Genomic DNA, 228,231 nt, shown 5'->3' on the forward strand with positions numbered 1-228,231 from the left:
CCGGGGCCGGAGCGCGGGTCGAAGAGCGCGCCGGAGCCGTGACGCTGGTGATGGATGCGGTGAGCTTCGCCATCTGGGAGGAGGCATAACATGGCCGCCAACCTGATCATTCGGGACCTCTCCGAGTCCCCGGCGCCTTGGGCGCTCGACCTTCATCTGCCTGAGGGAGACGGACCTTTCCCCGTCCTCATCTGGATTCACGGCGGCGGCTGGCACAGCGGAACCAAGGACATCGATTTTGCCGAGCCCTATCTCCGCGCGGGATTTGCGCTGGCCAGCATCGGCTACCGGCTCACCAGCGGCGGAAGCTGTTTCCCTGCGCCCATCGAGGATTGTGTGGCCGCGACGGCGTGGTTTCAGCGCAATGCCTCGCGTTGGAATATTGACTGTAGCCGCCCGGGCATTTTCGGGCACTCCGCGGGAGGGCATCTGGCGAGCCTCGTCGCGCTGGCTTCCGCGGGTGCGACGCCATTTGCGCGGCCTGACCTGCGTCCTTTTGCCCGGGCGCTGATCTGGTCGGGGCCGCTGAACCTCGCCCGCGAGGCGGGAGGGTGGCCGCGCTCGACGTTTGCGTGGAATCCCGACGATGCCTACTGCCGGACGTTCTTCCCCGGCGGCGCGTACGACGAGGAGTTTGCCACCTGGGCGAGTGCGTCGTCCTATCTCTCCCCGGGCATGCCGCCCACGCTCGTGATCCACGGGCAGGACGACCAGTTGGTTCCCTGGGAGCAGGCTCGTGATTTCGCCGGGAACCTGCGCGCCCTCGGTGTCGACGCCGCGTTTGAACTGATCCCTGGCGCCGGGCACGACATCCTCTGCGAGGAAAGGCACCGCCAGGCGGTGGAGTTCTTCGCGCCGTTGCGGGCAGCGCTGCCGCCCGCTGGCTGAGCCTTACCGGGAGATCCCTCCGCTTTCCTGTGACGACGCTAGACTGGTGCATCCTGATCGCGCCGCTGACGCTGGTTTTTGCCATGGCGATTTACTCGCGCCGCTACCTGCGGAGCGTGGCGGACTTTATGTCCGCCGGGCGTGTGGCAGGCCCGTACCTGCTGGCGGTGGCGAGGGGCGAGATGCAGGCGGGCGCGGTGGTGTTTGTCGCATCGTTCGAACTCATCGCACGATCCGGCTTCACCCTGAACTGGTGGGGGCTGATCGGCATCCCGGTGAGCCTCCTTGTCGCGCTTTCAGGATTCGTCGTCTACCGCTTCCGCCAGACCCGGGCGCTCACGCTCTCACAGTTCTTTGAGCAACGCTACAGCCGCAGGCTGCGGGTCTTTACCGGCATGCTCGGGTTCGTCGCGGGCATCGTGAATTTCGGCATCATTCCCGCCGTGGGTGCGCGGGCCATGGTGTATTTCCTTGGCCTTCCCGCGACGATCCAGGTGGCGGGCTGGTCCTTTGACACCTACATCGCGCTGATGGCGATCTTCCTCGGAGGCGCCTTGTTCATGGTGCTGTGCGGCGGGCTGATTTCCATGATGGTGACGGATTGTCTCGAGGGCATTCTCTCGCAGGTCTTCTACCTCGTCATCATCGCCGCCCTGCTGATGCTTTTCCGCTGGAGCGAGATCAACGAAGTGCTTGCCGCCCAGCCACCGGGGCAATCGCTGCTCAATCCCTTTGACTCCTCGGGAATCAAGGATTTCAACCTCTGGTATATCCTCATGGGATTGTTCGTCACGGTCTATGGCACGATGGCCTGGCAGAATGCCCAGGGGTACAACTCCGCTGCGATCTCGCCTCACGCCTCGGTGATGGGCGGCATCCTCGGGCGCTGGCGGGAGGCGGGGAAGGCCGCCGTCGTCACGCTGCTCGCGGTCTGCGCCATGACCTTTCTCAAGCATCCCGACTTCGCCGCGCAGGCCCAGCCCGTGCTGGACGAGGTGGCGCGTATCGGCAACCCCCAGATCGAGCAGCAGATGCTTATTCCCTGCGCGCTGTCGCACTTCCTGCCGGCGGGAATCCTCGGCCTGCTCTGTGCGATCCTGCTCATGGGCATCATCGGCGGCGACTCGAGTCATATCCATTCCTGGGGCGGTATCTTCATCCAGGATGTCGTCATGCCGCTGCGCAGGGAACCGCTCTCGCCGGAGCGCCATATCCTGTGGCTGCGGCTCTCGATGGTGGGCGTGGCGGGGTTTGCTTTTCTCTTTGGCATCTTCTTCCGGCAAACCGAGTATATCTTTCTGTGGTGGGCGGTGACCATGGCCATCTACGTCGGCGGTGCGGGCGCGGTCATCATCGGTGGGCTGTACTGGAAAAAAGGCACGACCGCCGGGGCGTGGGCGGCGCTGCTTATCGGCTCGTCGCTCTCGGTTGGCGGCATCCTCGCGCGGCAGGTCTGGGGTGATGCCTTCCCGATCAATGTCCAGCAGGCTTCCTTCTTCGCCACGTTGCTCGCGCTGGTTGCCTACGTGGTCGTTTCGATGCTCACCTGCCGCGAGGATTTCAACATGGACCGCCTGCTGCATCGCGGCGCGTACGCCGAGAATGATCCCGCGCTGAAACCCCTCGCCCCCATGCCCTCGGCGTGGAGCCGCATGGTCGGGGTGACGTCGGACTTTTCCCGCTCGGACAAGTGGATCGCGGGTTCCTACCTGGGGTGGAGCCTGCTCTGGTTCGTCGTTTTCCTCACCGGGTGCGCGTGGAATCTCCTCGCGCCCTGGCCGGTGGAGGTGTGGTCAGCCTACTGGCACGTGGTGGGAATCGGCGTGCCGGTCTTCATGGCGCTGGTCATGGCGGTGTGGTTCACCTGGGGTGGCCTGCGCGACATGGGCCGACTGTTTCGCAAGCTCTCCGCCGAGCGCGTCGATCCGGCGGATGACGGATCCGTACCGGGCGGGCATTGACGGAAGCGCGCCCGCTTTATTTCTTGCCCAGGTCCTTCTGGCGGATTGCTTCCAACTGATCCAGCGAGAGCACCCCGGAGGAATCATTCTCCGAGGTAAAGAGGCGGAAGTTATCCATCCAGCCCTTGAATGGGCGCTCGAAATTGCCCGAGTTGAGCAGCATGAGCGGGGCTTTGACATCGGCGAGAACCCCGGCAGGGACGTTCTTGCTGCCCGCCTCGGTGACGGCCTCGGTCGGGCTGCCAATGTAGTAGACGACCGTCTGCGTGCCGCCATCATAGGATACCGCAAAGAAAATCCAGGAGCCGGCGGCGGCATAGGCGTCCTTCTCGGACGGGACGGAGTTGCTGTTGATGATGGTGGCCAGCGTGCCATCGCTCGCGTCGCCAAAGACGAAAAACCCGCCTGCAGGCGACACCATCTCGACCAGGCGCGCTCCATCGGCCACCGGGCGGTCGCCCTCCGCCTTGATCCAGCCTGTGACGGTGAAGGAATGGGCGGACAGCTGGGCGGTTTTCACCGAAGCCAGCCCGCCCACGCCATCCTTGCCCATGGCCGTGGCCGTGGAGTTATCCAGCGCCAGGTCCGTCGGCGCTCCCGTGAGACCCGATCCGGCGGGCCCATGCAGATCCGCCTCCTGGCGATCCGCGGAGCGGAAAACGAGACTGGCAGGATCGGACCCTTTGTTGGCCTCGACCTTGCCGGGCGTGTTGAAGTCGAAAAAGAAGAGCGGCTGCGGGGCTTCCGCGCAGAGGGTGAGGGGAAGGGCCAGGGAAATCGCTGCAGGGAGGAGGGTTTTCATAAAATCACATCCGGATTTGATTTACTCCATACGACGTTGTCCGGAGAGGGTCAAATGAAATTGGGCCGGGGCTAGCGGTGGCCGGGGCGCCCGGTGGATTTGCGGATTCTGAGGATGGGGTCGATGGTGACGATCTCCTTGGTGGCAGGGGCGGCGATCGTCTTGAGCAGGATCTCGACGGCGCGGCGCATGCTCACGCGGGGGCTTTGGTTGATCGAGGTGATGGAGGGGACGACGTACTGGCCCACGTCGAGATCGTCGAAGCCGGTGAGCGAGAAGTCGCCCGGGATCTGGAACTTGCAGTCCACGAGATGCCGTGCCGCGCCGATGCCCACCAGGTCGTTCACCGCCATCAGAGCCGTCGGTGGCTTCTTCGAGGAAAGCACGATCTCCGCGAGCTGGATGCCGTCGGCGTAGGATTCGAGGCCGGGCGCGGGGAGTTCAAAAGAGCGCAGGCATTTCGCCGGGTCGAGGCCGTGATCCTCGAGGGCGCTCACGAGGCCGTTCCAGCGCCAGGGGTTGGAGGCAGAGAAGCCCAGCGCGCCAAAGGTGCGATGGCCGAGCGTGTACAGGTGATCGACCAGGAGGTGCATGGCCTGCTTGCGGTCAAAGTACACCGACGGGCCGATCTCCGGCTCGACCGGATCGACGTGCACGGCAGGCAGACCGCCGAGCCACCGGTCGATTTCGTCGCGCTGCGAATACGACTGGATCAGGATCACGCCGTCGACCCGCATGCGGCGGAAGTCGCTCAGGATGGTCTTTTCGGCCTCCGGGTTTTGCGTGCTGATCGCGAGGACGCCCCGGTAGCTCTTCTCATGCAGGAACTCGTCGAGCGAGGCGATCTTGTCCACCACGAGAGGGCTGCGCGGATGCCCGAAGCAGATGCCGATGAGTCCGGTCGACTTGCCGTTCAGCCCACGCGCCAGTGGATTGGGCTGGAAGCCCAGCTCCTGCATCGCCGCCAGCACGCGCTCCCGCGTGGCCTGCTTGACCTCGGGGTGTCCGTTGATGGCTCGCGACACGGTCCACTCGGAGAGACCGAGGTACTTGGCGAGATCGAGAGTCGATCGGACCTTTCGATTCTCATCCGTTTTTGGTTTGGCGCTCTTTTTCGACATAACTGCCTCTCCCAGAGCTAGCGCCGAGTGACCGGAATCGCAAGGAGCAAAGTCGCTCGCCGGGAATCTCTCCCATGGCATGTTGACAATCACATCCGGATGTGATTTATTGCCGCGCATGCTGCCTCTCGCTCCGTGTGCGGAGGTGGTCTTTCCCAATCCTCCCGCCCGCCATGAAATCACCCCTCATCCTGGTTTTCCTTGCAACAACCTGTGCGGCGTTTGCCCAGGCCGAAAGTGGCCGGGTGCTGGTCGTCGACAAGCGTGGGGGAGGGCAATACACGTCCATTCGAGCCGCGGGGAAGGCTGCCCAGCCCGGCGATACGATCAAGGTCGCGCCCGGCAGCGGACCCTACCGCGAGGTGCTCATGATCACGGCCTCGGGTCTCCCGGGACAGCCGATCACCGTGGACGGCTCCGGCGAGACGGTGACGGGATTTGATCCGCTCACGGGATTTGAGAAAGTGGGCGAGAGCTACGTGTGCGACCTGAAGCCCTGGTTCGCGAAGGTTCCGGCCGCGCAGGGTTTCGTCAAAAAGGATGGCGCCTGGGTGAGCAACAACCCAAAGGTGACGCTGCCGGTGCTGCCCGTGGTATTGACCTACCAGGGCGAGCGCGTGGTGCAGGATGCGCAAACCGCGCAACTCACCAAATATGCGACGTACTCCCCTGGCGAGGGGACGCTCACCCTGCTGCCCGGCGTGAGTCCTGAGGGCTGGGAGATTTCGCTTCGTCAGCCTGTCATTCAGATCACCAATGCGTCCTATCAGACGTACCGGAATATCAAGGCCTCCGGCAGCCTGAACGATGGCTTCAATCTCCACGGCAGCGGACACGACCTCCTCTTTGAAAACATCGAGGGCTTTAATAATCTGGATGAGGGCTTTTCCTCGCACGACCAGATCGTCTGCGAGATTCGTGGGGCAAAGTTCTGGGGTAATGACAATGGCATCGCCAATGGCGGCGGCTCGACCACCACGGCCAGCGACCTCCAGAGCTTCTCCAATCTCGGCTGGGGCATCGCTTTTGCGCAGGGCGGTCCGACCGTGCTGCACAACGTGCAGGCCTGGAACAACGGAGTCGCCCAACTGATCTTCACCCCCGGCACGGAGGTCAGCGGCGACAATGTGAAAGTGTACAATCCGCCGTGGACGACCAAGCCGTGGCTGAACTACCAGGAAAGCTCCGGGCGCTCCGCCAGCGAGGCGTTCCGCAATGAAGCCGGGAATTCCGTGCCGGACGGTCTTGTCGAAGTGCTGCCGGAAGAGCAGGCTCCCGCCAACGCGTTTGTGCTGCCCCGCAGCGGTGAATCCAGCAAATGAGCAACCTTTCTCCGTATTCCCACCTGATGCGCCATCCCATCCGTCATCTCCGCCTTTTCACTGCCTCGGCCGCCCTGCTGGTTTCCTGTCTCGGGGTATCCGCGCAGACGCCTCCGCCCGCGGCGCAACCGGGAGAAACGCCTGCCCCGCCGCTCCTCTCGCCCGATCATCCCGAGAATCTCCAGGCGGCGATCCGCTATGCCATCAAGTACAAGGCAAGCGAACTCGTGATCCCGCCCGGCGTTTACCGCCTCCCGCCCCTGCCGACCGGCGGCGGCCCGGATGCCTGGCACATCGTGGTCGAGAATGCCAGCGACCTCGCCATCAAGGCCGAGGGCGTCACGCTGGTCTTCACCGACCGCTTCCGCTCCGGCATCACCTTCCAGAAATGCACCAATGTCTCCTTCAGCGGAGCGACACTGCGGAAGGAGGCCGTGACCTTTACCCAGGGCCGGGTCGAGGCCTTCTCGGCGGATGGCAGCCAGATCGACGTACGCATCGCGGCGGGCTATCCCACTGACCTGCTGGACCCGAAGGCCTTTGAACACGCCTGGCTTTTGTTCTTTGACCCGGCGACGCGCATCTGGAAAACCGAGCTTCGCGCCGCGACGACCAAGGACGCGCAGGAGATCGAGCCGGGGCTTTTCCGGATCAAGACGGAGAACATCGCGTCCTCCCCCGTGAAGATCAACATCGGCGACCTCGTGGCCATGCGCGGAGCGGTCTACACCGACCTGCGCGCCTTCGAATGCGGAGGCATGAAGTTCACCGACATCGCCGTGCGCGGCGGGTCGGGCTTCTGCTTCCAGGACTCCGGCGGAGAGGGGAACAATCTCTACGAGCGCTGCTCGATCAGCTACCGCGACATGCCCGAGGGGGCCAAGGACGCCCCGCTGCTCGCAGCCAATGCCGACGGCCTGCACAGCGCCGACGCCCGCATCGGCCCCAAGGTGATCGACTGCCGCTTCGAGGGATTGAACGACGATGCCATCGCCATTCACGGCACCTATGCGATGGTGCTGGAGGCTAATGAAAATCGCATCATTGCCTATCGCGTGCCGATGACCCGCTCGAAGATGATCGGCCGCCCGGGTGACAAGCTGCACTTCTACGATGAAAACCTAGCCCTCGCTGGCGAAGCGATCATCACCGGGGTGAAAGCGTTGACGGATTACCAGAATACCTACGATCCCGGAAATCGTTACTCGGCCTTCCGGCCGCGCAAGAATGCCGGGTATATCGAGCTAACCCTCGATCGCCCGATTCCCGCCAAACGGCAGTGGCTTCTGGCCAACCAGAACGACTGCGGCGGCGACTTCATCGTGCGCAACGCCCAGATCCGCGATACCTCGGCGCGCGGAGTTTACGCCCAGGCGCCCGGCGGGTTGATCGAGGGCTGCACGATTCAAAACACAGGCCGCGCGGCGGTGGAGTTCAATACGGAGACGGGCATCTGGAGCCAGGCGGATTACTCCAGCAATGTCATCGTGCGCAACAACACCTTCCGTAGCGTCTCGACGAATCGCCGCCCGGGGCTGCTGCGGCATGCCGGGGCGGTGACCATCCTGGCCTTCAATGGCCGCACTTACATCCCGCGCCCGGGAGGGCATCGCAACATCACGATCGAGAACAACCGCTTCGAGGACATCGACGGCCTGAACATCCTCGTCTGTTCCGCGCAGGACATCACCATCCGGGGCAACCAGTTCATCAATCCCATGCGCAATGAAAAGACCTTTGGCGCGGAGAAGGGTGTCGATCCCACGGCGCTCATCTGGATCAATGAAAGCAGCGACGTGAAGATCGCCGACAACGTCGTGACCAATCCCGGGCCGTTTTTGAAAAAGCTGGTCGGCCTCTCGGCCACCGGGTCGGGTTCCGGTGTGGAGACGGGAGTTGTTATTGCCGGAGACCCGGCCAAGGCTCCATAGTCCTCCCTCCTCCCGCATGATGTTTCTCCCCAGGCATCCATCCCCCTTGCTTTCGTCGTCCCGCCCGGCTCGTGGTGGCGGCGGCCGATCGGGGTTTACCTTGATGGAACTGCTGGCCGCCATCGGCATCGTGGCCGTGCTTGCAGCCATGACGCTCTCAGGTCTGCGGGTGGTGCGCTCGGCGGGAGACAGCGCGAAATGCGTGGGCAGCCTGCGCGCCGTGGGGCAGGGGATCGTCGCCTATGTGAATGACAACACCTTCAGCCTCCCGGCCTATCCGTACAAGCCTGCGGCCGGTCAGCTGCCGGGGCCGCTGAATAGCGGGCAGATCCCGGTAAGCAGCCGGAAATACCAGGGGATGCTGGCCTATATGATCTATCCTTATCTCGGCCTGCCCGAGCCGACCGCGCAGGATCGCGTCGTCCCGATGCTGCAATGCCCCGCCTGGAAGAGGGAAACGAAAAATCCCATCGGTGTTAGCTATTATCTTCCTAATGACGTCGTCGTCGACGGCGCGCATGTAAAGCCCTTTGGCTACCCGGCGCCCAGCTATGCCGAGCCGATGCGCATGCTGGCCCTGCCTGGCTCGCCCTCGTCGATCCTCGTCCTGCAGGATGTCGATCGCAAGTTGCCGGGAATTTCCGGGGCGGATTGGGCGGCAGCCCTCCCGGCCTCGCCCGTGCACCGGGGCAAGCGCAACCTGCTCTATCTCGACGGCCACGTGGCCTCCCAGTAAGCCTGGTCCTCGGGATTCCACTTGACTCATATGACCTTTAGCGCAATAAATCACATCCGGATTAGAAAACTCACCCCATCGTCCCTCCACCTCAAGAACCACGCGAAATGAAAACATCCATCATTCACGGAACCAGGCAGGCAACCATCCTGCGCCGCTCGTTGCGGATGGCCCTGACCGTCTCGGCGGCAGCCTCCACCCTGGGTTTGCTCGACAGCCTCCACGCGGCAAACGTGGAGAAGGCTAACAATACGACCAACCTGAATCTCGCGGGTTCCTATGTTTCCGGGGGGCCTCCGGGGGCTGGAGATATTATTTCGATCACCAGCACGATGGGCGGAAATAAAAGTGTATTTCTCGGCGCAGACATGTCGGTGGCCGGAATCAGCTTTGACGCGACAGCGACCGGGACCCTGTCCATCAAGGTGGGCAACACGCTGACGATCGGAGCGTCGGGCATTTCGCTGGCCTCGGTGCCTGCGGGCGGCTCGAACTTTGATTCATCGGCCTCCATCATCCTGGCAGCGGATCAGACCTGGGCTGGTGGTGTTCGCTCGATCACCATCGGGGGCAGCGCGACGATCGATGAAAACGGCAAGGCTCTTTCCATTACGGGAACGAACCTTTTCAATTTCAACTCCTCCTCCGCCCAGACGCTTAATGCGAATATTTCCGTGAACTCCATGGCAGTTGGGGGTGGCACGGCAGGCCTGACGCTGACTAACACGAACAACTCCTTCGGAGCGCTCTCCATCACGGGCGGCAGCGTTGTCACCGGGTCCACGCTTTCCTCGGGAGGCGGTAACAGCACCTTGGGCAAAGGCACGATCACTATCGGCGGCAATGCGAGCAATGGCACATTGCGTTACTCCGGGGCTACGGCAACCGCAAATCAGGTTCTTCAGCATGATGCGAGGGCATCGGTATCCACGTTTGAGGTTTCCAACGCCGGTACGACCCTGACTAATGCGGGCAACCTCACGACGTCCAGTAGCAACAATACCGTAGTGGGGAACGGCTGGGAGCTTGGCGGAGCGGGCAACCTCAAGCTTACGGGAGTGATTTCGGATTCCACCGCGACGACGCGCACCGGCACGACGGTGAAGAAAATCGGGTCGGGTACGCTCGTCCTTGGGGGGGTGAGTACCTTCACTGGTGGCACCACCGTAAGCGAAGGCGTCCTTTTGGTGAACACGGCCCAGACGGCTGGCAACTCCGGCACGGGTACGGGCAGCGTCTCCGTCGCGGCGGGTACGCTCGGCGGCACGGGCATCATTCGTCCCGGCACGGGCAACAGCATCTCGGTGGCATCTGGAGCGATCCTGGCTCCCGGCGACAGCACGGCGGTGAGCTCCATCGGTACGCTCGTGCTGGATGGCGGCGGCACCGCGGCTCCCCTCCTGACGATGAACTCGGGAGCGCAGTTCAGCTTCGACCTCGGGACGGCCTCGACCAGTGACCGCCTGAATGTGTGGAACTACTCGTCGGGAGACTTTGTTCTCTCGGCCAATGCGGTGAACCTCACGCTCGACGCCTCGATCCAGTCGGGCTCCTACACGTTCACACTCTTCAACTTCTACACAAACAACGGCGCAGCGCTCTCGGCGGATACCTTTTCCGGCCTCGCTCTCGGTACGCTTTCGTCGAACATCTCGAGTGCGACCTTCGACTACAGCATGGCCGGCCAGATCAAGCTGAACGTGACGGCTGTTCCCGAGCCAGCCTCGATCGCTCTGCTCGGCACAGGCCTGCTCCTCGTGATGACGATGCGTCGTCGCCGTCAGGCCTGATCACATCCGGGAAAATCGTCACCGCCCTGTTCGCTCTCATTGCCAGCGAACAGGGCGGATTTGTTTCCGCGAATGGCACGAATTGCTCAATAGCTTTGCGGTCGGGGCAACAATCTGGCTAAAGATGCCGCATCTTCTCCCACTGATGACTGCTGAGGCCAAGGTCCCTGTGCGCGTGATACTCGATACCGACATGGGCTCGGATTGCGATGACGCCGGAGCCATGGCCGTGCTGCATGCGCTGGCGGACCAGGGCGAGGTGGAGATCCTCGCCTGCATCTACAGCTCGGAGAAAAACCAGTTCGGTCCCGGCTGCATAGCGGCGATCAATCAGTATTACGGGCGAGGGGAGATTCCCATCGGAGCCGCCAAGGGCGACGAGGTGGGCGATCCTCGGAATGATTTCCTGGAGGCGATCGCAAGTGATGCTCAGCGATATGGTCATCGCGTCCGGACGTGCGACGACGTGCCGGATCAGGTGGCGGTGTATCGCCGGGCGCTGGCTTCTGCGCCGGATCGTTCGGTAACGGTGATTTCCATCGGACACACCAAGGGGCTTCTCGCCCTGCTGCATTCCGGGCCGTGTGACTTTTCGCCGGCAAATGGCCATGGGCTGGTTGCCCTCAAAGTGAAGGAGTGGGTGGTGATGGGAGGGGCGTTTCCCGTGGAGGAGCGTCCCGGGTGGAACTTCGGAGCCAACGGCTCGGCGAGGTATTCCCGAGCGCTGGTCGCGGAGTGGCCGGGGGCGGTTGTTTTCTCCGGCTACGAGGTGGGGAGCGACATCATCACGGGGCCCTGCCTCCAGGGGACGCCGGACGACAACCCGGTGAAAACCGCCTATCGACTGTGGGACAATGCGCTGGAAAATGGCCGCGCGAGCTGGGACCAGACCGCCGTGCTCTATGCCGTGCGCGGGACGGGGGAGGATTGGGAGCTTTGCCGGGGCCGATGCGAGGTCGAGGACGACGGGCGCACGACATGGCAGGTCGATGAATGCGGCCCGCACGCTTACCTCGTGAAACGCCGCCCGGCGGAAAGCCTGACTCTCACGATCGGCGATCTCATGGCCAGGCCGCCGGAGCGCCGGGGAGTTTCGTCGCGCTGAGGGCTGTCGAGGGAAGGCCGTGCCCCGGGGTCAACTCCGCCGCTGGCTGGCCGCCGCGAGCAGATCCGCCTTTGTCTGTTTGCCGAGAGACTTCTGTCGAAACTCGCGCGGCGACATGCCGAACTCTGTCTTGAAGGCGCGTGAGAAGGCGCTCGCGCTGCCAAAGCCCGTGCTCTCGCCGACCTGCTCGAGGGTCATCTCGGGAGATCGCATCAGCCATTTGGCCCGTTCAAACTGGACATGGGTAAAGGCGATCTGAGGCGAGGTGCCGCGCACCTTGTGAAAGAGCCTGCGCAGATGGGTGGGAGACAGGTGAATGGCGCGCGCGACCTCCGCGATATTGGGTGCTTTTGCCATGTTTGCCTCATACCAGGCCATGGCCTCCTTGACCTTGGACTCTCCATAGTTTGGAGGGGCGCCCCACTCCGTCTTGGGGATGTGTTTCAGGAAGAAGATGGTGAGCTCGGCGGCGACGATCTTGTAGATGAGCGGCTCCCAGAAGCCCGCGCGCTTGCTCACCTCGAGCGGCGTGGTGCCGAGGCGTTTCCTCGCCTCGTCGCACCGGTCGTAAAGCGCCTGGATGATCGGGATCTCCGAGGTCTGAAAGGCAACCTTCCGGCAGCCATTCGTCCCGACGATGGAGCGGATGGGATACTCCGCCTCATCAAAATGGAAAATGATATTGCGGGTCAGGTCGCCAGGTTTCCCAGCCCAGCCGTGGACGCAGTCCGGACCCGTGAGGATGAGCATGGGCGCCTTCAGGCGTTCGTTCTTTTTGATCCCGTTTTGCAAAAGGACGACGCTGAACTCCCCTTCCAGAAAAAACTGAAACTCCCACCGGCCTCGCGGATAGGGTTGGACGGGGTGGTCTCCGTATTGGCGCTCCCCCTGGTTGCGGTAGAATAGGAACACGCCCCTGAAGGTAGGAGATTGGGCGAAAGTATCAAGTATTTGAGCGTTTCCCCTATGGCGGAATCCGGGCTTCGATGGAAAGCTTTGGTTTGAAATGGAACGAAAATCTCCTCCCGCTTTCGTACACCCGGATGGCTCCCCTGCCCGTTTTGCCCTGGTAGGGACGGGAGGACGCTCGTGGATGTTTACCCAAGCGCTTTCCTCGACCTATCGCGACCGCTGCGCTCTCGTGGCGTTTTGCGACACGAACCAAACGCGGATGGATTTCTACAATCGCGAGATCGCAGAGAAATTTGACGCGGAGCCTGTGGCCACTTATCCGGCCTCGGACTTTGACCGGATGGTACGCGAGCAGCAGCCCGACGTGGTCATCGTGTCCTCCATCGACCGCACGCATCACGAGTACATCGTACGGGCCATGGATCTCGGCTGCGATGTGATCACGGAAAAGCCGCTCACCGTGGATGTGGAAAAGTGCGAGGCGATCCTCGATGCCGTGACCCGCACGGGACGGCGGCTGATTGTAACCTTCAACTATCGGTATGCCCCGCTCCGCACCAAGGTGAAGGAGCTCATCATGGAGGGAGCGATCGGAGAGGTGAAGTCCGTGCACTTCGAATGGCTCCTCGATACGAACCACGGAGCGGACTATTTCCGCCGGTGGCACCGCGATAAGAAGAACTCCGGCGGGTTGATGGTACACAAGGCAACCCATCACTTTGATCTCGTGAACTGGTGGCTCGACTCGTCGCCCGAGACGGTCTTTGCCTTTGGCAATCTCGGCTTTTATGGGCGGGAGAACGCTCTCAAGCGGGGCGTCACGGAATTCTACGAGCGCGGGACGGAAGACTCCGCCGCGGCAGCCAATGATCCCTTTGCCCTCGATCTGCGCAAATCGGAAAACCTGAGCCATCTCTATCTCGACGCGGAGCATGAAGATGGCTATCGGCGGGACCAGAGTGTCTTCTCCGACGGGATCACCATCGAGGACACGATGAATGTCCTGGTGCGTTACAAGTCCGGCGCGCAGATGAGCTACAGCCTCTACACGTATGCCCCATGGGAGGGCTATCGCATCGCCTTCAACGGCACGAAGGGACGCATCGAGGTCAATCATCAGGAGGCCTCCTACATCAATGCCGGCACGGGCGCTCTCACCGAGGGCATGTCGAGTTCCGAGCAGATCGTGCTGTTTCCGATGTTTGAGAAGCCTGTCGTGGTGGAGATACCCCCGAGCGAGGGCGGTCATGGCGGCGGCGATCCGATCATGCTCGACGAGATTTTCGGCGGGAAGCCATTCCCGGACCCGTTTCATCGGGCGGCCAATCACATCGACGGAGCACGCTCGATCCTTACGGGGATCGCGGCAAATGAGTCCTTCCGCACCGGCCTGCCGGTGAAGGTGGATTCCCTTCTCCGACTCGATGAGTGGACCTCTCCCGCAGTCGATCATCTCCCCGAGGTGGCGGCGGCACCGGCAGGCGATCCCGCTGTGCTGGCAGGGTAATTCCCTGCCTCGCCAGTGCGCCAGTCTGGTTGCAATTGCTGATTATTCTATGAAAAGTACCCTTCCCCCTATGATTGCGTCCCGTTCCCCTGGTCTCGTTCGCGTGGGTTTTGGCCTCATTGCTTTTGCCGTGCTCCTGGGTTCATCCCTGGCGGGTGAAACCGTGCTCGATGTCCTCGGCGGAAAGAAATGGGCGTTCTATCCCGGCTATGAGTTTCCTGGCGCAAAAGGAACCTGCAGGCTGGAAACTGTGGATGGCCGCGATGCGCTCGTGATCGAGTATGATTTCACCGGCGGAGGCGCCTACGTGCTGGCCGGGACTCCGGTCGACATCGCGCAGGGGCCTGCGGAGCTGCGCTTTGACGTCAAGGCCGACCGGGAGATAAAAGTGATCGTACGGATCGAGGATTCCGCCAAGCAAACCCACCAGTACAATCTGCTCTCCAAGGCGGCAGGCGAATGGGAGACCCTCACGGTCGACCTGGCCAAGCCGGCCAACAAAAGCTTCGGCGGCCCGGCTGACGGAGTGATCCACTACCCCATCACAAAATTCTCAGTCGCGGTCGGAAAAGGGAAAACAACTCTCGAACCGGGAACCGCCGCCATTTCGAATGTCCGCACAGCCGAGTAAATCCGCGATGAAATCCGTACCTGTCCTGATCCTTGTCGGCGCGTTCAGCCTGAGCGCATATGCCCAGACGCCGGCTCCCACACCCTTTGCCGCCCAGCCGGTGGCGGTGCGTCCCATCAAGCCCGCCAAGACGACCGTGACTCCGGTCGACGCGTTCAGCGCGGCGAACGCGGCCTCGTGGACCACGGAACCGGTGGTGACCGGAGGCAGCGCGCCATTTTCCATCGAGAGTGCGGACGGGGGTTTTCTGCGTCTCAAGACGGACGGGATGGACCCGGGGAAGATGACGGTCCGGGTGTTCCTGCCCGGTGAAGCGGCGGCCAATGGGTCGGTATGGGCCAAGGCTCGGGCGAACTACGTGACCTTCCTCTGTCGTAGCAACAAGCCGGCGCGAATGACCTTTCATCCGTTGCAGCGCGGCAAATCCGCCGGGACCAACCAGGCGGCTTTCACGGCCGAGCCGGGCGACTGGAAGCGTGTGATCCTGCCAGTGGCGGACATGGGGCTGAAGGACCTCTCGAAAGTGGCGGGAATCGGTTTCCGCGTTGCCAGTGCGCCGGCGGGTACGGAGGTCGAGATCAAGGACCTGGCGGTCGGCAATGCGCCGTACTACGACGACCTGTGGAAGACGCAGAAGCTCGCCATCAGCCTCGAGGGCGACTGGCGCTTTGCCACCGATCCCGGTGACAAGGGAATGACCGAGAGCTGGTTCGCACCCGGTTTTGACGATTCCCAGTGGAAGGTCCTGAAGTCCGGTCTGGACTGGCAGGCGCAGGGCATCGAGCACTACGGGTACGGCTGGTATCGCCAGCAGATCTTCGTGCCCAAGGAGTTCGAGGGTGTTCCGCTGAAGATCACGCTTTGCGACATCAAGGCTGACGACGACGCGTGGTTCAACGGTCAGCGCATTGGCGGGTTCAACGGCGAGTACAAGTACAACAACTGGAATACGCGGACCTACATCGTGCCGCCCGCCCTCATCCGCTACGGGGAGAACAACCAGATCACCATCCGCATCTGGGGAGGCAACATCACCTTCATCGGAAAGAAGAGCGGACTCATCAAAGGCCCGCTCGTGGCGGAGCTCGATCCCTACACGGTGAAATTTCGCAAGCCCGGCGGCGAGGCTGTCGCGCCCGATTTGTTTGACCTGAGCGATGCCCAGCAGGGCCAGCCCTTTGAGATCATCTTTTCCTTCCCCGGGGAACTCGCCCAGGCGGCGGGAGCGCAGGTGCAGTTCAAGCTGGTGAACTCCAGCGGCACCGCGCTCGCCTCCGGTCAGGCTCCGCTGGTCACGGGAGACAAGGGAATCGCCACCGCCACGGTGCCGGTCGACCTGGAAACCTCACGCAAGGTCTACCTGAGCGGGCGGCTCTGGGCGCAGCTCATCATCAACGACGCGCAGGGCATGCCGCTTTACGCCGGTCGTCGCGAGATGGATCGGCTTTCCTTCCTGAAGCGCGACACGACGCCGCTGCCTGCGCTGCCCGAGACGCTGGAGGACACTCCGTACGGGAAGCTGAAGCTGATCGATGAGATCGATGCCTCCAAGCCGATCTTTGAGGACGCGCATCCCTACCTGCAAAGCGGCTTTATCAAGGCGCAGGAGCGCATGCCGGCCGGTTCGGATGTCGACGTAAAGGTGACGGAGATCCTCGGCAAAAAGGCCCGCGAGAGCGCGTACGGCTGGTTTGCCTATCGCGTGGGACGCGGGAAGCTCAACCCCCGGTCGACCTACCTGCTCCGCATCGAGTACCCGGAAGACAAGCCCCGCTTTTCTCCCATCGAGGTGCAGGTCGGGCAGAACTTCATGGATGTGGGATGGAAGAGCGGTGTCGGCAAACCGGATGATGTTTATGACAACTGGCCGATCAGCCAGAAGTGGAACTGGTACGACGTGATCGTGCCTCTCGACGACGAGACCACGGGCACGGGCGGTACCGGCACGGCCCCGGCGGAGAACGGATTCTGGGTCTATTTCATGAACAAGATCGGTCCCGAGGGCTTTTACAGCATGTGGGAAGGCGGCCCGGCGGTCGCGAAGATCAAGCTCTACGAGATCAATCCCGAGAAGGATGCCCCGGTGATTCATCGTCCCGAGGGGCTGCCCAATCGCGTGCTCTCGCTGGACTGGGAGCGCCAGCCGGATGGCAATCCGGAGGACTTCGTGAAGTACGCCAAGCTCATGGGCTACTCGGCGATCTCGCCGATCATGCTCAAGTGGACCTTCATGAACTACAGCGATCCGCTGAATGGCTACACCTCCATCGTCATCGACGAGCACAACTACTGGGCCAACAAGCCGTACGATCCGACGACCGGCGAACCGGCCTCGTCGCCCATTCCTGGCCGCAAGACCCAGCACGAACTCTTCCTTGAGGCGACGAAGAAGTGGGGTATCGACTACATCCCGCGCTTCGAGTGGGGCGGCTCGATGGATCTGCCCGAGGATGCCAAGGCCATCGGGGTGGATGGCAAGCTGGCCAAGCCCAACCGCTTTGCCCAATGGTCGGCCAACCTGCTGAACCAGGCGTCGTGGGACGATCTGCAGAAGCTGATGGATCATCTCATCAAGCCGTACGTGAAGGACAATCCGCAGCTCACCGGCGTGTTGTGGCGCATCCGCTGCGACCGCGTACAAATCTCCTATGGCGAAGCCGACCTGGAGCTTTTCTCCAAGGAAACGGGCATCGCGCTACCGGCTGGCGGGCAGGCGCAACGCGCCGCCTGGGCGGCGGGCGAGATGCGGGCGAAGTATGACGAATGGTGGCATGGCAAGCGGGCGGACTTTCACAAGAAGCTCGCTGCTCTCCTGCAGAGCTACCGTCCCGGCATGGAGTTGTACTACTACAACTGGGACCCCGATAAATTTGGCATCATCCTGCCCGACATCACGGCCTGGGCCTTCAAGGCCAAGGTCGCGAAATCCGGTCCCACGGGCGGGAAAGCCGCCTACGAGGCCGAGCGCGAGGAGCGGAGCAAGCTGACCGCCGCCGACTACATCGAGACGATGCGGACGGGGAACTTTGGCGATGCCTCCAAGGGCATCAATCGCGCGGACTACGGCATCCGGCCGGAACTCTACCGCGACACGCCCGGCATCCAGATCTTTGCCCCGGCGAATTATCTCTGCTATGCCGACAAGCCGGAATACCTGAATTACTTCCAGACCGCCGACGGCCTGGCGGTGAGCAACGTCGTCTCCTATGACGAGGTGAACGCCCGCATGATCAACCCGAAGTATGAGGGCAATATGATCACCCCGGGCGGCCCGGAATTCAGCATGGCACTGGAGCTTCTCGCCTACTTCCATGGCGACGCGCGCACGCTGAACTACACAGTCTATACGTACGGTCGTGGCTTTGCCGACGCGCATCGGCGGTTTGCCCAGGCGTTCCTCGCCCTGCCGGCGGTCAAGGGAACGGTGATCGACCAGGGAGATGCAGACGTGAAGGCGCGGCTGTATCCGACCGACAAGGGAACCTACCTCGGCGTCGCTTACAAGGGGTACGAAGGCAAAAAGCTGACGATCAAGGTTCCCGGCAAGGCTGGAGCCAAGCTGAAGGACCTCGTCACTGACAAGTATATGTCCACGACCGACTCCGGCGGCGATCTGCAGTTTGTCATCGACTCGCAGCCGATGGAACTGAACGCTTATCGGATCGAGTAGGTGACTGCCAGCCCGGCAGCCCTGCGGGAAACGTCGGATTTTTCGCAGGGGTGGAGAACGATCGAGCCTGGAGAAAAGTGGGCGAAAATATCAAGAACCGGGATGCGGATCGCATGGACGGCATTCCCGGTTTTGATGGATGATTAATCCCATAACAGCTCTGGCATCGCGAATGAGCGGAGACAGGGGTGTTGTTTCCCGTCCCCAATGAGCCTCTCCTTTTCCTGCCGTCGATCTCTGTTTCAAAAAGTGAAAACCTCCCGTTTGCTGGCGTCGCTGCTTTGCGTCGTCGCTCCCTCGCTCGCTCTGGCCGATGTGCAACTGCCGCCGGTCTTCTCCGACCACATGGTGCTCCAGGCCGGGCGGCCTGTGCCGGTATGGGGCAAGGCTTCGCCGGGTGAAAAGGTCTCCGTGCGGGCTGGTGCGCAGGTGAAGGAAGCCCAGGCTGCGGCAGATGGAAAATGGTCGGTCACGCTCGACCCGCTGAAGTCCGGTGAGGAATTGACTCTTACCGTCCAGGGCGGATCGGGAGCGCCTGTCACCATCAGCGATGTGCTGGCAGGCGAGGTGTGGCTGTGTTCCGGGCAATCCAACATGGCCCTGCCGGTGGCGAAGGCGAAAGACGCGGCGACGGAGATCGCGGCGGCCAACTGGCCGAAGATCCGGATGTTTCAAAACAAGAAGTGGATCATTTGCAGCCCGCAAACGGCGGGGACCTTCTCGGCGGTGGCGTACTATTTTGGCCGGGACATTCATCAAAAGACCGGCGCTCCGGTGGGCTTGCTCAACATGTCCTCGGGTGGCACGCCGATCGAGCTGTGGACCAGCCCGGAGGCGCAGAAGGCCGTACCCGGTCTCCAGCCGCTGTTTGCCAAGGGAGATGTCGCCGAGGCAGCGGGCGAGGATGCCAAGCAGGCGGAAAGCGATCGCCAGCAGGCGGTCGAGGTGGAGGGCAAACAGGCAGTCGCCGCACAGAAGAAAGCGCCGGGTTATTTGTTTGCCGACCGCATCCTGCCGCTCGTGCCCTTCGCGATCCAGGGCGTGCTCTGGTACCAGGGCGAGGCCAATTCCTACACCGAACACGCCAACCTCTATGGTCTCCAGCTCGCCACGATGATCAAGGACTGGCGTGCGCGCTGGGGCTACGACTTTGCCTTCCTCACGGTGCAACTGCCCGAGCTCGGACCCGCGCAGACCGAGCCGATGCAGACCCACGGGCGCGTGCTCGTCCGGGAGGGGGAACTCAAGTCCCTTGAGCTTCCCAATACGGGCCTGGCGGTGCTGCTCGGGACGGGCGAGGAGAAGTCCAACCACCCGCTCAACAAGCAGGAGGCCGGACGGCGTCTCGCAAACTGGGCGCTCGCCTCGGTGTACGGCCAGAAGGATGTCGCGATGTCCGGACCGCTGCCCGCCGGCAGCACGGTGCAAGGCGACCGCGTCGTCATCAGCTTTACCCACACCGATGGGGGACTGGTCGTGCAGGGCGGCGGGCCGCTCAAGGGCTTTGCCATTTCCGGAACTGATGGAAAGTGGGTCTGGGGTGATGCGGTGATCGAGGGCGACAAGGTGGCGGTCTCCAGTGCGGAGGTGAAGCAGCCTGTCGCGGTGCGCTATGCCTGGGCGATCAATCCCGTCACCGCCAACCTGGCCAACGGCGCGGGTTTGCCCGCCACGCCATTCCGGACCGACGATCAGGCGATTTCGAACCGGGCCGGGCAATAGGCAGCCGTTTGCCACCCCGTGAAAATCTCACATTGCTCCGAGCGGTCGAGCGCATGCGATGCCTCGACCGGAGCCGAGGTGACTCAATGGACGCAGGGACCGGGCAAGAATCACCATCTTTATTTCACGACGCATAGCGTCACGGCGGACGATCGCTGGCTGGTCTTCCTGTCGGAGCGGTCCGGGCATCCGAATCTTTACGCGATCGACCGGCGCGATGGGGCGATCCGCAGACTGAGCAACAACGCCGCCGGGACACTGCGGAGCTATGTCTATCCGCTGGGCGGACTGACAGGACTCAGCAAGGTCTCGCCCTGCCTCGACCCTTTTCGCAATCGCCTGTTTTACATCCGGGATGATCGGGTTTTTCAGGTGGATCTCGATGACCCGGAGCCGACGGAACATTCGCTCGCGACACTGCCTGCCGGCTGGTATGGCGGATTTACCCATATCTCGGCGGATGGAAAGACGCTCTGCGTGCCGGTGACGGACCCGCGCGCTTTCGCCGAGGAACGAACGCAATGGGAACAGCTCGATCACGTGCCGACGCGCATGGCGGCGGGTGGGCTGAGGACGCGGCTTTACTTCATCGACAGGGATACCGGCGCGCAGCGCATCGCGGCGGAGGTGCCATTTTGGGTGACGCATGTGCAGTTTGACCCGGCAGGCTCGCTCCGGATGATTTTCAACCTTGAGGGCAGCGGAGATGGAGCGCCTTTGCCGGACCGCATCTGGTGCCTGGAGGCGGAGGGTTCGTTCCGGCCACTCGCCCCGGAGGCCAAGGGCGAATGGCGGTCGCACGAAAACTGGGCCTCCGACGGCCGGAGCGTCGTTTATCACGGTTCGCGCGATGGAAGGGCGTTTGTGGCCGCGCGCACCTGGGAGGGGGAGTTGCTGCATGAGACGGCGATCGACGGAGTGGATTTCTGGCATGCCACGGGATTGCCCGATGGGCGGCGGCTGGCGGTGGATCGACGGGATGGAATGATCTCCCTGATCGATCCGCAACCCGGAGGCGCGCCACCCCGGGTGGTCGATCTTTGCCGGCACGACACCACCATCGAGGACCAGGACACGCACGCGCACCCGATCACCGCTCTGCATGGCCGCAGTCTCGTCTTCAGTTCCGATCGCAGCGGCGACTGCCAGGTCTATGAAGTCGCCATCCCGGGAGCCGATGCCGCCCCGGACTCAGAATCTCCACGCCAAGCACCAACCGTTTAGGTACAGAAAATGAAAAGCTCACAAATTCAGCAGATCAAGGTCGTCTCCAACACTCACTGGGACCGCGAGTTTCGGCGGACTTTTGAAAAGACGCGGCGACGGCTGCTCACGATGATGGATGTCACGCTCGACATCCTGGAAAAGGACCCGGACTACGCCTCGTTCACGATGGATGGCCACTCCATCATGATCGACGATTACCTGGAAATGCGCCCGGAACGCCGTGCGCTGGTGGAGAAGTTGGTGAAGGAGCGCAGGCTCATCCTCGGCCCCTACTACACGCTGGCCGAGGAGTTCAGCATCGGACAGGAGTCGCTCGTCCGCAATCTGCTCTGGGGCCGCCGGACGGTGGAGAAATACGGTGGCAAGGTCGGCACGGTGGCCTACACGCCGTCCTCGTGGGGACAGACCGGCCAGCTCCCGCAGATCCTCGCGGAGTTTGGGCAGAAATACATGATGTTTTACCGCGGCATCTCGCATCATGAGGCCGATGCCGAGTGGATCTGGGAGGCGCCCGATGGCACGCAGCTCACCGCGAGCCGCTTCGCCGTGTATGCGCGGTACAACTGGTATTACCAGGTCCACCGTGCGGTGACGGCGGACGCGGTCTTTGACAAGGCTTACGAGTGGGATGCCCACGAGGAGGTGCCGGTCCGGATCGCCGACGGCCAGGCCGGGGAGGACCTCGCCTTTGATCTCCAGGAGCCGGAGCTGCGGTACGACCGGTCGCGCCTTGAGCAGGCGGTACGCGACATGATCGAGCGCGAGGGGTCGCACTTTACCACGCCGGTGTTTCTCGCCATGCACGGGCACGACATCTCGGTCGCCCATCCGCTGGAGTCGCAGATCATCAAGGATGCGCAGGAGATTTTCCGGGGCGAGTACACGATCGAGCATACGGATCTGGAGGGATTCTGGGCGGCGGCGGAGGAGCATCTCGACCGCAGCAAGCTCGCGGTGCTGAAGGGCGAGAAACGCTCGTATCTCAAGCAGGGCATGTGGACGTTTCTCTTCCCGGGAACCGTCAGCGCCCGCACGTATCTCAAGCAGAAGGATTTCTCCGCGACCGCGCGCCTCGTTCGTTATGCCGAGCCGCTGGCTGCACTCGCGGCCACGCTCGGGGCGGAGTATCCGAAGAACTACCTGGATCGTGGCTGGAGCATCCTGCTCTCGAACCACACCCACGATGCCAACGGCGGTTGCGCGCCGGATGCGGTCTGCGAGGAAATCGCCGGGCGGTATGCCAAGGCCTCGGATATCGGCGACATCGTTTCCGAGGATGCGATGTGCCACATCGCGCGGAATATCTCGCCGGAGGGACGTCCCGCCAACGCTCTCCAGCTCATCGTTTTCAACTCGCTGCCCTTCACTCGCGACGCCATTGTGCCGGTCGACCTGGAGATTCCCTCGACCTACAAGGCGAGGGCGGCGCGTCTCACCGCTCCATCGGACCCCGAGGTGGCGCGGCAGCCGATCAGCAGCGAGAAATCCAGCGTCTTTGTCGACAGCATCTGGGAGGTGCCGCGCATCCTCAACTCCAGCCGCATCAAGTTCCATGCGAAGCTCACGGCTCTCCCTGCGCTCGGCTATCGCGTGTACGACATCATTCCCGAAACCGTCGACCTGCGGACCCGCGGGTCCATCGTGGTCAATGACACGACCCTGGAGAATGAACACCTGCGCGTCTCGGTGAACGCGAATGGAACGGTCGACCTGCTTTGCAAGCAGACCGGCAAGGTTTACGAGGGCGTGAACTACCTCACGAGCCAGGGTGAATGCGGCAACGCCTGGAAGCATGTCGCGCCGACCTTTGACCGCACATACAGCAGCGTCGGCGCGAATGCCGTCATTTGCGTGAAGGAAGCGGGTCCGCTCGTGGGAACGATCGAGGCGGTCTACGACTTCGCGGTTCCGGCCGATTATGGCGATGGAACGGGCCGCAGCGAGACGCTGGTGAAAATCCCCGTGCGTGTCGAATATCGACTGAACCACGGGTCGCCCCGCCTCGATGTCACGGTGCGGCTCGACAATGTGGCAAAGGACCACTGGCTGAGGGTGAATTTCCCGACGCATCTCGATGCCAAGGTCAGCACGGCGGACACGCACTTTGATGTGATCTCGCGGCCCGTGGAATTGCCGGACTCCACCGGTTGGGTCGAGGAGGCCTTTGGCACGCATCCGCTGCAGACCTTTGCCTGCCTGGAAAATGGCGGAGAGACCTTTGCGGTTCTCCCGCAGGGGCTATTTGAGTTTGAGGCCCGCGAGGATGATGCTTCGACCCTGTCGCTGACGCTTCTCCGCGCCTGCCGCATCAAGCTGGCCGTCAGCGAGGAAAAGCTGACCGAGCTGCCCGACGAGGGCATCCAGTGCCCGGGCAGGCAGGTCTTCCGTTACGCGCTGGTCGCGGCCGGCGGTGACTGGAAGTCCAATGTCCTGCTGCAGCAGGCCGATGATGCGGCGCATCCCGTGCGGGCCATCATGACGGGCCGGGGCAAGGGTTCGCTCCCGGGCGAGCAGTCGCTGTTTTGTATCTCCAATTCCGCAGTGCATGTGAGCGCGGTGAAGCAGGCCGAGGATGGCGAGGGACTCATTATTCGTCTCTTCAATCCCACCGATAAGCCGCAGGAGGTTCCCGTGATATTTGGGAAGACGATCTCGGAGGCGCAACGGTGCGGGATGGACGAAAGCGTGCTGGAGCCGCTATCTGTCGATGGGGCGAAGGTGGCAATCACCGTCGCACCGCGGAAAATCTACACCCTTTGCGTACGATGATGGTCGATCATATCCCCGGCATAGGCCCGGTCACCGACGAGATCCAGCGGGAGTTCTTATCGCTGGAGGTCGGCGGCGATGGCATGTTTCGCGTAGGGAAGGAGGGAGTGAAGGCGATCTTCACTCCGCTCGACCGGGTTTCCGAGCTCATCGTCCATGCCGACAAGACGCTGGTGTATATCCGGTCGAAGATGGGCTATCCCGCGCTGTACCCGCTGCACGAGGCGAGGTACGAGGGGCCGGCCGAGGCTGTCCTGATGGACCTCGACGGCACCAGCGTGCATAGCGAGCATTTCTGGATCTGGGTGATCGAGCAGACGACGGCGCGCCTGCTGGGGAACGCGGGATTTCAGCTCGAGGCGGAAGACGAACCGCATGTCTCCGGGCATTCCGTCAGCGAGCATCTCAGCTATTGCATCGACAAATACTGTCCCGACAAAACCGTGGAGGAAGCCCGGCGGCATTACTTTGACATCGTTCATCATGAGATGAGCGAGATCATGGCGGGGCGCGGGCGGCCGAATGCCTTCGAACCCGCCCCGGGGCTGGATGAGTTTCTGTACAAGCTGAAGGAGAACGGCGTAAAGATCGGTCTCGTCACGTCGGGGCTTTATGAAAAGGCCTGGCCGGAGGTGCTGTCGGCCTTTCGCACGCTCAAGATGGGCGATCCGCTGGAGTTTTACGACGCCATCATCAGCGCCGGGCATGCCATTCGCAAAGGCCAGTGCGGCACGATGGGAGAACTCGCGCCCAAACCGCATCCGTGGCTCTATGCCGAGACGGCGCGGGTCGGGCTAGGGATTGATCCCTCCCGCCGCCATCGCGTGATCGGCATGGAAGATTCCGGGGCCGGGGTTGTTTCGATCCGGCTCGCGGGGTTCTCCGCGATCGGCGTTGAGGGCGGGAATATCGACCGCAGCGGGTCAAATCCCTTCCTCGCTGGCAAGGTGTCGCGCCTGGTCGATGCCCTGCCGATGATCCTGGATAAATAGACTTTATTGCCGGACGGCTTGCGGCGGCGCTCCCTGGCTGCCGTCGCGGGCTATCCCCGGCCGGGTGAGGGCGTCCCTCTCGGGGGCCGCCATGGTATTGACGAGTCTTGCCTGTCGGTTTCTGGCGGACAGGGTGGGAGGTTGAGAAATGGTTGGTATTGTCAAGTAGAGGAGCGATTCCTCCATGGACGGAAACCAGCATTTTCGATTGGCTTGGTTCGGTTTTACAACATCCCTCCCATGTCTTTTGGTCTCAAGCTCCTCCCACGATTTGCCCTGCTTCTGGCCTCGGCCTCGCTGCTGAATGCTCAGAGCTTTCCTAATGTCCCGTCCGTCTATGTGCACTACTCGGCGGACAACATGGCCAATGTCACCACTGCTCCGCTGAGCCAGACGTTTACTTCCGCGAATGTCGATCTCGCCAACCAGCTGCTGACGGGGCTGCCCGACCTGGGATTTCCCTCGGTGTCAAAGAGCTTTGCGACGCCGGTCTATTTCTCCACCACTGGCACGCTGCCTGCCCCCCTCCAGCCAAATACACCCTACTACGTGGTGGGCACCGCGGCTGGCGGATACAAGGTCTACCCTCTCGCGACCGATGCGGATGCTCCCTATCAACCCGGGTCATTGCTGGGTGAAAAAGTACATATCGCGCAAAATGCCTATCTCGGCGTGCGCAATGTCGTGTTCACCAATGGCGGCACGGGGACGCATACGCTTTCGACGAAGAAGCTCCTCTTTCAGTTGAATGATCTCACGGCGAACGGATTTAACTCCGCCGGCCCGAACGCCACCAACAAGCACGCCATGCTGGAGTTGGACACGGATGCCAGCGGGCACTGGTATTTCAAGACCCTTGGCGCGATCTCCAGGGAAAACTGGGTGGGGTCCTACAATGGATACGGCCCGACGCTGTTCCAGAACGGAGACAAGTACGCGGCCCGGCAGCGCATCGGTAACAAGCGCGTGGTTTATCAGATCTTTGTCTGCCGGGTGCGCTCGTTCAAGGAGCGGCAGGTCTTCAAGGTGCTCGATAACCCGACTCATATCAACACGACGAACAACCAGATCAGCTATGGCTGGGATTCGCGAATGGTCGGCAAGGTGGCCACGGGCGACCTGATGAGGGTCAAGGCGAGCAGCGGCTCGACCCTGCCCGCGCCTCTCGTCGAGGGAACGGACTACTACGCAAACAAGGTGGACACCAAGTTCATGACGCTTCACCTCACGGCGGCGGATGCCGCGAGCGGAGCCAATGCCATCGATCTGACCACGACCGGCGACGGATCGTTCCTCTTCTACGCTCCGCAGCGTGTCGGCGATGCGCGGCGCTGGAGCTTCTTTGCCGAGGTACTCGAGCCGGGCAGCGGGGGAGGGAATACGCTCTCCGCGCGCCTTCAGGAGCCGATGCCATCCGGGGCCAGCATCCTGAAGAACGCCACGGCATTCCTGTCGGGAGGCAACAACGGCAATATCACGGGCTTCTCCAGTGTGGAGAATCTGACGCCGGTGGTCTTCTGGGTTCCTCCGGGAGCGACCCTGCCGGCGCCTCTGGTGGCGGGAACACGCTACTGGATCTCGAAAGCCACGCCGACCGCCTCCAGTGCGCGACTGCATACCAGCCTCGCCAGCGCCCAGGCCGGGGTGGGTAAATCCCTAGCCGCCTCGGGCTGCATCACCTACACTGCGGCGGGTACAGGGGAGAGCCTCGTCAGTTACGACGACGACGCGACCTATATCGGCTACGGCACGCTGCAAAGCGCCATCGAGCCGCCGCCGCTGCGGGTGACCTTTGGCGACTTGAAGGTGCTGGTCTTCAAGATCGACTTCAACGATCCCGATCCCAGCGTCACCAATGCGGTGGCCACCCTCGGGGTCAATGAAGCTGTCACCTCGACGCGCGCGCTTACGCTGGTAAAAGGAAATACGCCGCCTGCCGTGCAGGACTCGTCCAAGGCGTGGACGCTGTTTAACTCCGCCCAGGGCCATGTGCCGATCGACCTGGATTGTTATGAAATCGTCTTTGGCAGCACGGACTCGACCGATCCCACGGCGGACATCCAGTCCATCGTGGATTACCTCAGGGTGAAGTATAATATCGGAAGCGGAGTCCAGGCTCCGGCCACTCCGGGGGGAGTGACAGCGACGGCGGGTGATCGCCGGGTCTCGCTCTCCTGGTCGCCCGTCTCCGGTGCCGCGAGTTATCGGGTCAAGGTCGGGTCCTCGCCGAGCGGGCCGTTCAGCCTGCTGGGTGAGGTGGATGGCTCGGCGCAGAATTTCCTGCACGAGAATCTCACGAATGGCACCACGTACTATTACCGGGTGTCCGCCGTGAACGCTGGCGGAGAGAGCGTGGATTCCTCGACCGTGCAGGCGGTGCCAGTGAATCCTCCGGCCTTGACGGGGGCGGTCTCCCGCCGGGTGCATGGGGCGGCCGGGACGTTCGATATCCCGATCTCGATTTCTCCGACTGGATCGGTCCCGGTGGAATGCCGCATTGGCTCCGCGCTGACGCTGGTGGCCTCTTTTGACAAGGATATCGTCACTTGCGACGCCGTCGTGACCGCGGGGAATGCCTCGCTCGCGGAGGACTCCGTCGTCTCCGGCAAGGACGTGACGGTTCATCTCTCCGATGTGTCGGATGTGCAAACCGTACAGGTCGCTCTGGAAAATGTCACCGCAAGCGACGGGAGTGTGCTCCCCTCCGGCGTCCTGAAGGTCAAGATCCTGAGCGGCGATGTGAATGCAAACTCCGCGGTGAATGCGCTGGACGGCGCCCTGATAGCGAGCGCTTACGGAAAGCCCCTGGCAACGAATAATTTCCGGTACGATGTCGATGCCAGCGGCTCGATCAACTCCCAGGATAACGTGTTAACCGGAAAGCGCTCGGGCAACTCCCAACCCTAGAGGCTGATGATTTTCAAAGTCTTCGCCGCCATCGCCGCGCTGGGCGTGATGCTCGCCGCCGACGCCCGGGCGCAAACCCTCATTCTCGAGCCGAGCGCCACCGAGTTGGGGCCTGGTGACACATTCACACTGAAGGTGTCGCTCAATACGGGCAGCCTGCCGATCGCGGGATTCTCCGTCTATTTCAACATGGCGGGCACCGACGCGTCGGGGAGCTTCATTGTCCAGTCGGAGACGCTTTCCCCGGACTGGATTTTCCTCGGCGGGGGACCCACCCTGCCGGAGGCGATTCCGGATACGGGTCTCAGCCAGGACTACGGATACACGGCCACTCCCACGCTGGAGGATCTCCCGGCGAGTACCGATCTCTGGCTCTTCACTCTTCAGCTTCAGCTCGGCCTCGCGCTGGCCCCGGGCAATTATACGATCCGCACCACGACTGATAGTGGCTTTTACTATGACCTCCAGAGTGAAGGGGTGCAGGTCTATTTGCCATCCAGCGCCATCGCGGTTACAGTCGTTCCCGAACCCTCCACGCTCTTCCTGGCTTTGACTTCAGCCGGGATCATCGTTTTCCTCCGCAGGAAAGTCGGCTCTGATGTGAAATTTGGTCGAAAATGTTAATTATCTGATTGGTTCTGCCATGGACTTTACCCCCTCCCATGGGTTCTCTTTAACAAGTCATCCACACCAACCCTCCCTCCCATCGTTTCCTATGGATCGCAACACTCTCCCACTCACGAAAATGCTCGCAATGGACAAACGACTCCTTCGGATTGCCATGGCATCCTGCCTGGTGATGGCATCGGCGGCTCTGACGCAAGCAGCAAACTGGGTGGGTGCCGGCCCCAGTCCCAGCCCCAGTCCTACCCCGCCCGTCTACTGGTCAGCAGTTTACGATGGCTCGACTACTACGACCGGGTGGGATTCTGCTGCGCCGAACTCAAATGGAGCCAGTGCGAATTTTACGTCAGTAGGAGCGGAACGCGCAACGACACTGGATGCTGCATATACGGTGGGGTCGTTGACTCTCTCAGGAACTTCCTCTGGTGCTCGGCGTATTAATTTCACTGGTTCGGAAGGCACAAATACTCTCACTTTTAACTCAGGGGATACGGGGCCAGCGACCATCACCAATAACGCATCCGGCAATTCTATTTTTATATACATGGATGCGCGCGTTAATTTGGATGACGATCTCGTGGTTACAAACAATAACGCTGTTTATACGACAAATCCTGGGATTAGGTTTAATAGAGTACTTACCGGAAATGGTAATTTGACGTTTGTTAACGTTAATAATTCCCTGGCGGGTGGGCAAATTAGTCTTACCTATGCTGGTAGCAGTACATTTACGGGCAATGTGCTTGTGAAGAAGGGTGCGGTTGTTTTTGGCTCTACGGCGAATGCTTTTGGTGCCACGAGTAATATCATTACCCTGGGCAGTGCGGGAGAGGGTTCTGCGTCGCTGGTTGGAACGGCCTCTGGTAGTGCATCAACACTGGCCAACAATATTGTCGTTGCATCCGGAACCGGGGGCACTTTGTTGCTTGGAAACTCAGGATCAAATTCAGCGGTTAATGCGACGTTTACCGGAACCATCACATTGAATGGTGATGTGTCTCTCATAAGTAACAAGCCCAGCGGCGGCGATGTCCGCTACACAAATGTGATTTCTGGAGTAGGATCTGTCACCACTGTCGGGAGTGGTGAAACTCAATTCGGCAACGGAGTCACCGATATTACCAATACCTACAGGGGCAATACCACGCTTGCGGATAGCAGTTCGCTCGTTCTCTCCGACAACACTCAAATGACGTTTTACATCGGGAATAGCGGGGTGAACAACAAGATCACGGCAACTGGCTTTCAAAACGTGCTGACGCTCGATGGAGACTTTGTCTTCGATCTGACCGGAGCTGCCGCCAATGGCACCTGGCAGATTGTGGACGTGAATTTGTTGAACGAGACATTTAGTTCCTCCTTCAGAGTGTTGTCCACCTCCTCGGTAAACCCTTGGGCGGAGAATAACAACGTTTGGACTTATGTGAACGGGGGCGTGACCTACTCCTTCAGCGAAGCCACCGGGGTGCTTACGGCTGTGCCGGAGCCTACGACGGCACTGCTGCTGGGCGGAGGCCTGATGGTTCTCCTGCTTCGCCGCCGCCGTCGCAGCTAAACCCTGCGCCAAGGATTGTAATGGCAGCCGTTGTTCCGGGAGGGGGCGACGGCTGCCTGCTTTTTGGGGCATGGCATGATGCGTTTCCTGACAGGCTCCAGAACCGGCTCTCCCCGGGAGCGCTGGCGGGCCTGATCGGTTCTGACCCTTCCGTATTGCAGCGTTGTTCCAGCCGATCGAGGACAGTATGAGTCTAGGAGTTCCCCATTCCTGCTATATGCCAAAATCCGTATTTCATTTCAGGCAGACGCGAAGCCTCGCGCTGGCCGGCCTATTGCTTGCCACAGGCCCCGTGCGGGCGGAGGAACCGCCCAGAGCGACGGCGGAATATGTCGCCATCGATCCCAAGGTCGATGGCGTGCTGGAGGATGCGGTATGGGGCAAGGCATCGGTGATCAATGCACCTGCCGGGGAAACCCGTTTCCTCTGGAATGAAAAGGGCGTTTATGTCGCCTTCCGGGGCGTGGAGAAAACTCCCGTGATGGGCCATGCGAAGGAGGGCGAGTCGCTGCACGAGGAGGATGCCTTTGAACTCTTCCTGGATCAGCGCGGAGATCATCGCCAGTTTTACGAAGTCCAGATCGACCCGGCGGGCCGGGTGTTTGTGAAGACGCACATCCTGACGGCGGAACCTCGCCTGACCGAGGAGGGAAGGCTCACGCCGGAATTCGGAGCCTCCGAGTTATGGCGCTACGTGATTCCTCCGCCAGAGGGATTTCTCTCCGCCAGCAGGCTGAATCGGGAAACGGGTGAGTGGACGGTGGAGATGTTCCTCCCCGCCAGTTTCGTCAATCGCCGCGACGACGGGGCGCCTTTGACGCCGCGGACATTGAGGATTCACCTCGTGCGCAACAACTGGGATCTCGCCAAGGGCGAGGAAGGCCGCCAGCTCGTATCCATTTCCTGGGCACCGGTGCTCGAGAAACACGCGCACATCTCACCGACCAGAATGGGCTACCTGGAACTGAAGAAGCCCAGCGAGGCAAAATAGGATGTCGTCAGTGCAGGAGTAGCCGACCTCGCACGGCGCACGAGCGGTCGATGGCTGTCGTCACGCTCGGACTCCAGCCGCGGAGCGGTCTGGAAAAATCTGGAGTCGCTGCCCGGCGGCGGCGCTGACCTGTCGGCGGAGGTATACGGCTGCATCGCGCCCACCTCTCCTTGGCGACTCCGGGGCAGGACTTGATCACTGGCTATATCTTTTCCAGACCGTACTGGAGGCTCCAGCAGAGTGCCTGCTCCTTGCCCGGTGTCATCTGGTGCTCGTCCAGCAGGCGGAAAGAAACTCTGGAGATCACTAGGGAAACGGCAGGGAGGACCGCCAGCCGGTCTCACCGTACCTGGAAAGCAGTGCCGGGGTGTCCTCAGGTCCTACGGGGGTGACGGGCGATACTTCAGGGCGTCCATTGCCTGCTTGTGGCGGTTGCGGGCGGTGGAGAAGGCGGGCGGCGGCTCGAGAGGGCCGGCGGGCGGCGGGTTAAAGGTATAGGTGCGGGTCGTCGTGCCATCCGAGAACCAGAGGGGCATCTGGCTGTCCAGGGAGAGATAGGCGGAAAGCGTGGTGCCGTCTTTCTCCGTTTCAAAATGGAAGGCCTGTTTGCCCTGGAAGCTTCCTATGCCCCGGTAGGTGGCCTTGGAAATCCAGTTCAGCTCCGGGAAATCCGAGCGCCGCCGATCATAATAATCCGGCGAGGGTGTGTCCTCGGTAGGAGGTATGATCAGAAACACGGTGCCGGCGGTATTGGAAGTGAACAAGGTCCCGTCGAAGTCCCAGCGCTCCATCTTCTTGCCGGTCGCAAGGTCGATCTGCTCGCGGTAGACGTCGTTGACCTTGGTGATCACGATGGAGCGCGGCACCTCGCCGAGCGGGCGGGGCTGGATGGCCGGGTCGGCGGGCTTTTCCTCACCGGCATACTTGAAGGCAACGCTCCAGGAGGCCCGGGCCGGGGCGCGGGGCAGGAGCGGTTGACGGGGTTCCGGAGGAGTGGGTGATTGACCGGATGCGGCGGACAGGATGGCGAGCAGCCCGATCATCGCCAGCAGGGGTTTTGCCAGGGTTGTCTTTGTCATTCGGAAACCGCCTCCCATTGTTCTGCGACGATCTTGCCGGTATGGCGGTCAATGGCAAGGTGAACCCAGAAGCGCGTCTCACCTTCGACGACAAACTGGCTGAGAGAAGTGGCGTGATCGGGATAGCGGCCGACCTGGGCGACGAGGTCGACCAGCAGGTTCCAGGTGCGGGTGTTGCCAGCATCGGCCAGGGCGCGGATCACGCTTTCCGCACGGCGTGGGATCGAGGCGTCGGCAGTGGCGGAGAAAATGCCCCCGGAGGTCAACTCCCCGGCAAATCCCCGGAAGGTTGTCTCGGGATTGAGGATCGGATTTTGATAACCGGTCAGGTTGGGCGGAGAGGCATAGGCGGTGTCTGTGACATATTTACCGATCAACTCGCCCCGGTTGCGCAGCGGTCCCTTGAGACGGATGCTGGTGGATACGGTCGAGGTATCCGCCGTCCAGTCGGACAGCTTTTTGGCTGCGGCGGCAGCCTCGGTGGAGGTCAATACACCGCCCTCCGCCTTGGACGCGCCGCTGATGATGGCTTCCAGCACCTTGGGTTGGCGGGTATTGAGGTTGACGCGCCCGGCGACGGCGACGTCGTCCGGCGCGTTCTCCAGCTCGTTCAGGCAGAAGACATCCATCAAGGCCGTGTCGGGACTTTCCGGTGTAAAGACATCGAGGTTTTTCCAGGCGATGTCGCGGAACACATAGCCCAGCTCGGCGACCGAACGGAACGGGCGGTTGAGGATGACCGGGCGGCTGTTGGGATTATTTACATAGAGGGGGAGACCGTCGGAGCCGGAGAAGTTCCAGCCCGAACCCCGGCGCATCACGCCATCGGGGTCGGTATAGTAAAACTTCGCCCCGGGTGGGGCGGTCGTCGAGGTGCCGCTGTTGGGATTGCCATTCGGCGAACGGGCGAGGTTGACCATAAGATCACCGGGATTCCAGATGCTGGGATTCACCCATCCCGGCGCGGCCGGGCCGTTCGGCGTGCCCTGCCCCAGGTAGGTGGCGGCGGAGGATGGCTTCCAGGTGATGCCCTGGGGGAGGTAATACCTGGCGTGCTTGACATTGCCGCTGATCTTGTCGACGCCGTTGTCGCCCAGGAAGGAGAGTCCGCTGGGAACATCGGTGGGGTTTACGGACGGCCAGGTGGCGAGATGAAAGAGCCCCCAACGGTTGGTACGGGGATCGGCGCGGAGGCAGGTGCGGAAGGTGCGGATATTTGGATAAACGTCCGTATTGTCCACCGTGCTGGAGTTTGAGGAGGAGTTGAAGACGTTGGGGATGACGTCGTAGGTATACCACGTGCCACCCTTCTTGTACTGGAGGGTGAGCTTGAGATCGGCATTGATCTGGCCATAGCTCAGCCATTCCTGGGTATTGAGATTGCTGATGCAGGGGCCGGTCCATGCCTTGCCACAGAAGAAGCCGATCACGGTATCTGATCCGCCATCGGCGGCCACGAGGTTGGGATCGGAAACGGTCACGCTGCCCGCCGGGTAGCCTGGGATGTTGGAGGCATTGCTTCCGGCAGGAAAGTTGGGAGCCCTGAGGCGGAAAGGCTCGCGGAAGGCCGCGTCGCCAGCACCCGTGTTGAAGGTCAGGATGCTGACATCCGGGTCGATCATGGCATAGGGAAAGCGATAGAGCGAACCTACCAGGGTCATGCCATTGGCCGTGGCATACGCGGAGCTGGCCGGGAAGGTATAGCGCAGATCGGACTTTGTCGTTCCTGTCCACCAGTCCCTGGCGACCTGGGCATAGCATTGGGTGGCGGAATCTCCCACGCCGTAGGCATTATTATCAGTGGCTCCGGCGTAGATGCGAAACTCGGTGGGTACGTCGGGCGGGTTGGTGCGGGTGTCGGGAGCGTGGGGGTTCCAGATGATCGGCTGGATCATCGCGGCGCTTTCATAGGGGAAGACGACGCCCGTTGCGCCATGCGCGTCCGGTGGCAATTTGGTGGGATCGATGTCGGAGGCGCCCAGGTGCCTGAGTCGATACCACATCTGCTGCCAGCCTGCGAGGTACGGCAGGTTTTCCACCCCGTAAAAGTCGCGGTTCGCAAAGTTGATACGGGTCGGATAGCTATCCTCGTCGTATTGGTCGATGATGTTGGCGGCGATACGGGCGATCTGACTTTGAGTTTCCCCATCGTACATGCGCTGGTTAATGCCCGTGCCGATGCCGTTCTGACCGTGTGGAGTAGCGGGACTGTCGAGTCCGCCAAATTGCTTGCCGAGGGAGTCGACATGGATGGCGGCCTTGAGAACCTCGAAGAAGTCTGGCTCGCGGCCCGCCGGGATCTCCGACAGGCGATAGATCTTGGTGGGATCGCCATGATCGTACACCCAGCCGTTTGCTGCGTTGTCCCAGGTCAGGCCAAAGTAGTCCTTGATCTTTGCGGCGTCTGCCGCCGAGGGGTTGGGCTTCAGCAGAGCGAGGCGGCTCAGGGGGAAACGCCGCTTGAGCACAGGTTTCCCATCGGCATCGCGCACGGAGAGAAGGGCGGGATTGATGGCATCCTGCGTCGAGCCATCCGAGCTGTAGGCGTCGTTTCCGTTTCCGATGCCAGGGGTGCCGCCGGTATCTCCGATGAGCGGGCTGAGGATATTCTTTGGCCGGTTGGGATCGGGGCGGAAGGAGGGTTGCTCCAGGTCGCGGGAGAACGTGCCCATGTAGCGGAGGGCGTTTTGCAGAGAGGCCCTTTCGCCGTCATTGCCGGCCGCGCCCTGGGTGAGGAACTGAATGAGCTGCTGGCGGCTGACGAACATGCGGTCGCTCTTCCCGCCGGGGAGCGTGGTGTTGGCCGTGCGGAGGAAGCCGGCCGTGTTTGTGCGCATGGTCTCGAAGTAATTTGTCTGCCCCGCGGTGCTGAAGGAATAGCCGGGGAAGGTGCCGGAGGCTCCGGCGGTGACGTAGTTGCGCCAGCCGACGAGTGCCGTGATGGCGTTGGTGGTCATGCCGGGGATGACGGAGAGGTCGGCGGTGGCGAGGCCGCCTTTGCCGGCGATGAGATTGGTGGGCGAGCCGGGAGGGAACCCGGCGGCATTCATGTCGAGCAGGCCGCCCTCGTCGTAGATGGCGTAGGCAAAACGCCCGACGACGGTGCTGGAGTTGGTCGCGCTCCAGCGCAGGTCGGTGTTCCAGGTGGTGGGATTTGACCCGTCTCGCGCGACGAAGATCCAGTCCGGAGCGGTGAAGGCGGCGACCGGGGTGAAATTGGTGGCGCTGTTGGTGTCGGCCTTGGCGAGGAGCAGGGCGGCGTTCCAGCGATCCACGCTCATGTAGCGTCCGTTTTGCGAGGCGTTGGTGGTGGAGAGCGCGGCGGCGCGGTTGGCGGCGGGGTAGGTTCCGCTGTTGTAGCTCGATCCGGAGAAAAAGCTGCTGCCCGAGCGGCTGACCTTCAGGAGGTTTTCCAGGCCCGTGTTGGTGGTGAAGCCCGAGATGGCGGGAACCATCGTGCCGGCGTTCACCGGATAGTAGGCAGCATATTTTGCGGGATCGGTGGAGACGTTGGTTGACCCGGCCATGATCTCCTGTCTCAGGTCGCCGATGATGGTATTGACCGCGCCCCTGGCGAAGACCTCGGCGGCGGCCTGATTGACGCTCGCCTGGGAGATCTGGCGCTGGAGGGAGGAATAGGAAAAATACGCCAGCACGAGGACGGTGAGCAGGACGATGAAGGCGAGGATGATGACCAGCGAAGCGCCGGACTCGGGCCGTGAGGGAGCGGGGCGGAGCGAGCCGCTGCCGCGGGAAAGGGATTCGCCGGGGCTGCGGGCTGCGGGATGCATGGCTGGGCGCGGGGTGGCGGAGGGGGTGATCACGGGGAAGTCAGCGGAAAGCTCCTCTGGTAGATCCGCACGCGGGAGGCGGCGGCGGTGGGGATGCCGGCGTCCTGGGCAAACTTGTCAACATTGTCCACCGCGCTCTGCCACGTCTCCGCGGGCAGCTTGCCATTGGAGAGGTCGGGCTCGGGAAGGGCCGAGGCGAGCTTGCTGGAGTCGGTCGCGATCTTGCGGGAGTCCTCATCCAGGATGGCGAGAGTGAGGATGAGCGAGGTGGCATCTCCCAGAGGTCCGGTCATGGCCGTGGCGACGGGGGTTTTCGTAAATGTGCCGTTGGTGGTCTGGAAGCAGTAGTAGATGCGGAAGACGCCGTCGGCCAGCAGGTGGTAGTTATCGTCCGTGCCGTTGCCATAGGCAGGGCTGGAGCCGACGGTGGACCCCCAGGCTCCGGCGATCGTGCTGGCCGGGAGAGGGGTGGCGTTGGTGGTGAGAGGCTGGGTGCTGAAGGTGAGGAAGGGTTGGTTTTCCCAGTTCAACCCCTTGCCGAGGCGCTCGAGCTGAGCCTTGTCGTTGACGCGATAACCGACGAGCGAGAGCTTGTTGAACTGCCGCGTGTCTGTGGTGGACTGAAAGCCCGGGGCCTCGCTGTAGAAGAAGATCGCGTTATTGCTCGAGGAGGTGAGGACATCGAGATCGAGGCGACGCGGCATGCGGGCGAGGTCCATGCCAAACTGCCCAAACACCTCCCTCGCCTGTGAATCGGCGCTGAGATGCTTGCGGCTGCTGGAGATCACCGTATTCCCGCTTTGCACGATGCTCGCGACCATGGCGACGAGGATGATGAGCACCGCGGTGGCCACGAGGATCTCGATCAACGTGAAGCCGCCGGAGCGTCGGTCATTTCGCCGGAGCTGCATAGTTCGTAAAGGGGATGGGGCCAAGAGTTGCATCCAGGCTGACAGGAGAAGACGTTGCGGGAAACCTAATCGCGAAGCAAGGAGGTGATGACCTCCACCGACCCGGAGGCCTTTTGCGGCCAGGTCCCCGGCACGGGGTCGGCTTTCGCCGGCCAGGTGACGAGCAGTCGGGTGAGCCTCGGAGTGGCAAAAGTCGCCGAGGCACCCTGAATGCCGACACTCATCCGATAATAGGAGTCGGCTGTCGGCGCGGTACCGATGCCTCCGGTGGGCTTGCCTGCCTTGGTAAAGTAAATCGTCTGGGGAGACGTCGTGGAGAGCGAGATATTGTAGGCCTTGGATGTCGTCTGGTCGGCCGGGATGGAGTTCAGATCGGAGAATACGGTCGAGAGAATGCCCCAGGCGGCAGTCTTGCCGACGGTGGTCTGTTCGCTGGTGATGCCCGTCTGCAGGAGGCCGAGGATCGCCAGCAGACAGAATGCGGCGACTCCGAGTGCGATGGAAATCTCCACCAGGGAGAAGCCTGCAGGAGGGCGCTGGGCGGGGGGGCGCTTCACGGACGATAGACTTTTGCGACGCCGGTCACGCCGTCAAGCACAACGACCGCGCTGTTCGGCGAGGAACCCTGCGCTCCGGCAAGTCCAATCTCCATCCACTGCGACACCGATGCGGCGCGAGCCTGGATGCTGGCCATTCCCCGGGGGTCGAACTGCACGATCTTTGAAAACGTAACGCCGGAAACCTCAAAGGTATCCTGCGCGGTGAAGGCATCGTTAGCCACCTGATAGGCACTCTGCACCACGGGGCGCGAGAGGCTGCCGGAGTTAGGGATATTATCCTCGAGGCGGACGTTGGGCATCTTGCGCAGCCGGGTGAGGGAGACGAGATTCTTGCTATCAAAATTGCGCGAGCCGCTCTTGGAGCCCATCGCGCTGATGAGGATCTGACCTTCGCCAGGCTTCGTGGCGTCCATCTGGGCGCGTTCGGCAAAGCCGACATAGACGAAGGTGTTATTGGCCATCGCATAGGCGCGGGCCTGCTCCAGCGTGCTCGCGATATCATAGGCGGCAGCGGAGATGTCGCCTGTACTTTTCAGAACATTGAAGGCCGGCACCGAAAGGGCCATCATCACGGAGATAATCGCCATCACGGTCAACAGCTCGATCAAGCTGAAGGCGCTGCCGGTCATCGACTTGAGGTTTTGATGGAGGCTCATTGGGGGAGCGAATGATTTACAATGAATATACTTCCGGTCCGTTTTGCCGCTATAGAGGAAACGCCCCAAAACTTTACATTTTCAGCCAATAGTGGCTCCTGAGCCTAGGGCTTCGGAGCTTCGAAACCGGGGAGGATTTCCGGGAGGTGCCTAAAGATGCGGAATGCGGCGATGTCCAGGGTTTGCTGGCTAGTTTCATCCCGGCCCAGGTTGAGCGTGACCTTGTCGGTTTCCTTGCTGCTGGCGTCCTCGAGCAGCTCAAAGCCGTCGATGACGGCTGCTACCGTGGTCTGGGGGTCGAGCTGGCCGGCTCCGGAGGTGAGACAGAGGGCAACCGAGAGCGACCCATCGGCCTGGGTTTTGAAGACGAGCGCGGCATGATAAATGGAGTCATTATCGAGGCGGATCTCCGAGCGCTTTTCGATTGCGGCGCGCTTCCCGGCCTTGTCGTTGTTCACGGCGAGAGACCTGTTGGCAGTAAAGAGCTTGAGGGTGAGCACGCCGTCGCCGGGATTGGTGGTTATCGTGATGCCGAGGTTGGCGACCTTGGTATTGAGCTGGAATCTCGGAGCGCCGCTGCTCGAGGTGGCGCGGATGAGGAAATCCATGCCGCCCGAGATTTTCACGAGGCCATTTTCCCGTGTGGCGAGGGACTGGAGAGAGGCCTCCTTGTCGGGGAGGATGCCTAGGCCGACCTGCTTGACCTCCGAGGTGCCATTGAGAGTCGCGCGGAAGAACCGGCTCGGTCCCAGGGCCGGCTCGGAAAGGATCTGGACTCTCGCATCGGCCGACTCGGCCGAGGCTGTGCCGGAGAACTGCGGCAAGGCGCGGCCTCCCACGCCGGAGGCGATGGTAGCCTTGCTGGAAGCGAAAGCCGAGCTCAGTTTGGACAGCCCCTCGGGTTGCGAGCGGAGCAGGGAGGCTGGATCATCCATGACCAGATCCAGCTCTGCGCCAGCCAGGGCCGGTCTGAGCAATACGGCGGCAGAGAATGCAAAAACAAAGGCCTGCCTGCAAATCAACGAACGCTTCTGGTGGAGGAATGGAGCCATGGTAAAGGAAGGGGTCAGGGGGGAGGGTCTCCAGCATGGGAAATCACTCCAGGATATACCATAGGAAATTCGCCCGCGGTTTCGACAAATTCAACCGAAGAGGGCGATGAACGGAGGGTTTCGCCCCAGGGGGAGCCGGACGGGGAGCACGCTGTGAAACAGGATCGAGGCCGGGGGCACCCGACGATCGGTCCTATGAGCAGGGAACCGGATGGTGAAAGCGGGAGAGCATGCGACGCGGAGGTGATTAGCGGAGCGCGCAGGAGTGTTGCCGGGGAAGGAATGGCCGCCCTCAGTCGGGGCATCCTGGCGCCGGCCTCTTGTGGGACAGCTCCCGACCGTCCATCTTAAGTACCTTGGGCGTGGCACGCATCCCCGCACCTATCCCTAATGGCGCAAGGCAGCCTGAAAAACGTCTGCAAGATCGATCCCGGTGAGAAAGGCGGAGAGGTCGAGCCGGTGACGGATTTCAAACTGGAGATCGATGATCGCGAGTTCCGCGGCCAGCCCGGCGGGCTCGTTGCAGCGGCGGGGGACAGGTGCCTCGTGATGGTTTCCCATGACGGGCGGCGGAGAGCTAACGGCCCATTTTGTCTCGGCGGAAGCTGGAGGGAGGTGGTAATACAGCGCCGGTTTCCCTCGCCCCCGGGCGCGACCGTCACCTCCGGCTCGCGGCCGGGGTGTCGGCGGACCGGGGGAGGGTGTAGGGACTGGAGTAGCCCCGGGTGCAGCGCGCGGGATGCCGGGAGCGGAGATGCAGGCCGGTCCAGGGCGGGGACGAGAGCACGGCGACGGGCGTCGCGTCATCGGGCGGAGGCTCCTTTGGGGCGAGGCCGAGGGCGCGCAGGAGGCGTGCGGCGGCCTGGCTAATCATCGTGGTGGGTGGTGTCCTTGGGGTGGGTGGAGTTGAGGAGGGAGCGGATCTCGCGGTCGAAGTCGCCCTTGAGCCGGAGGAGGATTTCCTCAGCCTCGTAGTATTCCTCGTCGGTGAGGTCGATCTCGTCTCCCTCGATGTAAAGGTAGTCGCCGGTGTGCTCGAGCTCGAGGCCGCCGCGGCGGGTGGTCCAGCGCTTTTCCTCGATGTCGCTGGTGACGGTGGCGATGAGGTCATGGCGCGAGTCGCGGGTGATCTCAACGGGGAACTCGTATTCGATACCGGCCTCCTCACGGAGGATGAACAGGGTGGCAATCATGGCTGCGGGTCTTTCGGGATGGTGGTTTCGTTGGTCGGGATTTGGTCGCTTTGCGGGTTGCTGCTGGTATCCGGCTGGCTGACCAGAGCGGCAGGCCGGGATGGCGGTTGCAGGGACAGGTCAATAAGATGGCGGACCTGTGCGCTGCGGGAGCGGTGGGATGCCCGGGCGGCCTGGCTAAAGGCCTCATAGGTTGCCTCGTCGACATGCGTGCCGATGAAGCGCAGGGGCGGGCGCGTTTTTTGCGGTGGTTCAGTTTTCAATTTTCGGATGTGTGTGGTGTCGCCGGCCGCGGGTGCAGATGAGCCCCGGGTGTGCGGGCGAGCGGGTTGATTCTTTTGAGACGGGAGGCGGCTCGGTGGGCGGCGTGTTATTCGGTGCTGGCTGTGTCGCCGCTGTCTCGCTGTCCTGCGTTGTTCAGGATTGGGACTCGGCTGGCAGCAGCTCGGTGGGAGTCGCTGGCGCGGTGTTGGGTGTATTGACCTTGCCGCCTTTTTTCCGTCGCGGAGGCGGGGACTCATTCAGAGGGACGTTGCCCGGGGACTCGCATTTCCCTGGCAGGGAGGCATCGCCGACCTTGGCCGCGAGGCGGGCGGTCTCGCGGGAGATCCAGCGGCGGTAGCAACGGCCCATGCAGGCGGCGAAGGTGGTCGGGCTTTTCTGTACACGCTGGCCTTGGGAGCGCAGCCAGGTGTGGATGGCCTCCCAGCTCCAGCCCTTGCGACGCAGGACATCGACCGCGGGGATGTAGGGTTCCATCGGCGTGTAGTGACGGGCGGATTTATTCGCGGTCTCGGCAGCGCGGGCGAGGTCATGGGCGTTCATCGGGCGGTGGTGGTTTTCGGGTTGCGGCTGATCTGTTTCTCCAAAGTGTATACACCTTTGGACAAAAAAAGCTCGAAGACGTCGGCGAGGCTGCGGCGGGAGGCGGCAGCGATGCGGTCGAGCTGGTGGTGGAGGGAGGGCGCGATGTGGGCGCGCACCTCGGCGCTAGGCCTTGCGGGTGGGGTGGCGTTTTTCATAGTGGTGGACTTGTTCCTCGAGGATTTTTTCGATGAGCGCGGAAAGCGGGATGTCGAGTTCATTGGCCACCAGCATGAGCCGGGCCTTGAGGTCCTTGTGTATCCAGCCCGAGATGGCTCGTTTGTCCTGGTCGCGTTGGTTGGCCATGGCAATATGGTTCGGAAGTGTATACACCATTAGTCTCAGGCGTCAACCGGCTTTTGAGGATTTTTGCGGATTGATCGATGAAGCCGGAGCCATCGGAGAGCTCGTGGAGGAGGAAGCGGGCGAGGCAGGCGGGGTCGACGCCATGGCGCGCCGCGGCCTCGCGGAGTTCGGCGGGCAGTTCGGGAATTTCCATGCCGTGAGAATGCCGGGCAGGGAAAGGAATGACAACGGAGGGGGTGCGATTTGGGTGCAAGGCAGGGGGATGAGTTATTCACAGGGATTTTGCGTGTGGGTACTTATTTCTGTGTCGAAGGCGCTCCGGTTCCCGAGGCGTGAAGGGAAGAGTGGCTGATGAAATGGAGGCTGGCGGGGTGTTTCAGAGGGCGCGGCCGGGGCGCGGGAACGAGATGGCGGGCTGCAAAAATGACGCTAAGCGAGATTTTTGCTTAGCGGGGAAGTCTTAGTTGGTGGCGGCAGCTCCTGGGAAGATCCCGGCTGAGGCACGGGTGGCTGCGTGTGCGCCGGGCAGGTACTGGCCCATTCATCGGAGAAGGGCGCCGGGAGCATGTGCTGGAGCGCGGCGCGGGACGGCAGGGAGTCCTTCCGGAGGGACTGGCGCTGATGGAGCGCGAGGTTGGCAGATGCGGAATTGACACCTTCCGCCAGGCTGTACGTATGGCTACGATGCTATTACGTAATGGTACGTATTCGGTTGAAAATAAGTCGTTTATGTCGATGTTTTCGCCTTGATGGGAGAGGGGGAGGTGTAGGAGGTTGGGCTTGCCCGAGGGGAGCTTTGGCTCCTGCTACTACGCGGGATGGATCGATGCTGTTGGGGGGATGGAGGTCCCTGGGACGAGTGCCGGATCGGTGGTGCAAACTGCCTGGATGGGCGCGAACCTGGAGCCTCTGATCCGCTGGCGGGGTGAACATCGGTGCGTTCCGCGAGTGGCCATCGGGCACCAAAGTTTAGTTGAGAAACGCCAAATCCGGCGCGGTGGGTGAGGTGCCTTCCGCGCCGGATTATTGGTTTTTGGGGGAATGATACGCATGGCGAAGGCGGTCTGCGTGGGTGAGTGAGATTTTTTTCCCGACGAGTGCATTTTCCGGGTTGGTGCGGGGGATCGGGATCGTGTATTTTCATGATGTTATGGAAAGCCAGAATGTGACATTTCGCGTGCCGGTCTCGATCGGAGAGTGCCTGCCGAAGAGACTGCAGGAGTTGGGGATGACGCGGAGCGAGTACCTGCTTTCCCTCATTCGCTATGACCTGTCGATCGCGAAGCCACACCATACGACGGGGGATTTTCACCGGCTGACCTTTGATGAGCGCGACCGCATCGACCGCGAGATCGCCAAGGCGTACCTGAGCGGCGAGTCGCTGGGCGGGTCGTGGTTTGAGAATCGCGTGAAGGAGGCGGCGAAGGAACTCTCGCTCCCCCAGGAGCCCGCGCCGTCCAAGGTGGGGGAAAAGCTGCGCAAGCGGCTGCGCTCGGGGAAGTAACCGAAGACCATTTTCACAGAAGATCGCAAAGGACGCAAAGGGGGGTGCCGACCGCACGGGCTGCGGGGCGATGCGATTTTCGCGCGCGCCTCGCGATCACGGATTTAAAGACAGGATCGAACAAAGAGGCAGCGAAGGGAGCGAAGATGAAGCCGACTTCCGGCACTGGTTTGGTGGATGGTTGTCCATTTCCCACGAAATGGACCTCTTGCCGATGCTGGCTGAAAGCAATGGGGCTGGAGCAGATGAAATCAGTCTGTAGTCAAAGCTCGGCGGTGGCGAGGGCTGTCCTGCGCTTCAGCGGCTTGGGAGGCTGGAATCCTTACCGCCTCCCGGTCTTCCGGTGGCCGCGTTTTATTCCACCAGCGTGAGGAGTCTGGGATTTCACGGCTCAGAAGGATTGGACGGGGTCGGTCAGGGTGGAGGGTTTTACGGCGAAGGTGTAGTCGCCCTTGGGCCGCCGGGGATAGACGTTGGCGGCAGATGGCGCGGCTCGTCGGTCTGGGGCGTTGGTGGGTATTTGGAAGCCGAAGGCGCGGCATCGGAGGGGTGGCCGCCAGTGTCTTCGAGGTGCAGCATCCTGTGTCTCGCCGAGCCTGGCTCTGGCAGAGGTCTTCTGCCTTCCCTTTGTTTTCTTCGCTTCCTCTTTGTTCGATTCTGTCTTGAGAAACTGTGATCGCGAGGCGGGCGGGAGGTTGGCGGCGAGGGGTGGCTGCGCGGGCAGGCCGATCCTTTGCGTTCTTTGCGACCTTTTGTAAAAACCTGTCTTGGATTTTGTGTGCGGTAGCGGTGGTGCCGCTGGTTTTGCATTTCTTGTAAATCTTAGTATTAGGAAATTGTTAGCTGTAAGGAGAAACAATCTTGCGTATTTCTCCTTGAGGGTATAAGGAAAGAGGTGTTGCCGGGGTTGCTGGTGCGCGGGGTGCGTGCCGGGGCTGGCCCGGCGGAATTCCCAAGGAAGACCCTTCTTATGCGAGTGAATGATCCTCTGTCGAACGCGCTGCTCTGCGAGTGCGTGAACTATTTCTCAAGTCCCAAGGTGCCGAAGGCACCAAAGGAAAACACGGCGCTGTCGAAGATGCCGGACCCGCCGAAGCTCGACACCACGCCGCCGCCTGCGCCGGAGCCGATCCCGCCCGCGCCGACGACGTCGAAGCTCGAGGTGCAGCAGGCGGAGGACGATCAGCGCGAGCAGGCAGCGCGGCGCAAGGGCGTGCGGGCCACGCTGATCGCGGGCGAGACGGGCGGGTTTACCCCGGCCACGGATGGCAAGAAAACCCTGCTCGGATAAGTCGATACAAATTTCCATGAATGAAAAAATGACGGATGCCAGGCCGATCCTGGCGCGATGGGAGGGGATGAAGGCGAAGCGCTCGACGTGGGACGCATACTGGCAGCGCATCGCGGACTACGTGATGCCGCGCAAGGCGAACATCACGCGGCAGAACGCGACGCCGGGCGACTCGGTGGCGGACAACCTCTTTGACACGACGGCGGTGTATGCAAACCAGACGCTGGCCAATGGCATGCTGGCCTACATGACTCCGGCGGACGGCCAGTGGTTCAGCTTTTCCCCGCCGCCGGAGAAGGAGGGCGACGACGAGGTGGCGCAGTGGCTGCAGAGGTGCACGGAGATCACACAGCGGAACCTGGCGAACTCCAACTTCTACTCGGAAATCCACGAGCTGTACTTCGACGACGGCGCGTTTGGCACCGGGACGCTCATCGCGCTGCCGGGGCGGAATTTCCCGCTGAACTTCCAGTGTCTCCCGGCGGGGTCGTATTGCCTCGCGGAGAACGAGGAGCGGCTGGTGGATACGTGCTTCCGCGAGTTTCGGCTCACGGCGGAGCAGGCGGCGGAGAAATTCGGCGAGGAGCGGCTGAGCGAAAAGATGCGCACGGACCTGGCGAAGATCCGCGCGACGGGCAGCGGGAGCGAGAGGGAATACACGTTCCTTCACGCCGTCTATCCGCGCGGGGCGCAGGAGCGCGAGAGCGGGAAGCTCGACGGGCGCAACAAGCCGTATGCCTCGGTGTACCTGGAGCCGGAGTGCCGCCATGTCATCAGCGAGGGGGGCTTTGACGAAAAGCCGTTTTTTGCCACGCGGCATGCGCGCTGGGGTTCGGAGGTGTGGGGCATCTCGCCGAGTTGGATGGCGCTGCCGGAGGCGCGTCAGCTCAATCACCTCGTGAAACACATGGACGCGCTGGCGGAGGTGAAGGCGTGGCCGCGCATCCTCGCGCCCGGCGACATGGAGGGCGAGATGGATCTCGACGCGGGCGGGGTGACGTTCTTTGACCCGTCGAGCCCGAACTCCGTGCCGCGCGAATGGGCGACGGCGGGGGATTACAACATCGGGCTGGAGCGGGAGAAGCGGAAGCAGGAGGCGATCGAGCGTGCGTACCATGTGCCGCTCTTCAACATGTTCTCGCAGATCGAGCGCCAGATGACGGCGCGCGAGGTGGCGGAGCGGAGCGCGGAGAAGCTCAACCAGTTCACTCCGGCCTTCACCCGCAAGACGACGGAGCTGCTCACGCCGCTGCTGCGGTGTGTCTTCAACCTGCAACTGCGGGGCGGGATGCTGCCGCCGCCGCCGGAGGGAATGATCGCGCGGGACGCGACGGGCGAGGCCTTCCTGGCGCAGCCGGAGATCGCGTATAATTCCCGCGTGGCCCTGGCCATCCGGGCGCAGGCGAATATTGCCTTCTCCCGGTCCATGGAGCTAAGCGCGGCGCTGGCGCAGGCGCGGCCCGATGTGCTGGACCATTACGATGTGGACCGCATCGCCCGCGACGGGGCGCGCAATGACGGGCTGCCGGCGGACTGGCTGCTGCCGATGGACAAGGTGGAGGAGATCCGCGCCGGTCGCGCGCAGGCCCAGGCCCAGGCGCAGCAGCAGCAGGCGCTCATGGCGGCGGCGGACGCAGCGGGCAAGGCGGGCAGCGTGAAACCCGACAGCGTGGTGGCGCAGATGCTCGCGGGAGGTGCGCAATGACGGAGGAGGCAAAATCGCGCAAAGTCGAGCGGGCCCGCGAGAGGCAGCGGCTGGTGAATGCCGCACGGCGGGTGCTGGAGAGCGAGGATGGCCAGGTACTGATGGAGCACCTGGCGACGACCTTCCGCGTGAACGAACGGGTCTTCACCCCCGTGCGCTCGGGCGCGGATGTCTATGCCTACGACCCGATCACGGCGGCGCTGGCCGATGGGGCGAGGGCGGTGGTGCTGCACCTGCAGGGGCTCGCCACCGCTCCCGCCCAGGGGGATGCGAATATCGAGGAACCCGCCCTCACCGTCAAAAAATGAAGCGCACTTCCGTAAAGAAAGAGAAACCGACCCGTGTAGGATCAGGCAATATTCCGCCCGAGCCCGCGCAGGACCCGCGCTTCGGCGATCTCACGCCGGAGTGGATCGCGTGGTACCGCGCCACGCGCACGCCGGAGGAATTCGCCGCCCGCTACGCGCATCGCGGCATCAAGTAAACCCCGACAACCCTTACGCAAACCTAGAAACCCGACTTACTGAAAAACCATGGAGACATTGACTGATACCCTGACGACCGAAACCGCCACGACGAACGCTGCAACCCAAACCACCGCGTCCGCGACGCAAGCGCCCGCCGCGAGCCCGCAGGAGGCGGCGGGATTTGTCCGCGAGGATGGGACGTTCGCGCCCGGCTGGACGGCGCGGCTGCCGGAGGAGCTGGGCGAGTACCGCGACAGCCTGGGGAAATTCAAGACCGTGGGCGACCTGGCCAAGAGCTACCGCCAGCTCGAGGCGTGGCGCAGCGGCAAGGGGACCTTCGTGCCGGGCAAGGACGCGACGCCGGAGGAGGTGGCGAGTTACCGCAAGGCGATGGGCGTGCCCGATGCGCCGGAGGGCTACCGCATCCGGCCGGAGGCGCTCCCCGAGGGCATGGAGTGGAACGACGACCGGGCGCGCGGCGTGCTGGAGATCGCGCACCGGCACAACATCCCCGAGGCCGCGCTGCGCGAGCTGGCGGGCTGGCAGCTCCAGCAGGAGCAGGCGCTCGTGCGCGTGGCGACGGAATCCGCCCGCCGCGATCTCCAGGAGGGCCAGCGCGTGCTGAAGGAAAAATGGGGCGACCAGTACGACGCGAATATCAAGCTCGCCATCCAGGCCGCCACGGTGGCCGGGGTCGATCCGCGCTCGGTGCCGGGCTTTGCCGACCCGCAGACGGTGATGGCCTTTGTGAACCTGGCGAAGCGCATCAGCGATGACCAGTTCGTCGCCAGCGGACGCAGCAGCGCGCTCGGCAAGGGAGGCGCGGCGGAGGCTCGCGAGATCCAGACGAACCCCGACCATTCCCTCTACAAACGCTACCACGGCGGCGACACCGACACGGTCGAGTACGTGCGCTCCCTCCTGCGCCAGGGATAAGGCGATACAATAGGAGGCAATATGATGTCGCGGGTGAAATTGAGCGAAATCCCCAATGCGGTGCAGCGCGGCGGGGAGGGTGGAGCGGGGAGTCTGCTGCAGGTCGGGCCGGAGGCGGATCAACGCGAGCCGTTTGACGGCGTGGCCCGGGTCGCGCGCGGGCTGGCGGAGGCGGGAAAGATCCCGATGAAGGCGGCGGCGGCGCTGGAGCATTGGCAGCGCACGGAGCGCGAGGTGCGGGATTTTGCCGGGCTGAATGAGATCACGCTGCGGGCGCAGCAGGCGGATGCGGCGTTGGACGAGCACATGAGCGCGCAGCCGGAGAGCCAGTGGGAGACGGGCTGGCGGGAACTGTCGCGCTCGACGAGGGACTTTGCCTCGCGGGTGGTGCTGGGGCCGACGGCGCGCGAGCAGGCGGATCGGCTGCTGGACCGGCAGGAGATGCTGGCCCGGCAGCGCATGGTCGACCGGAGCCGCCGGGAGCTGATCGCGGGCGCACGGGAGTCTGCCGTTGCGCGGTATGAGCAGCTCAATGATGAGGACCGGTACGAGGAGGCGGCGCTGCTGATGGCAAGGGCGCGCGGGCATGGGCTCTTCACCAGCGAGGAGGAGGACCGGCTGCACGAGCAGGCCATCGTGCGGCTGAATCATCGGAACGTGCAGCGCTTCATCGAGGCAGACCCCTGGGAGGCGCGGCGGGTGCTGGAGGACGAGGAGCGCGTGAGCGGGGAGCCGGACGCCGCCGAGCGGCTGGCCTTCCGAGCGCTCACGGCGGACGACCGGGCAAACTACCGGGAAAAGGCGCGGCAGGTAATCGCCGAGCGGCAGCGCTCGATGAACGACGAACTGGATGCCGGGATCGCGAGCGGCCAGATGCGTGATGCGGCGGAGGTGCGCGCTCGAGCGGCCTCGGCACGGCTGCCCGATGGCGTGGTGCATTCTCTGGTGCGCAGCCTGCGCGATGTGCCGGTGGATACGGCGGAGCAGCGGGCGAACTACCTGAAATTCCGCTCGGATTTCTTCTCGGTGCTGAGGGGTTACGACGAGGCGGAGGATGCGGATGGGAGCCGGATGCGCACGATCCGCGACGGCATCCGGCGTTTTCTTCCGATGGGAGAGCGGGCGGGGGCGCTGGAGGAGTTGCGCCGCGCCGGGCAGCGCACGATCACCCCGGCCGACCTGGCGCAGCGCGACATCTGCGAGAAGATCGACCGGCTGGCCGTGCTGGGGTTCTTTCATCCCGGTTCCCTGGCGGATGAGGAGGCCGACCCGGCGGACGGGGCGATGCGCGCCTATGCCTACGCGGGGCAGTTAAAAGGCGCCTTCAGCGCGTATGCCCGGGAGCATCCGCAGGCGGAGGCAAGGCAATACAAGAAGTGGCTGGCCGACCGGGTCGAGGACGCGGTGGTGCGGCGGGCGGTGGAGTACTGGAAAATCGCCAACGGTGGCGGAACAGAAGGAGTGATCGAGCGATGAAGACGGAGGAAGCGACAGTGGAAGGAAGAGAACGGTCAGGAGGAATACCTGTTTCGCTGCAGGGCAACCCAACGGCCAATGAGGCCTGGTGGCTTGGCGAACACGTGTCCGATATTGTTGACATGGCTACCATTGAGGACCGAGTGAAGAAGGTCTTGGGCATGCCTGCCGCGGGGAATGGCAAGGCGCTGACAACAACAACGAGAGATGTGGAGGCGGATGCGCCCGATTATATCCGTGTTGGAAGTCAGAATGCTCCTCAAGAGCAGCCGGTCGCCGAGATGCTGTTGACTCGCAAGGCAAACATCAGGGAGGAAGAGCGAATACATCAGGAGCCCACCGGGGCGGCTCCTCTGTTGGATGACCCGCAAGAGGCGGACCAAAAGATGTTGTCTCGGTATGCTCTACTCAAACTTGAAACGCTGCGGGGAGGTGATCTGTCTGTTGATGAACCTCCGTCATTCATCCGGGATCGCGAGGAGCCCCGCCTTGGTGGTTTGTCGCGATATCGGTTCAGGCAGGTTGAGGTTCGTCGCGGCAGGCCAATCACATTGGAAGGAAAAGCGGGGTTGCTGGAGACAGAGTTGTCGCCGGATGGAATGACGATACCGGAACGCGAACAGCGAATGATGGCTGTTATCGAAGAGGCTGCCAAGACGCCCCGATTCACTGATCCCAATGGTGTTTATGTAACTGGATTGGAAATGAACGGAGCATTTTTGCATTTGCAGCGAATGAATCTACGCCACAAAGCGCGTTTGCAGGCTTGGGCTGATTCGATGGTGACTCCGCAAAACCTCATTCCAAAGATCATCCAGGAGTTGGGCAAGACGGATCAGATCATCAACGAAACGATGGATAATGCCATTTTTCGTCGGAGTCAGCAGGCGAAGAATATTGACTTTGCTGCTGCTGATTACCGCTACCGGCCTGAAAACCGTATGGCGGCGGAGCGCTGGCTCGCGGTGCAGCCTGGAGCGGGCGAGTATTTCTTTGACAAGGCGTCGCGCTTTGTTGGCGGGGTCGGCGGGACGTTTACCGACGCGGCAGGAGGTCTGGGGCTGGCACTCGACGCCGTGGGGATGAATGCGAGTGGCGAGTACTTCAAGGGCATCGCTGAGGGAGGAGCCTACCTCGGGCGTAGCACGACAGACCGTCGGCAGGATGAATACTTCTCATCCTCCCTCGCCAGCGGGCTGGGGCAGGCCACAGCTCTGATGGTGGTAAGCGGCGCGGTGGGTGGCGCGGCTCGCGCGGTCGGTGCTGGCGGAAGGATCGTTACCGCACTTGAGACCTCGACGATCGGGATGACCGGCGCTGCGGTGAGTGGTTGGAATACCTATCAGGAGGCGCTACGGCACGGGGCGGATGAGGAAACGGCTCGGATCGCTGCCGGCATGGCTGCCTTGGTCGGTGCGAGTGAGATCGTGCCTGTATGGGGGATTGCGAACCGGTTCCGGTTTGGTGCGACCGCGCCGTTCATGAAAGTGCTGGGCCGGGCCTTCTTTGAAGCTGTGGAGAGCGGGACGCAGAGCTTTGGGCAGCAATATTTCAATGACCTGATCGCCCAAAGTCTCTACGACAAATATCGGGATGTCTTTGACCAGGCAGAAAAGGCGAGCGGCGGAGCCTTGGCGAAAGGCGCGATCCTTTCCCTGCTGAGTTCTGCGGCGGCCAGAGGGCGGACGCTGTACATGCGTCCTCGTCTCGCGCCGAAACTGGCGGAGGCTCAGGCAGTCGCAGAGCCGATGGGAGTGGAGGCGAGCAAGGGGATTGAGAATTATTCGTTGTCGAACCTGGAGACCCGTGACTGGTATGAGGGCGGAAACGGATATCCCGGAAAGAACCCGTTTATTCACAGCGCGCTTGAAATGTACCGGGCAGCTGGAAAATCTTGGCAGGAAGAGGCCATGGTCAGCTCGGCTGTCAGAAATGTCTTCCGAACCAAAGGGAGAGATCTGATGAAGGATCGAGCCAGAGCGGAGGAACTTATGCAATCGGAACAAAATCTGACCTGGGAAGATCTTTACGAGAAGTACAACGGAAACTACGATTTGATGATTGCGGCGAGCTTAAGATCTCGCAAAGGTGTGAGAAAAGGAATCATGCAGGAAGAGGTGGTGAAACAATGAGCAAGTTTTCAGAATTTCGAGAGTATGTTTTGAGTCTTCCGCCAGACTCCCGGGTGGCGGCGCCGACGCATTCATTGAGAGTATGCACATTTCCGGAGTTTTCTCCCGAGGCGTATATCAGGCTCAATAACTTTCCTGACGACCCTCTACTTACGATCATGTATGACGGGCAAGCGGAGGACTTTTATGACCTAAATGTTCGTATGCGTATAGATGACACTCTTGAGATGCCGCGCAAGAAAGGGCTTTTTGGCTTGGGCGGTTTTGGGGCTGGGTACGAAAAATTGAGTACATTGACTCGTATTGCCTCGGATAATTGGCGCTGGAATTCCACCGATTCTGAAGTCGTAGTGGCAGCCGAAGTCCGCGGGAAGATAGCCTACCTGTGCGGCGGCGAGTATCTGGAAGGAGATATTTATTCGATGTGCTATGATGGAGATGCGATTGAGCTGTCCAGCTACCCGTCTGGAGACATCATGGGAAACCTATTTGGGTCTCTGTTTTAGTTCTGGGAAGTCGGGTAGCTAACTAAAGGAAGGGGCCGGGCCGGTATGGCTGCCTTGGTCGGTGCGACCCCTTCTACCCTCCGATACAGTCAGGTCTGTGTCAGGGATGACTCAGGTGTGCTGTATTTCCGAAAATACGGGAACACGACTCATATGGTGGTTACCAGTGCGGAAGGAGTCTTTTTGAAACAAGCGATTTATGATTCGGGACTTGTAACGCAATATCCACAGGATTTGAGGGGAAAGGAATTTCCTAAAGCGATCGTCGATAACATTCGCTAAAAGAAAGAGCCCCTCCAGAGTTACCCGGAGGGGCTCGACTGAATCAATGACTCAGCCCCCGGTCGCACCGCCGACTTTCGTCGGGCGAGCCGCGATTGACTCCAGCGACCGCAGACAGTGACTTCAACGGGAATTTCGCCCCTCCCTCACTCGCACGAATATTAGATCATAAGGCAGGCGTTTTGTCAAAGCGTCCTGGCCTTGAGCGACAGCAAGACGACCCGGCCGCTTGCAGGAACGGCGGATATCATACCGCTGCGGACAAAATGGCGGGGAAGGGGGCGGGCCTGTAATTTACATGTTGCGAAGCGTGCAAGCGGTGATCGGATGCTTCAGAGAAGAGCCGCGATTTGGAGATTCGCTGCGCAAACGCGAACCATGGGAGTATTGCCTAGAATGCGTTCTCCGAGGTCGAACATGTAAATTATAGGCCCGACCCCTCCTACGCATGCACCCGACCCCTCCTACGCATGCGCCTGAAGGACGAAGGAGCTTACTCCTTTTTCAAATCCTTTTTCGCGTCGCGGATAAAGTCGTTGAACTGGTCTGCCGTGCCGTAGCCGGTACGGGCTTTGACCAGCGTACCGTCCGGCTTCGCGATCACTACAAATGGCAGGGTATTTCCATCGAGGCTGTTCCGATACCTTCCCTTGAAATTGGAGCTTTGGGCGGGGTCGTCGCAATTGAGATTGGCAATCAGGAAGCTGGTCTTGGTGAGGCGCAGCTGGTGCTGGTCGATGTAGCCATGCAGGGCGTTGCAATTGCCGCAGGTCGGCCGTCCATAGATGATGAAGAGCGCCTTGTTCTCGGTCGTGGCCTGCTTGATGGCGGCATCGAGATCTGTGATCTGGTCATCGGTCTTGGCGAAGCCGAGCGTGGCTGAGAAGAGCAGAACCAGGAAGAGAGCGCTTAGTTTTTTCATGGGTGGAAGTGAAGCAGCCTTTGCTAACAGGTGCCTCCGCCTTGGGCAACTCAATTTGACTAAGCCGACTGAAAAACAGGGGGTCGGTGTGGAATGGCATTAAAGATAACGAAGGTGAATGCGGCAACCATAGCAAGGCGGGTGCCAGCTATATTTGGTAATGGTGCCGGAGGCAGCTTCTTGGAGATGCAGTGGCCGCGTTCTTGCAGGCTTGCCTCGGATTCGCTGGAACATGCCAGCACACGGGCCCTCCCTCATCCAGTGTTCGTCCCCGGCAACCTGGGGTTCCCGGGGCGGAGTATTTCACCGGGGGAACGCCCCGCGAAGCTGGTTAGGCATGCGACTGCTTTCGGCTCTGTCGATTCGGCGGGCAGTTTCTCACGGCGGCGGTGAATGGGCAATGTGGCAGCGTGGGGATGTGGTTGAACTGATTTTCCTTCATGGACTGTCTGTCGGTTTTTTCGTGGATGATACGGGCTCGAGGGTGGGTTTCCCGGGGGGGCCTGAGATTGTTAGGAATGGAGCCAGGGTCGGGCGGTGATATTGATCTGGCTCGATTGGTCAAGGGTGGCTGCGCCGGGGTGGCGAAGCGGATTTTTCGCTCCCGGAATTGGGAGGATTGTTCGGTGCGGCCTGAAATAACAAATCCATTGACAATGAAAAGTATATCGATATGAAAAGGAGGAATGAAAACGCCCCCATATATTCCGTTGGCTTTGGTAGCGATGGCGGTGGCCTTTGGTGGATGGACGGCCGAGGCTGCGGTGATCGCGCAGTATGATTTTGAAAACTCGGCCAATCGTGCCCTGCCTTCGACGACGGGGGCCAATAGCACGGTGAGCCAGTTTGGGGTGAATGGCGGCACGCTGGGGACGACGGTGGGCTTCTCGGGGACGGGCAATGTCTATATGCGCAGCACGGCGCTGACGACGACGGAGAGCGGGGCGGTGACGGCGGGGGATTACCTGACGTTTACGGTAACGCCAAATACGGGGTATGAGTTTGACCTGACGTCGCTGACGCTGCTCTTTGGCGGGTCGACGAGCACGGGGCCATTCACGGTGAATGGCTATCTGCGCAGCAGCCTGGATAATTTTGCGACAGACCTGAGCCTGACGGGAGAGACCTATACGCCATCGGGCTCGGAGATCACGTATACGACGGCGACGGCGGATCTGTCGTCACTGGCCAATATCGTGCATGCGACGGGGATCACCTTCCGACTCTATGTGACGAGCAGCATAGGCAGCAATGATGTGTATAACGACACGGCCAATGGGGCGATCTTTCGGGCGGACAATGTGACGCTGAATGGAAGCATCGTGGCGGTGCCGGAACCGGCGAACTTGCATCTGGCATGGGTGGGAGTGGGCGCGGGATTGCTGGTGCTGCGATTTCGCCGCCGCTGCCGGAGTGCCGCCTAGAGCGGGCAGAATCAACCGGAAGGCGATGCCGACGACGGCGCGGATCGTCCCGAGGCGTTGTTTGCCCAGGGGCGGGGAGTCGCACAATGCGGCGCTGGGATTTGTCGTGATGCTCGAGCCGCGATGAGGCGGCATCCGCCATGCGGAGGTTTTTCATAAGAAATGATTCATTTTGACATTAAAAATAAATCGATATAAAAAGCGGTTGAAAATGAAAATGCACTTTTTCTCCCCCATTTTCGTCGTGGCACTCTGCGCGATGAGTCTTGCCGGATCGGCGGGCGCGGCGACAGTCCTCGTCAATAACACGACGCTGAACGGCAGTTTTGAAACCGGCACATCGAGCACACCGGCGACGTGGGTATCGTATGGAGCGAACTCCACGATCGGGAGGGGGAATGCCTCTGCGGCGATCAGTGGAACGACGCATGAGGGGAATTACTCCCTGGTGGTGGGTATGAACGGAGATGGGGTGACCACGACAAATGGAGCGCTCAATACGGGCTACACCATCCAGAGCGGGGATAGCTTCAACCTGAGCTTTTGGTACAATGGGGCCTTTCAGTGGGATGATGGGGACCAGATCAACTTCCGTCTCTTTTACACGAGTGACAATACGATGACGGGGGCCGCGACGGCGATCTATGCGAGTACGGTGTCGCCGAAAGCGGGTACATCGAGCGCGAACTGGCAGCAGTTTTCCCTGACGAACATCGGGACGACGGGCGGATCGATCGGCAAGACGCTGTTTGTGCTCTTCACTCCTGGGGCCGGGGTGTCGACGAATGAGTTTGCGCGGGTCGACGAGGTGGCGCTGAGCGTGGTGCCGGAGCCTGCGACCTGGGCGCTGATCGGCCTGGGGCTGGGCGGCTGGCTGGTCTGCCGTGCGCGCCGGAGGTTGGTTCGGTAACGGGCGAAAGAGTGTTTTCCCCGGCGTCGCGCACAGGAGGCGAGCCGGGCATCCTCCACGGGGCGGGTCAGTATTCTCTGACCGGCCCCTTTTCTTTTATCATGGCGCGGAGGGTGGCGTGGCGGAGGGAGAATATCCCGCAGGCCATGGCGAGGAGGGGGATGGCGGGAACGGCGAGGGCGAGGTAAAGGACGAGCGCGTGATGGGAGAAGGGATTGACGCGGGCGAGGAAGCAGCCGAGGAGGACGAAGGTGGTGAGGACCATGAGGGCCAGGGCCAGCAGACCGAAAACGATGGAGGCGCGGTGGCTGCGGGCGGCTTTGCTCCTGAGTCGATCTGCGCCGGAGGGGCGGGAACTCTCAAGGGGCTGGTCGAGGCGATGCATGGCGGAAAATCTATGACAGGGCGAGAAGGTGGTAGCGCGATTATATCGCTATAAATTCTGCGGCCTATCATGAGTTTATACCTTCGGGTGGTCAATCATGCATCTGGTTGCCTAGGAGGGAGAGCGCGCTCATGGCAGCGAATTACGGGTGAGTCCCCCATTTGTTCGGTGGTGGAGGTTTGGTGGCGGGATGGTCTGGGGGAATGACCGTGAAGCTGTACGGGAATGAGCCAGGATGGCGGTGAGGCTCCAAGGGAATCGTGTGCGAGCGGAGAGAGGTGGTGGTGTCTGGGCGGAGGCTGCGGGTTTGTCCGGGGAAACAAATGGAGGTCAGGCGTCAAAAAACTCTCGAAGGGCTGGCTTCTTAACCTTTGGCAATGAGCGGAAGATGCGGGCGGAGTTCGCCATATGAATCTGTTGGCTTGCATTAGCCGGTCAGCGATACGTTGATTCGATGCGGTTGCAGGCTTGTGCAGGGGCGTCGCCAGCGAATTGGTTCCGGGCGGTGAACGGCGGCGGGACCCCGGGCGGATGGCCTAGCGATGCCGTGGCGGGAATGTTGAAAAATCAACATTCGTCTTGTCTTCGTCTTGGGTGTTGAATATTCAGCAGGCATGTCCTCTGATACGCCTCCCCTGAGCAAGCGTGAGCGCCAGGTCATCGATGTGCTGCACCGGCTGGGCCGCGCGACGGCGCGAGATATTGAACGGGAGCTGCCGGATGCGCCGACCTACTCGGCGGTGCGCTCGATCCTCCGCATCCTGACGAACAAGGGTCTTCTGGCGAAGGAGCGCGATGAGCAGGGGCGGGACTGGTACGCGCACCGGACGCCGATGGCGAAGCTGCGGAAGTCTGCGGTGCGGGCGTTTGTGGAGAATTTCTTCGGGAATTCGGCGGCGAAGGCGGCGTGTGCGCTGCTGGGGCAGAAGAATGTGAGGCTCTCGCCGGAGGAGGCGGAGAAGCTGATGTCGCTGATCAAGGAGGCGCGGAAGCCATGAATGACTGGATGGCTCAACTCCTGACGTTTCAACTCTATGCGCCGCATGTCGGGCTCCTGCTGGTGTGGGCGATGAAGAGCAGCGGGATGGTGCTTTTTGCCTGGGGTGTGGTGACGGTGCTGCGGCGGCGCTCGGCGGCGGCACGGTGCTGGATGTGGCGGCTGTGCCTGGCGGGAATCCTGGGGCTAGTGGTGTTTGAGTTTGGCCCGGCTTTTCTCAAGCGGGTGAGGCCGAAGGTGGCGGTCGAGCCGAGCGCGGTTAACTCGCCGTCCTTTCAGGCGGCGGTGAGCGTGATTCACTTACTGCGTAGTGACGAGGAGATCCAAAGGCTCACGACGCCGCGTGAGATCGGGCCAGGGGATGGAGCGGCGCAGGCCCGGCCCCCGTGGCAGGGACCGAGCGGCGAACCTGTGCGGTTCGCCATGAGCGATTTGCTTGCTCCGTGGTGGAGCGTGGTGGAAAGGGCGCTGCCGTGGTTCTGGGCAGGCGGTGCGGTGCTGATCCTGGTGATTCAGATTGCGCGGACGGTCCTTGGGCGGGCAGGGCTGCGGAAAAGCTCGCGACCGGCGGGCGGGCGGATGCTGGAGATCGGTGAACGCTGCGCACGGGACATGGAGTTGCGCGGATTGCCGGGAGTTTCGCTCTCGGCGACGGTGCGGTCTCCTCTGCTGGTTGGGGGTATTCGCCCGGCGATCTATTTGCCGGAGGCGGCTCGCGAGTGGGCGGAGGCTAAGCTGGTCTCGGTCTTCCTGCACGAGATGGCTCATGCCAAGCGGGGGGATTTCTCGTGGCTGCAAGCGGGTCGGCTGGCGGGGGCGCTTTTCTGGTGGAATCCGCTGGTCTGGTGGGCGGCGCGGCAGATGAATGCGGAGTCGGAAGAGGCGGCGGATGATGCGGTGGTGCTGCGGCAGGAGGGCGGGGAGGCGTATGCTCGGGCGCTGGTCGAGATCGCCTCGGCTGATCCCGTGGCGGATACCTCGCTGGGCGTCTCGATGCTCGGGTACAAATCGCTGGAGAAGCGCATCCAGGCATTGCTGAAGGAAAACCCGTGGAGGGGCCGCGTGGGCAAGGTGGCGGGCTGGGCGCTGCTGGCCGCCATGCTGGGGCTTGTGGCGGTGGGCGGTCTTTATGTGGGGCTGCCGACGGCGAGGGCGAAAGCGGAGATGCCGCCCTCCGAAAGGCTCTCGGAGGCTCAGGGCAAGATGCTGGAGCGCATCATCGCAAATACGAAGAAGCGCCTCACGGCGCAGCGATTCACCCATGTCAAAGTGGAGTCGATGATCACGAAGGAAACCGGGGGGGTAGTCAAAACGAGCCCTCTCCCGAGCAAGATGGAGGCATGGAATGATACGTGGACAAACCAGTACCGGGCGGAATACCGGCCACAGGTGAGCCCATGGACCGATGGAGCGGCGCCTTTCTATGTGCGAGACCACACCCAGATCTGTAATGGCAGAGAGAGGTATGCTTACGACAGCAACGATGATATGAGCGGGTTGCAAGCTAAGGGGGCTGAGCCTCTGTATGCGCCCTACCTCAATATCTCTGACTCCACACGGATGATAGACATTTTGGGAAACCTTCTTCTCGTGAAAGTCTTCAAAAGCAGCAATGTGACCTACATCCTCTCGGAAACCACCTGGCAGGGGGAAGCTGCGGTGAAGATTGAGGAGAAGATATCGGCGGATTCCACCTCGACGCAAACCACCAGCTTCATTGTCCTGCCGGGGAAAGAGGATTTCCTGGTTGCCTCGGAATTAGGAAACTCGCGACGACCGGCTCCCATTTCGCAAGGGACAGTCGAAGCGGTGGGTCGGGCGGCAGACGAGTCGTACTACCCGAAGAAGTTCCGCAGTGTTTTTCAAAATGACCAGTCGAAGACGACCACGGACTACACGGTAACCAGCTTTGAGGATCTCAGCGAGCTACCGCATGGAATTCTCGGTTTCCCGAAGAATCCTGATGATCCGTATGTGGCGAAAAACGACAGGCCGCTTCAACGCGAGGCGCTGGCTTTGGAGTGTGTGCATGAGAAAACGGGCCGGCCTGTGCCTGGAGTCGAGGTGAAGGTGCTGATTAATCACACGAAAGAAGTTTCCCTCCAGACCGATGCAGCGGGGCGGGTGAGCATTCCGTTGCCGAAAGGCGAGATCACCTACTTCTCCGCCGAGGCCTCGCACGCGGGCTTCGCTCCTCGCCTGGTGCGGTGGCGCAAGTACGGTGATCCGCTGCAACTGCCGGAGGCCTACCAGCTCAAGCTCTTCCCGGCCTCTCCCATCGCGGGCCGGGTGGTGGATGCCGAGGGAAAGCCGATCGCGGGCGCGGAGGTGGAGATGTATCTGAGCGGCGGCGCTGACCGATACAGTGTATTTTGCGACCGCTTCGCGCTCTGTGGCGTGACGACAAAAACGGATGCGGAAGGCAGGTGGTCGTTCGCGGAATTTCCAGAAGTGCTCGACGGACTCTGTTGCCGGATCAGCTGTGCCGGATATCAGGCGACGACGGATATGGGGATCGCGGATTTTCGCATGACCAGCGGGCAGACGTATTCCGCGTTACGCGATGGCACTTCGGTGATCGTGCTGAAGCGAGGGGCAGAGCTTCGGGGGGTGATAACGGATCAGGCGGGTCGACCGGTGCCGCATTGCCATATTTCCATGGGCAAGGATCGCTACGGCTCAAATCTCCCGGAGACTGAGTCGGATGAGGACGGGAGGTACGTCCTCCCAGGGCTCGAGGCGGGTAAGAAGCTGGTGACCTTTGAGGCTCCGGGCTGCATGCCGGTGCTGCAGGAGATCACGCTGCCGCACGATCAGCCGCTCGATGTGGTGCTGGCACCGGGCCTGACGCTCCGCGCGCGGGTGACGATGCCGGACGGTAAGCCCAGTGCTGGGCTCAAAGTCAACGCGGATCGCTGGAAGGACACCCGCACGCTGACTTTCAGCACGCAGACCGACGCGGACGGGTACTTCACCTGGAATGGCGCGCCGGAGGAGGAAGTGACATTTTCCTTCGGGGCCTGCCAGTCGCGGGAGTTTCTCTGCGACCTTCCGCTGAAAGCGGGCGACGAGGTGCGGCAGGTGGTGATGAAGCCCGCGCTGCGCTTCAGCGGCCAGGCGGTGGACGCAAAGACGGGGCAGTCCATACGCGATGTGCGGGTGGTGCCGGGATGCGTCGTGGGGGCTGTGAGGAATATCCATTGGGAGAAAGAGAAGGCGCAGACTTTTCCGGACGGAGCGTTTGACTGGAAGACGGACTACATTGGGCTGGACTATGTCTTTCAGGTGGCGGCCGAGGGTTACAAGACGTTCCAGACCGAACCGATGGGGTCGAAGCAAAATGACGTGACGCAGACTGTGCGGCTGGAGGCGGTGCAGTAGAAGCGCTTGAGGAAGCGCCTTGGGTCGTCTCGGCGCGTTGTCTGAGGACTCAGGGTCTTTTCCAAAACTGCCACCAGCGCTTGTCGTGCTGGCGGGTTCCCTGGCCGTGAATGCAGGTGTATTCGCCATCGGCGGAGGGTGCCCATACTCCGCCGTTGCCGACGCTGACGTCAAAGAAGCCAAGTCGGTGCTTCTGCGCAAGGCGGAAGGTGATCTCGCGGGCCTCGGTGGCCTCGGACCAGGCGAAGGCGGCGTAGATGACGGAGCGGCCAATACTGTAATCCGTCGCCCGGGAGGTGTCGTCCTCGGTGGCATATGGCCCGTTCAGCATGGGATAGTGGGGGATCATGTCGAGGAACCAGGCGCGCAATCCCGGGGTGGAGACGTTCGGGTCGTCGTAGCGATGTCCCTCAGCCCACTCTGTTTGCTGGCGGTACCAGCTCAGGAATCCGGCGCGGGTTGCGGGTGGGGCCTGGGGGTCGAAAACCATGAGGTCGTAGCTCATAGGGAGAGATGCCAGATGGCTGAGATGAGCGACAGTGGCGCGCTGAGACGATGTTGAAGATGATCTGCGGCTCGACTGGAACCGGTGCCGGGGGGATTACGAGCGACGGCGGAGGATGGCGGCGAGGCCAGCGAGACCGAGGAGGGCGAGGCTGGAAGGCTCGGGGACGGTGGCAATGTAGCTGGTAGTGGTGGAGCCGGTGGAGACGCCGAGGACGCTTTCGGCGTAGACGGTGTTGCCGCTGGTGATGGCGTTGCCGGGGTACTCGATGGAAAGCCAGTCGGCGGTGAGGTCAAAGCCACCGTCCTCGCTGCGAGTGACGTGGGCGAAAAAGCCGAGCTGGTTCTGCGGGCTGGCGAGGGTGGCGTGGTCGCCGGTGAGGTTGTAGCCATCGTCGGTGGCGACGATGCCGTCGAAGTGGGAGATGAGCGAGGCGAGGGGCTCGTTTTGGTACTGGAAGGAGGTGAAGTGGGTGTAGGCGTCGTTGCCGGTCTTGGAGGGGTCGTAGTCGACGAGGTACCCGGCATCGAGGACGTGGTTGGCGAGGTTGCTGTAGCCTCCGGCGACGGTGTAGGTGCCGTTGGAGTTTTTCCAGATGCCGTAGGCGGTGATGCTGTCGAAGGCGATGCCCTGGACGACGGGGAGGAAGTTGCGGAAGGTGGAGGAGTTGAGGTCGTAGACAAAGGCGCGGCCGCGATCGAGCTGCACGTCGTAATTGCCCACGACGAGGCTGCCCATGGTGCTGTGGGCGATGGTGTAGAGGACGGGTGCGCCGGCGACCTCCTCGGGCACGTCAAACTGGCTCCAGGTGGAGACGCCGCCGATGCGGGTGTACATGAGGCCGTGGTCGTAGGAGCCGCCGGTGGAGTATTTGTAGCTGCCGACGGCGCGGATGCCATTCTCGCCGAGCGAGGTGTCGTAATAGCCGGTGTTTGGCCCGTAGAGGGTGGAGGTGGTGATGGTCTGCCCGTTGATGGTGGGAGTGAGCGGGGTCCAGGTGCCGTTCTGGCTATAGATGGAGCCTTCGTAGATGATGGCCTGGGTGTTGCCGCCGCTATTGGGGATGCTGAGCGAGCCGGTGATGACGGCGTAGCCCGGGACGTCGCTGGCTCCGCGGATGCCGGTGATGACGGTGTCGCCGGGGCCGGAGTAGTTGAATGGAGCGTAGTCGATGGCGCGGGCCGTGGCGGAGAGGAGGAACAGAGACGACGCGACCGCGAAAGTGTGGAGGGCGATCTTCATAAGTGCCTTGTTACTCCGTCAATACGGGGAGTCAATGCTGGAGAGCGGGGCACGGAGTCACGGCGGAGTCAGCTCGATGAGGCAGAGGCCGTAGGGTGGTATGGAGGTCTTGATCTGCAGGCGGTCGGTGTCTTGCTCCGGCATCGTTTCTTCCCGGAGAGCCACGGCGAGATGGTGAAGCGAGGCTCGATAGGTGGCGGCAGGGAATCTCGCCGGGTCGAGGCTGCCGATCGAGACGGTCGCGGGCAGGGTCTCGTGGTTGTTGTAGAGCAGGATGTAGCGGGTGGGGCCGTTTTCGAAGCCGCAGCTCCAGGTGTCTTTCTGGTCGCTCGCAAGGGTGAAGGGGAGGCGAATGCCGATGTCCTTCATGAGGAGCTTGATAAACTCGATCGTCTCGGGATTGGTGAAGGTGTGATTCCATCCCGTGCCGCCGGGGCCTCTTTTGTCGTTCCCGGGGACGATGCGATCGGGCAGGCTGAACGGGAAGGCGGTGACGGTGCCCTGGCCGTAAGGCCATTGAAGGATCGCTGGTTTGCCGTAGGTGGTCTCGGCCAGGATGCTGGCCCCCTCAGGCAGTTTTGCCTCGGGCAGCCAGGCGCCCGTGTTTGTGAGGTCCGGGAGTCCGGCGAGCCATCCGCCCGGGGAGCGGACCTGGGTGAGGGCGGAGACACGAGCATTGGTAAAAGATGGGGCGATCCTCTCCAGGAGGACGTCGCGCCGGGTGTCGTCGGGAGCAGTCCAGACACGGCGCGGAGTGGTGCCGGTGAGCTGGGGGAAGAGGATGAGCCTGCCGCCGCTGGCGACATAGCGGGAGAGGTCGTCGATGGCGGCAGCGGGGAAGATCACCGAGCCGAGCTCGACGACGGCGCGGGTCGACTGGAGGACGGAGGGATTGTGGCCGTCGTAGAAATCGGGGAGAGCGCCGATCTTCAGACAGGCGTCGTAGAAGGAGCCGACTGGTATCCAGACGGAGCCGACGGAGAATGTGTTGGAGCCAGCGAGCAAGCCAGACTCAAACATGCCGGCGAGGACGAAATCGGAGCGCATGGGGGTGGCGTTTACGAGCTTGTCGCCGAGTTTTTGCTGGTTGCCAAAAGCCACCCAGGCGTCTGGGTTGGGCCAGTTGTATTGACGATAGGTATAGTGAACGAGGCCGCCGACGGCGCTGAGGAAGAAGGAGCGGTTGACGTCGAGCATCTCGACATTGACAAAGCCCGGCTCTCCGAAGCAGGTCACGCCATGGGTGCGCCAGAGGGAGGCCCAACCGAGAAATTGCGGGTTTTCCTGCGAGTGATTGGACTGCCAGATCTGGTACTTCCTGGCGAAGGAGACGAAGGGTTCCGCCGTGAGATGGCCCGCGGTCGTGAGGAGGATCGCCTTGTCGCCGAGGATCTCGCGGGCAGAGGCTGCGATGGGCTCATAGAATGCGGTGGTCTCCCTGAGCATGAAGTCGCAAAACGTGGTCCATCCCAGGTTGGCCCCGCGCTCGGGCAGCGGGATGTCAGCAAAGGTTGCGTAGTGCCGGTGCCATGCGGCGTTGAGGCGCTCGATCGAGCCGTAGCGGGTGGCGAGATCCTTGCGGTAGGCACGCAGCGCCCATGGCGAGGCATCCTCGTAGCGGTTGGCATGGATGCGCCAGAGATACTCGCCATTGATATTGAGCACCCAGAGGCCGGCGGCGGGATGCCGGCCGTAGCGGGTCATGAGGAGCCGCCACAGGCGGGGCGCGTGCTGGCGCACGGTGGGGCTGAAGAGAGATGCCATCTGGATCGGCTCATTGCGGCCGTCGACAAACTGCTCGTGCAGGACGTCGTTCTCGAGCCAGGCAGGGAGGTTGCCGGCCAGGGGTGGATTGAGATTCACGCGGAGCTTCAACCCGTACCTCGCGGCGGCGGCGAACCACCGATCCGCCATGTCAAAGTCGAAGACACCGGGCAGGGGTTCCAGCGATCCCCAGGGGAGAAAGATCTCGGCTATCGCGCCGCTGTCGCGGACAGCCTGGAGGTAGTAGTCGACATCGGGGATGTCGTGGATGCTGTCGAGGCCGTTGACATCCGCGCCCCGCAGCCAGGCGCGGGGCATGCGGGCGGCTGCGTCGATGCCGAGCGGAGCAGAGTAGCGTGAGGCATCGGCGAGCTGGGGATCTGTCTCGCCCTTTTCCCAGCGGGGATCGATCACCCCCACGGTGGTCGTCTCGCGCCGGATGACGGCTCCCGAGGCCTTCTCCCGGAGCTCCACCTCCACGCGGTAGGCGCCTGGAGCAAGCGAACCCAGGTCGATGAGAGAGGACTCGCTGGAAATATCGGTCCGCAGCACCTTCATGGCGCGATCCCCGTAACGTTTGCCGACGGTGACCTGTGCGGAAAAGTCCTCGGCAGAGAAGCCGGTGGGAAGGGACTTCCATGCGAGTTTAAGCGGGAGGATCACGTTCTGACCTTGTGGAAAAGTTCGTTCGCCAGGGGTTCCCATATCCACCTCCAGGCCCGCTGCGAGGTTCTTGCCGTAGAGAGTCCCATAGATCTCCACCTCCCCGAGGATGTAGTGCTCTGCGTCCTTTTGCGCCGCCTGGCCCAGGAGCCTGATGCGGACGGAGTGGGCTGGCACCGGGGCAAATCGGAGGACCTGGGACGGCGGGCCGGGAGGTTGAGCGGAGGCGTTGGTCGCCACCTCGCGCCACGAGCCTTGATCCCAGAGGTCCACGGCAAAAATGAGGGGTGAGCGTCCGAATACGCCCACGCCATCGATCTCGGCGGGCAGCGAGCGATGAAAATCGAAAATGATCGGCTCCTCGCGAAACACCCCGGCGGGAGCCGGAAAGCGGGTGCCCGAGCGCCAGCCATCCTTGCGCCAGACGAAGCTCCGGTTGCCATTGACCAGATGATCTCCCGTCATGGTCTCGAGCCAGCTGGAGACGGTCACCTCGGCGGCGGGTGCGATATTGCGAGCCGGGGCATCCGCGCACTGGAGCGAGCTCGTGCAAAGAGTGATGGCGCAAAGGACCAGGGATCGAGCAGGGGAGATCAACATATGCTGACGGCCATCATGGACGAGCGGGAAAGCCCGACTCCAGCGCTCAATGGGAAAGGGCGGGATTTGTGTTTCACAGGAGAAACGAAAGTCGGATACGCACAGGGAAAGGGGCGGTGGACGGAGGATGTTTCACCTGTGAAACCGACTCTCGCCGGGAGGGTGGATGACGTTTGACGGGATGGAAGGGCCGACGATAAGTAGCCGATTATTAACACCCCATCCATGATAACAAAGTCCCTCCTCACACTGGCCGCGGCAAGTTTGTTTCTCCTGCCTGCCGCGGACGCGGCTGTCGTAGTGACCGTCGCTAATAACGGCACCAACTACCTCGACCGAAACCTCCTCTCCAATACAACGTTTGGGTCGCTGTCGTCGACAAATCTGACGGGAGGAGAGACCTCGGTGGATACCAACAACTCTCAAGGCTACATCCCGTTTTCCCTTAGCGTTTCCGACATCGCGGCGATTTCCACGGCGACGCAGGTCACGCTAAACATCAAGTTGATCGGGCTGACCAATGTCGGGTCGCTTGTGCTTAATCTGTATGGCCTGTCGAACCGCGGTACGGATGCGAACGCCAGGACGAATGACTACTCGAGCGGGACGCTGCTCGTCAGCTCATTTGCGAACGCCAGCTCGACGGTGAATCAATATCTCTCGCTGGATGTGACCTCCTATGTGAAAAGCCAGATCGTGTCGAATGAAGTGGTGGCCTTCAAGTTTGCGGTGGGCAATGGCACGCTGCCCAACGCGGATGGCGTCATCAACGCATTCGTCTTCAGCTCGGCCGATGCGGGGGCATCGGCGGCACCCTATCTGAGCGTGACGCCCGTGCCTGAGCCCGGGACGGTGGCGCTTTGCGCGCTGGCCGGGATTTCCCTCGCGATCTTCCGCCGGAGAAAGTAAGCTAATCATCCCCCTCTCCCCGTTGTGAACCTGTTAACTAAAAGAGCGCGTCCGTACCTGCTCGTTTGCTGTTTGTCCGCCCTGCCGGGCCTGTCGCCTGCCGAGGATATTGCCCACTGGAAACTGGAGGAGGGTTCCGGCCAGGTCGTGCGAAATCTCGCCGGAGATGACGAGGCGGTGCTGGGCTTCGACGCCACGGAGGAGCCCCAGGACCCGCAATGGACGGCGCAGGGGTGGCAGGGCAGGCCGGCACTTTATTTTGACGGAACCTCCCTGGTCTCGGCTCCGCCGCTCAAGGCCAAGGCGATCGAGGACCTGACCGTGGAATGCCGGGCGTACCTGGAAAAGAGCAAGATCGGCACGCTCGTCCGCATGAACGGGATGTTTTGCCTGGATGTCTTCCCGGGCAAGGACGGGCTGCTGCTTCGCTTCGTGGTGTGGCCTCGTGAGACGCCTGACAAACCCGTCTCGGCAGAGGCGCCCATCGCGGTGCTGCCGGTGAAGGAATGGGCGCGTATCGCGGGGGTGTATGAGCAGGCATCCGGGAAAGTGACGCTGTACGTCGAGGGCAAGGAGGTGGCGCGCAATGAGGCCGGGGCGGGAGGAGTCTTTACCGATCCCCGGATGGCAGTGACGATCGGAGCCTCCAGCGGCGGAGCGGCGGAGGGGTCTCTCGCAAGGGGCTGGGTCGGCATGATCTCCGAGGTGCGGCTGAGCGGCACGGCACTGGCCCCCTCCGGGTTTTTCCCCGAGCAATGAAGGCGCAAAGGTTCCTCCCCAGCGGCTTTACCCTGGCCGAGATCCTGATCGTGCTCGGCGTGGTCGCAGCGCTGGCCGCGCTCACCATCCCGGCCCTGAACCGCGCCGTGAGCGGAGCGCAGAAGGCGCAATCGGTGAACAATCTGCGGCAGATCGGCGGTGCGATCATCGCCTATGCGACGGATAACAACGGTTCGCTGCCTGCGGTAAACTCCGCCACGTCGACGGAGCGTTGGGCGCGCACCTTGATCGCCCAGATCAGCGGAATCCCCTACGGCACGCCGGAGAGCTATGCGAGCAGCCGGAGGCTGGGCAAGATGTTTCGTTCGCCGCTCGACAAGGTGGTGCGATCGGATCGGAACGACCTGGTTTGCAGCTATGGGCTGAACTTTGCCGTCCAGAATAATAATACATCGGGAACGGTGACGCCCGTGAAGATGATAGCCATCCAGCAGCCCGCCAACACGATACTCGCGGGCGAGCTTCGCACGGTGGACAACACGGTGAACAACGCCCTGGGCCATAGCCTGTCGCGACTGAACGGCACCGGGGATTTCTATCCGGACGGCAACCTCTACGTGATGGCCGATGGAAGCGTGCGGATGATCCGGAAGGCGGAAACCCAGGGGCCGCCCAATCTCTGGAATTTCTCAAAATAAAAGGCGGTCCTCGCGGCCCGGCGTGACGGGTGAGGGAGCCGCGTGGACCGTGCCGAAAGACGTGCTTTGTTTCAGGAAAAGGGGTGATTTCGGATGCTGAAAATGCAAGATTTCAGCATGGACCCCAAGGAGGGCAATGCGACCCCGTCTCTCAAGCTGGGATTTACTGTCCTGAAGTGCCTGATCGAAGCAAGCTCATCCCTGGGGGTGAGCCAGGTCGCGACCCAGACGGGACTGCCCAAGGCGACTGCTTTTCGGATACTGCGGGCCTTTCACCAGCTCGGTTATGTCGAGCAGCAGCCTGCCTCGAGGAAGTATTTTCTCAGCCCGCAAATCTTTGGCTTCTTTCATTATCTGACGAGCCATTTTCACCCGACGGAGAAGGCGTCGCTATTCATTCGCGAGACGGCGCGGGAGCTGCGGTGCAGTATTTATCTCTCGATGCTGGCGGGGCGGCATTCCTACGTGGTTTGTGCGTCGGGGCCATTTGGCGACACGACGATCCTGGGGAGCAGCGGGCCGGCCTATGCGACATCGTGCGGAAAGGTGCTCATCGCGCAACTGCCCGAGAGTGCCTGGGCGGACTTTGCACCGCAGGAGGGCGATGTGGCGGTGACGAGCCGGACGAATCTCGATCCCGTGCGCTACCTGGAGGAGATCCGGCAGGCTGCGCAAAGCGGCGTGGCCTGGAACGAGCGCGAGACCAGCGCATATTTCTCGGTGGCGGCTCCGGTGAAGGAGTTGTGCCGTCAAAGTCGGATGGCGGTGGCCCTGCTGTTTCCCTATGCGGACTGGGTGATCCAGGATCGTGAAACTCTCAGGCAGCAGGTGCTGAAGATTGCCAGGGAACTGTCTACCCGGCTGAACCCGGGCGCGGCCTGAGGGAGCGCCGAAATTAATCAGCGCCTCCCCGAGGCCACTGTTTCACTGGTAAAATCGAAGTGGCCGATCCGGGTCGTGGCGGAGTGGAATTCCGATGGGGAAAGCTATGGTGAAGGCATGGAATTTCGCACGAGTTGTGTGGTCGTCGGCGGCGGCCCTGCCGGTTATGGAGCGGCTCTGGCCGCGGCGCGAAGCGGCGCAAAGGTGACACTCATTGAGCGGCATGGATACCTCGGGGGTATGGGTGGAGCCGCCGGGCTCTCGGCCTTTATCAACTATCATCTCGATGGCATCCATGACCTCTCGGAGAGCATCTATCAGGAACTGATCGCGAGGCTGAAGGAGGACGGAGGGTGGTACTCCGCGGATGAGCCGCATGTCGATTTCTTTGACATCGAATCGCTGAAATCCACGGCGGAGCGGTCGCTGGAGGAGGCGGGAGTGAGGGTACTGTATCACTGCATGTTTGATACGATCGAGGTCGATGGCGACGGCTATGCGCTGCGATTTGTGGCGAAGGGCGGAGAAGTGATCGTCCGCGCGACGCATGTCATCGACACCACGGGCGATGCGGATGTCTGTGCCAAGCTGGGCGTGGAGGTGGCTTACGGAAAGGCGGGGTGCCCGGGAGACATGCAGCCGATGACGATGGTGGTCCAGCTGGGCGGGTTTGATCCGGAGGCGTACGGGGAGGCTGGCGGCAGGCTGCACGACGGACGCTTCGCCTGCGAGGGATGTACGCGAGCCCCGGAGATCGCGCGTGCTCGCGCGGCTGGCGACTGGACGATCCCTCGCGAAGATATCGCGATGTGGTGGACCTCGCCGCGAGATCCTGCGCATGTCACCGTGAATGGCACGCGCATCCAGGGATTTTCCGGCTGCGATCCCGAGCAACTGAGCCGGGCCGAGAAGGAGGGGCGACGGCAGGCACGGGAACTGGCCGCGTTTTTCAAGCGCTATGTCCCGGGATTTGCCCGCTCCTATCTCCTGGCGACAGGGCCGCAGATCGGGGTGAGAGAAACCCGCCGGATCGTGGGGCTAAAGACACTGACCACCGAGGATGTCGTCGGGAGCGTGCGACCGGCGGACTCGGTCACCTTTTGCTCCTACCCCATAGACATCCACTCCTCCGAGGGGAGCGGCACGGAGATGGCGCACGACCAGCGTATTCACTACGGGATACCCTTCGGCTGTCTGGTCCCCCGGGGCTACACCAACATCCTGGCGGCCGGGCGGTGCATCAGCGCCTCCCATGCGGCGGCGGGGAGCTTTCGGGTCATGTCCACCTGCATGTCCCTCGGTCAGGCGGCTGGGGCTGCGGCAGGCCTGTCCATCGGCTCCCGCACCCCGGTGGAGCATCTCCGCGGGGAGGATGTGCGGGCGGTGATGAACGAGGGAGCCGCGCTGCAATGCGCCTGAATGCGCTGCCGGGCCTCTGTATCACCTCATCCCTCCGGCGGTGGAACCTCTATTCATGAGGTGCGGCGCTGGATGGGGCGGATGGTTGCATGATCCAATCGCGGCGAAACAAAACGGCGGGCCGGAGGATCAAAAACGCGCCGACGTACACGGGGAAAAGGGAGGGAAAACCAAATGGGAACCGCGCGAGATCTTGGTCTGGAACAGCTAACAGGTTCGAAGGAATCGCACCATGAAGGCGACGAGCCAGCCGAGGGTGAGGACGAGAATCGGGATGGTGAGGAGGAAGGCGTACTGGTTGTCGAGGCGCGGTGGGGTTGCGAGATTTGCAGCGACGATCTGGTGGGTGAAGGCGGTCTGCCAGAGGAGGAAAGCGGCGGCGTACCAGAGCGTGATGGTGAGCACGTAGTCGCAGGCTTTGCGAAAGTACGCGGGTTCGCGCCAGCGGTCGCTGGGAAGGTTGAGATACCGTGTCGGGAGGAACCGCATCAGGTAAATGATGGAAACGAAAATGGCCGGAATGCCGAGGCCGACGCTGAGCATGGAGGTGGTGAAGGCTGTCTTGTCCATCCATCCGTTGACGGTGCCGGTGACGTCGAAATGCGAGGCGATGCGGTCGGGGAGCTGGTGGTGGTCGTGGAGCGAGACGACGACGAAGAATAGCGCGCAGGCTGCGACGGCGAAAATGGCGGCGGGTTTCATAATGGACGAGCGGCTGGAAAATCCGCTACGCATTTTCTAAGCGAGCGAATGCTTGAGGCTGAGACTCGCAAGCGTCCTGCATGCTAAGTCTCGCGCCGGAACAAGTCGAGAGGGATAATTTAAGCCCCGTGCGCCTGGGTCGGAACGCCCTCAGCTAAGGACAGATACCTGAGCATGGGTCTCGATCTCGATGGAGATGGTGCCGCGGAGGGTGACGGAGGCTCCGGCGAGGGCGGCAGACTGGCAGGCGCGGCGGAGATCCTCGCGGAGCTGGGTGAGCTCGCGGAGGCGGCGGGCGGAGTTTTTCAGGTCGCGGCCGGTGCGTTCCTCATAGCTAAGTTTTTCCAGGCTGTGGAAGTCGATCTTGCTATTCACGAGGGCGAGGAGGATGTGCTCGGCCTCGGCAGGAGTGAAGGTGCCATCGAGGAGCTTGTGGTGTTGGGCGGAGGTTTTCATGGCCGGGGACGGGTGGGTGGGTGTCATGGAATGGGTGTGTCGTGGTGCGATCAGAGGATCAGGAAACGCGCTCCCACCGGCCGCCGGGCAGGTGACGATGGAGGGCGGCTCCGTCGTCCTCGAGGGCGAAGAGGAGGAGCCAGCCGTGGTCGACGAGCTGGCGGACGTGGGCGTGGCGGGCGAGCACGGTGTCGATGGCGTGGCGCGGGGCCTCCAGCACGACGTGGAGCCGCAGGGGTTCGTGCATCCAGCGGGAGCCGTCGGAGACGGACTGCAGGGGCAGGCCGGTCTGGAGGTCGCCGCCATTGCCGAGGCAGACGCCGAGGGTGCCGACGACGTTGTGGATGGTCTTGTTGCCGCTGCCGAAGGCGGAGTTGTTCACGGTGGAGGCGTAATACTGGAGGTTGATCCAGTTGGCCACGATCATGGGCGCGCACATGATGAGCTCGAGGACGGAGCCGTCGGTATCGGTGCGGTGGTCGTAGCTGTGGAGGAAGACGCGGCCGCCGAGGTGGGCGTGCCGGGTGCGGTGACGCGGCGCGGCGATGAAGGCGGCATTGCCCGCGAGTCCCCACTCGGGCCGGACCTGGGACCAGTCATTACCCTGAAGCGCGACCTTTTCCCGCAGGGCGGGGTCGGTGCTTTCCAGGCCGAGGTGGGCGGCGCGTTCCGTGCGGGCGCGGGTGCCGGCGAGGGCGAGCCAGCCCTGGAGTTCGGCGAGGTCGCACTGGTGGGTGGCGGGGACGTGGTCGATGTCAAAGACCCGCACCTCGTCGGTGGTGGTGTCGTGCAGCGCACCGAGGAACCAGGTGTCGGCGGGAATGGACAGTCCGTCCTCGGCGAGCGCGGCGCGGATGCGCGGGTCATTGAGGATGGCGGCGGCGAGGCGGGCATTGGTATCCCCGGCGTGGCCGCCGCAGGCCCCGCAGTCGAGCCCGGCGGCGTAGGGGTTGTTGGTCGTGGTGCTGCCGTGGCCGCAGAGGAGGACGAGCCGGGCAAAGTCGCGGGTGAGGCCCATGTTGCGCAGGGCTCCCCGGGCGAGGGCGACGCGCTCGGGCAGCGGGATGCCGCCGTCGCCGTGGCTGGCGGGATCGGGCGACGGGCAGCAGCCGTGGTGGTGGGAGTGAGTGTGCGCGGCGGGGGCGAAGGTGTTGCGGAAGAGCTTCGCGCCAAAGGCCAGCCCGGCGGTCTCGACGAAGGAGAAGCAGGTGATGGCGGAGGTCTTGAAGGAATTCCACGAGTGCGTGATTCGCCGGGCGAGCCGCTGCTGCCGCGCGATCTGCTGCTCTTTTTGCGGAGTGACCCCGGGGAGAGTCTCGTGCACGCGGTATTTCGGCGTGAGGAGGACGGGGCATTGCGCGACGGGCTTCCGCTGGCCGAAGGGAACGACCTCGACGGGCAGGCCGAAGAACCCGGCGAAGCCGAGCGTGTGGATGGCGGGGGAGGCGGACTCCAGCGCGCGCCGGAAGACCTCGGATCGCACGTCGATGCAAAAGACGGCCTGCACGGCGGGCCGGGCCGGGGTTGCGGCGACGGCGGCGGGCGTCTGAAGCGTGGCGGTGAGCCGTGTGAGCCAGGCGTGCTCCTCGGCGAGTTGAAAGAGGTAGCTCTGGAGCATGGCGGCGGGGGAGGCTTCGCCGGGGGCGGGCCAGAATTCCCGCAGCGCCGGGCTGTCGTACCGGGCGAGGAGGGCGGCATCCCAGGCGAGCCGGATGGCGAGGAGGTCGCGCAGGGAATCATCCACATGATCGTGCATGGACTGCTCCCTCACCCGATACTGGACGTAACCCGCCCAGCCGCGAATGGTGAGGAGCTGCTTGTGGAGGTAGTCGGCGGGGTCGGCCTCGAGCCGGAGCAGCGGGATGAGCCGGGCGATGGCCTCGCCGCCGTCGGCGGGAAGCGAGCGCACCCAGCCCCGGAAGCCCGCGAGGCCGTGGATCTCGGGGTCGGCGTCGAGAAGGGCGTGTTCGCGCCAGGCCTGGAAGAGCGGGAGATGCCGCCAGGGCATGCGCCAGGCGGACTGGCCCGCATCGTAATAGGCGGCGCTGAAGTGGCTGATCGACTCGACGATGTACGCGGCCCAGGCAGAGCCGTGCTGCCGGTCGACGGCCTCGGCCACGGTGGGCAGGGTGTCGGGCGCGGCGGCTGGTTCCGCAAGGGCGGCGCGGAGCGTGGCGGGCGTCCACTCCGCGATGAGCGCGGCCTGCGCGGGGGGAAGGGTTTTTCCCGCCTGGGCGAGGGCGGCGGAGAGGTCGGGAGCGGTCAATTCTCCAGCGGCGAACTTTTGCGCATAGTACGAGGCGGGCATCTGCATGCCGCCGGGGAGGAGGCGGGACATGAGCTGGCAGGCATCGGTAAAGGGCCGGTCGGCGAGGCCGAGGAAGGGATTTACCGCGACGAAATGCTGGAGCGGCCAGAGCGGGGCAATGCGCGAGCAGGCGGCGCGGGCAGCGTCGAGGAGGAGGGCGGCTTCGCCCGGGCTGGCGTGGGTTTCGGATGAGGCAATAGTATTCATCGGGTGCGGCGGACTTAGAGGGTGGTTTTCGGGCTGAGGCTGGCAAGGAACCGGTGGGCGTAGCTGCCGAGGTAGAAACCCCGGGAGGCGTGGACGTAGAGGGCCTGCCCGAGCCGCGCGCCGGACCAGGCGGGGAGCTGGGACTGGAGGACGAGCAGGGCGAGGAAGAGGAGCGCGATGAGCGCCATCACGCCCAGCTCCCACGCGGCGCGGGGCGGCGCGTAGTGCGGCAGCGCGGGGGCGAGGAGCCATTCAAAGACGGCGTGCAGGGTGAAGTAGCTGAGAGCGGCGAGCGAGGAGAGGCCGAGGCCCGCGCCGACGAGGCCCCACCGGTGCGAGGAGGACCAGAGGTTCCACAGGAGATAGGCGACGGCCATGGTGAAGACGCTGCCGAGGAGGAGCGCTCCGTGGTTGACCGTGAGGCCGAAGAGGCTGCCGATGCCCCAGGTGATGCTAATGGCCGTGAGCAGGATCGCGGCGAGGATGCCGGGGTGCGCGGCGGGGCGGCCCGAGGGCGTCCAGGCGGACTTGCTCATCTGCACGATGCTGCCGGAGGAGAGGAAGGCGTAGGCCTTGTAGAGCGAGTGGGCGACGATGTGGAGGATGGCGAGGGCGAAGGCGCCGAGGCCACATTGCAGCATCATGAAGCCCATCTGCGCGATGGTCGAGTAGGCGAGCGAGCGCTTCACGCTGGTTTGGGTGAGCATGACGGCGGAGGCAAAGATGGCGGTGAAGGCGCCGACGACGGCGAGGACATTGAGCGCGGCGGGCGAGAGGACGATGAGCGGGCTGAGCCGCACGACGAGAAAGCCGCCGGCATTGATGATCCCGGCGTGCATGAGCGCGGAGACAGGCGTGGGGGTTTCCATCGTCTCGGGCAGCCAGGAGTGGAAGGGGAATTGCGCCGACTTCAGGATCGCGCCGAGGACGAGGAGGATGCTGACTGCTCCGCAGAGGCCGGGATGGACGCCGCCTGCGCCGGGGGATTCCGCCAGGGCAAAGAGCTGGTGGAAATCCCAGGTGCCGTGGCAGTGCCAGGTGAGAATGAGCGCGCCGACGATGCAGGCCTCGCCGAGGCGGCTGATGAGGAACTTCTTCCGCGCCGCGCCGCGAGCCGCAGGCCGGTCGCCGAAGAAGGTGAGGAGCTGATGCAGGCCGAGGCTGGTGGCGATCCACGCGAGAGTGAAGGCGAGGAGGTTGCCGCTGAGCACGAGGACGAGCACGCAGCCGGAGGTGACGGCGAGCCATTTGCAAAAGTACCCCTGCCGCGCATCGCCGCCGAGGTAGTTCACCGAGTAGCGCGTGACCACGGCGGAGAGGAAGGAGACGAGCAGCGCCATGGTGAGCGAGAGCGGGTCGAGGAGGATATTCACGGACGCCGCGCCGAACCCGATGGGCCGGGCGGCGGGCTGTGGGATGAGCGTATGGAACAGCGCGGCCAGTGCGATGAGGACGAAGGCGCAGAGAGCCAGGGCCGCGACGGCGCGGGCGAAGGATTTCCCGGCCTGGTTGGCGAGGCGCGACGGGACGAGCACGAGAGCCAGCAGCGCGAGCGGCCCGGCCATGGCAAGCAGGGTGGTGAGGCTGGTGGCTGCGGAGGCAGCGGACGGCGTGAGATCCATGCTGTTATTTAGCCGGATCGCGAAAATTCTATCCAATATATGTTCTATTCATTATCGTTCACTTAAATAGAACGATCATCGACATGGCGTTTTTGAATTATCACCACCTGCGGTACTTCCGCGCGATCGCGACGGAGGGGACTTTGACGAGCGCGGCGGAGCGTCTCAATATTTCGCAATCGGCGCTCAGCATCCAGCTGCGCCAGCTGGAGGAGAGTCTCGGGCAGGCGCTCTTTACGCGGGAGAACAAGTCGCTCGTGCTGACGGAAGCCGGGCGCATCGCGCTGGAGTACGCGGAGTCGATCTTTCGTGCGGGTGAGGAGCTGGTGGCGGTGCTGAATCATGAGACAGGCGGGCAGCGGCGCGTGGTGCGGATCGGCGCTGTGGCGACGCTGTCGCGGAATTTCCAGACGAACCTGCTGCGGCCCCTGGTGGGGCGCGAGGACATCGAGCTCGTGCTGCGCTCGGGCAATCTGCGGGACCTCCTCGCGCAGCTCCGCGCGCACACGCTGGACGCGGTCTTGTCGAATCTCCCGGTGCGTCGCGATGCGGAGACGCCGTGGCACAGCCATCTCATCGATGAGCAGCCGGTGAGCCTGATCGGGCTGCCGACGCGCAAGCGGACGAAGTTTCGTTTCCCCGAGGACCTGAGGCAGACGCCCGTGATCCTGCCGAGTCTGGATAGCAATATCCGCCCCGCCTTTGACCTGATGATGGAGCAGTACGGCATCCGCCCGATCATCGCGGCGGAGGTGGACGACATGGCCATGCTGCGCCTGCTCGCGCGCGAGGGCGCGGGGCTGGCGCTGGTGCCGCCGGTGGTGGTTAATGAGGAACTGCGCACGGGCCTGCTGGTCGAGCGCTGCCAGGTGCCGCAGATCCGCGAGAGCTTTTACGCGATCACACCGTCGCGGCGCTTCCCCAATCCCGTGCTGGCTGAGATTCTAAAGGGTCACGGGCTGGGGTAGGATGTCGCTTTCCTGTCGATGCAGGCTGGCTTGGCTTGGCGAAGATGGCGAGGGCGATGCTGAGAAAAATCCGCTAAGGCTTAGCGGTCGGGCGCTTCATTTTTCCGGCGTATACGACAAATGTAGTGACAGACGTACTACATTTGTCGTATGGCGTGAGGCATGAAGGAAATCCCGAAGATCTCGGATGCGGAGTGGGACGTGATGAATGTCCTGTGGGAGGAGCCAGGGTTGACGGCGGCGCAGGTGGGCGAGCGACTGAGCGGGCGAGGGTGGAAGCTGAACACGGTGCGGACCTTTTTGACGCGGCTGGAGAAGAAGGGGGCGGTGCGTGCGACGGAGGTGCCGGAGGCGCGGGTGTTTTCGGCGGTGCTGAGTCGCGAGGAGTGTATTCATGCGGAGGGGCGGACGTTTGCGCAGAGGTTCTTTCAAGGGGCGACGGGGGCGCTGCTGGTGCATTTCGCAGGGAATACGAAGCTGAGTGACCGGGAGTTGAAGGAACTGGAGGAGATCCTGGAGCGGAAGCGGAAGGAGGGTGGACGTGGCCGCCGCTGACATCCTGGTCGCGCTGTTGCAGGCCTCCTGGCAGGCCTCCGTGGGCATTGTACTGCTGCTGGCGGTGCGGGCGCTGGCGGGGAGATTTGTTTCGGGCTGGTGGCTGTATGTGCTGTGGCTGCTGGTGATGGTGCGGCTGCTGGTGCCGGGAAGCATCCTGCCGGTATCACCTGCTCCGCTGCCGCGGCCTGCCGCGCTGGTGCAGGTGCGGGAACAGATGCAGGCGGAGCCGGTGGAGTTGACCCCGGTGGTGGCGGTGGCCGAGACGGTGACGCAGCGCGGGGGGCAGGAAATCCATGTGAGGACGGAGGTCCGAAAGGCGCGGCCATTGAGCTGGCAGCAGGTGCTGGTGATCGTGTGGGCGTCGGGCGCGGGGCTGCTGGCGATGTATTTCCTCGGCGCGGCGGTGTGGCTCGATCGGCGGATTCGGCGCGGAGAGCGGCCGACCCCTCAGGCGGTCGCGCAATGGTGGGCGGAGTGCCGCGGGCACATCCCGGCGGGGCGGCTGAGGCTGGTGACGAGCGACGCGGTGAAGGCTCCGCTGCTCTTTGGCCTCCTCCGGCCGAGGCTGGTGCTGCCGTGCGGGCAGCTGGACGGTCTTTCCCGCGCGGACTGGGAGCATATCTTTCTGCATGAGCTGATGCATCTCCGCCAACGGGACAACTGGACGAACCTGCTGCCTCTGGCCGCGCTGTGCGTGCATTGGTTCAACCCGCTGGTGTGGCTGAGCCAGAGAGCGATCCGTGCCGACCGCGAGCTGGCCATCGACGAGCGGGTGCTGGGTTTCCTCGGGGAGGAGCGGGGGGAGGATTACGCCCGCACGCTGCTGCGGGTGCTCACGTCGGGCGGGGATTCGCGGCTGCTGCCGGGGGCGATCGGCATCGTGGAAAGCGGGGCGGGGATGAAGCGGAGGTTCCGCCGGATCGTGGAACTGCGCGCGCCGCGTCTCGCCGTGATGGCGCTGGGCGGAGCGGCGCTGTGTGCGCTGGCGCTGGTCGCCTTTGGCCAGGAGGGGAAGCCTGAGGCAAAGGGGAAGCCGGATGAGCAGATCTCGCTCGCCTCGATGCAGGACATCAAGGCGCAAATCCTCGCGGCGGCCCGCGCGGGTGATGCGGTGAAAATCGTGAAGATCCAGGAGGTCGCGGGCGACCGGCAGATGCCCTTCCGGAAGGAGGATGCGAGCGATCTGCTGGAGCAGCTCATGGCGGAAGGGGACGTGCCGACGTTTACCATCCTGCTGGAGACGCTGCGCAAGAGCCATGCGGGGATCGAGTGGCAGCCGGGCGCGGAGGCTCTCACCGGGCTGGTGAAGCGCGACCGGCGGGATTTTCTCGAGGCGCTCTTCAGCCACCGGGTGAAGCTCGATCTGTTCACCCCGGAGGTGATGCAGGCGGCGGGCGCGTCGCAGCCGTGGCTGGAAAAGCGTGTGGCCGAGGTGCGCCAGCAGCGGACGAATGTTGACCTGCTCGTGCAGGCGAGCAAGACCGGCGACATCGCGGAGATGACGCGGCTGCTCGATGCGGGGGTGGACGTGGATGGCGTGGCGTCGGATGATTTCACGCCGCTGACCCGCGCGGCGGTATCGGGTCAGGCGGCGGCGGTGAAGCTGCTGCTGGCGCGCGGCGCTCAGGTGGACAAGCCGCGCCTGCCCGGGTGGGACTACACGGCGATGTGCCTGGCGAAGACGGTGGAGGTGGCGCAACTGCTGAAGGACGCGGGTGCGAATGTGAATGCGACGCTCTTTGGCCGACCCGAGCCGATCGTGACGTATCCTGCGCGGTGGGCGTCGGTCGATGTGGTGCGGTGGTTCCTCGACAACGGCGTGGATGCGAAGACGGCGCACTACGACGATCCCAGCCTGCTCTTCAGCGCAGGCCGCCCAGAGACGGCGGAACTGCTGATCGAACGAGGAGTGCCGGTGAATGCCAGGGAAGAGTCGGGCGAGGCTGCGCTGACCTGGATCCTGCGCTTCGTAAAGAATCCCGCCCAGATCGCAAAGGTGCTGCTGCGGCACGGGGCTGATCCCAACGCGCGATCGCGCGGAGGAGTGGTGCCGCTGATGGTCGCGCCGGATGGGGAAACCGTGGATGCGCTGATCGCCGCCGGAGCGGATATCCTGGCCAAGGATGATCGCGGGGGCAGCGTCTTGCAGTACTTTGGCGGCGAGAAGGCTGATCCCAGCAGGGAAGAGGCCCTGCGCAGGCACGGGCTGGTGCTCACCGATGAGGCGGAGGGCCTCGCCCTGATGGGGCGGGCGATTCTTGGAAACGATGTGGATCAGGTAAAACGCCTGCTGGCGCAGGGGGTGAATCCAGACCGGGAGGTAATCGGATATCAGCAATATCTTGAGTCCTCCAAAATGGAACTGGCGACGAGCTTTGGACGCTTTGAGATCGTGAATGTCATGCGTGCGGCGGGTGGAAAGGATGTCGGCTTGCTCAGCCAGGCGGCTGCGGAGGGCGATATCGCAAAGATAAAGGAGCTGCTGGCCGCAGGGGCGAAAGTTGACGAGACGACGAGCATGGGTGCGACGCCACTTTCCTTTGCCGTGAGGCGCGGTCAGCTTGAGTCTGTGCGTGTGCTGCTCGATGCGGGGGCTGATCCGGCGCACTTTGGCCGGATGGGGTTCACTCCGATGTCGTACGCCGAGTTCATGGTGACTCAATGGGAAAACCAGGGCAGCAATACCGTCCAGCAGACGAATTTGTCCCCGGAGGATGAGAAGGCATTCTGGTCGCAGGCTGTGGCCCTGATGGAGCCGCGCTACCCAAAGGCGGAGCCGGTCGATGCGAGTGGCGATACGGCGCTGACCATGGCCTCGACCTGCGGCAACTTTTTGCCCGTGCATCCGCTACTCCGCCGGGGGGCGAATATCAACCATCAGCGGCCCGATGGAATGACACCGCTGATGATCGCCATCGTGACGAAGCCAAAGAATGCCAGGCGGGATATGGTTACGAGTTATGACCCAAAGACCGGGGAGAAAAAGCAAAGCTCCATCGCGGCGAACTATGTCGGATCGCTCCTCGAAGTGGGAGCGGATGTGACGCTGCGCAACCGCGAGGGCAAGACCGCCCTCGACCTCGCCCGGGAGCGCAATGATGACGAGATCGTCGCGCTGCTCACCGCGCCGCGTGACCCGGCCCCAACCAAAAATCCATGAAGACCGTACCGATCGCCCTCCTGGCACTCTTAGCATTCACCCTGAAGGCAAAGGCTATCACCGCCGATGATCTGGCGTTTTACCTCGGCATATCGAGTTGGAAGACCAGCGTCTTTCTCGAAGCCGGGACCTATGTGCCGGAAATCTACGAGATCCGGGACGGCAAGGTCGACCGGAAGATCCTCGACGGGATGAAGGAATGGGCGGTCAAGGGAGCGCCCGGCCTGACGATCATGCTCGGCCCCGAGGGCCAGGGCTACCGGGTGGTGCTGGCGTATCAGGGGGGCACGACCGTGGGCGGGTCGAGCACCTTCGAGGGGCGGTTTGGCAGCGCGGTCTCGCCAACTCTGCCCGAGAAGATCCGGGAGGGAGAGTACGTCCTCATCGGCGAGCCGAAGGGCCGGATCATGAGAGTGAGTGATGATATATCGGACTACAAAAGAGGATTCCTGCTGCGCATCCGGCTGGTGAAGGAATGAGGCAGCCATGGGACCGGGCTGCCTAAGGCTCTCGCTGGCCGGGAATCCGGCAGGAATGGCGAGGGATCTTTAAGGGAAGCCACCAGACACTTAGACTTCGCCGGGGGCGGCAAGGGCATCCTGGTGCGCCGTCTCCCCGGGGCAGTACGGTCCCGCGAAGCCTCGCCGTAACCCGGCGGCTTCTTTGAAAATCCCGTTCCTGCGGCGCTGTTTATCGCCGCAAGTCGCCCTGCCCGGGCGCTTGCCGACCAGGCACGGGGGCGTGGCATGGCGCAAGAACGCGGGGCTGGTCTTGCAACCTGATTGACGGGTGGGAACGAAAAGTTTAGCTAAGTCGACATGCGGTCGATTCCCATCTTTTACATCGCCTTTCTGATCGGCGTCGCGGCGATCGGCGTCATGGTCGGGACGTCGGTTTTCTCCACGGATGCCTCCCATGGAAATGCGGCAACCTCCGAAATGGTCTCATTGACGATGATGGTGGCGGTGCTCCTCACGGGCGCGGTATCGGCGTTATTCTGGGTCGGTGCGCTGGTGCATCTGCTGTGCAATCGTTCACTGGAGGGCACGGAGCGCATCGCGTGGCTCCTGGTGGTGATCCTGCTCAACGCGCTGGGCGCGGTGCTGTATTTCTTCCTCGCCCCGCTGCCGCCATCGAGCCGGGCGCTCTCGGCGGCGTGAGGGGAGAGCGGAGCTTCACCAGATTTAGGATGCCGCGTTTTTCTCTCGGCGGTCGACTGGCCAGCCTGATGTGTGGAGATATTGCCGTCATGGCCGGTGGAAAATGGTGCCGAGTGTATCTGCTGGCGGGAATTTTCCTGATGGCCGAATGCGTTGCGGGCCAAACCTCGGGAGATTCGCGGCTGGACATCGTCCATGTTGGCGATGGGGTGCAGCGAACGCTGGATGCCTTGGGGGGCATTTATCGGTATCAACCCTTCGAAACAGACCGAACGCCCGCCACGGCGGAAAACGTGGTGGAAGGAGCAGTGTATTTCTTCAAAAGGAAAGTCGGATCGCTGGAGGCGTCCGGCGTGGTGACCTTCGGTGGTGGCAAGGTCACGGCTTTTGCCATCGCGGCCGTATCGCCGGAACTGAACTCCGGACATGTGGGCCGCCTTTTGCGCGAGCTGCATCTTGCCCTCGGCATGCCCGACCGGTTTGGCGTCGTGCAGTGCACCAATCTTAAGGGACCCCGCGATGCCCCGGCTGCGTTCTGGACCAAAGGGGATGTCACTCACGCGGTCGGGTGGATCGCGGAGGCGAACGGGCCGGGCTGGATTGAGTTCAAGTCCATAAAGAAAGGCACGACCGAGGATGAGGCTCCTCTTTTCCCGGTCAACCCGACATCGCCGACGGAACGCGATGCGATCACGGAACGCGGGATGCGTGAGTATCAGGGAGCAGTTCGCTGAGGGAGAATGGAATGATGGGGCCGGTCAGCAAATCTTGACAGCGGGGCGACTGCGCTGCTGAATCGTCGGATGGCACGGCAGTTGCGTATCGAGTACAAGGGGGCGGTTTATCATGTGGTGGCGCGGGGGCGCGATGGGGCGGCGATTTTTCATGATGACACGGACCGGGAGGCGTTTCTGCGCACGGTGGGCGAGGCCTGCGCGCGCGGGGGCTGGCGGGTTTATGCGTATGTGCTGATGGCGAATCATTACCACCTCGTGGTGGAGACGCCGGAGGGGAATCTCTCGACGGGCATGAAGTGGCTGCAAAATGCGTTCACGCGGCGGCTGAACGGGCGTCACGCGGGATGGGGCGAGGTGTTTGGCGACCGCTATCGCGCGATCGTGGTGGAGGCGACGGGCGGAGGTTATCTGGAGTCGCTGGTGGATTTTGTGCATCTGAATCCGGTGCGCTCGGGCGTGGTGAAATCGCGCAAGGATGGCGCACTGGCGGGGTATGCCTGGAGCAGCCTCGCGGCGGGGTATGCGGTGGCGGCGTCGGATCGCCCGGCGTGGCTGGCGGTGGAGGCGGGTTTGCAACGATACGGCCTCGCGGACCGGGCGGCGGACCGGAGGAAATTCGTCGCGCGTACGCAGGCGCTGGCGCGGGAGACGGGCGGCGAGGTGACGGGGCCAAACGACGGCGCGCAGAATACTTTGCATCGCGGCTGGTACTGGGGCAGCCCGGCCTTCCGCGAAAAGCTGCTCAAGCGGCTGGAGAGACCCTCGGCCCGGCTGAAGCCGCGTGCGGCGCAGTCCATACGACCGCGCGACCGGCGCAAGGCGCAGGAATGGCTCGACCTGGCGCGGAAGCACTTTGGCGTGACGGGAGACTTTGCCAAGGCTCCGCGAGCCGCGCGTGTCGCCGCCGCCTGGGCGCTGCATTCCCGCACGAACGAATCGCAAGCCTGGATCGCCGACACGCTCGGCCTGCGCTCCGCTGCGAACGTGAGCCAGCAGGTCCGTAGCGTCGACCAAGGCACCCACGCCGCCCTGGCCGGCGAAAAGCGCTGGCGCTCATGGGAGCGGCTGGTGCGGGCGGGGGCGTAGGTGGTAATGTCTCGGGCAGGTCTCCCAATGAAAATCTCCCTGTGTGTTGCCGTGGCCTTAGGCGCTTTCTGCCTGACGGCTGTGGCTGAGGAATCCGAGACGGCGGTTGGGATCGCGTTGCACCTGATGGCGGATCATTCGAGGAGCTGTCTGGGGATTGAATCCATCCCCCGGTGGGACGAGGAGATTCATGGCAGCGCGGCGATGGCCGAGGCGAGGCAGGGTTGGGCAGCCTTGGGAAAGGTGATGGAGCGGCGGACCGGGTATGTCCTCGAGGACAGGGGGAGTGAGGTGCTGATCCTGCCCAAGGCGGCGCCGGAGGTTCACACTGGGCCGGTGGTGGAGCGTCGCGTCACGCTCGCGTCCTCGCCGGAGAAATGGCGCACCCTCGGCGAAGCCCTGGATGCGATAAAGTTCGACCCGCAGGCGGGTGAAATGAGCCTGTTTCTTGTCGAAACATCCAAGACCTACCTGGCCAGCCATGCCATGAGGCTGAGCCCCGGCATGATGGCGAGCCTCGGGGTGACTCCGGAGCGGATCACGGAGCAAAACGCGGTGCGGCTGGCCGATGTGCTCTTCCTCATCGCCCGAATGGCAGGCGCGACCTGCTGGACCTTTCAGTCCTCGGAGGGGGCTATCATCAACGGCCAAATCCATTACCCCAGAAAACTGGTCGATGGGAGTATTTCGTTCTCGGGTCCGCCTGATCAGGGTGAGGCGGCAGTTTCATCGAAAGATGCTGATTAGTAATTTTTCATTTTGCCATGACGAATCATGTACCATGTACGCAGAGGGATGGGGAGGGGACTGAGCTGTGAAGTCGAAGCATTACGGGCATGCAGCCGTGATTGTGTGTTGCCTGCTCCTTCTTCTCTCCGGTTTTTCGGTACGGGCGGGAGGAAGTATTGCCTGGGAGGATGTGCAGGGACGCCTGAAGGATGCACCGGGGCTGCTGCGGGTGATCGACGAGGCTTTTGAGGTGAATCGCGTGGGCGAGGCGCTGCGGCTCGGGCCGCGCAGCGTGGATGTGATGGAGGGTCGCGCGGAAGTGGGCAAGCGGGTGCCGCCGTATACGTTTTACTGCAAAGTGCGGGGGCACTCGGGCGATTACAACCTGGTGCTCATGCTCGACGAGCAGGGGGAGGGGTGGCAATTCACAGTGCGCGAGCGAGGGCCGCGGGATTGAGGGTGGGTGGTTATTTAGAGAAGCGATGGGCGCTGGAGTGTCTGGAAGCCCGAAATCCCAAAGCCGCCAAGCGCCTGAATGAGGCGTTAGCCATATCGCCCGGCGGAGCGGAGAGGAGTGAAGAGGTCCTGCTTACCCTGCAAAGGCTGGCCTTTTTCCCTACATTAAAAGAAGAGGAATCGATACAACCGTCCATGCTGTCCGCGTAGTTTACTCGGCGGGCTTGGTGTCGGGATCTGCGGCTTTTTGACGGCGGACGGGCCAGAGGGCCATGCGGTCGAGGATGCGGTCGCGGACGATGAGGGTGTGAAAGAGGACCGCGCCGACGTGGGCGAGGATGGTGGCAAAGAGCAGGTAGGCGAGGACGGTGTGGGCGGCGCGCAGGATGGCAAAGAGCATCGGGTGCGCGGGCAGGATGGGCGGGAGGTGGACAGCGCCGAACATCACGATCGGGTAATGCCCGGCCGAGAGCATGCCCCACCCGATGAGCGGCAGGGCGATCATGAGGGCGTAGAGGAGTTTTTCCGAGGAGGAGGCAATACGGCGCTCCAGCGGGGACATGGTGGGAGGGAACGGAGGGAGCTTGGTGAGCTTGCGATTGATGAGGCGGATGATGGCGAGGATGAGGATCGCGATGCCAAGCGGACGGTGGATGGCGACGAGCCAGCGGTAGTCGGCGAGCGAGGAGACCATGGCCACGCCGATGAAGAGCATGGCGAGGATCATCACGGCCATGAGCCAGTGGAGGAGGCGCGACTGGATGGCGAACTGGGTGCGTGGCTTCGTGTCCATGGTTATTTCCCGGTTTCGGCGGTGGTGACCGCGCTGGGTTCCTTGCGCTCGCCTTCGCGGCGGGTGAACGAGACGGAATACGTGGCCGAGCGCGCGCTGAGCAGCGGATCGTCGGAAACGGCAATACCATCGGGCAGGATGGTGGGGTCGAAGTTCATGTCCCGCGCGGGGCTGACGGCCTCGCTCTCGATCTGCTCGACGACGAGCGTGCCCGCGTCGATCTTTGGCCGGTCGTCGGGCCAGGTGATGGTGGCGTCGTTGGTGGGATCGCCGGGCTGGCCGAGGGTAAGGATGAGCCGCCACTTTTGCGGGGCGGCGCGGACGGCGGCGATGAGCCCGTCGAAGAGGTAGTTCTTATCCAGCGTGGCGGGGGCGGTCGCCGGGCTGGGCTGGAAGGGCTGCTCGGGGACCATGGTCCAGCGGACGGGGGTGGGTTTGCCGTCCTTGCCGAGGAAGGTAAAGGCGTTGAGGCCATAGTAGGGGGTATCGGCGAAGCCGGAGGAAATGGGGCGCTGCTGGATGAGCGGCAGGGCGCGGGCCGTGGCGGGATGGGCGGCGACAAAGGCCTGGATCTTTGCGGGGTCGGGTTTGCCGGTGGCGGGATCGGGCGCGAAGGCCACGAGCTGCTCGGCGAACTGCTGGACGTTTTGCACGGGGAAGACGGGGAGGTTGATCATGGCGGTGCGCCATTCCTCGCCGTTCGGGAGTTGAAACTGGACCGCGAGGGCGCGCACGGTGGCCGGGGCATCGGCCACGTAGGGCAGGCCGCCGCCGAACGAAAACCGGCCGAGCACGGGGATGCGCCCGGGCAGGAATACGCCGGACCGGGAGAGGGCGGCGGCATTGCCATTGCTTTCAAAATAGCCGCGAAAGCAGACGCCCTTGGCATGGTTGCGGCGGAAGCCGGGGAAGACGCCGTCGACTTTCTCAAAGGTGTCGATGACCGTTTTTTGCGTGAGGGTGTGCGGGTTGAGCCATCCGGCCCGCCAGGCAAAGAGAGTGACGGCGCCGCCGAGGATGAGGCCGATGACGGCGAGCCGCAGCAGCAGGGCGGGGCGAGTCAGGGTGGGGTCGATGGTGAGGAAAGGTTTCATATCGCAGTTGTTTTCGATAGCCCTTTGGCCGTGGGATCGGACTCGCTTATTGGCTCCTCCTGGAGCGCTGGTCTGTGGATGCGGGATAGATGATTAGTGCGCATTTTCGGATTTGTCGATCTTTGCCTGAGCCCTCCGGAGGGGCGGATGCCCGAGACGATGAGCGTGCCGACGGCGGTGCAGGAACGCTTGTTCATCTGTGCAAGCCGTGTGCTGGATTTCCCGGGAATAAAAAAAGCCCGGCGGATTGCTCGGCCGGGCTCTTTTGTTAAGGATTAGGAAATCCTAGGAATCGGCGGCGGATTTGCCGTTCTGGATGCTCTTGATGGCGGCATCGATCTGCTTGATGGCCTCGACGCGCCAGCCGCCTTTGTTGTGCTCGGCTTCCTTGAGCTGGGCCTTGGCCTGCTCGAGGTAGTTGATGGCGGCGTCCATGTGCGGCTGGTCGGCATGGGCGGGGGCGGTGAAGACGACGAGGAGGGCGGCGAGCGCGAGAGCGCTGCGGGTGAGGGTGGTTTTCATTGTGTGGAGTGAATGGGTGGAATACTGCGCCAGTCTCCGCACCGCGGGACCGGCCAGACCTTTCGGGAATGCCGATTCCACGGGACGTTGACCAACTTGGCTCCTCACTACTCCTGTGGTGCGTTGGCGTCAATGCGATCGTGGGGCGGGGAGGATTATTCCGAGGGGGGGCGAAATCAAAGAATTACCGGCCAGGTCGCGGGAGCCTGGCTCAGGGAAAGTTTGCTTCGGTGAAGGGTTGGGCTAAAGTGGCGTTCCGGAATTGTGCTTATGATGCAATCGGATGTCCCTCAGCTCCCCCCGCGAGGACAGGTCGGGTATTTGCCGGGCGTGCCCGGGTGGCTTGATGTGGGGTCGGACATTGCGATATTCCTGGCGTATCTGGTGATCGCCGGGGGTATCGTGTGTTTCCTGTGGAGGCAGCGAAAGCTAAGCAAGCCGAGCCTGTGGTGGTTGATTGTGGCGTTCCTCGCTCTCAGCGGGTTGACGCATCTGGCGGAGGCCTCGCTGGCGTGGTACCCGTGGCAGGACTACGCGACGGCGATCGAGGCGGGCGCGGCGCTGGTATCGATCCTAACGGTCGTCGCGCTTTACCGGCATCGGTTGTTTCTCAGGAAGATTCCCTCGCTGGAGCGGGTCGAGGAGGAGCGGACGAAGGAACTGGCGGATAGCGAGCTAAGGCATCGACTCTTGATTGAGAGCGTGAAGGATTACGCGCTGATCATGATGGATGCGGAGGGAAATATCACGAGCTGGAACTCCGGGGCGGAGCGGATCAAGGGGTATGCGGCCGCGGAGATCCTGGGGAGGAACTATACGATATTCTATCCCCGGGAGGATGTGGAGCGCGGGGTGCCGCAGCACGAGCTGCAACGGGCGGCGAGGCTGGGCCGGGTGGAAAATGAGGGATGGAGGGTGAGAAAGGACGGGTCGCTCTTTTATGCGAGCGCGATCCTGACGGCGGTGCGCGATGAGGAGGGAAGATTGCAGGGATTCTCCAAGGTGACCCGGGACATCACGGAGAAGAGGGCGGCAGAGCAGAGGCTCCGCGAGCAGCGGGCATTCATGAGCCGCATCCTGGAAAACCTGGCGGACGGGGTGGTGGCGTGCAATGCCGCAGGCGAGCTGACATTCTTTAACCGGGCGGCGAGGGAGTGGCATGGCATCGATGCGCAGAGTATGCCGGCGGGCGAACTGCCGCGTGCCTATGGACTCTACCAGGGAGACGGGGTGACGCCGATGCGTGAGGAGGATGTGCCGCTGCTGCGGGCGTTGCGCGGGGAGAGAGTGCGGGAGGTGGAGATGACGATCAAGACGGAGGGCCAGCCGGAGCGGCACCTGGTGGCCAATGCGGATGCGATCCGGGATGGCGAGGACGGCACGCTGATCGGGGCGGTGGCGGTGATGCATGATTTTACGAGGCAGAGGCAGGCTATCCTGGCCGAGCGGCTGACCGCCGAGCGGCTGCTGCTGGCGACGACTCTGGGCCGCATCGGGGTGTGGGACTGGCTGATCGATTCGCCGCAGGTGGCGATCAATGACGAGATCGCGGAGATTTATGGACTGACCGGAGAGCGGATGATCGCGGTGGAGGAGTTTGCCACCAGCATTCACCCGGAGGATCGCGAGGCGGCGCAGGAAAGGCTGCGGGGGATGTTGAATCGGGAGATCGAGGAGGTGGATCACGGGTGCCGTATCATCCGGCGCACGGATGGCGAGGTGCGGTTCATCCATACCATCGCCAAGGCGATCGCAGATGGTACGGGCCGGGTGAGCCGAGTGATCGGGATGACATTTGACGTGACGAAGGAGCGGGAGCGGGAGCGTGAACTATCGCAAGCGCTGGAGACCCAGCGGGACCTCACGCGGGCGGCTCAGGCCGGGGAGCGGGTGAAGAGCGAGTTTCTGGCCGTGATGAGCCACGAGATCCGCACGCCGATGAATGGCATCCTCGGGTTTGCCGAGATGCTGAAGCGATCCGCGCAACTCTCGGGCGACGAGCGGGTGGCGGTGGAGTCGATCAACTCGAGCGGGCGGTCGCTCCAGCGCATCCTCAATGACGTGCTGGACGTGAGCAGCCTGGGGGCGGGTCAGCTCAATATCGTCTATGGGGACTATTCACCGAGGGAACTGCTCGGGCAGATCGAGACGCTCTTCCGGCCGCAGGCGGAAAAGGCGGGGCTGAAGTTTGCGGTGCAGGTCGCGGATGATGTGCCGGAGCTGGTGAGCGGCGACGAGGTGCGGGTACGGCAGATCTTGCTCAACCTGATCGGCAATGCGCTGAAGTTCACGGCCCGCGGGGGGATCTCGGTCAGCCTGCGGCGGGCGACGGAGGCGGAGATGGAGGTCGTGGTGCGGGATAGCGGCGAGGGCGTTCCGAAGGACCAGAGCGAGCGGATATTTGATGCCTTTCAGCAGTCGGACTCCTCCCTGGCGAGGCGGCATGGCGGCACGGGCCTGGGGCTGTCGATCTCGCGAAGCCTGGCGAGACTGATGGGCGGTGAGATCCTGATGCAGAGCGAGGTGGGTCGGGGATCGAGCTTCTCGCTGCGGCTGCCGCTGCTGGAGTCAGCGAACCCGGCGGGGCCGGAGCCATCGACGCCGAGCCTGGACAGCGGCTTTGCGGCGATCTATCCGCAGAGCATCCTGATCGTCGAGGATGATGCCATCAATCTGCGCCTGATCAAGATGGTGCTCAAGAGGCTGGGCTATGAGGTAGAAACCGCGGGGGACGGGCTGGAGGCCGTGGACTTTTACGAGAGGCGCCGGCCGGATTGCATCCTGATGGACATCCAGATGCCGCGGATGGACGGCATCGAGGCGACGAGGAGGATCCGAAAGCACGAGGCGGAGCAAGGCGTGGCCCCGGCCTTCATCGTCGCGGTAACAGCCAATACCGTGGCGCAGGACCATGATGAGGCGATGCAGGCAGGGGTCTCCGGGTATATGTACAAGCCAATCAATCTCGAGGACCTGGCGGTGCATTTGCGCCAGAGTTTTGAGGAGCGACGGCGGAGAGAGGCAGACTGAGCCGCAGCCTCGTCATGGTCGCGCCGGATCGGTGGGTTCGTTTCCCGGGTGCCCGGGGTCGGTCGGGTCTTTGCTTTCCTTGATGGTCGTCGATGCAACCAGGAAGAGTATCCCCATGACGATAACGACGGCGCCGCACGCGAGGCCAAAGCGGATCGAGGAGTCTGCGTGGTCAAACAGGACGGTCTCGGCCGGGGAGTCGGGATTGTACCGGAGGCGGATGGTGTCGCCTGGGACGAGCTTGGCGAGGTATGTGGCCTGTCCCTTTGAAAGGACGGGGCGGTTCTTTGGCTCCGAGAGGTATTCCACTCCGTCGACTTTCAGGGAGACTCTGGGTTGCTGAGACCTCATCGAATCTTCGCTGCCAAGGGACACGGATATCACGCGAGTAGAGACGACCCGCGCCTCGGCTCCTGGCCAGTGTGCGTGGCGGTCGAGTTCGAGTTTTTGCAGGAGGTGCATCCCACCTATGGCCATACCGAGGAGGATTCCGAAAACGCCTCCGGCGGCAATCATGGCACGCTGGTTCATCAGTGATGGTCGCCCTGCTGATCTGCGGCGATCCAGGTCTGGGCGGTATAGGGATTGCGGATGCTCATGCCGGGGAGCATACCGGGGGCGTGTACCGGGGTGCCGTCTTTGCTGAAGTCGACCGCTGCGGTGGCGTCGGATATTAGCAGATAAATCAGGAGCACGGAATCGGGGTCGCTGGTGTTCGGGATCAGGCCGAAGAAGGCGAACTGATTCGGAGCGAGGAGTGAGCGGCCCATGAGGTGGGCACCCTTGTAGGACGCCTGGCAGGTGGCGTCGTAGACCGAACGGTCCGGAGAGGGGGTTATCTCGGCGTCGAGGCTCAGGTCGCCCTTGGTGAGGCTCTCTCTCTGGCCCGGCGGAACGCTGACGGCAGCCGAGGCGGCGAGTGCGGCTTTCTTCTCTTTGACGAGGGATTGGAGGGCCTCGACGCTCGCGGCGGGCTGCCCGGTGGGATTATGGGCGAGGATAAAGGCCAGCGCCTCCGCGCGGGGGAGGGTGTAGCAATAGGCTCTGAGCGGGATGGCGGTCTGGGCGTGGGCCGGGCTCAAGATCACAAGGAAGAAGGCGAGGAAGCCGGGGATCTTCATGATGCGCGAGAAGCTTAGCTTAGTGCGTGGGACCAAGGCAAGGGAAGGGATGTTCCGAGAGGAGGGCTGAAGGAAAGGAATATGCGCCGATGTGCGCTCTCGCGGGGGGGCGGCTATCAGAATCGCGTGCGCCGGGCGAGACGGGCGGGCGTGGCCGGGGAGCTTCAGCCGGGCGGGGCGCGGGTAATCCATCATGAAGATGGCGACGCGGTCATTGGTGGCGAGGTTGCCGGTGGAGAGGAACTGTTGGTTGCTCTGGGAATCCGGTACCCCCGGGAAAGTTCGTGTTACGTGATCGCTTGGAACCCGGCACGCCTTCGATGGCCGGGAGTCGACAGGAGGTCGGGTTTGGGGCATAGAGGAGGTTTATTTATGGCGCGTGGATTGGTTCCCAGAGAGGTGACGGTGGCGGAGGCTCGCGGGTTTGTGGTGCGGGCGGGAGGACTGGCGGCTCCGTGGGCGTCGGTGGGGGAGGCAATACGACATCTCGGGTATGTGCAGATGGACCCGATCGACGTGTGCGGCAAGATGCATGACCTGATCCTGCGCAATCGCGTGGCGCGGTATCGGCGCGACGGGTTGCTGGAGACGCTATATGCGGCGGGGGAGCGGGAGTTTTTTGAGCATTACATCCCGGGGCGCGGCGTGCTGGTGGCGCTGCCGGTGACGGAGTACCGGTATCTGGCGCGCGCGATGCGGGCGCGGCGGTCGCGCGAGGGATACGGGGGGATGCTGGATGCGGACCAGCGGAGGATGGCGCGGGTGATCCTGCGGCGCATCCGGGATGAAGGACCGCTGGGGACGGGGGCTTTTGCGAATGACGCGCGGTCGGAGACGGGCTGGGGGACGATGGGGACGCTGGCACGGACGACGCTGGACAAGCTCTTCCTCCATGGGCGGCTGATGGTGGCCCGGCGGGAGAATTTTCGCCGGGTCTTTGACCTGACGGAGCGGGTGCTGCCGCGCGAGATCCTGGCGGCGCGGGCGGCCTCGCCGCGCGAGGAGGCGCTGTGGCTCGTGCTGGAGCGGCTGCGGCAGCGGAGGCTGGCTCACCTGAGCCCGGCGCAGCGCGGTCTGGTGGGAAAGCTGATACAGCCTGTGCGTGTCGGGGATCGGATTCTCTACTGCCTGCGGGAGGATGCGGGTTTGCTCGACGGGGCGCTGCCGGAGCCGGGGCCTGTGCTATTAGCTCCGCTGGACCCGGTGGTTTACGACCGGGCGGTGGCGCGGTCGGTATGGAGCTTTGATTATACGTGGGAGGTGTACACGCCGGCGGCGAAGCGGGTGCGCGGGTACTATGCGCTGCCGCTGCTGGCCGGCGGCGAGATCATCGGCCATGTGGACCCGCGCGCGGATCGCGCGGCGGGCGAACTGGTCGCCTCGACGAACGTGGCGGATCGCGCCTTGGTCCTCGCCGCGTTGCGCCCGCTGGCGGCGTTTCTCGGGCTGGCGAAGGTGCGGGTGGCGTAGGGCGGAGTGAGGTCACCCCGGCAGCCCATGCCCGGCAGGTGGGCCGCTCTGGAGCGTCCGCCGGTCAGTGGCGGCATCTTGATCTTTACGCTTCGGTGGCGACGGGAGCGGAGTGTATTACCTGCTCGCTCCGGGGTCGGTGATCTGGAGGGAGGAGAGGAATTTCTCGCGATAGCCTGATGCGACTGCCTCCTGGTCGGAAGGATACTCCAGCGTGAGGGCGATGATGCTCCCCGGCACCTTGACGTAGCGGACATAGGCTCCGCCCGATGCGCCCTTGACGGTAAAGGAAACGGACGGGAAGCCGGAAAACGGCGAGGTGTCGACATCCGATACGGTGTAGCCGGACTTTGGAAAGTTTTGCGGGAAGCTGGCCAGATCGGGCGGCGTTTTCCCCTCGGGATCGAACATCTTTGTCGCGGAAAACTTGATCCCTTCGGAGCTTTTCGCCCCCACCGCGTGGACCACAGTTCCGTCGGCTATCGGATCTCTGGCTTTGACGGTGAAGTCATTGAACGGAAGCGGGATGAGGACTGAGAAACCTCCCTGCGTGGAGGCGGCGAGATTCCAGCCCGAGGGGTCGGCGGTTGTCGCCTGGGTGCGATGCATCTCGACCACGGGCTCCGCCCCGGCGGCGGGCGACGGCTGTGCGACGCGGATCACCAGATAGACCAGCGCGATGAAGAGCAGGATCGCGCCGAGCAGGCGGAAGGTCTTCCGCTTTTTCTGGAACTCCTCGCCCCGCGTCTTCGTGAACCATTGCGGGAAGAAGATCAGCGCAGCGCCCGCAAGGCCTGGAATCAACACGTCGACGTAGCTCATAGGGAATCCGGTTTTGTGACCCGTCAGGTAGCACCTTGGCTCATGGGTGGCAAGAGGCTCCGGATGCAGCGGCGTGGTGCGCGGCGGGCAGCCCCCTTGCGACGCGGCTGGGAGCGGCTTTGCTTTGTGCGCCATTTTCCTTGAGGTTGATGGGTGAAAGCGTGTTTGCTTAGCTGTCTGCGAGCGAATCCCGATGGCATCCTGCTTTGACAAACTTTTTGACGCGAGAGGGAATGGGCGGTGCGGGGTTTTGCTGGCTGCCGTCGAGGCTAAGTGGAAGGTTGGCGCTCCGGGAGGGAAGGTAGCATGAGGTTGCGCACCCGGTTTGCCGTGATTCGGAAAAGGCTTCGTTCCGGAGCGTTTCTTTGGGGATTTTTCATCGGCGCCTCGGCTGGCCTGCCCGCGGTGCTGTATTCGCAGGCGAGTGGCACCAGTGCCTGGGTGCTGGCCTTGTATTGCCTCGTTCCAGGGGTGATCGTGGGCGCGGTCTTTTTGATGGTGGGGACGAAGGCCCGGTCCTGGCTGGAGCGGTTTATCTCGAGGTTTCCGTGGTGACGCGACGATTTTCCTCATCTGTCGGCCTGCTTGGCTCAGCGGCGTGGCGATGCTCGCGGGAGGGCTGCGATGGAGCGAGCCGGGATGCAAGGTCTTGCGCCATGGGCCTCGTTTTTCTATGACTGCTCCGGGTATGGAAAAGCTTTACTTTCTTCTCTGCGGGATCGGCTGCGCGGTCTTTGGCGCGTGCCTGCTGTGGAGGCGGCTGGATCTTTTCCTTAACGGCGAACGTACGCCGGGCAGGGTCGTCGGCTGGGAGCCCCGGGGGCGCAGGGTGTACTTTCACCCGGTGGTCGCGTTTACCGCCGTGGACGGGGCGCAATACCAGATCACCAGCTACGCGGGGTATTCCACGAAACCGGAGATCGATAGCTTTCCGGTGATTTACCTGAGCCGCCGCCCGGCGAAGGCGCTCGTCTATTCGGCGCTGCACTTTTGGGCCGCGCCGCTGGTCCTGCTGGCGATATCGGCGGGGCCGCTGTTTCTTTTCTTCCGGTAATGACCATGGCTTGAGACCGGCCCGCCTGGAATCTCGAGGACGCGCCCCGCGCTCAGGGTTCCGCTGTCGGCGGCGAGTCGTTTTGACTTTTGCCCGCAAACCTTATTCTCTCCTTGGCATACTTTGGTTTAGCGATGCGCCCCGCCCTGAAAGCTTACATTCTCCCCTGGCTATGCTTTGCGGCGTTGTACGGTTCGCAAGTCGTTGTCGCCGTGCTGGCGGTGGCGGGGTGTGTGGTGTCGCGAGGGTTTGCGTATTGGCTCGGAAGTCCGTGGGGGGTGTTCAGCGTGACGGCGATCGGGGGATTGGCTGCGCTGGGGGTGGTGTATTTGTTTCTGCGGCGGCCTTCGGCGGGGGAATATCTTCGCCAGCTGGGCCTGCGGTTTCCGCCGCGTGATGTCTCAATCCCGCTCGTCCTCCTCGGTCTCGCGCTGGGCTTCGCGGCGAGCTATCTGGGTTCCAGATTTCCAGCGGAGGCGGCGGCGAATTCTTCCTTCCTGAAGACGTTTGCCAATGGCTCCCGCGAGGGGGCGTATTTGTACGCCGTGATGCTGGTGGCGGGACCATTCCTGGAGGAGCTGGTGATGCGGGGCTTTCTCTACCAGGTATTTCGCAAGGGCTACGGGGTGCCGGTGAGCGTGGGGGCGCTCGTTTTCATCGGGACTCTCACGCATTGGAAAGTCGCGACGGCATCGGTGTGGTATTTCCTGATGCTCGCCCTCCTCCAGGTCACGATCTGCCTGGCCTTTGAAAAGACGAAAAACCTCTGGAACTGCATCGCGATCCACGTCGCCTACAACGCCGTGATGGCGTATTTCTTTTTGAAAGCGATGTATCCATAGGGTCCCTGGAGTCGGTACGCGCTGTGTTTTGAAATACGAGGGAGGTCGCCAAGGTGGGAATGATTTCCTGCTCGTAGCGGATCGAATGATGGACTATCAGGTGAAGTGCTCCTGCCATCGCCATGAAATCCGCCTCCGACGCTTTTCAGCAGCTTGTTGAGGATCAACTCGACGTGATGGCGAATCTCCGGTTCCGCCGGATGTTTGGCGGATTCGGTCTTTATGCGGGCGAGATCTTCTTTGGAATCATCCACGGCGGGAAACTGTATTTTCACACTAACCCTCACACCCGGAAGCGCTACGAGGAGGCGGGCACCACGTTCTTTGTGACACCCGGCAGCAGGAAGGCGGCGCTGAAGAAATACTACGAAGTCCCGCTGGCCATCGTGGAGCAGAAGAGGGAGTTCGTACGATGGGCGAGAGAGGCTGTGGCCTCCGTGGAGTGAAGGCCGGGCACTTTTTGCCCGGTATGTATCGGCCGACCTGTTTCCTGGCTATGCGTCGCGGTGCAGGAGGATTTGCAGCATGCGCGTGGGGTTGGAAAGGAAATCGCGCGTGACCTGAAAGTGCTCGGTGTCCTCGTAGGCGATGCGCGAGATGCCGTCGGCGCTGCATTGATAGATGCGGGTATCGGGATAGGCCATGAGGATCGGGGAATGCGTGGCGATGAGGAACTGGGAACCCTCGCCGACGAGGTCGTGAATGCGCGAGAGGACGGCAAGCTGGCGCTGCGGCGAGAGGGCGGACTCGGGTTCGTCGAGGATGTAGACTCCGCGCCCCCGGAAGCGGTGCATGACGAGGTTGAGGAAGGACTCGCCGTGGGACTGTTCATGGAGCGAACGGCCGCCGTAGGCATCTGCGAGCGGGGCGGAGTCGCCCGGCCCGGCGTCGAGTTTCTCGATCTCGGTGGCGACATTGTAAAAGCTCTCGGCGCGGAGAAAGAAGCCGTCGCGCGGGCGCTCGCTGCCCCGCGTGATGCGCAGGTGCTCGTGCAGCGGCGAGTGCGAGCTGCGGGTGGAGAAGCGGAAGTTTCTGCTGCCGCCCTCCGCATTGAAGCCGAGCGACACCGCGACGGCCTCCAGCAGGGTGGACTTGCCGGAGCCATTTTCGCCGACGAAGAAGGTGACCTTTGGGTGCAGGTCGATGTGGTCCAGCGAGCGGATGGCCGGGAGGGAAAACGGATACCGGTCGAAGGTCTCGACCGTCTCGCGCTTGAGCGTTACCCGCCGGATGAACTGCGTGGAAATCATGATGGCTTGCGAGAGGAGTGTAAGGGAAATCCCGCAGGGTGTCGCGCGTGGTTTCCGGAATCAGTCCCCTTGGAAAGGGAGACGGGTTTCTGCCTGATTCGGGCGCTTGGCGGGAGGTTTAGCTGAGGAACATGAGGAAGGGGAAAGCGGCCAGCGAGACGGCGATGAGAATCACACAACCTCTGAGCCAGAGGCATATGGTGCGAAGGTCGGGACTGCGAGACAGGGGGGTGTCTGTGAAGATCAGCCGAAGCAAGATCATCGAGCTGGCAATCGAATATCCGGAGAGCTTCGCCCTGGCTCCGGGTCCCAGGTGCGGGTCCAGCTCCTCGCTGGTCTTTGCTTTCAGCCAGCGAACGAGCAGCGTCTGCAGGACCATCCCGATGGCCCAGGCGGCAATATAAAGATCCAGCAAGACGAGTTGCCATGTTTCCACGGCGAGTATCCTAAACCAGAGCCCTGCGCGGGGCGGAGTCATTTCGTGTCTTTCGCCGCGGCCCGATCTGCCCGCGTGGCGCAGGGACAGAGGCAGAGTATCGCTACGTAGGGTGAATGAGGGCAGTGTGCCGTTCTCGCGTCGAGTGAGCATGCTGGGGGCTGGCCTGCTTGAGGTGGGGAATCCGGAGGAGATTTTTCCAGGGAGGCTGAGAGTTGCTAAATTTTTTCCGCGCGAGCGGAGGGCTTGGGATCTATCCTTAATGTTTGCTTTGACAACAGGTTGCGCAGGCGGGGGCTATTCGATGTTCGGGGCGGTCTCCCGGCGTTGTATAAGACTTTCTTGCCTGAGTGGCGGAGTCTAAGTAAGCACTCGCGCAGGATGAGCGCTACGCTAAGTGATATGCGGAGTGGGGCCGGGCATGGAGATCCGGCAGGGGCGCTGTCGCTCCAGGGTTGTCGGAGAAACGGCGGGCGAACCTTCCGGGGGCCGGAACCCACGCAGGCGCTTACGCAGGGGGAAACTATCACATCGTGATCTGGGCTATGAAAGGGCACATTGGCATCCTGGTCGCGGTCATCTTTCTCAGCGCATCGGCGCGGGCGCAGCAGTTCACATGGACGGGAGCGGCGGGGGACGGGCTCGTCTCGAATCCCGGCAACTGGCAGGGCGGGACGGCACCCACGGGGAATGCCTCTGGGGAGGAGTCTCTGGATCTCTCGGGCGCTTCATCGACTGTCGTGAGCGACATCACGGGGGCCACCTTTTCGGGCCTCAACCTCAGGGATGGCGTGACGCTGACGGGAGACTCGCTGCGGCTGGGGTGGATCGGCGTTTCATACGGCTTCACGGGTAGCGCCACGATAGCGCTCGATATCCGCACCTGGGACGAGCGCGGCGCACCGTACTTTTCGGGATTCGAGGTGCACCTTGGGAGTCCGGGATTTGATCTCGCCATGAAGGGTACGCTGGAGGCGGGCGTGCCCGTGGCCATCCAGAGTTTAGGCGCGAGGTTCCTCCTCGCTGGCGAGAATGGCAAAATCGTAGCGGCGCCGGGGACTTCCCCCAGCCTGAGTGTGAGCGGAGGGACGTTGTCGCTCGACAACCGGGAGGCTGTGGTCACCGCGAGGGTCGCATCAACGATCCCGGTGACGCTAGACAATGGCACGATCGAACTGCTCGGCAACGCGGACGCGGACGTCGTCGAAACGCTGGGTCAGGTAAAGGTGCGGCAGTTGTCCACTCTCAAGGCGGTTGCGGAGAGTGAGAGGCAGGCGGTCCTCTCCGTGGCATCTCTCGATGTCGGGGCGAGTGGTAACATCCTTTTCGACGCCTCCGGCGGCGGCAGTTTTCAGGTGGGGAATGTCGCTCCCTCGGCTTTCCTCGGCGGGCAGTATCTGTTTTCCAGCCAATCTGGGCGGTACGAATACGCCGGGTACGACGCGGCGGCCGGCGTGGTGTCGGCGACGACCTCCACGGACCTCTCGACGGCCACGGCGCAGGACCATGTGCGGCTCGATGCGTATACCGAACTCGCGGGCAACCGGGAGGTGCGGTCTCTGGCGGTTAACGCGGGGCTGGGCGGTACCGGCACGGTCGCGCTTACCGACCTGCTGGTCGAGCCGGGAGCCATGGGCGTGAGCGTGAATCTGGACTTTGGCTCGCGCGATGGAACGGTGACCGCAGCGTCGCAGCCGTACTCGGTCTCGCTCACCGGGGACATCGCCGGCAGCGGTTCGCTGGTTTTTCGCGGCAACATGAACGTCTGGGCGGCTGCGAGCTATGCGGGAGCGGTGTCCGTGCAGGGAGACATGTCGATCGGCGGGAGCATGGCCCATGCCTCGGGGTGGACACTGGGGAGCGATGAGGGGATGGGGGGTCTCTATTTCATGGGGCCATCCGGGGCGGCGGAGATGCCGGATCGGATTTCCGACACGGCACCGATCACGGTCTACCAGGGCCGGGTCTCGCTCGTCCGGGAGTTTGGGAACCCCGCAGGCTTCACGGAGCGCATGGGGACGGTGACGCTCGCGGCGGGAGCGGGACGGTCGTTGTGGCTCGAATCGTCCAATTACGACCCCGTCTCCGACTCTGAAACGCCGGAACGCGGAACCCTCGCGGTCGCCGGACTCATCATCGACGCCGCCTGCCGGAACAGCGTGATCGAGATCATTGCGAGCGGGAAGGGGTCTTCGCTGGAAATCAGCGGCGGGGAAATCGAGGTGGGCAATGAAAACCTGCTCATGGCAACAGTGACCTCCGGGGCGAGGCTGTCCACCCCGGGAATCCATGTCACCGGAAACGCCTCCGCAACCGTGTCCTTCTCTGGCGACGCGGAGCTGGCGGGCGACCTGCGGGTGGGAGCCGCCTATCTGACTCTCCGGAACAACATGTCGACCGACGACGGGCGGCTGACGATCCTCGGCGACCTGGAGCTGGGCGCGGAGAGCTGGACGAATATTTTCTGCTCCAACCGGTCGCTGATCACGGTCGAGGGCGACCTTACTCTCGACGGAGGGCTGTATATGGGTACCACCGACGGAACGCCCATCACCGAGGGAAGCTATCTCCTGCTCCGCTACACCGGTCGGCTCACGGACCATGGATGGGAGACGGACCCCGATGAGTGGGGCTGGATGGGCTTCTCGGCCAGCGTGCACACGGACGAAACGACCAAGGAGGTCTATCTCGACGTCGTCGCGGTGCCCGAGCCGTCTGCACTCCTGCTCTCGGCGCTGGGGGGCATCGTCCTCGTTGGCGCTGCGGCGCGGAGAGGCAGGCTGCGCCGCCGCTCAGCCGACAGCTAGAGCAGCGCTCGGTTGAGCCTTGAGCCATGGCTCAAGATCAATGGTGTTCCCCTTTGGAGGATTTGAAGCTGAATGTGCCGGATTGTGTCTCTCTGCTTAGATGCCTCGAGAGACTTGGCAAAGAGTGAAGGAAAGCGCATGCTGCCCATTGGTTCCCCAGCTCATCCCCTTTATGAAAATCTTCACCTGCCTTGCCATCGCGGCGGCGTTCACGGCTTCGGCCATCGCGGCTCCCAAGACCATCCTCGTGGATGCTCAACTCGTGGAGTTGGCGACGAATAAAGACTCGCTCCCGAAAGACCTCTCGAAAATCACAGAGCGGAAGGGGGTCGACGTCTTGACCTTTCCCAGACAAAAGACGCCCTCCGGCAGGGTCGCGAAGTTCTCCGCCACTCGCGAGGTCACCGTTCCGCGCAAGGGCGCATTTGAGGTCGGGGTCGTGTTGACGGTGCGCCCCGCTTTGGCAGACGATGGCCGGATTCGCTATTCAGTTGATGCCGACGCCACCACGTTTGAGGGCTTCTTCACGCCCTCATCCTCCCAGGCTCCGATCTTCAAGACGGTTCGGGCCGTGGGCATCGAGGGTGAGGCGGAAATCGGAAAACCGGTGGTGCTGGTTCTCTCCAAGTGGCAGGACGAACAAACGATCGTGGAATCAGGCAAGCCGAACCGCACCGCTCTCATTCACCGCCGCGTGATTGCCATCCTCACGTTTTCGCAGGCGGGCATCTCCGCGAAACATCCCTAATGAATGACCTCGCTATGCTTTTTCAGCTCGATGCCAGACAGAAAATGAAACGCCTTCTCTCAATCCTCGCGCTTTGCCTGGGTGCCAGCACGCTATCAGCACAGCAGCAGCAGTATCACCGCCCGCCGGGGATGCCTGAAAATCAGCTCGTCGCCTTTGACGACTACCAGCCGCAGCCGGACACGGCGACTTTGCGCGAATTACTTGGGATCAAGTCGTTCCAGTGGATGGTTCAGATCCCTGATTCGGCACGATTCCTTACAGTGGATATCTCCTGGATCGATACGCGGTCCCAGAGCGCCAGCGAGGTGGCGAGTCTTGCATTTGACGTATTGCCTGCAGATCCCACCAAGCGGGATTCCCGCCCGAAGTTTTTTCCGCTGCGCATGACGATGATGCCGGATGACAGCAAATCCGACGACCCCTGGCGAACATCGCGGAACTTTGTGGTCCTGCTGGAGGCGCCGGACCTGAACACTACGATCAGGCAGAGCTACTCAAATCCATTTCGCCGATCTACCGGGGCCCTGTCGACCCACAACGCAACACAGATCGCGACGCCGCTGCCAAAGCAGCCCGGCATGTGGGATGGGTTCGGGACCGCATTTGATGTCATGGCCGGCGGGGATCGTGGGGACCATGTCCTTCGCGTTTCGTTCTCGACCTCACCGCTCGTGGGCCAGTGATAGATGCCCGATGAGCGCATGCGCCTCAACCCTGCTCGCAGTGACGCTGGATGCTGGCTAAGCTCGTTTTCCATGAACTCTCTCCCAAAAATCCTCGCCCTTGTGGCCATGCCCGCCTGCTGGGCCGTAGCGGGGGGCGAGGAGCAATCGCCCGCGATCCGCTTCCTGATGGACGCCCCCGGTCCCGGCTATTACGAGATAAGGTCGCAGGCTGCCAAGGCGGAGCAATCCGGCCCTGCCTGCACCCCGCAGCCCGTGCTCTCGTATCAGCCGGGAGACATTCGCGCCGCGAGGCTCGTGCCGACGGAGGACGGGACGAGCCAGATCGAGCTGACCTTTCAGCCGCGGGCCGTCGCGCAAATTAAAGAGTACATCGAGTTCAACAAGGCGAAGCCAATACGCGTGGAGATCGGCGACTACACCCTGCCGATCGACATCGGGAAGACCCTGCCATGGACCGGCGCGGTATGGCTGGAGGCGAGGCCGACGGAGAAGGCCAGCACCATCCTCGGCACGCTGAAGCAGGCGAATGCACGCACCCCATAGGGGTCTTTTTGGAAATGCAAATCAGAAGCCAATGGTCAAAGAGGAGACTCGGATCTGGTGTTGGCCTGGACGTCTTTTTGATTGATGATCTCTGAGCCGAGTTCTTTGCCCCGGCTTTTCACGATCTTATGTATTCAGTAACAAGATGCCGGTTTGTTCCTGTGGTCGTCGCTGTCTGTGCAGCGGCTTTACTGATGCCTGCAAGCCTTTGTGCAAACGAGGCGATTGCCGGCCAGGCGGAGAATCCGAGGTTCAACGATCCCCGTAACCTTATGGATTCAAGCCAGCGGCAGGAAATTGTCGCTACTGCACAGAGTATTACGGACCGCACGCTTCCCGTCCTATGGATCGATGTGATTTCCAAGACCGAGGTCGATGTGTTGACTGGAGTGATCCGAGGTCCGCTCGATGGCGGTGGCCGAATCTTCAAGCTGCGTAGGGAGAACGGCAAGTGGATCTACATCAAGGAAGAGATGTATCGGTCCTGGGTATCAGAAAACAATCTGGAGCCGGACGGGAGAGGTCGGCGAATCGTCCAGAGTAACTCTATCGCAGTATCGGCAATGCGCAGTTCGACTTCCGTTAGCCCCAAAATCGTATGACCACCCGCATAACTGTCTTGTTGTTAACCGGATTTGTAATGTCAGCTTTTGCGACTCCGCCGTACGACCCCTACAGCCCTCAATCGCCACAGATTTTGGAATTCCAGAAGGGCAAACGGACAACCATCAAGGCAATCCAGGTCGGAACTGACACGCTCACTGGCGAGCGGGCTTTGTACATCGACTATCTTCCGTCCAGTCCCAGCAAGAATATGTGGAACCAGATTACGGAAATGTATGATGTTGCTCAACATTTTCACCCGCTTGCGTCGACGGAAAAGGTCTCCAAGATCTGGATTCGTCCCATGCTCAATTCGGATGAGATATTCAGTTCCGAAAACACCGCTTATCCTTACACGGTCAAAGACGGAGTAGCGTCGTCCGACTGGAAGGTGGAGTTTCAACCTTGGTTCCGCTCGGATAAAACAAAGGACTAAATACGCGCTTGAGAATGGCGGCGGAAATGCGGGCCAGGAGAAAACGATCAAAGGATAAGACTCGGGTCTGGCGTTGGCTTGGAGTGCTTTTTGCTGATCCCACATTTTTCTGATGAAAACAGATGCCGAGGCGATTTTTGAAGTCGAACAGGCTTTCGCGTCTTGCCAGAGGCCTCAGAGATTTACGGACTACTGGCTCTGCGATGAATGCGCCGAGCACAATGAAACTCTGGCCAGACATACGCCTCAGACCATTACTTTAAAGGAGTTGGGGAATGTGGGCTGGGACCCAATTTGCTTCGCCACACCGGAAGCGTTTCAATATTACCTGCCAGCGTTATCACGTCTGGCCATCGCTGAGATCGAGGGAAACTATCTTATGCAGTTCCTCTTTCATGTGAATGATGACAGAAGATATCAGTGTCTTTCTGCGTCTCAGCGTCGATGCCTGTTTCGGTTTTTAAGCCATATCAGTGAAGCTTATCCTGAATACACAAAGGCACACTTCATTGAGGATGATCTCGCTGCGGCGCTATTAAAATACAAAGGCAGTGAATAAGGCGTGGGAGTTCACCTTCCGGACTCGATGCGTCAACTTTTCGTGCCCTGCGGTCCATTTCCCCGGCCTCTCTTTCCCATTGTCGGGAGCAGGCAAAACGGTGTGCGCTGTCGGCTCTGTGCTCTCGCCATGATCAATCATATCCCGGAACGCAGCGCCCTGGTGGTTTTGGGCGAGCAGGAGGCTTGTGACTTGCGTGTGGATCAGGGAATCCCCTCCGACCTGGAGAAGCGCCCGGAGATCAAGGACTACTTTGCGTCGCTCGATAGGGACAAGGGGGGCTGAACCGTGGGGAGGCGGTCGAAGATGGTTCCCAGAGCCGCGCTTTTTCCCCGGCGGGAAGGGGAAGAGCTTCGGAGATGGGACGGATGATCTTGACGAGGTGCAATGAGACACTGGGAATTGGTGTTTCAATACACAAGATGGCATCTATAACTGAAGAGCGCTTGGGTGAGGAGATGGCGGCGCGGGGGGAATTTCGCCCCAAGTTTAGGCAACTGGGCCATGACGACTGAGACGAAGCCCGTTTCGCCGCTGGCAGCGGCCCTGAGTTGCGTGAAATCTTTGACCGGCACTATGCCGCTCTTTCCGAGGCTGGACTGGCGCGGCATTTCGCGGGATCGATCCGCCAGTCGGGGCTGGGTTTCCTGGAGGCGTTTCTTGGGGAGCTCGCCAGCCTTTGACATCCCGCGTGGCGCTCTTTCTCCAGGAAGATCAACGCTCTGTTGAAGGGTGCCGGTGGCTGTGAAAGGAAATGCTTCCTGCCCCCCCACTTTTTCACCCATGGTGAGCGTCTGCGCAGCAAATCCACAAATCGCGGCTTTTTTGTCAGTGAAGCTCCCGATCACAGGTTGCACGCTTGACGATATGTGCGTTATCGGCCTGACCCATTATCATTAATTTGATTTCCCATAGGATTTATTACTCAAGGCGGCTGAGCGAGTCGAGAATGCTACGCGAGACATCTTCTGATAATCCGAGGGCAAGGAGCTCACCGTAGATTTTTCGTATCTCGGCAATTCGGTGATCACCTCTGCGCAGTGCTCCGAGCAGCAGATTGAGATATCTGCCGGTTGCGTCGGTATACTGGGCTTTATATTCGGCGGGAAAATCCGTCTCTAGATCAACCATCACTAAAGTAAATTTCGGAGAACGACCGAGGAGCTCTACAGCTTCTGGAAAATATTGGCGGAGATACAACGGCCATAGGACCATATTGTCGACCTCGTCCGAATTCAGGACGGCGGGGATGCGATCAATCCGATCATGCCAGTAGTGTTTCAGCCAGCGGTTCCAAAGCTCAGCGGACGCCTCAGGAGTCATGGCTTCCAAGATTTGACGAAGGGTCTCTGCGAGCTTTCGGCGGAGGGGTGGGTTAAATGTAGAGACATAATGTGAAAGCCACCCTCCATCGGTCCATGGTTGCGCGACCCCATACACCGCGATTCCGGCAATATGTTGCACAAACGACTCCCTTTCCTCAAACTCATCCAGATGCGCCAGCGTCTGATGATAAAAAGGTAGTATCTGATCGAGAAAACTGGATATCCATCTCCCCCAGCCAAGGAACCCCTGCCAACTCTGGCAGGCCGTATCATGGTCCTTGGACCAATCCAAGAGCGGAATGAAAAACTCACTATTAAAATCGCGATCCAGAGAAGCGAAGTAATGGAGTTGGCTCACGAGAAACACACGCGCAAGTTTTCCGTCGTCAGACGGCGAGTCGATCACTTGTCGGAACAGGGCTTTGACTTGGACAGGCAACCCGATCCAGCCCTCGGACGAATGTTTTTTCAGATCCGCAAGATATTGAAGCCAGAACTCCGCGATTTTTCCTCCGGGATGATTGATGGCGAGGCCGAGCCAATCTTTGGAAACCTTCTCCAGAGATGGCTCTTTGGTTTCCAGTACAGCGAAGACTTTTAGCGAAAGGGCAAAAGCTTTCTCGAATAGTTCGTGGGGCATTGCATGTTCCTCGCGCCTCGAGCCCGCAGATAGAACCTCAGTGATCCCATCCGCGCAGGGCTGCCAGGTGGGAAGCATTTCAAATGCCTCGATGAGTTTTTCCCATTGGTTCGAATCCAACTTGGCCTCACGCCAGCCATTGAAAAGCTGATTCCAGATGGGAGGCTCCTGAATGTTCGCCGTCGCCAGATACTTTAGGGCATCGAGTCCCCACTGGAAATCACGAATGACGGCGCTTCTGATTGCATAGACTTTGCCATCAAGGTCAAAATCCGATGGGTCGGTTCGGGGTTGTGCCATGATGGCATCAATCCATTCCGAAGGAGGACGCGAAAGCAGGTCCTCCACATCGATCCCGCTACCAGCGGTGTGCCACTCAATTTCGTCGAAGTCATCTTCCAGAGGACCTCTTGGTACAAGTTGCGGATACTTATCTCGAACTGCGGAATCAATTGCGCTGGCTATCTCGCATTTGGGATTTGCTTTAGCAAGCCAGCTTATCAGATCGAAAAGTTCAAAATGTTCGTCCGATTTGTTTTTTGTACCTAGCAACTCCTTATGGAGGCGATTTAGCAGGTCACTTCGAACAGCGCGGGCTGCCAATGGATAGGCGGCTCTTAAAAGGTTTCGTATTTCGGTCCCAGCAAGAATGAGAAACTGAACGCTTTTCTTTCCCAACCACAGAATTTTATCGTCGCTGCTCTGTACCGTGAAATCCGCCATCCCCTGGGTCGCAATGCGATTGAGAAGCGGACAGTCGGATTTTCCCCATTTATCAATGAGCCTTTGGGCGTTCGGGTGATCATTTTTGATGGAGAAATCAATGAGATCGCGGGCGGCATCGATAAGGACGTCAAGCAGGTGTGTTCCCCCGAACGAACGGCTGTGACGGATATCTTCTCGCCCCCTTCCGAGCGGGTCGTAGAGCGATTCCGTTCTCCCGCCGATACGAAGCAATGAACTGGCTTTTTCGAAGCTCGCGGTAACGATCGGTTCAATCCTTTCGGAAAGTTGCGCGAGATGAGGCGCGAAAAAACCTGTCCACGATTGCTCAAGCCAGGTTGAGTCTTCTTCTGCAATACTGACAGTGTAATCCACGGTTGTTTTCTCCTCCCCAGAATCCAGAAGTGAGCCAAAAGCGCCAAAATCAAATGATTCCTTCACGATCAGGGAAGGGCGCCAACATTTTTCTAGGAGCATTATCGCGATATCTTGATCGTCGGGCCACTGGCAGGAAATAAGGAGCAATTCCCACTTGTCCTGCTGCAGGATCGTTGAGGCTTGGTCGATAAGGATCGCAACCCATCGAGCAAAAACCGGTCTAAAATCTGGATTCTTTCCGTAGTGCAACGCATTCGCGATTCGGCGGCAGACCGCAGGATTCACATATGGCCCAAGGCTCTGAAATACGGAAAAAGTCTCTTCGTGATGAGAGGGAATGCAATGATCGACAAACCACTCTGCGATCTGCTCTCCGACCTCGTTCAATGGCTCGGGCGAGAAAAGGGGTTTCAGGATGCCAAGGTTTCGAGCCCATTCCAGATATTCGGGCCTTTGGGTATACTTTCGAAAGAATTTGACGGTCTCGACTTTTCGGACGGCGTCCCGAAGATAGTGGTCATCCTTGGTTCCAAAAACCGGTGGCGCTGTCTCGACCAGGGAACGAATCTTTTCTGATTTTTCATAGAGACCACGATGGGTCTCGGCCGCCCATTCCTGTACGCCCTCGGTGAGCGCGACGTGGGAGTTTCCGTCCTGGAGGTCATAGTAGAGCGGTTGGATGCCGAACGGTTCCCATTGGCGGTCTCTTTTTTCAGTAAGAATAAACCTTCGTGGACCGAGATTAGCCGGAAGTCCCTTGGCGATGTATTTCATCACCACGTCGTCATGGCTATAGCCGATGAAAAGCACGGTGTAGGTGAGAAACATCTGATAGAGGAAGCGACTGGCCCAAGCTTCTGTGAGGTACGCACGACCGAAATCGGCATCAGTCAGGACGATTTTGTCCGGGCGCTCCGAGCAGGCTCCATGGAGATACACAAGCCCTTCAAAGTCATTCCCCAATGGGAGGGCCGGGGCTATGTAGGTGGGAGCTGTGATGCCGAGATCAGCGGCGGCCGTTGTGAAGTGCTTGTCAAAATTTGTGGTGACAAGTCGAACCGGAACTTTATGGGGGAACACCTTTAGGAGGGCCTCATGAAGGGGAGTTGGCCTCGAGCCCTCACGCAGCAATATTTCTTTGGCTCTCTCATGAACGCGTACACCCTTCCCTCGATCGTGAAGAGATCCGAGATACTCATCAGGCGGCTCGTTCTGCCGACGCGGTCTACATCCCTTGCCGATTTCGTCGGCGAGTTTATTGAAATCGGGGAGATTGGCAGGTGGCGGCATGGAGATTCCCGCGCCCGCAAATATGACGAGTTTACCGTCGTTTTGGGCTTCGATTATTTCCGGCGGAAACTCAATGGCTCCATTAATCATGAGAGGGAAAGGTCTTTTGTATCAGAGGCGTCTCGCGCTCGTCGATAAAGGACTCTTTTGATTCTGACGCCTACATTCCTCTCTCGTTCCTTGGCGAAAATCTAAGCGACAGTCGGTAAATGGGGCAGTCAGCCTGCATTCGTTTGAGGGAAAGAATTAAGCTAAAAAATCTAGATCGACCGAAAGGAGCGACGGGATTCTTGGAAAGGAGAGGGGCGGAGACTTGCTGGTCGTCCGCCCGAGTGGAGAACTGCTTTTCTGCTGCTCGCTCGTCCTTGCGTTGGGCTGAGCCGAGAGCGGGCTGTCGGCTTGGGGGATGCTGATCTCCTGAGTGAAATAGCTTTTGGAAAACGGATTCCTTGCAGGAAATGACTCCTTTGGGAAACGGGGCTGCTGCTAGCGGAGGATCGCGCCGCCCTGGTTGGGTGGGGCGGCGCGATTTTTTGGATGGAGCGCTGGGCCCCTGGGAAAGGGGCGGGATGGCGGGAATGGGGTTGATTTTTGGGTGGGGCGGGTTTTTATCTGGGGATGTCGACCGCGAGGTGTGCACGGAGGATTTCTTTTTTAAGGATATGGGGCGTTTAGCTATCTGCGAAACACGGCGGCGACGATTCGTTGTGCGCATTTTTTGAGGGGGTGATGCATCGTGCCTGGGAGGAGTTTTCATCGGTTTGTCTACCAGTTGTCTGACCCGGCGGAGTTTGGGTGTGCGGTGGCGGGGGCGACGTTGCAGGTGAATTATCTGGCGCGGCAGGTGTCGGCGGCGTCGATCGAGCGGTTTGCCTGCGAGGAGTGGGCGGTGGATTATTATGATGCGGGGGTGAAGGCGCGGATGTACGGGCCGCTGCTGCCTGGGCGGGTGGCGGTGTGTTTGATGATGCGCGACGGGGTGTCGCGTCAATATGGGCTGGACCTGGGGGAGGGGTGCCTGTTGTGCAATCCGCCGGGGGTGCCGATCGATGGGTTTATCGCGCCGGGGTTCCGAGCGGTGGCGACGAGTGTGCCGCTGGGGGTGTGGGAGGAGTGCCGGAGGGTGTCGGGTTGCGCGGTGGAGGAATTGACGGGGTTTCAGGTGATCCCGCTGCCGCCGGGGGTGTATGCGGAGCTGCGGCGGCTGCACGCGGAGGCGTGGCGGTGCCTGCGGGGGGATGATGCGGGGTGCCTGTCGCCGGAGGTGGCGGGCATGCGGCTGTCGCGGGCGCTGGCGACGGCGGCGTGGGAGCATGTGGCGGGCCAGCGGCAGGTGGCGTGGTCGCCGAGGAATCGCTTCCGGCTGGCGCGACGGGCGGAGGCTCTGATGCGGGAGCGGCTGGGGGAGCCGCTGTGCGTGCCGAATGTGTGCCTGACGCTGGGGGTGAGCCGGAGGGAGCTGGAGTATGCGTTTCAGACGGCGTTTGGGGAATCGCCGCGGGCGTTCCTGGAAAGTCTGCGGATGAGTGCGGCGCGAGGGGCGCTGTACCGGGCGGGCGAGGCGCGGTCGGTGACGGAGGTGGCGCTGGAGTGCGGGTTCAGCCACCTGGGGAGGTTTTCGACGCGCTACCGGGCGTTGTTTGGGGAAAGGCCGTCGGAGACGGGGCGAAGTCGGAAGTAGGAATGCCTTTTTACAGAAGGTCGCAAAGGACACAAAGGGGGAGGCCGCAAAGGCAGGGTTGAACAGAAGGAAGCGAAGGTAGCTAAGGGATGGGCGTAAACCGGAGATGACGGGGCGCTGGGGATGTCGGTGGCGCGGGGCGATTGCGGGGAGAAGGCATTTTTTACAGAAGGTCGCAAAGGACACAAAGGGGGAGGCCGCAAAGGCAGGGTTGAACAGAAGGAAGCGAAGGTAGCTAAGGGATGGGCGTAAACCGGGGACAGCGGGGCGCTGGGGATGCCGGTGGCGCGGGGCGATTGCGGGGAGAAGGCAGGTTTACGGAACGTCGCGAGGGTCACAAAGGGGTGGCGGTAAAGGCAGGAGTGAATAGAAGAAGCTAAGGGAAGGCGGCAAAGGCAGGGGACCGAGCAGAGGGTAGCGCGGGGAGCTGGAGCAAGGGAGGCGGTGTTATCTTTCCCGGGTTTGTCTAAGTGCTCGCCTAAGGAGGGGGGCTGGAGGATGATGCGAGCCGCTATGAGAAATCGAGTGCTCGTGAGTCTGGCGGCGGTTTGCCTGGGATGGGGGGCCGGGCTGGGCGGAGCGCGGGGGGACGATCTGGCGCGGGATGTGGAGCGGGCGGAGGTGATTTTCACGGCTTCGTACGATCGGGACAGGGACCCGCAACTGCGGGTGGAGCAGGTGCTTTTTTGCGTGGAGCCTCCTCTCGGGCAGATCGCTCTCACTCAGGGAATGGATACGCTGCTGTACCGGCTCCGGCAGTACTTTCCCGAGTCTTCCGGCGGGATGCAGCGGTATGTGGTGTTTGCGCGAATGCCGAAAGGGGATGCTTCCTGGCGGGTGCCTTTTGCGATGGTGCGGGAGTACGGTTTGGATGACGGGCGGTTTTGTGTTTCGCGCAATGAGCATACCGTCGCGGAGCTTTTGCGCTTCATCGAGAAACGGAAGAAGGCGGACGGGGTGTGATGGCGGAGGAGGGAGACGCTGGTTTTCAGACAAGGGCAAAGGCGGACGTGGGAAGTTTTTTGAGGAGGGGGCTGAACGTGGGGGGAGGCTTTTTTTACGGAGGGTCGCGGAGGAGACGCTGGGAGGTCGGATGGAGGTGGAGAGGGCAGGGTTCAACAGTTTGACGATCTCCGGGGTTTGCATGGGCGGGGGAATGGGTGGATGATGGGGACACTCCCCCTGAAATTTTTACCTTCCCCTCGTGTCTGCCATGCGCTGCCGCATTTCTTTCTCCACGTCTCACCGGGCCTTTACGCTTCTGGAGCTGCTTGCCGCTGTGGCGATCATCGGGGCGCTGGCGGCGATCCTGCTGCCTTCGCTGGGAGTGGTGCGCAATGCGGCGGATGGCGGGCGGTGTGTCTCAAACCTGCGGAACATCGCGCTGGCTTTCAAGTCGTACGCGCAGGACAACGACGGCTACCTGCCCGCGCCGCGCTATGCGAATCCCGGCACGCCGACGAGCAATCCCAATCCCCTGGGATCGACGTGGCAGCTGGAGCTGGCGCCGTACACGACGGGGCCGCTGAAGGCTAATAATATCTACCGGCTGAAGGAGGTGCCGATCGGCCGCAATGCCCAGATCTGCCCGACGTACCTGAAGATGTTTCCCTCGCAGACGGCGATGCGCGACAGCGGGCTGAACGCGGCGGGGTACGGGATGAATATCAACCTGAACGTGAGCGGGCAGGACATCAACTTTGGCGGGCGGATTTACAACCGCTTCAAGGAGATCAGCATCATGCGCCCGGCGACCTCGATCATCGTGGGGGACAGCGCGGACTACCATATCGACTGTCGCACGGGGACATGGCAATACGCCGCGCCGACCTCGACGAAACCCGACGGGTGCAACTCGGGCGCGCCGCTGCGGCACAAGGGGAAGGCAAACTACCTCTTTGCCGACGGCCACGTGGAGACGCTCACGCCGGACCAGGCGCTGCCGCTGCTACAGTTCAATCCCTGAGATTTTTGCAGAAGGTCGCAAAGGGAGGCATCCCGCTGAAATGAGTGGGAAAAGGAGGGAAAGAATTGCGAACGTGGAGGAATGAAACCCTTTTCAAAAATCCTCAAGGTAAAGTTGCTCCAATTGGGAGACTATGTGGCGATCCCTCGATTCGATGGACGTTACGTGCATGCGCGAATCTACAAAGGTGCCGTCGGCATCTTTTCCGGTCGGCACGATGAGCCTCAAGCATTGGAGCGACTCTTGGGAAAAACGCCGAGAAAGTTTTACTATTACTGTTCCCTGCCAGGCGGTCGGTACCAGAAGGATTGGGTCTTTATTGGGCGCGTTCCGTTTGAGGACGCTGAAGCGATGTGGCCTCCGGCCATGTCGACGACGGATGGAATCTACAAAACAAAGCCCCAGGTCTATTGGAAGGGCGGTTTTATGGACGTTACGGAGGAGGAGTTGAAAGGAAAACAACCATGGATTGTCCATGGATTCACTGCCCTTCAGGAGGTCGTTTCTGGAACCTATAAAGATCCCTGGAAAAAACTGCGCCGACGACCCGCCGACTCTCCTGCGTAACGATGCCGCCGGCAACCGCTCCGCCGCATCCGTTCTGGAATATCAGATAAGGCTCCCGGAGCCAGACGGGAAAGCTCGCGCTGGTGAAACAATGGAACCCGCCGCGGTGAGGAATATCCTGCATCACCACCCCGTCCTACTCGCCAGCTGAAATATCGACTCTAGAGCAGATTAAATCCATCTGTAGCCACAGTTCGGCGGCGGCGCGGGCCGTCCTGGCGCGTTGGTCGCCTGGGCAGTATGTATCCATACAGCCTCGTCGCAACCGCCACACCATGTCGACGCGCGGCGCTCACCGATCAGCGACTACATCTTTATTTAAACCGCTCTAAAGACACTCCGCTAAAATGAATGGGTAAAGAGGGATGGATCGGGGAGGCTTTTTGGGATGGAAAGCACGCAATTATTCGAGACGGCGCTGGGGTTGAGCGGAGGGTGGAAGGCGGTGAGGAGCGAGTTTTCCGTGGTTCAATTTTCCGACAGCCGGGGAAGGGCGATCCGCTGCGAGCTGATCCGCTGCAACCGGGAGAATGAGCCGCAGGAAGACGCTTTTTACCAGAAGGCCGCAAGGGTTTGGCCGTGGGGCTTCGTTGCCGGCTCGCCTTTTTCGCGTGGCGCGGCGGTATTTTTCATTGCGTCGTGTCCTCTTCGCAGAACGCCATGTCTTCGCAGGGTTGGCTCCGGCTGTTATCGCGGACTCGGCTCTGTTCCTGTAAGGTCTTGAAGCGGTGCGGGGTGCGGTGGGTGCGACGCGGGGTGGCATGGTTTCTGCGCAGTCGGAAAACTGAACTACGGGAGACTTGCGGTCTTTGCCCGTTTCCCCGGGCAGGGGATGGCGAATGAGATTCGTTCTCGGGGCAGAGTGGGGTTTTTCGGGGGTGGGGTGACTTAGAGATTGCATTAGGAATGCTAATGTGTGTAAGTGGGATTGTCTTAGTAGGAGTTCATCCCCCTTTTGTTCTATGAAGACCAGTGACCTGGCGCCTGTCTGGGCTGTCTGTCGCCACCTCGGAGCGGCGACGGGGGTGGATGTTGCCTATGCGGGCGATGAGGGGCGCGGGTGGCGGCTGCGGTCTTGCGGCGGGCCGGGAGCGCGTGTGATGGCCCGGTGGGTGATCGAAGCGCAGGACGATTTTTCTTTGGCGAAGAGTACGACGACGAGGAGGTCACCATGAGCGAGACAATGAATGAGTACGAGATGACCCGCGCGCAACTGGCTGATTTGGTGGAGGAGACGCAGGGCTGTCTCTCGACTGAGGAGCTGGCGACGGTGCGCGGGTATCTGGAGCACGGGGAGTGCGGGCTGGCGTTTGAGCATCTGTGCGATGCGCTGCGAGGAGGGACGCGGGAAATCTCGCCGCGGCAGTACGCCCGGCTGGAGCGGCTGGGTATTCGCATGGAGATCGACAGCATGGAGTGGCTGGGGCTGCCGCATGGCCGCCGCTGGCACGTGCGGGAGTTTCGGCAGAGGCCGACGGTTCTTTAGTGGGGGAACGTGGCGCGGCGGAGCGATACCGCCGCGCCTCGAGATTTCCTCCCCCGGAGCCGAGCCTGCGGGCTGGTTCCCCGGCGCGGTGCATTTCGGCGGGCGCTGGTTTTTTCTATGAGCGAAACGAATCTTCCGGCGGTGGTGAGGGTGCTGTGTCGGTCGCTTGGGCGAGATGTTGCAGCCTCATCGTGGCATAGCGCCCCGGCGTTCGCCGATTGCTGGAGATATTGTGATTTTTAAGCCGCTCCCGAGCAGGGAGGCGGGTTGCGCGGGAGTTTGGGCGGGGCGAGCAGGCTTCCCGGCGGCAGGGGAGCTGAGGCGCGAGGTCGTGAATCGGCGCGGGGGGAGATTCCCCCGGCGGACGGTCTGGTCAATGCGCTGGTCTTCAGACGTCCACCACGGTGAAACGCCCTTATTTTGCACCCACCGGTCAGTTGATCGCTTAGTTAGCGTTCCTATTGCCGTCCGGCCGGATCGGGGAGGTGCGATGCCCGTACTTTCAGAGTTTTGATCTCAAATGGCCGGAAGGAGATTTCCACGCTGTTTCCGGTGACGGGCAGCTCGGCAATATCGTCTTCGAGCAGGTTGGTGATCCATACGCTCTGCGGAGTGGAGGAAAAGGAGAGTGCGCCAAAGCCTGCGGTGCCTTCGGCTTCATAGAGACGGACGATGTAGTCGGCGGGTGTGGATGCCGGTTTGATGCTCTCGACGACGACATGGGGAATGTCGATCTGGAAGAGGGAGTTGCGGGCGGGTCCGCTGCCGGAGGTGGGAGCGATGTTGAATTCGTAGGCCGGACGAATGACGCTTTCGGTCGAGAAGCCGCCGGCGTGCGGGAGCAGGGCGTAGCGGAAGCGATGTTTTCCGGAGTCGCCTCGCGGATCGGGATGGCATCCTCCCTTGAGCAGGGAGAGCCGCATCTCGGCGCCCCGGACAGAGATCCCGTATTTGCAGTCGTTGAGGAGCGCCACGCCGTAGCGGGACTCGGAGAGATCCGTCCACTTGTGCTGGCAGACCTCAAACATGGCGCGCTCCTGGGTGGTGTTGCGCGTGGTCGGTCGGACGACATGGCCGAACTGAGTCTCCTGCCGTGCCGAAGCGACGTTGAGATTCAGGCCAAAGGCCGCCTTGAGCAGGCAATGGCGCTCGCGCCACTCGACGAGGGTGTCGAACTCCACCAGCTTGCTGTGGGCATGAAAGATCATATCCTGATGGAGGCTGGAGTGCTGGCCGATCTGGTATGTGGTGCGGATGCGGAACTGCAATGGCCCGTCACAAACGACCTCGCGGTGGAGGACGCGAGTCTCCAGTCGCAATTTCAACGACTGGTCGTCGTCGATGTCCCAGTTATCCCACATGACGGGGACGTCTTCTCCTGAAAGAAGGGCATTCAGGGGCAGCGAGCCTCTTCGGAGTTCCCGGCGGCATTCCTTATCCCAGAGGGAATCGATATACCCGTGCGCGTCGAATGTTGCCTGCAACAGAGGCGTATCGAGGCTTTGTTCGGTGAAGACAAAGGGTGAGGGGTGTACGGCGGGCGAGCCATCGACGAGTTCCAGACTCGCGGATCCCAAGGCGGGAAGAACGATGCCGCGGACGGATGTTTCGACTCGTCCTTCCAGGTCGTTTGTTTGCTGGACGAGAATGCCCTCGCCATGAGGCTGCGCGCCGGCAGGCAGGTCGTGCAGGAGGAGCGTCCCGCTTCTCGGCCAGTTTAGACTGTTCCAAAGTGTGAGATGACCGGAGCGGGGCTGCCCGGCGATCTGCTCCAGGGCGGCGGAGGCTTTCGCGTGAAGCTGGGAGAGCTCCGCCATGGCCCGGTCGTGGACCTCGGGGATGGAGGTGCCCGGAAGGATGTCGTGAAATTGGTTGATGAGGAGAGTGTCCCAGAGGGCGTCGATTGCCGCCGGGTCGGCCTTTCCGGGGAGGGCGACCGAGAGAAACTCGAGCTCGCGAAGGAGGAGTTCCGCCTTGCGGTTGCCGCGCTTGAGGGCGTGCATCTGGGTCAGCGTGCCGCGGTGTCCCTCGAAGTAGAGTTCGCCACTGTAGGATGGGAGCTTTCGCGACGAGGCCGCGAGCTCCTGCATGAACTGGCTGACGGTGGTGTGGAGGCCGCGCGGGCAGCCCTCCGTGTCCCGGCATCTGGCGGCCATTTCGATCATCTCAAAAGTGGGTCCGCCTCCGCCGTCACCGTACCCGTAGGAAATCAGCCTCCGGTCGTTGACCTCCTTGTGAAGGATGTAGTTTTCCGTGTGGCGAAAATCGTTGCGGTTTCCGCCATGGAGCTTCTCGATCAAGGTTGCTGGATCGGGGGCGCACTGGGTCTCGTTGAAGTGGACGAGCACTTCGCTGCCGTCGATCCCCTGCCAGAGAAAGGTATCGTAGGGAAACGTGTTTGTATCGTTCCAGCTTAGCTTGGTGGTGAGGAAGTAGCGCAGGCCAAAGCCTGCCATGATCTGCGGGAGGGCGGCGCTATAGCCGAAGGTATCGGGCAGCCAGAAGGTGTCGGGGCGGTAGGCGAAGTGCTCCAGCGTATAGCGTATGCCCCGGAGGAACTGGCGGATCATTGACTCACCCGAGACGAGATTGCAGTCGCATTCGATCCACATCCCGCCGAGAGGTTCCCAGCGGCCTTCGGCGATGCGAGCCTTCATCGCGGAGAAGATGGGCGGGTAGTGCACCCTCATCATCTCGGTGTGAAATGGCGCGCTTTGGGCGAAGAGGTATTCGGGATATTGCTCCATGAGGCTGAGCGCGTTGGAGAAGGTGCGCGCACATTTCCGGATGGTCTCGTCGATCGTCCATGTCCAGGCGGTGTCGATGTGAGAGTGGCCGATCAGTCCGGCGGTCGGAGCCGAGGCGGTATTGGGGACGTCGAGCAGCTGGCGGAGGATGGCGCGAGTGGTGACGAGGCGCGATGTCCAGAGAGGCTCTTCCACATCATCGGGGTGCTGGTAGACCTCGGCGAAGACCTCCTCCAGGCCGGCGCAAAGGCGGGCTCGGCGAAAGCTGTCGTGAGCCAGCATTTCCACGAGGTCGTTCACGGCCTTGAGGTCAAAGACAAACTCCCTGACGTCTTCACGGCGGGTCATGGCGCAGACCCCGGCAAACGTGCGGGGAAACCTCTGGCGATAGTGTCCCTGGGTGCCGGGGGTGTCGAATGGCTGGGTGCCGACGAGGAAATGCCCTGCGTAGCTCTCCAGGGCGATCTGATGTCTCGCGCCAGCGCGGCCTGCCGCGGTCAGGAGCAGCGTATGGTGATTGCCGCGCGAGGCCGCCTCGGTGCGATGGGTGAAGATGCCGCGAGGAGTCCCGTCGAGCCAGAAGAGCGATTCGTGGCCATCGGTCGAGGCGCGTAGATAGATCGCATGGCCGTCCCATTCGTCCGGGATGATCCATTCGCCGACAAACCACGCGCTGCCTCCCGGTTCGCCCCAGGAGGTGCCTGGCTCGGAGACCAGCCATGTCTCCCAGCCCGTCGGGACGGCGCGCCAGTGCTCCCGGGTTTCCTTCATGCGCACGGGTATGTCCGCGATCTTGCGAAAGATCAGGTCGGCATAGGTCTCGGCGAGCCTGCGCGCCTTGATCAGGATGGAATTGGCGACGAGCATGGTGACGGTTGAGAGGTGGTGGCGGCGGGTGGCCGTGTCAGCGTGGATGGGGCGGAAGGACTATCGTTTCGCTCTCCGCCGAATTTTCTCCAATCGGGAAACCTCCGCAACATCGGCGGCCGCGTCGCGCCGCAAAATATCGCGCTCCACGAAAAGACGGGTTGATGACAGTCGCCTCCGCAGCCCAGCCGGAAGTGGTGGGATCACGCTCCCGGAGAGGCGGGCAGCCGGTCCCTGGAGGGCGGCTGCCCGGCGGCGCCGCCTAATGCCGGTGGCGCCGGCGAAGAAAGAGAATCCCGCAACCGGCGATCACCAGGGCGATGGCGGTGGGTTCCGGTACGGCGGTGACCTGGATGCCGTTGAGGATGCTTTGGAACCCGGCGCCGCTCGTCGTGGTATTGAGGAAGGTCAGGTTTCCCAGCGTATCGGTCTGCACGCGGAGGGTGGTGGAGAATTTCGCATTCTCGTTGGCGTTGGCTCCATTGAAGGCATAGCCGGCGGTCCAGCTGATGCTGCCGCTTTGCGAGCCTGTGCCGGTGGTGTTCTGAAGCGAAATCGCGCCGGAGTTGTTATTATCGTAAGCGTAAAAGGTGACGAGGTACTCGGTGCTCGCATTGAGTCCCGATAGCCCGATGGTCATCTTCGGGAGGCCGGTGGTCGTGTCCTTGGAGATGATGAAATCCCGGTAAAGGGCCTGGTAGGTGAACGAGCCATTGTCCGCCGTGGTTGTCGACCGGTCACGCGAGAGCAGCGTGCCTGTCGCGGAAAGGCTGGTGCCGGCCGCGATGGTGAGGCCCACCGTGCCGCTGGAGAGTGACGTGCTAAGCCCGGAGAACGAGGTGGTAAAGGGACCGGTGAAATTTGCGTCGTTGATGGCGATGCCATTGTATCCCGCCTCTGTCGGCGAGGCTGATCCTCCCGATGGCTTGCTATTGAAATCCATGCTTAGCAAAAGCTGCGCCTCGAGGTTGGAGGCGAAGAGGAAGCCGAGCGACAGGGTTACGGTGGCGAGTAAGGCGCGGAAGCGAGGGGTTCCAGGGGTCTTTTTCATAACAGGTGGTTTGTTTGCTGGCACATCAGGTCGCAGATTCGATCAGGAAAGGCAAGGTTTATTTTAAACCTATAAAGCTTGCCATTTTGAAGGCGATTCTGTTTTATTTGCTCCCGGCAGAGGAGATGATTGCCTCTTGATTCTGAGAAAGAGGGGGCGACGAGGGTGAAGAATGCCTTTGACTTTCGAATGAGTTATAATAAATCATTTCCTCATCTCCCCAATGAACCCATTTTCTTATTCATGCTCCTGTGGCAGTCGCTCTTCCCGGCGTTTCACGCGGGGGTGGACGCTTGTCGAGGTGCTGGTGGCCGTATTTATCGTGGGCATCCTGGCCGGGCTGGTGGTGCCGACAGCGACGAAGGCCCTGGCGCGGGCGAACATGGCGAAGTGCCAGTCCAACCTGAGGCAGATCGGCGTGGCGCTTAATCTCTACAAGGCGGACAATGCGCGGCTGCCCCAGTCATGGGATGGGAGTGCCTTCTGGTTCAATCGGCTGGTATCCGCCGGGTATCTGGGGGATCGCAAGGTGCTCACATGCCCGGCGCAGAAAGCGGCTGATCCGTACACGGCCATGAATCTGAATGTGAAGGGAGGATACGGGATGACGTACCTGACCTTCTGGTATCCGGCGGTCAGCAATACCGATCGGGATGGGTATTTCCTGGCGTCGCGGCTCAAAAAGCTCTCCGAGTGGCCCATCGTGATCGATGCGGACTATCCGCAGGTGGGTGGTCTGGAGAATCCGCAGGCGGATTCCGACAGACAGCAGCGCTTCACGGCGAGGCATGCCGGGATGGCAAATCTGCTGATGATGGACGGCCATGTCGAGCAGGCGAGGTATGGAGACAAGCGCTGGTCGCAGGCGAATCTAAACGATGGAACCAAGTACTAAACGGAGACGGATGAACGCCAGGAAAAGCGGCGGCCTGCTGGCTGCGGGTCTGATGTGGTTGACTGTGCCTGGGGCGCTCGCTGCCGGGATGGAGTTGCAGATGTATCCCGAGACGACCTCCGGGACGGCCTTTCCGAATGAACAGATCGTCTTCCGTGCGGAGGTGAAGAACCCGAGCGCCGTCGAAAAGACGGGCAAACTCACGGTGACGCGGATTTCGCAGGGGGAGCCGGACAGGGTGGAGGAGCGGGAGATTCGCCTCGCCCCGGGGACGGTATCCACCTGTGAGATCCCGCTGCAGGCGGATCGTCCGCGTTACGAGGTTCTGCGAGCGGAGGTGAAGGTGGACGGAGCGGTGGCAGCCAGTGCGGAGAGCGGCTTTCTGGTCGTGGACCGGCCGGCCAATTACGATCGCGATGACAGCACGAGTTTCTTTGGGTCGATGTTCGTCAAGGATGATGAAGCGGCGCGCCGGCTGGGAATCAAGAGCATACGAGGCGGGGCGGATTGGGCGCGCATCGAGCCGCAGCCCGGCCAGTATGAGTGGACGCGGCTGGACGCACAGATCGACGAGGCGCGGGAGCACAAGCTCAGTATCGTCCTTGTCCTCCGGCCCGAGACCAGGCCGAAGCATGCGGCGTGGAAGAATCTGGAAGAGCTTTCCCGACCGGAGCACATCCAGGAGTTTGAGCATTACGTGGAGGTCGTCCTCCAGCGATACAAGGACCGGATCGCGGCCGTGGAGGTGATCAACGAGCCGGATCTCGATTGCGCGCATGGGTTGAGCGAGGGCGGTGCGTCCACGACGGTCTATGCCCGACTGCTCAAGGCCGCGTACGGAAAGATCCGGGAGATCGCCCCAGACCTCCCGATCCTCGGCCTCGGGGTGAGCGGAGTGGATTTCCCGAATCTGGCATTTTCCCGACAGGTGCTGAAAGATCAGCCGGGGTTCCTCGATATCATCAGCGGGCATCCGTATTCCTATGCGCGCTATGTGGGGGGAAGCTTCCGCCCGCAGTCGCCTCTCGATCTCGACACCAAGGCGCGCATCCAGGCCATGGCCGATCTCATGAAAGATCACGGGCTGACGCCGCGCCTGTGGATCACGGAGTTTGGGTGGGCGCTGGATCGGCGGGAGCCGGCGGGTTCCCCGGCGGCATTTCTCCATGCGGCCTACAGCGCGCAGGCGATCACGCTGGCCAGGGCGGTCCCGGCGCTCGAGCGGCTGTATTGGTTTGCGATGATGTTCCCCGGGCTGGAGAACGGCACATCGTACGGGATGTACCGGGGGGATGCGGCGAAGGACAAGACCTTCTTCCCGCTGCCTGCGGCGGCGGCGTTTGCGACGTGTGCGCGATGGCTGGACCATGCCCGGTCGGTCGGCGAGTTTTCCGTCGCGGAGATCCTGCATGTCGAGAGATTTGCCCGGGAAGACGCCGCGGTCTTTGTCCTCTGGATGAGGGATGCCGAGAATGCCGGGGGTTCCGCGCGGATGATGTTTCCCAAGGACGGGCCGGCGGCAAAAGCGGTCACGGCCATGGGCGTGCCGGTGACTCTCTCGGCGGACGCTTCCGTCGCTGTCACCTCCATGCCGATTTTCCTCGAGGTGCCGCTGGACCAGGGCGACGCGATGGAGTCGGCGCTCAAGGCCTCCCAGGTGCAGGCGGCAAAGCCGGTGGTGATCCAGACGGTCCTCCTGACCGGGGCCACGACGGCGCGCGTGAATATCGTAAACAACCGCGGCCGGGATATCTCGGTGAAGATCTTTGAAACCGGCGACGCCGATCATGCGCAATCGCGCCGTCTCAAGCCGGGCCTCAACAGCGTCTCCTTCGCCGTGCCGCCGCGCAAGGAGAAGGCGGGTTTCCTTCCCGTGACCGTTCTCGACGAGATGACTGGCGAGACTCTGGAAGGGCGGAGCTCCTATCATCTCGAGAAGGTCGCGCCGCTGCGCGGAGTGACTTTGGCCACGATGGAAAATGCCCTGGCCGCCGCTCCGAAGATCGTCCTCGACCAGAGAGACCAGGTATTGCCTGCTGACCCGGGCGTGGACTGGAAGGGGGCCTCCGATCTTTCCGCCACGGTGCAGACGGGATGGAGCCCGGAAGGATGGGCGGTCCTCGTCAAGGTGAGGGATGACATACATGCCGGACCCTCCGGGTCGGAGAGTCCCTGGGCCTCGGATTCGCTCCAGATCGTCTTTGATGCAGACCAGCGCGGGGAGAACGGACTCGGCGAAGGCTGCCGGGAGTTTACGCTGGCATTGTCTCCTGGCGGCACGGTGGTGGTGGAAAGCTATCCATCGGGCAAGGTGCTTGATGACCTGCCAGCCAAGGTCACGCGGGATGGAGGGCAGACAACGTACAAACTGCTGGTCCCCTGGAGCAAGCTGGGCCGGAACACACCGCCCGAGGGCGAAATCATGCGCATGAATCTGATCGTCAACGATAACGACGGGAAGAAGCGAAAATGCTGGATCGGGATCACGCCCGGCATCGGCGAGAGCAAGACGCCCGGCATCTACCGCCAGTGGCTGATCGGCCGATGACTGTGAAATGCAGAAAACACCCTTACCTCAACCCCATCGATTTATGAAAAGACTATTCCCCTCCCGCCATTCCCTGGCTGCGACTGTATTGGCCCTCACCTCGGCGACGGCGCTGGCCGGCTACCAGGAAGATTTCTCCACCGTGGACGAAGGCACGCTGCTGAAGGATGTGCCGGGATGGGCGGTGCACTATCCGGCTGATGCCACCGGCGAGGGAGCCGTCTGCATGCTCAACGCGGGCTACAACGGGCGAGGAGTGAGATTTTCCTCAAAGGAGTCCTTCAAGATCACCCTTCCTCCCGAGAAGATCGTGAGCATCCTGGAAGGCCATCCCTCCGTGAAGTTCAAGATCCGGCTCATTGACGATGCCTATGCGGCGGCCCAGGTCGTCGTCGGGCAATCCGATGGCGTCAACGGTTTCTCCGTGCGTTTCCAGGGCGGCAACAGCCAGGACTCCCGCGACAACACCGTGCGCATATCCACGGAGGGGACCAACTGGGGCAACGGGGAGTCGAAGACATTGACGGAGGCAAACTGGAAGCCCGAGGTCTGGTACGAGGTCATCATCTCCGACATCGTCCCGGGCGCTTCCCTGCGCGGCACGGAAACCAAGGCGAAGCTCTCGATCCGCGAAGCCGATAATCCCGGGGAATTTCTCGTCAAGGACCAGGAGATCGGCGCCGTGGGAACGAGCGGGAAGTTTGAGTTCATCGATGCGATCGCCATTGGGAACTCCGGGGTGCGCCGGGCGTTTGACATCGACGACATCACGGTGAGCGGAGAAAAGTAAATGAGCAGTCCGGAACCCATCGCGCCCGGAGTGTGGCGGTATCGCTTTGGCACGCCCGAGGAGGCCTCGCCAGTGGCGCTGCGCCAGGCCGACCCGGCCCTGGATCGCATGGCCGGGCTTTTGCCCGTGGACGAGTGTCCTTTTGCCGGCGCGGACTTCTCCTTCCGGACGGAGAGGCGGGGATGCGTACTGACTGCTCCCTTTGATGCGGAGGAAGGAGTCTTTGGGTTCGGGCTGCAATTGCAAAGCCATCTGCAATCGGGAAAGAAGAAGCATCTCCGGGTGAACTCCGATCCCGTGGCGGATACGGGAGACTCCCACGCGCCCGTGCCATTTTATGTGTCGACCCGGGGCTATGGAGTGCTGGTGGATACGGCCCGCTATGCCTCGGTGTATGTGGGGACGCATCTGTCGGCGGAAGCGCTGAAGGAGCGGGCGGAGCAGCGCCTGGGGCAGCAGCAGCCGGGTCTTTCCACCGAGGAAATCTATCGCCGCCACGCCTTTGGCCGCGAGGTGGTCTTTGACATCCCGGCGGCGGCTGGCGTGGATGTCTATGTTTTTGCCGGTCCCACGATGAGGGATGCGATCCGGCGCTATGTCCTGTTTTCCGGCGGCGGGTGCCTGCCTCCCTTGTGGGGGTTGAAGAACTGGTACCGCCCCTTTGCCAAGGACGGCGAGGCGGAGGTGGGAGCGCTCCTCGAGGAGTTCGCAAAGGACGGGCTGCCTTTTCATGTCCTGGGTCTCGAGCCCGGCTGGCAGACGCGGTCGTATCCGAACTCCCTGGTGTGGAGCGAACGATTTCCCGATCCGGAGGCGTTTGCCGGGAAGCTCCGCTCCAGGCACTGGCGTCTGAATCTGTGGGAGCATGCCTTTCTCGATCCGGCGTCGCCGATTGCGGAGGAGATCGCGTCGCATAGCGCGGATACTCTCGGCATGGACGGGCTGGTCCCGGATTTCTTCGACCCCGAGGCGGAGCGGTTATTCGCCGGGGAGCACAGGCGGCTGGTGAAGGGAGGCGTGGCCGGGTTCAAGCTCGACGAGTGCGACAATAGCGACTTCATCAGCTACTCCTGGTCGTTTCCCGAGCATGCGAGATTCCCGTCGGGGCTGGACGGCGAGCAGATGCACTGCCTCTACGGGCTGGCCTATCAGGCCACGGTCGACCGGGTGTTTCGCGAGGAGGGGCAGCGCCACTACAGCCTGGTCCGCTCGTCGGGAGCGCTGGCGGCCCCGTTTCCATTTGCCCTCTACAGTGACCTGTACGCGCATGACGAGTTCCTGCGCGGGATGATCAACTCGGGGTTCAGCGGACATCTCTTCGCTCCCGAGGTGAGGCATGCCGCGTCGGTGGAAGACCTCGTGCGTCGCCTGCAAACGGCGGTGCTTTCCCCGGTGTCGCAGGTGAACTGCTGGTACATGCCCCATGCCCCGTGGTTTCAGATCGATCGCCAGCTGAATCAGGCGGGCGTGAAGATGGAGGGAGCCGGGGAGGTGGTGAAGCTGGTGAAGCAGGCGCTCGAGCTGCGGATGCGACTGCTGCCGGTCCTCTACACGGCCTTTGCCCATTACCACCGGGAAGGCGTGCCGCCGTTCCGCGCGCTGGTCGTCGACACGCCGGAGGACCGGAGGACATGGAGCTGCGACCAGCAATATCTCATCGGCCAATCCCTGCTCGCCGCTCCTCTCAAAGCCGGGGAACGGGTGAAGGAGGTCTATCTGCCGCAAGGGGCCTGGCGCGATTTTTTCACGGGGAAACGGCTGGAAGGCGGGCGCACTCACACCCTTTCCGATCTCAGCCTGGCGGACATCCCACTCTTTGTGCGGGAGGGAACTGTATTGCCTCTGGCCGAGAGCGCGGAGGGCTGGTCCGGCGGAGGCCCGCTGACCGTGCGCCTGCATGTCTACGGAGAGGAGAAGGCCGAAGGTGAACTTTACGCCGATGACGGCGAGACCTTTGCCTTTGAGCGAGGAGACTGCTCGTGGACACGCCTGACGTGGACCGCCGCGGGCGGCCTGAAGGCCGATGGCTGCCCGTCAGGAGAAATGTTCCTCCTCGACCTGGCTAACCCGGTGCTGCATGCGGGCGCCGCCCCTGCGTCCGATCTTCCATGATTCCCATGATGCCCAATCATTCCATCCCGACCGAAAGCTTCTTCATTGCCAACGAGCGTGTCATGGCGCTGATCGCCGGAGGCCAGCTCACGACCGATCATGTCTTTGGCCTGACGGATTTCTTTTCCCCGACGAAGGCGTCGCCGACGCTGACGCAGGGCACCCGCCTGCGCCTGGAGGTCGATGGCAGCATCGCGGAGTGCCTGGATGACGGCGACGACAGCCGGCTGCTCCAGCGAGGGTTCGTCGGTGACGCGCCTGCGGTGACGCTGCAATGGAGAGCGGGCGGGCTGGAGGTGACGGAGGTGTATTTCATCCCGCCCGATCTCGACGGGGTGGTGCAGCGCGTGCGCCTGAAGAACACGACGGAGCGGCAGGTCTCAGCCAGGGCGACGGCCATTGTCTACCCGCAGTTTAGCTCCACGGAATATAACAAGAAGGGCGTGTGCCGCCGGGCCTTTTTTGACCGGGAGTCCGAGGCGATCCTGCTGGAGGATCATCATGGGAACGTGCTCGCCTTTGGGGCCAGCGAAGCGCCCTCCGAGTATCAGGTCGGGGAGGTGTGCGGGCACACCGATGTCTACTATGATCTGGAGGATGGGCTGCTCTCCTGCCATGGCGAGGTGGCAGGTGTCGCGCCCATCGCGGCGATCGCGCTGGCTCCAGCCGCGCTCGCACCGGGCGCGGAGGCCGGGTTTGATCTTTATCTGACGCGGGAAAACTCGACGGATGAGGCGCGATCGGCGATCCGGCGTTTCCGGATGGAGCGCGGCAGCTTGTGGAGAGGCACGGAGGCCTACTGGCAACAGGGACCCGAGGGCGGGTCGCTCGCCGGGCCGTCGCTGGAGGAGTTTGGCCCCAGGCTGGCGGAGGTGGAGCGGCGGGCGGTGATGGTGTTGCGTTCGGCGATGCTTCCTTCCGGTCCGCCGCTGGGAGGGATGAGCTTTTACCGCGATGCGACGCAGACCCGCAATGGCAGCTACATCCTGCTGACCCTGGATCTGCTGGGTTTCCATGAAGAGGCCCGGCGCGGGTACGAGTACTACACGTCGTTCAAGATCGGCGATGACCGGTTTGCCTCGGCCGATGAGAATGACCAGCTCGGCACCATCCTCCATGTCTTTGACCGGCATCTCGAGATCACCGGCGATCTGGAGTTTTGCGCCAGGCACAAGGAGTCGCTCTTCAACTTTGCGCGCCGCCTGGTGGGGCTGGTCGATCCTGGAACGGGGCTGATTTATTCCGAGCGCGCGATCCATGAGTTTGTCGCGGTGAGCCGGGGATACGAAACGTATGTCAACGTCATGGCCTGCCGGGGACTGCTCGGCGCCGCGCGGCTCGCCGCCTGCCTCGACGCACCGGACGAAAGCGCGCGCTTCCAGGAGGCCGCGGAGAAGCTGCGGCAGGATATCATGACGCGGCTGGTGCATCCGGAGCTCGGGATCTTCGTCAAGCGGATCTACCAGGGGCGGCCCGTTCCGTTGCCTACGATCTCCATGCTCACGCCTGCGCTTTTCGGCATCGTCCCGGCTGATCATCCGGTCGTCAGCCGCACGCTGGATTATCTACGCGAGCACATCTGGGACGCGTCGATGGGCGGGCTGTACCGGTATCCGCTCTCGCTGCAGCCGTGGCCGGAGATCCCGTACGGCGGTCCCTGGGTGACCTATACATGCTGGCTCGCACGGGTTCACCTGCTGCGCGGAGAAACGGAGCAGGCCGCCCAATGCATCAGGTGGGTGCTGGAGAATCTCTCGGATGATTCCCTGCTCATCCCCGAGCATTTTAGTGTGAATCATACTGGCCAGAGGGGATTTCACCGGATTTACATTCACCCGAGCGCGCCCGAGATCTGGGCTACAGCTGAGTTTCTACGGCTGACCATGGAATATCGCGCAGTCCGGCAGGCGCCCGAAGTCTCAATTTCCTAGCTATTCCCACGATGAAAAAGAAACCCGCCATCCGTCCCACGCTCCAGATGATCGCCGATGAACTCGGGGTCACGACGATGACCGTATCGAAATCGCTGCGCGGGATCGGGCGCATCAGCGAGGAGACGCGGCGGCTGGTGCGGAGCAAGGCGGAGGAGATCGGGTACTTCTCGTCGCGCGAGCGGCTGTTTGCGCCGTTTGTGCGGTCGTCGACGGGGTCGGAGAACCGGCTGCGGCTGCTCTGCCCGACGGTCGGCACGCTGGATCGCGGCGAGTCCATCCCGTACCGCAACGACATGGTGATGGGGCTGGAGCGGGCGCTGGAAAAGATGGACGGCCAGGTGGTGAGCCGGTCGTTTCCCAGCCTGGAGGAGATGGTCGAGCTGCTGGAAGCCGAGCGATTTCACGGCGTGGCGTTGAGCGAGCCCTTTCCCTCGCGCTGGGTCGCGGCGCTGCGCCAGCATGTGCCGGTGGCCTACACGATCGGGCATGATTTTCAGCACGACGTGGATTCCGTCTACTTCAACGAAGCCCGGGCGGCGGCCCTCGTCGTGCAGCAGCTGAAGGAGGCCGGGCACCAGCATATCGGCTGGCTCGGCACGATGGACCGGCATGCGCCGTTTCTGATGCCCGACGAGGAGTTTGACGAGGAGGACGCGGCGGATGCGCTTTCGCATACGGGCCATGGCACGCGGTTTGCCTCATGGCTGTACCTGGCGCGGCAGAATGCGGGGCTCACGCCCTGGCCGGTGGCGCTGGTCGAGCGCGACTGGCGGTCGGCCTCGCTGGCCGATGTGGTGAAACAAGGGTGCCGCATCCTGTTTGAAGCCCGCCCGATGCCGAGCGCGATCGTGTGCGTGAGCAATGCCGTGGCGCGCGAGGTGATCCGGCAGCTGGAGGAATCGGGGTTTCGCATCCCGCGCGACATCAGCGTGATCTCGTACGGCGTCGAGGAGTACGGGCAGACGGACAGCGGCGTGTCGCTGACCGGTGTGAACATGCCGATGGACATGGTCGGCTCGCTGCTGCCCGAGGTGATCCAGCGCCGCCTGGCCTACCCCGAGGGGCTGGCCATCAGCATCCAGCTCGACGCGCGCTGGAGCGCGGGCGGCACGCTGCGCGTCTTTTGATTTTATGAATACACTGGCTCCATCCCGTCCCTCGTCCCGCCACGCCGTGCTCGCGCGGCATCCGGAAAACCCGATCATTGCGCCCGCCGACATGCCGGTGCCGTGCTCGTCGGTCTTCAACTGCGGGGCGACCTGGTACGAGGACGGGGTGCTGCTCCTGCTGCGCGTGGAGGACATGGCGCGGGACAATCTCTTTTACGTGGCCCGCAGCCGCGACGGGGTGAACTTTGACATCTCGCCCGAGCCTATTGACTATCCCCTGCGCGACACGGAGGACCGGTGGATGGACAACCGCTTTGACATGCGCATCACGCGGCTGGAGGAGCAGTATTATGTCACCCACGCGAGCTGGCTGGGCGGCTTCGGGAGCTGCATCGGGATCGCGCGCACGGCGGATTTTCAAAAGTTCGAGCCGGTGGGCGAGCTCTCCGTGCCGTCGAACCGCAACGCGGCGCTCTTCCCCGAGAAAATCGGCGGGCGGTACGCGCGGCTGGAGCGCCCGCAGGATGTGGATGGCAGCGGGCGCATCTGGATCAGCTACTCGCCGGACCTGATGTACTGGGGGCAGAGCCGCCCGGTCGTGCTGCCCGCCACGCCCTGGAGCCGGTGCAAGACGGGGGCCGGGGCGATCCCGATCAAGACCGATCGCGGCTGGCTGTGCGTGTACCACGCAACGGCGAAGAACTGCGCGACGGAAAACTACTACCTCGGCGTGGCCCTGCTCGACCTGCGCGACCCGAGCCATGTCATCGCGGCCCCGCGTCAGTTCATCCTCCAGGCCGAGACGCCTTATGAATGCATGGGACAGGTGCCCAACGTGGTCTTTACCAATGGCGCGGTGCCGATGCCCGATGGCACGCTGAATATCTACTACGGCGGAGCCGACACCCGCGTGTGCCTCGCCCAGGTGGCGCTCGACGAACTGGTGGACTTTTGCATCTCGGCCGCCTGAGCGCCGTGCGCAGCGGCATGGACATGGCGGAAAGGGCGAGTGGTATTACCCGATCCCTGCGACCGCTGCGGCTGCTGCCGCTGGGCGACTCGATCGCGCAGGGGTCGCCGGATCACCCGGGCGGGTATCGCGGGACATTGCAGCGGCTGCTGCGCGAGGGCGGGTTCCCGGCGGTGGAGTTCGTCGGTTCCCGCACGGAAAACTCGGAGGGTCTCGCGCAGCCGTGGCATGAGGGGCACCCGGGCTTTCGGCTGGAGGAGTTGCGGCGCGGGTTTACGAAGTGCGGCACCACCGCGCAGCCCATCGGCGAGACGCTGGCGCGGCATCGGCCCGATGTCGTCGTGCTCACGGCGGGGACGAATAACATGTACCTCGACGAACCGGCGGCGGTGTGGGCGGAAATGGCGGCGCTGCTGCGCGCGATCCTTCCCGTGCCGGTGATCGTGGGCACGCTGCTGCCCATCGGGGCGGGGCCGAAGCCGTGGGGCATCGTGATTCCGCCCGACATCGAGGAGCGAATCGCGGCCTATAATGCGCTGCTGCGCCGCGAGGCTCCGCTGCTCGGCGCGATCACGGTGGTGGATTTGTCGCACTGCGTCACCTCGCGCGACGACCTGCTGCCCGACCGGGTGCATCCCGTGGCGGCGGCGCAGGATCGCATCGCGGCGGCGCTGGCCGGGGCGCTCGGGGCGAGCTTTGTGGGCGGGAAGTGATGGACGGCAGGTGAACCGGGGTGCGGTAGCGCCGGGAATTTCACTAGTTTGAATACGGAAAGGTTGGCCCTCATCGGACCGGGTGATAGGAATGCGGGCTTCGTATTTCCCCGATATGTTGAAGATGATTGCATTGGCCTGCGTGGCGGGCATGGTGACGGCTGATATGGCGAAGGCGCAGGAGGCCGCGGCGGGCGGCGGATTGGAGGAAAGGCTGGCGCGGTTGCGCGGGCTGAAGGTGGCAAACGGGGTGGTGACCTCGGTGGAGCACTTTGACTCGCCCACGCTGGAGATTCCCGACAAGCCGGCCATCACGAACCTGCCGCCGCGCGCGGTGATGAAGGTGGAGCTGCGCCCGGCGGAGGGCTCTCACATCCTCGTGGAAATCTGGCTGCCCGATGAGCCGAAGTGGAACGGTCGCCTGCTCGGCATCGGCAATGGCGGCGCGGCCGGGCACATCAACCCGCAGCAGCTCGCGTGGCCGACCCAGGGCGGATATGCCGCCGCGACGACCGACATGGGCACCGCGCCGAATCCCGACTCAGGCGTGGGCAATCGCGAGGTATGGCGGGACTTTGGCTACCGCGCGACGCACCTGATGACCGTGGTGGCAAAGGACGCCGTGCGGGCGTATTACGGGCGCGGGCCGGAGTACTCGTACTTCAATGGCGGCTCGACCGGCGGCCAGCAGGCCATGCAGGAGGCGCAGCGCTATCCGGAGGATTACGACGGCATCGTGGCCAACATCCCGGCCCACTGTCGCGCCCCGCTGCACGCGTATTTCCTGTGGAACGACCAGATTTTTGCCAAGTGTCCCTTTACCAAGGAGCAGGAGGCGGCGGTGATCGCGGCGGCGAATGAATACCTGGCCGCGCGCGAGGTGCCGGTGGCGGCGGGCAAGTTTGTCTCCGATCCGCGCTGGGATGCAAAGGACCAGGAGGCCGTCATCGCGCTGGCGCTGAAGAAGGACGCAACGCTCACGCCCGCCCACGCCGAGGCGCTGAGGAAGCTCTTCGCCGGACCGGTGCAGGAGGGCACGGGCGCGCGGATCTTTGGCGGGCTGCCGCCGGGGAGCACCTTTGAGGGTTCGCACGGGAACCTGTATTTGTTCAAGTGGGTCTTTGGCGCAAAGAAGCCGCTCGGCGAGATTAACTTCGGCGCGGACATCGACACGTACTCCGCCGCGCTCGGCCCGTGGCTGAACGCGGAGAATGACGACCTGAGCGCCTTCGCGAAACGCGGCGGCAAGATGATCATGATGGCGGGATCAGTCGATTCCGTCGTGCCCTGCTGGGCGTCGATCGACTACTACGAGCGCGTGGCCACCCGCGAGGGCGGGCTGGAAAAGGCGCAGGAGTTTCTCAAGTTTTACCTCATCCCGGGCATGGCCCATGGTGGCGGCCCCGGCATGAACAAGCCACCCGACATGCTCGCCGCCGTGCGCGCGTGGCGCGAAAAAGGCGTCGCCCCCGGCGAACTCATCGGCTCCCGGTCGGTGGATGGCAAGAAGGAGTGGGAAATGCCCGTCTACCCGTACCCGAAGAAAACCGCCTGGGACGCGGCCACCTCGACCTACAAGGCGGTGGACGGCCCGCGCGGCGGCGTGGAGCCGGTGGCGGAGAAATTCCGCCCGGCGGCGACCGAGTAGGGCGCGGCGGTTTGCGCCGTCGCTCAAGATCGGCTGCAGTTTTTCCGGGAACGCCCTAGAATTTCCAGTTCAGGCCGGTGCTGATCATGTGGCTGAGGTAGTCCTGGCGGCCGAAGTCGGCGTTGTAATAGACGAAGGCGCCGAGGTTGCGGCCAAAGGCGGCGCTGAGCCCGGCCCCGGCAAAGACGCTGTCGCGGGCGGGCACGGTGGTGGAGTAGTCAAAGGACGGACCGGCTCCGCCGTCGAGGCTCGCGCCGATGGTGGTGGAGTTTTGCAGGTACTCATGCTGCCAGAACATGCGCACCTCGGGGATGAGGGTGAGGCCGGAGGCGATGTTCCAGGTATAGGCAATACGGCCGCCGAGGTTGGTGCGGAGGCTGCTGGCATTCTGCTGTTCCACCCGCAGGTCGAGGCTGTCCGCGCCGGTCTCGGTGAAGGGCGCGATGCCGGAGTAGGTGTATTGCGCGCTGACGAGCGGGCCGAAGGTGAAGCCGCCCGCGCGCCAGTCGTGGCCGAGATCGAGGTAGGCGGAAAGCTGGCCGCCATCGGGGGTGGCGCGGGCGGTGCGGTCGATGGTGCTGAACTGGATGGAGCGCTTGGCGACGTAGCCATTGTACCCGCCGCTGACGATGGCGTCGCTGTAAAATCCGCCGCTCTGGAAGGAGGCGTACCCGCCGAAGAGGGCGGAGTTTACCGAGGCCATGCTGCCGTTGGCATACTTTGCATAGGCGCCCTGATAGCCGCCGAAGAGGCCGGTGGTGAGATTTTCGCTCCAGGCATAATCGGCCCCGACGAAGAAGCCGCCATTCTGGAAGCGGTAGCCGGGGAGATCGTTGACGGTGGCGACCTTGGAAAAGATGCCGTTGCCGAGCGCCCAGACGCCCCAGCGGTTGTCGGGAGCGGGGGCGAGGAGGTCCTTGCCATCGCGGGCGTCGAGGACGTTTTTTCCATTGCGGTCATTCTTCAGCGGAGCCTCCAGGCCCATGGCTTGGAAGCCCCGTGCGCCGAGGCGCACGGCCCCGAGGCGTTGCGCGATCATCTGGGTCTGCGCGACGGCCTGCTCGATGGTGGTGCCGGTGAGGGTCTGGTAATACGCGGGCGAGATGGCGTCGAAGGCGGCTGGGTATTGACTGGCACTCTGGAGGTCGAGGGCGGTGCTGACGGTGTCGCGGTCGCCCGTCGCGCCGATGTAGGAATCGAGGGCGCGGGCGACATTGCGCTGGTTTTGCGTCTCCGCGACGAGCGTGTAGCTGGCCGGGGCGACGAGGAGGATGCCTGTGCCGCCCTCGGCGAGGAAGCGCCCGCGATAGAGCGCCGGGTCGGGCATGGTAATGGTGTCAAACCCGCCGCTGATGCCGCCCGCCTGGAGGAAGGCGTACTGCTGACCGTACTGGAGCCCGCTGAAGCCGCCGAAGGTCTGCACATCGAGCGTGCCCGCGAGCGACGCCTGGCCGCCGACGAGTAGCCGGTCATACACGGTCAGGCTGGCGATTTCGATCTGGAGCGTGCCGGATGGGGTTTGCGTATAGTCGCCCGTGATGGTGAGCGTGCCGGGTGAATTGCCGGGCGCGACGCCGCCCTGGTTGAGCACATTGCCGAGGATGGAGCCGACGCCCTGGAGCCATGCGCCGGGCTGCACGATCACATCGGGCGCGGCGAGGACACCATTGACGGAAAGGACGCCCTGGGCGATGGAGGCGGGGCCGCCGGAGATGAGGGTGGCGAGGAGGTTCAGCAGGCCGGGGCCGAGTTTCGTAAAGCCGCCGGGCACGGCCACCAGATCGCCCGCGAGCGTGGCCTCGCCTCCTGTGACGGTGAGGTTTCCGCTGGTGACGCCGAGCGTGTTGTGGACCGTGAGCTGCGAGCCGGGGGCGAAGGTGAGCGAATTGACGGTGTTGCTGTCGGCGGCGGTCGCTGTCTGGACTGCTCCGCTGACGAGGAAGTCGGCGTTCGTCGGCGTGAAGGGGCCGCCGTTGTTTTGCAGGATGGGGCCGGTCGCCGCCCCCGAGAGGGTGAGCCGGAGCGTCGTGCCATCAAGCGAGAAAACCGCATTGAGTCCCGTCGCGCCGCCTGCGAGGGAGAAGAGCCCGAGCATGGAGGCGTCGAGATTGGACGCGCTCAGGAGGTCGTAGGTGACATTGGCGGCGAGGCCGGAAAGGGTGAAGACGCCGCCATTCGCGCCGAGCGTGAGGGTGTTGGCGATGTTGAGGAAATCCGCCCCGGCGGCGAGGGAGATGCGGCCGTCATTCCAGGTGAGCGACTGGATGTTGAGCGTGCCGGAGGGTGCGAGCGTGCCGCCGGAAAGGGTGACGCTGCCCATGCCGAGGGCGTAGGCGTTGGTGGTGCGGAGCGTGCCGCTCTCGACCTGGACAGTACCGGAGAACATCCCGATGCTGTTGCTGGTGATCGTGGTGGAACCCGTGCCGCTTTGCGAGACGACGCCGGTGCCGGAGAGGCGCGTGTTAAAGATGTAGTCCGCCGAGGTGTGCTGAAATCGCAGTGTGGCCCCGGAGGCGAGGTTTACCTGCGGGGCGTTCACCGCGCCTGCCGTGCTGTTGTCGCCGATATTGAGCTCGCTGCCGGAGCCTACATAGATGCCCTGGAGCGGATTGGTGACATTCAACTCGCCGCCGTCGCGCACGACGACGCGCGACGTGCCGTTGAAGCCGATGAACATGGCCGCCGTGGTCACCCGCGAGCCGGAGTCGGATATGGTGAGCGTGCCTTGGGACCCTGGGTCGCCGCCGAGAATGATCGCGCCCGCCTGGATGGCTGCTCCGCTGGCGACGGTGAGATCGGCCACGCCGCGCTGGCCGACGAAGAGGTTGCCGGAGATGGTCCACTGCGTGCCGGAGCCGGAGATGCTGGCCGTGGCGCTGCCGGTGGCCTGCGCGGCGAGGATGGCATCGCCCCCGGTTGTGATCGTGCTGCCAGCCGTGGCCTGAAAATACGCCCGCCCGGCGTCCCCGAGGGTCAGGCTTGTCGTCGTCTCCAGCGAGCCGCCGAACACCCAGGTGCTGCCGCGGGAGCCCGCGTTCTGGCCGAGGAGATAACTGCCGGAGGTGAGCGAACTCCCACCCCACACGGTGACGAAGGCGCTCGTCGCGCTCTCGCCGACCACGAGCGACCCGGTATTTTCCCAGCTGCCGCCATTCAGGACGACGCTGGCATTTGCCCCCGCCCCGGCCCCGACGACCGCCGAGCCGCTCGTCACCGAGCTGCCGGAGGTAGCCTGGAGCAGGGCGTCGCCCAGGCCGCCCACCACGAGCTCGCCCGCGACATCCCAGCGGCTGCCGGGATCGGTCAATAGCACGGAGCCGGTGGACCCATCCTCCGCGGCGATGACGGCATCCTGGCTCTGCACGAGTGCGCCCTGGTAGAGGGAGAGGGTGCCGTTGCCGGCCTGGCCGACTACGAGGCGGTCGCCTGTGATCCACTTGCTCCCGGCTCCGATGACCTGGACGAGGGATGACGCCGTGCCTGCGCCGTAGCCGATGTATGCACTGCCCCCGGCGGCCACCTTGGCGACAGAGCCCGAGGAGACGACGAGAGTGCCTGCGCCGTCCCGGCCCACGAAGAGGTCGCCGTGGTTGATCCAGGAGGTGGCGTAGCCAATGGCGGAGTTTGATAGAGTGATCTGGCCGCTGGACCCCGTGCCGTCTCCGATCACGGTGGTGACGGTGTTCAGCGCAGCGCCATTCTGCACCGAGAGCCTGCCGGTGCCCGCCGCGCCGACGGTGAGGGTGTCCTGCACGGTCCACTCGGCGGCGCTCCCGTTGAGATAGGCGGTGTTGCTCACACCGGCGGCGGTCGCGCCGATGGTGACATCGGCATTGGTGGAGGAGGCGAAGAGCATGGCGGTCGCGGTGGCTCCCGCGATGGCGTCGACGGTGAAATTTCCCCCGCCCGTGTGCGCCGCGCCGGAGGTGGAAAGGCTGCCCTGCTGCACGAGAGTGTCGCCCGTGTAGGAGGACCCGCCGGTGAGATACAGGGACCCGGAGCCGGATTTCGTCACGCCTCCGGAGCCGGTGACGGGGGCATTGACCAGCAACATGCTCGTGTCGTTGATCTGCATGGTCATGGTGGCATCCGCAGTCGCCAGCGTCGCGCCGCCCGAGGGATAGAGGACAAAGTAGTCCGAGCCGTTGGTGGTGATGTCATTCGCCGAGACAGTCCCCGACAGGATCAACGTGGCGGGGTACGGAGGAGTGACGGAGCTGGCGGTGAAGTACGCGCTCGCGCCGTCGTGCCATGCCTGGGCCGGGCCCATGCCGCCGATATCATCCGCCCACGCCGCCGTCCCCGTGCTCCACGTCGTGGAGGGGCCTGTCCAATAAAGCGTTTCCCCGCGAAGGAGAGAGGAGCATAATGCCGAATATGCCAGGACCTGAAAAACACCGCGCCGCCACGTTTTCATGGGCGCGTTTTCCCCGCTCCGCCGCCCGGCGTCGAATGGCGTTTTCAGGTAGAACTACGTGGATTTCTGGCGTGCGACAGGTCGATGAACTGCCATCCTGACCGGCCATGAGGGACGAGTCACCCGCCCGCCGCGCTCCGCTCCGCCTCGTCGTCATCGAGGACCAGGCGCTCTTTCGCCAGCTCACGGTTGAGGTGGTGCGATCGGACTCGCGCTTCACCGTGGTGGGCGAGGCCGCCGATGGACGCGACGGCTGGGAGCTGTGCCAGCGCACGCGGCCCGACCTCGTCATCCTCGACCTGAACATCCCCGAACCCGACGGCCTCGCGCTCTGCGGGCGGCTGCGGGAGGAGCTCTCCGCTACTCGCGTGCTCGCCGTCACGTCGTACACCGATGCCCTCACCCTCACGCGGTTGCAGGACCTCGGCGTGGCCGGGTACGTGGAAAAGGACCAGCCGCTCGAGACCCTGCGCCAGGCGCTGGACGCCCTCGCCGGGGGAGGGACGTTTTACACCCGCATCGTGGCCGAGACCCGGCGGCGGCAGCAGGGCGACCCGCACTCCTTTGCCAAGGTGCTCAGCAGCCGGGAGCAGGAAATACTCGCCCTCGTCGCGAGCGGGCTGCGCAGCCGCGAGATCGCGGACCGGCTCGGGCTGAGCGTGCGCACGGTCGAGGGGCATCGCGCCGCGATCATGCAAAAGCTCGGGGTGAAAAACCTCGCCGGGCTCCTCCGCTTTGCCCAGGCCCTGGGCGTGAAGCCTCACTGAGCCAGCGGCAGGCGGAAGGAAACGCGCGTGCCGCGCCCCGGTGCGCTCTCGACCCGCAGCCGGGCGCCCTGCACGGCGCAGAACTCCCGCACCAGCACGAGCCCCAGGCCGCGCGGGGAATCCGCCTCGCCATCGAAGTGTTGGCGTATCTCCTCCTCCGTCAGCCCCAGCCCGTCGTTGTTCACCGCCACGACGAGATCATCCCCGTCGGCCCGCGCCTCGACGGTCACGCGACCCTGCTCCGGGCAGGCGGGGAGGGCGTTGGAGAGGAGATTGCGCACGATGGTGCGGGTCATCTCGGGATCGGCGGAGACGGGGGTGCTTTCCGCCGGGAGGAGGAGGGAGAGCGTGATGCCGCGCAGGTTGGCGCGGAGGCGGAAGAGATTCACCACCGGGCCGAGCAGGGCGTCGACGGGCAGGGTTTCCGGGCGGTACGCCACCTGGCCCGTGCGCAGGCGCGCCCAGCTCAGGAGATTCTCCAGCGCCTCGATCTGGCCCTTGGCCGACTGGTGCATCTCGCCCGCGTAATCCGCCAGGCGGTCCGGCGTGATGCGGGCGGCGGATTCCATGAGGTACTCGGAGAGCCGCACGAGGCCGTAGAGCGGGGCGCGCAGGTCGTGCCCGATGATGGAAAGGAGGCGGTCCTTGCCGTCATTCGCGGTGCGCAGTTCGGCGGTGCGCCCGGCGACGGTTTCCTCCAGCCCCTCGACCGCCCGCCGACGATCGGCCAGCGCACCCGCCACCAGCAGGCCCGTCGCCGAGGCCACGATGAGCAGGGTCTGGTAAAACAGCATCGCCTCGCGCAGCACCGGAGCCTCTGGGAAGGAGCCGGAAAAGAAGAACCGCTCAAAGCTCGCCACCCCAAAGACCAGCGAGCTCATGCCCACCCCGAAGATGCCGAACCGCAGCGCAGCCCAGATGAAAAAGGGGAAGACGAGGAACGGCAGCACCGAGAGCGACGCGGCCTGCCGCACCGCCGGCACCAGCACGTAGGCCGTGGCGAGCAGCCCCGCCCAGAGCAGCACGGCCTCGCCGTAGCGTGCCGGGCGCACGGAGCGCAGCGCGCCCCGGTGTTCCACCCCCGCCAGCATCACGGGCGCGACGATCAGGATGCCTGCCGCCACGCTCAGCCAGATCGAGAGCAGGTCGCCGCCAAAGTGGTCCCACGTCGTCCACCCAAAAGCCACGCGGAAATACATGCCCAGGGCGACGCGCAGAAACATGCAGCCTCCCAGCGGGATCAGGAAAAACCCCAGCACCGCGCCGAGGCTGTCCAGCCCCGCGCGATATCCTCCCACCCGCCGCATGAGCCACGCGCTCGCGCCTCCCCACAGCGCCACCTCCCAGGTCGCGACCCACAGGGATTGCCACCACGGCGAGCCCACCGCCAGCGACACCAGGAACTCGCCAGCCATCAGCGGAGGGATCGCGCGCGGCCCCCACAGCAGCACGCTCCCGAGCACGAACCCCGCGAACGGCCAGATCACATCCGTCAGCGCGCCCGAGGGAATGGAAAGCGTCGCGGGCACCCAGGCCAGCAGAAACGCCGCCGCCGCCAGGGCGAGATTCCAAAGAGCGCGGCGCAACGTCATGCCCCGTATTAGCTATAACCTACCCGCCCGTTGTCAATCGACCCGCCGCAAGCGACCGGTTGCCCCCGCGGAAAAGTGCCGTCTCGTGGCGCGGGCAGGCCATCCGGCAGCGCCTCACCGGAGGAGAACCCTCCCGGCGAGCTCATCGCGAGCGCATGGCTGGGGGCAGGGAGGAGTGGGAAATGCCCGTCTACCCCTACCCGAAGAAAACCGCCTGGGACGCGGCCACATCGAGCTACCATGCGGTGGACGGCCCGCGCGGCGGCGTGGAGCCGGTCGCGGAGAAGTTCCGCCCGGCGGCGACGGAATAGGGCGCGGCGACCTCCCGGCAGCCGGGTGGCGGGAGGTTTGTCGTGAGTCTGCCCGGAGCAGCGGGCGTGACTGCTGAGAGCCTGTCTGAAAAGGATGATGGGTGAATGGCAGGGATAATGGGCGGACGCCACAGCGCGGCGACCTGGTGTATCAGCGGCGATCCGTGAGGGAGCCGGAACGCAGCCGAACGCCGGTTTCCCGCCGCAAGCCGTGGATCGGTAATTTTAGACAGGTCCTAAGCTAAATGGCTCTCTTGACAGGCCCCGTGGCGAGAGGTGTAGGCTTTGCATCCTCTCGTTATGAAAGCCCTCCTCGCTTTGCTTAGTCTACTCGCACCGCTCACTCTCCTTGCGAAGGAGGAGATTCAGGTCAAAGGGGCGGAGTGGGACAGCCTCGCGATCCCGCTGAAGATCATGCCGATCTATGTGGAGATCGAGAATGCCACGCCGGTGCGAAGCGTGGAGATCGAGATGGAGGTCTATGTGAAAGGCGAGCTGAAGCGCACCATTGCCCCCGGGAAACTGGGCAAGGAACGCGACCTCCCAACGGCCTTGGTGAAGGCTGCGATTTATTTCCGACCCGCAGAGGGCGGCAAGGTCGACGGGACGGTGGTCATGACGTGGCATGGCATGCGCATGGTGGCTCCCTTTACCTCGACGGAAGAGGAGATGCCGGTGGGCGGCGGACAGGCCTCCGGGGCGTTTTCCACGAAGCTGGCGGTCCCGGGTCGCTCGCCGATCTTCAAGGCGATGTTCGGCGGGAGGGGCGGCTTCGTCGGGGCCGATGACCCGCAGGAGGTGATCCGGCTCAACCCGCAGAGTACCGTCATCATCGGCTACCTGAAGACGGAGTAGGCAGGTCGCTCCTTTCCCGCAGTCGAGTTGCTGGCGATGTTTTCCCCGTTCTTCCCACCCTCGTTCTGGATGCAGGCGCTGTGGGGGCCGGTGTTTCTGGTCGTGTGGTGGCTGGGACGCCGCAGGCCGGGCGCGTGGCCTGTGAATCTCGCGCTGCTGCTCGTCGCCGCAGCTCCCAGCGCAATCGCTGGCGGATGGTTCCTTTGGTTCTGCGTGACGATGGGCCGCGCCGGATACACCGGCCTCGTAGACCCGCACAGGATCGAACATCTTCACGAGCACTCGATCCTCGGGGCGTTTTTTGTCTCGGGCCTGATAGCCTTTCTCTTCGTGTTTCGTGGCATCGCTCTCCTGGCGGAAAGGCTGCTGCTGAGACGCAAGGGGGCCGCCGACACTGCGGGGAACAAGAGGAGCTCTCGTGGCGCATAATCGCGATATGCGACATAAAATGAGGCAAATGGCGGTTTATGTGCCACGGAACGGGTGGTTTTGGCACATAAACCCGTCGGACGATTTTCAGCAACGGCGGGGCCAGCCTCGAAAGATTCCACGGAGTTTCCGAGGGAATTCTGATCAATACATTTCGCCGGGCGAGCCGCCGAGAGTCCAGAGGTAGGCGAATGCCGCGCTGAGCAGCCCCTCGGCGTAGCTGCGCTCCGGCCCGAGCTTTTTCCAGCCCGGCGCGGTGGCGGCGAATTTTGCGGCGACGAAGGGGTTGATGCGGGTGACCTTACGGTATTGACCGTCCCGGACGCCCTCGAGCGTCCAGGTGGAGCCGTCGAGGCCGGGTTCCCGCCAGTCGGCGGCGGGGGCTTTCCAGAATTCGCTCCCGTCGATGAGGGTGCGGAAGGAGGCGACCGCCTGCGGGCTGGCCTTGATGGTGCTGTCCTCGGCGAGGCGCGTGTAGCTCACGGTGCCTTCCTTTTCGTTGACCTTCCGGTCGGTGCGGCGGATGCGCAGCGTGCCGTCGTCGCCGCAGGAAAGCTCGATGACGACGACGGGGTCGAACGACCGCTCGACCGTGAGGCGGTAGTATTGCGCGGCGGGCTTTTGCCGCGCAGCCTCGGCGAGGTCGTCGAGCTGGAGGAGACTTTGCCAGGATGGCTCCCCGGCCTGCGTTTGTCCCGGGAAGCCGAGGGAGATAATGAGCAGGGCAAGCAACGTGGCGCGAATCATGGCTCGGAGGGGATGCGCGGAATACTACCCGCCCGTGGTATTGCGGCAATGCGATTTGCGGCAGGACGGCGGTTCTCCTCTGTGCATCACTTGGGCAGGAGGGAGTCGCCGAGGTCGCTGTCCTTGGGGTTGACGGCGTTGCCGTGGGCGTCGACGAGGGAGGCGAGCTGGAGGCCGTCGTTTTCCAGGCGGAAGCAGGCGGTGATAAAGCCGCCCCGGTCGAAGGACATCTGGATTTCCGAGGGTTTGGCGGGTTCCCGTCCGTCGGTGGCCAGGGCGGAGCGGAAGAAGCAGTTCATCCCCGTGCAAAAGACCCCTGCGAGGGCGAGCGTGCCGTCCTCGCGAAAGGCATAGTACGACGCGCTGCTGGCGGCTGGTACGGAATACAGCGGGCGCACGAGGAGGACGAGGAAATACATCTTGCCATCGGCGGCGATGACATCGCAGGCCAGCCCGAGGTTGACATTGTCGAGGCCGACAGCGACGCCGGGGGCAACGGCGCATTGCAGGGTTTTCCAGGCGAGGTCGGGCTGGGACGGCTTGCTGAGCAGGGCGGCGAGGTCTTTGCGCCAGTCGCCCTTGGGGGAGGAGGTAATATCAGACCGGATGGCGGCGAGGAGTTCACGGGCAGATCGCGGGTCGGTATCGTGCCATGGGTGGTCGAGCGTGATGGTGCCCGTGGCGGGATCAAATGCCCACGTCATGGAGATCTGGTAGCAGAGCATGTTGAGAAACTCCTGGATGGAAATTCCCTGCACCACGCCATTCCTGCTCACCTCTCCGAGTCCGCCATAGATATTGAGCTTGGCCATGAAATCGGCCACATCCTTGGGGCTTTGCACGGTGAAGCCCGTTTTGTTCTCGATCTCGGTGATGACATTGGCAAATGAGCGGATGGCGTAAACACTATCCACCTCCCGATCGAGCGGATCAGCCGCGCGGAGCGGGATGCTGGCGAGGAGGAGCAGGGAAAACAGGGCGAGCAAGTGGACGAGGCGGCGGGGCATGGCGGGATTATTGCGGTTCCTTCACCTCATTGCCGCTTTCGTCAAAGTGGCGGACGGTGCTTTGCTGGCTGGCGAAGTGGGAGGTTTCGGTGATCGTGCGCAGTTTGCCGGTGGTGGGCCAGTAGGTGTAGAGGGTTTCGGCGGCGGGGCGTTGGGGGAGGGTGAGCCAGGTGCGAAGCGGCGGACGGAGGAGGCGATTGGCGAGGCTCATCGTCCAGAGGTCCGACATGTGACGGGTGTAAAGCTCACAATCCATTTGGGGATCGTCCTGCGATGTCCACGAGGTCCTGCGCGAAAGGCGGTCGGCACTGTCGTATTCGTAACACCAGCGCACCACGCCGATCTCGCTGGAAAAAAGCACCTGCCTCGGGCCGATGGCCACGACGTACTCGACCACCTCGGGAGTAACACGATAGACGCCTGTCATCGACGGCAAGCCGGAGAACTCTGTCTGCCCGTGATCGACGATAAAGTACTCGCGGTCGGAGATGGTGACGACCTCGACATATCCGGTGACGGGCATGGGGCCGTCGATAAGCATGAGCTGGTCGATGTAGGCCGCGAAGTCGGGGCGGGTGGTCTTGTAGTCCGGGTCCGGGGCGATCTTGTTCAGGCGTCCGATGGGCGCGTGGTAATAGGTCCTCGTGGCGTCGGGATTCTTGAGCTGCGGGTAGGTGGAAAGCAAGGTCGGCGGTGGACTGGGAATGCCATCCGAGAGATCGACCAGCGAGAAAAGAACGAGGAGCGGGAGGAGCAGGAAATGCATGGCGGCAGGCTATTTCGATTCGTTCGCTTTCGCCTGAGGGCGGATGCCGAGGGCGTAGCGCTCGTCCTTGCAGACCTCCAGCAGGGTGCCGGTGTAGACGACCTCCTTCTTCACCACGGGCGAGGCGGCGTCGGCCTGGAACGAGACGGCGTAGTGATCGCCTGCGGCGTCGCTGCCGATGAAATCGAGCTCGGCGGTGGGAAACGGCGGATCGTAGCTCATGTACTGGCCGAAGAAAATCGGCCATGACTTTTTGGAGAAAAAGCTCGGCGTGGGCCGGGCGAACGCTTCCTGGCCGTTCGAGAGATGCTTGAGGAAAAACTCGGTGACGGGATGCACGGGGAATTGTCCGGGGAACTTCAGCGGGACTTTATCGGTGTCGGGCATCCAGAAGTCCGGCAGGCCCGCTGCGAGGAGGGCGCAGAGGAGCAGGAAGGTCTTCATCGTGTGTGCGGCATGAGTTGGTTAACCCCGAGCGATGGAGCGGGAATTCTGGCGCGCGGGGCGGGGGGTGTAAAAGGGATTCCCCGGCATGCGACGGATTCGGAGTTGCGCCTCCCACCGGGGACGCCTGGGCCGGGGCGGCGAGGGCGTAACCGTGCGCGGCCAGCGAGGCTTTCACCGCGCGGGGCTGGAAGGTCCAAAAGACGACCCAGGGCGGGCACAGCGGGGTCGGCGTGGAGGAAACGCAGGCCGGACGAAGAGAGGCTGCGAAATGCCTCCACCGCGACGCCCTCGCGGCTGAATACGTAATGAATTCCCGGCCCGCGCAGGGTTAACTCGTGCGGCCCGATCTCCACGTGGCAAAGGGCCAGGTGAAGTTGACCGCGAGGAGAGGCCGCGCCCGTGGCGGAGGCCGCCGTGGAATTTCTCGATGCGCTTTGGCGCCGCACCGGGCGGTTTTACTGCTTCAGCTCTTCATCGCACGTCTTCCAGAATGCGTGCCTCTCCTCCTCGGAGCCGAACGTCTTGAACAATACGACCACCGCGAGATCGGCGGCTTTGATCGAGGCCTCGATGCTTTCGCCATGCGGCGGTTTCTTGAGCGAATAGGCCGCGCCCATCACGGACATGCCGTGAAGCTGCGGCGGGTTCGGGCCGCGAAACGCATCGGAGTACCACGTATTGAGGGCCGCCAGCTCGGGCATCTCGCTGAAAGATGGCTCGAACCCCGTGGCGCCCACCTTGGCCTGGAAGAGATAACCCACCTTCCCATCGCGCGGACCCCAGAGAAACTCGATCTGCGCAGTGGCCGGGGCATAGCCCGCCTGGGTATTGCCGAGAGCGATGGGCGTCTGGCCAAAGTTCAGGGAGAGCGGCGTGTCGCCGATGCGCTTCCAAAATTTGCCATCCTTGTAGACGAGCACCGTGGCAAATCCCGACACCGCCGGGGGCGCGATCGGCACGGACGACCCGACGCTTTGAATCCCGAGGAAGCTGCGCAACGCGGTGTCCCGCACGGCGGCATTTACCTGCGCCCGCAGGGGTACGGCGGCGAAACACACAAGCGAGGCGGCAACGAGGAGGGATTTCATAAGGCTAAGATTCTGTCAGAATAAGCTACAGCAGGTCGAGCATCCTCATGCCGGGAAACAGGCGAAGCATGTTCACGACGATGGTCTGCAAGGTCGACAGCGCGAGCACGATCAGGAGCACCTTGAACCAACGCGGCCCACGCCGGAAGGCAAACGCAAAACAGCCCAGCGCCCCCGCCAGCGCGCTCGTGAACCTGATAAGCAGCATCTCATAACGCGGCGCACTGACCGAAGCCAGCAGCGCGCCGATGAAAAGGAGGAGGAAGCCGACAGCGGCGGGGCCGCTCGCCGGGGGGAGCATGTGTTAAACCCGCGCCGGTCGCCTCGCGAAGCGACGCGCGAAGACCGCCGCTGCCGCGAGCGCCAACATCGCGATGGTGGCGGGTTCGGGCACCGCGCTGGCCTGAATGCTCAGCATCGGGGTGCTGGAGTCGATCTCCGCCCATCCGTAGTGTTCCATCTTGTAACCAGGAGAGAGCGACCATGGCCCCTCGTAGGCAGTGCTGGTGGTGGCCCACCAATAGAAGGTCGAAGAGGGAACAGTGACGTCCGCGACCACCCAGTAGGAGGAGTTGGCCGCGAGCTGGATCGACGAAGACGTGTAGACGTGAGGGCCGGGTAACCTCGGAGCGTCCTCGCCCGAGAGAGTCCCCACCAGGCTGCCGGGAATCCCCGCCCCATCATCGTAAATCGAAAGGCGGAATCCGCCCGTGGTGGAGCCGAATCCCATAAGGATCGTGACGGAATCCAGCCGAAACGCAGACTCCGAGCTATCGGTGGTAAAGCGGGTGGCAATCGTTATGCCCTGAGCCATGGAAATCTGCAGGGACGTGTCCTCATTCGTGTTGCTCACCATCGCGGCGGAAAAGCCATTGGCGATGGGGGAAAACACAGCAAATGCTCCCGCCAGAATGCACAAAGCGGCTCTCACGCGACGCGGAGGGTGACCTGGCAAGCCAGCCGGGGCTCCCACGTAGTCTCTTCCCAAGCGTTTCTTGAGTGGATTCATCGCGCGAAAGCTATTGGTCAGTTCGTAAGGTTTCAATCCCTAAGAACTGCTCGGAAAATCGCCAGCCTGCGGTGGGAAAATGGTGGCGATGATGCGCCGGGCGGGGTGCTTTTGTCCAGGGGAGTGGCATTTCCATTCCCTTTGACAAGGGCTTCGCGTCGGGGGCCTCGTCCATGTGCCGGAGTCGAGGGCGGGTGCCGTTTTCTTTCGCCTGTGAGGGTGGTCAAGGAGGCCGCCGATGTGTTACGATGCGGCTCGCCATGATCACGAGGTCTGCTGTTATCGGACTGATAGCGTTGCTTTTTACGCTATTAACGATTCCCGCGCAGTTGGGGGTGTTTGCGCACCATGAGACGGGCTGGTATGTGTCCATCGGCTTTGCCGTTGCTGCGGGCGTGCTCTGGAATGTGGCGCTGGGCTGCCTCTCGGTGGAGCGGGGTTACTCCTTCTGGTGGGGGCTGCTGCTGCTCTTCCCGCCGTTCCTCCTGGTGTACCCCTTGCTGTTTCCCAAGCGAATGCCTTGCGGCGACTATCGGCGAGCCTCGGGAATCCCGACCGCTTACCGGGACTGAGGAAGGCAATCGTTATTCGCTAAGGGAGATAAGCGGCTGTCGGAGAGCCTTCCTCCCTGTGGCGTCGAGTTTACTCGTCGCTCGCATCGCCCTCTGGCGTGGCGAGTAGGGTGCCGGTGTCGTAGTAGTGTTTCCGCTGTTCGGGAGACATGCGCGCGATGGCGACGCTTTCGCGGTATTCGCGGGCCTCGGCGGAGAGGGTGAAGGTTGCCTCGAGCGCTTCGGACACTACGAGATCTCGGATGCGCTCGAGCGGGATGCGGAAGAACTCTTTGCGGAAATTTACCTTGTTGATGCGGAAGTCCTCAAAGGAGGTGTGGAGCATTCTCTCAAGCGCTGGGGCGTCGTCGCTGCGGATCATCGCATGGACGTCGAACTCGAACGGAACGGAGGCATCGCCTAGCTCCTTCACGCGGTCGAGAGGTTCGAGGCGTCGTGTCATGCCGATCTTGAAGACATCTTCGCCGAACGAGCCGACGTTGGAGATGATGTAGACATTGCCGGAGCGGGTTTGCTGCGCCATGGAGAGGGCGCGCAGGTTTTTCTCCTCGGCTGCGACGAGGCGCTGGTTCAACTCCGCCAGCTCGGCCTCGAGTTTGGCGCGTTCCTGTTCGCTGGCGGCGGCGACTTCCGAGCGGGCCTTTTCCATGGCGCGGCGAATGGCTTCTTCTTCCCGTGCGGCCTCCTGGATGGCGCGCTCGTATTCGCGGCGGGCCTTTTCCTCCTCGCGGATTTGCTCCTGGATGCGGCGCTGCTCCTCGCGCTCCTGCCTTTTGAGCTCCAGCACAACGACGGCCCAGCGAAGCTCGGCCAGCCGGGCGTTGGTGTAGGAGGGGAAAATCCGGGCATTGCGGAAGGCCTGCCCGTTCAGGTTGACGAGACTGGCGGCGTCGCGGATTTCCTGCTCGAGGGTGCCGTAGTTATCATGCTTGCTCCGGGAGAGAATCGCGTCGACCCGGCCATTAAAGGCATCGATCACAAACCGGATGGCGGTCTCGCGGCGGTTCGGGTCCGCGTAGTCGCAGGCAGCAGCCTCCCCTGCGAGCACCATGCGTCTTGATTGCTCGCGGGCGGCCCTCAGAGCCTCCCCGGCGGCGGTATGTCCGAAGTCCGCAGCGAGGTCGTCCAGCAGGCTGTGGGTCGGGACGACATAGCGGTCGCCGTAGCCCTCGATAGTATTGTGAATCGCGGTGACGGCAGAGTCGAGGAGCTGCTTGTCGCGCAGGGACTGGTAGGCCTCGCCGCCGATCTGCTCGGCACGCCTCTCGGCTTCCGCCACGATCACCCCGGCGTCGCGGGTGGCCTGGGTCAGGAGGGCATCGGCTTGTGCTTGTATTTCCCGGGCGCGAGCCTGGGCGGCGGCCCGCTCCTGGATGCCTCCCTCTCTGGCGCGTTGCAGCAGGGCCTCAGCCTCCTGGCGGAGCGCATCGGCCTCGGAGAGTGCGGCGGAGAGTTGTGCCGCGGTGTCGGCCTCGGCGTCGCGGAGTGTCGCGTACCCACGCAGGGATTCCAACTCGGCAAAAGCTTGGGCGGCCTCCAGTCTCGCAGCCTCGATGGCCTGGCGGGTCTCGCTTTCATAATGCTGGCGGACGCGTTCGGCTTCGCCGTCCAACTCGGCGACCTTTTGCTCGTACGCGGCCATGGCCTGGGCGGTGGCATTTTCATAGGCGATGCGAATGGCATCCACCTCGATGCGCGACCGGGTGTCGTGGGCATCGCTCTCGGCCTTCAGCTCGACGAGGCGTTTCTTCAACCGACTGTTGAGGAAGGCGAAGACCCCGATGGTGAGGGTAAGCGCGAGGAAGAGGAGGGTGAGAAAGATGGTCATGCCGGGGAGACGTTTGGTTCAGAAATACGGATCTTGGATGAGGCGGTCTTTATCAGTTCCCTCTGCTCCTGGGCGCGGGCTACGAGGAGCAACAGGCCGGATCGCGCCGAAATGGAGCCGAGGGAAAAATCTTCAGGAGTGAACGGCTGGATACGGGTGAAAGCACCGGAGCGACGTGAGGCGGTCGCGTCGCCTCTTGCTTCAAAAAGGGAGATGGAATCGGAGGGATCGAGATGGTCGAACTGCAAGGTGTTGAAGGTCGGCTGGTCAAACCGTACGGAGAGGACGGGGATCTCAGCCATGTTGCCGCTGGCCGGATCGGTATCATTCACCACGGTTGTGACGAGCACGTGCTCCACCGGCAGCAGCGCGAATATCTCGCGCGCGACCCGCAGGGCGGAACCGCAGACGTAGTCCTGATAGATTTCATGGAAACGGCCCTGCGGCATCTTTCTGGTCGACAGTTTGGCCGAGGCGTTCAGCGACTTTATCTCGCTGGGTATGATGTTGAGACCGTTGACGGTCAGTGTGCACTCCACAAAGGTCGGAGTGTGAATGACAAAGCGCATGGCTGAGCCGAGCTGGGCGATCTCCGCAAATGGCGCGAAGTCATTGATCGCCTGCGAGTATGCGCCGACATTCTGCTGGAGGATGCTCTGGGCGAGGGTGTGCCAGTAGTGCCATTGCGCGTGCTCGTCGAGGTAGTTTTTTTGAGCGGTCTCCAGGGAGGCAAAATCCGCCTCGGCTCCGGCGGCGGCCTGGTCTGAACTTCCGAGCGCTGCGGGTTTCTTGAAAATAGCCTCCAGTTCATGCCGAGCCAGCTTTGAGGGAGGAGCGGGCGGGAGGATGCAAAAGAGGCCCATCCAGTCGATGGGGTCGCGGCATTCCTTGTGAATGGAGAGCAGGACGTCGAGGTCGTTTTCGTAAGCCTGTACCTCCAGACGGGCCTGCTCCTGCTCGGTGAGCTTGATCAGGGCTTTCCTCTGCCGCTCGATCTCGCGCCGGGCTTTGACGGCCTCGCGCTCCTGACGTCGCGCGGCTTGCTCGACCATTCTTTGTGCTGTTTGCCAGCTTGCCATGAGAAAGGTGAAGTTTCCAAAATGGGGGCTATGCTTGTCTAGTGCAATAAGCATGCGTTTTTTGGCTTTTGGCAAAAGATCAAGTGGCCGGGCACGGACGAAGATGCGCGGGCAGCCTCTCCCTTACCCAAAAAATCCAGAGTGGACACTGAGGGTGTATACACTTTAAGGTGTGGGGATATGGCTTGGATCGAATCACATCAGGAGATGGCGCGGCATCCGAAGACGCGGCGGGTGGCGTTGCGGCTGGGGATTTCGAAGGCGGCGGTGATCGGGCATTTGCATCTGCTGTGGTGGTGGACGTTGGATTTCGCGCCGGATGGGGATTTGTCGGGGTTCGATGCGGAGGAGCTGGCGGCCGTGGCGGAGTGGGAGGGGGATGCGGAGCAGTTCTTGCAGGCCTTGCTGGATACCGGGTGGCTGGATGAGGGGCGGCGGGTGCATAACTGGGGGGATTACGCGGGGCGGCTGGTGAACCTGCGCGATGGCATTCGCGAGCGGCAGCGGCGTTTTCGGGAGAAGAAGCGCGATGTTCCCCCGTCGCGCGGCGACGAGGTCGCGGGTGTGGCGCCATCGCAGGGCGCGAATATCGCGGCGATGTCTCAGGCGGGTCATCGTGATGTCACGGAGATGTCGCAGGCATGTAACGGGGGTGTAACGGTTACGTCACCGTTACGTAACGCCGATGTAACGGTTATGTCACCGTTACGTAACGCGACACAGAACAGTACAGAACAGAACCAGACCGAACAGAACCGGACCCAACCCAACCGCGAGAGAGTTGTGCGTGGGCGCGCTGGCGGGCCTGCGGAGCGGAGCGCCGGGGTGCCCTCGCTCTCTCGCTCTCGCGAAGTGGTTTCGGAAGGGAAACAATCTGCGCCTGTCGGCGGGGAACGCCAGGGCAGGGGCGGCGATGTCTTGCCTCGGGATGGGAAGCCTGCACCCTCTGGCGGGGAAGCTCGGCCGGGAGCGGATTCCGGTTTCGCGGAAAGCGCTGCCTCGGTCGAGGGCGGGAGGTTTTCGACGGAGGCGGAGAGGTCGCCGGGCGGAGCAGGTAATGCCTTACCTCCTGACTCGGAGGCTGGACGGGAAAGGCGGGGGCCGGAGCGCGTCGACGAGCGAGGTGCGCCTCGCGGTGAGGAACCGCCTTTGCGCGAAAGTCACGCGCTTCTGCGGGATGGCGGGGAGTCTCGATGTGACGAAGGGCCACTCGGGGCGGATGTGGTATCGTCGCAGCCGGACGTGGATTCGTTACCGGAGGGTTCGTTCGCTGTCGGCGGGCTTTCGCTGGAGGAAGAATCGCAGCGCGTCGAGGGAGAGGCCTCGCGTGACGGTGCGCAGGCGCCGCGTGAAAACGGGCGAGCATTGCGCGGAGTCGGTTCTGTGCCACTGGCTGGGGAGCCGCTGAGTGCGGCTCGGAACCTGCCGTCTTTCGCTTCGGATGGGGCGGACGCTGACGGACGATTTTCAACAGAAGGGGCGGGCATGTTGTCTGCTGGAGTGGATGCTTCGTTTGATCCCGAGAGACTTTCGGCGGAAATGCGAGAGTCGGTGCTCGTTGGCGCTGCGTCGCTGGAGGGCGGTGGAGAGGATGCTGGCGGAGAAAGTGTCGCGCGGGGACCGCTGGACTACGGACTGCCTCGCGTGGCCAACGGTGGGAATGCGCCGCCGATGGGGGAGGAGGCGCGGGAGGCGTTGCGGCAGGATGTGGCGTTCCGGGAAGCGTGGCGGGGGTGGCGGCTGCATCTGGCGGATCTGGGGCGGCCGCTGATGTCGCGCGGCCAGGAGCGGGCGCTCTTGCGGGAGTGCGCGCGGCGGGGTCCCGAGCGGGCGGTGGAGGTGATCTCCTACAGCATCACGAAGGGGGCGAAGAATCTCATCTGGGACGACGCGCCGCGGGCGAGGCGGGCGCAGCAGCCGGCGGCGGCGAAGGGGCGGGTGCCGAATCCCGAGGGCTGGCCGGAGTGGCTGGCCGAGGAGTACCCGGACCGCGCGGGCATTGACTACGCCGACGCGCCGGAGTCCGTGCAAGGGGAGTTTCGCCGGGCTTTGCAGAAGACAGGTTGAACAGAAGGGAGCGAAGAAAGCGAAGGAGGACGGAAAGGCATTTTTACAGAAGGTCGCAAAGGACACAAAGAAGAAGGCAGAAGGAATAAACAGAAGGGAGCGGAGGAAACGAAGGGGAAAAGACAGAAGGCTTTTTACAGGAGGTCGCAAAGGATGAGGCAGGGTTGAACAGAAGGTCGCGAAAAGGAGCAAGTGCTGCTGGTTTTCCGTGGTTCAGTTTTCAGACTTTGCGCGACGAGCGGAGCGGCGTGATTGTTCTGGCGGGGGTTTTTGTGTATTCATAAGGCACTGAAAACGAGTTAAATACGGTGTTCGTATAATGTTTTCCATATAAATTAAATTTATATTGTTTTCCATATATTTTAAGTTTATATGGTTTTTAATATATTTTGTGAAATGGGAGACCTGGCTAGAAACACCAAACAGATAGGGGCGGTCATTCGGCGAGCGCGTAAGAAGTTGGGAATTACTCAAAAGGAGTTGGGTGAGAAAGTCGGGATCTGGCAGGTGACCGTATCGCTGATAGAAAATGGAGAATCTGGAGCGCGTATTGATACCTTGCTATCGATCCTGGCAGCGCTGGATCTTGAGTTTCAAATTGTGCCTCGGTCTCGCGACCTGCATGCAGATATCGAAAGGAACTTTTAAGTGGCACGCAAACACACTCATTTGCCGCTGCGAGTGTTGCTCAATAATGCTGAGCTTGGGTTTCTCGTAAAGAAACCTGGCGGCGCCATCGAGTTTCGTTACACGGAAGGTTGGTTGCGGCGGAAAGATGCGATTCCCATCTCGCTATCGATGCCATTGCAAGAAGAGCCCTTTCGGGGAGACGCGGTTTCTGCGGTCTTTGAAAATCTGCTGCCGGATTCCGAGCCGCTCCGGCGGAGGGTCGCGGAGCGTGTGGGTGCGCGGGGCACGGATGCCTGCAGCCTGCTGTCGAAAATCGGGCGGGATTGCGTGGGAGCGCTGCAATTTGTTTCCGAGGAGGTGGCAGTCGATACGGATACGACGCGCATCGAGGGCGAGCCGGTGACGGCCCGGGAGATCGAGGCGATGCTGCAGAATCTCGCGGAGGCTCCGCTAGGGATGGATCGGGACCGGGACTTTCGCATTTCCGTGGCAGGGGCGCAGGAAAAGACGGCGCTGCTCTTTCATGAGGGCCGGTGGTGGAGGCCGCGGGGGACCACACCGACGACGCACATCCTGAAAAAGGCGATGGGAAAGCTGCGAAATGGCATCGACCTTTCGCGGAGCATTGAAAACGAGTTTTACTGCCTGCGGGTGCTGGCGGCCTACGGGCTGCCGGTGAATGAGGCGAAGATGCAGACCTTTGGGAAGACGCGGGCGCTGGTGGTGACGCGGTTTGACCGGCGCTGGACGTCGGACGGGCGTCTGCTCCGGCTGCCGCAGGAGGATATGTGCCAGGCGCTCTCCGTCCCTCCGACGCTCAAGTACCAGAGCGAAGGCGGGCCGGGCATGGTGGACATCCTCAAGCTCCTGAAGGCGAGCAATACGCCGGAGCAGGACATACGGCTCTTTCTCAAGGCGCAGGTGCTTTTCTGGCTGCTGGGGGCGACGGATGGACATGCGAAGAACTTCAGCATTTTCCTCGGAGCCGGTGGGCAGTTTCAGCTCACGCCTTTCTACGACGTGCTCTCGGCGCAGCCTGCGCGCGACGCCGGGCAGATTTTGAAAAAGGAGATGAAGCTCGCGATGGCGGTCGGTCGTCAACACTATGCGATGGGCTACATCGAGGGGCGGCATTTTGTGCAGACGGCGGAAAAGGCGGGCGTGCCCGCTTCGCTGGCTCGCGATGTGCTGGACGACGTGGCCGCGAGAGCGGGGCAGGCGGGTGAAGCGGTGGCGGGCGATCTGCCGCGAGGGTTCCCTGGCGACATTCACGAGTCCGTGCAGCGCGGCATACGGGACCGGCTCGGGAAGATTTAGGAGAGACGGCGAGTTTTCAGACGGGGCGCGATGATTTCGCGGATGCGGCCTTTAAGCATTTCATTGGCGTATCTCCGATCGGGCCCTTTCCCAGTACAAAACCGCAGACCGATAGTCTTCTTCGCACATCTTGATGAACTCGTAATCAGCCACCGCACTCAGCCACTCCGAAATGACCGATCTCTGTTCTTTTGTGAATGACTGAAAGGTCCGGTCTGCCAGCTTCTGACGAAATCTTCGCTCTTCCGGATTCGCTTCATCCAATTTCAGGCCATCCAGGAAATAAATCACGAAGTCGTCGTCACGGGAGCCTCCCGACTGAGACACAGTGAGAATATCAACGAGCAAGGCAGGAAGAATCTTCTTCACCGAGGCGTCATCCAGACGGGAAATAGCATGTCGTAATTCTCCGCAGTCTTCTTCGTCGATATGCTTCTCTCGACCAGGAAAGGCCAGGTCGATTCGTTTTTCCAACGTGGCGATGTCACTCATGGCGCTGCGGCATTTGCTGGTATTGTCTGACAGAGCGGGGGCCGAAAGTGATGAAAAAGGAGCCAGTATGCGTGTGTGTTTTCATTTCAACGAACTACTCAAGTCGCCTGTTTTCCTCGCCATACGTTTCTCCTGCCATCTGTTATTTCCTCGGTCAACTCATCCATGAGAGATCTGGCGCGCTGAATCCTGTTTTCTCGCCCGGGGTGGGGACGTGGGCGGCCCTTCCTTTGCGCAAAGTCTGAAAACGGAACCACGGAAACCTCGCCGTCCCCCGCTCCCTTTGCCGTGGGAGGGCGGTGGGATTTCTCGACTTCCGGGCGGGGATGGCTTAGAAATCGCGCTCTGTTTATATGAAAGCCTTATTCCCCTGGGCGCTGGTGGCGGCGCTGGCTGTTTCTGCTGTCCCGGTCGCGCGGGCGGCTGATGAAAAGACGACCGATGCGGCGGCGACCGAGACGACGGACGATCTGGTGTCGCAGCTCGACGCGGCCGTGAGAGCTGCGGTGAAGGAGCAGCAAAAGGACGCGGGCACGGGTGCCGCGGCGGATCGTTCGCGCGAGATGCAATACTACGTCACGCAGGCCGCTGCGACGGTGCGGCGGGCGTTGAGCTCGGGCGGCGGGGTGAGCAATTTGCAGGATGCGCTCAACCAGGTGCAGGCGGTGGCGCCCTCGGAGAATGTGCAAAAGCTCTGCGCGAAAATCCTCGCCACGGCGCAGGCGCAGGCGGAGGCGCGGGACAAGGCCGTGATCGACCAGACGACGGCGCAGGTCGACGCGGCGATGAAGACGACCTTTGCGGCAAAGACGCCGAAGGATCTCGACGATGCCATCATCCAGCTGAGCAACCTGAGCCTCGGGCGGAACTACAACTCCTCCGAGGCCGTGCAGCGCAAGGTCGAGCAGGCCCGCGCGGCGGTGACATTCATGTGCCGGTGGCAGGATTACCTCGCAAACAAGAACAACGAGAACATCGACGCCGCGCGCACGGTATTGCAAAAGCTCGCGCAGGATACCTCGTCGTACCCCTTTGTGCCGCGCTCGGAGATCCTCCAGCGGATCGATGAGCTGGGCGTGGACAAGTCGCGCGTCGGCGATCCCCTCCCGAGCCTGCAGGGCAAAAAGCTCGCCGATCTCGACGCGCTCTACCGCCAGACGGCGGAGCTGAAGGACAAGAACATGTCCAACCCGCAGATCGAGGGGCGGCTGCGCGCGCTGCGCCAGGTCATCGACGCCAAGCAGCAGGCGGAGGCCGGGCTGTATGGGCAGGCCTTCTCGTATTGCACGAATCGCTACGCGGGGCAGGAGGGGCAGGATGTGCTGCCGCTCACGCTCGAGCTGCTGATGACATTCCTGCCAAAATACCTCGAGATCGAGGCGGCGTACCCGGCCAAGGCGGACGACACCCCGGTGGTCTATCTCCAGCGGGTGAATGACGCATCGCGTGCCAAGGGGGACTGGAAGACGACGGCCCGTGTGCTCGAGGCCTACCGGCAGGTGGCCTTTGCCAACGGCCAGACGCCAAACTGGATCACCGGCGATTCCCAGGCCATCACGGCCTTCATCCAGGGGCAGAACTACGAGTCGGCGGGCATGTACCGCGAGGCCATCCAGGCCTACAAGCGGGTGATCTCGCAGACGGGCGACAACATTCCGATCGAGCAGACGAAGGCCCGCCTGGAGGCGATCCGCAAGGAGCACCCCCAGGATGCCGAGGCGGCGGAAAAGGCTCCGGAGGTGAGGCCATACCCGGTCTCCGTGCCGTACCCGGTGGGTCGCTAACGAGGGAGGCGAGTGCGCTCTTCCCGCATGTTTCGGAGTGTCTTCCCTGGCGCGGCCTGGCTGCTCGTGGCGGCATCGGCCTGGGCTGCCGATGGCGCGGCGCCCGACAACGCCCGCGCCATGCTGCTGGCCGGCGTCGGGCGGGCCTGCCTCGCGGCAAAGACCCCCGCCGATCTCGAGACGCTGGCGGTGAAGCTCGACCGGCTGCCCGCCTCGGGGGACCCGGCCTCGATGGAGCGCCAGCGCGGCGCGGTCCTCCTCGTCTCAAAATGGCGCGACTATCTCACGGCGGTCCGCGCGGAGGATAACGACGCGGCGGTGAAGGCGCTGGACGGCCTCATCGAGAGCACGGAGTGGGTTTCGCTCATGCCGCGCTCGCCCGTGCTCGAGCGTTACGCCGAGGCGACGAAAGTGCGCTGGGTGAATTATTCGCTGAAGTCGCTCGAGGACGTCGATACGGCCATCCGGAGGCTGAGGGATTTTGATGCAAAGTACGGCCTGTGGAGGGACGGCCGCGCGGCGTTAAAGGAATTTGAGAGGTTGCAGGAAATACGGCGGCAGGTCGGCCAGGTGCCCGCCGCGACGGTGGAGGCGGCGTGCCGTCCGCGGGCGGACGAGGACCCGGAGGTGTCGACGTACAAGATGCTGCTCCTGCCGCTCGTCGTCGCGAGCTACCTCGATCTGCCGGAGGATTTTCGCCTCCCGCCGCAGAAGGGCGAGATGACCTTTGACTACCTGCAACGCATCCTCGAGCTGGCGGAGAAGAAGGGCGAGCTGGTGGTGTATTGGCGCGTCCTGGCCTATCGCGCTGGGCTGCTGGGGGACTGTCCGGCCTGGACGACATCGCGGCTCACGGCGCTGGACAAGACGCTCTCGGGATTGAAGAAGGAGGGCGAGTCGCAGACGGGCGCGGCCCTGGGCGATTACCTCGAGGCGCTGACAAAGGCGGGCATCCCGCCGCAGGTGATCGTGTGCGGGGAGCATGCCCGGCAGATCATCGAGACCAACCCGGAGGTCGTGCAGCAGCTCGCGGCCACGCGGCAGCAGGAGATGGTGCGGGCGAGGCTGGGCATGGGCAACCGCCCGGGAATGCCCCAGGACATGCCGGGCTTTCCCGGCGCGCCTGCTGCGACCCCGGGCATCGGAACCCCGAGGTATCCCGGCGAGCGGGACTATGATCTCTGGAGGAGGTATTAGGGAAAGACCGCGCGTTGTCAGGCGGGCGGGCGAAGGGCTGGGCGGGCCGATTTTGTGGACGCTTCCTGCACCGGGAGGCGGTGAAAGGTTTGGCCAGATGGCTGCGAGGGAGACGCCGGGGGCAGCGCGTGGAATGCCGATGGTCAATGGGTGACGCCTCTGCCGTTCTTGGCTGATCCCGACATGGGAATGACCGGCCATGGCTTCCTCCATGGCGTCGCAGATTCACGCGGCGATCTTGTCCGGAGCATTCATCGGCGCTGTTCATTCGCTCCAGAGCGCTCCAATGGGGTCGACAGCGATTACCCCGAGGGCGGCGAGAGGGGCCGCCGATGGCGTGGGAGCAGGAGATACATGCAATGCTCCTGCTCCACGGGGCGCTTATGTCTGGCAGCCGGCGGGGCGGCCTGTTCCTCGATTCACCTCGCAGGGTGAATGTCGAAATCTGCCTAGGGCATCATGGAATCATCCTCTCGACGGGGAGGGTAGTCTCCTCCTTCGACGCAGATAATGAATCCCAGGGTCAGATAGGGGGGGAGCATCTTGAAGGTCGAGGTCACATCCACCGCCGCCTTCGCATTGGGTATTCCTTCTTTGCTTACGGTAACGGTGCCGCTTTTGATTCCTCCGCCCGTACCTCCGGAGACACCGGCGAGCGTGGCCGGGGGATTGGCGGTCGGCTTGGCGCCGTAGACCTTGGGATTTCCACTTCCCGAGGCTACCGCCAGATAATTGCCGCCCGGGCTTGCCGAGGAGTTGGCCGCATTGTTAACCACGACTTGAACCGGGTCCGAAGGGGCGTTTTCCCAGGTAAACTCCGCCTTGTGGGTATGTTCGGGGAGCGGGACGTCGAAGGTGACATGATTAACGACGCTCTGCGTCTCTTGACTGACCCTTGTGCCCATTAAATAGCGCGTGCCGCTCGAACCTGTCCCGGACCCGATCGGAAAGACCCCGCGCAGATCGGGCAGGGCAAAGTCCTTTCGGCCATCGCCTCCATACGTGTTTTCGATGATGCTGAAAAGCGCCTGATGTTCCTGAACTTTCAACAGTCTTCCGTCGCAGGGGAGCCAGTTTTCAGGGACAAATCGCACTGGCCATATTTTGATCTCACCGAGATAAGGCATATCTTTAGGTCTTTCTGCTGGTTGTTTGTTATTAACGAAAACCCTGCGGGGGCTTCTAGGAAATGCAATAAGCCATGTCAACCGGGAATCCGCTAATACAGCAGGCGACTCCATGAATCCGGAGGAAAACTCCATGAATCCGGCGCGGTGCGATGTCTAAGTCTCCGCCTTGCGGCGCTGGAGCATCCGGGAAGTCGCGGCGGCCTTAGGTTGGAGTGCTGCTCGATAGAGTGATGCGGGCGGGTGTCGGTAAAACCAATCGCCGGATGCGCCCGCGCATGCCTGGTGAAGATCGCAAAGTGGCGAATATTCTGAATCTGGGAATCCTGAGGAAAATATAAGCAAAGAATTCCTGAAACTTCTTGTTTTCGAAAAAAATCATGCTTAGCGTGCGCGGCATGAATCGTCTCTGCATGATCGGACTTGCGGTGCTCGTGATGTCCGTCGCGTCGGCCCGCTCAGCCGTGCTTTTCACCATCAACGCAGTTTCCGATGTCGCGCAGCTGGGCTACACGTCCGGGCAGTCGCTGACGTTTCAGTTCCTGGTCAGCGAGGATTATTCCAGCGCGGAATCTTACTTCAGCAGTACGGCGAATAATTGGGTGGACGAGGTTGCTTCCGCTCATTCGCTTTTCACATCCATCACGAGCCCCGGCCTCGCGGGGACCTACGTGGCGACTCTGGACCCTTATGCCTGGGTGGCAAATGATGATACCGGGTTCCTGAATCTCTACGTCGATACCGAGGTGCCGAGTGCTTCGATCGGCGTCACGACTCCCGATGATACGGCGATCAAGAAGATCGATATCGGAATTGACCAGGCCGCGTCCTGGACGTTTCCCAATGCGGCAGTCACTCCCGGCACGTACTTTGCCCTTTTTCAGGGCAGCCTCAATATCGGTGCCAATACCTACTTCTCCATGTACTCGGTCGGGGGCGACTCCTATGATTTCCGGGTGACGTCTGCCAGCGTCGGAGTGGTTCCCGAGCCGTCGGCCTGGGCGCTGTTCGGCTTCGGTGTGCTCGGTTTGATGGGGTGGCGTTCCCTCCGCCGCAGGTCCCTCATATCGAGGTAGGAACTCGACTCGCCGCCAGCGCGGAGAGAGACCCCTGGGCTTCCGGCGCTGACTTCCTTGCGGCCCAGTCTTTGCCGCGTCCATGCAGTCGCGCGCGCGAGGGCAACGGTGGGGCGGGAGCGGAGTGATGCGGTGCGGATCATTGCGACCTCCTGTAAAGATGCCTTCAGCCTTTCCGTGTCCGTTCCTCCGGCGTGGGGGGGAGTTCACGGCGGGCCGTCCTTTGCGCGAAGTCTGAAAGCGGAACCGCGGAAAACTCCCCTTTGTTCGTGAGATGCGGCTTGACGCGGGCGGGGGGATGGAGGCTTGTGGGCGGGGTGCGGGAGTGGTCCGTGCAGGCCTGGAGTATTCCCGTGGAATCCTTATCACCAGATTTCCTTAACCTTCCATGACTCCCGAGCTTTTGTTGCAACTGCTGCTGGCTATTAGCGTCATCCTGGGGCTGGCGCGGATCGTAGGGGCGCTCTTTGTGCGGTGCGGGCAGCCGGCGGTGGTGGGGGAAATGGTGGCGGGTATCCTGCTCGGGCCGTCCTTCCTTGGCTGGGTGGCCCCGCAGGTGGCGGCGGGGGTGATTCCCGCGGCGGTGAAGCCGTTTCTCTATGTGCTGGCCGAGATCGGACTGATCTACTTCATGTTCCTCGTCGGGCTGGATGTGAATCTCAAGGTGCTGCGCGGGAAGATGTCGCGGGCGCTGGGGATTTCGCTCTCGGGCGTGGTCGTGCCGTTTTTGCTTAGCTTTGCGTTGTGCCTGGTGGTGATGCCGTTCAATGCCGAGCGCGGGGTGAGCTATGTTTCGCTGGCGGTCTTCATCGGAGCGGCGCTGTCGGTCACGGCGTTTCCCGTGCTGGCGCGGATGCTGTCGGACCTCGGGATCGCGCGGACGCGGCTGGGGAGCATGGCGATCGCGTGTGCGTCGGTGGATGACATTTGCGCGTGGTCGCTGCTGGCGGTGGCGATCGCGGTGGTGAAGCTGCATAATATTGACTCCGCCATCCCGACCTTTGTGGGCATCGTGCTCTTTGCGGCGGCGATGCTAACGATCGGGCGCTGGCTGGCGGGGTGGCTGATGCGGAGATTCGCAGGCTCGTCGGGCAGCGTGACGCCGGGGGTCTTCACGGCGGTGTTTGTGACCGTGCTGCTCTCGGCTTATGCGACGCAGCGCATCGGCATCGACGTGATCTTTGGCGGGTTCCTGGTGGGCGTGATCGTGCCGCGCGACAACGAGGCGGTGACGGCGAGCCTGCGCGAGAAGACGCACGACTTTGTCTCGCTCTTCCTGCTCCCGATTTTCTTCGCCTACAGCGGGCTGAATACGAATATCGGCCTGCTCGGGAGTTGGCAGGCGGCGGGTGTGTGCGTGCTGGTGATCCTGGTGGCGACGCTGGGCAAGTACGGCGGCGTCCTCGTGGCGGCGCGGACTCTGGGCGGCATGCCGCCGCGCGAGGCCTCGGCGCTGGGCTGGCTGATGAATACGCGCGGCCTCACGGAGCTGGTGATCCTCAACGTGGGCCTGCAACTCGGCGTGATCTCCCCGGCGGTCTTCACGATGTTTGTCCTCATGGCGCTGGCCACGACCTTCTTCAGCCCGATCATCCTCGAGCGCGTCTACCCGACCCGGCTGATCCGGGCGGAGGACTAAGACAGATTTTTACAGAAGGTCGCAAAGGACACAAAGGGGAAGGCCGCCAAGGCAGGGTTGAACAGAAGGAAGCAAAGGAAGCAAAGGAAGCTAAGGAAGCTAAGGAAGCTAAGGAAGCTAAGGAAGCTAAGGAAGCTAAGGAAGCTAAGGAAGCTAAGGAAGCTAAGGAAGCTAAGGAAGCTAAGGAAGCTAAGGAAGCTAAGGGCTGGCTGGCGCGAGATGAAAGCGTAGAGCGGTGGATGGCTTGGCGGAGGGCTGCCGTGATTTCGTGATCCTGACGCTATAGCGGGAACTGGGTGATCTTTCACTGTGCCCGAGTCCGTGAGAGAGGCGAAGCGTCCGAACCTAAGGTCACGATGAGGACGAGCAGTGGGGCATTTATCAGAAAAGAGCGCTGCCAGATTGCGAGGGTCGGCGGGATTTACTCCGCGACGCGCGTATGCCAGGCGTGGATGAGGCTGGTTTGGAGGAAGGGGATGGGGGGCTCGAATCCGGCGCGGGTGAGGAGGGTGGCGATTTCGGCGGCGGGGAGGATCGCTACGTGGGTCTGGTAGGCGGTGCGGAGGTTGGCGATTTGCTCGGGGGTCTGGTCGGCCAGGAGCATGAGGCGCATCCAGTCGTCGATGAGAGCCTCGCCCACTGCGCCGCCGGGGCCGGTGGAGAGGTCGGAGACGATGAGGGTGCCGCCGGGACGGAGGTGCGCGGCGATGGTGCGGAAGTAGTCAATTCGCTCCGCCGGGTCGGTGAGGAATTGCGAGACGAGGATGGAGGTGGCGGCGTGGTATTCCCGCGCGGCGGGCAGGGTGGCGAGGTAGCCGTGGTGGTAGGTGCAGCGGTCTGCGAAGGCGGCGGTGCGGGTGCGGCAGACGTCGAGCATGGGGCCGGAGGGGTCGACGGCGGTAAAGGTCCAGCCCGGGAAGCGCGCGGCGAGGGGCAGGATCTCGGCCCCGGTGCCCGCGCCGACGCAGAGAATGCGGGCATCGGCGGGGAGGTCGGAGAGCGTGGCGGCGATGAGGAGGTGCGCGGCGTCGCGCATCGCGGCGAGCTTGGCAAAGCGCTGGTCGTATTGCTCGGCCTGGGCTTGGGTGGAGAACGGTGCGGGGTTTTTTCCGGCCATGGGGGACTCTTGCACTGGCGCGGGCGGGAGACAAGCGGGCGCGATGGGGTGTTTCCGGTGCCGCAGTTTTCCCATCGTGCGGGAGGTCGCGGGGGCAGAGTAAGTAAACGCCTGGACGCCCGGTTGCGTGGGGTGTGTCCGAACGGTGAGGAATGATGCGAGGCTCCTGTCACCCGGTGGTAAGTGAATACCTAGGCGTCAGGTTGCGGTAATGATTAGTGGGCCGGGCAGGTGATCCAGAGACCAGAGCGGAGGGAGCAGTCTGCTGGGACCTTTGGCTTCGCGTTCGCGTGGCTCCTGAACGCGAGGAACACATGGTCGGCGTAGTCTCGGAAAAGGTAAGTGTTTGCCTAGACATTTGGTTGCGCGGGGTGAGGTAGGGGTTTTCTGGAGGGCAAGGGACGGACGATAGGGAATTTTTGCCGTGGTGTAAGTGAACGCCTAGGCGCTCGGTTGCGTGGAGGCTGGTGCGGGTGGGTTGGCTGCGGCGCGGCAGGGTCGGGGTTTGGAAGTGAAGGGGGCGGTTCTGCCAAGGGATCGTTCGGGCGGCTTTGCCCCCTGGGGATGGGCGTGGCGGGATAACGGAACGGCCAGCGCTGGGAGGTGCGCTGTGTGGGAGGAGGTAAGTGTTTGCCTAGGCGTTTGGTTGCGTGATGGAAGGGAGGGCCTTCCCAGGGTGCGGGGAGCGAGGGCGGAAGGGATTTTTGTTGGGGTGTAAGTGAACGCCTAGGCGCTTGGTTGCGTGGAAGCTGGTGCGGGTGGGTTGGCTGCGACGCGGCAGAGTCGGGGGTTGGGAAGGGAAAGGTGCGGTTCTGCCAAGGGATCATTCGGAGCGGCTTTGCTCCCTGGGATGGCGGGATAGCGGAACGGCCAGCGTTGGGAGGTGCGCTGTGTTGGAGGAGGTAAGTGTTTGCCTAGGCGTTTGGTTGCGTGATGGGAGGGAGGGGCTTTCCCTGGGGGCGGAGAGCGCGGACGATAGGGTTTTCGTTGCGGTGTAAGTGAACGCCTAGTCGCTTGGTTGCGTGGAAGATGGTGCGGATGGGTTGGCTGCGGCGCGGCAGAGTCGGGGATTGGGAAGGGAAAGGTGCGGTTTTGCCAAGGGATCGTTCGGGGCGGCTTTGCTCCCTGGGATGGGCGTGGCGGGATAGCGGAACGGCCAGCGCTGGGAGGTGCGCTGTGTTGGAGGAGGTAAGTGTTTGCCTAGGCGTTTGGTTGCGTGATTGGAGGGAGGGGCTTTCCCAGGTGCGGAGAGCGCGGACGATAGGGTTTTCGTTGCGGTGTAAGTGAACGCCTAGTCGCTTGGTTGCGTGGAAGCTGGTGCGGATGGGTTGGCTGCGACGAGGGAGAGTTGGGGTTTGGAAGTGAAGGGGGCGGTTCTGCCGAGGGATCATTCGGAGCGGCTTCGCTCCCTGGGATGGGCGTGGCGGGATAACGGAACGGCTAGCGCTGGGAGGTGCGCTGTGTTGGAGGAGGTAAGTGTTTGCCTAGGCGTTTGGTTGCGTGATGGAAGGGAGGGCCTTCCCAGGGTGCGGGGAGCGAGGGCGGAAGGGATTTTTGTTGGGGTGTAAGTGAACGCCTAGGCGCTTGGTTGCGTGGAAGCTGGTGCGGATGGGTTGGCGGCGTGCGGGGGGCTTTCGAAGAGTGAGGGGAGCGGGGCGACAGGCGGATTCCCGATGCGGTGTAAGTGAATACCTAGGCGTCAGGTTGCGTGAGAGGGCGCGGCTTCGCAGGGTGGCGATAGCGGCGATGGGCGCAGAGGGGAGGTATCTCGCCCTGCAAGGACGGCGGTAAGTAAACGCCTGGGCGTCGGGTTGTGAGGAGGTGTTCCCGAGGGGGGAGTGGCCGCAGGGGCGAGAACTGACTTCGCGGCTAGTAAATACTTAGGCGACAGGTTGTGCTGGAGGAAGAAAGGGGGTTCGGCGGGGACGGGGCGAGCTTCAGCGGGACCGCTCGGCGGGGTGTCGGGAGCGTCGCGGGTGGCGCTTGGGTGGCGCGGGGTTTGTGTCGCGACCGGCGGGGGAGGGAGGATTTCCGAGGGGGGAGCTTTCTTTGTCGGCTCGATGGTAGCCGGGGGGTGGCGTTCCGTTTGAGCGTGCCTTGCCGTCTGGTGCCGGGGGGGGAGTCAATGCATTGCGGGACCGGGATTACGGCGGAGCGCGATTAGCATGGGCGCCGGGCGGGTGTCACCCGGCGCTGGCGGAGTGTGGGACAGGGTTCCGCACCTCGCCCGCGTGGAGCGGAGGACTAGGCGTCCTGGCGGCGCGAGCGGCGGCGGATGTGCAGGACGAGGAAGGCGGCGACGCCGAGGCCGATGAGGACCCAGGTGGAGGGCTCGGGCACGGCGGTGGCCTGGAGGAGGTAGGCGCCGTAGCCGAGGTTGTTTGTCTGGGCCGCGCCGAGGAGCAGACCGCTCTGGCTGAGGGCAAAGGCGGTGCCGAGGTTCTGCCAGTTGAGCGAGGCGAGGTTCACGTCGACGCTTTCATCGAGGATGAAGGTGCCGATGCCGATGAGGTAGGCAAAGGAGCGCTGCCCGAGGTCGGTGTCGCCGTTGAAGAGGTTGAACGTGCCGAGAGCGGAGCCGTCGTCGAGCAGGCGCACGATGGAGGAGACGCCGTAGCCGTCGCTGGCGCGCACGCTCATGTCAAAGCCGACGGTCTCGTTGGTCGAGGAGTTGTAGAGCCAGGCGGTCTGGCCGTACTGGTCGGACTCGCCATTGTAGCGGTACGACGTGCCGGTGATGAAGCCGTTGTCGTTGTACTGGCCGATGTAGGAATACTGGTAGCCGGTGTCGCTGGTGTAGGTATTGCCTCCAGCCTGGTCGTAAAGGCCGATGCGGGTGGATGTGCCGGTCGGGCTGGCGGCCCAGGTGGCGGTGCCGCTGTCGGAGCTGCCACCGTGAAAGATGAGGGCGGTGCCAAAGGCGGTGCCGTTGTTGAGCACGCCGGAGACGTCGCTGTACTGCTGGCCGGAGCTGGAGGTGAAGGTATTGCCTCCGCCCTGATCATAGAGGCCCACACGGGTGAGGGCGGTGGGGTTGCTGGTGTGGCCGACCCAGGCGTCGCGGGAGATCTGGTTCGTGCCGGAGTAGCGGGCGGACATGCCGGCCATGTAGCCGCTCGTCGAGATACGGGCCAGGCCGCTGAGCTGCGCGCCGTTGTCGGCCGTGTAGGCTCCGTCGGTGAAGCCGACGCGGGTGGTGACGCCGTCGGGATTGGTGAACCACGCGGCGGAGCCGAGCTGGGTGCTGCCGCCGTTGTAGATGTTGGACGAGCCGGAGGCGTAGCCGGTGGCATTCATCGAACCGAGGAAGCTGAACTGGTAGCCGGTGTCGCTGGTGAAGGTATTGCCTCCGCCCTGGTCGTAGAATCCGACGCGGGTGTTGAGGCCCGTGTTGACATTGGCGATCCAGGCGGCATAGCCGAGCTGGGTGCTGGTGCCATTGTACCGGTAGGTGTAGCCGCCGACGACGCCTGCGGCGCTCCAGAGGTTGGTCTGGCTCTGCTGGCTGCCGGTGCTGGAGGTGAACTCATTGCCGCCGCCCTGGTCGTAGAGGCCGGTGCGGAGGGTCTCGCCGGTGGCGTGGTTGACGGCCCAGGTGGCGTAGCCGTAGCTGGTCCAGGTGCTCGCCGAGTTGTTGAACCGCTGGGTGATGCCGGTGACGGGGCCGACGCCGGTGCTGTTGCCGCTGTCGTAGAAGGAATACTGGTAGTCGTTGGAGGTGTGAAACTCGGAACCCTGGTAGAGGCCGATGCGGGTGGTCGCGCCGGTGGCGGCATTGGCGATCCAGAGGGCCTGGCCGTAGCCGTCGAAGGTGGACCCCTTGTAGCGCAGCGACGTGCCGGCGATGTAGCCGTCGGCGGTGACCTGGCTCACCTCGCTGCGCTGGATGCCGCTGCCATTGGTGAATTCGTTGCCTCCGCCCTGGTCGTAAAATCCGATGCGGGTGGTGGTGCCGGTGGAGTCGGCCACCCAGGCGGCGAGACCGGTGTTGGTCGCGCCGTTGTAGCGGATGGAGGTGCCTGCGGCGTAGCCGGTGGAGGTGATGCCGACGACCTCGCTGGTCTGCTGGTTGGTGCTGCTGGTGAATTCCGCACCCTGGTAAAGGCCGACGCGGGTGGTTTCACCCGTGAGGCCATTGGCGATCCAGGCGGCCTTGCCGTTGTTGTTGGAGTTGTCGTCGTACCGGTAGGAGGTGCCGGCGACGTAGCCGTTGGCGGAGAGGCCCTTGATCTCGGAGACCTGGAGATTTGAGTAGGTGGAAAACTCCCGCGTGCTGTAGAGTCCGATGCGGCGCGATACGCCGTCGGCCGTGGCGGCCCAGGCGGCGTTGCCGTTGTTGGACCCGTAGTTGAAGCGATCGGACGTGCCGGTATAGACAAATCCGTCGATGTAGTGGCTCACGTAGGTCGTGCTGCCGCCCCAGGGGTTGTTGTACTCCTGGGTGCCGTAAAAGCCGAGGCGCGCGAGGTAGTGAAAGGCCGCGTCGGCATGGGCGGGAGCAGGTAATGCCGAGAGAGCGGCGGCCGCCGCGCCTGCAAGCAGGAGGCGGGAGCGGGTGCCGGGGGTCCGGCGACGGAGGGTTTCAGTGCGCGATGACGGCGTGAATGGCAGCAGGCTTTTCATAGGTGACGTGAGCGGGCGGCTGTCGGGTTTGGCAGGACAGTCCGGTGGCGGAAGGAGCAGGAAATACGCCAGATCCTGATCGCCTCCGCGGCGGTGTCTTTCGGCAGCCGAGGCTTCGGGGTTTACCATCGTGAGACCGAATCGCAACAGAAAAAGGCCCGAAAATCCTCATTCTTTTCATGCAATTGGTTGGGTTCGTATTTTTACGACGATATATTACCATGTCCCTGGTTGCAGGGCGTTGCGGAGGCTCGGATTTCCAGCCGCCGGGGCGACGTTGTGCAACCAGCGAAGGCGGTATTGACTCGATATGCCGCGATATTTTCCGGTGCGGGCCGGAGCCTGCCGGATTTTTCCTGAGGCCGCGCGGGTGTTGCCTGATCCCGGAGGAACGAACTCGTACGAGAACGGAGACACCCGGGCGGAGAAGGGTGTCGTGGGAATTTTTTCCCTCCTCCCCCGATGAACCGGGGTTGATTCCGGTGGCTCCCGGCACGGGCCCCGGGGGCGCGGGGTTTTCCCTGGCGTCTGGCGAAATGACGTTGCGCGGCACTCCGACCCCGACCTGGCCGCCCTGCGGGGAGAGAGGAACTCCTGGCGGCGGCTTGCGCAAGAGAGGGGGCGATCCCCTCGCGACCCGCGGATGAGAGAGGCGGGGCGCGGGCGGCGAAGGAGCGGGTGGCCCGGTGCGTATCTTTCGCGGGCAGGGAAGTAAGTATTTGCCTGGGCGCTTGGTTGCGTGGGCGGCGGTCGGGCCGTCTGGAGGGACGCCGGGCACGCGGCCTCCCTCGGTAAGTGAACACCTAGTCAGTCGGTTGTGTGGCGAATCGCGGGCGGCGGGTGGTATTCCGAAAAGGCGCGGTCTTCCATCGATGAGGGAAGCGGTGGAGGGTCGCGATGCCTGGGGGGAGGGCGCGGTGTAAGTAAACGCCTGGGCAGTGGGTTGCAGCCCGTGGCGCGGCATGGTTTCAGGCCTTGGGGCGAGGTGCGTCGCCGGAGTAAGTGAATGCCTAGTCAACAGGTGGCGTAAATCTTCGGGACGGTGGGCGAGGCGGCGGGCCTCGGACGGAAGGCAAGGGGGCGGCTTAGGGTGGCGGGCGACGAGGGATGAGAGCCGGCCGGGGTAAGTGAATACCTGGACGTCTGGTTGTCTGAAGGGACTATCCGGCGGGCGGGGAGCCGGGGGCGTGGGAGTAAGTGAATACTTGGGCGACAGGTTGGCGAAAGGGGCTTTGCCCGGCGGGAATCTCGCGGGACGGGCGGTGAGTGGTGCGCGGGGATGGCGGGTAAGTGTTTGCCTAGGCGTCTGGTTGCTCAGGCCGTCATGGTGGCTCGTCGCTGGGGCGGGCCGCAGACCCTCCGCTTCGGACAGGCTGGGGGTAAGTGAATACCTGGACGTCTGGTTGCCTGGAGGGACTATCCGGCGGGCGGGAGCCGGAGGCGCGGGAGTAAGTGAATACTTGGGCGACAGGTTGCCGAAAGGAGCCTTGCCCGGCGGGAATCTCGCGGGACGGTCGGGGTGGTGAGTGGTGCGCGGGGATGGCGGGTAAGTGTTTGCCTAGGCGTCTGGTTGCTCAGGCCGTCATGATGGCTCGTCGCAGGGGCGGGCCGCAGACCCTCTGCTTCGGACAGGCCGGGGTAAGTGAATACCTAGTCAATAGGTCGCGTGCAGGAGCTGAGGAACGTCTTTCGCGCTCAGAGCCAGGGGCGATTTTTTTGCCCGGGGGCAGTGACTGAGTTTTCACGCGCCCTCGCGGCTGCGGTGAGGCGGGGGCGTGGTGGAGCCAGGACCTATGGCGGAGGGAGGGCGTATGCCGCCCGGGGGCCTTTTGGGAAACCCCGCCCGCTAGAGGATGGGGAGGGAGCCGAGGCGCTTCGGGCGCATGGGCCTGGTGGGGAGATTGTAGCCCATGGCGGTGAGCTTCTCGGAGATGGTGGCGGTGATCATGCGGGCGGACCGCTTGGCGTCAAAGGACAGTCCGGTGGAGGAGGCCGTGAGCACGAGCGTGGGGCCGCCGGTGTACGGGCCGCTGGGGATCGCGCCGGGGGCTGCGCCGGAGCCGCCGACGGTGATGATGCCGCCGATGATGACGGGCTGGCCGCCGGGGCCGATCTGCCAGATGCGCGTGATGGTTTCCATCTTCGTGCCGCCAAACCCGAGGCCGACGAGGCCGCGGAGGGCGCGGCTGCCCTGGTTCATGCGGACAAATTCCCCGGTGATGACCCAGGTGCCGGGTGCGGGCTGGGGCGGCGGCGGGCCAGCCTGGGAGGGGGCGACGTTTTTATTCAGGCGCTCGGCGAGGGCGGCGGCGAAATCCTGCGCGAACTGCTGGCGAAACTCGTAGAGATCCAGCCCCTGCCGGTCGACGCGCATGCCGTCATCGCGAATGGTAAAGGGGGCGACATAGATGCGGCTGGGCAGGCGCGGAGGCTCCATGACCCAGTTGGACTCCTTCACGCTCACGGAGGCGCACCCGGCTCCGAGGAGCAGGGCGAGGCCGAGCGCGGCAGCGGCGAGGGAGGTCTTCAGGAAGCGGGCGGTGGTCACGGGTACAAAAATGCGGCCTGCTAATAGGGGCGAGCCGGGCGGGTTTTGCCAGCGTTATTTTTCCAGTGGAGGAGAAGTGGGGGGCGGGGAGTGGGCTTCGCCCCCGCTCGGCGGGGAGAGCGGAGGGAGATTTTTCGGTCGAGGGACAGGCTGGCGAGGGCTACCAGGAGCAGGGAGGAGAGGGGGGTAAGTGTTTGCCTGCGCGTCGGGTTGCGCAACGCGGCGGCGGGAGATTTCCGAGGGAAGGGCGTGCGGGAGAGGGCGCAATTTTTCGGCGGGTAAGTGAATGCCTAGGCGCTCGGTTGCGCGAAACGGCAGGTTCATCGCTGGCACCATGCGGCGATGGCTCGAGCGTGGCTCGCCCCGTCGTCGGGTTTGCGGGCCAGGCTTGTCAGGAAGTAGCGGGAGACTGCGGGGTGCGGCGGGGCTTATTGTCGGTTAAGTTTTTCCTTGAGTTCCGCTTCGCTCAGGACGCGCTGGTCTCCCGGGGGGGCGAGGAAAAAGTAGAGGATGACGCCGAGGAAATTCAGGGTGCAGAGCACGATGGTCCACACGATCTTGTCGGTGTCGGAGTAATCGGTCCTGCGCAGGTGTGAGACCAGGGCGATGATCCAGATCAGGAAGCCGGCGGCGGAGGCGATGCAGAGCAGGGCGGGTAGGGACATGCGGTTTGGGGAGCGACGGGTGATTGCTTATTCCGAAGGTAGGGAATGAGGCTTGGAAAAGCCAGTTCAGCCTGAGGCGGGCCGCTGGCAATGCCAGAAGGAGACGAAATCGCTACTCCGGGCAGGCAGCGGCTAATCTTCGGACGGAATGGCGGAGAAATTTTCCGCGTGTCCGGCTGGATGGTGAATTTTTTTCAGCCGCGACCGGAACACTGGAGGACGCGTAGTTGGCGCGATTGGAGACAAGCGGAACTCCATGAATCCGGCGGATGGTGGGAGTTGCGGAAATAGGGAATGCACGCGAAATTTCGCCCGGGTTGGGGCGGTGCTGCGACCGGTTGCTGGCGGGGTGCGTATTGACTTGCCATGACAAGCGCAAGGGGGCTAGTCGTCTCGAAATTATTGAGAACAAGGAGGCGCACGAGCAATGAGCATCCGGGTGATGGTGATCGATGACGTGGAGGTCGAGCGGCGGTTGCTGCGCGGCTGGATCGGCGCACACCGGGACCTGGAGCTGGTGGGCGAGGCGTCGAGCGTCGACATGGCGCGGGAGGAGATCGGGCGGCTGCGGCCGGATGTGATCTTCCTCGACGTGCAGATCGGCGAGTCGGATGGCTTCCGGCTGTTGCGCGGGCTGAGCTGGCGGCCCACGGTGGTGTTTGTGAGCGCATGGCCGCACTACGCGATCGATGCGTTTGCGGTGGAGGCGGCGGATTACTTGTTGAAGCCGGTGACGGCGGCGCGCTTTGCGACGACGGTGCAGCGGCTGGTGCGGCTGCAGGAGGGTGGCGGGGCGGGTCCCCTGGACTCGGGCGACCAGATTTGCCTGAACTCGACGACGTCGTCGCAGGTGGTGCCCGTGGGGGCGATGCGCGTGCTGGTGGCGGACGGGGATTTCACCCGCGTGCTGGTGGCGGGAAAGCCCGAGGTGCTGGTGTGCCGGAGGCTGGGGGCCTTTGAGGAGACGCTGCCGATGCCGCCCTTTGCGCGGCTGGACAGGTCGCTCATCGTGAATGTGCCGTACATCGACCGCCTGGAGCGGCTGGGTCGCAACGACGCCCGGCTGTGGATGCAGGGCCTGCGCGTGCCGCTCGAGATCGGGCGCACCGCGATGGAGCGTCTGCGCAGCCTCATGCCCTGAGGGGCGGTGGCGAAGTCGGAAGTGGGAACGCGGAAGTCGGAAGTGCCGCGTCGGGTGTGCCAATGGGGAGGCTTTGCGCCATTTCGGGTGTCCGGCAGGCGGGAGGCTGGGGGCACGGTGCCGGGTCGGCAGGTCGTTTTGCGATAGGCGCGGTTGTTATCCCGTGACGTTCTGGATGGTCCGAGAAAGGGCACCCCATCGGCTGCGATGGAACGAGACGGACAATCCCGCGCCGAATGTCTCACCCTGCGAAAAACCTTCCGATTTGCGCGATCCCGCTTCTCACCGAGCGCATACGCTTCTGCGTCGGAGCGTCCTCCCCCGCACGGTCTGAAAGCTGAACCCTGGAAAACCTCCCGGCTCCTGGCTGCGGGGGGCATGGCCGAACTTCCGACTTCCGCGATCCCGCTTCCGCCTTCGTCAGCCTGCGGCGGCGGTGTTGCCCTGGGGAACGGGGAGGCGGACGGTGAAGGTGGTGCCGGTGCGGCCGTCGCTCTCGACCGAGATGTCGCCGCCGAGGCGGCGGGCGAGGTCGGAGGAGATGGAGAGCCCGAGGCCGGTGCCGCCGTAGCGGTGGGCGATGGTTTGATCGGCCTGGGTGTAGGGGGTGAAGATGCGCTCGATCTGTGCAGGGGTGAGGCCGGGGCCGGAGTCGACGACTTCAAGAATGAGCTGGCGATCGCCGCTGGCGGCGGCAGGTTCCAGGGAGGCGTGGAGCCGGACAAAGCCCTCGTCGGTGAATTTCAGGGCGTTGGTGATGAGGTTGGAGAGGATCTGGCGGAGCCGCAGGGGATCGAGCGCGAGGGTGTCGGGGACGGCGGGGTCGATCTCGAGGCCGAGGTCGAGGGACTTCAGCGTGGCGGAGGCGCGGAAGTGGGTGATGATCTCGCCGAGGAAGTCGCGCACTGCGACAGGGCGGAGCTGGATGGCGATCTCCGCGCCGGACTCGATCTCGGAGTGGTGGAGGATCTCGTCGACGGTCTGTAGCAGCGTGTGGGCGGAGGTCTGCGCGATGGCGGCCACCTCCTCGCGCGTGGCGGGGTCCTTTTCCTGCCGCCAGAGGTGGAGCGAGCTGATGATGCCCGAGAGGGGCGAGCGCACCTCGTGGGCGAGCACGGCGAGGAAGCGCGTCTTGGCCTCGCTGGCGCGGGTGGCGTCGGCTTCCGCCTGCCGCCGCGTGCCGACCTCGCGGTGGAGGACGCGGTTCATGCGCGTGGCGACGAGCGCCCAGCCGCCGCCGGCGAGGGCGAGCGCGCCGACGATGCCGATGGGCCAGGCGTAGCGCCGCCAGTCGATGCGCGGGTCGCGTTCGTAGACAAACCCGTCGAGCCGCTGATGGTGCGGCATCATGCCGAGGTCTGCATACGTCTCGGCGATGGACTGCCAGCGGCCGGGGTTCACATAGCCGATCTCGATCAGCTCGGGGTGGAGGAGCCTGGCCGTCTCGGCCGCTTCAAAGAGGAGATGATCGCGGCTCTTGCCTCGCGGGTAGTTGGCCAGGATGTAGTTGACGATTTCCTCCTGGTGTTTCATGGCGTAGACCCAGCCGCGCACGGAGGCGTCGAGAAAGGCGCGCACACGCTCGGGATGGTCGCGCAGCTCGGACTCGGAGGTGAAGAGATTGTCTCCGTAAAAATCAATCCCCGCCGTGCGCGGGCTGAAGGTGAGGTACGGCACGCCCTCGGCCTTGAGCTTGTAGGGTTCGTCCGTCGAGTAGGCCGACATGGCGACGGCGTGGCCATTGAGCAGGTCGTGCTCGTCAAAGCTGTGGGGGAGGATCTTCAGCCGCGCGGGGTCCACGCCTTCATTGCGGAAAAAGGCGAGCAACTCCGCCGCGCCGTTTTCCATCATGATGGGCTTGTCCGCCAGCGACTGCACATCCTCGATGCCCGATCTGGCGGGCGTGAGCAGGACAAAGGGCGAGTGCTGGTAGATGACGGCGAGGACGACCACAGGCTTCCCCTGCGACCGCGCCAGCACCAGGTCAGAAGTGCCCACGCCGTACTGCGCCCGGCCCGAGAGGACCTCCTCCACGGTGTCGGTCTCCGGACCCGCCTCGCGCAGTTCCACATCAAAACCCGCCTCGCGGTAATACCCCTGCGTGACCGCGGCATAGTAGCCGGCAAATTGAAACTGATGCCGCCACTTCAGCTGCAGCACCACATGGTCGAGGGCATGGACGGACGGGCTGGCTGCCACCGCAGCCAGGATCGTCAACACCCCTATCCGCATGTGCCTTGGAATCATCCGCCGTCTCTCGTCCTCCAACGAAGCGGGGCTATCAGGGCGGAACACTAAGGGGCAAGAAAAATGGGGGACTAATGGAAATGCAATGTTGCAGCGCCTGGGCCGGGGGCCCGCGAGAGAGGAAATACCAAAGAGCGACTGCCAGCCGGGCGGCCGGGCTGGCCGGAGGCCCTGCCGTCCCCCACGGGGCGCGGAGGGAGCTTATCCCCCGCGGCCACTCCTCAGCATGTCGGGCGAACCACTGGCACCCTGGCCCCGGGAAGGTATTTGAGGCGGGCGGCTGCAATCTCTTACGCAAAGTGATCGAAGGCCGATTGCCCCGCCGGCCTTGCTCAAGCCGTGATCATGACGGCCTCGCTTTTTTCATCTCCTGAGCATTGGCCTCGGGTTTTCCCATCTGCCGGGCAGGCTTCGGATTCCGCACGGAAGCGGTCCATTTCTCCTTAAGCTAAACCGATGCGACCTCATGCTGAGGCGTGCGCGTCCCGCGTCTTTGCCAGCCCGGCGCGGCACTCTTTGACTTATGCCTGACCCGCATCGTTTTAAGATAACGGGAGCTTTCCGAGTGAGAGTCTGCTTCGTCAGCGGCGCTGCCCGGTCCGGTGCAGGTCCGGGAATTTTTCTCCCCGAGGGCATGCATTGCCTGTTACCTGCTGGGGGTGCGGGCTTTGCGTAAAATGACCGCCTAAGCATGCGCCGGGGAAGCGCTTGACGGCTCTTTGGTTTATGTTATGCGGGGGGCGGGGCTTATTAATGGGATGGGATCATGAACCTTCACACTCTGAAAAGCAAAGAGGTCCGGCTGGTTTCGGGATTCCTATATGATCTGTATAGTCCCTTGGAGAACAAGACCTTTGCAGATCACATAGTGGATATCTGCTCTCATCACCTTCGGGACTATGCAAGCGGGGTCGCATATGATGAAACGAGCGCCATCGATGGTTCCTACAGGATTTGCAGCGACAGCATAGACAGGTTGAGGGCCTATTATGAGCCGGTGAGGGATCATATATCCGAGCATCCGGGGTGGAGATATGTGATGAATGGCGGCAAAGAGAGGATACTCAATATCCATGATTTCGTCTCGGAAAGAGAGTTTCGCGGGACCGGCCTGTATCAGGAGGCCTTCCGGCACATCGGATCGGAGTATCAGTTTGCGGCTGCGATCATTACGAATACCCATGTCGGCGGCCTGACGCTGCACAGGGACAGGCCGATACAGGAATCCCTCCGGTCCCTCCTGACGATCTTTGCGCCCCATATCGAGCGGGCTTGCGAGCTGGCTGCCGCCGCCGCCAAGACTGAAGCGCAGCCCGACCCCGGGCAGCTGACCAGGCACGGGCTGACGATGAGAGAGGCCGAGGTGCTCGTATGGGTCATTCAGGGAAAGAGGGATGCCGAGATCGCGCTCATCCTGGATATTTCGTCGAGAACCGTCAGCAAGCACATGGAGAGAATCCTCTCCAAGCTGAATGTTGAGACGCGTGGAGCTGCCGTTGCAGAAATCATCCGGATGAATCGTCAGGCCTGAGGATTCCATGAAGGGCTCGTGCCCTTGATGTCCGGCGGGAGGAGTCAAAAAAATCGTCTCTCTCGGATGGTGAGCGTCCCAGGCTGGACGGCACCCTTTTGTACGCATTTCTCCGTATTTACCTGCCTTGCAGAAAGAGGGCAGAGTCCGAGGCCATGAAAGTCTCCGGCATACAGCATAAGTCGCCCCTCGTGACAGAGCTGTCTGCTTTCCCTGCTCCCCACCGTGTGGGGAGTCGCAAGCCGTACGCTCAACTCGATTGCAAACCATGAAAAAGACACTTCTCACCAATCGTCTCTCGGCGGCCGTGGCGATCCTGCTCCTTGCCGGTCCCTCGATGGCTTTCGCCGACTCGTATTTCAACTGGACCGGGGCGGGTGCCAACGACGACTTCAGCACGGCGGAGAACTGGGTTTGGAACCAGGCGCCCAGCGGCGACCCGCAGGCGTACGAGCGGCTTTTCTTTGCCGGATCATCGGGTTCGGTGAACAACGATCTCCTGGGGGCGGCCTACCAGGAGCTGTTCTTTGAGGATGGCGACTACGGGTACTTTGGCAATGCCGCCGATGTCGCGCAATTGACTCTTTCCCTTAGGAACTCCGACTCCTCCAGCCTGTGGGTGGGAGCGGACATCCGGGGGGCGGATATCTTCTTTGATTACGATGATTTTCGCGTGGACCAAAGCGCTTCCGCCAATCTGCATTTCGGAGTGGGAGGCGAGATTCACCTCACGGGCGAGGCGGCGAATCGTTTCAGCACCTACGGGTATGGGGCTTTTCAAAGCCGCGTGGTGCTCGCGGGACCCAATGGGCGGATCGTGGCGGACGGCCCGGCGGAGGCCTGGATCGGAGGGGCGACGCTCGGCCTGAACGGCGGGGATCAGCCCGGTGTATCCGGGCGCATCGGCTCCAATGTCCACGTGTATCTCGACCACGGATCGCAGTTGAAACTGAACGCCTTCGGGGGCGAGGCGGATACCTTCACCGAGACGATCTCGCAACTCACCGTCGTCGGGTCGGCCATCATCAACGTGGATGGACCGAGCGGCGCGCACGATACGATCCTTTCGATACCGCCGGATATTTCGCCGGGCGGCCTCGCGCTTTACAATGCCTCCAACGGGGAGCTGGGTGCGGCGGTCGGGCCTGCGCCGCGCATCATGTTGCAGGGGCAGGGCGACTCCGCCTTTCTGGGCGCCCAGCAGTTCTATCTCAACGGAAACGTGAACTGGGGCGGCGGCTTTGCTCCCTATGAGTTCGCCGCGTATGACACCACCCGCGGCGTGATCTCGGCGACGACCTTGAGCAACCCCGCAGACCTCAGCACGGCGACCTCCTCCGATGTCGTGCAGATCGATACGGCCAACCCGGCCGCGCTGGCCGACGACCCCGAGGCGACCAGGGATTACAAGCTCACCGGCAACGCGACGGTCAAGGCGCTGGCCTTCAACGGGGATCTCCTCTACAGCAAGCTGGAGGGAGAGCCGGGTCCGGTCGCGACCCTCTCACTGGAACACCTCCTCCTGACCCACGATACCGCCGCCGTGGTGGTCAATCTGGACTTCGGCGCAGCCGCTGGATCGATCACGACCGAAAACTGGTTTCTCAACGGATACCCGGAGGTCGACGTGGTGGCCGACATCGCGGGAACGAACAGCCTCACTGTCCGCGGCTATGGCGAGCTCAACTATCGGGCGGCTGCCAGCTTCAGCGGGGAGCTGGTCGTGGCGGGCGGATACCTCAATCTCGCCGACGCGGGGAGTTTCGCCAATGTCGATACGGTGCGGCTCGGTGTGCCGGGCCAGATATTGAGTTCCCTGGAACTCTACGGCGTGGACAACACGGGGCCGTCGCCGGTGACGGTGGATCGGTTGAAGGACGACGTCCAGATCGTCGTCCAGGGAAACTCCGAGCTGAGTCTCGAATCCGATGCCGCCGGCGTCACGGCGACGACGGAAGTGGTCGGGTCCATCGTCGTGAGCGGTCCGAGATCGTCCTTTTCACTCGTGGTGCAGGCGGGGGATTTGGATACCCACTCCGCCGCGTCCGCCGCCAGCTGGGAGGTGGGTTCGCTCTCATTTGATGGCTCCGCGTCGGAGGCCAGCGTCGCCCTGGCCGCCTTCGGCGAAGGAAATACCATAAGGATCAATGGCGGCCCGATCCTGCTGGAAAATGGCAATGTGCTCACGATCACCCAGATGGATGGCGGACGCGTGATCACGCAGGGGATCGGCATTGCGGAGGGTTCCACCTCGAGCCTGTACCTGCACGGAGGGATCGAGGGCGACCTGGATTTGCAGGGCGGCCATTTCGGTGTCGGTGAGGGAGGGGGCTCCATTCTGGGAAATCTCACCTTGGGAGAAGGAGCGCATACCACCCTGTGGCTCCCGGCGCTGGCCGATGAGGATTCGCCGAGTCCGTTCTCCAGCCTGGAAACACCCCTGCTCTTCATCGACGGCAACCTCGTGCTCGGCGGAGCGATTTATCTCGGCCAGAGCGGGGGGTTCCAGACAGGAAGCTGGCTTGCCTTCCAGTACACCGGCGACTTCACCGCCCTCGCCTGGACGATCAACGGGATGGATGGAGAGTATACGCTGACTGTAGACGAAGCCACCCACAGCGTCTACGTGAACGCCGTCCCCGAACCGTCGACCTATCTGCTGGTTGCACTCGGCGGTGCGGCGCTGGCGTTTGGATTTTCCAGGCGGCGAATGGCTGCGGCCAGCAGCGGGCAACAGGGGCTGGTCGCATAGACGAAAGCGCTCCAGAAGGCCCTGCGCCCGCGCTTGGGAGATTGGCATTCGACGGCTGGCCTCTGGCTTTTCTTATAAAAAGCAGAGCCTGAAGCTGAGGGCCCTTTCTTGAAAACGACATTCAACCCTTCCGGTCATTTCCCTTTAGTTGCGGTCGGTCGTTCGCTTTTCGGCTGAGGTCCATCGGTCTCCGGAAAGCAGATATTTTCCGCAGGAAAACTTGATCCTGGACAACTCGCTCGCGGGTTCAGGTGCGCCATTGTCGGGAGCGCCGATCCCCACAATCATCTGAGGTACCACGACCTCGACAATCAGCTTCATTCCCCCATTTGATTTCACAAGAGATCGGTATGGGGCGATAAGCTGGTCCATGTCGATCGATGAAGTCATCTCCTGGTCCGGCGGCAGGGTGACGGCATCTTTGCCTCTGATGGCTTTGCTTAACGAAGCGCGCAACTCGTCAGAGTCGTCTCCGGTATGAACCTGGACCGGGAGTGTTTTTAAAGTATGGAGTTGGATCTGCCCCGACGCCAGTCGCTGCATGCTCCACACCTCGGAGTGGACGGATTCCGCGGTGACCGGACGCAGGATGAGAGGCGAGCGGCCGATATTCCTGACTGTAATCTTCAGGGCGTTTCCCACGATCTCCGAGTGAAGGTCCAGCGGGAGGCGCGCAGGATCATCACTCCTGGCGGAGTCATTTCCCCTGGCGGAGCTTGAGAAAATGAAGGTGAAGGCAACTATACCCAGGCAGAAGAAAGCCGCTGCCGCTGTTCGATTCATTCCGTTCAGGTACAGCATATTCTTAGGGGATGGCGAGCTTATGCTCGTGTCCATAAGCAAGTGTCGGATTTTTCGATGAGATAGGGCGGGTTCCTCTCTCCTGATGTTCCGGCGAGCGCATTTGGGCAGCATTGCGTTGGGCGGTGGGGTTACGATTTCTAACGAAATGGTTGAGTGGCAGGTTCGGGTTTTCTAGAATTCGGGGGGAAAGCTTGGATTTGCGTATGCGCTTTTTTATTTTCGTTGCGGTGGCGGTTTCCCTCTTGGTCCCAAATGTCCGAGCCGGAAACGCATCAAAAAACAACTCCGGGTGGAAAAGCGGAGCGGTATCCGGGGATGGAGCGTGGTCATGGGTGCTGGAGGTGCCGCAGACGACTTTGGATTCCGCTCCCAGATGGAAACCCGCAGATGGCAAGTGTCCCCTTTCCCCGGAGGCAGCCTACAAGAAAGCCGTCGCGGCCTTTCAAAAGCTGGACCTGGGCGCGGCCACTTTCCTGAGACTGACACTGCGCGTCGATACCCAAGGGCCTTTTGATATTCCGGTCTACGAAATCACCTTTCAGTCCTCGAAGGGCTGCCATGTCGACTTCCTCATTTTCCTCGACGGTTCCGTAGTGTCCCCAAAGTTCGAGAAACGACCTGATCTCCTTTGATAAGATACGGAGAAGATTTGGGGCGATGCGCTGGCTCCTTGCGGGCCGGAACTTAGGACGGCAGGGAAGGCGGAGCCCTGCGGGGTGGGGGCTGCGGTTTTGTTTGGGCTTAATGCTCCTGCCGAGGCTTTGCTAGCATACATCAGAGGAAAGATCCGGGTGTTTTCAGCGATCTTCCCTCAGCACGCTCCCCGCCATCATTTTAGCCCCCGCAGCGTCCTCTTGGGTGAGGGAGGCCATTCATTCCGGGTGATTTCCGGCGCGGAACATGCTACGTACGTGTACGAAACACGACTCATGCGCCGCCGCCTCCTCCTCATTGCCTGCCTCATCGGCCTCCTGAGCGTTTCTGCCGCCCGGGCCGACATCCTCGTCACCATCGACATCACCAACCCGGCGGCGGTCGTCTTCACCGCCACCAGCGCAGCGCCTCAATCGAGCGGCCCGAATGTCCCCGGCACCGGCGGGATCGACTTCCTCCATTTCTTCGCCGTCGAGATCAGCGGCTTTGCCTCGGGGCTGGTCTCCCAGTCCACTTTTGCCACCTACCTCGACAGCAGCTACCCGTACCAGGACTGGAATACCGACGAATACTCCCGCTCCAATGTGGATCTCCAGTTCTACAGCCAGAAGACCTCCAGCCAGCACTTCAGTACCTCCGACCCCGCCTTTGTCGGCACGGGCACGGTGGACTTCTCCGCCTACGCCGCCTATCTCCCCACCGCTGGAGCGACCGGCCAGATCACGGACGGCGCCTCCGGCAACGCCTCCGGCGACTCGCGGCCGCTCACCGTCCTCGGCTCCTACCAGGTCGTGCCCGAACCCGCGACGTGGGCGCTTCTCGCCCTCGGCCTCGCCGCTTTGCTGCCCGGCCTGCGCAAGCTCAGGAAGCCGGCGGTCGCCCGGGAGCTCCGCTAGGAGCGTCCTTCGCAAGAAAAGGTCATGCACGCAGACTCCTGCCTGCCCGGTCGAGACTATGGCGGGTAGCATTTATTTGTGCGTAGTCGGTGTCTTTGTTCTCGGCCTCGGCTTCCGGGAGCTGTGGATCAACTTCGCCCTCTTCACCCAGGGGGTGAGAGTGATGGGGACGATCATCTGGTTTGAGACCGCCCCGACGAGACGGCGGCTCTATTGCCCGATTATTGAATACACGGACGCAAGCGGCGGGAGGAGGACCTTGCTGGGGAGAGCGAGGAGCGAAAAGGATGAGACGCTGGTAGTGTCCTAATTTGAATCCATAAATAAAATGCCCTATGGGGAGCGATTCCCATAGGGCGAGAAAAGGATGGGATTCGAACCCACGGCAGCATTTTCATACTGCATCCGATTATCAATCGGACCCCTTAAACCGCTCGGGCACCTTTCTATTATAGAGTCTACCACGAACGACATTGCTCGCAAGCGAGATTTCGCCGCAATCGCCGCATCAACCGCAGTTGATGGAGAATCAACCGGCAGGATCTGCAAGACGCACGTTGCCTTGAATTTACCTCGATCCTAAAAACCCCACGCGTAACACTTCTTTGTGATGGGGGTCAGGCGTCATAAATCAAAAAGCTGCTGAGCGCCCCGGGGTGGTTTTTGCCGGACTGCCGCTTTCCGGCGGAGACCTGTGGCTAGGCGGCGTAGAGGCGGCAGACGCTGTCGCGATGGGTCTGCATGTCGGCGGCGTCTCCGGCATTGGGCGAGCGGGCCATGGCGTCCTCAAAGATCGCCTCGGCATGGCGCAGGAGCGTCTGGCGGTCCTCCGGTCGCGTCACGCGCGGGGCGATCTCGCCGATCACCTGGAGCATGGCGATGGCCACGGCGGGGTTGGAGGCTCCGTATTGACGGATACCATTGAGCGCCGCATCGGCCAGACCCTGAAAGGAGGAGACCTTGGCGATCACGCGCACGACGCCCTTTTCATCGGCGCGGTGGGGCGCTGGCATTTCACGCTGCGCGGCAAAGCCCAGCGCGTCGCCGAGCCAGTGGACGCAGGAGATGGCGGTGAACGGGTCGTTGATGCCGGGGGAAAGGGCGCGAAGAGCGATCTCCACGAGCTGGTTGATGCAGTACTCGGCATCCTGGCGGGGCGTGCGGGATGAGGCGATGAGATGCGCGTCGACGACGGTGGCCTGCGCCTCGTCGTCCACCCTCTGCGGCGGCCAGACCTCCGCGAGCCGCGCGCCCTCGGGTACAAAGTCTCCCGGCCGCCGCAGCAGATGCACGACCAGCGCCTTTTCCGAGGCAAAGGCGAGCAGGGTATCGCCCTCGATGGCCTGGATGTACCCGCCCCGGGGCGCGAGGACGGGGGTTCTTTCCTCCGGCTCCGCCTTCCCCGCTTCCCTGGCGGCGGGGGCGCTTTTCGACTCGCCGATTTGCTCGGGAAACAGCGAGTGCAGCGATTCCCTGAGCTCGGCGGCGACATTGGCCACCAGGGTCTCCGCTCCGATCGACCGGGCGATATGGTGGATGTACAGGATCAACATCGCGAGGCTCGCCGTCGTGAGCGCGATCGCCACCGTGACCGAGAGGTAGGGGACAAAGGGCGCCTGCTCGGCCACGCTCTTCACCTCGCGCAGGACCAGCAGGCAATACAGGTAGGTGGCGACAAAGGTGCCCATGACCACCTGGTTGATGGAATCGCGGAGAAAATTGCGCAAAAGCCTCGGGCCGAATTGCGACGAGGCCAGCGTGAGCGCCACGATCGTGATCGAGAAGACCACGCCGGCCACCGTGATCATGGAGCTCGCGATGGTGGAGAGGATGCTCCTCGCACCGTCCGGGCCGCCCGCCCAGAGCCACCCGATCTCCCGCGCTCCAGTGAGCCCGAGCCGGGCATCGACCTTGAGCGCGCCGATCGACAGGGCGACCGCGCCGACACTCATCAGGGTGGGAACGAACCAGTAGCTCGCCCGCAGGGCATCCCAAATGCTGATCAGTCGCGATTTCATCATCAGAGAATCGCATCCTCCGCCGCCCACGGTCGCCCGTGAGATTGATGGGAGACGAGGCTGCACCTCAGCACTAGCGGGTCTCCGGCCAGCCCAAAGCGGTCAAGTCATCTGTGCAAGAACATGCTCACTGACCCGCAGACATGGAAATTAGAGGTGTGACCCCATGCGCTCCCATCCGTAGCGTCTTTCCGAGTGTGGTCCTCAGTGCTGCCTGTCGGCCCGCTTCACCGTCACATCGAGGAAGAGCTTTCCCGCGACCTCATTCCAGTAAATCTCTTCCGTCGCTTTCAGGGGGTAATGGAGAAGGAGAGCGCCGTAAGCGGGGACAGAAATCACAGGCGCTGCCCTCGCTGAGGTAATGCTGTGTCTCACCCCGTCGCGATACATTCCTGTCGAATGCACGTAGATGTGGGACACCCGCAAGACCGCGTAGCTGGCGAGATAGAGAGCGAGCAGAATCCAGACGAGCCTTATCCACCGCCGTCCTCGTGGTTGAGGCTCAGAAAGATGGGAGTCAGGCGACATGAATCACAAAGCTCCGGGGTGTATGTGGCCTCCGATCTCGGATTGCCGGGGTGCGCCTCGCCCCGCTGCCGGTTTCCCATCCATCACCGGGCGACAGGTGTTTGCTCGACGATGATTTGGTAAAGCGTCTCGTCCTTGCTGTTTTCATTGTGCGCGGTGAGGGAAAACCTTGGTCCGATCATTGTCGTTTCGACTTTGGCGGGAACGGTGGAGTTAAAATACAGATAGCCCCCATGGGTGGAGCTCCCTCCGCTAAGCCAATAAAAGATCCGCCTGGGTGAGGGGGCGCCCTTTTGTTGGATCAGGTAGAGCACCACATTGGCAGCACGATCCGGCAGTTGGGATTCCCCGCGACTCCCGAATCCCTGGGTCTTGATGTTTACCCAGCTCTTGCTGCCAAATTTGATCACATACTTTTCCGCGGAAAATCTCTCCGGCTCGAGTTTCCCGCCCTGAATGCCCTCCACGAATTCCCGCGCCTTGGAGTCCAGCTCGGTGAGATCGACGGGCGTCTTTGTAAATTCCCCGGAATACAAGCAACCTGAGCCAAAGGTCGCCAAGGCAAAGAACAGCAGGATGGCTCTTTTCATGGAATAGAGATGTCGAAAAGGTCTCCGGCACTCAAGCGTGTTCGGGTGTTGCGGTCGGGCGATGTCGTGCATCTTGCTTTGCGAGGTGATGAGGACTTGGCTCCCGGCTGGCTCACGCGCTCCAGGCGGAGCGCAGGGTATAGGCGACTTGAGCAAAGAGCAGAAAGAGGAGGAAGCAGGTCCAGAGCGGCAGACGCAACGCCAGGATGACGACGCCGCCGACGAGAGCCAGCAGCAGGAGCAGGTTGGCAAAGGGCGTCACGGCCGCCATGCCCACGGTGGCGACGAGGCCGTACGGGTTGGCATCATGCCAGCCCGGCGATAACGAATGCCCGTAGACCATCGCTCCGACAAGCGATCCCAGATAAGCCGCGCCCAGCATCAGGAGGATGCGGGCGCCGCAGGCCTGGAAGAACCCCGGGGTGCTCGGGAATCTCGGGAACGGGATTTCCATGGGTGGGTGAAAGCGAGGGGTCAGGAGACAAAAATCACGGAATGCCGGGATGTCCCGGGTTCATTTTGGAGCGGCTGCGGCTGTCTCCGCCGCCTGATGGTGGATTTTCGTCGCGGTCGCGGGGTCGAAGCGCAGGTCGTTCTCGGGGAAGGGACGGAAATCGCTGGCGACTTCGCTCCATGTCCAGCTCGCGGCTTGCAGCCGTCTCTTCTCGTCGGGTATGGCCGTCGTGGTCAGGCATACCGCCGACTTTGGCGTGGGGATCGGGCCGGCGGTTTGCCACTCGGTCACTTTGCCGCTCCAGATGAGCTCTCCTGCCGGGTTGAGAAACCGGACCTCGGACGGCATGAGCTGCGTGGCCGAATCCCCGCGAACCGGGCGAAAGGTGACCTCGGCGCTCCCCGCTGTCTTGCGGAAGGTGATCGTGAATCCGCCGTCGGGGGTCTTTTGCAGGGACTGTAGGTCGGCCTGCTGCTTTGCGGTCTGCCATGCGGCAGGATCGGAAAGGGATGCGAGATCGGCCACGAGGGGACGCTCGCGCGTGAGCCCGTCGTCGCGTGTGAAGGAAAATATCCAGCCTACGGGATCGTAGGTGGGAATGAAGGATTTCCCGGGATTCTGCCTGGGGTCGAGAATGCTCGCGTCGGCGTTGACCTGATACACGTTCTCCTGGGGAGTGGAGAGCCAGATCGTGGTATCGACCGCATTGCCTGCGGGATCGAGCTTTCTGACATCGGCGCGGACAGAGTCTCCCGCCCGCTGGAAGTGTATCTGGCTGCTCTGCGTGTGGTCCGCCCTCCCGAGTAGCTCGAGGTGGGCGACGGTGGTCAGGATACCGCTGGAGGAGATGGAAGGAATGCCGGCGAGCTGTTTCGGCAGTTCGTCCAGCCGTTGAAGCAGAGCCGCCGCCTCTGGTGTGGGCGACGCCTGGGCCTTTGCCACGCCTGGTGGATGCAGCAGGAGTGCCCCGAGGGCTGCCGCCGTCCTGAGGACGCGGGGCCAGCGAGGGTGGGCGTGCATGCGCCTGGGATTTAAGCCATTTTTGCAATGGCTTGAAAGGTATTCTTCATCCGGCAGGGACCGGGGAGAGGGCGACCGGGTTTGATTGCCGGGAAAAGGGCGCCGCCCTGTCGCGCCACTACGTAGTGGACCTTATTTCCCGCTTTCGGCGGGTGCGCCGACCCGCTCTGTATCGGCCTCGGTGAGTTTCCTGTTGTTGGGAAATCCCGGGTTGAGGATGTTCCTTCACCTTGTCCATGAGGGAATGCATGAAGAGTCTGTTTGCGAATGTCCTCGGGTTTGCCCGCAGGAGCACGCCCGACTCTGCCCGGCTCCGCGTGGTGACGGCGGCTCAGATCCCCGGCGCGGAACCTGCCGAGGTGGAGATCACCGAGGTGCGGTGCGGGAATGAAACCGTATCCTGGAGGGCGATGTATCGGTCGAGGTACTACCATTGCCACTCGGATGGAGAGTGCGCTGCTGCTATGGTGACGCGGGTGGGGTAGGCGCGGCGGATGAAAACTGCCTCGGAAGCCTTCGCTCTGTCGCGGCGCGCGATGGTGTTTCTCCTGGTGGCGGGTTGCAGTGTTTACCTTGGCTTTCTGGCCTCGGTCCAGTTTCAGCTGGTGTCAGGCTCCGGTTCGTCGCCGTATCCGCTGGATGTCTCGATCTCGGTGATGCTGTGGGCGGCGTTTCTGGTGATGACGGACATCACGCTGCGGTGGTTTCGGTTTCTTCGCTCCGGCAGGTTCCCCCGGGCATCGCGGCTCTGGCGCCGGGTCCTGACCTGTCTCCTTGCCGTCTCGGGCTTTGCCGTGCTCGTGTGCCTGTTTTTATCCAACCCATAGCTATCCCTATGCATCTCCCTGCCCGCCCTCGCCACATCACCCCGATCCGCACACTGCTGCTCACCCTCCTGCTGGTGGGGCTGGCTTGCGGGACCAGCGTCTTTGCCGAGGAGAAGAAGGCCGCCGCGCCTGCCGAGGCGGCCCGGGCCGAGGCGAATGGCAATGGGATGAAGCTGAAAATTTACTGCGATCTCTTCTCGGAGAATCCGCTGAATATCTCGGTCGCGGCGGACGTGGCGGACTTTTCCGTGGAGCTGCCGACGGACAATGAAAAGGAGTTTCAGTGGGTCACGACAAAATCGGCGTGGGAGGGATCGACTCTGAAGGTGATTATCACCGTCGAGCGCCAGAAATATTATCAGATCACGAAAGACTCCTGGGAATCCCGGAACATCGGCGTTCGGGAGTTACCGGTCTCCCTCAAGCCCGGCGAGACCGTGGTGCCGGTGGAGATCAACGGCAAGGCGCTGCGTATTTCCCTCGTCTCCGACGGGAGGCAGAAGGATCACTAACGCCGCGGCCCGGAAGCCTCGAGACGGGTTTTCCGCCACCTCACTCTGCTCGTCACGGGCATGGCTCTCTGTCTCCGGCGCGGCCCTTTCGGATGCCAGGCAGGGGCGCGGTCAATACAGGGCGGCGCGTGAGATTGCACGACTGACCCCGCCGCCGGGGTCTCATCGTTATTCCGCCCGGCGGTCTTTTCTCTCATTGCCGCCACGGCTCCAGGCTGCGATGGCTTAAGCCATGAAAATGGAATTCCTGGTTTGGGTGTTTGCGCCGATTGGCTTTTCCATTGCCGCGCTGATTGTGTCTGTAAAGTGTGCCATCCAGGGAAGGGCCTGGGCGCAATGGATTTCGCTCGCTGTCGTTGCCAGTCTCAATATTTACGCAGTTTCCACGCTCGTTCACATGATGACAACGCCTTCATGGCCGTCGCCGATCCCGCACGGCCTTATCGGTGTTTCTCTGCTGGTCGCGGTCGCCCAGTATCTTGCATTTCGGCGCACGAAAAAGCGCGGGCCGGGAGGCGGTGGCCGGGTTTGACTGGTTCGGGCGAAACGGCCGCCTGCGGCCATGGCTGGCGGGTTCCCCGGTCAAAACTCGATCAGCCGATTCTTTTGTAGAGGCCGGTGGGTAGCAGGCGGAGGAGCCAGCCGATGAGTCTCCAGCGTCCCAGGACGTAGACGAGTTCCTGCCGGGTGCGGCTGGCGGAGAGGATGGCCCGGGCCGCCTGGTCGGCGGTCGCCACCCAGAAGGGCTTCTCCGCCTTCATCATCGCGGTATCGACAAATCCCGCGCGGATTTCGGTGACGGTGATCGGCAATCCCAGGCGGGTGAACCGGCAGCGCAGCCCCTCCAGCAGGGAGGACTGATAGGCCTTGGAGGCGTTGTAGGACAGGGATTGGCTGCCGCCCCGGATGGCTGCCACCGAGGTGACGGCCACGAGACGACCGGCCCCGCGATGTTCCAGGTGCCGGGCCGCCTGATACGCGGCGAGGGTGAAGCCTGCGCAGTTCAACGCGATGGTTGCGCTCGCTGTTTCGTAGCTGGGGGTGGACTCGATGTCGCCCGTGCCGGAGACGAGGAAGATGGTTTCGATCCCCGGGTATTGGGCGAAGGCTTTTTCGAATGCGCCCTGCGCCTGCTGCTCATCGGTGAGGTCCAGGGCAAAGGCGGGGAAGCCTGCGAGGGACGCGGGGTTTCTGCTCAGTGCGACGCACTCCAGCCCGCTGGCGCGATGGGCCTCCGCCAGCGCGCGTCCGATGCCGGTGGAGGAGCCGATGATTGCCGAGGTCACGCCCATGGCTCAGGCTGGCGTAAATCGGGCCGCATGTCATCGATATAGCATGGACTGCACCCGGCGGCGGTCGCCTCAGCCGCCTCTTTCTTGGCCCCGGCTGGCCTGCCCCTTCTCAGCCAAATTTTTAAATAATTTCATGACGGGTTGGCGCGGCGGGATGGATTGCGATTGTGAGTCGCGGCAGCTTTCCGCAGAGAGTAGCGCATGCAGCGTCCCCCTATGAAACATCTCTTTGCTCTCCTCGTCGTCCTGGCCTGCGTGGTCCGGCCCGTGGCTGCCGCCCCGCTGGGTGAAACCCGCGTCGCCAACTGGAAGGACGACAGAACCGGGGTCTTTCTGCTCATGTTTGACGACGGCTGGCCGAGCCAGTGGCAGGTGGCCATTCCCGAGCTGGCGCAGCGCGGCCTCATCGCGACCTTTTACATCTGCCCCGGCAAGGGGGAGTACAAGGTCTACGCGCAGAAGTGGGAGGGCGACTACGCCGACTCCGGCATGGTGTATGGGAACCACACCATGACACACCGGGGCGTGTCGGATCTGGAAAACGCCCGCGAGGAGATCTTTGACTGCTCAAAGACCATTCGCATGGCCCAGCCGGGCCTGGAAAACCGTCTCGTCTCCTTTGCGCAGCCCGGCGGCGTGGGGGGAAACTGGCACATCACCGATGAGGAGCTGGCGCAGCTCCTCAAGGAGGATCGCCTGATCAACCGGCCGCCCTTCCAGGGGCATGGCGCGATGTATCACGTGAAAACCTTGCCGGACATGACCGCCATGGTCGACAAGGCCATCGCCAACAAGGGCATGGAATATCTCATCATCCATGGCGTGGAGCGTCTCAATGCCACCTATCAGGACATGTGGGCGATGAGCCAGGATGAGCTTTTCTTTCCGCTCCTCGATTACCTGAAGCAAAAGTCGGATTCCGGTGAACTCTGGGTCACGGATCACATCTCCCAGCACAAGTATGAGACCGAGCGGGGTACGGCGCGGGTGGAGGTGGTATCTGCCACGCCCGAGGCGATCCGGCTCAAGCTCACCTCCGCCGCTGATCCGGAGCTCTACGATCTGCCTCTCACCCTGCTGACCCAGGTGCCGGCCGATTGGAAAAGCGCCGCCATCCGCCAGGGAGAGACCCGCGCCACCGTGACCGTGAAAGACGGGCTGGCCAAGTACGATGCCCGCCCCGGCGCCACCGAGATCGAGCTCACCAAGGCGCCGTAGGTCAGGAAAACTTGCAGCCCCAGCGCGGCGACGGTCGCTCCCGCTCGCTGGCGGAGTGCTCGTGGTCGCTGGGGGTAGGCGCGGGCTTGCCTTTTACTTCCGATTTTCCGATGCTTAGGATTCATGCAATCCCCCGCATTCTGTCGGCCCTTCCCGGCGTTCTCCGGTGAGCGGCTCTAATGTTCGGCAAATCGCTCCATAGAAAATCGGCTTATGAAAATTGCCTGTCTCGTCGTGGTTCTCTCCGCGGTCGCATCCTTTGCCTTCGGAGGCGACCGGGTTCCGGAGCCGACAGCGCCCGATGGCTCCGTTGCCGGGCTGTACTCCATTATCCCGAGGAAATTCCGCGAAGGCGGGGCTGTGTATGCCTTTGATGAAAGCTACCTGCTGGAAAGGTTGCGTCATTCGCTGGATAGCTATGAGGCGGATAAAAATGGTGCCGAGTATCAAGAAGATACTAAAATAAGAATCGCCTATTGTATTATTTCGGCAGGGATTTTTGCGCAAAAAAGCGCCGAGTTGCAGGAGCTCTTCGATCGGACGCGGCGACTCCTGGGCGACCAGAAGGTGCCGAACGGGGTAATGTCTCCGCTTACCGCGGCAGTGGCGTGCGCCTCCCTTTCATTTAAAAAAGAAGACGGGGATATTTTGGATGTCGATCTCGGTCATCTCGCGTCGGAGGTTTTTGGGGACCTGCTTTTAATCTCCCAATTGCAGCTCGACGCTCGGAGCGCAGCCAAACCCGGCGCCGGGGAGAAGTAACGGCGTATCCTCCCCCCCCCGGTCTCCTCTCCATACCTTGCGAACACGCATTTCGCCGACAGGCTTCATCGGAGAAAAGAATCACACGTTTGATAATTTTCCTTTGCAGCGCCGGGGAAATTGCGAAAATCATTCTCCCTATGTCGGCGCACAAGTTTCTCCCCGTCCTGCTTTCGATCAGCGTTCTCTTCGTTCCTCAGGCCGTTTTCGCACAGGCGGAGGGCAGGGAGACGGAGGCCATCGGGCGCAAGCAGGATACAGACGTCGTCCTGCAAAAGTCGTTCCCGCCGGGTTCCACGCATGAGTTTGCGATGGTGCCCATGCGGGATGGGGTGAAGCTGGCGACGGATATTTTCCTTCCTCCGGGGGATGGGCCGTGGCCGGTGCTCTTCACGCGCGGCTACTATGGGCGGCTGGCCTGTGCGGTGTATGGGGATCGGGCGGGCACCAAGACGGGCGGGGTCGTGCTGATATGCCAGGATGCGCGCGGGGTCCATGATTCCGAGGGCAAGGGCACGGCGCAGCCGACCAAGCCGGATTTTGAGATCAATGATTGCGCGGACAGCCTGCAATGGATTGCCGCGCAGAAGTGGTGCAATGGCAAGATCGGCATGACGGGAGCGAGCGGGAACGGCATCGGCCCGACGGTGGCCTTCCTGACGAAGGACCCGCATCTCGTCGTGTCGCAGCCGAGCATCACCGTGGGCTATCCGTTGTATTATTGGGGCTTCAGCAATGGCGTGGCTCGCTGGATGTACCTGAACTGGTTTCGCAATACCGGGCTGAAGGTGGACCAGTGGCCCAAGCCGCATACCGAGACCTTTGACCTGCCGCGCTGGAAGGAAATCCTCGCGGAGGGGGCAAAGGACAACCCGACCGACATCAGCCTCACCACGGGCTGGTACGATCTCGGCAGCGAGGCGGTGCTGGATTACTTCGCGGCCCTTGCGCCCACCAGCAAGATCACGGCGGTGGTGCGTCCGTTCGCGCACAAGGCGAATCCGGATTTCACGTGGCCGGCCAAGCCAGTTCCCTTTGCGATCACCACTATCCCGCAGGCGCTCGCGGGGGCAAAGACTCAGAAGTCGCAGCTCGCGTATTATTTGATGGGCAATTTCCGCGATCCGGCCTCGCCGGGGAATTACTACAAGGTCACCGATGTCTGGCCGGTGCCCAATACGCCGACTCCGTATTACCTCCATGCGGATGGCGGGCTCTCCACGGAGCGTCCGGCGGAGCAGAGTGCGACGCTGAGCTATGCTTACGACCCGAAGGACCCGGCTCCGACGCTCGGGGGCAATGCGACCTATGACAACAATGCCGGGCCTTTTGACCAGCGTCCGTTGAAGGATCGCAATGACATCCTGCGTTTTGTCAGCGCCCCGCTGGAGAAGCCGCTGGAGATCACGGGCAAGCTGTGGGCGGACCTGTATTTCGCGACGGACGTGCCGGACACGGAATTCGTGGTGAAGGTGGTCGACATTCATCCCGATGGCTACGAGATGCTCATCCGGGAATCCGCCGGCATGGCGCGGTATGCGGAGGATTTCCAAGGCAAGCCGCAGCCGCTGGAAAAGGGCAGGGTCTATCACCTGAAGATGGATCTCTGGAGCACGGCGATCGTGCTGGACAAGGGGCATCGGCTCGCGGTCCTCGTGACGAGCAGCAGCAGCACGGCCTACGAGGTGCACCCAAACTCGTTTGAGCCCGTGATGAGCTATGAAAAGTCGCCCATCGCGAACCAGACGCTTTATTTGTCAAAGGACTACCCCTCTCACATCACCGTGCCCGTGGTCGCCTACGAGGCCGACCCGGCCAAGGCAGCCAATCCGTAATGCCCGCTTTCCCGGCGTCTGTGCGCTGACGCTCCTGCTGCCTGAGTTGAGTTACAGAAGTCAGGAGAGCCCGCCGGGAAAATCGCCGACCGGGCGTGCGGCGGGGAATCGCCTTCCGGCTGCGTGCCGGCTCCCTCATGCATCGCGGCGAATGACGCTCTGTCGACGCGCCGGGCGTCCACAATTTTTTCTCGGGTCGCCCGACCGGCGTATTTTTTTCGCGCATAATCTTAGTTTTTTCCGCCTCGTTTTCTAAGGAGTCTGGCCCCCCTCCGTTAAACCCCGCCGGCGCCTTGCGCTAATGTCCACGCCTCCGCGCCGAGCCTTTTCCAGCCTTGGTCGGCGGCTGATGCATGTCCTCCAGTCGACACCCGCCCCGCCAGTCGATAGCCTTGCGCGGCCAGCAGGAAAGGCACTTAGCCAGAGAAGGTCTGGGGCATTAGCCGCCGAAATGGCATTGACACTATATTTAGAAAAAAGGCTAGCTAGCCTCCAGCCCCCGCGCCCGCCCAAACCCGGCGCAGGCATCGTAGCCGTGGAAATGAAGAGAACCGCCAGAGAAGCCACGCGCAGCCGTCCATGGCCGCGCGCAGAGGCCTGTCGCCCCGCGGGTTCCCTCCACGCCCGGAGCAGCCGCCACGGCGCTCCGCAGACTCTAGCCGACCGCCCCCTTGCCGTACCATGACCCTGCACCGCCGCCTCGCCCTGTCCGCCGCCAGTTGCCTCGCCGCCGCCACCCTTTCCCACGCCGATAGCACCACCCTGTACCTCGGGCGCATCGGGTTTTACGATACCCTAGGGTACACCGCCACCGACGGCACGCAGTCCAGCCAGCTCAGCGCACTCGGCGCCATCTCCGGGCGCTTCGTCGCCGGCACGTCCACTCGCTACTCTGGCACCACGGCGATCGGCGGCGCCGCCTGGATCTACGACGCCCAGACCAGCGCCACCACCCGCGCCGGGTTTTACACCGGAGATGAATACACCAAGGACGACGGCTCCCAGATCACCGACATCAAAGCCGTCCTGAAGGACAACTACGCAGTCTCCACCAGCACCCGCTTCAACCGCGGCACCTCCAGCCTCGGCGCCGCCGCCTCGCTCACCAATCTCACCACCGGCGTCGCCACCCGCATCGGCTTCTACAGCGACGAATTCACCAGCACCACCAAGCTCCAGGACACCTCCATCACCGATAGCCTGGGCAACTACGTCATCGGCACCTCCACCCGCTACTCCGACACCACCAGGCTCGGTGCCGCCGCATGGTACGCCGACGTCACCACCGGCGTCACCACCCGCATCGGCCTCTACGACGCCGCCTACACCAGAACCGACGGCACGAAAACCTCCTCCGTCACTTCCCTCACCAGCAGCGGCTACGCCACCGGCACATCCCGCATCTACACCAGCGCCACCGAAGGCACCGCCGTCTGGCTCGCCAACCTCACCACCGGCGCCACCACCCGCGTCGGCCTCTACAGTACGGAGTTCACCAAATACGACACCTACCAATACAGCAGCCCCAGCCCCACCCTCACCGAAAGCGGCTACCTCACCGGCACCTCCTACCGCTACAACGGCACCCTCACCCAGATCGGTCAGGGCGCCTGGATCGCCAACGCCGCCACCGGCGCCACCACCCGCATCGGCCTCTACACCGGCGACGAATTCACCAAGCTCGACGGCACCCAATATTCGACGACCTCCAACAGCACCGAAAGCGGCTACGCCTACGGTGCCTCGTACCGCTACAACAAGACCACCACCCAGCTCGGGCAGGCCACCTGGGTCGCCAACGCCGCCACCGGCACCACCACCCGCCTCGGCTTCTACACCGGCGCGGAATACACCAGGCTCGACGGCACACAGTACAGCATCACCAACAAGGTCACCGAAAGCGGCTACGCCTACGGCGCCTCGTACCGCTACAACGGCACCGGCGGCCAGCTCGGGCAGGCCGCCTGGGTCGCCAACGCCGCCACTGGCGTCACCACCCGCCTCGGCTTTTACACCAGCGCGGAATACACCAAGGCCGACGGCACACAGTCCAGCACCGTCAGCGGCATCAGCGATAGCGGCTACGCCTACGGTACCTCCGATGCCTACTACCTAGGGGTCGCCACTGCCAGCCGCCACGCCTGGGTCGCCACCACCGATGCCAGCAGCATCACCCGCATCGGCCTCTACGGCACCACCGAGTTCCGCGCCACCGACGGCACCGAAAGTTCCTCCACCAGCGGCTCCCGGAGCGGCTACATCTACGGCACCTCCAACCGCTACAGCGGCACCACCCAGCTCGGGCAGGGCGCCTGGGTCGCCAACGCCGCCACCGGCGCCACCACCCGCATCGGCCTTTACACCGGGGAGGAATTCATCAGAACCGACGGCTACCAGGCCAGCGCCATCAGCACCCTCAACGCCAGCGGCTACCTCTACGGTAGCTCCAACCGCTTCAGCGGCGCGACCGACGCTGGCAACGCCGCCTGGGTGGCCAACGCCGCAACCGGCGCCACCACCCGCGTCGGCCTCACCGACGCCCGGCACACCAGCAGCGAGGGCAAGCAATACAGCGTCACCACCAGCATCATCAACGGCCTCTACGTCTTCGGCACCTCCACCCGCTACAACGGCGACACCTACGCCACCGGCCAGAACGCCTGGATCTTCAACCTCGCCACCGGCTCCCAGATCGCCATCGACCTCTCCACGCGCCCGTCCGACAACTACAGCTACTCCACCATCATAGGCATCACCGACAGCGGCCTCGCCTTCGGCACCTACAGGCTCTTTGACGGCGAGACCGACAAGGGCAACCGCGCCTTCATCTGGACCGAAGACTGGGGCACCGTCATCCTCGACGAAGCCTTTTCCAACCAGATCGCGCAAGACGGCTGGGCCGCCTTCACCTCCGTCGCCAGCATCCTCCCCGAAAAACTCTTCTTCGGTCAGGGTACCCTCGGAAGCACCGCCACCAGCCAGGGCATCTACATGGCCCAGGTCGCCCCCATCCCCGAGCCCGCCACCCTCGGCCTCCTCAGCCTCGGCCTAGCCACCACCCTCCTCGCCGCCCGCCGCCTCCGCGCCTAATTCCCCGCCCATCCCGCAGGCGGCAAGGGCGGAAACCAACGCACGATCAGAACCAACGCGCCAGCGCAGGCACCGACTGGCGAGAGCGAGGGGACTTTCTGCCCCTGTTTTCTGAACCCGCCTCCCATTGGCGAGATGCTGGACCAGCCTCCCTGATTTCCAAAAACAACGGAGCAGAGATCGGCGGATCGATTTACGGAATGGGACCGAGGTCCTTTACTGAGAAATAAGAGTCCGTCTGGATGCCAAGGGTGGAGTAGCCTCCATTTTCGTCGCGCTTGAGGAAGAGTAAATACCGGTGCTTTTCCGAGGGGTTGAACCATATGAGGTTTGGGCCATTAGCCGCAGGTTTGGCGCGCGACTCGTCGGATCGGAGGTAGTGCAGAACGAACGTCTTTGCCGCGCCATCCCCTTTGAGCACGGCCAGCACGTCAAACTCGGCCTCCATACGGATCGCGGGAACAGGCTTCCCGTCGCACTGAATGCCGGGAAACGTCGTCTCCACCTGGGTGTCGCGCACACTGGTCGGAGTGGCGATAACGACCAGGTCCGCCTGCTGGAGCAACTGATCATAAGGCAGAACCAAAACCGGACGGCAAATCGCCGGAGAGACGGAAAGCAGGACAAGCGCAACAGCCAGCAGATTTTTCATGGGAAATGGGGGTCAGTGTGCAAGTTCTTTCAGCTTGATGAACCCTGGAAGCGCTTAGGGCGTCTCGGCGCGATGTTCAGGGCTTTCGGACAGAGTTTTGTTCCCTGAAATTTCTGCAAGATATTGCACCCTAACCCCTGTTTTCGATCACAGTTTTTTGGCAGATTTATTGCTCTGCAAAGAGTTCGGGCTGATCGTGTGATGTTGGTTTTCCTTTTGCTGGTGATTCTGGTTTCGGCGGCTCAAAGTTCATAACAAGCGCCTCGATGACGGGGTTGCGGTTTTCCTCTTTCCCTCCGGCGTGGTAGAAATGTTCCTTAGTGACAATGTGAAAATCCGACCAGTGCTTCTCAATAGAAGTATTGGTGCGGAAGTCATTATGGTGCCATGTCGAGAGAATGAATTTCGCCCTCGTTTTGTGTAGCAGAGCTGCCAACTCAGCTTCGTCCTTCTCACTCCAGGTATTGAAATAGTCCGTGTAGCGACCATAGTAAGGAGGGTCGCAGTAGATCATATCTCCGACCTCTGCCTGCTTCAACGTCTTGTCAAAACGGGCGGTGGTATACTCCCATTTTGGCTTGATAACGGCTTGCACGTTTTTTACCTGATTCACGATCTTTGTGCGATAGGCGTCGCGGAATCTATCCGGCTTTTTGCAAAAAGGGATATTCCAGTTGCCCTTTTTGGAGAAGCGAATCATGCCGTTGAAGCCCGCTCGATTTAGGAAGAGAAAATCCAGCGGGGCGAAGGAGGCATTGAAGCGGTCACGCACCGCTCGATAATGGACGTACCCTGCGTCTTCTGCCGTGCGGAGTTTTTCACCTTCGTTGCGGAGGTATTCCTCCACCCGTTGTGCGGTAATTTCCCCAGAGCGCACAGCTTTATAGAAGGCGACGAGGTGGGGGTTTATGTCAGAGATTAGGGCTTTCTCAAATCTTGAATTGAGACCTACCACTCCCGTGCCCATGAAAGGCTCGATCCAACGGCCTTCGCGATCTTTATCCGTAATCTGCTCCATGATCCACGGGACTAGCTTAGTTTTGATACCCTGCGACTTGATCGGAGGAACGATGACTTTCATGGTAGCGCGCCTTGTCCTCTCTTTCTTCCCCGCCGACGGGCGTTTTCGCGGTTGATGAGAGAAACGTCCAAGTTTCGGTGGATGAGATATTCATCCAATTTTGTGATGGCCTTCTCTTTACCTTCCTTGAGTATTTTAAGCTTCCCGTGGTTCATCCAATATTCATCGAAGATTTCCTCACCGAGGTTCACGAAGACGCCGTTGCCGGTTTTGATGTCTTCTATGCTCTGGATGCCACCAATGTTCGCAGTGTTACCACTGCCGGCGCGGTCGGAGGCTAGTTCCCATTTCTCACAAGCGAAAAACTCAAAATCCCGGACGACCGAGGCAATCGACTGAAGTCTGTTTACCTTTTTGAGTTTCAACTCGAAAGTTCTTCTCTTGTGATCATCCTCTTCGAGGACGCCACCCAGCGGTTTTTGGGGAACTTCGGCAGCGGCGGGGTCGGAGCCCAGTTCCTTCACGCTATAAACTTCCATGCCTGTGAGGTCCTCCTCGACCGTCCGGGTGTAGATCGCGCCTAGGCAGAAGTGACCAAAATAGTCTTTGTATGGGAACTGGATGTTCTTCGTACTCGATCGGTTAGTGAAATACTCGCCATGACTGCCGAGAGTAAAGCCGTTCACGTAGCCTGGCCTATCCGGGTCGCGGTAGGTCGTTTTAAGGTCAACGGCGAATTTGATTTCGGGGTCGGCAGCCCCGACGAAAGAAAAGTCGGGATACCAGTTTTGCTTTTCTGCCAGCACGACCTTGAGGTTGTGCTCCTCGGCAAATGCGAGGATCTTGGGAAACAGGTGAACTTCCAAAATCTTGGAGACGATTTTTGTGTCGGCTGTGATGGTGTAGATGTTCCGGAATACATCAATGAAGCCTTTGACGGCCCACTGTCCGTCTTCGCTCGACACGTAGTGCTGTAAGTCGGAGGCAAACTCCTTGAGCGCGGCCTTGAATGCGGCTTTTTCTCTGGCTTTTTCTTCGGGAGACATCCCGGATAACCAATAACAACTACCCTGAAAAGTCGAGGAATCTGAGTTATCCACGAAGCCTCTCCGACAAGTTTTCGAAATGCGCGTTACGCACCAATCGAAAAGGCGCTCGAGGAGCGTTTAATGGTGCGATCCGCTGGAGCCTTCGGGCCAAAAAAGAAAACTTCCCGCTGGGCGCGGTGGGGGTGTAGTTCGGGTGGGGTGATGGTGGCTGTTGGCGAGATGAGTTGGCTGGATGTGGCGGGGCGGGTGGTGATCGGGCTGCTCGGGCTCGGGTGCGTGGTGTATTTTTTCAAGTCGATCATTCGGGTCGGCGTGCTGAACCGGAAGTTCCGCGATCCGATGGCGTTCTGGGTTTCGCGGCTGGTGCTGAATGTCTTCCGGCTCTACATCCGGCGGGTGCCGGGGGCGCGGGAGCGGGGCAATGATGTGCTGACGTGGTACTGGCCGTGCGCGTTCATCGCGATCATCACGGGGTGGTTCCTGCTGGTGATGCTGGGGTTTACGCTGATGAACGTGGCGGTGCAGGCGGAGCCGTCGGTGATGCGGGCGGTGATCGCGAGCGGGTCGGCGCTGAGCACGCTGGGCTTTTCCACGCCGAGCACGGAGGCGGGCGAACTGCTGGCCATCGCGGAGGGGGCGATCGGGTTGTTTGTGGTGGTGTATTTGTTCACGTTTCTGCCGGGGTTCATGGATGTGATCCAGGAGCGCGGGCGGCGGGTGGCCTGGGTGTATGACCGGGCGGGGGAGCACCCGTGCGGGGCGCGGCTGGTGCTGTGGCTGTATCGCAACGGGCGCGGCGACTCGCTCGACGGGGTGTGGGAGGACTGGGAGGCGTTTTTCCGGAAGTTCGCGGAGGCGCGGAGCTTCCTGCCGATCCTGAGCCTGGTGCGTCCGGTGAAGCCGGATCGCTCGTGGGTGTGTGCCTTTGGGGCGTTCCTGGATGCGCTGGCGCTGGTGCGCACGACGGTGGCGCGGCCCTGGGGGACGGCGGAGATTTGCCTGCAATGCGGCATCGAGACGATGGAAAACATTCATCACGCGATGTATGGGACGCCGATCGTGCCGAAGCGCGATCCGGCCCTGGCGGAGGTGAAGCGCGAGGTTTACGACTCGGCCTGCGCGGCGCTGGCGGCGGCCGGGGTGCCGCTGGTGGAGGATCGCGAACGGGCGTGGCAGGATTTCGCGGCGCTGCGCATGAGCTACGAGGGTCAGGTGGCCTGGGTGGCCGAGGCGCTGGGCGACCCGAAGCCGTCGTGGCCTACGCCGGGGGAAGTCTGACAGAAGAACTTTTTACAGAAGGTCGCAAAGGACACGAAGGGAAGACCACAAAGGCAGGGTTGGACAGAAGGAAGCGAAGGAAGCTAAGGGGTGGCTTGAGTCGGGGGTGACGGGGCGTTGTGAACTCAGGGCGTGCGCCGTGATGGCACGGAGGGAAGGTTTTACAGAAGGTCGCAAAGGACACAAAGGGGAGACCGCAAAGGCAGGGAGGAACAGAAGGAAGCGAAGGGAGCCAAGGGGTGGCCTTACTCGGGGGTGGCGGGGCGCTGTGAGCTAACGGAGCGCGTCGCGATAGCGGGGAGGGAAGGCAGGTTTTTCCAGAAGGTCGCGAAGGACACGAAGGGAAGGCGGCAAAGGCAGGGAGGAACAGAAGGAAGCTAAGGAAGCCAAGGGGTGGCCTGAGTCGGGGGTGGCGGGGCGCTGTGAACTAACGGAGCGCGTCGCGATAGCGGGGAGGGAAGGCAGGTTTTTACAGAGCCGAGGCTTTGCGAGACAGGCGGGGCCAACGTCGCAAAGGACGCAAAGGGGAGGAGTGCAGCCGATGTTGCCCCGGCTGCACGGAAATCTGGGAATGCGCCGCGCTTATTAGCTCAGGCTATGAAGGCCGATGGTGTTGCCCTCGGTGTCGCGGAAGATGGCGATGAAGCCATGCTCGCCGATGCCGAGGCGCGGCTGTAGCACGGTGCCGCCGGCGGCGGGGATGCGGGAGAGGACGCCGTCGAGGTCGCCCTCGACATTGAGGTAAATGAGCGTGCCGCCCGCGCCGGGGCCGTGGCCCTCCTTTTTCACGAGGGCTCCGCCGATGCCGTTTTCATAGTCAAAGGGGAAGATGGCCATCTCCATCCCGCTCTCCGGGTTCTCGGGGGTGTCGAGTTCGGTTTCCAGGATGGAGGCGTAAAAGGCGCGGGCGCGGATGAGGTCGGCTACGTAGATGTCGAACCAGCTGAGGGCGTTTTTCTTGCTCATGATGTGATGTGTTTTTGTGTGGAGTCCGCGCGGTTTTGCGGCGGACGGGGGGCATCATGGCAGGGGGCACTGACAACCCTATGTCAGCAGGGATTTTTCAGGCCGGTGGGAGTCGGTGAAAATCGGCCAGCCGCGTGGCCTGGGCGACGACGCGGTCGCGGAGCTCGGGCGGCGCGAGGATTTCCACCTCCGTGCCGTGCGAGAGCACCCAGGGCGTGATCCAGTCGAGATTGCCGATCTGGAAGCGCAGGACGACGCCCTCGGGGGTGGCGGTCTCGGTGAACCGGCCCTGCGTCCAGTGGCGGCGTACGCGATCCGCCGCGCGCGGGGTGAGGCGCAGCGCGACCTCCGTGCCGCACTCCTCCTCGGTCCACGAGGCGATGTGGTCGGCGAGGGAAAAGGATTCGTGCGGGGCAAAGGTCTCGTCGCGCACGGTGAGCGAGACGATGCGATCGGTGCGAAAATCGCGGTAATCCTCGCGGAGTCGGCAATACGCGATGAGGTGCCAGTGGGAGGAGTAGTACACGATGCCGAGCGGCTCGACGGTGCGCCGGGTGGTCTCCTCGCCGCCGCCGGTGCGGTAATCCAGCGCGACGACCTGGCAGCGGGCGATGGCGTGCTGGAGCCGGGCGAGAGCGGGATGGTGCGAGCGCGGGCCGCGCTGCGAGGTGATGAAGAGGGCGGTGGATTTTTCCAGCCGGTCGAGGTCGCCCTGGTGGCCGGCGGGGAGGACGGAGCGGATCTTCGCGAGGGCCGAGCGCATCTGCTCGTAGAGCGAGGCGTCGGCGAGATGGCTCACCAGCTCCGCCCCGAGGAAGAGGGCGCCCGCCTCGCCCGGCGTGAACGCCACGGGCGGCATGTGGTAGCCGCGCGCGATGCTATACCCCACGCCCGCCTCGGCCACGATGGGCACCCCGGCCTCGCCCAGCGCCGCGATGTCGCGATACACCGTACGCAGGCTGATCTCAAAGTGATCGGCCACCTCCTGCGCCGTGATGACGCGCCGACCCTGCAGCAGCAGGATCATGCCGGTGAGACGATCGATGCGATTCATGGCGCGGAGTGTGACAGGTTTTCCAGAAGGCCGCAAAGGCGGGATCGAACAGAAGGAAGCAAAGGACACAAAGGGAAGACCGCAAAGGCAGGGAGGAACAGAAGGAAGCGAAGGAAGCCAAGGGGTGGCCTGAGCCGGAGGTGGCGGGGCGCTGTGAACTTAGGGAGTGCGCCGTGATGGCACGGAAGACAGGTTTTTACAGAAGGTCGCAAAGGACACGAAGGGAAGGCGGCCAAGGCAGGAGTGAACAGAAGGAAGCGAAGGAAGCCAAGGGGTGGCCTGACTCGGGGGTGACGGGACGTGGCGAACTCAGGGCGTGCGCGGTGATGGCGTGAAGCGGGAGACGGGTATTACAAAAGGTCGCGAAGGACACGAAGGGAAAGCCGGAAAGGCCGTGACGAAACAGAGCCGCCTGACGGTCGCGATCTTCACCCCGCCCGCCGCGCCGGGCCATATCGGGATATGCGGCATGGCGCGGGACGGGCTTTCGGAGAGGGTGCCTTAGGCTTTGCCAGTAGGGATCACGACGGCCTCCTGACGTGATCCAGGCATCCCGTGGAAGGCATGGCGGCCCGGCGCGGGAATGGGTCTTCTCAAGCTCTGGCTCTTTCTTGCCTGCGTGCGATTATCATCTGCACGATGAGCTGAGTCTATTGACTAAGCCATCCGGGGTGGAGGCGGGCATTCTCCGGGAAACCGCTTGGCATTTCTGTCGGCCTTTGTTTAGGCTCGCGGGGTCGAGTCCCCCCTTGCGATGGAGAAGTCAAATCCAGAGAGAGCGCCGGTAATGCCTGCTGCCTGATTTCCAGAAGGAACTCGCTTTGCATAGGAAGGAACACGTGGATTGCACTTAACCGAGCACGAGCAGGGAAGAGACGAGGGCGGGGGGTTCCTCCGGGATGGCGGGGCGGAGGCTGCTGCGCCGGATGGGCTGGGGTGCGGATTTCCCGGCGGGAGGGTACGACATGGCGCATAGGACCCGGCCAGAGCGAAGGGGGGCTCCCAGGCAGACGGCTCCCGGCATGGCTCGCGCGGAGGGGGCGGCGTTGCTGACGCGGCGGATGCTGGGCCGACTCGTGCTGCTGGCTTTTTTGGTCACCTTCACGACGGCGCGGATCGGGCTGGCGCTGGACATGCTTTACAATGGCCCGAAGGTCTTCCTGCACATCCAGGATACGCATGTGCATCATCTCGTCTACGGGGTCATCCTGCTGGGGCTGGTGGGCGGGTATGTGATCTTCGGGCGATCGAGTGTGGCTCGGCAGCGGTTGACGGCGCTTCTTTATGGGGTGGGGCTGGCGCTGGTGTGCGACGAGTTTGGCATGTGGGTGCGGCTGGAGCCGGACTACTGGGAGCGGCTCAGCTATGACGCGGTGGCGGTGGTGACGGGCGTGCTGGCCTTTGTGTCGTTCTGCCCGGAATCCCAACCCCCGGCGCGGAGGCCGTGGCGGAGGATCGCGGCGGTGGGCGTGGCGTGTGTGATGCTGTCCCTGGCCCTGGGGGGCGCGCTAAATCTGCTGCAGGACCGATTCGGGCACGAACTCAAGGCAGCCGAGGGCATCACTCCCAAGAAACGAAGCCCGACGAGCGGGGACAACTGGGGGAGCCGCTGAGAAATCGTCGCCCGTGCCCGATGGCATTGCGCGTCGGCCGCCGTGCCATGAGACGGCGAGTCGACCGGGAAAGCTCTCGCCGCCGGGGTGTCGGATCGCTTAGTTTTTCCGGGCGTAATTCTATCTCGGATGAAAGCGGTTTCCCTGGTGGCGGCATTGATGGTGGCGGTCCTGTGCGGCGGGTGCAAAGACACGCGCAAGATGCATGAACAGGGCGCGAGGGGCGTGGCGGAGTTTCACCGGCTCTACAATGCGGAGAAATACGCGGAGATCTTCACGGCGGCGGACCCGGACTTTGGCAGGGAGATCACGCTGCCGGATTTTCAGCAATTCCTAAGCGCCATGCGGGGCCGGCTGGGAAAGGTGATTCACTCGACGGAAAGCGGCTGGGGCGCGAGCAGCCAGCATGACAAGCGCTTCTCGCTCTCGCTGGGAGAGGGCGTGCGAGCCAGCGGTGGAAGCGACAAGGATTTCGTCACGCTAAGCCAAAAGACGACCTATGAGAAAGGCGAGGCCAGGGAGACTTTTGTCTTCGTCGTGCGCGATGGACAGGCGCTCCTTTATGACTACCGGGTCGAGCCGCCTGCCCTCATCAAAAACTAGGTCGCAGTCGAGGCAGCGGGCGGTCCCGGCAGGCCGGGCGAGAGGTGCCTCACCCTGCGGAAACCGGCTGGTTTCTTCACCGCGAAAAAGCCTTCCCGGCGGCGGAGCGGCGGTGTAGTGGGGAGGGAATGATCTCCCTCGGTAGATTGGTGTCGGGCCGGGCGCTTTGCCTGGCGGGTGTGATGGCTCTCGCAATGGGCGCGTCGCAGGCGGCGGAGCCGGTGATGAAGGAGCGCACAAATCTGCGCAATCAACGCTACGGCGAGATCCTCGTCGTGAAGGGCGGCCCGTGGAGCTACACCGCCACGGTGTACAACACGGTCGGCCTCAATGATTGCCCCGAGGCGGCGTGGAAAAAGCTCGACGCCAAGGCGCTGAAAAAGGAACTCGGCGCGCGCACGGTCATCCTCAACGGGCCGCGCCATTTCATGATGGACTCCAACGCGCTGAAAAATCCCGGCGGCGTCTCGACCTTTGACGGCCTGGAGGCTCGCCGCCTCGCGACGGTCGACATCACGCTGCCCGACATCCTGCGCGGCCGCAGCAAACCGTACACCGGCAACACGGTGAACCGCACCACCCGCTATGTCTACAAGGCCGGGCTGCCGGTGTATGAACTCGTCTCGCCAAAGGGCGACGTCTATGTGATGCAGAGCTATTCGCTCCAGGTCGACCCGACCCTCACCGCCGCCGACCTGCCGAATCTCGGCAAAAAGCTCAAGCTCCCGAAGGGCTGGCAGTACCGCGTGGTGACGCCGAAGGAAGACCTCGTATTGACCACCTCCGGCACCGCCACCGTCCTGCAGGACGAGCTTTTGAATTCCTACCAAAAGAGGTAGGGGCCGGAGGAGTTTTCAGTGATTCAGTTTTCAGACTGCGTGTGGAGGCGCGGCGCGGCGGGTTTGCCGCTGGCGGCCCGGCGATGACGCGGCACGCTGAGGATTGAACAGAAGGAAGCGAAGGGAACGAAGGGCAAGGCCGGAAGGCATTTTTACAAAAGGCCGCGTCTCCGCGAAGGGGGCGCGGCTTTTTTGGGCGGGACTTTTCGCGTAGAGTGCAAACGTCGGTATTTTCTCGGCGCTTTTCCGCTTGTATGATGAAATCGGGTATCGAGAGTGTGTTACCAGTCGCCCAAGCGCGGTAGATACAGAAAACAGCGCTCAAGGTGCAAACGGACCATGGCAATCACATCTCACCAAATTGATCTCTGGCTAGCATCTCCTTCTGAGAACCAAACTTTGGAGTTCAAGGAAGCCAAGACGCAGTTCGATAACAAAAAGCTGTATGAGTATTGCGTGGCCTTGGCGAACGAGGGCGGCGGCCACTTGTTGCTTGGAGTTACGGACAAGCGGCCGCGAAACGTGGTCGGTACCCTGGCTTTCAATGATCTGGTGGCGATGACAGCGAAGCTGTTCGAAGCGGTAGGTTTCCGCGTGGACATTGAGGAGGTGCGGCATCCCGACGGGAGAGTAGTAGTTTTCCATATCCCTTCTCGTCCGCGCGGAACAGCCTATCATCTGAATGGGAAGTATCTGATGCGTTCAGGTGAGGCGTTGGTCCCGATGTCGGAGGATAGATTACGCAGCATATTCGCTGAAGGCGGACCGGACTGGAGTGAGGAATATAGCAAGACCGGGCTCGATGGTCAGGAAGTTGTTGATCTACTCGACACACAGGCGTTCTTCGAATTGATGAGGCAGCCGTATCCGACGGATCGCGCGGGAGTATTGAATGCCTTGGCAAATGTGCGGTTGATTGACCAGGAGAATGGAGCTTTTTCAATACGCCGTATCGGCGCGCTACTGCTGGCAAAAAGACTTCCTGATTTTGATGATCTGGCTCGGAAGGCGCTTCGTTTGGTAGTCTATAATGGGAACTCAAAGCTAGACACCAAGCTTGATGAGACGGTGGCGAAAGGCTACGCCGTTGGATTTCAGGAGACAATACGTTTCATTATGGGGCAGTTACCTCAGAATGAACGGATCGTCGACGCGTTGCGCAAGGAGGTTACGCTGGTGCCGGAAGCCGCCATTCGCGAAGTGGTTGCTAATGCGATGATCCATCAGGATTTCTCCGCGAAGGGAGCCTCGATCATGGTTGAAGTCTATGCGAGTCGCGTGGAGATATCGAATCCCGGCCAGCCGTTGGTGCCCGTGGAGCGATTTATCGATGGATACGAGTCTCGCAACGAAAGTGTGGCTCGCATGATGCGGCGAATGCACATTTGTGAGGAGAAGAGCAGCGGTATCGATAGAGTGGTGCAGACGGCGGAAGTTTACCAATTGCCTGCACCTGTTTTTCGGGCTGACTTTAGACGTACTAACGTAGTGATTTTTGGTCCCCGGTCTTTTGAGGAAATGGATCGTGATGATCGGGTGCGGGCCTGCTATCAGCATTGTTCGCTGAAATGGGTGATGTCGGAGCACATGACCAATCAAACTTTGCGAGAACGGTTTAGTCTGCCAGAAGCCAAGGCTGCCACTGTTTCTCAAGTTCTTTCGGCAGCTCTGGAGGCCGGGGTGATCAAACTCGATGAGACAAGCAAGGGGTCGCGAAAGTTTGCCCGGTACTTGCCATTTTGGGCCTGATTTTATTTAAGGGCAAGACAGGTCTGGCTGACTTTTTTTATGTAAATATCTCAAAATCAATTATTTATTTATTTAATTTCATTTTAAAATCCGATGAGCAGTCCGATTGGCATGTAAATGCCCTTGACCGACAAGAGGCTTTCGTAAGAAGCCTCCAGGGAGAACCGTATGGAGTACGCCGGGCGCGAGTTTGCGCTGGGTGGCGGGGAGCGGGTTGGCTAAGGTTTGTACGTCATGAAGGCGTTTCGCCGGCACTGGGTTGTGGTCTTCGTCAAGATGGTGGCGGGCGCGGGTCTGGTCGTCACGGCCGGGTGTGCGCTGCTGGTGGCGATGGTCGAGGCCGGGCAGTGGTTTTCCTCGCAGGCGGTGCGGCGGGACAAGGCGGAGATTTGCGCGATTTTTGACCGGGCCATCGCGGACGGGACCGCGTCAGCGATCGCGGCGGGCAAGTACACGGTCGGCGCAGATTGCGGCGGAGCCTCCTATTACGTCCGGTATCGGGATGCGGCAGGGGAAACTCAGGGGTATTTCGTGAGCCGGATCGGGCGGGACCGGTGGGAGTTTCAGCGTCTCACGGATGGCCCCGCGCGGCAGGTCTTTGTGCGCGAGCGGGTGAGCGCGGAGTAGCGCGGTCCCGCTCCGGGCGCGGGAAGCCGTTCTCCGCGCGGCGGGTCGACGGCGGCGCGGGCGGCTCGTGTTTCGCGTTCCTCGCGGGGATGCGGCGGCGGGAAGTATTAGGCTGATTGCGTACTAATGCGTAAGCTGTCGCGCGAGGCTGCGGTGGAGCGGGGTGGTGGCTTGGGTTGAGCGCCGGCGGGGGCGGTTTTTGGGATTCTCTTTACGCGCGAGGGCGGGGGAACTAAATACTGCGGCGATGGCGCGATCGTGGGTTGGCTCTGTCGACTCCTCGCTCTCCGCCGGCCCTGGTTTTTTCTCACCCACCCACCCGCCTCTTACTCTCGGACTCTCTCTCACCTCTCATGAATACCACCCGATACGCCCTCGTCGCCGCCGCGGCCCTCGCCCTCGCGAGCACCGGCCACGCGCAGCAGAAAGCCGTCTCCGGTCCCGCCATCACGGGCACGATGGAGATCATCTTCAACACGCGGATGCCGGGGCATCAGGATTCCTCGGGCGGGCCGAGCAAGAATGTCTTTGACGAATACAAGGTGGACCTCGTCGCGGGCGCGATCGGCATCAAGGGCAAGATCGAGCGCACGCCGCGCCTCGTGAGTTCCGTCCTCGGGCGCGAGACGCAGAAGGGGAAGATTTTCTACCAGCTCGCGTGGAACTTCAAAGGCACCTATCTCGGTGACTGGCTCGGCACGGTGGTGACAAACGACCGCGGCGAGTACCTGTGGAACGGCAGCGGCGATCCGGCGTCAAAGCCGCGCATCCAGATCCAGACGGTGGGCAACCAGGCGGGCTTCACGGATTACTTTGACGGCGTAATGATCGGCAAGGGCGCCCAGGCGGGCGGGTCGGCCAAGTTCTTCCGCAAGCTCTCCGGTGGCAAGGTGGCAGTCTATACCGCGACGAACACCGACCCGATGGATTTCCGCCAGCTCGTGCTGGCCAAGGGGCCGCTCGGCGCGTATGGCCGCGTGGCCGTCGACGGCAAGCTCATCTACGACCGCGAGAGCGGGAGCTGGATCACCGACGGCATCAACCTCACGCCGGAGGGTTCCAAGACGCCGGACAAGGTGACGGGATCGATCCGCTGGATCGAGGACCCGAACCGCGCGTCGAATGGCAAGGGCCAGTACGTGCTCAACCTCCGCTGGAACGAGGACCGCGTGCAGCCCTCCGACGAGACCTTCACCGCCGGGCCGGTGGATGAGGAGTCGTTCTTTGCCGTGGACAAGTCCAAGCCGGGCCTCACCGGCACGATCGACTACGAGGACAAGCTGAACTCCGACGGCTCGCCGGTCTTTAGCAAGGTCACCTTCAACATCGTGGCCAACAACCTCGAACGCGGCCAGATCCTCGCCTTCATGAAACTCTGGCTCGTCGGCGTGGGTCCGCTCAACGACGAATAACGCGGCGCGACGGTTTCCATCGAAAGGCTAACACTTTTTCCTCATACAGAAACATGGCCATCTTGCTCGCTCTCCTCGCCTTTGGCGTCCAGGTCTTTGCCTTCAACATGGGGCGGCTCATCCCCAACGTGCCCGGCATCAAGGGGGTGCCCGGCCGGGTGCTCGACTGGATCGTGATCCTCATCGGCATCTTCTTTTCCCTCCCGACGCTGCTGCTCACCCGGGCGGACTTTGTCCCCGTGGCGATCTGGTCGGTCTCGTGGATCGGGGCATACTTCATCGGCAACATCCCGAACAAGGCGCTGAACAAGGTCATCTTCGTCGTATGGTTCCTCGCCACGGTCGGCCTGATGATCTGGTTCATGCCGGAGTAGGGCGCACGGAGGTGGCGACAGGTTTCCCCCTGTGGAGCAGGCAAGACGTGACGCCTGGTTTCCGGAGTGGATTTCCGGGCTGCTTGTCGGCTTGATTCCTTGATCCGTGGGCGTTTTTGCTGACACATCCGCCGTGGTTTTGTAGGGTGCCGGTGATGAGCGACATGGGATATCGAGTAGTCGGAGCCGGGCTGGCGCTGCTGGGCGCGGGCGTGGCCTATGTTTACGCCTATCTTCCCTGGCAGGCGGCGCAGCATCAGGCGCCCGAGGTGGGCGGAGCTTCCAAGGTGCTCTTCCTTGCGCCGACGGCTCTCATCTTCGGCCTGCTCCTGCTGATTTTCGGAGAGAGATTTCGCCGGGCGATTCAGGAGACCCGTCACGGCAGGCAGCGGCTGACGGTCGTGGGCTGGATCGTGGTGGGCGTCTGCATCGTCGGTGGCATCGCCGCCAACGAATGGCTGAAGGCCGCGCTCAAGGCGCTGGGCTACTCCTAGGGCACAGCCCTCCGCTAGAGGCATCACGAAGGATGCGGTCGACCTGCGGCCTGACCGGAGCCGGGATCGAGGCGGAGTGGGCCGGGCCTGGCCGCAAGCTCAGTGAGAGGCGGCGCCTGCCTGGGGCGCGTCGTGCTTGCTATCAGTTTGGGCGGGAATGTCCTCCGCTGCGGGAGAGAGGCGTGATTGCTTTCGCCATTCTTTCCAGATGGAGATTTTTGTGAGCAGCCAGAATCCTCCGCCAATCCCCATGACAGAGACAAAAAGAAGCCAGAGGAACGTCTGCAGGTTCATCTCCTGGGCCATGTAGAACCCGAGGGGGACGACGAAGCTCAGGGTGCTCGCCAGGCAGGACATGCAAAATACACCTCGTTGGTCGAAGAGAATCTCGATACGGTTTTGCGTGGCGAGCAGGAGGAAATTGAGAAAGACCACGGGTGCAGAAATCGCGGCGGCGAGAACGACGATTTTTGGCGTGGTGAGTTCGGAGATAAGGTCGGGGTTTAGCGCCCAGATAGTGAGCACGCCAGGGCAGATGAGGCCTAGCGCCGCCGAGACAATGATGGTCCAGTCGGCAGCGGTGAGTTTTTTTAGGTCGTCGAGGTCCATGCGGGATGCGAGTAAGCGAAGTTTTTTCTAAGGTATCGGGCCGGGGTAAACAAGGATGCGCTGGCGGGAAATCATCAGCCGATGGCTGGCTTGTCTCGACTTGCGGGTGATGACGGTGGTACTTGGTATGGCCTTGTCATATGGCCGTCCCAAAGTATTACGAGCTTTTCAACCCCCTGCTCCAGGCCTTGCGCGAATTGGGCGGGTCGGCATCGATTCCCGAACAGGAGGAGGCCGTCGCGCGGCTGCTTTCCTTATCCGAGGACGATGTGAATGAGATCCATCGCGGGAATCGAACCAAGTTTGGCTACAAGCTGGGCTGGGCACGGACATATCTGAAACGCTACGGTCTATTGGAGAATTCGGATCGCGGAGTCTGGGCGCTTACCGAAGACGGCACCTCAGTCGACCGGGTCGTGCCGGAGGAGGTCGTTCGCATGGTTCAGCAGCAGGGCCGCGTCGCGCGAGAGGAACTGGCGGAGGCGGAGGCCGAGCAGGAGACGCCGGAGATGGTGGCGGAGCTGCGATGGCAGGATGCCGCCCTACAGGCGCTCCGGGAAATGGCTCCCGATGCTTTTGAGCGGCTCTGCCAGCGCTTGCTGCGCGAATCGGGCTTTATCCAGGTCGAGGTGACGGGGCGCTCGGGCGATGGCGGGATCGATGGCAAGGGCGTGGTCAAGCTCGGCGGCATCCTGTCGTTTCACGTCAGCTTTCAATGCAAACGCTACCAGGGCAGCGTTTCGTCCGGAGCGATCCGGGATTTTCGCGGGGCCATGGTCGGGCGCGCCGACAAGGGGCTGTTCATTACGACAGGCACATTTACGCGCGACGCACGGGCCGAGGCCCAGCGGGATGGCGCTCCGCCGCTCGACATGATCGACGGCGACGAGCTCGTAGTCATGCTGAAAGACCTGCGCCTGGGCATCGATGTGCGGTCGCGCACCGTCGAGGAGGTTTCCGTGAACCGCGAATGGTTTCAAAAAATCTAACGCGTGATGGAGCAGGATTTTTCTTAAGAAACCCGGCGGGATTACGTTCTCTCTTTATGACCGCTCGATGCGTCCTCCCCTTGGTCGTGGCCTTCGCTTGTCTCTGGCCCGGCGTGGCGGGGGCGTATAAGGTCGGGCGGGCGGTGCCGCTGGAGGGCGTGGCGGCGAAGGCGGATGTCATCTTCAAGGCCACGGCGGTGTCGGAGGCGCGCACGGACCAGGGCGGGTTTGAAAAGGTGCCGGGGTTTGCTCCGGTCGAGACGCGGCTGCGCATGGTTTCCGTGCTGAAGGGCGACGTGCCAAAGGGCGAGGTCGGGTTCCTGCATTATGACGTGCAGGATGGGGAACTCTTTTGTGACTACGAGCCGCAACATTACCGCCTCGTGCCGGGAAAGACGTATCTGGTCTTTGCCTTGCGGCAGGCGTGGAATGATCCGGCGCTGTTTCGCCAGATCTGGATGAGCCACACGGGGCTGAAGACCCAGGGCGAGCTGCTCTGCGCCGACGACCAGCCGCTCGCCTCGACCGATGTGCGGGAGATTTACTGGAAGGAACTGACAGGATTGCTCCACAGCAGCGACCCGGCGGAGGTGGTGTATGCCATTGAGATGCTCGACAAGCTGGGCGGGGACGGCCGCGAGACCTACGACCAGCTCAAAGAGTTCCCGCGCGAGAAGGTGATCGACGCCGTGAAACCACTCATCACCAGCAAAGACCCTGCGATCGCCCGCGCCGCACTCATGGTCGTGGGCGGGGGAAATCCCTACATGACCGAGGAGCGCGCGGCCTTCTGGCTCGCGACGATCGGTGTGGAGACGCCGGGGCTTGGCCGCATGGACCCGGGGCTGAAGAACCCCGGCGCGGAGCGTTACGCCCAGGACCTGATCGCGCTGGCCGATGGCTCTGGACCGGAGGAAACCCGCGCCCTGGCCATTCTCGCCCTCGGCCTCACCCGCAACCCGGCAGTGCAGCCTGCGCTCGAGCGGTGGTTGACTGATCCGTCGCCGCGCGTGCGCGCTGCCGCCGTGGTGCTGCTGGCGGACTATCCCGCGATGGCGACCGGGCAAAGATTGCGCACCGCAGCCACCGATCCGGCAGCGGAGGTGCGGTCGGCAGCGGCGCGGGCGGTGGGTTTCGGTCAATACATCGACCATGCGGGACTGCTGGCGGATTTGCTGAAAGACCCCGACCGGAAGGTGCGGCACGATGCGTCGGTAAGCCTGCTTTCCTTCCCGCCGGAGAAAGAAAGCATCGCGGCGATCTTCCGCGCCAACCTCGGCACCGCGGAGTTTGCCCCGCTCTTCCTCCTCGCGCTGGCGGCGAAAGACCCCTCCCCCTATCGCGATGCGCTGGCGGACGTGGTGGTGAAGGAAATCTCGCCGACGAACTGGAGCGGCGGTCAGATCCCGTCCTACACCGCGCGGGCTCTCCTGCTGCGCGATCTGAAGGCGCAGTCGCCGGAGGACCTGCGCTCCGGGCGTTTTGACCATGCTCTCGATGCCTTAGGGACGTTCCGGAAGGGAGGCGGCAGTTCGCCGGTCGAGGTCTACGCGCTGTACTTTCAGAAGGGCCTCACCGACCGCGCCAAGGCCCTCCGCGCCCAAGCCACCGCCGAGGCAGGCTACGACATCGGCTCACAATTTGACGCCGCAGCCGCCCACCCCGATGCCTATCTCGGTAATTAGTGAACGCTTCCTTGAGTGGTGACGGCGGGCGCGGATTTGCTGAAAGACTTGACTAGAAGGTACGATCGTATGCATCGATGAGCCAGCCATTGGCGATGGCTGCGAATGGGCTGGGCATTTGCTCGGGGCACGCTAAGCTTGCGCGATGAAGCTCCCCCTTTTGCTTAGTCTCCTGTGTGTCGTGACCGCGAGTGTGTGGGCGGATCAGCCGCGGAACGTGGTGAAGCCGCCGACCATCGTGAAGGTGTCGATCATGTCGGGGAAGACCAATGTTGCCGGTTTTGAGGTGAGGGCGGACGGTCTGAAGGCGACGACGGGCTGCTCGACGTGTGCTACTTTTTCCGCGCAGCGGGATCGCTTGGTGCCGACGGGTTGGGATCTGCCAATGAAAGTGCGCGGCAGCGATGGACAAGTCCATTATGTCCCGGCGACGCCCTCATTCTTTGACCGCCGCCCGCTCGGCCTCACGGTGAATGCCGTTGCGACGCTAAAAAATGGACTCATAGTGCTCGATTGCGAAATCACGCAGTCTGAGGGGCGAAATCTGGCGACCCTCTACGGCGAGGGTGTCGATCGGATGGATGCCGAAGATGGCCGGGTGGTAAAGTTTCGCAAGTTGAAGGGTGATGCAGGCACGGTAACAAGCGTGACGTCTTTCCAGCTCTATGCCAGGCCGGGCAAGACCTACACGATCCCCGTGCTCTTCGGCGGCAAGACGGTGAACTGGCGGGTGACATGCACGCTCGTGGAACCGTGAGCCCCCCTTTGGAGGGGCGGACAAATCGGCTGGGCTTTTGCTCGGGGCACGCTAAGCTTGCGCGATGAAGTTTCCCCTTTTGCTTAGCCTCCTGTGTGTCGTGGCCGCGAGTGTGTGGGCAGGTCAGCCTCGGAATGTGGTGAAGCCGCCGACCATCGTGAAGGTGTCGATGATGTCGGGGAAGAGTAGTATTGCCGAGCTGGAAATGAGGGCAAACCGCCCGGACGTAGCAACCTTTTCCGTGCAGCGGGACCGTATGGTGCCGACGGAGTGGGAACTGCCGAGGAAATCGCGCGGCAGCGATGGTGGAGTCTACTATAGTGGGGCGACGCCCATGGCGTTTGAGGCGCGCCCGCTCGGCCTCACGGTGAAGGTGGTCGCGGCGCTGGAAAAGGGGCTCGTGGTGCTCAATTGCGAAATCTCGCAGTCGGAGGGCCGGAAGCTGCCGACCATCTACGGCGAGGGTATCGACCGGGTGGATACCGGGGATGGCCGGGTGGTGAAGTTTCGCCAGGGGGCCTATGAGTCGGGCACGGTGACGAGCGAGACGACGTTCCAGCTCTATGCCAAGCCGGGCAAGACCTACACGATCCCCGTGCTCTTCGGCGGCAAGACGGTGAACTGGCGGGTGACGTGCTCTGTGGTTGAGCCGTGAGCCGCGAATCCGCTTTTTCCAGGCGCGGGATTTGCTAAGTATTCGCTCAATATCATACTGGCGATGCAAACTTTTGGAATCAATGAGCTGGGTGCGGTTTACAGCCTCCTTTTCATTCCGTACCTGATCCTGCACCTGGTCTTTACCTTTGCCGTGCTGGCGGATGCGCGGGCGCAGCGCGAGGCGGGGTCGGGATTGTTTCTCTTCGGGCCGTTCGTGTGGTCGATGGTGGCGCTGTTCTTCGGCCTGCTCGGCGTGGTGGTGTACTGGGGCATTCATCATTCCTCACTGCGCTCACCCGTCCCGCCCGTGCGGCGCTCGCGGGAGCCGGAGGAGGTTTAGCTGGATCATGCACTCCCCCTTTGCCAGAAATGCGGCGGCGACTGCCGTGCGCGCCTATCTCGCCGAGATCGGATCGGTATACCTCGGGAAGGTCTATGACCCGAAGAATGACGGTGTCAGCGAAGACGCCTGGACGATAACGATGGATCACTTTCGGCAGCGTTGCGCGTACTGCAACCGTGAGGGCAAGTCCTTGCCAAAGGGGGTGAAACTCACCCGCGAGCATCTGATCGAAACAAACCAATGGCAGTGCGGACTTCATCATCCGGCCAATGTCATACCCGCCTGTTCCCAATGCAATGTCTCGCGGGACCGCTCCGAGGATGGGTCACGTGTGAGCTGGGAGGAGCATTTGCAAAACCTCGGAAAGAGGCATGGATGGACGCCTGCGACGGTGGAGAAGCGCCGGCTGCATATCCGGAAATTTGTCGAGCAGGGTGGGTATCCCGACATCACTGACGCGGAAATGGCCTACCTGCAAACAACCTCGCAAAAACTTTACCGGGATGTGCTCGCCCTCTGCGTGGCTGGCAGGCGGGTTATGTCGCCATTCGTGGCGAGGACGCCGTGCGGATCACGCCTGCGCCTGCCGCAAAAAAGCCTGCCAAGCTTCTGAAGGGAAAAAGGTAATACCGTGAGAATGGCATCCATAACCGTCGCGCTGGTCATGCTTGTCTGCACCCTCGTGCTGACGGCTTGCTCGCGGCCTGCGGCGGGGGAGGCCCCGCAGGTTGGGAATGGCGACCCGGAGGGACTCGCCTTCACCGTCTCGGTTACTCCCTCCCCGATCGATAACGCCACGACGCGCTACACGGATTTTTCCTATCACATCCGCCCGGTGGGTGCGGTGGAGTACATGGTCTTTGCCCCGGCGAAGGTCGAGCCGACGAAAGACCGCAGCGTCCTCGTGACTTTTGAGGTGACGCTGTCGTCGGTGAAGGCCAATCAACTCTACGAGTCGTTCCATGCCTGGAAGGTCGATGGCCGGGAGGAAATCTCGAACTGCCCGACGGAGGCCTTGATCGGCGATGTCGTGGACGGTCGTCTGCCCGGCAGCACGCACTGCCGCTGACCCCGCGTGGGCGAGGCGCTGGCCCGGGCACCGGACGACGGTGCGTAAACGGGGGCACAGCGGCTTTGAATTGACAGCATCCCGGCCAGTCTCCCCCCTCCCGCCTGGGGCGATGGTGTGAGGTTTTTCTGCCCGTGAGATTTCTCTTTACGGGGAAACAGTAAAGATATATCAAGAAACTTACATCGATACAAAATCGATAGCGTTTTCGAAATATCACCTCCCCTATGAAGAAATCCACCTTTGCAACTTTGCTATTGGCGGGGGCCTCGAGCCTGCCGCTCTCCGCTGCCGACCTGACGTGGGGCGGCACATCGGCGCTGAATACCTGGAGCCCGACTGCGAGCGGCTCGACCGCGCCGTGGAGCGACGGTGTGACGAGCTACGATCATTGGCTGGGCGACACGTATACGGCGGTGTTTGGCACCTCCACGCAAAAGGCGGTCTCGGTCGATACGGGCGTCGGGGCCTATGGGCTGGTTTTCAAGCAGAGCGGCTATTCCTTTACCACCAACGCGATCACCCTGGGTACCGGCGGTGTGGATGCATCGGCGCTGACCTCGGGTGCCACGGCGCTCGGCTCCGTGACGCTCTCGGCGGCGCAGACCTGGAGGCTGGGTGGCGGATCGAGCCTCTCGGGAACCGTCACCAATGCGGGGAACGCTCTCACGATGGATGTCGCGTCGGGATCGACCACTCTTGGGGCCTTGATCAGCGGCACCGGTGGGCTGGTCAAGACCGGGGCAGGAAATCTTAACATCAATACGGTGAGCAGTTTCTCGGGCGATGTTGATATCCAGGCCGGCAAGGTCACGATCGCCGCATCGAATTCCGGAACCTCGAGCGCGGTCGGGCAGGCGAGCAGCTCGAGGACAATCACGGTGGGCTCGGGCGCGACGCTGGATGGCACGAGCAACAACTGGTTCGGCGGGTACCATGTGGCATCGTCTTCCCTGCCCACGATCACGGTGAACGGCGGCACGCTCTCCACGTCGAACTACACAGCCATCGGCAACCTGAATCTCAATGGTGCCACGGTGTCGAACCGGAGTGCGGGCGGCACGGGCTGGCAAGGGTTTGCCCTGCGCGGCACGGTGACGGTGGGAGGCTCGGCCGCCTCGACGATCTCCTCGACAGGCTCGGGAGCATCGACCTACGGATATCACCTCGCGGCGAATACGGTTTTCAATGTGGCCGACGCCACGGGATCATCGGCGGCTGACCTGACGATCTCCGCCGCCCTGCGCAATCAGGGCTCGGATTTCGACAGTGGCGCGGGCGGCCTGACGAAATCCGGCGCGGGCACGATGGAGTTGAGCGGGGCAAATACCTACACGGGCGCGACGGCGGTGAGCGCGGGTACGCTGCTCATCAATGGCTCGACCTCGACCGGCGCGGTGAGCGTGGCCTCGGGCGGACGGCTCGGCGGCACGGGTACGATCGGCGGTGCGACGACAGTGGCTGGCGGCGGCACGCTGCTGGCCGGAGCGGGCAGCGCCTCGGGCAGTCTCACGATTGCCAACGGCCTGACTCTCGGTGACAACTCAAAGATCGAGCTAACGCTCGGGGCGGGGCTGACGAACTCCAGCCTCATCCGCACGAGCGGTGCGTGGGTCTTCGATGCCGACCAGCTCTTTGTCATCAGCGGGTCAAACTTTACGATCGGCACGTACCAGAATGTCATCTCCGGCCTGACGGGTTCGGAGAGCGGACTGGGCACGATTGGCACCTGGGCCATCGCTGGCGGTACGGTACAGGGCACCTTCTCCTATGACGGCTCGGGCGGCGTGGATCTCCAGATCACAGCCGTGCCAGAGCCCGGCACCTGGGCGCTGGCCGCACTCGGCGGCATGCTGGTGATGATCGTCTCCCGTCGTCGCAAGGCCGCCAGGGATTAAGACTTTCTCGCAAGAGGAAATAGAAAGCGTGAGGAAGCCCGCCCTGTCAAACGGGGCGGGCTTTTTCGTGTCCAGTGGACCTGTCGGAAAGGACACGCTCCGCGCGCCGCCGGATCGGAGATCGCGACCCCAGCGACGGGTGAGGTGAGATTCTGCTTTACTTAAAAAATGAGAGATGTATCTCGAATGTTAAATCGATACAAATCGTGAATCCGGCCCCCCACTCCCGTCGACTCTCCCTCGCAGGAAACTCCACGCTCGCGGCTTTGCTCCTCGGTGCAACCTGTCTCCCTGCCCTCGCTGAGGACTGGACCTGGAACGCCAGCACCACGAGCAATGTCTGGCGCACCACGGCGGGTTCCGCGACAAATCGCGCCTCGTGGACGTACGGTGCTGCGACCAATCTGGCGTGGCTGACCAATGCCAACGGCGCGGGAAACAATAACGCCGTTTTTTCGGCGGCGGGCGGATACACCATCCTGGTCAGCGCGGATCTGAGCGGTACCAACGATGCGACCAACATCTATGCCAACGGACTCATCTTTACCGCGGCGGAGTACACCTTTACCTCCAACAACATCCGCCTGGGAGCGGGAGGAGTCGATACTACGGCGCTGAGCAGCGGAACGATCACCTTTGGCGATACGGGAACGAATGGCGGAGGGCTTTATTTCACGGCGGCGCAGACGTGGAAGCTGGGCGCGGGCACCACGATCGTCGCCAACAACTGGTACCAGGGAAATCCGGTGACCCGTATCAATAACAACGGCTACAACCTCACGCTGAACAGCGCCTCGGGATCGACGGCGGTGAATGCCACGCTCGGCGGCTCGGGCGGTCTGGTGAAGACCGGCGCGGGGAATGTGACGCTCGGCAGCGGCACGGCCAACTTTACCGGCAATGTGGATGTGCAGCAGGGCACGCTGACCGTCGCCGCGAGCGCCACGGGGAATACCGGCGACCGCACGGCGTTTGGCCAGACGAACGCAGGGGCAAAGACGATCACGGTGGCCTCGGGCGCGACGCTCGCCGGGACGGTCAACGACTGGTTTGGCAATGCCACGGCGACCGTGTTGCCCACGATCACGGTGAATGGCGGCAGCCTGACCACGAGCGCCTATACGACGCTTGGCGGCCTGAATCTCAACGGCGCGAGCGTGAGCAGCAGCTCGGCGGGCACCGCTTCCTACCAGGGATTTGCCTTTCGCGGTACGGTGACGGTGGGCGGTTCCTCGGCCTCGACGATTTCCTCCACCTCCTCCGGAGCGTCCACCTACGGGTATCATCTCGGGGCGAACACGGAATTCAACGTCGCCGATGCGACTGGCTCCTCCGCCGCCGACCTCACAGTCTCGGCTGCGCTGCGCAACCAGAGCGCGGGCTTTTCCAGCGCCGCAGGCGGGCTGACGAAGACAGGCGCGGGCACGATGGTGCTGGGCGGGGCGAGTACCTACACCGGCGCGACAGCGGTGAGCGCAGGCACGCTGCTCGTCAACGGCTCGACGACGGGTTCCGCCGTATCGGTGGCATCGGGCGCAAAGCTCGGCGGCACGGGCACGGTCACGGGCGCGGTATCTGTCGCAGGCGGCGGCAGCGTGGTCGGCGGCGCAGGCGCGGCAGCCTCGGGCAGCCTCTCGATCGCGGGCAACCTGAGCCTGCTCGACAATTCCAAGATCGAGCTCGCCCTCGGTCCCGGCCTGAGCCACTCCAGCCTCGCCCGCACCAGCGGCACCTGGGCCTTCGATGCCGATCAGCTCTTTGTTTTCACCGGCACGGGTTTCACCACCGGGACGTACCAGAATATCATCTCCGGCCTCACGGGTACGGAGTCGGGCCTGAGCACGATCGGCTCGTGGACGATCTCGGGTGGTCAGGTGCAGGGCACCTTCTCCTATGACGGCTCGGGCGGCGTGGATCTTCAGGTCACCGCGGTCCCGGAACCCGGCACCTGGGTGCTCGCCGCGCTCGGCGGCATGCTGGTGATGATCGTCACCCGCCGTCGCAAAGCCGCGCAGGAATAAGCAGACTTTCTCGCAAGAGGAATAAAAAGCATGAGGAAGCCCGCCCTGTCAAAGGGGCGGGCTTTTTCGTGAAACCGGGAAGTCGGGAAAGACTGGTTTTTACAGAAGGTCGCGAAGGACACAAAGGCCAAGGCGGGAAGTCAAACAAAAGGAAGCGAAGGGTGGAGCGCACAACGCACCGGGAGTCCGTCGGAGAGAGCCGCATTTGTGGCTTTCTGTAAAAGGATCGGAAAAAGTTCGGGCCGACGAGTTCCGTGTCGTGCCGTCACACGAGCGAAAGGCGCAACCCTTCGTTTCTTTTGCTGCCTTCTGTAAAGCAACATGTATGTCCTGCTCCGCGAGCACGGCGGGCGTAGGGAGTCGCGGCGCACCGCGATCCTGTCGGATGGCCAGCCCTTTGTGTCCTTTGCGACCTTCTGTAAAATCCTGTTCCGTCCCAGTCGCTACTCAATGGTGAGGACGGTGATGGAGAGGGTCGGGCAGGAGATCGTGCCGGTCTTGTTTTGATTGAGGATCTGGGAGGAGCGGGAGGAAAAATGCGGCGAGGATGGCGTTTTTTCATTCGGTGGATTCGCATCGGTCGGTGCGGTAAATCTCGATGGCGGCCAGGGCGCTGACGGCGTGGCGGGCCCAGTGGGAGCGGTAGAGCAGCGCCCAGTAGAAGCAGGCGTCGTCGACGTGGCCTGCTTGGGCGAGGGCCACACTCCCGGCAAGATCGCCATAGATGTCGGCTAGGTCGTCGCTGAGGCTTCCGGTAACGGGTTCGTCTTTTTCCTCGAAATCATGCGGATCAAAGACAACCCGGTAGAGGTTGAAAGGCAGGGCTTCCAGCTTCTTTACGGCACGGTAGTACCCCTCCATCCCGGGTTGGTCGTCGTCGTGGTCGGTGCCATGCGGATGACTCTCCACGGCGGTGATGTGAAAGATGAGCCGCAGGAGGAGATCGCGGAACGTCCAGATGTCGCGTGCCTCAATGGGCTCCTCGCGAGTGAAGAGGGCGCAGTATTGCTCGGCGGCGGTACGGAATTCGTCGAGGGATGGAGCGACCATGATGGGCCTACTTTTCCTCCGTCTGCTTTCTCAGGGAAAAGATGTATTCCTCGGTCGAGCCTCTCCATCCGGAAATGATCTGGAGGCGGCCTTTGAAGTAGGGGGTGGTGGCGCTGTCGGGCGAACCCCCTGAGAAGACGCGGGTCTGAAATTCAAACATTCCCTTCGACGCGGGAGGGAGGGTGAAGGTGATGTCGTTCTTTCGAGAATAAACGGGCACGGTCTGGCCCTGCACGGTGATGCTGGGTAGATCCCCCTCGTAGGTGACCTCAGCGGGTTGGGCCCAGGGGGCCAAAAAGGATTTTTCCAGGTCGGGGTGAGCCGGGGAGCAGATGAGCTGGTATTTGCCGGGCGGGAGCATCTCCGGGAGCGTGCGCTGCGGGGCATTCGCCAATATCGACCTGTGAATAAGCGGCTGGTCGCTTTGGGCATGGACGGACAGCGCGGGCAGGAGGAGAAGGCTTAGCGCAAGGAGAGGTCTCATCTTAGCCGGGAGGCTGCCATGGAATGGTGCGGAGGGGAAGGAAGATCACAATCGCTTCGACCCAGAAACTAAGGTGTCGGGAGAGGAGATCGAAACCAAAGATCGCACTTTCGCGTTGGACGGAATAAAAGCCGGGAGTGAAAGCGATCCTTTTGGCCTTGCTCCTGGGCGGCGCGTATCTGTCAGCTCAGGCTGCGGATGTGGTGGAGGAAACGAAGGAGCTGTTTGGCCCGATGAGGAGCAATAACCCCTTTGGCGGCATTCCAGACCGAGCCAAGTTTTCCATTGCGGCGTTCACGTTATACATCGACATCCGGTGGTGGTTCGATGAGCTGGCGGAAGCGTCAGCGAAGGAGCCCGATGCCGAAACGCAAAAGAAGATATGGGAGAGGTTTGTGTGGCTGACCGGATTCAACGACAAGGCTTGCGCCGTGATCAGGAAGCTCGCAAAGACCGAGCCGCTCTGCCCGGAGGGGAAAGAGGAGGTAGTTGCATTGCAAACATTTCAGTCCCTCGCCGCGCAGGTGTTGACGAAGGACAAATCAGCGGGCATCCCGGCGGATGTGGTGCAGAGAATTGAGAAAGTCCGGCAGGGATGCCTGGAGAAGATCCCGGCTTTCGTAATGACGCTGCCGAAATGGCAGAAACGTGACGTGATCGGCCTGACGATCGCCCTCGACGACCCGGTGCAGGAGGAGATGTATCGATTCGGGAAGAGCGGGTTTGTTGCGGTTACCGCAGGGACAAAAGGGAAAGAATTGACTTGTCCTGTTTACAAATGGCGGATTCAGGACGGAGAGTTGGAACTGCGAGACGAAGATGGCGGGCTCGTGCAAAGCTGGCGGTTCCTAAAGCGGGATGGAAACATCCTGTATGTCGAGGAGGCCATCGGAAGGACAAGGCGGTTCACCGTGCTTTGAGAATGTGGAAGTCTTGCATGGCGAGACGGTCAGAAAGTGTAGAGGAGGATTCCGTCGTGGTGGGACCAGTACATCATCAGCCTGTCGCGGTCGGGGATGAGGTAGAGATCTTCATCGGTGCCAAATGCGGTGGGCCGCCACTTGGCGAAATGGGTGGGGAGTTCTTCTCGGGCCAGGATGAGTGGCGGGCGCCGTCCGCCCTTTGACTCTCTCGGTACTATGCGGAATTCGGCGGCATCGCCGAGCAGCGGCAGGACGTCTCTCTGAAAGTCGAAATCCGCGTTAAGCGGTATTTCGGAGGAGGTGAATTTTCCCACGGGCGAGATGACGGCAGTGGTTTCGATTTCCTCGTACGCCAGACCGATGCGGGCGCAATGTTCTTTGATGGGAAACATTGTGCGTGAGGTGGCTATGCAACGGCTATGGACCTTGCCGTCCCAGCTTTTGTTCGATCCAAGCCGGATCGCGGCGCAGATCGAGGATGGCGCGGATGAGTACGATGTCACCAGCGATATCGTAATAGACGGCAAAGGGAAAACGGGAGGAGAGCAGCCGGAATTTTCCGAAGTGAACCGAGTGTATCCCGGCGTAAAGCTGCAGGGAGTCGATGTCGGAATAGAGGGTATCGAGGAAATACGAGCCAAGCCCTTCGGACTGGCTCTCGTAGAACCTTTATCCGCGCTTCAGGTCGTTGAGCGCGGAGGGCTGGATCGAGATGGTCACGGCAGCTCTTGTCGGAGCTGCTTCTTGGCGGTTTCCCAGTCGATGAATTGCTCCTTGCCAGCTGCGATGAGGCGGTCGCGTTCGGCGAGGATTTCACCATGCCATGCGGGGGAGGCGAGGTCTTCGCGGGAGAGATCGCGCCACAATGCCTCCATGAGCCGGAGCTTTTCGGCTACGGTCATTTGCTGGAGATCGACAGTCGCGGACATGGCTTACTGGCAGCAGGTTTTCGCGAGGTCACAACCCCGGAGCGTACGGGGGGCTCCGGCATTTCGGAGGGCCTGTTTCCTAATACGTAAACTCCACGCCTTTGCGGGGTGGGGTGGAGGAGATGGTCTGGTTCTGGGTGTAGAGGTATTCGATGGGCCAGAAGACGATGTCGATGGGGACGACGAGGGGGACGAGGGCGTAGGCCAGGGGTTGGGGCTGGCGCGGGGGCATGTCGGGCGGGTCCATGGGGCCGGGGGTGCCTTTTGCGGTGGCGATCACGCTCTGCGTGACGCAGGAGGAAAACAGGGTGGCGGTAACACCGACGGCGGCAACGTGGAGCAGGAGCCTTTTCATGGGTAGGTGGGCGGGACTATAGCGCACCCGTTGCGGACGCGGAAGTGCGGATTTTTAACAGAAGGACGCACACAAAGGACAGGGCAGGGAGAAACAGAAGGAAGCGAAGGAAGCGAAGGGGAGGGCTTTCTGTGGAGGTGACGGGACGCGGCGTGCGGATCAGTGCGCTGGGCCGGCAAAGACGGATTTTTACAGAGCCGAGCTTGCAAGACAGGCGGAGCCAACGTCGTAAAGGACACAAAGGACAAGGCTGAAGAAACAGAAGGAAACGAAGGGGAAAGGCGCTCCTCCTTGTGGCGGCACGTCTCGTTACCGCAGCCCGTCCGGTAATCAAGCCTTCAAGAACCGTGCGGCGGGAGTCTTCTCTCCCTGCGAAAGGCTTCCCTGCTGGCCGTCCAAACGGTTCGCTCCGGGCTTGCTCGGCGTCGAGTCGCCCGTCGCTTCAGTAAGCCGCTCCGGCCTCGGAGCGGCGGTATTTGGACGTGTGTCAAGACGTGTGCCACGACCCATCGGCGCGCAATATCTGAAAACCGAGCCACGGAAACTCGCAGGCTCTTCCTGCCTCCCTGCGACGCTCACCGGAATCACCGCGCCCGTCAGCGCCGATTTTCGCCCGTCCCTTTGCTATCTTCGTTTCGTTGGCTGCGCCTGTCTCGCGGACTCGGCTCTGTTCTATCCTTTGTGCCTTCCCTTTGTGTCCTTTGCGGCCTTCTGTAAAAGTTCCCCGGTTCTTACTTGATCCAGGTTACGGAAAGGATCTGCTGCACGTCCTGTTTGCCTCCGGCCTCGGGGAGGTTCTCGGTGGATTCCTTCCAGGTGACGCGGCATTTTTTGCCGACGAATTTCTCGGGGGCGTCGGTGACGGCTTCCACGTTGGCGTCGGGCTTGATGATGAAGTAGTCGACCTCTTCGCCCGTCTCTTTGTCCTTCATCACCCAGTGAAAGTAATCGCCCTCGTCGATGCGGAGGAATTTTCCCTCGGTCACATTGAGCGTGCTGCCTTTGATGTCGCCCTTGCCTGCGCTGGCGAAGGTCTTGCCGGCGGATTCCTCGCTCGCGCTGTCGGCGGCGGATTCGCTGGCGGATTGGGCGGCAGGCTGGGTGGCAGGTTTTGTGGGCGATGCGCTGGCGGGTTCGGCGGCCTGGTCGGGGAGGAGGATGTGGGAGTAGGTCGCGAAGTTCTTCTGGAAGGTGGCGAAGCTTTCCTTCAGTTCCTCCGGGGACTCGTCGGAGTTTTCGCCATTGGCGAGCCATTTGACGATGGCGGTGGGGGTGAAGTAGATGCTCTCCTTCACGCGGTGGTCGTCGTCGCCCCAGTCGAGATGGACATAGGCGAGCTTGCCGTCGGGGCCGGGGTAGTAATCCTCGGAGCGCCCGGAACTGTTGGCCGTGACCTTGATGAGACTGCCGTCCTCATCGACCCAGCCGACGAGCGCGTCGCCGTATTCCGAGCTGCCGCAGACTTTTTTGCAGGAGGCGAGGTTCTTCTCAGCTTTCTGGTAAATCGCCTTTTGGGCGGAGATGTCCTGCGCGAGGGCAGGCGCGGCCAGGGCGACGAGCACCGCCGCCAACAACGGGGAAAACCTCTTCATGCAACCCGCTTACTTCCCCGATCCGGGGAAAAACGCAAGCCGATTTCTGGCGGTCCTTTGGGTGGGAAGACAGGCTTTTGCAGAAGGTCGCAAAGGACACAAAGGAAAGGCAGGAAGGAGTGAACAGAAGGAAGCAATGGAGCGGGTGCACCCGGCGGTGATGGGGCGCGGTGAGTTTGGGAGAGCCGGTTTGCTGATCCCTAAAGGATGGAAGGCGTCGGTGTTGCTATTCGTCGCCGCTTTGGAGGCTTGCAATCCTTGTCAATTCACGAGGCGCAGCTTCCGAAGTCACCGCAGGGCACAATCCTGCAATGTCTGAAAACTCCTCCGCCTCCCCTAGGGCTTGCGGCCGAGGAGGACCAGGGAGTAGTCGTGGCAGAAGTGGACGAAGCCGTGGTACCGCTCGTTCAGCGTGGCGGGGTCGAGGTCGGCGTCCTTCCCGTCGGTGAGCCATTTGACGATGCTCTTGTTGGCAAAGTAGATGCGTTCCTCGAGGTGGGTGCCGTCCTTGTTCCAGTCGAGAAAGACGAAGGCGACCTTGTTATCGGGGCCGAGGTAAAACTCCGCAGTGTTGCCGTTGTTTTCGCTCACGATCTTGACGAACCGGCCTTCGCGATTCTTCCAGCCCTTCAGCGCGATGCCGTCGTCGGTGGTGGCGGTCAGCTTTTTGTAGCTATCGAGCTTTTCCTCGATGGAGTTGTAGAGTGCCTTCTGTGCGGATACGTCCTGCGCGAGGGCAGGCGCGACCATGACGGCCAGCAGCACCACCCACGGGAATAACATCTTCATGCGACTGGCTTAATTCTCTCATCCTTGGAAAAACGCAAGCCTAATGCGGAAGCTGGTTTTTCCGAGGGAGGTTAAGTTTCCCGGCCAGGCTGCGAGAGGGTGGTCCGGCCTGTCGCGCGTACCGTCCGGAGTATACAGACTCTTAAGAGAGAGTTGCCGACAGGGACGCGCGACGGGCGCTGATGGAGGGGCGTCTGTCCGCCCGGGAGTCCGGGAGCGGTGGCGTACGATGGCCGGTGGCGATGCGGCGGAGGGTCGCGAGGGAATGCCTAATCCTTAGGAAGACGTTGATAAAGTGTGACGCGGGCATCCGTGAGGGATTCTTGCGATCTGCCATGGCAGCGCACGCGGCGGCCTCTTCAGGGCCAGCCCCTGTTTCCGGTGGCGGCATCCCGCAAAACTTCCTCGCATCTGCCTCGCGCCGATTTCCTTAGCGATACGAGAAAATGAGGGGTTAGCATGGCGGGGCGGCGGACGGTGAAATGGGCTTGCGTTTTTCCACAGAAGGGAGAATTAAGCGAGCGCATGAAGAGATTGCTCCCCGTGGTGGCGGTGTTCCTGGCAGTGACGGCGTCGGCCTGGGCGCAGGATGTCTCCGCGCAAAAGGCGGTCTACGATTCCATCGAGAAAAACCTCGGCTCGTACAAGAAGGTGAAGGCCAAAGGGCCGGACGGCGCGGCGCTGACGGGATGGATCGACACGGACGACGTGCCGGTGAAGATCCTGGCGAAACTGCCGGGCGAGTCGGATGAGTTTTTCACGGGGCCGGATGGCAAGCTGGCCTTTGTCTATCGCGAATGGACCAAGGACGGCGCGAAGGTGGAGGAGCGATTTTACATGGATGCCGAGGGCATCGTCAAATGGCTGTCGACCGAGAAAAACGCGCCGGTGATGCATGGCGAGGATTACCGGGAGATGTGGTATGCGCTCATCAAGTCGTGCGTGGAATACTCCAAGGTGCTCGCACCCGAGGAACCGGCGAAGGTCATGGAGATCCGCGAGCAGACGACGGAGGTAAAGAGCGGTGCGACGCGCTTTACGGAGGGAAAATTCCTCCGTATCGACGAGGGCGATTATTTTCACTGGGTGATGAAGGACAACGCGACGGGCGAGGAGGCGACGTACTTCATCCTGAAGCCGGATGCCTCGGTGGAGGCGGTGGTGAGCGATCCGGAGAAATTCGTGGGCAAAAAGTGCCGTGTTACCTGGAAGGAATCGACCGAGAGAATCCCCGAGGCAGGCCAGAAGATGGACGTGCAGCAGATCCTTTCCGTCGACTGGGCAAAGTAAGAACCCAGGAACTTTTACAGAAGGTCGCAAAGGACACAAAGGACAAGGCAGGAAGAAACAGAAGGAAGCGAAGGAAGCAAAGGAACGGGCGAAAACCGGCGCTGAGGGGCGCGGTGACTCCGGCGAGCGTTTCAGGGAGGCGGGAAGAGCCTGCGAGTTTTCCGTGGTTCAGTTTTCAGACCTGGCGCGAAAGGCGCTGGGCTGAGATCTTGCGGGTCAGCTTTTGTGACGGCGCCGGAGTGTTTCCATACCCGAGTCGGCTTGACCCGAGGCAGTGAACGCACGGGAAAACAGCGGGGAATCTGCGCTCAAGCTCGGCTCGGATAGGGGATGGCGTATTCTGCCCCGGTGAGATTGGGTGATCGCGCTGAGCTATGGTCTGGCTTGGACATCCGTGAGCCATGGCTGCGCCAGGCGTTTGTCTGAGATCGGACGGATGAGGCAATGCGAGATTGCGGCCAAAAAAAGACCGGGCGGGCTTTGGGGGCCCGTCCGGTGGCTTTGGTCTGTGCTGATTGTCTGTCGATCTTTGGCATCACCTCCTTGTCCTGGCGTCCCTCCGTTGCGGGGGACGCTTTGATGAGTGTGGTGAGTGGCAGTTTCTTTGTTAGCTTCTCCGGGTGTTAAATCTCCTCGCCGACCTTGCTGATGCGGGCGCGGAGCTCGGGTGAAAGGTGTTCGGCCTGGACGTAGTCAATGCGCTTGCGTCCGATGGTGTCGCGCTCGCCGAAGTTTCGGCGGCAGTCGGCCATGGCGGAGGCGACGAGCTCCTCGCGGACGCCCTCAAAGTAGACGTCAATGTCGGAGAAGTCCGGGTTGTAGGCTCCCAGCGTGAGAGAGCCGAAGAGCAGGACCTTGGTCGCGCCGTAACGGTCCTTCAGGTAGAGGCCGATGGAATGGGCCAACCTCCGCGCGTAGGCCACAGGGATGTGATCCTTCAGTTGCATAGGTATTTCCTCCTTCGAGGTATGGTCAGCATACGGCGGGCCAAGTTTTTTGCAAATGAGGCAGGGCGGGCGGGATGCCGTATCCCTTTGCGGGATAGGGAAATAAAATTCTCGCCGGGGAGAGGTGTGCGGGTGGGCGTTTTTCGCCAAGGGTGGAAATTTCGGGCCATCTGAAGGGGGCTTTCGGAGGAGAAAGGAAAAGGGGGCCCAAAATGATGCCGCGGCTGCGCAGGCGGAGTGCTTCGCAACGGTCGCGACGTTGAGTCGGCGGACCCGGTTTTGGGGCGGGCGTTTCCGGGGCAGCGAAGATGGTTCGCGGGTAAACGGATGCGAAGGGAACAAAGGGAGGACTATGTGCATGGCCGCCGCCGCCTCGGTGCTACGAGTCCGGTTTTGTCTCAGGCAATGAGTTTACAGCCCGGCGTCAGCGAAGTGGTGGCTTTGTCGGAGCGGTCTTTTTGCTAAGCTATGCGTGGCGGGTGAGAGTGGGTTAGCCATTGCGCGGGGAGGAGTTGTGTGTTAACTGCTCGCAGCTGAGGATCCTTCGACTTATGAAAAGCTTGCTTGGTTGTCTTGGTCTGCTGGCGGCGATGTGTTTGCCGAGTCTTCACTCGGAAGAGATCGCCCGGACGCGAGGTGTGCATCAGGCCGCCGTGGCGGATTATCTTCAGGCGCATATCGCGAAGGTATCTCGATCGGGTGACCGGGTGGTGCTCGGCGGGGATGGCGAGGTTTTTGCCGTGAAGGGCGACAAGCAAAATATCACAGGCTTTTCCGATCGCATCGTGCTCCGGCAGGCGGGCGACTCCTTTGTCGCGAACTTCGGGGCCAGCGAAGGAGTCAATACCGTATTGACCCTGGTGAAGGTGGATACCGGGAGGGTAGAGCTGCGCTACCGGGTAATGGACTCCCGCCGCGGCGGGTTGCGGATTGACGAGGGTGCGGTGTCTCTTGCCGTGGCGCGAAGTGGTGCTGAAGCCTGAGAAGCCGGTGAGGAGGTTCTCTTTAGCAAGTCGGGAGTCTCATCCCTCTCCCTAGACCCGCGTCTGCCTGCCTGGGTGGCAAGGGTTCTGGGCTGCCTCTTTCCGTCTCCCTCGCTTCACTCAACCTGCCTTGTGTGGTCAGGTAAGGAGGGGGGCGCCGAGGGAGGGCATCTGGACGGGGCAGTACTGCCACGCGCCGATGTCGAAGAGGACGGCACAGCTGGTGTCGTCCTTCCAGATGGCGTCGGGGAGGCCCCAGTAGACGATGTGCGTCGTGGTGCGGGAGCGGTTGGTGAACGACGTGTTGGACCCGGAGGAGGTGTAGACGTGGATGTAGTCGCCCTTCGCAATGCGGCGGGAGGGCAGCCAGAAGGTGCGGCGCAGGGAGCCGGTGATCTCGCCGTCGCTCCGGCACGTACTATCGGCAAGGATGTACGCGCCGGCGTCGCAGTCGGCGTTGGCCTTCAGCGAGACGTATTCCTTTCCTCGGTTGCCTCGATGATGGACTGATCGGATCTCGATGCGCATGGGGCTAGGGTGCGGCGGATTGCGGGGTTGAGGGGGGAACGGGGGCTGACCGCCGGGAGATTAACTCCCGGCAGTCTGGAGAGCAGCGTTTTCGCTGGGCTTGGCCGGAGTGCCGGGCTGTGCGGCGGCCGGGGCGCTGGGAGCCTCTGCTGCGGCCTCGGGCTTGGGAGCCGGGGTGGCTGCGGCGGGAGCGGGCGCGGTCGGCGCGGGCTTGCTCGGGTGTTGGGCCATGGCCTGGAGAGTATCCCAGTGGCGGTCGACATCGGCCTGGGCGGCGGCCAGGATGGCGGCGGCGCGGGCTTTGTCGGTGCCCTTGGAGCGGAAGCGGAGCTCGTTCTTCAGGTACTCGGCGACGGGCACGGTGGGCGCGCCGCAGTCGAGCTGGAAGGAGGGCTGTCCAGCCTCCGCGCGACGGGGGTCGAAGCGGTAGAGCGGCCAGGTGCCGGTATTGACGGCGAGCTTCTGCTGCTCCAAGCCCATGTTCATCGAGTACCCGTGGGCGATGCAATGGCTGTAGGCGAGGATGAGCGAGGTGCCGGGGTAGCTCTCGGCCTCCTCAAAGGCCTTGAGGGTCTGCGAGTCCTTGGCGCCGAAGGCGACGCGGGCGACGTAGACGGAGCCGTAGCTCATGGCGATCATGCCGAGGTCTTTCTTCGGCGTGTTCTTGCCGTTGGAGGCAAACTTCGCCAGGGCTCCGAGCGGGGTGGCTTTGGACTGCTGGCCGCCGGTGTTCGAATAGACCTCGGTGTCGAGGACGAGGATGTTGATGTTCAGCCCGAGGGACATGACGTGGTCGAGTCCGCCGAAGCCGATGTCGTACGCCCAGCCGTCGCCGCCGACGATCCACACGCTGCGCGGGATGAGCGAGTCGGCCAGGTACTCGAGACGGCGCGCTGCGGGTGAGGCAATACGCGGAAGTCTCTCGCGGAGGGCGGCGATACGCTCGCGCTGGGCGGTGATGGCGGCCTCGCCGGCGGTGGGAGCGGTGAGGATCTCGTTGACGAAATCGTCGCCGATCTGCGGGGCGAGGGAGCTGAGGAGTTGGCGGGCGGCTTGATTCTGCTGCTCGTAGGCGAAGCGCAGGCCGAGGCCGTACTCCGCATTGTCCTCAAAGAGCGAGTTGGACCAGGCAGGGCCGCGGCCTTCGCTATTCGTGGTGTACGGGGTGGTGGGCAGGTTGCCGCCATAGATGGAGGAGCAGCCCGTGGCGTTGGCAATGACGGCGCGGTCGCCGTAGAGCTGGGTGAGGAGCTTGATGTAGGGCGTCTCACCGCAGCCGGCGCAGGCGCCGGAGAACTCGAAGAGCGGCTCGGCGAACTGGCTGGACTTCACCTCGGGCTTGAGCTGCGAACGGTCGGCGTTGGGCAGGGTGAGGAAGAAGTCGAAGTTCTTGCGGCCTGCCTCGACGTGGTCGGCGTGCGGGGCCATGTTGAGGGCCTTGCGCTTCGGGTCGGCCTTGTCCTTGACGGGGCAGACCTGGACGCAGAGCGTGCAGCCGGTGCAGTCCTCCGGGGCGACCTGGAGGGTGTACTTGTAGTCCTTGAAGTCGCGGGAACGGAAGTCCGCGCTCTGGAAGGAATCCGGCGCGCTTTCGAGGAGCGACGACGGGTAGTATTTGGGCCGGATGCAGGCGTGCGGGCAGACGAGCGCGCACTTGTTGCACTGGATGCAGATGTCGGAGTTCCAGATGGGAACGGCGAGACCGACGTTGCGTTTCTCCCACTTCGCCGTGCCAGTCGGCCAGGTGCCGTCCGGCGGGAAGGCGCTGACGGGGAGTTCGTCGCCGAGACCGGCCATCATGGGCGCGGTGACGTGCTGGATGAACTCGGGCGCGATCTCCGGGACGAGGGCGTGAGATGGGGCGTTGAGCGGCGCGTTGGCAGGAATCTCAACCGGCACGAGACCGGCGAGGGCGCGGTCGACACCGGCGTAGTTTTTCTCAACGATGGCAGCGCCTTTCTTGCTGTAGGTGTGCTCGATGGCCTCCTTGATATGGGCGATCGCTTCGTCCTTCGGAATGACGCCGGAAAGGGCGAAGAAGCAGGTTTGCATGATGGTGTTGATGCGGTTGCCGAGTCCGGCCTCCGCGGCGACCTTCACGGCGTCGATGGCGTAGACGCGGAGGTGCTTCTCGAGGATCTGCTCCTGGGCGAGACGCGGGAGTCGGCTCCAGGTCTCGGAGGGGGAGAAGGGCGTGTTGATCAACACGGTCGCGCCCTCCGCGGCGATGCCGAGGACGTCGAAGCGCTCAAAGAACGGGAACTGGTGGACGCCAACGAAATTGGCCTGGCCGATGAGGTAGTGCGACCCGATCGGGCGAGGGCCGAAGCGCAGGTGCGAGACGGTCATGGCGCCGGATTTCTTCGAGTCGTAGACGAAGTAGCCCTGGGCGTAATTGGCGGTCTTTTCGCCAATGATCTTGATGGAGTTTTTATTCGCTCCCACGGTGCCGTCGGAGCCGAGGCCGAAGAAGACGGCGCGGCAGACGTCGTCGGGCTCGATATCAAACTCGCGATCGTAGTCGAGCGAGGTGCCGGTGATGTCGTCGTTGATGCCGATGGTGAAGTGGCGGCGCGGGCGCTCGGCTTTCAGCTCGTCGTAGACGGCCTTGACCATGGCTGGGGTGAATTCCTTGGACGACAGGCCGTAGCGGCCGCCGATGACGACGGGCTCGACCTCAAAGGGCGAGCAGCCGGCGGCGCGGCCCTCGGCGATGGCGGTGATGACGTCCTGGTAAAGCGGCTCGCCGATGGCTCCGGGCTCCTTCGTACGGTCGAGCACGGCGATGCTGCGCACGGTGCGCGGCAGGGCGCCGAGGAAATCCGGCACGGAGAAGGGGCGGAAGAGGCGGATTTTGAGAACGCCGGTGCGCTCGCCGTCCTGGTTCAGGGCAAGGGCCGTCTCCTCGGCGGTTTCCGCGCCCGAACCCATGGCGATGATAACGCGGTCGGCATGAGGGTGGCCGGTGTATTGGAACAGCCCGTATTCGCGGCCGGTGAGGTCCGCAAAACGATCCATCAGTGCCTGAACGACGCCGGGGAGACGATTGTAGTAAGGGTTGCAGGATTCGCGGGCCTGGAAGAAGACGTCGGGATTTTGCGCGGTGCCGCGAATGACCGGGTGATCGGGGCTGAGGCCGTGATCGCGGAAGGCGGCGATCCATTCGTCGTCGATCATGCGGCGGAGGACGTCGTCGTCGAGTTCGTCGATCTTGCCGATCTCATGCGAGGTGCGGAAGCCGTCGAAGAAGTGGATGAAGGGCACCTTGCCCGCGAGCGTGGCGGCGTGGGCGATGAGGGCGAGATCCTGCGCCTCCTGCACGGAGTTGGAACAAAGCAGGGCGACGCCGGTCTGGCGGCAGGCCATGACGTCGGAGTGATCGCCGAAGATGGAAAGTGCGTGGGCCGCGACGGTGCGCGCGGTGACGTGGAGGACAAAGGGAAGAAGCTCGCCCGCGATCTTGTAGAGATTCGGGATCATGAGCAGGAGACCCTGCGACGCGGTGAATGTGGTGGAGAGCGAACCGGCCTGC

200 protein-coding genes and 1 tRNA gene (2 of these 201 running past the window's edge) are annotated in these 228,231 nt (G+C 62.6%); 121 read left to right on the plus strand and 80 right to left on the minus strand.

Annotated elements, in window-relative coordinates; genetic code table 11:
- The 3 genes in view from TSACC_RS04200 to TSACC_RS04210 are tightly spaced (at most 29 nt apart) and all read left to right on the plus strand, a layout consistent with a single transcriptional unit that may run on beyond the window.
- On the plus strand, positions 1-89 hold the end of the coding sequence (locus TSACC_RS04200; protein ID WP_075078136.1) for an alpha-amylase family glycosyl hydrolase. The gene continues 1,528 nt to the left of window position 1, outside the view; only the last 89 of its 1,617 coding nucleotides appear in the window; the start codon falls outside the window, past its left edge; it ends in the stop codon at positions 87-89.
- 1 nt (position 90) lies between these two features.
- Complete coding sequence (locus tag TSACC_RS04205; RefSeq protein ID WP_075078137.1) at positions 91-888, plus strand: alpha/beta hydrolase; 798 nt, start codon at positions 91-93, stop codon at positions 886-888.
- 29 nt (positions 889-917) lie between these two features.
- Positions 918-2,849 carry a sodium:solute symporter family protein gene (locus tag TSACC_RS04210; protein WP_084400177.1) on the plus strand — a complete coding sequence of 644 codons (1,932 nt, stop codon included), beginning with the start codon at positions 918-920 and terminating at the stop codon, positions 2,847-2,849.
- Between the two features lie 16 nt (positions 2,850-2,865).
- On the opposite strand, the gene TSACC_RS04215 is transcribed toward TSACC_RS04210, so the two are convergent.
- Both TSACC_RS04215 and TSACC_RS04220 read right to left on the minus strand, forming a co-directional pair.
- Positions 2,866-3,651 carry a LamG-like jellyroll fold domain-containing protein gene (locus TSACC_RS04215; RefSeq protein ID WP_075078138.1) on the minus strand — a complete coding sequence of 262 codons (786 nt, stop codon included), beginning with the start codon at positions 3,649-3,651 and terminating at the stop codon, positions 2,866-2,868.
- Positions 3,652-3,722: 71 nt separating this feature from the next.
- Positions 3,723-4,772, minus strand: a complete 1,050-nt coding sequence (locus TSACC_RS04220) for a LacI family DNA-binding transcriptional regulator (protein ID WP_169809529.1) — start codon at positions 4,770-4,772, stop codon at positions 3,723-3,725.
- A gap of 173 nt (positions 4,773-4,945) precedes the next feature.
- On the opposite strand from TSACC_RS04220, the gene TSACC_RS04225 reads away from it, so the two are divergent.
- The 5 genes from TSACC_RS04225 to TSACC_RS04245 all read left to right on the plus strand — a co-directional run bounded on the left by TSACC_RS04225 (position 4,946) and on the right by TSACC_RS04245 (position 11,656).
- Positions 4,946-6,094: a hypothetical protein gene (locus tag TSACC_RS04225; protein ID WP_075078140.1), complete on the plus strand. Its 1,149-nt coding sequence runs from the start codon at positions 4,946-4,948 to the stop codon at positions 6,092-6,094.
- Positions 6,091-8,025: a right-handed parallel beta-helix repeat-containing protein gene (locus TSACC_RS04230; RefSeq protein ID WP_084400178.1), complete on the plus strand. Its 1,935-nt coding sequence runs from the start codon at positions 6,091-6,093 to the stop codon at positions 8,023-8,025. The genes TSACC_RS04225 and TSACC_RS04230 overlap by 4 nt, the downstream gene beginning before the upstream one ends.
- 16 nt (positions 8,026-8,041) lie before the next feature.
- Positions 8,042-8,761, plus strand: a complete 720-nt coding sequence (locus TSACC_RS04235; RefSeq protein WP_084400179.1) for a prepilin-type N-terminal cleavage/methylation domain-containing protein — start codon at positions 8,042-8,044, stop codon at positions 8,759-8,761.
- 107 nt (positions 8,762-8,868) lie between these two features.
- On the plus strand, positions 8,869-10,551 hold the full coding sequence (locus TSACC_RS04240; RefSeq protein ID WP_084400180.1) for a beta strand repeat-containing protein: 1,683 nt from the start codon (positions 8,869-8,871) through the stop codon (positions 10,549-10,551).
- A 145-nt stretch (positions 10,552-10,696) separates the two neighbouring features.
- Positions 10,697-11,656, plus strand: coding sequence for a nucleoside hydrolase (locus TSACC_RS04245; protein WP_075078144.1), 960 nt, complete (start codon positions 10,697-10,699; stop codon positions 11,654-11,656).
- Between the two features lie 30 nt (positions 11,657-11,686).
- Here TSACC_RS04245 and TSACC_RS04250 read toward each other — a convergent pair whose 3' ends face one another.
- On the minus strand, positions 11,687-12,568 hold the full coding sequence (locus TSACC_RS04250) for a helix-turn-helix domain-containing protein (RefSeq protein ID WP_075078145.1): 882 nt from the start codon (positions 12,566-12,568) through the stop codon (positions 11,687-11,689).
- Between the two features lie 94 nt (positions 12,569-12,662).
- Between TSACC_RS04250 and TSACC_RS04255 the strand changes: the two genes are divergently transcribed.
- The 11 genes from TSACC_RS04255 to TSACC_RS04310 all read left to right on the plus strand — a co-directional run bounded on the left by TSACC_RS04255 (position 12,663) and on the right by TSACC_RS04310 (position 31,163).
- On the plus strand, positions 12,663-14,075 hold the full coding sequence (locus TSACC_RS04255) for a Gfo/Idh/MocA family protein (protein ID WP_075078146.1): 1,413 nt from the start codon (positions 12,663-12,665) through the stop codon (positions 14,073-14,075).
- A 70-nt stretch (positions 14,076-14,145) separates the two neighbouring features.
- On the plus strand, positions 14,146-14,706 hold the full coding sequence (locus TSACC_RS04260; RefSeq protein WP_075078147.1) for a hypothetical protein: 561 nt from the start codon (positions 14,146-14,148) through the stop codon (positions 14,704-14,706).
- A 7-nt stretch (positions 14,707-14,713) separates the two neighbouring features.
- A complete protein-coding gene (locus TSACC_RS04265; protein WP_169809530.1) occupies positions 14,714-18,376 on the plus strand; it encodes a beta galactosidase jelly roll domain-containing protein in 3,663 nt (1,220 codons plus the stop codon).
- A gap of 249 nt (positions 18,377-18,625) precedes the next feature.
- Positions 18,626-20,098 (plus strand): sialate O-acetylesterase, encoded by a 1,473-nt coding sequence (locus TSACC_RS04270; protein ID WP_153811251.1) that lies wholly within the window; start codon positions 18,626-18,628, stop codon positions 20,096-20,098.
- An 18-nt stretch (positions 20,099-20,116) separates the two neighbouring features.
- Positions 20,117-21,322, plus strand: coding sequence for an oligogalacturonate lyase family protein (locus TSACC_RS04275; protein WP_075078150.1), 1,206 nt, complete (start codon positions 20,117-20,119; stop codon positions 21,320-21,322).
- 9 nt (positions 21,323-21,331) lie between these two features.
- Complete coding sequence (locus tag TSACC_RS04280; protein ID WP_075078151.1) at positions 21,332-24,094, plus strand: glycoside hydrolase family 38 N-terminal domain-containing protein; 2,763 nt, start codon at positions 21,332-21,334, stop codon at positions 24,092-24,094.
- A complete protein-coding gene (locus TSACC_RS04285; RefSeq protein WP_075078152.1) occupies positions 24,091-25,086 on the plus strand; it encodes an HAD family hydrolase in 996 nt (331 codons plus the stop codon). The genes TSACC_RS04280 and TSACC_RS04285 overlap by 4 nt, the downstream gene beginning before the upstream one ends.
- A 240-nt stretch (positions 25,087-25,326) precedes the next feature.
- The gene (locus TSACC_RS04295) at positions 25,327-27,993 is read left to right on the plus strand and encodes a fibronectin type III domain-containing protein (RefSeq protein WP_153811252.1); all 2,667 of its coding nucleotides are present in this window, start codon (positions 25,327-25,329) and stop codon (positions 27,991-27,993) included.
- Between the two features lie 6 nt (positions 27,994-27,999).
- Positions 28,000-28,617, plus strand: a complete 618-nt coding sequence (locus tag TSACC_RS04300) for a PEP-CTERM sorting domain-containing protein (protein ID WP_075078155.1) — start codon at positions 28,000-28,002, stop codon at positions 28,615-28,617.
- 130 nt (positions 28,618-28,747) lie between these two features.
- A complete protein-coding gene (locus TSACC_RS21190) occupies positions 28,748-30,172 on the plus strand; it encodes a PEP-CTERM sorting domain-containing protein (RefSeq protein ID WP_237763899.1) in 1,425 nt (474 codons plus the stop codon).
- A gap of 217 nt (positions 30,173-30,389) precedes the next feature.
- Entirely contained in the window at positions 30,390-31,163 is a 774-nt protein-coding gene (locus TSACC_RS04310) for a carbohydrate-binding family 9-like protein (protein WP_075078157.1), read from the plus strand.
- A gap of 380 nt (positions 31,164-31,543) precedes the next feature.
- Here TSACC_RS04310 and TSACC_RS04315 read toward each other — a convergent pair whose 3' ends face one another.
- The 13 genes from TSACC_RS04315 to TSACC_RS04365 all read right to left on the minus strand — a co-directional run bounded on the left by TSACC_RS04315 (position 31,544) and on the right by TSACC_RS04365 (position 41,575).
- Positions 31,544-32,242, minus strand: coding sequence for a hypothetical protein (locus TSACC_RS04315; protein ID WP_075078158.1), 699 nt, complete (start codon positions 32,240-32,242; stop codon positions 31,544-31,546).
- Entirely contained in the window at positions 32,239-36,066 is a 3,828-nt protein-coding gene (locus tag TSACC_RS04320) for a hypothetical protein (protein WP_075078159.1), read from the minus strand. The genes TSACC_RS04315 and TSACC_RS04320 overlap by 4 nt, the downstream gene beginning before the upstream one ends.
- A complete protein-coding gene (locus TSACC_RS04325) occupies positions 36,063-36,944 on the minus strand; it encodes a PulJ/GspJ family protein (RefSeq protein WP_075078160.1) in 882 nt (293 codons plus the stop codon). The genes TSACC_RS04320 and TSACC_RS04325 overlap by 4 nt, the downstream gene beginning before the upstream one ends.
- Before the next feature lie 65 nt (positions 36,945-37,009).
- Positions 37,010-37,501, minus strand: coding sequence for a hypothetical protein (locus tag TSACC_RS04330; RefSeq protein ID WP_075078161.1), 492 nt, complete (start codon positions 37,499-37,501; stop codon positions 37,010-37,012).
- Positions 37,498-38,160: a prepilin-type N-terminal cleavage/methylation domain-containing protein gene (locus tag TSACC_RS04335; protein WP_075078162.1), complete on the minus strand. Its 663-nt coding sequence runs from the start codon at positions 38,158-38,160 to the stop codon at positions 37,498-37,500. The genes TSACC_RS04330 and TSACC_RS04335 overlap by 4 nt, the downstream gene beginning before the upstream one ends.
- 104 nt (positions 38,161-38,264) lie before the next feature.
- Positions 38,265-39,212 (minus strand): hypothetical protein, encoded by a 948-nt coding sequence (locus tag TSACC_RS04340; RefSeq protein ID WP_075078163.1) that lies wholly within the window; start codon positions 39,210-39,212, stop codon positions 38,265-38,267.
- A gap of 387 nt (positions 39,213-39,599) precedes the next feature.
- The gene (locus TSACC_RS21635; protein WP_153811254.1) at positions 39,600-39,773 is read right to left on the minus strand and encodes a hypothetical protein; all 174 of its coding nucleotides are present in this window, start codon (positions 39,771-39,773) and stop codon (positions 39,600-39,602) included.
- Between the two features lie 97 nt (positions 39,774-39,870).
- Positions 39,871-40,086, minus strand: coding sequence for a hypothetical protein (locus TSACC_RS04345; protein ID WP_075078164.1), 216 nt, complete (start codon positions 40,084-40,086; stop codon positions 39,871-39,873).
- The gene (locus TSACC_RS04350) at positions 40,079-40,405 is read right to left on the minus strand and encodes a hypothetical protein (protein ID WP_075078165.1); all 327 of its coding nucleotides are present in this window, start codon (positions 40,403-40,405) and stop codon (positions 40,079-40,081) included. The genes TSACC_RS04345 and TSACC_RS04350 overlap by 8 nt, the downstream gene beginning before the upstream one ends.
- Positions 40,402-40,668: a ribbon-helix-helix domain-containing protein gene (locus TSACC_RS04355; RefSeq protein ID WP_075078166.1), complete on the minus strand. Its 267-nt coding sequence runs from the start codon at positions 40,666-40,668 to the stop codon at positions 40,402-40,404. Before TSACC_RS04355 ends, TSACC_RS04350 begins: the two co-directional genes overlap by 4 nt.
- 154 nt (positions 40,669-40,822) lie before the next feature.
- Entirely contained in the window at positions 40,823-41,230 is a 408-nt protein-coding gene (locus TSACC_RS04360; protein WP_075078167.1) for a hypothetical protein, read from the minus strand.
- Positions 41,227-41,427 (minus strand): hypothetical protein, encoded by a 201-nt coding sequence (locus tag TSACC_RS21640; protein ID WP_153811255.1) that lies wholly within the window; start codon positions 41,425-41,427, stop codon positions 41,227-41,229. Before TSACC_RS21640 ends, TSACC_RS04360 begins: the two co-directional genes overlap by 4 nt.
- Positions 41,396-41,575: a hypothetical protein gene (locus TSACC_RS04365; RefSeq protein ID WP_169809532.1), complete on the minus strand. Its 180-nt coding sequence runs from the start codon at positions 41,573-41,575 to the stop codon at positions 41,396-41,398. Before TSACC_RS04365 ends, TSACC_RS21640 begins: the two co-directional genes overlap by 32 nt.
- 1,150 nt (positions 41,576-42,725) lie before the next feature.
- Here TSACC_RS04365 and TSACC_RS04375 point away from each other — a divergent pair.
- From TSACC_RS04375 to TSACC_RS04420, 9 genes are all read left to right on the plus strand, one after another.
- Positions 42,726-43,079, plus strand: a complete 354-nt coding sequence (locus tag TSACC_RS04375) for a hypothetical protein (RefSeq protein WP_153811256.1) — start codon at positions 42,726-42,728, stop codon at positions 43,077-43,079.
- 976 nt (positions 43,080-44,055) lie between these two features.
- Entirely contained in the window at positions 44,056-44,370 is a 315-nt protein-coding gene (locus tag TSACC_RS04385; protein ID WP_153811257.1) for a hypothetical protein, read from the plus strand.
- Positions 44,371-44,386: 16 nt separating this feature from the next.
- Positions 44,387-46,075, plus strand: coding sequence for a portal protein (locus tag TSACC_RS04390; protein ID WP_075078173.1), 1,689 nt, complete (start codon positions 44,387-44,389; stop codon positions 46,073-46,075).
- Positions 46,072-46,383, plus strand: a complete 312-nt coding sequence (locus tag TSACC_RS04395; RefSeq protein WP_075078174.1) for a Bbp19 family protein — start codon at positions 46,072-46,074, stop codon at positions 46,381-46,383. Before TSACC_RS04390 ends, TSACC_RS04395 begins: the two co-directional genes overlap by 4 nt.
- Positions 46,380-46,559, plus strand: coding sequence for a hypothetical protein (locus tag TSACC_RS04400; RefSeq protein WP_075078175.1), 180 nt, complete (start codon positions 46,380-46,382; stop codon positions 46,557-46,559). Before TSACC_RS04395 ends, TSACC_RS04400 begins: the two co-directional genes overlap by 4 nt.
- Before the next feature lie 49 nt (positions 46,560-46,608).
- The gene (locus tag TSACC_RS04405) at positions 46,609-47,478 is read left to right on the plus strand and encodes a hypothetical protein (protein ID WP_075078176.1); all 870 of its coding nucleotides are present in this window, start codon (positions 46,609-46,611) and stop codon (positions 47,476-47,478) included.
- 33 nt (positions 47,479-47,511) lie between these two features.
- A complete protein-coding gene (locus tag TSACC_RS04410) occupies positions 47,512-48,954 on the plus strand; it encodes a hypothetical protein (RefSeq protein ID WP_153811258.1) in 1,443 nt (480 codons plus the stop codon).
- Positions 48,951-51,086, plus strand: a complete 2,136-nt coding sequence (locus TSACC_RS04415; protein ID WP_075078178.1) for a hypothetical protein — start codon at positions 48,951-48,953, stop codon at positions 51,084-51,086. Before TSACC_RS04410 ends, TSACC_RS04415 begins: the two co-directional genes overlap by 4 nt.
- Positions 51,083-51,592, plus strand: a complete 510-nt coding sequence (locus TSACC_RS04420; RefSeq protein WP_075078179.1) for a hypothetical protein — start codon at positions 51,083-51,085, stop codon at positions 51,590-51,592. Before TSACC_RS04415 ends, TSACC_RS04420 begins: the two co-directional genes overlap by 4 nt.
- A 775-nt stretch (positions 51,593-52,367) precedes the next feature.
- Here the strand turns inward: TSACC_RS04420 and TSACC_RS04425 are convergent.
- On the minus strand, positions 52,368-52,796 hold the full coding sequence (locus TSACC_RS04425; RefSeq protein ID WP_075078180.1) for a thioredoxin fold domain-containing protein: 429 nt from the start codon (positions 52,794-52,796) through the stop codon (positions 52,368-52,370).
- A 686-nt stretch (positions 52,797-53,482) separates the two neighbouring features.
- Between TSACC_RS04425 and TSACC_RS04430 the strand changes: the two genes are divergently transcribed.
- Together TSACC_RS04430 and TSACC_RS04435 are read left to right on the plus strand one after the other, a co-directional pair.
- Entirely contained in the window at positions 53,483-54,220 is a 738-nt protein-coding gene (locus tag TSACC_RS04430) for a hypothetical protein (RefSeq protein WP_153811259.1), read from the plus strand.
- Between the two features lie 211 nt (positions 54,221-54,431).
- Positions 54,432-55,130 carry a PEP-CTERM sorting domain-containing protein gene (locus tag TSACC_RS04435; protein ID WP_084400184.1) on the plus strand — a complete coding sequence of 233 codons (699 nt, stop codon included), beginning with the start codon at positions 54,432-54,434 and terminating at the stop codon, positions 55,128-55,130.
- A 67-nt stretch (positions 55,131-55,197) separates the two neighbouring features.
- Here TSACC_RS04435 and TSACC_RS04440 read toward each other — a convergent pair whose 3' ends face one another.
- Positions 55,198-55,515, minus strand: a complete 318-nt coding sequence (locus TSACC_RS04440; protein WP_075078183.1) for a hypothetical protein — start codon at positions 55,513-55,515, stop codon at positions 55,198-55,200.
- A 614-nt stretch (positions 55,516-56,129) separates the two neighbouring features.
- Here TSACC_RS04440 and TSACC_RS04445 point away from each other — a divergent pair.
- Complete coding sequence (locus TSACC_RS04445) at positions 56,130-56,513, plus strand: BlaI/MecI/CopY family transcriptional regulator (RefSeq protein WP_075078184.1); 384 nt, start codon at positions 56,130-56,132, stop codon at positions 56,511-56,513.
- Positions 56,510-59,893, plus strand: coding sequence for a carboxypeptidase regulatory-like domain-containing protein (locus TSACC_RS04450; RefSeq protein WP_075078185.1), 3,384 nt, complete (start codon positions 56,510-56,512; stop codon positions 59,891-59,893). Before TSACC_RS04445 ends, TSACC_RS04450 begins: the two co-directional genes overlap by 4 nt.
- 49 nt (positions 59,894-59,942) lie before the next feature.
- Here TSACC_RS04450 and TSACC_RS04455 read toward each other — a convergent pair whose 3' ends face one another.
- The 3 genes from TSACC_RS04455 to TSACC_RS04465 all read right to left on the minus strand — a co-directional run bounded on the left by TSACC_RS04455 (position 59,943) and on the right by TSACC_RS04465 (position 64,667).
- On the minus strand, positions 59,943-60,398 hold the full coding sequence (locus TSACC_RS04455; protein WP_075078186.1) for a hypothetical protein: 456 nt from the start codon (positions 60,396-60,398) through the stop codon (positions 59,943-59,945).
- 96 nt (positions 60,399-60,494) lie between these two features.
- On the minus strand, positions 60,495-61,640 hold the full coding sequence (locus tag TSACC_RS04460) for a PEP-CTERM sorting domain-containing protein (protein ID WP_075078187.1): 1,146 nt from the start codon (positions 61,638-61,640) through the stop codon (positions 60,495-60,497).
- A gap of 57 nt (positions 61,641-61,697) precedes the next feature.
- On the minus strand, positions 61,698-64,667 hold the full coding sequence (locus TSACC_RS04465) for a beta-galactosidase (protein WP_075078188.1): 2,970 nt from the start codon (positions 64,665-64,667) through the stop codon (positions 61,698-61,700).
- Positions 64,668-64,892: 225 nt separating this feature from the next.
- On the opposite strand from TSACC_RS04465, the gene TSACC_RS04470 reads away from it, so the two are divergent.
- From TSACC_RS04470 to TSACC_RS04490, 5 genes are all read left to right on the plus strand, one after another.
- Positions 64,893-65,576, plus strand: coding sequence for a PEP-CTERM sorting domain-containing protein (locus TSACC_RS04470; protein ID WP_075078189.1), 684 nt, complete (start codon positions 64,893-64,895; stop codon positions 65,574-65,576).
- Positions 65,577-65,600: 24 nt separating this feature from the next.
- Positions 65,601-66,335, plus strand: coding sequence for a LamG-like jellyroll fold domain-containing protein (locus TSACC_RS04475; protein ID WP_084400185.1), 735 nt, complete (start codon positions 65,601-65,603; stop codon positions 66,333-66,335).
- Complete coding sequence (locus TSACC_RS04480; RefSeq protein WP_075078191.1) at positions 66,332-66,994, plus strand: type II secretion system protein; 663 nt, start codon at positions 66,332-66,334, stop codon at positions 66,992-66,994. The genes TSACC_RS04475 and TSACC_RS04480 overlap by 4 nt, the downstream gene beginning before the upstream one ends.
- A 117-nt stretch (positions 66,995-67,111) precedes the next feature.
- Positions 67,112-67,876 carry an IclR family transcriptional regulator gene (locus TSACC_RS04485; protein ID WP_169809533.1) on the plus strand — a complete coding sequence of 255 codons (765 nt, stop codon included), beginning with the start codon at positions 67,112-67,114 and terminating at the stop codon, positions 67,874-67,876.
- Between the two features lie 117 nt (positions 67,877-67,993).
- Positions 67,994-69,295 (plus strand): FAD-dependent oxidoreductase, encoded by a 1,302-nt coding sequence (locus TSACC_RS04490; RefSeq protein ID WP_075078192.1) that lies wholly within the window; start codon positions 67,994-67,996, stop codon positions 69,293-69,295.
- Positions 69,296-69,502: 207 nt separating this feature from the next.
- On the opposite strand, the gene TSACC_RS04495 is transcribed toward TSACC_RS04490, so the two are convergent.
- The 4 genes from TSACC_RS04495 to TSACC_RS04510 form a co-directional block, all read right to left on the minus strand.
- Positions 69,503-69,997 (minus strand): DUF1648 domain-containing protein, encoded by a 495-nt coding sequence (locus TSACC_RS04495; RefSeq protein WP_075078193.1) that lies wholly within the window; start codon positions 69,995-69,997, stop codon positions 69,503-69,505.
- A gap of 150 nt (positions 69,998-70,147) precedes the next feature.
- On the minus strand, positions 70,148-70,480 hold the full coding sequence (locus TSACC_RS04500; RefSeq protein ID WP_153811260.1) for a hypothetical protein: 333 nt from the start codon (positions 70,478-70,480) through the stop codon (positions 70,148-70,150).
- A gap of 31 nt (positions 70,481-70,511) precedes the next feature.
- Complete coding sequence (locus tag TSACC_RS04505; RefSeq protein WP_075078195.1) at positions 70,512-72,968, minus strand: YbcC family protein; 2,457 nt, start codon at positions 72,966-72,968, stop codon at positions 70,512-70,514.
- Positions 72,969-72,982: 14 nt separating this feature from the next.
- Complete coding sequence (locus tag TSACC_RS04510; protein WP_084400188.1) at positions 72,983-74,590, minus strand: proton-conducting transporter transmembrane domain-containing protein; 1,608 nt, start codon at positions 74,588-74,590, stop codon at positions 72,983-72,985.
- An 83-nt stretch (positions 74,591-74,673) separates the two neighbouring features.
- Here TSACC_RS04510 and TSACC_RS04515 point away from each other — a divergent pair, with 83 nt between their 5' ends.
- The 9 genes from TSACC_RS04515 (at position 74,674) to TSACC_RS04555 (ending at position 83,445) form a co-directional block, all read left to right on the plus strand.
- A complete protein-coding gene (locus tag TSACC_RS04515) occupies positions 74,674-75,558 on the plus strand; it encodes a LysR family transcriptional regulator (protein ID WP_075078196.1) in 885 nt (294 codons plus the stop codon).
- Between the two features lie 162 nt (positions 75,559-75,720).
- Positions 75,721-76,113: a BlaI/MecI/CopY family transcriptional regulator gene (locus TSACC_RS04520; RefSeq protein WP_075078197.1), complete on the plus strand. Its 393-nt coding sequence runs from the start codon at positions 75,721-75,723 to the stop codon at positions 76,111-76,113.
- Positions 76,100-79,276, plus strand: a complete 3,177-nt coding sequence (locus TSACC_RS04525) for a M56 family metallopeptidase (RefSeq protein WP_169809534.1) — start codon at positions 76,100-76,102, stop codon at positions 79,274-79,276. Before TSACC_RS04520 ends, TSACC_RS04525 begins: the two co-directional genes overlap by 14 nt.
- The gene (locus TSACC_RS04530) at positions 79,273-79,755 is read left to right on the plus strand and encodes a hypothetical protein (protein ID WP_075078199.1); all 483 of its coding nucleotides are present in this window, start codon (positions 79,273-79,275) and stop codon (positions 79,753-79,755) included. The genes TSACC_RS04525 and TSACC_RS04530 overlap by 4 nt, the downstream gene beginning before the upstream one ends.
- Before the next feature lie 339 nt (positions 79,756-80,094).
- Positions 80,095-80,436, plus strand: a complete 342-nt coding sequence (locus TSACC_RS22245; RefSeq protein WP_075078200.1) for a PLDc N-terminal domain-containing protein — start codon at positions 80,095-80,097, stop codon at positions 80,434-80,436.
- Between the two features lie 29 nt (positions 80,437-80,465).
- The gene (locus tag TSACC_RS04540) at positions 80,466-81,170 is read left to right on the plus strand and encodes a hypothetical protein (RefSeq protein ID WP_153811261.1); all 705 of its coding nucleotides are present in this window, start codon (positions 80,466-80,468) and stop codon (positions 81,168-81,170) included.
- Between the two features lie 69 nt (positions 81,171-81,239).
- Positions 81,240-82,259: a transposase gene (locus TSACC_RS04545; protein ID WP_075078202.1), complete on the plus strand. Its 1,020-nt coding sequence runs from the start codon at positions 81,240-81,242 to the stop codon at positions 82,257-82,259.
- A 27-nt stretch (positions 82,260-82,286) separates the two neighbouring features.
- Positions 82,287-83,006 (plus strand): hypothetical protein, encoded by a 720-nt coding sequence (locus TSACC_RS04550; RefSeq protein WP_075078203.1) that lies wholly within the window; start codon positions 82,287-82,289, stop codon positions 83,004-83,006.
- A gap of 67 nt (positions 83,007-83,073) precedes the next feature.
- On the plus strand, positions 83,074-83,445 hold the full coding sequence (locus TSACC_RS04555; protein ID WP_075078204.1) for a hypothetical protein: 372 nt from the start codon (positions 83,074-83,076) through the stop codon (positions 83,443-83,445).
- Positions 83,446-83,655: 210 nt separating this feature from the next.
- Here the strand turns inward: TSACC_RS04555 and TSACC_RS04565 are convergent, their stop codons facing one another.
- The 3 genes from TSACC_RS04565 to TSACC_RS04575 all read right to left on the minus strand — a co-directional run bounded on the left by TSACC_RS04565 (position 83,656) and on the right by TSACC_RS04575 (position 85,853).
- The gene (locus TSACC_RS04565) at positions 83,656-84,237 is read right to left on the minus strand and encodes a cytochrome b (protein WP_075078206.1); all 582 of its coding nucleotides are present in this window, start codon (positions 84,235-84,237) and stop codon (positions 83,656-83,658) included.
- A gap of 2 nt (positions 84,238-84,239) precedes the next feature.
- Positions 84,240-85,331: a catalase family peroxidase gene (locus TSACC_RS04570; protein WP_075078207.1), complete on the minus strand. Its 1,092-nt coding sequence runs from the start codon at positions 85,329-85,331 to the stop codon at positions 84,240-84,242.
- Positions 85,332-85,616: 285 nt separating this feature from the next.
- Positions 85,617-85,853: a hypothetical protein gene (locus TSACC_RS04575; RefSeq protein ID WP_075078208.1), complete on the minus strand. Its 237-nt coding sequence runs from the start codon at positions 85,851-85,853 to the stop codon at positions 85,617-85,619.
- A 270-nt stretch (positions 85,854-86,123) separates the two neighbouring features.
- Between TSACC_RS04575 and TSACC_RS04580 the strand changes: the two genes are divergently transcribed.
- Positions 86,124-88,883 carry a PAS domain S-box protein gene (locus TSACC_RS04580; RefSeq protein ID WP_075078209.1) on the plus strand — a complete coding sequence of 920 codons (2,760 nt, stop codon included), beginning with the start codon at positions 86,124-86,126 and terminating at the stop codon, positions 88,881-88,883.
- Positions 88,884-88,895: 12 nt separating this feature from the next.
- Here TSACC_RS04580 and TSACC_RS04585 read toward each other — a convergent pair whose 3' ends face one another.
- Entirely contained in the window at positions 88,896-89,414 is a 519-nt protein-coding gene (locus TSACC_RS04585) for a DUF3592 domain-containing protein (RefSeq protein WP_075078210.1), read from the minus strand.
- Positions 89,414-90,004 carry a hypothetical protein gene (locus tag TSACC_RS22335; protein WP_075078211.1) on the minus strand — a complete coding sequence of 197 codons (591 nt, stop codon included), beginning with the start codon at positions 90,002-90,004 and terminating at the stop codon, positions 89,414-89,416. Before TSACC_RS22335 ends, TSACC_RS04585 begins: the two co-directional genes overlap by 1 nt.
- 372 nt (positions 90,005-90,376) lie before the next feature.
- Between TSACC_RS22335 and TSACC_RS04595 the strand changes: the two genes are divergently transcribed.
- Positions 90,377-91,474, plus strand: coding sequence for a DNA glycosylase AlkZ-like family protein (locus TSACC_RS04595; protein WP_075078212.1), 1,098 nt, complete (start codon positions 90,377-90,379; stop codon positions 91,472-91,474).
- A gap of 117 nt (positions 91,475-91,591) precedes the next feature.
- Here the strand turns inward: TSACC_RS04595 and TSACC_RS04600 are convergent, their stop codons facing one another.
- Positions 91,592-92,296, minus strand: a complete 705-nt coding sequence (locus TSACC_RS04600) for a hypothetical protein (RefSeq protein WP_075078213.1) — start codon at positions 92,294-92,296, stop codon at positions 91,592-91,594.
- Positions 92,297-92,602: 306 nt separating this feature from the next.
- Here TSACC_RS04600 and TSACC_RS04605 point away from each other — a divergent pair, with 306 nt between their 5' ends.
- The 4 genes from TSACC_RS04605 to TSACC_RS04620 all read left to right on the plus strand — a co-directional run bounded on the left by TSACC_RS04605 (position 92,603) and on the right by TSACC_RS04620 (position 94,638).
- A complete protein-coding gene (locus TSACC_RS04605) occupies positions 92,603-92,851 on the plus strand; it encodes a hypothetical protein (RefSeq protein WP_075078214.1) in 249 nt (82 codons plus the stop codon).
- Positions 92,852-92,969: 118 nt separating this feature from the next.
- The gene (locus TSACC_RS04610) at positions 92,970-93,350 is read left to right on the plus strand and encodes a DUF3592 domain-containing protein (protein ID WP_169809535.1); all 381 of its coding nucleotides are present in this window, start codon (positions 92,970-92,972) and stop codon (positions 93,348-93,350) included.
- A gap of 134 nt (positions 93,351-93,484) precedes the next feature.
- Positions 93,485-94,192: a CPBP family intramembrane glutamic endopeptidase gene (locus TSACC_RS04615; protein WP_075078216.1), complete on the plus strand. Its 708-nt coding sequence runs from the start codon at positions 93,485-93,487 to the stop codon at positions 94,190-94,192.
- A 122-nt stretch (positions 94,193-94,314) separates the two neighbouring features.
- Positions 94,315-94,638 (plus strand): TfoX/Sxy family protein, encoded by a 324-nt coding sequence (locus TSACC_RS04620; RefSeq protein ID WP_075078217.1) that lies wholly within the window; start codon positions 94,315-94,317, stop codon positions 94,636-94,638.
- Positions 94,639-94,686: 48 nt separating this feature from the next.
- Here TSACC_RS04620 and TSACC_RS04625 read toward each other — a convergent pair whose 3' ends face one another.
- Both TSACC_RS04625 and TSACC_RS04630 read right to left on the minus strand, forming a co-directional pair.
- Positions 94,687-95,442, minus strand: a complete 756-nt coding sequence (locus TSACC_RS04625) for an AAA family ATPase (protein WP_075078218.1) — start codon at positions 95,440-95,442, stop codon at positions 94,687-94,689.
- A 118-nt stretch (positions 95,443-95,560) separates the two neighbouring features.
- The gene (locus TSACC_RS04630; RefSeq protein WP_075078219.1) at positions 95,561-95,920 is read right to left on the minus strand and encodes a hypothetical protein; all 360 of its coding nucleotides are present in this window, start codon (positions 95,918-95,920) and stop codon (positions 95,561-95,563) included.
- A 503-nt stretch (positions 95,921-96,423) separates the two neighbouring features.
- On the opposite strand from TSACC_RS04630, the gene TSACC_RS04635 reads away from it, so the two are divergent.
- From TSACC_RS04635 to TSACC_RS21650, 8 genes are all read left to right on the plus strand, one after another.
- On the plus strand, positions 96,424-98,685 hold the full coding sequence (locus tag TSACC_RS04635) for a PEP-CTERM sorting domain-containing protein (RefSeq protein ID WP_075078220.1): 2,262 nt from the start codon (positions 96,424-96,426) through the stop codon (positions 98,683-98,685).
- A gap of 172 nt (positions 98,686-98,857) precedes the next feature.
- Positions 98,858-99,433, plus strand: coding sequence for a hypothetical protein (locus TSACC_RS04640; protein ID WP_153811264.1), 576 nt, complete (start codon positions 98,858-98,860; stop codon positions 99,431-99,433).
- Positions 99,433-100,119: a hypothetical protein gene (locus tag TSACC_RS04645; RefSeq protein ID WP_075078222.1), complete on the plus strand. Its 687-nt coding sequence runs from the start codon at positions 99,433-99,435 to the stop codon at positions 100,117-100,119. Before TSACC_RS04640 ends, TSACC_RS04645 begins: the two co-directional genes overlap by 1 nt.
- Before the next feature lie 72 nt (positions 100,120-100,191).
- On the plus strand, positions 100,192-100,665 hold the full coding sequence (locus TSACC_RS04650; protein ID WP_075078223.1) for a hypothetical protein: 474 nt from the start codon (positions 100,192-100,194) through the stop codon (positions 100,663-100,665).
- A 161-nt stretch (positions 100,666-100,826) separates the two neighbouring features.
- The gene (locus TSACC_RS04655; protein ID WP_169809536.1) at positions 100,827-101,267 is read left to right on the plus strand and encodes a hypothetical protein; all 441 of its coding nucleotides are present in this window, start codon (positions 100,827-100,829) and stop codon (positions 101,265-101,267) included.
- Positions 101,264-101,704 carry a hypothetical protein gene (locus TSACC_RS04660; protein ID WP_153811266.1) on the plus strand — a complete coding sequence of 147 codons (441 nt, stop codon included), beginning with the start codon at positions 101,264-101,266 and terminating at the stop codon, positions 101,702-101,704. The genes TSACC_RS04655 and TSACC_RS04660 overlap by 4 nt, the downstream gene beginning before the upstream one ends.
- Positions 101,705-101,816: 112 nt before the next feature.
- The gene (locus TSACC_RS04665; RefSeq protein ID WP_075078226.1) at positions 101,817-102,263 is read left to right on the plus strand and encodes a DUF6714 family protein; all 447 of its coding nucleotides are present in this window, start codon (positions 101,817-101,819) and stop codon (positions 102,261-102,263) included.
- Positions 102,264-102,392: 129 nt separating this feature from the next.
- Positions 102,393-102,548, plus strand: coding sequence for a hypothetical protein (locus TSACC_RS21650; RefSeq protein ID WP_153811267.1), 156 nt, complete (start codon positions 102,393-102,395; stop codon positions 102,546-102,548).
- A 125-nt stretch (positions 102,549-102,673) separates the two neighbouring features.
- Here TSACC_RS21650 and TSACC_RS04670 read toward each other — a convergent pair whose 3' ends face one another.
- Both TSACC_RS04670 and TSACC_RS04675 read right to left on the minus strand, forming a co-directional pair.
- Entirely contained in the window at positions 102,674-103,120 is a 447-nt protein-coding gene (locus TSACC_RS04670) for a hypothetical protein (RefSeq protein WP_075078227.1), read from the minus strand.
- A gap of 64 nt (positions 103,121-103,184) precedes the next feature.
- Complete coding sequence (locus TSACC_RS04675; protein ID WP_084400190.1) at positions 103,185-106,709, minus strand: DUF4020 domain-containing protein; 3,525 nt, start codon at positions 106,707-106,709, stop codon at positions 103,185-103,187.
- Positions 106,710-107,391: 682 nt separating this feature from the next.
- Between TSACC_RS04675 and TSACC_RS04685 the strand changes: the two genes are divergently transcribed.
- The 5 genes from TSACC_RS04685 to TSACC_RS04705 all read left to right on the plus strand — a co-directional run bounded on the left by TSACC_RS04685 (position 107,392) and on the right by TSACC_RS04705 (position 112,319).
- Positions 107,392-108,300, plus strand: a complete 909-nt coding sequence (locus TSACC_RS04685; RefSeq protein WP_075078230.1) for a helix-turn-helix domain-containing protein — start codon at positions 107,392-107,394, stop codon at positions 108,298-108,300.
- A 513-nt stretch (positions 108,301-108,813) separates the two neighbouring features.
- Complete coding sequence (locus tag TSACC_RS04690) at positions 108,814-109,263, plus strand: hypothetical protein (protein ID WP_153811268.1); 450 nt, start codon at positions 108,814-108,816, stop codon at positions 109,261-109,263.
- 250 nt (positions 109,264-109,513) lie between these two features.
- Positions 109,514-110,266 carry a prepilin-type N-terminal cleavage/methylation domain-containing protein gene (locus tag TSACC_RS04695; RefSeq protein WP_075078232.1) on the plus strand — a complete coding sequence of 251 codons (753 nt, stop codon included), beginning with the start codon at positions 109,514-109,516 and terminating at the stop codon, positions 110,264-110,266.
- A gap of 81 nt (positions 110,267-110,347) precedes the next feature.
- Positions 110,348-110,833, plus strand: a complete 486-nt coding sequence (locus TSACC_RS04700; protein ID WP_075078233.1) for a hypothetical protein — start codon at positions 110,348-110,350, stop codon at positions 110,831-110,833.
- Positions 110,834-111,941: 1,108 nt separating this feature from the next.
- A complete protein-coding gene (locus TSACC_RS04705; protein ID WP_153811269.1) occupies positions 111,942-112,319 on the plus strand; it encodes a MafI family immunity protein in 378 nt (125 codons plus the stop codon).
- Positions 112,320-112,777: 458 nt separating this feature from the next.
- On the opposite strand, the gene TSACC_RS04710 is transcribed toward TSACC_RS04705, so the two are convergent.
- Both TSACC_RS04710 and TSACC_RS04715 read right to left on the minus strand, forming a co-directional pair.
- Positions 112,778-115,933, minus strand: a complete 3,156-nt coding sequence (locus TSACC_RS04710) for an alpha-mannosidase (RefSeq protein WP_075078235.1) — start codon at positions 115,931-115,933, stop codon at positions 112,778-112,780.
- A gap of 262 nt (positions 115,934-116,195) precedes the next feature.
- A complete protein-coding gene (locus TSACC_RS04715; protein ID WP_075078236.1) occupies positions 116,196-116,984 on the minus strand; it encodes a PEP-CTERM sorting domain-containing protein in 789 nt (262 codons plus the stop codon).
- Between the two features lie 223 nt (positions 116,985-117,207).
- Here TSACC_RS04715 and TSACC_RS04720 point away from each other — a divergent pair, with 223 nt between their 5' ends.
- The 9 genes from TSACC_RS04720 to TSACC_RS04760 all read left to right on the plus strand — a co-directional run bounded on the left by TSACC_RS04720 (position 117,208) and on the right by TSACC_RS04760 (position 129,703).
- Positions 117,208-117,879 carry a prepilin-type N-terminal cleavage/methylation domain-containing protein gene (locus TSACC_RS04720; protein ID WP_084400191.1) on the plus strand — a complete coding sequence of 224 codons (672 nt, stop codon included), beginning with the start codon at positions 117,208-117,210 and terminating at the stop codon, positions 117,877-117,879.
- A gap of 10 nt (positions 117,880-117,889) precedes the next feature.
- The gene (locus TSACC_RS04725) at positions 117,890-120,427 is read left to right on the plus strand and encodes a sugar-binding protein (protein WP_075078238.1); all 2,538 of its coding nucleotides are present in this window, start codon (positions 117,890-117,892) and stop codon (positions 120,425-120,427) included.
- A 43-nt stretch (positions 120,428-120,470) separates the two neighbouring features.
- Positions 120,471-121,217, plus strand: a complete 747-nt coding sequence (locus TSACC_RS04730; RefSeq protein ID WP_075078239.1) for a hypothetical protein — start codon at positions 120,471-120,473, stop codon at positions 121,215-121,217.
- A complete protein-coding gene (locus TSACC_RS04735) occupies positions 121,218-123,329 on the plus strand; it encodes a TIM-barrel domain-containing protein (protein ID WP_075078240.1) in 2,112 nt (703 codons plus the stop codon).
- 5 nt (positions 123,330-123,334) lie between these two features.
- Positions 123,335-125,260: a hypothetical protein gene (locus TSACC_RS04740; protein WP_153811270.1), complete on the plus strand. Its 1,926-nt coding sequence runs from the start codon at positions 123,335-123,337 to the stop codon at positions 125,258-125,260.
- Between the two features lie 11 nt (positions 125,261-125,271).
- Positions 125,272-126,390 (plus strand): LacI family DNA-binding transcriptional regulator, encoded by a 1,119-nt coding sequence (locus tag TSACC_RS04745; RefSeq protein ID WP_202815908.1) that lies wholly within the window; start codon positions 125,272-125,274, stop codon positions 126,388-126,390.
- Between the two features lie 4 nt (positions 126,391-126,394).
- Positions 126,395-127,342 (plus strand): glycoside hydrolase family 130 protein, encoded by a 948-nt coding sequence (locus TSACC_RS04750; RefSeq protein WP_075078242.1) that lies wholly within the window; start codon positions 126,395-126,397, stop codon positions 127,340-127,342.
- Positions 127,324-128,055: an SGNH/GDSL hydrolase family protein gene (locus tag TSACC_RS04755; RefSeq protein WP_075078243.1), complete on the plus strand. Its 732-nt coding sequence runs from the start codon at positions 127,324-127,326 to the stop codon at positions 128,053-128,055. The genes TSACC_RS04750 and TSACC_RS04755 overlap by 19 nt, the downstream gene beginning before the upstream one ends.
- 124 nt (positions 128,056-128,179) lie before the next feature.
- Positions 128,180-129,703, plus strand: coding sequence for a tannase/feruloyl esterase family alpha/beta hydrolase (locus tag TSACC_RS04760; protein WP_237763900.1), 1,524 nt, complete (start codon positions 128,180-128,182; stop codon positions 129,701-129,703).
- A 55-nt stretch (positions 129,704-129,758) separates the two neighbouring features.
- On the opposite strand, the gene TSACC_RS04765 is transcribed toward TSACC_RS04760, so the two are convergent.
- Positions 129,759-134,120 (minus strand): autotransporter domain-containing protein, encoded by a 4,362-nt coding sequence (locus TSACC_RS04765; protein WP_075078245.1) that lies wholly within the window; start codon positions 134,118-134,120, stop codon positions 129,759-129,761.
- 107 nt (positions 134,121-134,227) lie between these two features.
- Between TSACC_RS04765 and TSACC_RS04770 the strand changes: the two genes are divergently transcribed.
- On the plus strand, positions 134,228-134,887 hold the full coding sequence (locus TSACC_RS04770) for a response regulator (protein ID WP_075078246.1): 660 nt from the start codon (positions 134,228-134,230) through the stop codon (positions 134,885-134,887).
- On the opposite strand, the gene TSACC_RS04775 is transcribed toward TSACC_RS04770, so the two are convergent.
- Positions 134,881-136,479, minus strand: a complete 1,599-nt coding sequence (locus TSACC_RS04775; protein WP_075078247.1) for a sensor histidine kinase — start codon at positions 136,477-136,479, stop codon at positions 134,881-134,883. The genes TSACC_RS04770 and TSACC_RS04775 overlap by 7 nt on opposite strands.
- Before the next feature lie 59 nt (positions 136,480-136,538).
- On the opposite strand from TSACC_RS04775, the gene TSACC_RS21655 reads away from it, so the two are divergent.
- The 3 genes from TSACC_RS21655 (at position 136,539) to TSACC_RS04785 (ending at position 138,074) form a co-directional block, all read left to right on the plus strand.
- Entirely contained in the window at positions 136,539-136,790 is a 252-nt protein-coding gene (locus TSACC_RS21655; protein ID WP_153811271.1) for a hypothetical protein, read from the plus strand.
- 300 nt (positions 136,791-137,090) lie between these two features.
- Positions 137,091-137,645, plus strand: coding sequence for a hypothetical protein (locus TSACC_RS04780; RefSeq protein WP_075078248.1), 555 nt, complete (start codon positions 137,091-137,093; stop codon positions 137,643-137,645).
- A gap of 36 nt (positions 137,646-137,681) precedes the next feature.
- A complete protein-coding gene (locus TSACC_RS04785) occupies positions 137,682-138,074 on the plus strand; it encodes a hypothetical protein (protein ID WP_075078249.1) in 393 nt (130 codons plus the stop codon).
- Positions 138,075-138,218: 144 nt separating this feature from the next.
- Here the strand turns inward: TSACC_RS04785 and TSACC_RS04790 are convergent, their stop codons facing one another.
- The 7 genes from TSACC_RS04790 to TSACC_RS04820 all read right to left on the minus strand — a co-directional run bounded on the left by TSACC_RS04790 (position 138,219) and on the right by TSACC_RS04820 (position 143,021).
- On the minus strand, positions 138,219-138,821 hold the full coding sequence (locus TSACC_RS04790; RefSeq protein WP_075078250.1) for a hypothetical protein: 603 nt from the start codon (positions 138,819-138,821) through the stop codon (positions 138,219-138,221).
- A gap of 86 nt (positions 138,822-138,907) precedes the next feature.
- The gene (locus TSACC_RS04795) at positions 138,908-139,828 is read right to left on the minus strand and encodes a hypothetical protein (RefSeq protein WP_075078251.1); all 921 of its coding nucleotides are present in this window, start codon (positions 139,826-139,828) and stop codon (positions 138,908-138,910) included.
- A gap of 7 nt (positions 139,829-139,835) precedes the next feature.
- Positions 139,836-140,594, minus strand: coding sequence for a hypothetical protein (locus TSACC_RS04800; protein WP_075078252.1), 759 nt, complete (start codon positions 140,592-140,594; stop codon positions 139,836-139,838).
- 9 nt (positions 140,595-140,603) lie between these two features.
- Positions 140,604-141,038, minus strand: coding sequence for a hypothetical protein (locus tag TSACC_RS04805; protein WP_075078253.1), 435 nt, complete (start codon positions 141,036-141,038; stop codon positions 140,604-140,606).
- 458 nt (positions 141,039-141,496) lie between these two features.
- Entirely contained in the window at positions 141,497-142,129 is a 633-nt protein-coding gene (locus TSACC_RS04810; protein ID WP_075078254.1) for a hypothetical protein, read from the minus strand.
- A gap of 25 nt (positions 142,130-142,154) precedes the next feature.
- Positions 142,155-142,430: a hypothetical protein gene (locus TSACC_RS04815; protein WP_075078255.1), complete on the minus strand. Its 276-nt coding sequence runs from the start codon at positions 142,428-142,430 to the stop codon at positions 142,155-142,157.
- Between the two features lie 3 nt (positions 142,431-142,433).
- Complete coding sequence (locus tag TSACC_RS04820) at positions 142,434-143,021, minus strand: choice-of-anchor R domain-containing protein (RefSeq protein ID WP_169809537.1); 588 nt, start codon at positions 143,019-143,021, stop codon at positions 142,434-142,436.
- A 377-nt stretch (positions 143,022-143,398) separates the two neighbouring features.
- Between TSACC_RS04820 and TSACC_RS04825 the strand changes: the two genes are divergently transcribed.
- The gene (locus TSACC_RS04825) at positions 143,399-143,710 is read left to right on the plus strand and encodes a hypothetical protein (RefSeq protein ID WP_153811273.1); all 312 of its coding nucleotides are present in this window, start codon (positions 143,399-143,401) and stop codon (positions 143,708-143,710) included.
- Between the two features lie 70 nt (positions 143,711-143,780).
- Here TSACC_RS04825 and TSACC_RS04830 read toward each other — a convergent pair whose 3' ends face one another.
- Both TSACC_RS04830 and TSACC_RS04835 read right to left on the minus strand, forming a co-directional pair.
- Positions 143,781-145,538 carry an SNIPE associated domain-containing protein gene (locus TSACC_RS04830; protein WP_075078258.1) on the minus strand — a complete coding sequence of 586 codons (1,758 nt, stop codon included), beginning with the start codon at positions 145,536-145,538 and terminating at the stop codon, positions 143,781-143,783.
- Positions 145,535-146,590 (minus strand): hypothetical protein, encoded by a 1,056-nt coding sequence (locus tag TSACC_RS04835; RefSeq protein WP_075078259.1) that lies wholly within the window; start codon positions 146,588-146,590, stop codon positions 145,535-145,537. The genes TSACC_RS04830 and TSACC_RS04835 overlap by 4 nt, the downstream gene beginning before the upstream one ends.
- Before the next feature lie 207 nt (positions 146,591-146,797).
- Between TSACC_RS04835 and TSACC_RS21445 the strand changes: the two genes are divergently transcribed.
- From TSACC_RS21445 to TSACC_RS04850, 3 genes are all read left to right on the plus strand, one after another.
- Entirely contained in the window at positions 146,798-148,684 is a 1,887-nt protein-coding gene (locus tag TSACC_RS21445) for an ICP22 family protein (protein WP_153811274.1), read from the plus strand.
- A 372-nt stretch (positions 148,685-149,056) separates the two neighbouring features.
- Complete coding sequence (locus tag TSACC_RS04845) at positions 149,057-149,332, plus strand: helix-turn-helix domain-containing protein (protein WP_202815909.1); 276 nt, start codon at positions 149,057-149,059, stop codon at positions 149,330-149,332.
- Complete coding sequence (locus TSACC_RS04850) at positions 149,333-150,631, plus strand: type II toxin-antitoxin system HipA family toxin (protein ID WP_075078261.1); 1,299 nt, start codon at positions 149,333-149,335, stop codon at positions 150,629-150,631.
- Between the two features lie 60 nt (positions 150,632-150,691).
- Here the strand turns inward: TSACC_RS04850 and TSACC_RS04855 are convergent, their stop codons facing one another.
- Positions 150,692-151,123, minus strand: a complete 432-nt coding sequence (locus TSACC_RS04855; protein WP_075078262.1) for a DUF6714 family protein — start codon at positions 151,121-151,123, stop codon at positions 150,692-150,694.
- Between the two features lie 353 nt (positions 151,124-151,476).
- On the opposite strand from TSACC_RS04855, the gene TSACC_RS04860 reads away from it, so the two are divergent.
- Together TSACC_RS04860 and TSACC_RS21660 are read left to right on the plus strand one after the other, a co-directional pair.
- On the plus strand, positions 151,477-152,907 hold the full coding sequence (locus TSACC_RS04860; protein ID WP_075078263.1) for a hypothetical protein: 1,431 nt from the start codon (positions 151,477-151,479) through the stop codon (positions 152,905-152,907).
- 27 nt (positions 152,908-152,934) lie between these two features.
- Positions 152,935-154,104, plus strand: a complete 1,170-nt coding sequence (locus tag TSACC_RS21660) for a hypothetical protein (protein WP_075078264.1) — start codon at positions 152,935-152,937, stop codon at positions 154,102-154,104.
- A 449-nt stretch (positions 154,105-154,553) separates the two neighbouring features.
- Here TSACC_RS21660 and TSACC_RS04870 read toward each other — a convergent pair whose 3' ends face one another.
- Positions 154,554-155,366 (minus strand): phage tail protein, encoded by an 813-nt coding sequence (locus tag TSACC_RS04870; protein WP_084400197.1) that lies wholly within the window; start codon positions 155,364-155,366, stop codon positions 154,554-154,556.
- A 245-nt stretch (positions 155,367-155,611) separates the two neighbouring features.
- On the opposite strand from TSACC_RS04870, the gene TSACC_RS04875 reads away from it, so the two are divergent.
- Both TSACC_RS04875 and TSACC_RS04880 read left to right on the plus strand, forming a co-directional pair.
- A complete protein-coding gene (locus TSACC_RS04875; RefSeq protein WP_153811275.1) occupies positions 155,612-156,307 on the plus strand; it encodes a PEP-CTERM sorting domain-containing protein in 696 nt (231 codons plus the stop codon).
- 388 nt (positions 156,308-156,695) lie between these two features.
- Positions 156,696-157,946, plus strand: coding sequence for a cation:proton antiporter domain-containing protein (locus tag TSACC_RS04880; RefSeq protein ID WP_075078267.1), 1,251 nt, complete (start codon positions 156,696-156,698; stop codon positions 157,944-157,946).
- Positions 157,947-158,367: 421 nt separating this feature from the next.
- Here the strand turns inward: TSACC_RS04880 and TSACC_RS04885 are convergent, their stop codons facing one another.
- From TSACC_RS04885 to TSACC_RS04905, 5 genes are all read right to left on the minus strand, one after another.
- The gene (locus tag TSACC_RS04885) at positions 158,368-159,063 is read right to left on the minus strand and encodes a class I SAM-dependent methyltransferase (RefSeq protein ID WP_075078268.1); all 696 of its coding nucleotides are present in this window, start codon (positions 159,061-159,063) and stop codon (positions 158,368-158,370) included.
- 2,244 nt (positions 159,064-161,307) lie between these two features.
- Complete coding sequence (locus tag TSACC_RS04890) at positions 161,308-163,815, minus strand: PEP-CTERM sorting domain-containing protein (RefSeq protein ID WP_153811276.1); 2,508 nt, start codon at positions 163,813-163,815, stop codon at positions 161,308-161,310.
- Between the two features lie 87 nt (positions 163,816-163,902).
- The gene (locus TSACC_RS21665) at positions 163,903-164,103 is read right to left on the minus strand and encodes a hypothetical protein (protein WP_153811277.1); all 201 of its coding nucleotides are present in this window, start codon (positions 164,101-164,103) and stop codon (positions 163,903-163,905) included.
- Positions 164,104-165,532: 1,429 nt separating this feature from the next.
- Complete coding sequence (locus TSACC_RS04895) at positions 165,533-166,234, minus strand: DUF4410 domain-containing protein (RefSeq protein ID WP_075078270.1); 702 nt, start codon at positions 166,232-166,234, stop codon at positions 165,533-165,535.
- Positions 166,235-166,662: 428 nt separating this feature from the next.
- A complete protein-coding gene (locus tag TSACC_RS04905) occupies positions 166,663-166,899 on the minus strand; it encodes a PLD nuclease N-terminal domain-containing protein (protein ID WP_075078272.1) in 237 nt (78 codons plus the stop codon).
- 427 nt (positions 166,900-167,326) lie between these two features.
- On the opposite strand from TSACC_RS04905, the gene TSACC_RS04910 reads away from it, so the two are divergent.
- Positions 167,327-168,040 carry a LytR/AlgR family response regulator transcription factor gene (locus tag TSACC_RS04910; RefSeq protein ID WP_075078273.1) on the plus strand — a complete coding sequence of 238 codons (714 nt, stop codon included), beginning with the start codon at positions 167,327-167,329 and terminating at the stop codon, positions 168,038-168,040.
- Between the two features lie 420 nt (positions 168,041-168,460).
- Here TSACC_RS04910 and TSACC_RS04915 read toward each other — a convergent pair whose 3' ends face one another.
- Positions 168,461-170,272, minus strand: a complete 1,812-nt coding sequence (locus tag TSACC_RS04915; protein ID WP_237763901.1) for an ABC transporter substrate-binding protein — start codon at positions 170,270-170,272, stop codon at positions 168,461-168,463.
- 781 nt (positions 170,273-171,053) lie between these two features.
- On the opposite strand from TSACC_RS04915, the gene TSACC_RS04920 reads away from it, so the two are divergent.
- Both TSACC_RS04920 and TSACC_RS04925 read left to right on the plus strand, forming a co-directional pair.
- Positions 171,054-171,818: a helix-turn-helix transcriptional regulator gene (locus tag TSACC_RS04920; protein ID WP_075078275.1), complete on the plus strand. Its 765-nt coding sequence runs from the start codon at positions 171,054-171,056 to the stop codon at positions 171,816-171,818.
- Positions 171,819-172,086: 268 nt separating this feature from the next.
- Positions 172,087-174,570 carry a PEP-CTERM sorting domain-containing protein gene (locus tag TSACC_RS04925; protein WP_075078276.1) on the plus strand — a complete coding sequence of 828 codons (2,484 nt, stop codon included), beginning with the start codon at positions 172,087-172,089 and terminating at the stop codon, positions 174,568-174,570.
- 144 nt (positions 174,571-174,714) lie between these two features.
- On the opposite strand, the gene TSACC_RS04930 is transcribed toward TSACC_RS04925, so the two are convergent.
- A complete protein-coding gene (locus TSACC_RS04930) occupies positions 174,715-175,353 on the minus strand; it encodes a hypothetical protein (RefSeq protein ID WP_169809539.1) in 639 nt (212 codons plus the stop codon).
- A gap of 224 nt (positions 175,354-175,577) precedes the next feature.
- Between TSACC_RS04930 and TSACC_RS04935 the strand changes: the two genes are divergently transcribed.
- The 3 genes from TSACC_RS04935 (at position 175,578) to TSACC_RS04945 (ending at position 177,234) form a co-directional block, all read left to right on the plus strand.
- The gene (locus TSACC_RS04935; protein WP_075078278.1) at positions 175,578-176,006 is read left to right on the plus strand and encodes a hypothetical protein; all 429 of its coding nucleotides are present in this window, start codon (positions 175,578-175,580) and stop codon (positions 176,004-176,006) included.
- A 297-nt stretch (positions 176,007-176,303) separates the two neighbouring features.
- A complete protein-coding gene (locus TSACC_RS04940; protein ID WP_075078279.1) occupies positions 176,304-176,924 on the plus strand; it encodes a PEP-CTERM sorting domain-containing protein in 621 nt (206 codons plus the stop codon).
- 58 nt (positions 176,925-176,982) lie between these two features.
- Positions 176,983-177,234 carry a DUF3592 domain-containing protein gene (locus tag TSACC_RS04945; protein ID WP_075078280.1) on the plus strand — a complete coding sequence of 84 codons (252 nt, stop codon included), beginning with the start codon at positions 176,983-176,985 and terminating at the stop codon, positions 177,232-177,234.
- Positions 177,235-177,283: 49 nt separating this feature from the next.
- Here TSACC_RS04945 and TSACC_RS04950 read toward each other — a convergent pair.
- The 6 genes from TSACC_RS04950 to TSACC_RS04975 all read right to left on the minus strand — a co-directional run bounded on the left by TSACC_RS04950 (position 177,284) and on the right by TSACC_RS04975 (position 181,534).
- Positions 177,284-177,371, minus strand: a tRNA-Ile gene (locus TSACC_RS04950).
- A gap of 251 nt (positions 177,372-177,622) precedes the next feature.
- On the minus strand, positions 177,623-178,945 hold the full coding sequence (locus tag TSACC_RS04955; protein WP_084400199.1) for a DUF2254 domain-containing protein: 1,323 nt from the start codon (positions 178,943-178,945) through the stop codon (positions 177,623-177,625).
- 201 nt (positions 178,946-179,146) lie between these two features.
- Positions 179,147-179,470: a hypothetical protein gene (locus TSACC_RS04960; protein WP_075078282.1), complete on the minus strand. Its 324-nt coding sequence runs from the start codon at positions 179,468-179,470 to the stop codon at positions 179,147-179,149.
- An 83-nt stretch (positions 179,471-179,553) separates the two neighbouring features.
- Entirely contained in the window at positions 179,554-180,060 is a 507-nt protein-coding gene (locus tag TSACC_RS04965; RefSeq protein ID WP_075078283.1) for a hypothetical protein, read from the minus strand.
- Between the two features lie 112 nt (positions 180,061-180,172).
- Positions 180,173-180,514, minus strand: a complete 342-nt coding sequence (locus TSACC_RS04970; RefSeq protein ID WP_075078284.1) for a hypothetical protein — start codon at positions 180,512-180,514, stop codon at positions 180,173-180,175.
- Between the two features lie 60 nt (positions 180,515-180,574).
- Positions 180,575-181,534: a hypothetical protein gene (locus TSACC_RS04975; RefSeq protein ID WP_075078285.1), complete on the minus strand. Its 960-nt coding sequence runs from the start codon at positions 181,532-181,534 to the stop codon at positions 180,575-180,577.
- 248 nt (positions 181,535-181,782) lie between these two features.
- Here TSACC_RS04975 and TSACC_RS04980 point away from each other — a divergent pair, with 248 nt between their 5' ends.
- The 4 genes from TSACC_RS04980 (at position 181,783) to TSACC_RS04995 (ending at position 183,405) form a co-directional block, all read left to right on the plus strand.
- Positions 181,783-182,019: a hypothetical protein gene (locus TSACC_RS04980; RefSeq protein ID WP_153811280.1), complete on the plus strand. Its 237-nt coding sequence runs from the start codon at positions 181,783-181,785 to the stop codon at positions 182,017-182,019.
- A gap of 9 nt (positions 182,020-182,028) precedes the next feature.
- Positions 182,029-182,361 carry a hypothetical protein gene (locus TSACC_RS04985; RefSeq protein ID WP_153811281.1) on the plus strand — a complete coding sequence of 111 codons (333 nt, stop codon included), beginning with the start codon at positions 182,029-182,031 and terminating at the stop codon, positions 182,359-182,361.
- An 8-nt stretch (positions 182,362-182,369) separates the two neighbouring features.
- Complete coding sequence (locus TSACC_RS04990) at positions 182,370-182,873, plus strand: hypothetical protein (RefSeq protein WP_075078288.1); 504 nt, start codon at positions 182,370-182,372, stop codon at positions 182,871-182,873.
- A 238-nt stretch (positions 182,874-183,111) separates the two neighbouring features.
- Positions 183,112-183,405, plus strand: coding sequence for a hypothetical protein (locus TSACC_RS04995; protein WP_153811282.1), 294 nt, complete (start codon positions 183,112-183,114; stop codon positions 183,403-183,405).
- Between the two features lie 61 nt (positions 183,406-183,466).
- Here TSACC_RS04995 and TSACC_RS05000 read toward each other — a convergent pair whose 3' ends face one another.
- Positions 183,467-184,165 (minus strand): SDR family NAD(P)-dependent oxidoreductase, encoded by a 699-nt coding sequence (locus TSACC_RS05000; protein ID WP_075078290.1) that lies wholly within the window; start codon positions 184,163-184,165, stop codon positions 183,467-183,469.
- Positions 184,166-184,381: 216 nt separating this feature from the next.
- Between TSACC_RS05000 and TSACC_RS05005 the strand changes: the two genes are divergently transcribed.
- From TSACC_RS05005 to TSACC_RS22525, 4 genes are all read left to right on the plus strand, one after another.
- The gene (locus TSACC_RS05005) at positions 184,382-185,383 is read left to right on the plus strand and encodes a polysaccharide deacetylase family protein (protein WP_075078291.1); all 1,002 of its coding nucleotides are present in this window, start codon (positions 184,382-184,384) and stop codon (positions 185,381-185,383) included.
- A gap of 213 nt (positions 185,384-185,596) precedes the next feature.
- Positions 185,597-186,145 (plus strand): hypothetical protein, encoded by a 549-nt coding sequence (locus TSACC_RS05010; protein ID WP_075078292.1) that lies wholly within the window; start codon positions 185,597-185,599, stop codon positions 186,143-186,145.
- A 140-nt stretch (positions 186,146-186,285) separates the two neighbouring features.
- Positions 186,286-187,980, plus strand: coding sequence for a CocE/NonD family hydrolase (locus tag TSACC_RS05015; protein ID WP_075078293.1), 1,695 nt, complete (start codon positions 186,286-186,288; stop codon positions 187,978-187,980).
- Positions 187,981-188,661: 681 nt separating this feature from the next.
- On the plus strand, positions 188,662-191,070 hold the full coding sequence (locus tag TSACC_RS22525) for a PEP-CTERM sorting domain-containing protein (RefSeq protein ID WP_075078294.1): 2,409 nt from the start codon (positions 188,662-188,664) through the stop codon (positions 191,068-191,070).
- 193 nt (positions 191,071-191,263) lie between these two features.
- On the opposite strand, the gene TSACC_RS05025 is transcribed toward TSACC_RS22525, so the two are convergent.
- The 3 genes from TSACC_RS05025 to TSACC_RS05035 all read right to left on the minus strand — a co-directional run bounded on the left by TSACC_RS05025 (position 191,264) and on the right by TSACC_RS05035 (position 193,789).
- Positions 191,264-191,722, minus strand: a complete 459-nt coding sequence (locus TSACC_RS05025) for a hypothetical protein (protein ID WP_075078295.1) — start codon at positions 191,720-191,722, stop codon at positions 191,264-191,266.
- Positions 191,723-191,888: 166 nt separating this feature from the next.
- Entirely contained in the window at positions 191,889-192,803 is a 915-nt protein-coding gene (locus TSACC_RS05030; RefSeq protein WP_075078296.1) for a DNA adenine methylase, read from the minus strand.
- A complete protein-coding gene (locus tag TSACC_RS05035) occupies positions 192,800-193,789 on the minus strand; it encodes a type II restriction endonuclease (RefSeq protein ID WP_075078297.1) in 990 nt (329 codons plus the stop codon). The genes TSACC_RS05030 and TSACC_RS05035 overlap by 4 nt, the downstream gene beginning before the upstream one ends.
- Positions 193,790-193,990: 201 nt before the next feature.
- Between TSACC_RS05035 and TSACC_RS05040 the strand changes: the two genes are divergently transcribed.
- The gene (locus tag TSACC_RS05040; protein WP_153811283.1) at positions 193,991-195,070 is read left to right on the plus strand and encodes a hypothetical protein; all 1,080 of its coding nucleotides are present in this window, start codon (positions 193,991-193,993) and stop codon (positions 195,068-195,070) included.
- Positions 195,071-195,655: 585 nt separating this feature from the next.
- On the opposite strand, the gene TSACC_RS05045 is transcribed toward TSACC_RS05040, so the two are convergent.
- Positions 195,656-196,036 carry a VOC family protein gene (locus TSACC_RS05045; RefSeq protein WP_075078299.1) on the minus strand — a complete coding sequence of 127 codons (381 nt, stop codon included), beginning with the start codon at positions 196,034-196,036 and terminating at the stop codon, positions 195,656-195,658.
- Positions 196,037-196,133: 97 nt separating this feature from the next.
- Positions 196,134-197,090: a helix-turn-helix transcriptional regulator gene (locus tag TSACC_RS05050; RefSeq protein ID WP_075078300.1), complete on the minus strand. Its 957-nt coding sequence runs from the start codon at positions 197,088-197,090 to the stop codon at positions 196,134-196,136.
- A 1,022-nt stretch (positions 197,091-198,112) separates the two neighbouring features.
- Between TSACC_RS05050 and TSACC_RS05055 the strand changes: the two genes are divergently transcribed.
- The 8 genes from TSACC_RS05055 to TSACC_RS05090 all read left to right on the plus strand — a co-directional run bounded on the left by TSACC_RS05055 (position 198,113) and on the right by TSACC_RS05090 (position 204,801).
- Positions 198,113-198,703, plus strand: coding sequence for a hypothetical protein (locus TSACC_RS05055; RefSeq protein WP_153811284.1), 591 nt, complete (start codon positions 198,113-198,115; stop codon positions 198,701-198,703).
- A gap of 129 nt (positions 198,704-198,832) precedes the next feature.
- Positions 198,833-199,306, plus strand: a complete 474-nt coding sequence (locus TSACC_RS05060; protein ID WP_075078302.1) for a hypothetical protein — start codon at positions 198,833-198,835, stop codon at positions 199,304-199,306.
- A gap of 128 nt (positions 199,307-199,434) precedes the next feature.
- Complete coding sequence (locus TSACC_RS05065; RefSeq protein ID WP_153811285.1) at positions 199,435-200,145, plus strand: hypothetical protein; 711 nt, start codon at positions 199,435-199,437, stop codon at positions 200,143-200,145.
- A gap of 339 nt (positions 200,146-200,484) precedes the next feature.
- A complete protein-coding gene (locus tag TSACC_RS05070; protein ID WP_075078303.1) occupies positions 200,485-201,894 on the plus strand; it encodes an ATP-binding protein in 1,410 nt (469 codons plus the stop codon).
- Between the two features lie 234 nt (positions 201,895-202,128).
- On the plus strand, positions 202,129-202,521 hold the full coding sequence (locus TSACC_RS05075; RefSeq protein WP_075078304.1) for a hypothetical protein: 393 nt from the start codon (positions 202,129-202,131) through the stop codon (positions 202,519-202,521).
- A 353-nt stretch (positions 202,522-202,874) separates the two neighbouring features.
- A complete protein-coding gene (locus tag TSACC_RS05080; protein WP_075078305.1) occupies positions 202,875-203,933 on the plus strand; it encodes a hypothetical protein in 1,059 nt (352 codons plus the stop codon).
- Between the two features lie 53 nt (positions 203,934-203,986).
- Positions 203,987-204,307 (plus strand): hypothetical protein, encoded by a 321-nt coding sequence (locus TSACC_RS05085; protein ID WP_075078306.1) that lies wholly within the window; start codon positions 203,987-203,989, stop codon positions 204,305-204,307.
- Between the two features lie 155 nt (positions 204,308-204,462).
- Positions 204,463-204,801, plus strand: a complete 339-nt coding sequence (locus TSACC_RS05090) for a hypothetical protein (protein ID WP_075078307.1) — start codon at positions 204,463-204,465, stop codon at positions 204,799-204,801.
- A 99-nt stretch (positions 204,802-204,900) separates the two neighbouring features.
- On the opposite strand, the gene TSACC_RS05095 is transcribed toward TSACC_RS05090, so the two are convergent.
- The gene (locus TSACC_RS05095) at positions 204,901-205,410 is read right to left on the minus strand and encodes a hypothetical protein (RefSeq protein ID WP_075078308.1); all 510 of its coding nucleotides are present in this window, start codon (positions 205,408-205,410) and stop codon (positions 204,901-204,903) included.
- A gap of 140 nt (positions 205,411-205,550) precedes the next feature.
- Between TSACC_RS05095 and TSACC_RS05100 the strand changes: the two genes are divergently transcribed.
- The 9 genes from TSACC_RS05100 to TSACC_RS05140 all read left to right on the plus strand — a co-directional run bounded on the left by TSACC_RS05100 (position 205,551) and on the right by TSACC_RS05140 (position 214,829).
- On the plus strand, positions 205,551-206,399 hold the full coding sequence (locus tag TSACC_RS05100; protein ID WP_075078309.1) for a restriction endonuclease: 849 nt from the start codon (positions 205,551-205,553) through the stop codon (positions 206,397-206,399).
- Between the two features lie 56 nt (positions 206,400-206,455).
- Positions 206,456-208,084, plus strand: coding sequence for a HEAT repeat domain-containing protein (locus TSACC_RS05105; RefSeq protein WP_075078310.1), 1,629 nt, complete (start codon positions 206,456-206,458; stop codon positions 208,082-208,084).
- Between the two features lie 145 nt (positions 208,085-208,229).
- Positions 208,230-208,841 carry a hypothetical protein gene (locus TSACC_RS05110; RefSeq protein ID WP_075078311.1) on the plus strand — a complete coding sequence of 204 codons (612 nt, stop codon included), beginning with the start codon at positions 208,230-208,232 and terminating at the stop codon, positions 208,839-208,841.
- A gap of 64 nt (positions 208,842-208,905) precedes the next feature.
- Positions 208,906-209,496: a hypothetical protein gene (locus tag TSACC_RS05115; RefSeq protein WP_075078312.1), complete on the plus strand. Its 591-nt coding sequence runs from the start codon at positions 208,906-208,908 to the stop codon at positions 209,494-209,496.
- Between the two features lie 63 nt (positions 209,497-209,559).
- Positions 209,560-209,838, plus strand: a complete 279-nt coding sequence (locus tag TSACC_RS05120) for a hypothetical protein (protein ID WP_075078313.1) — start codon at positions 209,560-209,562, stop codon at positions 209,836-209,838.
- Between the two features lie 7 nt (positions 209,839-209,845).
- Entirely contained in the window at positions 209,846-210,454 is a 609-nt protein-coding gene (locus tag TSACC_RS05125) for an HNH endonuclease (protein ID WP_075078314.1), read from the plus strand.
- Between the two features lie 24 nt (positions 210,455-210,478).
- Positions 210,479-210,910 (plus strand): hypothetical protein, encoded by a 432-nt coding sequence (locus tag TSACC_RS05130; RefSeq protein WP_075078315.1) that lies wholly within the window; start codon positions 210,479-210,481, stop codon positions 210,908-210,910.
- A 227-nt stretch (positions 210,911-211,137) separates the two neighbouring features.
- Entirely contained in the window at positions 211,138-212,808 is a 1,671-nt protein-coding gene (locus TSACC_RS05135) for a beta strand repeat-containing protein (protein WP_075078316.1), read from the plus strand.
- A gap of 206 nt (positions 212,809-213,014) precedes the next feature.
- Entirely contained in the window at positions 213,015-214,829 is a 1,815-nt protein-coding gene (locus TSACC_RS05140; RefSeq protein ID WP_084400202.1) for an autotransporter-associated beta strand repeat-containing protein, read from the plus strand.
- Between the two features lie 558 nt (positions 214,830-215,387).
- Here TSACC_RS05140 and TSACC_RS05150 read toward each other — a convergent pair.
- Complete coding sequence (locus TSACC_RS05150) at positions 215,388-215,879, minus strand: DUF5063 domain-containing protein (protein WP_075078319.1); 492 nt, start codon at positions 215,877-215,879, stop codon at positions 215,388-215,390.
- Positions 215,880-215,886: 7 nt separating this feature from the next.
- The gene (locus TSACC_RS05155; RefSeq protein WP_153811286.1) at positions 215,887-216,363 is read right to left on the minus strand and encodes a hypothetical protein; all 477 of its coding nucleotides are present in this window, start codon (positions 216,361-216,363) and stop codon (positions 215,887-215,889) included.
- Between the two features lie 137 nt (positions 216,364-216,500).
- Here TSACC_RS05155 and TSACC_RS05160 point away from each other — a divergent pair, with 137 nt between their 5' ends.
- Positions 216,501-217,283, plus strand: coding sequence for a hypothetical protein (locus tag TSACC_RS05160; protein WP_075078321.1), 783 nt, complete (start codon positions 216,501-216,503; stop codon positions 217,281-217,283).
- A gap of 29 nt (positions 217,284-217,312) precedes the next feature.
- On the opposite strand, the gene TSACC_RS05165 is transcribed toward TSACC_RS05160, so the two are convergent.
- The 5 genes from TSACC_RS05165 to TSACC_RS05195 form a co-directional block, all read right to left on the minus strand.
- Positions 217,313-217,678 (minus strand): hypothetical protein, encoded by a 366-nt coding sequence (locus TSACC_RS05165; protein WP_075078322.1) that lies wholly within the window; start codon positions 217,676-217,678, stop codon positions 217,313-217,315.
- 324 nt (positions 217,679-218,002) lie between these two features.
- Positions 218,003-218,215, minus strand: coding sequence for an addiction module protein (locus tag TSACC_RS05175; protein WP_075078323.1), 213 nt, complete (start codon positions 218,213-218,215; stop codon positions 218,003-218,005).
- Between the two features lie 79 nt (positions 218,216-218,294).
- The gene (locus TSACC_RS05180) at positions 218,295-218,570 is read right to left on the minus strand and encodes a hypothetical protein (protein ID WP_075078324.1); all 276 of its coding nucleotides are present in this window, start codon (positions 218,568-218,570) and stop codon (positions 218,295-218,297) included.
- Between the two features lie 731 nt (positions 218,571-219,301).
- Positions 219,302-220,162 (minus strand): hypothetical protein, encoded by an 861-nt coding sequence (locus tag TSACC_RS05185; RefSeq protein ID WP_075078325.1) that lies wholly within the window; start codon positions 220,160-220,162, stop codon positions 219,302-219,304.
- Positions 220,163-220,498: 336 nt separating this feature from the next.
- Entirely contained in the window at positions 220,499-220,951 is a 453-nt protein-coding gene (locus tag TSACC_RS05195; protein WP_075078327.1) for a hypothetical protein, read from the minus strand.
- A 525-nt stretch (positions 220,952-221,476) separates the two neighbouring features.
- On the opposite strand from TSACC_RS05195, the gene TSACC_RS05200 reads away from it, so the two are divergent.
- A complete protein-coding gene (locus tag TSACC_RS05200; RefSeq protein WP_075078328.1) occupies positions 221,477-222,241 on the plus strand; it encodes a hypothetical protein in 765 nt (254 codons plus the stop codon).
- A 623-nt stretch (positions 222,242-222,864) separates the two neighbouring features.
- On the opposite strand, the gene TSACC_RS22075 is transcribed toward TSACC_RS05200, so the two are convergent.
- Positions 222,865-223,188, minus strand: coding sequence for a nucleotidyltransferase family protein (locus TSACC_RS22075; RefSeq protein WP_075078329.1), 324 nt, complete (start codon positions 223,186-223,188; stop codon positions 222,865-222,867).
- Between the two features lie 551 nt (positions 223,189-223,739).
- On the opposite strand from TSACC_RS22075, the gene TSACC_RS05210 reads away from it, so the two are divergent.
- Positions 223,740-224,171, plus strand: coding sequence for a hypothetical protein (locus TSACC_RS05210; protein WP_153811288.1), 432 nt, complete (start codon positions 223,740-223,742; stop codon positions 224,169-224,171).
- 138 nt (positions 224,172-224,309) lie between these two features.
- Here the strand turns inward: TSACC_RS05210 and TSACC_RS05215 are convergent, their stop codons facing one another.
- Together TSACC_RS05215 and nifJ are read right to left on the minus strand one after the other, a co-directional pair.
- Complete coding sequence (locus TSACC_RS05215; RefSeq protein ID WP_075078331.1) at positions 224,310-224,699, minus strand: lamin tail domain-containing protein; 390 nt, start codon at positions 224,697-224,699, stop codon at positions 224,310-224,312.
- Positions 224,700-224,759: 60 nt separating this feature from the next.
- Positions 224,760-228,231, minus strand: the 3' portion of a protein-coding gene (gene nifJ / locus TSACC_RS05220; protein ID WP_075078332.1) for a pyruvate:ferredoxin (flavodoxin) oxidoreductase. Its footprint extends 221 nt past the window's final position; the window shows 3,472 of its 3,693 coding nt (coding positions 222-3,693); the start codon falls outside the window, past its right edge; it ends in the stop codon at positions 224,760-224,762.

Source organism: Terrimicrobium sacchariphilum (genome assembly GCF_001613545.1).
GTDB lineage: Bacteria > Verrucomicrobiota > Verrucomicrobiia > Chthoniobacterales > Terrimicrobiaceae > Terrimicrobium > Terrimicrobium sacchariphilum.

Excerpts from the sequence above, each read along its gene's own strand:
- TSACC_RS04205 (WP_075078137.1), top strand. The coding sequence starts at position 91 with ATGGCCGCCAACCTGATCATTCGGGACCTCTCCGAGTCCCCGGCGCCT.
- TSACC_RS04215 (WP_075078138.1), bottom strand. The coding sequence starts at position 3,651 with ATGAAAACCCTCCTCCCTGCAGCGATTTCCCTGGCCCTTCCCCTCACC.
- TSACC_RS04220 (WP_169809529.1), bottom strand. The coding sequence starts at position 4,772 with ATGTCGAAAAAGAGCGCCAAACCAAAAACGGATGAGAATCGAAAGGTC.
- TSACC_RS04225 (WP_075078140.1), top strand. The coding sequence starts at position 4,946 with ATGAAATCACCCCTCATCCTGGTTTTCCTTGCAACAACCTGTGCGGCG.
- TSACC_RS04230 (WP_084400178.1), top strand. The coding sequence starts at position 6,091 with ATGAGCAACCTTTCTCCGTATTCCCACCTGATGCGCCATCCCATCCGT.
- TSACC_RS04235 (WP_084400179.1), top strand. The coding sequence starts at position 8,042 with ATGATGTTTCTCCCCAGGCATCCATCCCCCTTGCTTTCGTCGTCCCGC.
- TSACC_RS04240 (WP_084400180.1), top strand. The coding sequence starts at position 8,869 with ATGAAAACATCCATCATTCACGGAACCAGGCAGGCAACCATCCTGCGC.
- TSACC_RS04245 (WP_075078144.1), top strand. The coding sequence starts at position 10,697 with ATGACTGCTGAGGCCAAGGTCCCTGTGCGCGTGATACTCGATACCGAC.
- TSACC_RS04255 (WP_075078146.1), top strand. The coding sequence starts at position 12,663 with ATGGAACGAAAATCTCCTCCCGCTTTCGTACACCCGGATGGCTCCCCT.
- TSACC_RS04260 (WP_075078147.1), top strand. The coding sequence starts at position 14,146 with ATGATTGCGTCCCGTTCCCCTGGTCTCGTTCGCGTGGGTTTTGGCCTC.
- TSACC_RS04265 (WP_169809530.1), top strand. The coding sequence starts at position 14,714 with ATGAAATCCGTACCTGTCCTGATCCTTGTCGGCGCGTTCAGCCTGAGC.
- TSACC_RS04280 (WP_075078151.1), top strand. The coding sequence starts at position 21,332 with ATGAAAAGCTCACAAATTCAGCAGATCAAGGTCGTCTCCAACACTCAC.
- TSACC_RS04285 (WP_075078152.1), top strand. The coding sequence starts at position 24,091 with ATGATGGTCGATCATATCCCCGGCATAGGCCCGGTCACCGACGAGATC.
- TSACC_RS04295 (WP_153811252.1), top strand. The coding sequence starts at position 25,327 with ATGTCTTTTGGTCTCAAGCTCCTCCCACGATTTGCCCTGCTTCTGGCC.
- TSACC_RS04300 (WP_075078155.1), top strand. The coding sequence starts at position 28,000 with ATGATTTTCAAAGTCTTCGCCGCCATCGCCGCGCTGGGCGTGATGCTC.
- TSACC_RS21190 (WP_237763899.1), top strand. The coding sequence starts at position 28,748 with ATGGACAAACGACTCCTTCGGATTGCCATGGCATCCTGCCTGGTGATG.
- TSACC_RS04310 (WP_075078157.1), top strand. The coding sequence starts at position 30,390 with ATGCCAAAATCCGTATTTCATTTCAGGCAGACGCGAAGCCTCGCGCTG.
- TSACC_RS04315 (WP_075078158.1), bottom strand. The coding sequence starts at position 32,242 with ATGACAAAGACAACCCTGGCAAAACCCCTGCTGGCGATGATCGGGCTG.
- TSACC_RS04325 (WP_075078160.1), bottom strand. The coding sequence starts at position 36,944 with ATGCAGCTCCGGCGAAATGACCGACGCTCCGGCGGCTTCACGTTGATC.
- TSACC_RS04335 (WP_075078162.1), bottom strand. The coding sequence starts at position 38,160 with ATGAGCCTCCATCAAAACCTCAAGTCGATGACCGGCAGCGCCTTCAGC.
- TSACC_RS04340 (WP_075078163.1), bottom strand. The coding sequence starts at position 39,212 with ATGGCTCCATTCCTCCACCAGAAGCGTTCGTTGATTTGCAGGCAGGCC.
- TSACC_RS21635 (WP_153811254.1), bottom strand. The coding sequence starts at position 39,773 with ATGGGAAACCATCACGAGGCACCTGTCCCCCGCCGCTGCAACGAGCCC.
- TSACC_RS04345 (WP_075078164.1), bottom strand. The coding sequence starts at position 40,086 with ATGATTAGCCAGGCCGCCGCACGCCTCCTGCGCGCCCTCGGCCTCGCC.
- TSACC_RS04350 (WP_075078165.1), bottom strand. The coding sequence starts at position 40,405 with ATGATTGCCACCCTGTTCATCCTCCGTGAGGAGGCCGGTATCGAATAC.
- TSACC_RS04360 (WP_075078167.1), bottom strand. The coding sequence starts at position 41,230 with ATGAACGCCCATGACCTCGCCCGCGCTGCCGAGACCGCGAATAAATCC.
- TSACC_RS21640 (WP_153811255.1), bottom strand. The coding sequence starts at position 41,427 with ATGAAAAACGCCACCCCACCCGCAAGGCCTAGCGCCGAGGTGCGCGCC.
- TSACC_RS04365 (WP_169809532.1), bottom strand. The coding sequence starts at position 41,575 with ATGGCCAACCAACGCGACCAGGACAAACGAGCCATCTCGGGCTGGATA.
- TSACC_RS04375 (WP_153811256.1), top strand. The coding sequence starts at position 42,726 with ATGGAAAGCCAGAATGTGACATTTCGCGTGCCGGTCTCGATCGGAGAG.
- TSACC_RS04390 (WP_075078173.1), top strand. The coding sequence starts at position 44,387 with ATGAATGAAAAAATGACGGATGCCAGGCCGATCCTGGCGCGATGGGAG.
- TSACC_RS04395 (WP_075078174.1), top strand. The coding sequence starts at position 46,072 with ATGACGGAGGAGGCAAAATCGCGCAAAGTCGAGCGGGCCCGCGAGAGG.
- TSACC_RS04400 (WP_075078175.1), top strand. The coding sequence starts at position 46,380 with ATGAAGCGCACTTCCGTAAAGAAAGAGAAACCGACCCGTGTAGGATCA.
- TSACC_RS04405 (WP_075078176.1), top strand. The coding sequence starts at position 46,609 with ATGGAGACATTGACTGATACCCTGACGACCGAAACCGCCACGACGAAC.
- TSACC_RS04415 (WP_075078178.1), top strand. The coding sequence starts at position 48,951 with ATGAAGACGGAGGAAGCGACAGTGGAAGGAAGAGAACGGTCAGGAGGA.
- TSACC_RS04420 (WP_075078179.1), top strand. The coding sequence starts at position 51,083 with ATGAGCAAGTTTTCAGAATTTCGAGAGTATGTTTTGAGTCTTCCGCCA.
- TSACC_RS04425 (WP_075078180.1), bottom strand. The coding sequence starts at position 52,796 with ATGAAAAAACTAAGCGCTCTCTTCCTGGTTCTGCTCTTCTCAGCCACG.
- TSACC_RS04430 (WP_153811259.1), top strand. The coding sequence starts at position 53,483 with ATGAAAACGCCCCCATATATTCCGTTGGCTTTGGTAGCGATGGCGGTG.
- TSACC_RS04435 (WP_084400184.1), top strand. The coding sequence starts at position 54,432 with ATGAAAATGCACTTTTTCTCCCCCATTTTCGTCGTGGCACTCTGCGCG.
- TSACC_RS04440 (WP_075078183.1), bottom strand. The coding sequence starts at position 55,515 with ATGCATCGCCTCGACCAGCCCCTTGAGAGTTCCCGCCCCTCCGGCGCA.
- TSACC_RS04445 (WP_075078184.1), top strand. The coding sequence starts at position 56,130 with ATGTCCTCTGATACGCCTCCCCTGAGCAAGCGTGAGCGCCAGGTCATC.
- TSACC_RS04450 (WP_075078185.1), top strand. The coding sequence starts at position 56,510 with ATGAATGACTGGATGGCTCAACTCCTGACGTTTCAACTCTATGCGCCG.
- TSACC_RS04455 (WP_075078186.1), bottom strand. The coding sequence starts at position 60,398 with ATGAGCTACGACCTCATGGTTTTCGACCCCCAGGCCCCACCCGCAACC.
- TSACC_RS04460 (WP_075078187.1), bottom strand. The coding sequence starts at position 61,640 with ATGAAGATCGCCCTCCACACTTTCGCGGTCGCGTCGTCTCTGTTCCTC.
- TSACC_RS04465 (WP_075078188.1), bottom strand. The coding sequence starts at position 64,667 with ATGTTGATCTCCCCTGCTCGATCCCTGGTCCTTTGCGCCATCACTCTT.
- TSACC_RS04470 (WP_075078189.1), top strand. The coding sequence starts at position 64,893 with ATGATAACAAAGTCCCTCCTCACACTGGCCGCGGCAAGTTTGTTTCTC.
- TSACC_RS04480 (WP_075078191.1), top strand. The coding sequence starts at position 66,332 with ATGAAGGCGCAAAGGTTCCTCCCCAGCGGCTTTACCCTGGCCGAGATC.
- TSACC_RS04485 (WP_169809533.1), top strand. The coding sequence starts at position 67,112 with ATGGACCCCAAGGAGGGCAATGCGACCCCGTCTCTCAAGCTGGGATTT.
- TSACC_RS04490 (WP_075078192.1), top strand. The coding sequence starts at position 67,994 with ATGGAATTTCGCACGAGTTGTGTGGTCGTCGGCGGCGGCCCTGCCGGT.
- TSACC_RS04495 (WP_075078193.1), bottom strand. The coding sequence starts at position 69,997 with ATGAAACCCGCCGCCATTTTCGCCGTCGCAGCCTGCGCGCTATTCTTC.
- TSACC_RS04500 (WP_153811260.1), bottom strand. The coding sequence starts at position 70,480 with ATGACACCCACCCACCCGTCCCCGGCCATGAAAACCTCCGCCCAACAC.
- TSACC_RS04505 (WP_075078195.1), bottom strand. The coding sequence starts at position 72,968 with ATGAATACTATTGCCTCATCCGAAACCCACGCCAGCCCGGGCGAAGCC.
- TSACC_RS04510 (WP_084400188.1), bottom strand. The coding sequence starts at position 74,590 with ATGGATCTCACGCCGTCCGCTGCCTCCGCAGCCACCAGCCTCACCACC.
- TSACC_RS04515 (WP_075078196.1), top strand. The coding sequence starts at position 74,674 with ATGGCGTTTTTGAATTATCACCACCTGCGGTACTTCCGCGCGATCGCG.
- TSACC_RS04520 (WP_075078197.1), top strand. The coding sequence starts at position 75,721 with ATGAAGGAAATCCCGAAGATCTCGGATGCGGAGTGGGACGTGATGAAT.
- TSACC_RS04530 (WP_075078199.1), top strand. The coding sequence starts at position 79,273 with ATGAAGACCGTACCGATCGCCCTCCTGGCACTCTTAGCATTCACCCTG.
- TSACC_RS22245 (WP_075078200.1), top strand. The coding sequence starts at position 80,095 with ATGCGGTCGATTCCCATCTTTTACATCGCCTTTCTGATCGGCGTCGCG.
- TSACC_RS04540 (WP_153811261.1), top strand. The coding sequence starts at position 80,466 with ATGCCGCGTTTTTCTCTCGGCGGTCGACTGGCCAGCCTGATGTGTGGA.
- TSACC_RS04545 (WP_075078202.1), top strand. The coding sequence starts at position 81,240 with ATGGCACGGCAGTTGCGTATCGAGTACAAGGGGGCGGTTTATCATGTG.
- TSACC_RS04550 (WP_075078203.1), top strand. The coding sequence starts at position 82,287 with ATGAAAATCTCCCTGTGTGTTGCCGTGGCCTTAGGCGCTTTCTGCCTG.
- TSACC_RS04565 (WP_075078206.1), bottom strand. The coding sequence starts at position 84,237 with ATGGACACGAAGCCACGCACCCAGTTCGCCATCCAGTCGCGCCTCCTC.
- TSACC_RS04570 (WP_075078207.1), bottom strand. The coding sequence starts at position 85,331 with ATGAAACCTTTCCTCACCATCGACCCCACCCTGACTCGCCCCGCCCTG.
- TSACC_RS04575 (WP_075078208.1), bottom strand. The coding sequence starts at position 85,853 with ATGAAAACCACCCTCACCCGCAGCGCTCTCGCGCTCGCCGCCCTCCTC.
- TSACC_RS04580 (WP_075078209.1), top strand. The coding sequence starts at position 86,124 with ATGATGCAATCGGATGTCCCTCAGCTCCCCCCGCGAGGACAGGTCGGG.
- TSACC_RS04585 (WP_075078210.1), bottom strand. The coding sequence starts at position 89,414 with ATGAACCAGCGTGCCATGATTGCCGCCGGAGGCGTTTTCGGAATCCTC.
- TSACC_RS22335 (WP_075078211.1), bottom strand. The coding sequence starts at position 90,004 with ATGAAGATCCCCGGCTTCCTCGCCTTCTTCCTTGTGATCTTGAGCCCG.
- TSACC_RS04595 (WP_075078212.1), top strand. The coding sequence starts at position 90,377 with ATGGCGCGTGGATTGGTTCCCAGAGAGGTGACGGTGGCGGAGGCTCGC.
- TSACC_RS04600 (WP_075078213.1), bottom strand. The coding sequence starts at position 92,296 with ATGAGCTACGTCGACGTGTTGATTCCAGGCCTTGCGGGCGCTGCGCTG.
- TSACC_RS04605 (WP_075078214.1), top strand. The coding sequence starts at position 92,603 with ATGAGGTTGCGCACCCGGTTTGCCGTGATTCGGAAAAGGCTTCGTTCC.
- TSACC_RS04610 (WP_169809535.1), top strand. The coding sequence starts at position 92,970 with ATGACTGCTCCGGGTATGGAAAAGCTTTACTTTCTTCTCTGCGGGATC.
- TSACC_RS04615 (WP_075078216.1), top strand. The coding sequence starts at position 93,485 with ATGCGCCCCGCCCTGAAAGCTTACATTCTCCCCTGGCTATGCTTTGCG.
- TSACC_RS04620 (WP_075078217.1), top strand. The coding sequence starts at position 94,315 with ATGAAATCCGCCTCCGACGCTTTTCAGCAGCTTGTTGAGGATCAACTC.
- TSACC_RS04625 (WP_075078218.1), bottom strand. The coding sequence starts at position 95,442 with ATGATTTCCACGCAGTTCATCCGGCGGGTAACGCTCAAGCGCGAGACG.
- TSACC_RS04630 (WP_075078219.1), bottom strand. The coding sequence starts at position 95,920 with ATGACTCCGCCCCGCGCAGGGCTCTGGTTTAGGATACTCGCCGTGGAA.
- TSACC_RS04635 (WP_075078220.1), top strand. The coding sequence starts at position 96,424 with ATGAAAGGGCACATTGGCATCCTGGTCGCGGTCATCTTTCTCAGCGCA.
- TSACC_RS04640 (WP_153811264.1), top strand. The coding sequence starts at position 98,858 with ATGAAAATCTTCACCTGCCTTGCCATCGCGGCGGCGTTCACGGCTTCG.
- TSACC_RS04645 (WP_075078222.1), top strand. The coding sequence starts at position 99,433 with ATGAATGACCTCGCTATGCTTTTTCAGCTCGATGCCAGACAGAAAATG.
- TSACC_RS04650 (WP_075078223.1), top strand. The coding sequence starts at position 100,192 with ATGAACTCTCTCCCAAAAATCCTCGCCCTTGTGGCCATGCCCGCCTGC.
- TSACC_RS04660 (WP_153811266.1), top strand. The coding sequence starts at position 101,264 with ATGACCACCCGCATAACTGTCTTGTTGTTAACCGGATTTGTAATGTCA.
- TSACC_RS04665 (WP_075078226.1), top strand. The coding sequence starts at position 101,817 with ATGAAAACAGATGCCGAGGCGATTTTTGAAGTCGAACAGGCTTTCGCG.
- TSACC_RS21650 (WP_153811267.1), top strand. The coding sequence starts at position 102,393 with ATGATCAATCATATCCCGGAACGCAGCGCCCTGGTGGTTTTGGGCGAG.
- TSACC_RS04675 (WP_084400190.1), bottom strand. The coding sequence starts at position 106,709 with ATGATTAATGGAGCCATTGAGTTTCCGCCGGAAATAATCGAAGCCCAA.
- TSACC_RS04690 (WP_153811268.1), top strand. The coding sequence starts at position 108,814 with ATGAGAAATCGAGTGCTCGTGAGTCTGGCGGCGGTTTGCCTGGGATGG.
- TSACC_RS04695 (WP_075078232.1), top strand. The coding sequence starts at position 109,514 with ATGCGCTGCCGCATTTCTTTCTCCACGTCTCACCGGGCCTTTACGCTT.
- TSACC_RS04700 (WP_075078233.1), top strand. The coding sequence starts at position 110,348 with ATGAAACCCTTTTCAAAAATCCTCAAGGTAAAGTTGCTCCAATTGGGA.
- TSACC_RS04710 (WP_075078235.1), bottom strand. The coding sequence starts at position 115,933 with ATGCTCGTCGCCAATTCCATCCTGATCAAGGCGCGCAGGCTCGCCGAG.
- TSACC_RS04715 (WP_075078236.1), bottom strand. The coding sequence starts at position 116,984 with ATGAAAAAGACCCCTGGAACCCCTCGCTTCCGCGCCTTACTCGCCACC.
- TSACC_RS04720 (WP_084400191.1), top strand. The coding sequence starts at position 117,208 with ATGAACCCATTTTCTTATTCATGCTCCTGTGGCAGTCGCTCTTCCCGG.
- TSACC_RS04725 (WP_075078238.1), top strand. The coding sequence starts at position 117,890 with ATGAACGCCAGGAAAAGCGGCGGCCTGCTGGCTGCGGGTCTGATGTGG.
- TSACC_RS04730 (WP_075078239.1), top strand. The coding sequence starts at position 120,471 with ATGAAAAGACTATTCCCCTCCCGCCATTCCCTGGCTGCGACTGTATTG.
- TSACC_RS04735 (WP_075078240.1), top strand. The coding sequence starts at position 121,218 with ATGAGCAGTCCGGAACCCATCGCGCCCGGAGTGTGGCGGTATCGCTTT.
- TSACC_RS04740 (WP_153811270.1), top strand. The coding sequence starts at position 123,335 with ATGATGCCCAATCATTCCATCCCGACCGAAAGCTTCTTCATTGCCAAC.
- TSACC_RS04745 (WP_202815908.1), top strand. The coding sequence starts at position 125,272 with ATGAAAAAGAAACCCGCCATCCGTCCCACGCTCCAGATGATCGCCGAT.
- TSACC_RS04750 (WP_075078242.1), top strand. The coding sequence starts at position 126,395 with ATGAATACACTGGCTCCATCCCGTCCCTCGTCCCGCCACGCCGTGCTC.
- TSACC_RS04760 (WP_237763900.1), top strand. The coding sequence starts at position 128,180 with ATGATTGCATTGGCCTGCGTGGCGGGCATGGTGACGGCTGATATGGCG.
- TSACC_RS04765 (WP_075078245.1), bottom strand. The coding sequence starts at position 134,120 with ATGAAAACGTGGCGGCGCGGTGTTTTTCAGGTCCTGGCATATTCGGCA.
- TSACC_RS04770 (WP_075078246.1), top strand. The coding sequence starts at position 134,228 with ATGAGGGACGAGTCACCCGCCCGCCGCGCTCCGCTCCGCCTCGTCGTC.
- TSACC_RS04775 (WP_075078247.1), bottom strand. The coding sequence starts at position 136,479 with ATGACGTTGCGCCGCGCTCTTTGGAATCTCGCCCTGGCGGCGGCGGCG.
- TSACC_RS04780 (WP_075078248.1), top strand. The coding sequence starts at position 137,091 with ATGAAAGCCCTCCTCGCTTTGCTTAGTCTACTCGCACCGCTCACTCTC.
- TSACC_RS04785 (WP_075078249.1), top strand. The coding sequence starts at position 137,682 with ATGTTTTCCCCGTTCTTCCCACCCTCGTTCTGGATGCAGGCGCTGTGG.
- TSACC_RS04790 (WP_075078250.1), bottom strand. The coding sequence starts at position 138,821 with ATGATTCGCGCCACGTTGCTTGCCCTGCTCATTATCTCCCTCGGCTTC.
- TSACC_RS04795 (WP_075078251.1), bottom strand. The coding sequence starts at position 139,828 with ATGCCCCGCCGCCTCGTCCACTTGCTCGCCCTGTTTTCCCTGCTCCTC.
- TSACC_RS04800 (WP_075078252.1), bottom strand. The coding sequence starts at position 140,594 with ATGCATTTCCTGCTCCTCCCGCTCCTCGTTCTTTTCTCGCTGGTCGAT.
- TSACC_RS04805 (WP_075078253.1), bottom strand. The coding sequence starts at position 141,038 with ATGAAGACCTTCCTGCTCCTCTGCGCCCTCCTCGCAGCGGGCCTGCCG.
- TSACC_RS04810 (WP_075078254.1), bottom strand. The coding sequence starts at position 142,129 with ATGAAATCCCTCCTCGTTGCCGCCTCGCTTGTGTGTTTCGCCGCCGTA.
- TSACC_RS04815 (WP_075078255.1), bottom strand. The coding sequence starts at position 142,430 with ATGCTCCCCCCGGCGAGCGGCCCCGCCGCTGTCGGCTTCCTCCTCCTT.
- TSACC_RS04825 (WP_153811273.1), top strand. The coding sequence starts at position 143,399 with ATGATCACGAGGTCTGCTGTTATCGGACTGATAGCGTTGCTTTTTACG.
- TSACC_RS04830 (WP_075078258.1), bottom strand. The coding sequence starts at position 145,538 with ATGACCATCTTTCTCACCCTCCTCTTCCTCGCGCTTACCCTCACCATC.
- TSACC_RS04835 (WP_075078259.1), bottom strand. The coding sequence starts at position 146,590 with ATGGTCGAGCAAGCCGCGCGACGTCAGGAGCGCGAGGCCGTCAAAGCC.
- TSACC_RS21445 (WP_153811274.1), top strand. The coding sequence starts at position 146,798 with ATGGCTTGGATCGAATCACATCAGGAGATGGCGCGGCATCCGAAGACG.
- TSACC_RS04845 (WP_202815909.1), top strand. The coding sequence starts at position 149,057 with ATGGTTTTTAATATATTTTGTGAAATGGGAGACCTGGCTAGAAACACC.
- TSACC_RS04855 (WP_075078262.1), bottom strand. The coding sequence starts at position 151,123 with ATGAGTGACATCGCCACGTTGGAAAAACGAATCGACCTGGCCTTTCCT.
- TSACC_RS04860 (WP_075078263.1), top strand. The coding sequence starts at position 151,477 with ATGAAAGCCTTATTCCCCTGGGCGCTGGTGGCGGCGCTGGCTGTTTCT.
- TSACC_RS21660 (WP_075078264.1), top strand. The coding sequence starts at position 152,935 with ATGTTTCGGAGTGTCTTCCCTGGCGCGGCCTGGCTGCTCGTGGCGGCA.
- TSACC_RS04870 (WP_084400197.1), bottom strand. The coding sequence starts at position 155,366 with ATGGAGTTTTCCTCCGGATTCATGGAGTCGCCTGCTGTATTAGCGGAT.
- TSACC_RS04875 (WP_153811275.1), top strand. The coding sequence starts at position 155,612 with ATGCTTAGCGTGCGCGGCATGAATCGTCTCTGCATGATCGGACTTGCG.
- TSACC_RS04880 (WP_075078267.1), top strand. The coding sequence starts at position 156,696 with ATGACTCCCGAGCTTTTGTTGCAACTGCTGCTGGCTATTAGCGTCATC.
- TSACC_RS04885 (WP_075078268.1), bottom strand. The coding sequence starts at position 159,063 with ATGGCCGGAAAAAACCCCGCACCGTTCTCCACCCAAGCCCAGGCCGAG.
- TSACC_RS04890 (WP_153811276.1), bottom strand. The coding sequence starts at position 163,815 with ATGGTAAACCCCGAAGCCTCGGCTGCCGAAAGACACCGCCGCGGAGGC.
- TSACC_RS04905 (WP_075078272.1), bottom strand. The coding sequence starts at position 166,899 with ATGTCCCTACCCGCCCTGCTCTGCATCGCCTCCGCCGCCGGCTTCCTG.
- TSACC_RS04910 (WP_075078273.1), top strand. The coding sequence starts at position 167,327 with ATGAGCATCCGGGTGATGGTGATCGATGACGTGGAGGTCGAGCGGCGG.
- TSACC_RS04915 (WP_237763901.1), bottom strand. The coding sequence starts at position 170,272 with ATGCGGATAGGGGTGTTGACGATCCTGGCTGCGGTGGCAGCCAGCCCG.
- TSACC_RS04920 (WP_075078275.1), top strand. The coding sequence starts at position 171,054 with ATGAACCTTCACACTCTGAAAAGCAAAGAGGTCCGGCTGGTTTCGGGA.
- TSACC_RS04925 (WP_075078276.1), top strand. The coding sequence starts at position 172,087 with ATGAAAAAGACACTTCTCACCAATCGTCTCTCGGCGGCCGTGGCGATC.
- TSACC_RS04930 (WP_169809539.1), bottom strand. The coding sequence starts at position 175,353 with ATGAATCGAACAGCGGCAGCGGCTTTCTTCTGCCTGGGTATAGTTGCC.
- TSACC_RS04935 (WP_075078278.1), top strand. The coding sequence starts at position 175,578 with ATGCGCTTTTTTATTTTCGTTGCGGTGGCGGTTTCCCTCTTGGTCCCA.
- TSACC_RS04940 (WP_075078279.1), top strand. The coding sequence starts at position 176,304 with ATGCGCCGCCGCCTCCTCCTCATTGCCTGCCTCATCGGCCTCCTGAGC.
- TSACC_RS04945 (WP_075078280.1), top strand. The coding sequence starts at position 176,983 with ATGGCGGGTAGCATTTATTTGTGCGTAGTCGGTGTCTTTGTTCTCGGC.
- TSACC_RS04955 (WP_084400199.1), bottom strand. The coding sequence starts at position 178,945 with ATGATGAAATCGCGACTGATCAGCATTTGGGATGCCCTGCGGGCGAGC.
- TSACC_RS04960 (WP_075078282.1), bottom strand. The coding sequence starts at position 179,470 with ATGTCGCCTGACTCCCATCTTTCTGAGCCTCAACCACGAGGACGGCGG.
- TSACC_RS04965 (WP_075078283.1), bottom strand. The coding sequence starts at position 180,060 with ATGAAAAGAGCCATCCTGCTGTTCTTTGCCTTGGCGACCTTTGGCTCA.
- TSACC_RS04970 (WP_075078284.1), bottom strand. The coding sequence starts at position 180,514 with ATGGAAATCCCGTTCCCGAGATTCCCGAGCACCCCGGGGTTCTTCCAG.
- TSACC_RS04975 (WP_075078285.1), bottom strand. The coding sequence starts at position 181,534 with ATGCACGCCCACCCTCGCTGGCCCCGCGTCCTCAGGACGGCGGCAGCC.
- TSACC_RS04980 (WP_153811280.1), top strand. The coding sequence starts at position 181,783 with ATGAAGAGTCTGTTTGCGAATGTCCTCGGGTTTGCCCGCAGGAGCACG.
- TSACC_RS04985 (WP_153811281.1), top strand. The coding sequence starts at position 182,029 with ATGAAAACTGCCTCGGAAGCCTTCGCTCTGTCGCGGCGCGCGATGGTG.
- TSACC_RS04990 (WP_075078288.1), top strand. The coding sequence starts at position 182,370 with ATGCATCTCCCTGCCCGCCCTCGCCACATCACCCCGATCCGCACACTG.
- TSACC_RS04995 (WP_153811282.1), top strand. The coding sequence starts at position 183,112 with ATGGAATTCCTGGTTTGGGTGTTTGCGCCGATTGGCTTTTCCATTGCC.
- TSACC_RS05000 (WP_075078290.1), bottom strand. The coding sequence starts at position 184,165 with ATGGGCGTGACCTCGGCAATCATCGGCTCCTCCACCGGCATCGGACGC.
- TSACC_RS05005 (WP_075078291.1), top strand. The coding sequence starts at position 184,382 with ATGAAACATCTCTTTGCTCTCCTCGTCGTCCTGGCCTGCGTGGTCCGG.
- TSACC_RS05010 (WP_075078292.1), top strand. The coding sequence starts at position 185,597 with ATGAAAATTGCCTGTCTCGTCGTGGTTCTCTCCGCGGTCGCATCCTTT.
- TSACC_RS05015 (WP_075078293.1), top strand. The coding sequence starts at position 186,286 with ATGTCGGCGCACAAGTTTCTCCCCGTCCTGCTTTCGATCAGCGTTCTC.
- TSACC_RS22525 (WP_075078294.1), top strand. The coding sequence starts at position 188,662 with ATGACCCTGCACCGCCGCCTCGCCCTGTCCGCCGCCAGTTGCCTCGCC.
- TSACC_RS05025 (WP_075078295.1), bottom strand. The coding sequence starts at position 191,722 with ATGAAAAATCTGCTGGCTGTTGCGCTTGTCCTGCTTTCCGTCTCTCCG.
- TSACC_RS05030 (WP_075078296.1), bottom strand. The coding sequence starts at position 192,803 with ATGAAAGTCATCGTTCCTCCGATCAAGTCGCAGGGTATCAAAACTAAG.
- TSACC_RS05035 (WP_075078297.1), bottom strand. The coding sequence starts at position 193,789 with ATGTCTCCCGAAGAAAAAGCCAGAGAAAAAGCCGCATTCAAGGCCGCG.
- TSACC_RS05045 (WP_075078299.1), bottom strand. The coding sequence starts at position 196,036 with ATGAGCAAGAAAAACGCCCTCAGCTGGTTCGACATCTACGTAGCCGAC.
- TSACC_RS05050 (WP_075078300.1), bottom strand. The coding sequence starts at position 197,090 with ATGAATCGCATCGATCGTCTCACCGGCATGATCCTGCTGCTGCAGGGT.
- TSACC_RS05055 (WP_153811284.1), top strand. The coding sequence starts at position 198,113 with ATGGCTCGCGCGGAGGGGGCGGCGTTGCTGACGCGGCGGATGCTGGGC.
- TSACC_RS05060 (WP_075078302.1), top strand. The coding sequence starts at position 198,833 with ATGAAAGCGGTTTCCCTGGTGGCGGCATTGATGGTGGCGGTCCTGTGC.
- TSACC_RS05065 (WP_153811285.1), top strand. The coding sequence starts at position 199,435 with ATGATCTCCCTCGGTAGATTGGTGTCGGGCCGGGCGCTTTGCCTGGCG.
- TSACC_RS05070 (WP_075078303.1), top strand. The coding sequence starts at position 200,485 with ATGGCAATCACATCTCACCAAATTGATCTCTGGCTAGCATCTCCTTCT.
- TSACC_RS05075 (WP_075078304.1), top strand. The coding sequence starts at position 202,129 with ATGAAGGCGTTTCGCCGGCACTGGGTTGTGGTCTTCGTCAAGATGGTG.
- TSACC_RS05080 (WP_075078305.1), top strand. The coding sequence starts at position 202,875 with ATGAATACCACCCGATACGCCCTCGTCGCCGCCGCGGCCCTCGCCCTC.
- TSACC_RS05085 (WP_075078306.1), top strand. The coding sequence starts at position 203,987 with ATGGCCATCTTGCTCGCTCTCCTCGCCTTTGGCGTCCAGGTCTTTGCC.
- TSACC_RS05090 (WP_075078307.1), top strand. The coding sequence starts at position 204,463 with ATGAGCGACATGGGATATCGAGTAGTCGGAGCCGGGCTGGCGCTGCTG.
- TSACC_RS05095 (WP_075078308.1), bottom strand. The coding sequence starts at position 205,410 with ATGGACCTCGACGACCTAAAAAAACTCACCGCTGCCGACTGGACCATC.
- TSACC_RS05100 (WP_075078309.1), top strand. The coding sequence starts at position 205,551 with ATGGCCGTCCCAAAGTATTACGAGCTTTTCAACCCCCTGCTCCAGGCC.
- TSACC_RS05105 (WP_075078310.1), top strand. The coding sequence starts at position 206,456 with ATGACCGCTCGATGCGTCCTCCCCTTGGTCGTGGCCTTCGCTTGTCTC.
- TSACC_RS05110 (WP_075078311.1), top strand. The coding sequence starts at position 208,230 with ATGAAGCTCCCCCTTTTGCTTAGTCTCCTGTGTGTCGTGACCGCGAGT.
- TSACC_RS05115 (WP_075078312.1), top strand. The coding sequence starts at position 208,906 with ATGAAGTTTCCCCTTTTGCTTAGCCTCCTGTGTGTCGTGGCCGCGAGT.
- TSACC_RS05120 (WP_075078313.1), top strand. The coding sequence starts at position 209,560 with ATGCAAACTTTTGGAATCAATGAGCTGGGTGCGGTTTACAGCCTCCTT.
- TSACC_RS05125 (WP_075078314.1), top strand. The coding sequence starts at position 209,846 with ATGCACTCCCCCTTTGCCAGAAATGCGGCGGCGACTGCCGTGCGCGCC.
- TSACC_RS05130 (WP_075078315.1), top strand. The coding sequence starts at position 210,479 with ATGGCATCCATAACCGTCGCGCTGGTCATGCTTGTCTGCACCCTCGTG.
- TSACC_RS05135 (WP_075078316.1), top strand. The coding sequence starts at position 211,138 with ATGAAGAAATCCACCTTTGCAACTTTGCTATTGGCGGGGGCCTCGAGC.
- TSACC_RS05150 (WP_075078319.1), bottom strand. The coding sequence starts at position 215,879 with ATGGTCGCTCCATCCCTCGACGAATTCCGTACCGCCGCCGAGCAATAC.
- TSACC_RS05155 (WP_153811286.1), bottom strand. The coding sequence starts at position 216,363 with ATGAGACCTCTCCTTGCGCTAAGCCTTCTCCTCCTGCCCGCGCTGTCC.
- TSACC_RS05165 (WP_075078322.1), bottom strand. The coding sequence starts at position 217,678 with ATGTTTCCCATCAAAGAACATTGCGCCCGCATCGGTCTGGCGTACGAG.
- TSACC_RS05175 (WP_075078323.1), bottom strand. The coding sequence starts at position 218,215 with ATGTCCGCGACTGTCGATCTCCAGCAAATGACCGTAGCCGAAAAGCTC.
- TSACC_RS05180 (WP_075078324.1), bottom strand. The coding sequence starts at position 218,570 with ATGAAAAGGCTCCTGCTCCACGTTGCCGCCGTCGGTGTTACCGCCACC.
- TSACC_RS05185 (WP_075078325.1), bottom strand. The coding sequence starts at position 220,162 with ATGAAGAGGTTTTCCCCGTTGTTGGCGGCGGTGCTCGTCGCCCTGGCC.
- TSACC_RS05195 (WP_075078327.1), bottom strand. The coding sequence starts at position 220,951 with ATGAAGATGTTATTCCCGTGGGTGGTGCTGCTGGCCGTCATGGTCGCG.
- TSACC_RS05200 (WP_075078328.1), top strand. The coding sequence starts at position 221,477 with ATGAAGAGATTGCTCCCCGTGGTGGCGGTGTTCCTGGCAGTGACGGCG.
- TSACC_RS22075 (WP_075078329.1), bottom strand. The coding sequence starts at position 223,188 with ATGCAACTGAAGGATCACATCCCTGTGGCCTACGCGCGGAGGTTGGCC.
- TSACC_RS05210 (WP_153811288.1), top strand. The coding sequence starts at position 223,740 with ATGAAAAGCTTGCTTGGTTGTCTTGGTCTGCTGGCGGCGATGTGTTTG.
- TSACC_RS05215 (WP_075078331.1), bottom strand. The coding sequence starts at position 224,699 with ATGCGCATCGAGATCCGATCAGTCCATCATCGAGGCAACCGAGGAAAG.